The sequence below is a fragment of the Aquaticitalea lipolytica genome, assembly GCF_014641635.1.
Taxonomy (GTDB): Bacteria; Bacteroidota; Bacteroidia; order Flavobacteriales; family Flavobacteriaceae; genus Aquaticitalea; species Aquaticitalea lipolytica.
Genome location: NZ_BMIC01000002.1, coordinates 173,014 through 403,699 on the forward strand (window position 1 = coordinate 173,014; position 230,686 = coordinate 403,699).

223 protein-coding genes and 1 other RNA gene (1 of these 224 cut by a window edge) are annotated in these 230,686 nt (G+C 30.8%); 107 read left to right on the forward strand and 117 right to left on the reverse strand.

What is annotated here, in order from left to right; all coding sequences use genetic code 11:
• Positions 1–64 precede the first annotated feature (64 nt).
• From IEW41_RS07590 to IEW41_RS07605, 5 genes are all read right to left on the reverse strand, one after another.
• Positions 65–586 carry a hypothetical protein gene (locus IEW41_RS07590; RefSeq protein WP_188605740.1) on the reverse strand — a complete coding sequence of 174 codons (522 nt, stop codon included), beginning with the start codon at positions 584–586 and terminating at the stop codon, positions 65–67.
• Positions 587–1,084: 498 nt separating this feature from the next.
• Positions 1,085–1,207, reverse strand: a complete 123-nt coding sequence (locus tag IEW41_RS14615) for a hypothetical protein (RefSeq protein ID WP_262891378.1) — start codon at positions 1,205–1,207, stop codon at positions 1,085–1,087.
• 338 nt (positions 1,208–1,545) lie between these two features.
• Positions 1,546–2,154 (reverse strand): peptidase associated/transthyretin-like domain-containing protein, encoded by a 609-nt coding sequence (locus IEW41_RS07595; RefSeq protein ID WP_188605741.1) that lies wholly within the window; start codon positions 2,152–2,154, stop codon positions 1,546–1,548.
• Between the two features lie 211 nt (positions 2,155–2,365).
• Entirely contained in the window at positions 2,366–3,220 is an 855-nt protein-coding gene (locus IEW41_RS07600) for a DUF4437 domain-containing protein (protein ID WP_188605742.1), read from the reverse strand.
• A 20-nt stretch (positions 3,221–3,240) separates the two neighbouring features.
• Entirely contained in the window at positions 3,241–3,915 is a 675-nt protein-coding gene (locus IEW41_RS07605; RefSeq protein ID WP_188605743.1) for an NAD(P)H-dependent oxidoreductase, read from the reverse strand.
• 240 nt (positions 3,916–4,155) lie between these two features.
• Here IEW41_RS07605 and IEW41_RS07610 point away from each other — a divergent pair, with 240 nt between their 5' ends.
• Complete coding sequence (locus IEW41_RS07610; protein ID WP_188605744.1) at positions 4,156–4,527, forward strand: winged helix-turn-helix transcriptional regulator; 372 nt, start codon at positions 4,156–4,158, stop codon at positions 4,525–4,527.
• 5 nt (positions 4,528–4,532) lie between these two features.
• Here the strand turns inward: IEW41_RS07610 and IEW41_RS07615 are convergent, their stop codons facing one another.
• Complete coding sequence (locus IEW41_RS07615) at positions 4,533–5,450, reverse strand: EamA family transporter (RefSeq protein ID WP_188605745.1); 918 nt, start codon at positions 5,448–5,450, stop codon at positions 4,533–4,535.
• Positions 5,451–5,613: 163 nt separating this feature from the next.
• Between IEW41_RS07615 and IEW41_RS07620 the strand changes: the two genes are divergently transcribed.
• The 6 genes from IEW41_RS07620 to IEW41_RS07645 all read left to right on the forward strand — a co-directional run bounded on the left by IEW41_RS07620 (position 5,614) and on the right by IEW41_RS07645 (position 12,219).
• Complete coding sequence (locus tag IEW41_RS07620) at positions 5,614–6,444, forward strand: OmpA/MotB family protein (RefSeq protein WP_188605746.1); 831 nt, start codon at positions 5,614–5,616, stop codon at positions 6,442–6,444.
• Between the two features lie 129 nt (positions 6,445–6,573).
• Positions 6,574–7,869, forward strand: a complete 1,296-nt coding sequence (locus IEW41_RS07625; protein WP_188605747.1) for a phosphoribosylamine--glycine ligase — start codon at positions 6,574–6,576, stop codon at positions 7,867–7,869.
• 6 nt (positions 7,870–7,875) lie between these two features.
• Positions 7,876–8,331 (forward strand): GNAT family N-acetyltransferase, encoded by a 456-nt coding sequence (locus IEW41_RS07630; RefSeq protein ID WP_188605748.1) that lies wholly within the window; start codon positions 7,876–7,878, stop codon positions 8,329–8,331.
• Positions 8,332–8,436: 105 nt separating this feature from the next.
• Positions 8,437–10,635: a T9SS type A sorting domain-containing protein gene (locus IEW41_RS07635; RefSeq protein WP_188605749.1), complete on the forward strand. Its 2,199-nt coding sequence runs from the start codon at positions 8,437–8,439 to the stop codon at positions 10,633–10,635.
• A gap of 49 nt (positions 10,636–10,684) precedes the next feature.
• Positions 10,685–10,975 carry a DUF3817 domain-containing protein gene (locus tag IEW41_RS07640; RefSeq protein WP_188605750.1) on the forward strand — a complete coding sequence of 97 codons (291 nt, stop codon included), beginning with the start codon at positions 10,685–10,687 and terminating at the stop codon, positions 10,973–10,975.
• Positions 10,975–12,219 carry a mechanosensitive ion channel family protein gene (locus tag IEW41_RS07645; RefSeq protein WP_188605751.1) on the forward strand — a complete coding sequence of 415 codons (1,245 nt, stop codon included), beginning with the start codon at positions 10,975–10,977 and terminating at the stop codon, positions 12,217–12,219. Before IEW41_RS07640 ends, IEW41_RS07645 begins: the two co-directional genes overlap by 1 nt.
• A 1-nt stretch (position 12,220) precedes the next feature.
• On the opposite strand, the gene IEW41_RS07650 is transcribed toward IEW41_RS07645, so the two are convergent.
• Positions 12,221–12,607, reverse strand: a complete 387-nt coding sequence (locus IEW41_RS07650; protein WP_188605752.1) for an acyl-CoA thioesterase — start codon at positions 12,605–12,607, stop codon at positions 12,221–12,223.
• A complete protein-coding gene (locus tag IEW41_RS07655) occupies positions 12,608–13,507 on the reverse strand; it encodes a DUF72 domain-containing protein (RefSeq protein WP_188605753.1) in 900 nt (299 codons plus the stop codon). It abuts the gene before it with no gap.
• Positions 13,508–13,689: 182 nt separating this feature from the next.
• Between IEW41_RS07655 and IEW41_RS07660 the strand changes: the two genes are divergently transcribed.
• Both IEW41_RS07660 and IEW41_RS07665 read left to right on the forward strand, forming a co-directional pair.
• Positions 13,690–14,103, forward strand: a complete 414-nt coding sequence (locus tag IEW41_RS07660; RefSeq protein ID WP_188605754.1) for a glyoxalase — start codon at positions 13,690–13,692, stop codon at positions 14,101–14,103.
• Positions 14,100–14,546 (forward strand): transcription elongation factor, encoded by a 447-nt coding sequence (locus IEW41_RS07665; protein WP_188605755.1) that lies wholly within the window; start codon positions 14,100–14,102, stop codon positions 14,544–14,546. The genes IEW41_RS07660 and IEW41_RS07665 overlap by 4 nt, the downstream gene beginning before the upstream one ends.
• Here IEW41_RS07665 and IEW41_RS07670 read toward each other — a convergent pair.
• A complete protein-coding gene (locus tag IEW41_RS07670) occupies positions 14,539–15,219 on the reverse strand; it encodes a DUF2461 domain-containing protein (protein ID WP_188605756.1) in 681 nt (226 codons plus the stop codon). The two genes, IEW41_RS07665 and IEW41_RS07670, sit on opposite strands and share 8 nt — an antisense overlap.
• Positions 15,220–15,255: 36 nt before the next feature.
• Positions 15,256–16,323, reverse strand: a complete 1,068-nt coding sequence (gene corA / locus IEW41_RS07675) for a magnesium/cobalt transporter CorA (protein WP_188605757.1) — start codon at positions 16,321–16,323, stop codon at positions 15,256–15,258.
• A 206-nt stretch (positions 16,324–16,529) separates the two neighbouring features.
• Between corA and IEW41_RS07680 the strand changes: the two genes are divergently transcribed.
• Together IEW41_RS07680 and IEW41_RS07685 are read left to right on the forward strand one after the other, a co-directional pair.
• Entirely contained in the window at positions 16,530–16,754 is a 225-nt protein-coding gene (locus IEW41_RS07680; RefSeq protein ID WP_188605758.1) for a hypothetical protein, read from the forward strand.
• A 100-nt stretch (positions 16,755–16,854) separates the two neighbouring features.
• Positions 16,855–17,274: a hypothetical protein gene (locus tag IEW41_RS07685; RefSeq protein ID WP_188605759.1), complete on the forward strand. Its 420-nt coding sequence runs from the start codon at positions 16,855–16,857 to the stop codon at positions 17,272–17,274.
• 62 nt (positions 17,275–17,336) lie between these two features.
• On the opposite strand, the gene hisIE is transcribed toward IEW41_RS07685, so the two are convergent.
• From hisIE to IEW41_RS07785, 20 genes are all read right to left on the reverse strand, one after another.
• Positions 17,337–17,936: a bifunctional phosphoribosyl-AMP cyclohydrolase/phosphoribosyl-ATP diphosphatase HisIE gene (gene hisIE / locus IEW41_RS07690; RefSeq protein ID WP_188605760.1), complete on the reverse strand. Its 600-nt coding sequence runs from the start codon at positions 17,934–17,936 to the stop codon at positions 17,337–17,339.
• On the reverse strand, positions 17,936–18,691 hold the full coding sequence (gene hisF / locus IEW41_RS07695; protein ID WP_188605761.1) for an imidazole glycerol phosphate synthase subunit HisF: 756 nt from the start codon (positions 18,689–18,691) through the stop codon (positions 17,936–17,938). The genes hisIE and hisF overlap by 1 nt, the downstream gene beginning before the upstream one ends.
• Before the next feature lies 1 nt (position 18,692).
• Positions 18,693–19,424 (reverse strand): 1-(5-phosphoribosyl)-5-[(5-phosphoribosylamino)methylideneamino]imidazole-4-carboxamide isomerase, encoded by a 732-nt coding sequence (gene hisA, locus IEW41_RS07700; protein WP_188605762.1) that lies wholly within the window; start codon positions 19,422–19,424, stop codon positions 18,693–18,695.
• Position 19,425: 1 nt separating this feature from the next.
• Positions 19,426–20,007 carry an imidazole glycerol phosphate synthase subunit HisH gene (hisH, locus tag IEW41_RS07705; RefSeq protein ID WP_188605763.1) on the reverse strand — a complete coding sequence of 194 codons (582 nt, stop codon included), beginning with the start codon at positions 20,005–20,007 and terminating at the stop codon, positions 19,426–19,428.
• Complete coding sequence (gene hisB / locus IEW41_RS07710) at positions 20,007–21,140, reverse strand: bifunctional histidinol-phosphatase/imidazoleglycerol-phosphate dehydratase HisB (protein ID WP_188605764.1); 1,134 nt, start codon at positions 21,138–21,140, stop codon at positions 20,007–20,009. Before hisB ends, hisH begins: the two co-directional genes overlap by 1 nt.
• Positions 21,137–22,174, reverse strand: a complete 1,038-nt coding sequence (gene hisC / locus IEW41_RS07715) for a histidinol-phosphate transaminase (RefSeq protein ID WP_188605765.1) — start codon at positions 22,172–22,174, stop codon at positions 21,137–21,139. Before hisC ends, hisB begins: the two co-directional genes overlap by 4 nt.
• The gene (gene hisD / locus IEW41_RS07720) at positions 22,174–23,457 is read right to left on the reverse strand and encodes a histidinol dehydrogenase (protein ID WP_188605766.1); all 1,284 of its coding nucleotides are present in this window, start codon (positions 23,455–23,457) and stop codon (positions 22,174–22,176) included. The genes hisC and hisD overlap by 1 nt, the downstream gene beginning before the upstream one ends.
• Before the next feature lies 1 nt (position 23,458).
• Positions 23,459–24,316, reverse strand: a complete 858-nt coding sequence (hisG, locus tag IEW41_RS07725) for an ATP phosphoribosyltransferase (RefSeq protein WP_188605767.1) — start codon at positions 24,314–24,316, stop codon at positions 23,459–23,461.
• Positions 24,317–24,573: 257 nt separating this feature from the next.
• The gene (locus IEW41_RS07730; RefSeq protein ID WP_188605768.1) at positions 24,574–25,116 is read right to left on the reverse strand and encodes a hypothetical protein; all 543 of its coding nucleotides are present in this window, start codon (positions 25,114–25,116) and stop codon (positions 24,574–24,576) included.
• A 7-nt stretch (positions 25,117–25,123) separates the two neighbouring features.
• Positions 25,124–25,939, reverse strand: coding sequence for a prohibitin family protein (locus IEW41_RS07735; RefSeq protein WP_188605769.1), 816 nt, complete (start codon positions 25,937–25,939; stop codon positions 25,124–25,126).
• 14 nt (positions 25,940–25,953) lie between these two features.
• Positions 25,954–27,990, reverse strand: coding sequence for a VWA domain-containing protein (locus tag IEW41_RS07740; protein ID WP_188605770.1), 2,037 nt, complete (start codon positions 27,988–27,990; stop codon positions 25,954–25,956).
• A gap of 3 nt (positions 27,991–27,993) precedes the next feature.
• Positions 27,994–28,740, reverse strand: coding sequence for a 3-oxoacyl-[acyl-carrier-protein] reductase (gene fabG / locus IEW41_RS07745; protein WP_188605771.1), 747 nt, complete (start codon positions 28,738–28,740; stop codon positions 27,994–27,996).
• A 122-nt stretch (positions 28,741–28,862) separates the two neighbouring features.
• Entirely contained in the window at positions 28,863–29,735 is an 873-nt protein-coding gene (gene sucD, locus IEW41_RS07750) for a succinate--CoA ligase subunit alpha (RefSeq protein ID WP_188605772.1), read from the reverse strand.
• A 78-nt stretch (positions 29,736–29,813) separates the two neighbouring features.
• Entirely contained in the window at positions 29,814–30,209 is a 396-nt protein-coding gene (locus tag IEW41_RS07755; protein WP_188605773.1) for a nuclear transport factor 2 family protein, read from the reverse strand.
• Entirely contained in the window at positions 30,199–31,143 is a 945-nt protein-coding gene (locus IEW41_RS07760; protein ID WP_188605774.1) for a UDP-3-O-(3-hydroxymyristoyl)glucosamine N-acyltransferase, read from the reverse strand. The genes IEW41_RS07755 and IEW41_RS07760 overlap by 11 nt, the downstream gene beginning before the upstream one ends.
• 6 nt (positions 31,144–31,149) lie before the next feature.
• The gene (gene efp / locus IEW41_RS07765; protein WP_188605775.1) at positions 31,150–31,716 is read right to left on the reverse strand and encodes an elongation factor P; all 567 of its coding nucleotides are present in this window, start codon (positions 31,714–31,716) and stop codon (positions 31,150–31,152) included.
• 23 nt (positions 31,717–31,739) lie between these two features.
• Positions 31,740–32,525: an acyl-ACP--UDP-N-acetylglucosamine O-acyltransferase gene (lpxA, locus tag IEW41_RS07770; RefSeq protein ID WP_188605776.1), complete on the reverse strand. Its 786-nt coding sequence runs from the start codon at positions 32,523–32,525 to the stop codon at positions 31,740–31,742.
• Between the two features lie 92 nt (positions 32,526–32,617).
• Positions 32,618–34,024: a bifunctional UDP-3-O-[3-hydroxymyristoyl] N-acetylglucosamine deacetylase/3-hydroxyacyl-ACP dehydratase gene (locus IEW41_RS07775; RefSeq protein ID WP_188605777.1), complete on the reverse strand. Its 1,407-nt coding sequence runs from the start codon at positions 34,022–34,024 to the stop codon at positions 32,618–32,620.
• A complete protein-coding gene (gene lpxD, locus IEW41_RS07780) occupies positions 34,011–35,039 on the reverse strand; it encodes a UDP-3-O-(3-hydroxymyristoyl)glucosamine N-acyltransferase (protein WP_188605778.1) in 1,029 nt (342 codons plus the stop codon). Before lpxD ends, IEW41_RS07775 begins: the two co-directional genes overlap by 14 nt.
• 25 nt (positions 35,040–35,064) lie before the next feature.
• Positions 35,065–36,294, reverse strand: a complete 1,230-nt coding sequence (locus IEW41_RS07785; protein ID WP_188605779.1) for an HD domain-containing protein — start codon at positions 36,292–36,294, stop codon at positions 35,065–35,067.
• 36 nt (positions 36,295–36,330) lie between these two features.
• Here IEW41_RS07785 and porX point away from each other — a divergent pair, with 36 nt between their 5' ends.
• The 6 genes from porX to IEW41_RS07815 all read left to right on the forward strand — a co-directional run bounded on the left by porX (position 36,331) and on the right by IEW41_RS07815 (position 40,883).
• Complete coding sequence (porX, locus tag IEW41_RS07790; RefSeq protein ID WP_188605780.1) at positions 36,331–37,884, forward strand: T9SS response regulator signal transducer PorX; 1,554 nt, start codon at positions 36,331–36,333, stop codon at positions 37,882–37,884.
• 105 nt (positions 37,885–37,989) lie between these two features.
• On the forward strand, positions 37,990–38,445 hold the full coding sequence (gene tsaE / locus IEW41_RS07795) for a tRNA (adenosine(37)-N6)-threonylcarbamoyltransferase complex ATPase subunit type 1 TsaE (protein ID WP_188605781.1): 456 nt from the start codon (positions 37,990–37,992) through the stop codon (positions 38,443–38,445).
• A 156-nt stretch (positions 38,446–38,601) separates the two neighbouring features.
• The gene (locus tag IEW41_RS07800; protein ID WP_188605782.1) at positions 38,602–38,745 is read left to right on the forward strand and encodes a hypothetical protein; all 144 of its coding nucleotides are present in this window, start codon (positions 38,602–38,604) and stop codon (positions 38,743–38,745) included.
• Positions 38,708–39,241: a hypothetical protein gene (locus IEW41_RS07805; RefSeq protein ID WP_188605783.1), complete on the forward strand. Its 534-nt coding sequence runs from the start codon at positions 38,708–38,710 to the stop codon at positions 39,239–39,241. Before IEW41_RS07800 ends, IEW41_RS07805 begins: the two co-directional genes overlap by 38 nt.
• Before the next feature lie 62 nt (positions 39,242–39,303).
• Positions 39,304–40,503 (forward strand): alanine dehydrogenase, encoded by a 1,200-nt coding sequence (locus IEW41_RS07810; RefSeq protein WP_188605784.1) that lies wholly within the window; start codon positions 39,304–39,306, stop codon positions 40,501–40,503.
• A 5-nt stretch (positions 40,504–40,508) separates the two neighbouring features.
• Positions 40,509–40,883 (forward strand): DUF4258 domain-containing protein, encoded by a 375-nt coding sequence (locus IEW41_RS07815; RefSeq protein ID WP_188605785.1) that lies wholly within the window; start codon positions 40,509–40,511, stop codon positions 40,881–40,883.
• 35 nt (positions 40,884–40,918) lie between these two features.
• On the opposite strand, the gene IEW41_RS07820 is transcribed toward IEW41_RS07815, so the two are convergent.
• Entirely contained in the window at positions 40,919–44,329 is a 3,411-nt protein-coding gene (locus IEW41_RS07820; RefSeq protein ID WP_188605786.1) for a T9SS type A sorting domain-containing protein, read from the reverse strand.
• A gap of 553 nt (positions 44,330–44,882) precedes the next feature.
• Between IEW41_RS07820 and IEW41_RS07825 the strand changes: the two genes are divergently transcribed.
• The 20 genes from IEW41_RS07825 (at position 44,883) to IEW41_RS07920 (ending at position 68,653) form a co-directional block, all read left to right on the forward strand.
• Positions 44,883–46,193: a flippase gene (locus tag IEW41_RS07825; RefSeq protein ID WP_188605787.1), complete on the forward strand. Its 1,311-nt coding sequence runs from the start codon at positions 44,883–44,885 to the stop codon at positions 46,191–46,193.
• The gene (locus IEW41_RS07830) at positions 46,193–47,395 is read left to right on the forward strand and encodes an O-antigen ligase family protein (protein WP_188605788.1); all 1,203 of its coding nucleotides are present in this window, start codon (positions 46,193–46,195) and stop codon (positions 47,393–47,395) included. Before IEW41_RS07825 ends, IEW41_RS07830 begins: the two co-directional genes overlap by 1 nt.
• A gap of 2 nt (positions 47,396–47,397) precedes the next feature.
• A complete protein-coding gene (asnB, locus tag IEW41_RS07835; RefSeq protein WP_188605789.1) occupies positions 47,398–49,233 on the forward strand; it encodes an asparagine synthase (glutamine-hydrolyzing) in 1,836 nt (611 codons plus the stop codon).
• On the forward strand, positions 49,234–50,313 hold the full coding sequence (locus tag IEW41_RS07840) for a glycosyltransferase (protein ID WP_188605790.1): 1,080 nt from the start codon (positions 49,234–49,236) through the stop codon (positions 50,311–50,313).
• 4 nt (positions 50,314–50,317) lie between these two features.
• Positions 50,318–51,481, forward strand: a complete 1,164-nt coding sequence (locus IEW41_RS07845; RefSeq protein ID WP_188605791.1) for a glycosyltransferase — start codon at positions 50,318–50,320, stop codon at positions 51,479–51,481.
• Positions 51,482–51,486: 5 nt separating this feature from the next.
• Positions 51,487–51,624 (forward strand): hypothetical protein, encoded by a 138-nt coding sequence (locus IEW41_RS07850; RefSeq protein WP_188605792.1) that lies wholly within the window; start codon positions 51,487–51,489, stop codon positions 51,622–51,624.
• A gap of 22 nt (positions 51,625–51,646) precedes the next feature.
• Positions 51,647–52,801, forward strand: a complete 1,155-nt coding sequence (locus IEW41_RS07855; RefSeq protein ID WP_188605793.1) for a glycosyltransferase — start codon at positions 51,647–51,649, stop codon at positions 52,799–52,801.
• Positions 52,802–52,805: 4 nt separating this feature from the next.
• Positions 52,806–54,704: an asparagine synthase (glutamine-hydrolyzing) gene (gene asnB / locus IEW41_RS07860; RefSeq protein WP_188605794.1), complete on the forward strand. Its 1,899-nt coding sequence runs from the start codon at positions 52,806–52,808 to the stop codon at positions 54,702–54,704.
• 4 nt (positions 54,705–54,708) lie between these two features.
• Positions 54,709–55,854, forward strand: a complete 1,146-nt coding sequence (locus IEW41_RS07865) for a glycosyltransferase family 4 protein (protein ID WP_188605795.1) — start codon at positions 54,709–54,711, stop codon at positions 55,852–55,854.
• A gap of 6 nt (positions 55,855–55,860) precedes the next feature.
• Positions 55,861–56,484 (forward strand): sugar transferase, encoded by a 624-nt coding sequence (locus tag IEW41_RS07870; protein WP_188605995.1) that lies wholly within the window; start codon positions 55,861–55,863, stop codon positions 56,482–56,484.
• Complete coding sequence (locus tag IEW41_RS07875) at positions 56,481–57,503, forward strand: ATP-grasp domain-containing protein (RefSeq protein WP_188605796.1); 1,023 nt, start codon at positions 56,481–56,483, stop codon at positions 57,501–57,503. The genes IEW41_RS07870 and IEW41_RS07875 overlap by 4 nt, the downstream gene beginning before the upstream one ends.
• Before the next feature lie 13 nt (positions 57,504–57,516).
• Positions 57,517–58,134, forward strand: coding sequence for a sugar transferase (locus IEW41_RS07880; RefSeq protein ID WP_188605797.1), 618 nt, complete (start codon positions 57,517–57,519; stop codon positions 58,132–58,134).
• On the forward strand, positions 58,124–59,206 hold the full coding sequence (locus IEW41_RS07885; protein ID WP_188605798.1) for a hypothetical protein: 1,083 nt from the start codon (positions 58,124–58,126) through the stop codon (positions 59,204–59,206). Before IEW41_RS07880 ends, IEW41_RS07885 begins: the two co-directional genes overlap by 11 nt.
• Entirely contained in the window at positions 59,190–60,122 is a 933-nt protein-coding gene (locus tag IEW41_RS07890; protein WP_188605799.1) for a DegT/DnrJ/EryC1/StrS family aminotransferase, read from the forward strand. The genes IEW41_RS07885 and IEW41_RS07890 overlap by 17 nt, the downstream gene beginning before the upstream one ends.
• A complete protein-coding gene (locus IEW41_RS07895; RefSeq protein WP_188605800.1) occupies positions 60,123–61,163 on the forward strand; it encodes a peptidoglycan bridge formation glycyltransferase FemA/FemB family protein in 1,041 nt (346 codons plus the stop codon).
• Positions 61,164–61,217: 54 nt separating this feature from the next.
• Entirely contained in the window at positions 61,218–62,228 is a 1,011-nt protein-coding gene (locus IEW41_RS07900; RefSeq protein WP_188605801.1) for a polysaccharide deacetylase family protein, read from the forward strand.
• A 225-nt stretch (positions 62,229–62,453) separates the two neighbouring features.
• Entirely contained in the window at positions 62,454–63,578 is a 1,125-nt protein-coding gene (locus IEW41_RS07905; RefSeq protein ID WP_188605802.1) for a DegT/DnrJ/EryC1/StrS family aminotransferase, read from the forward strand.
• Positions 63,578–65,461, forward strand: coding sequence for a polysaccharide biosynthesis protein (locus IEW41_RS07910; RefSeq protein WP_188605803.1), 1,884 nt, complete (start codon positions 63,578–63,580; stop codon positions 65,459–65,461). The genes IEW41_RS07905 and IEW41_RS07910 overlap by 1 nt, the downstream gene beginning before the upstream one ends.
• 26 nt (positions 65,462–65,487) lie before the next feature.
• A complete protein-coding gene (locus IEW41_RS07915; RefSeq protein WP_188605804.1) occupies positions 65,488–66,279 on the forward strand; it encodes a polysaccharide biosynthesis/export family protein in 792 nt (263 codons plus the stop codon).
• 16 nt (positions 66,280–66,295) lie between these two features.
• Positions 66,296–68,653, forward strand: a complete 2,358-nt coding sequence (locus IEW41_RS07920) for a GumC family protein (RefSeq protein ID WP_188605805.1) — start codon at positions 66,296–66,298, stop codon at positions 68,651–68,653.
• Positions 68,654–68,691: 38 nt separating this feature from the next.
• On the opposite strand, the gene IEW41_RS07925 is transcribed toward IEW41_RS07920, so the two are convergent.
• The gene (locus IEW41_RS07925; RefSeq protein ID WP_188605806.1) at positions 68,692–69,693 is read right to left on the reverse strand and encodes a GNAT family N-acetyltransferase; all 1,002 of its coding nucleotides are present in this window, start codon (positions 69,691–69,693) and stop codon (positions 68,692–68,694) included.
• A gap of 23 nt (positions 69,694–69,716) precedes the next feature.
• The gene (locus IEW41_RS07930) at positions 69,717–70,889 is read right to left on the reverse strand and encodes a proline dehydrogenase family protein (RefSeq protein WP_188605807.1); all 1,173 of its coding nucleotides are present in this window, start codon (positions 70,887–70,889) and stop codon (positions 69,717–69,719) included.
• Between the two features lie 93 nt (positions 70,890–70,982).
• Between IEW41_RS07930 and aroB the strand changes: the two genes are divergently transcribed.
• Both aroB and IEW41_RS07940 read left to right on the forward strand, forming a co-directional pair.
• Positions 70,983–72,071, forward strand: coding sequence for a 3-dehydroquinate synthase (aroB, locus tag IEW41_RS07935; RefSeq protein ID WP_188605808.1), 1,089 nt, complete (start codon positions 70,983–70,985; stop codon positions 72,069–72,071).
• Positions 72,072–72,128: 57 nt separating this feature from the next.
• Entirely contained in the window at positions 72,129–72,788 is a 660-nt protein-coding gene (locus IEW41_RS07940) for a DUF4412 domain-containing protein (RefSeq protein WP_188605809.1), read from the forward strand.
• 137 nt (positions 72,789–72,925) lie between these two features.
• On the opposite strand, the gene IEW41_RS07945 is transcribed toward IEW41_RS07940, so the two are convergent.
• From IEW41_RS07945 to IEW41_RS07960, 4 genes are all read right to left on the reverse strand, one after another.
• Positions 72,926–73,516: a TPM domain-containing protein gene (locus IEW41_RS07945; RefSeq protein ID WP_188605810.1), complete on the reverse strand. Its 591-nt coding sequence runs from the start codon at positions 73,514–73,516 to the stop codon at positions 72,926–72,928.
• Between the two features lie 39 nt (positions 73,517–73,555).
• A complete protein-coding gene (locus IEW41_RS07950) occupies positions 73,556–74,071 on the reverse strand; it encodes a DinB family protein (protein ID WP_188605811.1) in 516 nt (171 codons plus the stop codon).
• A gap of 86 nt (positions 74,072–74,157) precedes the next feature.
• Complete coding sequence (locus IEW41_RS07955; protein ID WP_188605812.1) at positions 74,158–74,637, reverse strand: Lrp/AsnC family transcriptional regulator; 480 nt, start codon at positions 74,635–74,637, stop codon at positions 74,158–74,160.
• Between the two features lie 75 nt (positions 74,638–74,712).
• The gene (locus tag IEW41_RS07960) at positions 74,713–75,870 is read right to left on the reverse strand and encodes a M14 family zinc carboxypeptidase (RefSeq protein ID WP_188605813.1); all 1,158 of its coding nucleotides are present in this window, start codon (positions 75,868–75,870) and stop codon (positions 74,713–74,715) included.
• A gap of 292 nt (positions 75,871–76,162) precedes the next feature.
• On the opposite strand from IEW41_RS07960, the gene IEW41_RS07965 reads away from it, so the two are divergent.
• Genes IEW41_RS07965 through IEW41_RS07975 form a run of 3 tightly spaced genes read left to right on the forward strand, consistent with a single transcriptional unit; the run spans position 76,163 to position 77,765 of the window.
• Positions 76,163–76,549 (forward strand): helix-turn-helix domain-containing protein, encoded by a 387-nt coding sequence (locus IEW41_RS07965; RefSeq protein ID WP_188605814.1) that lies wholly within the window; start codon positions 76,163–76,165, stop codon positions 76,547–76,549.
• Between the two features lie 36 nt (positions 76,550–76,585).
• A complete protein-coding gene (locus IEW41_RS07970) occupies positions 76,586–76,972 on the forward strand; it encodes a hypothetical protein (RefSeq protein ID WP_188605815.1) in 387 nt (128 codons plus the stop codon).
• Position 76,973: 1 nt separating this feature from the next.
• Positions 76,974–77,765 (forward strand): TerC family protein, encoded by a 792-nt coding sequence (locus tag IEW41_RS07975; RefSeq protein ID WP_188605816.1) that lies wholly within the window; start codon positions 76,974–76,976, stop codon positions 77,763–77,765.
• Between the two features lie 145 nt (positions 77,766–77,910).
• Here IEW41_RS07975 and IEW41_RS07980 read toward each other — a convergent pair whose 3' ends face one another.
• The 5 genes from IEW41_RS07980 to ychF form a co-directional block, all read right to left on the reverse strand.
• Positions 77,911–80,577, reverse strand: a complete 2,667-nt coding sequence (locus IEW41_RS07980; protein ID WP_188605817.1) for a DNA gyrase/topoisomerase IV subunit A — start codon at positions 80,575–80,577, stop codon at positions 77,911–77,913.
• 8 nt (positions 80,578–80,585) lie between these two features.
• A complete protein-coding gene (locus tag IEW41_RS07985) occupies positions 80,586–81,065 on the reverse strand; it encodes a hypothetical protein (RefSeq protein ID WP_188605818.1) in 480 nt (159 codons plus the stop codon).
• The gene (locus IEW41_RS07990) at positions 81,055–82,920 is read right to left on the reverse strand and encodes a DNA topoisomerase IV subunit B (protein WP_188605819.1); all 1,866 of its coding nucleotides are present in this window, start codon (positions 82,918–82,920) and stop codon (positions 81,055–81,057) included. The genes IEW41_RS07985 and IEW41_RS07990 overlap by 11 nt, the downstream gene beginning before the upstream one ends.
• 117 nt (positions 82,921–83,037) lie before the next feature.
• The gene (locus tag IEW41_RS07995) at positions 83,038–83,487 is read right to left on the reverse strand and encodes an SRPBCC family protein (RefSeq protein ID WP_188605820.1); all 450 of its coding nucleotides are present in this window, start codon (positions 83,485–83,487) and stop codon (positions 83,038–83,040) included.
• Entirely contained in the window at positions 83,487–84,581 is a 1,095-nt protein-coding gene (gene ychF, locus IEW41_RS08000) for a redox-regulated ATPase YchF (RefSeq protein ID WP_188605821.1), read from the reverse strand. The genes IEW41_RS07995 and ychF overlap by 1 nt, the downstream gene beginning before the upstream one ends.
• Before the next feature lie 151 nt (positions 84,582–84,732).
• Here ychF and IEW41_RS08005 point away from each other — a divergent pair, with 151 nt between their 5' ends.
• A complete protein-coding gene (locus IEW41_RS08005; protein ID WP_188605822.1) occupies positions 84,733–87,414 on the forward strand; it encodes a TonB-dependent receptor in 2,682 nt (893 codons plus the stop codon).
• 69 nt (positions 87,415–87,483) lie between these two features.
• On the opposite strand, the gene IEW41_RS08010 is transcribed toward IEW41_RS08005, so the two are convergent.
• Entirely contained in the window at positions 87,484–87,837 is a 354-nt protein-coding gene (locus tag IEW41_RS08010; protein WP_188605823.1) for a 4Fe-4S dicluster domain-containing protein, read from the reverse strand.
• 66 nt (positions 87,838–87,903) lie between these two features.
• Here IEW41_RS08010 and IEW41_RS08015 point away from each other — a divergent pair, with 66 nt between their 5' ends.
• From IEW41_RS08015 to IEW41_RS08050, 8 genes are all read left to right on the forward strand, one after another.
• Positions 87,904–88,962 (forward strand): acyl-CoA reductase, encoded by a 1,059-nt coding sequence (locus tag IEW41_RS08015; protein WP_188605824.1) that lies wholly within the window; start codon positions 87,904–87,906, stop codon positions 88,960–88,962.
• 74 nt (positions 88,963–89,036) lie between these two features.
• A complete protein-coding gene (gene serC / locus IEW41_RS08020; RefSeq protein ID WP_188605825.1) occupies positions 89,037–90,101 on the forward strand; it encodes a 3-phosphoserine/phosphohydroxythreonine transaminase in 1,065 nt (354 codons plus the stop codon).
• A 9-nt stretch (positions 90,102–90,110) separates the two neighbouring features.
• Positions 90,111–91,073 carry a D-2-hydroxyacid dehydrogenase gene (locus IEW41_RS08025; protein WP_188605826.1) on the forward strand — a complete coding sequence of 321 codons (963 nt, stop codon included), beginning with the start codon at positions 90,111–90,113 and terminating at the stop codon, positions 91,071–91,073.
• Between the two features lie 92 nt (positions 91,074–91,165).
• Positions 91,166–91,807: a DUF937 domain-containing protein gene (locus IEW41_RS08030; protein ID WP_188605827.1), complete on the forward strand. Its 642-nt coding sequence runs from the start codon at positions 91,166–91,168 to the stop codon at positions 91,805–91,807.
• Positions 91,808–91,925: 118 nt separating this feature from the next.
• Entirely contained in the window at positions 91,926–92,360 is a 435-nt protein-coding gene (locus tag IEW41_RS08035; protein ID WP_188605828.1) for a DUF6146 family protein, read from the forward strand.
• Between the two features lie 26 nt (positions 92,361–92,386).
• Positions 92,387–92,881 (forward strand): DUF6787 family protein, encoded by a 495-nt coding sequence (locus IEW41_RS08040; RefSeq protein ID WP_188605829.1) that lies wholly within the window; start codon positions 92,387–92,389, stop codon positions 92,879–92,881.
• Positions 92,881–93,213: a hypothetical protein gene (locus tag IEW41_RS08045; RefSeq protein ID WP_188605830.1), complete on the forward strand. Its 333-nt coding sequence runs from the start codon at positions 92,881–92,883 to the stop codon at positions 93,211–93,213. The genes IEW41_RS08040 and IEW41_RS08045 overlap by 1 nt, the downstream gene beginning before the upstream one ends.
• Before the next feature lie 59 nt (positions 93,214–93,272).
• On the forward strand, positions 93,273–95,498 hold the full coding sequence (locus tag IEW41_RS08050) for a TonB-dependent receptor (RefSeq protein ID WP_188605831.1): 2,226 nt from the start codon (positions 93,273–93,275) through the stop codon (positions 95,496–95,498).
• 36 nt (positions 95,499–95,534) lie between these two features.
• Here IEW41_RS08050 and IEW41_RS08055 read toward each other — a convergent pair whose 3' ends face one another.
• On the reverse strand, positions 95,535–95,819 hold the full coding sequence (locus IEW41_RS08055; RefSeq protein ID WP_188605832.1) for a hypothetical protein: 285 nt from the start codon (positions 95,817–95,819) through the stop codon (positions 95,535–95,537).
• A gap of 54 nt (positions 95,820–95,873) precedes the next feature.
• On the reverse strand, positions 95,874–96,470 hold the full coding sequence (gene folE, locus IEW41_RS08060; protein ID WP_188605833.1) for a GTP cyclohydrolase I FolE: 597 nt from the start codon (positions 96,468–96,470) through the stop codon (positions 95,874–95,876).
• A 216-nt stretch (positions 96,471–96,686) separates the two neighbouring features.
• Here folE and IEW41_RS08065 point away from each other — a divergent pair, with 216 nt between their 5' ends.
• Both IEW41_RS08065 and IEW41_RS08070 read left to right on the forward strand, forming a co-directional pair.
• The gene (locus IEW41_RS08065) at positions 96,687–99,119 is read left to right on the forward strand and encodes a DUF5916 domain-containing protein (RefSeq protein ID WP_188605834.1); all 2,433 of its coding nucleotides are present in this window, start codon (positions 96,687–96,689) and stop codon (positions 99,117–99,119) included.
• A gap of 38 nt (positions 99,120–99,157) precedes the next feature.
• Entirely contained in the window at positions 99,158–99,820 is a 663-nt protein-coding gene (locus IEW41_RS08070) for an ABC transporter ATP-binding protein (protein WP_188605835.1), read from the forward strand.
• Here the strand turns inward: IEW41_RS08070 and IEW41_RS08075 are convergent.
• Positions 99,817–100,386: a DUF4256 domain-containing protein gene (locus IEW41_RS08075; protein ID WP_188605836.1), complete on the reverse strand. Its 570-nt coding sequence runs from the start codon at positions 100,384–100,386 to the stop codon at positions 99,817–99,819. The two genes, IEW41_RS08070 and IEW41_RS08075, sit on opposite strands and share 4 nt — an antisense overlap.
• A gap of 206 nt (positions 100,387–100,592) precedes the next feature.
• Here IEW41_RS08075 and fumC point away from each other — a divergent pair, with 206 nt between their 5' ends.
• Positions 100,593–101,990: a class II fumarate hydratase gene (fumC, locus tag IEW41_RS08080; RefSeq protein ID WP_188605837.1), complete on the forward strand. Its 1,398-nt coding sequence runs from the start codon at positions 100,593–100,595 to the stop codon at positions 101,988–101,990.
• Positions 101,991–102,091: 101 nt separating this feature from the next.
• Positions 102,092–103,330 carry an imidazolonepropionase gene (hutI, locus tag IEW41_RS08085; RefSeq protein ID WP_188605838.1) on the forward strand — a complete coding sequence of 413 codons (1,239 nt, stop codon included), beginning with the start codon at positions 102,092–102,094 and terminating at the stop codon, positions 103,328–103,330.
• A gap of 61 nt (positions 103,331–103,391) precedes the next feature.
• Here hutI and IEW41_RS08090 read toward each other — a convergent pair whose 3' ends face one another.
• Positions 103,392–104,270: a DUF8428 domain-containing protein gene (locus tag IEW41_RS08090; RefSeq protein ID WP_188605839.1), complete on the reverse strand. Its 879-nt coding sequence runs from the start codon at positions 104,268–104,270 to the stop codon at positions 103,392–103,394.
• 109 nt (positions 104,271–104,379) lie between these two features.
• On the opposite strand from IEW41_RS08090, the gene IEW41_RS08095 reads away from it, so the two are divergent.
• The 3 genes from IEW41_RS08095 to IEW41_RS08105 are packed head-to-tail and all read left to right on the forward strand — an operon-like array spanning position 104,380 to position 106,161.
• The gene (locus tag IEW41_RS08095; protein ID WP_188605840.1) at positions 104,380–105,402 is read left to right on the forward strand and encodes a formimidoylglutamase; all 1,023 of its coding nucleotides are present in this window, start codon (positions 104,380–104,382) and stop codon (positions 105,400–105,402) included.
• Positions 105,399–105,695, forward strand: a complete 297-nt coding sequence (locus tag IEW41_RS08100) for a hypothetical protein (protein WP_188605841.1) — start codon at positions 105,399–105,401, stop codon at positions 105,693–105,695. The genes IEW41_RS08095 and IEW41_RS08100 overlap by 4 nt, the downstream gene beginning before the upstream one ends.
• Before the next feature lies 1 nt (position 105,696).
• Positions 105,697–106,161 carry a GNAT family N-acetyltransferase gene (locus IEW41_RS08105; protein ID WP_188605842.1) on the forward strand — a complete coding sequence of 155 codons (465 nt, stop codon included), beginning with the start codon at positions 105,697–105,699 and terminating at the stop codon, positions 106,159–106,161.
• A gap of 557 nt (positions 106,162–106,718) precedes the next feature.
• Here the strand turns inward: IEW41_RS08105 and IEW41_RS08110 are convergent.
• The 12 genes from IEW41_RS08110 to IEW41_RS08165 form a co-directional block, all read right to left on the reverse strand.
• Positions 106,719–108,407 (reverse strand): hypothetical protein, encoded by a 1,689-nt coding sequence (locus IEW41_RS08110; RefSeq protein ID WP_188605843.1) that lies wholly within the window; start codon positions 108,405–108,407, stop codon positions 106,719–106,721.
• An 85-nt stretch (positions 108,408–108,492) separates the two neighbouring features.
• Positions 108,493–109,026: a hypothetical protein gene (locus tag IEW41_RS08115; RefSeq protein ID WP_188605844.1), complete on the reverse strand. Its 534-nt coding sequence runs from the start codon at positions 109,024–109,026 to the stop codon at positions 108,493–108,495.
• Positions 109,027–109,074: 48 nt separating this feature from the next.
• Complete coding sequence (locus IEW41_RS08120; RefSeq protein ID WP_188605845.1) at positions 109,075–110,310, reverse strand: DUF6638 family protein; 1,236 nt, start codon at positions 110,308–110,310, stop codon at positions 109,075–109,077.
• On the reverse strand, positions 110,310–112,280 hold the full coding sequence (locus IEW41_RS08125) for an AAA family ATPase (protein WP_188605846.1): 1,971 nt from the start codon (positions 112,278–112,280) through the stop codon (positions 110,310–110,312). The genes IEW41_RS08120 and IEW41_RS08125 overlap by 1 nt, the downstream gene beginning before the upstream one ends.
• 2 nt (positions 112,281–112,282) lie before the next feature.
• Positions 112,283–113,344 (reverse strand): hypothetical protein, encoded by a 1,062-nt coding sequence (locus IEW41_RS08130; protein WP_188605847.1) that lies wholly within the window; start codon positions 113,342–113,344, stop codon positions 112,283–112,285.
• Between the two features lie 71 nt (positions 113,345–113,415).
• Complete coding sequence (locus IEW41_RS08135) at positions 113,416–114,762, reverse strand: coiled-coil domain-containing protein (protein ID WP_188605848.1); 1,347 nt, start codon at positions 114,760–114,762, stop codon at positions 113,416–113,418.
• 564 nt (positions 114,763–115,326) lie between these two features.
• Positions 115,327–117,015, reverse strand: a complete 1,689-nt coding sequence (gene ettA / locus IEW41_RS08140) for an energy-dependent translational throttle protein EttA (protein WP_188605849.1) — start codon at positions 117,013–117,015, stop codon at positions 115,327–115,329.
• A 1-nt stretch (position 117,016) separates the two neighbouring features.
• The gene (locus IEW41_RS08145) at positions 117,017–117,199 is read right to left on the reverse strand and encodes a CAL67264 family membrane protein (RefSeq protein ID WP_188605850.1); all 183 of its coding nucleotides are present in this window, start codon (positions 117,197–117,199) and stop codon (positions 117,017–117,019) included.
• A 100-nt stretch (positions 117,200–117,299) separates the two neighbouring features.
• Positions 117,300–118,019 carry a pirin family protein gene (locus IEW41_RS08150; RefSeq protein WP_188605851.1) on the reverse strand — a complete coding sequence of 240 codons (720 nt, stop codon included), beginning with the start codon at positions 118,017–118,019 and terminating at the stop codon, positions 117,300–117,302.
• Between the two features lie 16 nt (positions 118,020–118,035).
• Positions 118,036–118,473, reverse strand: a complete 438-nt coding sequence (locus IEW41_RS08155) for a MarR family winged helix-turn-helix transcriptional regulator (RefSeq protein ID WP_188605852.1) — start codon at positions 118,471–118,473, stop codon at positions 118,036–118,038.
• A 10-nt stretch (positions 118,474–118,483) separates the two neighbouring features.
• Positions 118,484–118,765 (reverse strand): GNAT family N-acetyltransferase, encoded by a 282-nt coding sequence (locus tag IEW41_RS08160; protein WP_188605853.1) that lies wholly within the window; start codon positions 118,763–118,765, stop codon positions 118,484–118,486.
• Between the two features lie 2 nt (positions 118,766–118,767).
• Positions 118,768–119,298, reverse strand: a complete 531-nt coding sequence (locus tag IEW41_RS08165; RefSeq protein WP_188605854.1) for an NADPH-dependent FMN reductase — start codon at positions 119,296–119,298, stop codon at positions 118,768–118,770.
• 145 nt (positions 119,299–119,443) lie between these two features.
• On the opposite strand from IEW41_RS08165, the gene IEW41_RS08170 reads away from it, so the two are divergent.
• Positions 119,444–121,072 carry an acyl-CoA carboxylase subunit beta gene (locus tag IEW41_RS08170; RefSeq protein ID WP_188605855.1) on the forward strand — a complete coding sequence of 543 codons (1,629 nt, stop codon included), beginning with the start codon at positions 119,444–119,446 and terminating at the stop codon, positions 121,070–121,072.
• Between the two features lie 53 nt (positions 121,073–121,125).
• Positions 121,126–121,548: a DoxX family protein gene (locus IEW41_RS08175; protein ID WP_188605856.1), complete on the forward strand. Its 423-nt coding sequence runs from the start codon at positions 121,126–121,128 to the stop codon at positions 121,546–121,548.
• A gap of 6 nt (positions 121,549–121,554) precedes the next feature.
• Here the strand turns inward: IEW41_RS08175 and IEW41_RS08180 are convergent, their stop codons facing one another.
• On the reverse strand, positions 121,555–122,613 hold the full coding sequence (locus IEW41_RS08180; protein WP_188605857.1) for an AMP-binding protein: 1,059 nt from the start codon (positions 122,611–122,613) through the stop codon (positions 121,555–121,557).
• A gap of 102 nt (positions 122,614–122,715) precedes the next feature.
• Here IEW41_RS08180 and IEW41_RS08185 point away from each other — a divergent pair, with 102 nt between their 5' ends.
• Together IEW41_RS08185 and IEW41_RS08190 are read left to right on the forward strand one after the other, a co-directional pair.
• A complete protein-coding gene (locus IEW41_RS08185) occupies positions 122,716–124,599 on the forward strand; it encodes a DUF3857 domain-containing protein (protein ID WP_188605858.1) in 1,884 nt (627 codons plus the stop codon).
• Entirely contained in the window at positions 124,599–126,530 is a 1,932-nt protein-coding gene (locus IEW41_RS08190; RefSeq protein ID WP_188605859.1) for a DUF3858 domain-containing protein, read from the forward strand. Before IEW41_RS08185 ends, IEW41_RS08190 begins: the two co-directional genes overlap by 1 nt.
• Before the next feature lie 19 nt (positions 126,531–126,549).
• On the opposite strand, the gene IEW41_RS08195 is transcribed toward IEW41_RS08190, so the two are convergent.
• Both IEW41_RS08195 and IEW41_RS08200 read right to left on the reverse strand, forming a co-directional pair.
• Positions 126,550–127,533, reverse strand: a complete 984-nt coding sequence (locus IEW41_RS08195; RefSeq protein ID WP_188605860.1) for a CPBP family intramembrane glutamic endopeptidase — start codon at positions 127,531–127,533, stop codon at positions 126,550–126,552.
• A 9-nt stretch (positions 127,534–127,542) separates the two neighbouring features.
• Positions 127,543–128,577, reverse strand: coding sequence for an o-succinylbenzoate synthase (locus IEW41_RS08200; RefSeq protein WP_188605996.1), 1,035 nt, complete (start codon positions 128,575–128,577; stop codon positions 127,543–127,545).
• A gap of 117 nt (positions 128,578–128,694) precedes the next feature.
• Here IEW41_RS08200 and IEW41_RS08205 point away from each other — a divergent pair, with 117 nt between their 5' ends.
• Positions 128,695–129,621, forward strand: a complete 927-nt coding sequence (locus IEW41_RS08205; protein ID WP_188605861.1) for a sterol desaturase family protein — start codon at positions 128,695–128,697, stop codon at positions 129,619–129,621.
• Between the two features lie 5 nt (positions 129,622–129,626).
• Positions 129,627–130,418 (forward strand): SDR family oxidoreductase, encoded by a 792-nt coding sequence (locus IEW41_RS08210; protein WP_188605862.1) that lies wholly within the window; start codon positions 129,627–129,629, stop codon positions 130,416–130,418.
• A gap of 95 nt (positions 130,419–130,513) precedes the next feature.
• Here the strand turns inward: IEW41_RS08210 and IEW41_RS08215 are convergent, their stop codons facing one another.
• The 5 genes from IEW41_RS08215 to IEW41_RS08235 all read right to left on the reverse strand — a co-directional run bounded on the left by IEW41_RS08215 (position 130,514) and on the right by IEW41_RS08235 (position 134,328).
• Complete coding sequence (locus IEW41_RS08215) at positions 130,514–130,960, reverse strand: hypothetical protein (protein WP_188605863.1); 447 nt, start codon at positions 130,958–130,960, stop codon at positions 130,514–130,516.
• Between the two features lie 132 nt (positions 130,961–131,092).
• Positions 131,093–131,644, reverse strand: a complete 552-nt coding sequence (locus tag IEW41_RS08220) for a hypothetical protein (protein ID WP_188605864.1) — start codon at positions 131,642–131,644, stop codon at positions 131,093–131,095.
• Between the two features lie 69 nt (positions 131,645–131,713).
• The gene (locus IEW41_RS08225) at positions 131,714–132,391 is read right to left on the reverse strand and encodes a metal-dependent hydrolase (protein ID WP_188605865.1); all 678 of its coding nucleotides are present in this window, start codon (positions 132,389–132,391) and stop codon (positions 131,714–131,716) included.
• A 175-nt stretch (positions 132,392–132,566) separates the two neighbouring features.
• Positions 132,567–133,472, reverse strand: a complete 906-nt coding sequence (menA, locus tag IEW41_RS08230; protein WP_308419848.1) for a 1,4-dihydroxy-2-naphthoate octaprenyltransferase — start codon at positions 133,470–133,472, stop codon at positions 132,567–132,569.
• A 16-nt stretch (positions 133,473–133,488) separates the two neighbouring features.
• The gene (locus IEW41_RS08235; protein WP_188605866.1) at positions 133,489–134,328 is read right to left on the reverse strand and encodes a 1,4-dihydroxy-2-naphthoyl-CoA synthase; all 840 of its coding nucleotides are present in this window, start codon (positions 134,326–134,328) and stop codon (positions 133,489–133,491) included.
• Between the two features lie 168 nt (positions 134,329–134,496).
• Here IEW41_RS08235 and IEW41_RS08240 point away from each other — a divergent pair, with 168 nt between their 5' ends.
• The gene (locus IEW41_RS08240; RefSeq protein ID WP_188605867.1) at positions 134,497–134,919 is read left to right on the forward strand and encodes a hypothetical protein; all 423 of its coding nucleotides are present in this window, start codon (positions 134,497–134,499) and stop codon (positions 134,917–134,919) included.
• A gap of 2 nt (positions 134,920–134,921) precedes the next feature.
• Here the strand turns inward: IEW41_RS08240 and IEW41_RS08245 are convergent, their stop codons facing one another.
• The 5 genes from IEW41_RS08245 to IEW41_RS08265 form a co-directional block, all read right to left on the reverse strand.
• Positions 134,922–135,752, reverse strand: coding sequence for a CvfB family protein (locus tag IEW41_RS08245; protein WP_188605868.1), 831 nt, complete (start codon positions 135,750–135,752; stop codon positions 134,922–134,924).
• Positions 135,753–135,842: 90 nt separating this feature from the next.
• On the reverse strand, positions 135,843–136,184 hold the full coding sequence (locus tag IEW41_RS08250; protein WP_188605869.1) for a DUF2853 family protein: 342 nt from the start codon (positions 136,182–136,184) through the stop codon (positions 135,843–135,845).
• Between the two features lie 92 nt (positions 136,185–136,276).
• Positions 136,277–138,037: a 2-succinyl-5-enolpyruvyl-6-hydroxy-3-cyclohexene-1-carboxylate synthase gene (menD, locus tag IEW41_RS08255; RefSeq protein ID WP_188605870.1), complete on the reverse strand. Its 1,761-nt coding sequence runs from the start codon at positions 138,035–138,037 to the stop codon at positions 136,277–136,279.
• A gap of 50 nt (positions 138,038–138,087) precedes the next feature.
• Positions 138,088–139,203 carry a chorismate-binding protein gene (locus IEW41_RS08260; RefSeq protein WP_188605871.1) on the reverse strand — a complete coding sequence of 372 codons (1,116 nt, stop codon included), beginning with the start codon at positions 139,201–139,203 and terminating at the stop codon, positions 138,088–138,090.
• Positions 139,203–139,628 carry a PaaI family thioesterase gene (locus IEW41_RS08265; protein ID WP_188605872.1) on the reverse strand — a complete coding sequence of 142 codons (426 nt, stop codon included), beginning with the start codon at positions 139,626–139,628 and terminating at the stop codon, positions 139,203–139,205. The genes IEW41_RS08260 and IEW41_RS08265 overlap by 1 nt, the downstream gene beginning before the upstream one ends.
• Before the next feature lie 40 nt (positions 139,629–139,668).
• Here IEW41_RS08265 and IEW41_RS08270 point away from each other — a divergent pair, with 40 nt between their 5' ends.
• Entirely contained in the window at positions 139,669–140,304 is a 636-nt protein-coding gene (locus IEW41_RS08270; protein ID WP_188605873.1) for an alpha/beta hydrolase, read from the forward strand.
• Between the two features lie 3 nt (positions 140,305–140,307).
• The gene (locus tag IEW41_RS08275) at positions 140,308–140,880 is read left to right on the forward strand and encodes a GNAT family N-acetyltransferase (RefSeq protein ID WP_188605874.1); all 573 of its coding nucleotides are present in this window, start codon (positions 140,308–140,310) and stop codon (positions 140,878–140,880) included.
• Between the two features lie 8 nt (positions 140,881–140,888).
• Here IEW41_RS08275 and IEW41_RS08280 read toward each other — a convergent pair whose 3' ends face one another.
• Both IEW41_RS08280 and IEW41_RS08285 read right to left on the reverse strand, forming a co-directional pair.
• On the reverse strand, positions 140,889–141,320 hold the full coding sequence (locus IEW41_RS08280) for an SRPBCC family protein (RefSeq protein ID WP_188605875.1): 432 nt from the start codon (positions 141,318–141,320) through the stop codon (positions 140,889–140,891).
• 123 nt (positions 141,321–141,443) lie between these two features.
• Positions 141,444–142,391: an NAD(P)H-dependent flavin oxidoreductase gene (locus IEW41_RS08285; RefSeq protein WP_188605876.1), complete on the reverse strand. Its 948-nt coding sequence runs from the start codon at positions 142,389–142,391 to the stop codon at positions 141,444–141,446.
• Between the two features lie 347 nt (positions 142,392–142,738).
• Here IEW41_RS08285 and IEW41_RS08290 point away from each other — a divergent pair, with 347 nt between their 5' ends.
• A complete protein-coding gene (locus IEW41_RS08290) occupies positions 142,739–143,287 on the forward strand; it encodes a hypothetical protein (protein WP_188605877.1) in 549 nt (182 codons plus the stop codon).
• An 81-nt stretch (positions 143,288–143,368) separates the two neighbouring features.
• Here the strand turns inward: IEW41_RS08290 and dnaK are convergent, their stop codons facing one another.
• Complete coding sequence (dnaK, locus tag IEW41_RS08295) at positions 143,369–145,273, reverse strand: molecular chaperone DnaK (protein ID WP_188605878.1); 1,905 nt, start codon at positions 145,271–145,273, stop codon at positions 143,369–143,371.
• A gap of 176 nt (positions 145,274–145,449) precedes the next feature.
• On the opposite strand from dnaK, the gene IEW41_RS08300 reads away from it, so the two are divergent.
• Positions 145,450–146,874, forward strand: coding sequence for an L-serine ammonia-lyase (locus IEW41_RS08300; protein WP_188605879.1), 1,425 nt, complete (start codon positions 145,450–145,452; stop codon positions 146,872–146,874).
• Between the two features lie 4 nt (positions 146,875–146,878).
• Positions 146,879–148,054: an SH3 domain-containing protein gene (locus IEW41_RS08305; protein WP_188605880.1), complete on the forward strand. Its 1,176-nt coding sequence runs from the start codon at positions 146,879–146,881 to the stop codon at positions 148,052–148,054.
• Here the strand turns inward: IEW41_RS08305 and IEW41_RS08310 are convergent.
• A complete protein-coding gene (locus IEW41_RS08310; protein WP_188605881.1) occupies positions 148,051–148,509 on the reverse strand; it encodes a nuclear transport factor 2 family protein in 459 nt (152 codons plus the stop codon). The genes IEW41_RS08305 and IEW41_RS08310 overlap by 4 nt on opposite strands.
• Before the next feature lie 119 nt (positions 148,510–148,628).
• Here IEW41_RS08310 and panB point away from each other — a divergent pair, with 119 nt between their 5' ends.
• On the forward strand, positions 148,629–149,447 hold the full coding sequence (gene panB, locus IEW41_RS08315; protein ID WP_188605882.1) for a 3-methyl-2-oxobutanoate hydroxymethyltransferase: 819 nt from the start codon (positions 148,629–148,631) through the stop codon (positions 149,445–149,447).
• A gap of 22 nt (positions 149,448–149,469) precedes the next feature.
• Entirely contained in the window at positions 149,470–150,168 is a 699-nt protein-coding gene (locus IEW41_RS08320) for an RluA family pseudouridine synthase (protein ID WP_188605883.1), read from the forward strand.
• Here the strand turns inward: IEW41_RS08320 and IEW41_RS08325 are convergent.
• The 5 genes from IEW41_RS08325 to IEW41_RS08345 all read right to left on the reverse strand — a co-directional run bounded on the left by IEW41_RS08325 (position 150,165) and on the right by IEW41_RS08345 (position 154,534).
• Positions 150,165–150,980, reverse strand: a complete 816-nt coding sequence (locus IEW41_RS08325; RefSeq protein WP_229660197.1) for a sensor histidine kinase — start codon at positions 150,978–150,980, stop codon at positions 150,165–150,167. The genes IEW41_RS08320 and IEW41_RS08325 overlap by 4 nt on opposite strands.
• Positions 150,973–151,683: a hypothetical protein gene (locus IEW41_RS08330; protein ID WP_188605884.1), complete on the reverse strand. Its 711-nt coding sequence runs from the start codon at positions 151,681–151,683 to the stop codon at positions 150,973–150,975. Before IEW41_RS08330 ends, IEW41_RS08325 begins: the two co-directional genes overlap by 8 nt.
• Before the next feature lie 20 nt (positions 151,684–151,703).
• Complete coding sequence (locus tag IEW41_RS08335; RefSeq protein WP_188605885.1) at positions 151,704–152,420, reverse strand: hypothetical protein; 717 nt, start codon at positions 152,418–152,420, stop codon at positions 151,704–151,706.
• An 8-nt stretch (positions 152,421–152,428) separates the two neighbouring features.
• On the reverse strand, positions 152,429–152,920 hold the full coding sequence (locus tag IEW41_RS08340; protein ID WP_188605886.1) for a hypothetical protein: 492 nt from the start codon (positions 152,918–152,920) through the stop codon (positions 152,429–152,431).
• Positions 152,921–152,995: 75 nt separating this feature from the next.
• A complete protein-coding gene (locus tag IEW41_RS08345) occupies positions 152,996–154,534 on the reverse strand; it encodes a YifB family Mg chelatase-like AAA ATPase (RefSeq protein ID WP_188605887.1) in 1,539 nt (512 codons plus the stop codon).
• 89 nt (positions 154,535–154,623) lie between these two features.
• On the opposite strand from IEW41_RS08345, the gene IEW41_RS08350 reads away from it, so the two are divergent.
• Positions 154,624–156,093: an SLC13 family permease gene (locus IEW41_RS08350; protein WP_188605888.1), complete on the forward strand. Its 1,470-nt coding sequence runs from the start codon at positions 154,624–154,626 to the stop codon at positions 156,091–156,093.
• On the opposite strand, the gene IEW41_RS08355 is transcribed toward IEW41_RS08350, so the two are convergent.
• Genes IEW41_RS08355 through IEW41_RS08375 form a run of 5 tightly spaced genes read right to left on the reverse strand, consistent with a single transcriptional unit; the run spans position 156,090 to position 161,729 of the window.
• Positions 156,090–157,049 carry a YheT family hydrolase gene (locus IEW41_RS08355; RefSeq protein ID WP_188605889.1) on the reverse strand — a complete coding sequence of 320 codons (960 nt, stop codon included), beginning with the start codon at positions 157,047–157,049 and terminating at the stop codon, positions 156,090–156,092. The two genes, IEW41_RS08350 and IEW41_RS08355, sit on opposite strands and share 4 nt — an antisense overlap.
• 2 nt (positions 157,050–157,051) lie before the next feature.
• Positions 157,052–158,674, reverse strand: coding sequence for an adenine deaminase (gene ade / locus IEW41_RS08360; protein ID WP_188605890.1), 1,623 nt, complete (start codon positions 158,672–158,674; stop codon positions 157,052–157,054).
• On the reverse strand, positions 158,671–159,987 hold the full coding sequence (tilS, locus tag IEW41_RS08365; protein ID WP_188605891.1) for a tRNA lysidine(34) synthetase TilS: 1,317 nt from the start codon (positions 159,985–159,987) through the stop codon (positions 158,671–158,673). The genes ade and tilS overlap by 4 nt, the downstream gene beginning before the upstream one ends.
• 44 nt (positions 159,988–160,031) lie before the next feature.
• Complete coding sequence (locus IEW41_RS08370; protein WP_188605892.1) at positions 160,032–160,385, reverse strand: four helix bundle protein; 354 nt, start codon at positions 160,383–160,385, stop codon at positions 160,032–160,034.
• 51 nt (positions 160,386–160,436) lie between these two features.
• Positions 160,437–161,729 (reverse strand): anthranilate synthase component I family protein, encoded by a 1,293-nt coding sequence (locus tag IEW41_RS08375; protein ID WP_188605893.1) that lies wholly within the window; start codon positions 161,727–161,729, stop codon positions 160,437–160,439.
• A 78-nt stretch (positions 161,730–161,807) separates the two neighbouring features.
• Between IEW41_RS08375 and IEW41_RS08380 the strand changes: the two genes are divergently transcribed.
• Together IEW41_RS08380 and IEW41_RS08385 are read left to right on the forward strand one after the other, a co-directional pair.
• The gene (locus IEW41_RS08380) at positions 161,808–162,698 is read left to right on the forward strand and encodes an aldose 1-epimerase family protein (protein WP_188605894.1); all 891 of its coding nucleotides are present in this window, start codon (positions 161,808–161,810) and stop codon (positions 162,696–162,698) included.
• A gap of 40 nt (positions 162,699–162,738) precedes the next feature.
• Positions 162,739–164,091 carry a DEAD/DEAH box helicase gene (locus IEW41_RS08385; RefSeq protein WP_188605895.1) on the forward strand — a complete coding sequence of 451 codons (1,353 nt, stop codon included), beginning with the start codon at positions 162,739–162,741 and terminating at the stop codon, positions 164,089–164,091.
• A gap of 35 nt (positions 164,092–164,126) precedes the next feature.
• On the opposite strand, the gene IEW41_RS08390 is transcribed toward IEW41_RS08385, so the two are convergent.
• The 4 genes from IEW41_RS08390 to IEW41_RS08405 all read right to left on the reverse strand — a co-directional run bounded on the left by IEW41_RS08390 (position 164,127) and on the right by IEW41_RS08405 (position 167,629).
• Positions 164,127–164,867: an abortive infection family protein gene (locus tag IEW41_RS08390; RefSeq protein ID WP_229660198.1), complete on the reverse strand. Its 741-nt coding sequence runs from the start codon at positions 164,865–164,867 to the stop codon at positions 164,127–164,129.
• A 177-nt stretch (positions 164,868–165,044) separates the two neighbouring features.
• Positions 165,045–166,445 carry a dihydrolipoyl dehydrogenase gene (gene lpdA / locus IEW41_RS08395; protein ID WP_188605897.1) on the reverse strand — a complete coding sequence of 467 codons (1,401 nt, stop codon included), beginning with the start codon at positions 166,443–166,445 and terminating at the stop codon, positions 165,045–165,047.
• 96 nt (positions 166,446–166,541) lie between these two features.
• The gene (locus tag IEW41_RS08400) at positions 166,542–167,168 is read right to left on the reverse strand and encodes a CPBP family intramembrane glutamic endopeptidase (RefSeq protein ID WP_188605898.1); all 627 of its coding nucleotides are present in this window, start codon (positions 167,166–167,168) and stop codon (positions 166,542–166,544) included.
• Between the two features lie 2 nt (positions 167,169–167,170).
• Entirely contained in the window at positions 167,171–167,629 is a 459-nt protein-coding gene (locus IEW41_RS08405; protein ID WP_188605899.1) for an Lrp/AsnC family transcriptional regulator, read from the reverse strand.
• A 164-nt stretch (positions 167,630–167,793) separates the two neighbouring features.
• On the opposite strand from IEW41_RS08405, the gene IEW41_RS08410 reads away from it, so the two are divergent.
• From IEW41_RS08410 to IEW41_RS08430, 5 genes are all read left to right on the forward strand, one after another.
• Complete coding sequence (locus IEW41_RS08410) at positions 167,794–168,993, forward strand: aminotransferase class I/II-fold pyridoxal phosphate-dependent enzyme (protein WP_188605900.1); 1,200 nt, start codon at positions 167,794–167,796, stop codon at positions 168,991–168,993.
• 117 nt (positions 168,994–169,110) lie between these two features.
• Complete coding sequence (locus IEW41_RS08415) at positions 169,111–170,784, forward strand: Na+/H+ antiporter NhaC family protein (protein ID WP_188605901.1); 1,674 nt, start codon at positions 169,111–169,113, stop codon at positions 170,782–170,784.
• Between the two features lie 143 nt (positions 170,785–170,927).
• On the forward strand, positions 170,928–171,572 hold the full coding sequence (locus tag IEW41_RS08420; protein WP_188605902.1) for a peroxiredoxin: 645 nt from the start codon (positions 170,928–170,930) through the stop codon (positions 171,570–171,572).
• Between the two features lie 5 nt (positions 171,573–171,577).
• Positions 171,578–171,892, forward strand: a complete 315-nt coding sequence (locus tag IEW41_RS08425; RefSeq protein WP_188605903.1) for a thioredoxin family protein — start codon at positions 171,578–171,580, stop codon at positions 171,890–171,892.
• Positions 171,873–172,130, forward strand: coding sequence for a DUF6952 family protein (locus IEW41_RS08430; protein WP_188605904.1), 258 nt, complete (start codon positions 171,873–171,875; stop codon positions 172,128–172,130). The genes IEW41_RS08425 and IEW41_RS08430 overlap by 20 nt, the downstream gene beginning before the upstream one ends.
• A gap of 65 nt (positions 172,131–172,195) precedes the next feature.
• On the opposite strand, the gene katG is transcribed toward IEW41_RS08430, so the two are convergent.
• Both katG and IEW41_RS08440 read right to left on the reverse strand, forming a co-directional pair.
• A complete protein-coding gene (gene katG / locus IEW41_RS08435; protein WP_188605905.1) occupies positions 172,196–174,430 on the reverse strand; it encodes a catalase/peroxidase HPI in 2,235 nt (744 codons plus the stop codon).
• 200 nt (positions 174,431–174,630) lie between these two features.
• Entirely contained in the window at positions 174,631–175,164 is a 534-nt protein-coding gene (locus IEW41_RS08440; protein WP_373282956.1) for a fasciclin domain-containing protein, read from the reverse strand.
• A gap of 209 nt (positions 175,165–175,373) precedes the next feature.
• On the opposite strand from IEW41_RS08440, the gene IEW41_RS08445 reads away from it, so the two are divergent.
• Positions 175,374–175,610, forward strand: coding sequence for a putative signal transducing protein (locus tag IEW41_RS08445; RefSeq protein WP_188605907.1), 237 nt, complete (start codon positions 175,374–175,376; stop codon positions 175,608–175,610).
• Between the two features lie 31 nt (positions 175,611–175,641).
• Here the strand turns inward: IEW41_RS08445 and IEW41_RS08450 are convergent, their stop codons facing one another.
• Complete coding sequence (locus IEW41_RS08450; RefSeq protein ID WP_188605908.1) at positions 175,642–177,267, reverse strand: ABC-F family ATP-binding cassette domain-containing protein; 1,626 nt, start codon at positions 177,265–177,267, stop codon at positions 175,642–175,644.
• A 145-nt stretch (positions 177,268–177,412) separates the two neighbouring features.
• Here IEW41_RS08450 and IEW41_RS08455 point away from each other — a divergent pair, with 145 nt between their 5' ends.
• Complete coding sequence (locus IEW41_RS08455; RefSeq protein WP_188605909.1) at positions 177,413–178,840, forward strand: TlpA family protein disulfide reductase; 1,428 nt, start codon at positions 177,413–177,415, stop codon at positions 178,838–178,840.
• 51 nt (positions 178,841–178,891) lie between these two features.
• Here IEW41_RS08455 and fsa read toward each other — a convergent pair whose 3' ends face one another.
• Entirely contained in the window at positions 178,892–179,545 is a 654-nt protein-coding gene (gene fsa, locus IEW41_RS08460; protein WP_188605910.1) for a fructose-6-phosphate aldolase, read from the reverse strand.
• 293 nt (positions 179,546–179,838) lie between these two features.
• Here fsa and IEW41_RS08465 point away from each other — a divergent pair, with 293 nt between their 5' ends.
• Positions 179,839–180,000 carry a hypothetical protein gene (locus IEW41_RS08465; protein WP_188605911.1) on the forward strand — a complete coding sequence of 54 codons (162 nt, stop codon included), beginning with the start codon at positions 179,839–179,841 and terminating at the stop codon, positions 179,998–180,000.
• A gap of 3 nt (positions 180,001–180,003) precedes the next feature.
• On the opposite strand, the gene IEW41_RS08470 is transcribed toward IEW41_RS08465, so the two are convergent.
• A complete protein-coding gene (locus tag IEW41_RS08470; protein ID WP_188605912.1) occupies positions 180,004–180,807 on the reverse strand; it encodes an SDR family oxidoreductase in 804 nt (267 codons plus the stop codon).
• Positions 180,808–180,868: 61 nt separating this feature from the next.
• Positions 180,869–180,967: signal recognition particle sRNA small type (gene ffs / locus IEW41_RS08475), an RNA gene on the reverse strand.
• A gap of 88 nt (positions 180,968–181,055) precedes the next feature.
• Between ffs and IEW41_RS08480 the strand changes: the two genes are divergently transcribed.
• The 4 genes from IEW41_RS08480 (at position 181,056) to IEW41_RS08495 (ending at position 184,517) form a co-directional block, all read left to right on the forward strand.
• Positions 181,056–182,090: a glutaminyl-peptide cyclotransferase gene (locus IEW41_RS08480; protein ID WP_188605913.1), complete on the forward strand. Its 1,035-nt coding sequence runs from the start codon at positions 181,056–181,058 to the stop codon at positions 182,088–182,090.
• 1 nt (position 182,091) lies between these two features.
• Positions 182,092–182,481, forward strand: coding sequence for an acyl-CoA thioesterase (locus tag IEW41_RS08485; protein WP_188605914.1), 390 nt, complete (start codon positions 182,092–182,094; stop codon positions 182,479–182,481).
• Between the two features lie 82 nt (positions 182,482–182,563).
• Positions 182,564–184,105 (forward strand): hypothetical protein, encoded by a 1,542-nt coding sequence (locus IEW41_RS08490; protein WP_188605915.1) that lies wholly within the window; start codon positions 182,564–182,566, stop codon positions 184,103–184,105.
• Between the two features lie 34 nt (positions 184,106–184,139).
• Positions 184,140–184,517, forward strand: a complete 378-nt coding sequence (locus IEW41_RS08495) for a hypothetical protein (RefSeq protein WP_188605916.1) — start codon at positions 184,140–184,142, stop codon at positions 184,515–184,517.
• Here the strand turns inward: IEW41_RS08495 and IEW41_RS08500 are convergent, their stop codons facing one another.
• Together IEW41_RS08500 and glyA are read right to left on the reverse strand one after the other, a co-directional pair.
• A complete protein-coding gene (locus tag IEW41_RS08500; RefSeq protein ID WP_188605917.1) occupies positions 184,518–186,242 on the reverse strand; it encodes an FG-GAP-like repeat-containing protein in 1,725 nt (574 codons plus the stop codon). It abuts the gene before it with no gap.
• A gap of 9 nt (positions 186,243–186,251) precedes the next feature.
• The gene (glyA, locus tag IEW41_RS08505; protein WP_188605918.1) at positions 186,252–187,523 is read right to left on the reverse strand and encodes a serine hydroxymethyltransferase; all 1,272 of its coding nucleotides are present in this window, start codon (positions 187,521–187,523) and stop codon (positions 186,252–186,254) included.
• A gap of 158 nt (positions 187,524–187,681) precedes the next feature.
• Between glyA and fahA the strand changes: the two genes are divergently transcribed.
• The 3 genes from fahA to IEW41_RS08520 all read left to right on the forward strand — a co-directional run bounded on the left by fahA (position 187,682) and on the right by IEW41_RS08520 (position 190,504).
• Entirely contained in the window at positions 187,682–188,974 is a 1,293-nt protein-coding gene (fahA, locus tag IEW41_RS08510; protein WP_188605919.1) for a fumarylacetoacetase, read from the forward strand.
• A 118-nt stretch (positions 188,975–189,092) separates the two neighbouring features.
• Entirely contained in the window at positions 189,093–190,277 is a 1,185-nt protein-coding gene (locus IEW41_RS08515; protein ID WP_188605920.1) for a hypothetical protein, read from the forward strand.
• A gap of 83 nt (positions 190,278–190,360) precedes the next feature.
• A complete protein-coding gene (locus IEW41_RS08520) occupies positions 190,361–190,504 on the forward strand; it encodes a DUF5679 domain-containing protein (protein WP_188605921.1) in 144 nt (47 codons plus the stop codon).
• Positions 190,505–190,580: 76 nt separating this feature from the next.
• On the opposite strand, the gene ytxJ is transcribed toward IEW41_RS08520, so the two are convergent.
• Positions 190,581–190,967, reverse strand: coding sequence for a bacillithiol system redox-active protein YtxJ (ytxJ, locus tag IEW41_RS08525; RefSeq protein WP_188605922.1), 387 nt, complete (start codon positions 190,965–190,967; stop codon positions 190,581–190,583).
• A 189-nt stretch (positions 190,968–191,156) separates the two neighbouring features.
• On the opposite strand from ytxJ, the gene clpB reads away from it, so the two are divergent.
• From clpB to IEW41_RS08555, 6 genes are all read left to right on the forward strand, one after another.
• On the forward strand, positions 191,157–193,760 hold the full coding sequence (gene clpB / locus IEW41_RS08530) for an ATP-dependent chaperone ClpB (protein ID WP_188605923.1): 2,604 nt from the start codon (positions 191,157–191,159) through the stop codon (positions 193,758–193,760).
• A gap of 112 nt (positions 193,761–193,872) precedes the next feature.
• Positions 193,873–194,733 (forward strand): TraB/GumN family protein, encoded by an 861-nt coding sequence (locus IEW41_RS08535; RefSeq protein WP_188605924.1) that lies wholly within the window; start codon positions 193,873–193,875, stop codon positions 194,731–194,733.
• 245 nt (positions 194,734–194,978) lie between these two features.
• Positions 194,979–195,641: a deoxyribose-phosphate aldolase gene (gene deoC / locus IEW41_RS08540; RefSeq protein WP_188605925.1), complete on the forward strand. Its 663-nt coding sequence runs from the start codon at positions 194,979–194,981 to the stop codon at positions 195,639–195,641.
• Between the two features lie 32 nt (positions 195,642–195,673).
• Entirely contained in the window at positions 195,674–196,372 is a 699-nt protein-coding gene (deoD, locus tag IEW41_RS08545) for a purine-nucleoside phosphorylase (RefSeq protein WP_188605926.1), read from the forward strand.
• A gap of 5 nt (positions 196,373–196,377) precedes the next feature.
• On the forward strand, positions 196,378–196,926 hold the full coding sequence (locus tag IEW41_RS08550; RefSeq protein WP_188605927.1) for a GNAT family N-acetyltransferase: 549 nt from the start codon (positions 196,378–196,380) through the stop codon (positions 196,924–196,926).
• A gap of 34 nt (positions 196,927–196,960) precedes the next feature.
• Positions 196,961–197,485 (forward strand): SixA phosphatase family protein, encoded by a 525-nt coding sequence (locus tag IEW41_RS08555; protein WP_188605928.1) that lies wholly within the window; start codon positions 196,961–196,963, stop codon positions 197,483–197,485.
• Here the strand turns inward: IEW41_RS08555 and IEW41_RS08560 are convergent.
• Complete coding sequence (locus IEW41_RS08560) at positions 197,478–198,218, reverse strand: DUF6503 family protein (protein WP_188605929.1); 741 nt, start codon at positions 198,216–198,218, stop codon at positions 197,478–197,480. The genes IEW41_RS08555 and IEW41_RS08560 overlap by 8 nt on opposite strands.
• Before the next feature lie 92 nt (positions 198,219–198,310).
• On the opposite strand from IEW41_RS08560, the gene smpB reads away from it, so the two are divergent.
• Positions 198,311–198,769 (forward strand): SsrA-binding protein SmpB, encoded by a 459-nt coding sequence (gene smpB / locus IEW41_RS08565; protein WP_188605930.1) that lies wholly within the window; start codon positions 198,311–198,313, stop codon positions 198,767–198,769.
• A 108-nt stretch (positions 198,770–198,877) separates the two neighbouring features.
• Positions 198,878–201,343, forward strand: a complete 2,466-nt coding sequence (locus tag IEW41_RS08570) for a DUF5686 and carboxypeptidase regulatory-like domain-containing protein (RefSeq protein ID WP_188605931.1) — start codon at positions 198,878–198,880, stop codon at positions 201,341–201,343.
• A 32-nt stretch (positions 201,344–201,375) separates the two neighbouring features.
• Here IEW41_RS08570 and IEW41_RS08575 read toward each other — a convergent pair whose 3' ends face one another.
• Positions 201,376–202,017, reverse strand: coding sequence for a protein-L-isoaspartate(D-aspartate) O-methyltransferase (locus tag IEW41_RS08575; RefSeq protein ID WP_188605932.1), 642 nt, complete (start codon positions 202,015–202,017; stop codon positions 201,376–201,378).
• Between the two features lie 124 nt (positions 202,018–202,141).
• On the opposite strand from IEW41_RS08575, the gene IEW41_RS08580 reads away from it, so the two are divergent.
• From IEW41_RS08580 to IEW41_RS08620, 9 genes are all read left to right on the forward strand, one after another.
• Positions 202,142–203,101, forward strand: coding sequence for a Gfo/Idh/MocA family protein (locus IEW41_RS08580; RefSeq protein WP_188605933.1), 960 nt, complete (start codon positions 202,142–202,144; stop codon positions 203,099–203,101).
• A 57-nt stretch (positions 203,102–203,158) separates the two neighbouring features.
• Positions 203,159–204,049 carry a 3-hydroxyacyl-CoA dehydrogenase family protein gene (locus IEW41_RS08585; protein ID WP_188605934.1) on the forward strand — a complete coding sequence of 297 codons (891 nt, stop codon included), beginning with the start codon at positions 203,159–203,161 and terminating at the stop codon, positions 204,047–204,049.
• A gap of 59 nt (positions 204,050–204,108) precedes the next feature.
• Positions 204,109–205,347: a DUF1015 domain-containing protein gene (locus IEW41_RS08590; RefSeq protein ID WP_188605935.1), complete on the forward strand. Its 1,239-nt coding sequence runs from the start codon at positions 204,109–204,111 to the stop codon at positions 205,345–205,347.
• Position 205,348: 1 nt separating this feature from the next.
• Positions 205,349–206,014, forward strand: a complete 666-nt coding sequence (locus IEW41_RS08595; protein WP_188605936.1) for a YggS family pyridoxal phosphate-dependent enzyme — start codon at positions 205,349–205,351, stop codon at positions 206,012–206,014.
• A gap of 19 nt (positions 206,015–206,033) precedes the next feature.
• Positions 206,034–207,401, forward strand: a complete 1,368-nt coding sequence (locus IEW41_RS08600; RefSeq protein WP_188605999.1) for an exonuclease domain-containing protein — start codon at positions 206,034–206,036, stop codon at positions 207,399–207,401.
• The gene (locus tag IEW41_RS08605) at positions 207,398–209,350 is read left to right on the forward strand and encodes a DUF3858 domain-containing protein (RefSeq protein WP_188605937.1); all 1,953 of its coding nucleotides are present in this window, start codon (positions 207,398–207,400) and stop codon (positions 209,348–209,350) included. The genes IEW41_RS08600 and IEW41_RS08605 overlap by 4 nt, the downstream gene beginning before the upstream one ends.
• A gap of 91 nt (positions 209,351–209,441) precedes the next feature.
• Complete coding sequence (locus IEW41_RS08610) at positions 209,442–210,302, forward strand: ion transporter (RefSeq protein ID WP_229660200.1); 861 nt, start codon at positions 209,442–209,444, stop codon at positions 210,300–210,302.
• Positions 210,295–211,203, forward strand: coding sequence for a tRNA (adenosine(37)-N6)-dimethylallyltransferase MiaA (gene miaA, locus IEW41_RS08615; protein ID WP_188605939.1), 909 nt, complete (start codon positions 210,295–210,297; stop codon positions 211,201–211,203). Before IEW41_RS08610 ends, miaA begins: the two co-directional genes overlap by 8 nt.
• 104 nt (positions 211,204–211,307) lie before the next feature.
• A complete protein-coding gene (locus tag IEW41_RS08620) occupies positions 211,308–211,499 on the forward strand; it encodes a cold-shock protein (RefSeq protein ID WP_188605940.1) in 192 nt (63 codons plus the stop codon).
• 64 nt (positions 211,500–211,563) lie between these two features.
• Here IEW41_RS08620 and IEW41_RS08625 read toward each other — a convergent pair whose 3' ends face one another.
• The 16 genes from IEW41_RS08625 to IEW41_RS08700 all read right to left on the reverse strand — a co-directional run.
• On the reverse strand, positions 211,564–212,277 hold the full coding sequence (locus IEW41_RS08625; RefSeq protein WP_188605941.1) for a response regulator transcription factor: 714 nt from the start codon (positions 212,275–212,277) through the stop codon (positions 211,564–211,566).
• Positions 212,278–212,282: 5 nt separating this feature from the next.
• Complete coding sequence (locus IEW41_RS08630) at positions 212,283–213,818, reverse strand: sensor histidine kinase (protein WP_188605942.1); 1,536 nt, start codon at positions 213,816–213,818, stop codon at positions 212,283–212,285.
• A 102-nt stretch (positions 213,819–213,920) separates the two neighbouring features.
• Positions 213,921–214,520 carry a dephospho-CoA kinase gene (gene coaE, locus IEW41_RS08635; protein ID WP_188605943.1) on the reverse strand — a complete coding sequence of 200 codons (600 nt, stop codon included), beginning with the start codon at positions 214,518–214,520 and terminating at the stop codon, positions 213,921–213,923.
• Complete coding sequence (locus IEW41_RS08640) at positions 214,517–215,482, reverse strand: CdaR family protein (RefSeq protein WP_188605944.1); 966 nt, start codon at positions 215,480–215,482, stop codon at positions 214,517–214,519. Before IEW41_RS08640 ends, coaE begins: the two co-directional genes overlap by 4 nt.
• Entirely contained in the window at positions 215,472–216,485 is a 1,014-nt protein-coding gene (locus IEW41_RS08645) for a glycosyltransferase family 2 protein (RefSeq protein WP_188605945.1), read from the reverse strand. The genes IEW41_RS08640 and IEW41_RS08645 overlap by 11 nt, the downstream gene beginning before the upstream one ends.
• 74 nt (positions 216,486–216,559) lie before the next feature.
• Positions 216,560–218,128, reverse strand: a complete 1,569-nt coding sequence (locus IEW41_RS08650; RefSeq protein ID WP_188605946.1) for a T9SS type A sorting domain-containing protein — start codon at positions 218,126–218,128, stop codon at positions 216,560–216,562.
• Between the two features lie 212 nt (positions 218,129–218,340).
• Positions 218,341–221,301 (reverse strand): NIDO-like domain-containing protein, encoded by a 2,961-nt coding sequence (locus IEW41_RS08655; RefSeq protein ID WP_188605947.1) that lies wholly within the window; start codon positions 221,299–221,301, stop codon positions 218,341–218,343.
• 183 nt (positions 221,302–221,484) lie between these two features.
• The gene (locus IEW41_RS08660) at positions 221,485–223,206 is read right to left on the reverse strand and encodes an FG-GAP-like repeat-containing protein (RefSeq protein WP_188605948.1); all 1,722 of its coding nucleotides are present in this window, start codon (positions 223,204–223,206) and stop codon (positions 221,485–221,487) included.
• A gap of 141 nt (positions 223,207–223,347) precedes the next feature.
• Complete coding sequence (locus IEW41_RS08665) at positions 223,348–224,163, reverse strand: enoyl-ACP reductase FabI (RefSeq protein WP_188605949.1); 816 nt, start codon at positions 224,161–224,163, stop codon at positions 223,348–223,350.
• A gap of 56 nt (positions 224,164–224,219) precedes the next feature.
• Positions 224,220–225,872: a DNA repair protein RecN gene (gene recN, locus IEW41_RS08670; protein ID WP_188605950.1), complete on the reverse strand. Its 1,653-nt coding sequence runs from the start codon at positions 225,870–225,872 to the stop codon at positions 224,220–224,222.
• A gap of 73 nt (positions 225,873–225,945) precedes the next feature.
• Positions 225,946–226,833, reverse strand: coding sequence for a type IX secretion system protein PorD (porD, locus tag IEW41_RS08675; protein WP_188605951.1), 888 nt, complete (start codon positions 226,831–226,833; stop codon positions 225,946–225,948).
• Positions 226,826–228,037: a bifunctional phosphopantothenoylcysteine decarboxylase/phosphopantothenate--cysteine ligase CoaBC gene (coaBC, locus tag IEW41_RS08680; protein WP_188605952.1), complete on the reverse strand. Its 1,212-nt coding sequence runs from the start codon at positions 228,035–228,037 to the stop codon at positions 226,826–226,828. The genes porD and coaBC overlap by 8 nt, the downstream gene beginning before the upstream one ends.
• A gap of 8 nt (positions 228,038–228,045) precedes the next feature.
• Positions 228,046–228,375, reverse strand: a complete 330-nt coding sequence (locus IEW41_RS08685) for a DNA-directed RNA polymerase subunit omega (RefSeq protein ID WP_188605953.1) — start codon at positions 228,373–228,375, stop codon at positions 228,046–228,048.
• A gap of 25 nt (positions 228,376–228,400) precedes the next feature.
• Positions 228,401–229,210 (reverse strand): outer membrane protein assembly factor BamD, encoded by an 810-nt coding sequence (locus tag IEW41_RS08690; protein ID WP_188605954.1) that lies wholly within the window; start codon positions 229,208–229,210, stop codon positions 228,401–228,403.
• A gap of 122 nt (positions 229,211–229,332) precedes the next feature.
• Positions 229,333–230,211 (reverse strand): 4-hydroxy-tetrahydrodipicolinate synthase, encoded by an 879-nt coding sequence (dapA, locus tag IEW41_RS08695; protein WP_188605955.1) that lies wholly within the window; start codon positions 230,209–230,211, stop codon positions 229,333–229,335.
• Positions 230,211–230,686: the 3' portion of a DUF6913 domain-containing protein gene (locus IEW41_RS08700; RefSeq protein ID WP_188605956.1), read on the reverse strand. 46 nt of this gene lie beyond the right edge of the window; only the last 476 of its 522 coding nucleotides appear in the window; its start codon lies beyond the right edge, outside the window; it ends in the stop codon at positions 230,211–230,213. The genes dapA and IEW41_RS08700 overlap by 1 nt, the downstream gene beginning before the upstream one ends.

Below are 230,686 nucleotides of genomic sequence, written 5' to 3' on the forward strand. Positions count from 1 at the left end.
ATAAAAAAAGGGTCACTAACATACATATTAGGACCCTTTGTTCATAGGAGTGTTTTGTTTAGCCTTAAGCCGAAAGTTTAATCATTTTGCGCTTATCATCTTGTCTCAACACAACCTTATAGGTAATTAATGGTGTTTTATTTGGCATGTATTTAATATCACACTGTATCTTGTCAAATGCCCATCCTGGATGGGATTTAGCCAAGTTAGCCATGATGTCATATGGCAATCTAATATTAGTGAATGATTGGTCGCTTGCTAAAATGACACCTCCTTGATCATATACATTAGTGATGGTATTGTCGCCTTCTTTAAAGACAACAGTATAGGTCGTGTTTTCTTTGGTAGCATATACTGAAGTTTCAGAAATATCATAACTGGCCACGTACTTTTGAAAGTTTTGAGCACGTTGCGGGACTTTTGATAATTTAAATGCTTCTACAAAGTTTGTGTTGAGCATTGTTGCTTCAACCCTGCTGTTCTCTAGCATGTCCATATTATTGACAGCTACATAGGCCAATTCATTTTGAGCAAAATTTAGGTTGGTTATGCCTAATAAAATAAAACCAAGTACGTACGTTTTCATAATAATATAGTTATAAGTTAATAGATATGAATAGCTATTATTCGTATCCCCTTTTTTAGGTATAGCTAAATTATCTTATAACGTAAGATATCTCTAATTTTTGCCATAGACTGGCACTGTACTAACAATAGATTTTTAATAGACAAGAGGATAACTAAGATGCAGAGGTGCTATGTAAAACACTTAAAACAAGCAAATTATAAGTTTTACATGAAGACATCTCTAAATCGATGACTTCTGAAAGGTGAAGTTTTTTACGTAGGCGATAGCTACTTTTATTAAAAGATGCCAAGGTAATATTTTACAATGCTCCTACATTTATTTTCAAGCGTATTAAGGAATGTAAACATATTTCGTTTTTACTCAACTTCGGAAACTTAGATTTTTATGACGGTCTTAATATACAAAGTGAGGATTTAAGTGTTTTTAATTATGCTCATAACCAAACACCTACTTTCAATTTATCTGTTGGTACTTTAGATACTGAATAATAGGCCTTTATACATCACCTGATTTTCCTTTGTTATCGTCTGACAAAAAGGTTAATGCATCAACATCTGTTGTGTTATGATAAAGAGCATCTGTCTCTACCATTACCTTGATTGTTACTTTTTTTCCCATGATTGTATATTTAATTGGTTAATTATTCAATATTTGTATAAGCTCTTGAGAAATGGTAGCCCCTTTTTGTATCTACAATAAAGCAGCTCAGCTGTAAATTAATATACTAGTGGAGAACACTAAAATTAATAAAATTATATAGTAATAACTAATTATTGTCAATATCTTGTAGTATTTATAATATAAAATCCTGTTCAAAAAACGTTCTTCTCATCAATTAGACTAAGTTTTCTTTTTGTCTTTTTATGTTGAATGTCAATATATGATAACAAAAAAACCCAACTGTATTGGGTTTTTTTGTTATCATATTTTAATTGTACTTACTTTATTCCTAATACTTATTGTTGAAGCACAATATCTCTAGTAGCAACTAATAAATTATCTTTCATTATAGGTTTTAAAATAGTGTCAATCCCTCTTTTAGCCAATCGCTTACGACACGACTTACTCAAAAACGGATCATTGTCAAAAAGCAAGGCATCCATATCATATTCGGGTTGACCTGGCGCTTTGATGACAGGGTGTATATGTTTAAGCTCTTTATAGCGCAATACTTGTCCTGGAATAAAGGTATAAAATGTGTATTGTCCATCAGCATTAGTTTTAATCCAACCTCTATGGTGTACGTAACGCTTATTGTTTTCTGTTTTTAACTCATAGTCACCATTTTCATCTGGTTGTTCTATGTATAAAATAACATCTTTTGCTGGTGTTTTTCCATCGCTTAAATAAATGGTTCCTGTAATTTTAAGCTTGTTCGATTTTGATTCAAAATCTGGAATACTATCTGTATTGTTTAATTGCGATTCGGAATAATCATAAAGTGCACTGCGTTTTAAATAATCAGCAGGTAAATCATTTGATGCAATTGTAGTTTCTTGTGCAATAAGTGTAAAGTTTACACTCATAAAAAAAGTAAAACAAAGTATGGTTAATAGATTTTTCATGGGACTGAAATTTTGTTAATCATCTCAAAACTAACCCATTCACTACTTTTAGCATTAAAAAACTTATGAACGCACAAATTTTACGATAAAAGGATAACAGATGACACGAACGTTAAATTTTACCGATAAAATGCATTCTAATTAAAAAGCTGCCTTTATTTAAGACAGCTTTTTACTATTAATCAATTATTTAGGTTTTTGAACAAATTATTTATTCGTTATCAGTCGTTGCAAGTACTTCAAATTTCCCATTAGCTCGAATGTAAATAATCACTTCTTGATCATCTTTTACAGTAATATAATGAGTAGAATTCTTTTCAGCACCAAAGTAATTTCCTGCATTTAGCTTATACGTTTCTTTGTATTCAGGTAATTGAAGCATAAGATTTCCTTGAATAATGACAGCTCTAAAATTTAGGCTTAAATTTTTAATTTCACCTTTAAAGTCAGCAGGTAGTTTAATTAAAGAAGCTCTTAATTCGCCTTCGTTATGGTTTCCCCATAAAAACGCAGTTTCGACGTCACTCTTATTAGAAACCCAAGTAATATCATTAGCGCTTAACCAAACTAAATTCGACTTGTCTACATTTACAGGGCGTTCGCCATTATCAAAAGCCTCAATGGTTGACTTTACTAAATAAGGTCCTTCTTGAATTTCAATATATGCTAAATTTTCTTCTCCATCTGCTGCAGTAATATGAGCTTCACCTGCTGGTTGAACCCAAAATGAGCCTGATGGCAACCACATATGTTTTGCATTCTCATCATCATTATGTAATAAGCCTTTAATTACAACTCCACGATATGTTACATTATGTATATGTGGTGGAGAGGAAAACCCCTTTTTGAATTTTACTAGAAACCCAGACGCTAAAGTATCGGTTCGGTCTCCCCAAAGTTGTCCAGCTGCTGGACTTTTGTCACCACGTAAAGGATTTAACCAACCCCATTTAATGTCTTGGGTGGTTACTACCTCGTTTTTAGACTTTGTATTATCTTTTGTTGGTGTTTGTGCATTTGTGAGGCCAGCAATGGCTAACATCGAATAAATTATAATATGCTTCATCTTTAATGATATTAAATGTTTTACTTCCAAGTCACTATATCTTCGAAATTACGTCTCGATTTTTCAAATTGTGGCTCAGTTTTTCTATACCCAAAAGCAGCCATATATGATAATCCATATTTATCGGTATCTACACCAAACTTCTCTCTTAATAGAGCTTCAGTTTTTTCTTGGTGAAAGCCTTCTATTGGACAGCTGTCAATTCCTATAAGTGCAGCAGACGTCATCATGTTTCCTAATGCAATATAGGTTTGTTTTGATGCCCAATCGAATAGTTTTTTATCACTATCTAAATTAAAATCGCGCTCTTGAAACTCTTTGTAAAATTTAGAATACATTTCAATAACGTCTTCTGGAAACTGTTTTACATCTTTCATCATATGCATAATATACTTTGAATCCCATTTTGTCATTGATGCCTTCATGCTTAAGCCTAATACAAAGTGACTCGCAGTATCTAATTTTAAAGGTGCTCCCCAAGCCACTGGTTTTAATAGCTCACGTAATTCTTTATCTTGAACGACTATAAAATGCCAAGGTTCAAAACCAAAAGAGCTTGGTGATAAATTGGCTGTTTTTAAGATAAAATCTATGTCTTCGTTAGATACCTTTTTTGTTTCGTCAAATTCTTTAGTTGCGTGTCTGAATTGGAATGCATTAATAATCTCGTTTTTTGAAATGTTTGGTGTGCTCATTCTTTTATTGTTTATTAAAATATCTTATTGTTATTATACTATCAAAAGTATAGTGGCAAAAGTATAGATAGTTTTATTTTCTCACAATAACGGTCAAAAATGATAGTATATAAATTATATGAAAATATATTATATATAACTAATATACTGGTATTTACAAAATGTTAAATAAACTATAAAAAGTATAGTTGTATAATTAAATATAGTATTATAACTTTGCATCATTAATAATGAAATATTATGGAAATAGAACATAAAAAAAGGCTTATAAAATATAATGACAAGATGTTTTCTTGCACAACAAGTATTGCAATGGAATTGATTGGTGGAAAATGGAAAAGTGTGATTTTAATTTACCTTACAGATGGCAAAAAGCGTTATAATGAACTATATAAATTAATTTCAACTATAACCGAACGTACTTTAAGTTTACAATTAAAACAATTAGAAGAAGATGGACTAATATCGCGACGCGTTTATACTAAAAAGCCACCTTTAAAAGTAGAATATGCTCTTACTCCTTTTGGTGAGAGCTTAGCTCCTGTACTTAAATCGATTGCCAATTGGGGAAAAATAGTTGCTGAAGAAAAAGGGGAATTTATTGAAGGCTAATTTAATTACTTCCTAAACCTATTAAACATCGCAAATTTCTTCTTGGTATTAATAAAATAAACTCCTGTTAGCAGTATAAAAGCAGCTACAATAGACTGCATACTTATATGCTCATCTAATACATACCAACCTAAAAGCAAGGCTATTACAGGATTTACATATGCTGATGTTGATACTTTTTCGGTTGACACCACTTTAAGCAAGTAATTAAACGCAGAAAAGGCTACTATACTACCAAAAAGAATAAGTAACACCATAGACCATTGTGCTTCAACACTCCATAGTGAAGGTGATAACCAGGTCTCTCCTACTGCTAAGCTTCCGATAATGAGCATTACTCCTGCTGCCAGCATTTGATAACCAGTACTTACAAAAAAACTTGATGGCAAATCGGCTTTAGATACATATATACTTGCATAGCTCCAACTTAGCACACAAGAAAAAATCATAATAATACCAATAATACTATCTTTAGTTAGTATTAGCTCGTCTTGACTAACCAGTAAATACATGCCTATAATTCCTAAAACAACTCCAATCATAGACTTAAATTGTATTTTGTTGCCATGAAGTATGCGCATTAAAAAAATTACAAATAGAGGTTGTGTTGCAGCAATTAGAGCAGCAAAACCACTATCGACATATTTTAAAGCCCAAACAAAAACACCATTACCATAGACCAGAAACAAAAAACCTGCAATTACACTATTAAGTATTTGCTTTTTAGTCACTTTTAATGATAGTTTTAAAAACCTAGCAATTATAACTATTAGTATTCCAGCACTTAAAAATCTAATTGAAGCCAGTAATAGTGGTGATACTTCTGTAACAACAATTTTATTAAGTAAATAGGTAGAGCCCCAAATAACATAAATTGAAAAAAACGAAAGAATAATAAGTACACTGTTTTTTGAGAGGCTCATAGTAAAATTGTAAGTAACAAAACTAATGATTTTGTATTATACAAATGACAGTTGTTTATTCAATTTATAAAATGTTTAACTGTTAAAAAACTATAAAAATCTGTAGCTAAAAGTCCATAACAAGATTACTCACGTACATATATAAAACCATTAAAATATAATTATGAAAAAAATTTCAATAAGTCTTATTGCTGTCGTATTATTAACGTCGTGTGTATCTAAAAAGAAATATGTTGCTTTAGAGACTGAAAATGGACAAATTAAAAGCGAACTAACCAAAACTAAAGTAGAAAAAGAAGATCTTGAAGCAAAATTTGCTGAAATACAAGCAAGAGTCGATAAATACAATTCAAAAATAAATTCACTAACTCAAGATAACGACGCAAAATTAGTAAGCGTTGATGGTACTGTGATTTCTGAAAACAACAAAAAAGCTATGCGCGAAACTCTTAAAAAAGTTCCACCTGCTTATTTTGTAAATGTGAAAACATTAAAAGATTCAATGAACTTGGCAGTGTCACATAATCTTAAAAATTCTATTGACACGACAACCCTTGAAGAAGATGAAGATATTTCTATCAACATACAAGAAACTGTTGTGATGATTTCTATTTCAGACAAGATGTTGTTTGAAAGTGGAAGTTATAAGGTAAGTAAAAATGCAAATACTATTTTACAAAAACTTGCTGATATTATAAATTCTGAACCAAGCATTGAAGTTTTAGTTGAAGGTCATACTGATTCAAAAAGTATTAGTACTAGTAAGATTAGTGATAATTGGGACTTAAGCGTTATGCGAGCTACATCAGTTGTTCGTAAATTACAAGACGACTATAATGTGGCTCCAGAAAAACTTATAGCAGCTGGTCGTAGTTTTTATCAACCATTAGCAGAGAATGACACTAAAGAAAACAGAGCAATAAACAGAAGAACTCGTATTATTATTCTTCCAAACATTGATAAGTTTTTTGCCTTAATGGCATCAAATGAATAAAGCTTTATGAGTTATTTTATTAATAAAAAAAGACTGCCCAAAGGCAGTCTTTTTTTTTGATAGTATATGTTTATTTTGGATTAAAAATTAATTACATTCGTTATATAAAATCTTTCATTTTTATAACCCTTGAAAAAAGAAAATTCTTTCAGTAAAAAATTCTTATTTATATCACGTTGGGGAGAAATTCTTGACACTGCTTATGCTACATTATTAGAAGGTAATGATGTAAAATTATATATTGAAGACAAACCCTCTCGCGAAATTGGAACTGGCTTTGTAAAAAAAACTAAAGATTGGAAAAAGCAAGTAGATTGGGCTGACGTCATTATTTTTGATTATACAGGGTATGGTGCTATTTGTAGTGAATTAAGAGCTAAAGGAAAACTTGTAATTGGTGGTAGTGAGTATACCGATTTGCTGGAATTAGATAGAAGTTTTGGTCAAGATGAGTTAAAAAAACATAAAATTAAAACGCTTCCATTTAAAGAGTTTGTGAGCTTTCAGGATGCCATAACATATGTACAAAATAATCCTGATGCTTATGTTATAAAGCCTTCGGGAGAAACTCAAGAACTTAAACAACTTTTATTTGTTGGTAGTGATGACGAAGGCCTTGATGTTATTAGAGTTTTAAAGGCTTATGACAAGTCTTGGGGAGATGATTTTGGTAACTTTCAATTACAGAAAAAAGTAAAAGGTGTTGAGATATCTGTGGCAGCTTTTTTTAATGGAAAGGAATTTTTAAGACCTTTAAATATCACTTTTGAACACAAGAAATTATTCCCAAAAGAACTAGGTGTTTCTACAGGCGAAATGGGTTCTAGTATGTTTTGGGTTAACAACTCTCCTATTTTTGATGCCACGCTCAAAAAATTTGAATCTACACTTGCTAAAACAAACTTTGTTGGGCATATTGATATTAATTGTATTGTTAATGGAAACGGAATTTACCCTTTAGAGTTCACGTCGAGATTTGGATATCCGCAAATATTTATTCAACGTGCAGGAATAAATGAACCTATTGGTCAATTGCTATATAAAATTGCCTCAAGAGAAACGTTTAAAATAAACACAAAAAAAGGGTTTCAAGTAGGTGCATTTATTGTTGTACCACCTTTTCCTTATGAAGATAAAAAAGCTTTTGAATTATTCTCTAAAGATGCAGTAGTCGTTTTCAGAAAAGATTTAAAAGAAGGCATTCACCCTATGCATCTTAAAAAAATAAATGATGAGTGGCTTATAACTGGCAATACTGGTATTGCTTTACTAGTCTCAGGAACAGGTTTAACCATGAAAGATGCTCAAAAAATGATGAACAACAGAATTAGTAACATTATTGTCAATAATGGGTATTACAGAACAGATATTGGCGATCGCTGGTTTGAAGATTCAGATAAACTATGGTCTTGGGGACTTTTATAAAGTATTATGGCATTTCAGTTTGAAAAATTAAAATCTAATCCAAATCAATTTTTTGATATTCTTCCAGAAGATTGGCAAAATGAAATAGTACCTTTTTGGGACGATTATAAAAACACAGCTAGCATATATGTAATAAAAGAGGATAGCCATGTTATTGCTGGAGGAATTTTGTTTTCTACCTGTTCTCCAGATATTTTATATTTTAAAAAGGAGGCTCAAACGTGGTTTAAAAATGGGTTTTTATACATTGGGTTTTTGTGGGTTGCTGAAGACAAACGCAATAATAATCTAGGCTCCTTTTGGTTAGATGAATTAAAAAGACAACTTCCAAATCAAAAGTTGTGGTTACTCATTGAAGAAGAACGCTTACATAGTTTTTATCTTAAAAATGATTTTAAGCTCGATAAAACAATAAAAAACAATGACCATTTGGAGTGGTTATATACATTTTCCTCTCTTTAGTCTAAAAAAAAACATGTTTTAACGATAGTTTAAGTCATAACCTTTGTTTTTAAATATTCTTTTCTATTTTTGATTATAACAATCTTTTTAATCTACTGACAACCAATGAGAAAAATTACTATACTATTTATATTTATACTCTCTTCATATTCAATCACAACCAATGCGCAACAATCTGTTGCTCGTGAGTGGAATGAAGTATTATTAGATGCAATTCGTTTAGATTTTGCACGTCCAACAGTACATGCACGAAATCTATTTCATACTTCAATGGTAATGTATGATGCTTGGGCTGTTTTTGACAGTCAAGCCGAAACAATATTTTTAGGTAAAAGTTATGGTGGTTTTTACACTCCATTTAATGGTATAACTCCACCAGCAGATGTCAATGTTGCCAGACACCAAATTATTAGTTTTGCTATGTTTAGGTTACTAGAGCATCGTTTTGCTAACTCACCTGGTGGAAATACAACAACGCAGTCATTTATAGATTTGATGACATCATATGGTTATGATAAAAACTTTACATCTACAGATTACAGTACTGGAGATTATAGAGCATTAGGAAACTATTTAGCTAGCCAAATGATAGCTTTTGGATTGCAAGATAATTCTAATGAGCAAAATGGATATGTAAATCAGTATTATACTCCTGAGAATGAGCCAATGATTATGATTCCTGGAATGTATTCAGATACTAATGATATGTTACAACCTAACAAATGGCAACCACTAGCCTTTGATACTTTTATTGATCAAAGTGGTAATGTATATCCTCAAAACACTCCTCCATTTTTAAGCCCAGAATGGGGAAAAGTAACTCCTTTTTGCCTTAAAAATGAAGATTTAGAAATATTAAATGATGGCTTTAATAGTTATGTTTATAATAATCCTGGTCCTCCAGTTTATATTCAAAACTCTAACGAAGATGGTATTGACGATCCTTTTAAATGGAACTTTGCTTTAGTAGCATCATGGTCATCACATTTAGATCCTAATGATAATACAATGATAGATATTTCTCCAGGAGCTTTAGGGAATTTTGATATTCAAAATTATCCTCAAACTTTTGCAGAATATCAAGCCTTTTACGATTTTACAGATGGTGGCGACGCAAGTTCTGGTCACACGTTAAATCCTTACACAGGCTTACCATACACACCTCAATTAGTTAAAAGAGCAGATTATGCTAGAGTATTAGCAGAGTTTTGGGCTGATGGTCCAAGTTCTGAAACACCTCCTGGTCATTGGTTTACGATACTAAACCATGTAAGTGACCATCCGCTTACTGTTAAAAAAATTGGAGGTCAAGGACCAACATTAAGCAACTTAGAATGGGATGTTAAATCTTATTTAATTTTGGGTGGTGCTGTACACGATTGTGCTATAAATGCATGGGGAATTAAAGGTTATTATGATTTTGTGCGTCCTGTATCGGCAATTAGATACATGGCTGGAAAAGGTCAAAGTTCTGATATAGGTTTACCAAGCTACGATCCACATGGATTGCCATTAATACCTGGTCGTATTGAGTTAATAGAGGTTGGCGACCCATTAGCTGGAACTGGTGATGAGAATGTTGGAAAAATTAAAATATATGCATGGAGAGGCCCAGATTTTATTAACGACCCAAGTACTGATGATGCTGGTGTTGACTGGATTTTAGGAACACATTGGTGGCCTTATCAAAGACCAACATTTGTATCGCCTCCTTTTGCTGGTTATTTATCAGGACATTCTACATTTTCTCGTGCAGCTGCTGAGGTAATGACCATGTTAACTGGCGATGAATTTTTTCCTGGAGGTATGGGAACTTTTGATATTGAACAAAATAATTTTTTAGTTTTCGAACAAGGTCCTTCACAAAATATGACGCTACAATGGGCAACTTACAGAGATGCATCAGACCAAACAAGTTTATCAAGAATTTGGGGAGGAATACACCCACCAATAGATGATATTAGAGGTCGAATTATTGGCGATAAAATTGGTAAAGAATCATTCAATTTAGCTTTAAATTACTTTAATGGTACTTTAAGTATTGGTGATGAAGAACAAATTGCTTCAACAAAATTATATCCAGTTCCTTTTAAAAACGAATTTAATATTACATCAGATTATAATGGATTGCTAACTGTTGAGCTTTACAGTATCGACGGAAAACAAGTGATCTCTAATGCAATTTCTAAAAATAGCAGAACTGTTTCTGTTAATACACAAACAGTTTCTCCTGGATTCTATATTGTTAAACTTCGCGATGAAGCTAACGATATTGTAATGATTAAAAAAATTGTTAAAAACTAAGTAAAATCCTATAGCGTATGGTATTTTTGTAGCCAAATAAAAATACCATATGTTTTCATTATTGATTGTATTTAGAATAGTAGCCTTTTTAGAAGGCGTTTCATATATTTTGTTACTAGGAATTGCCTCTCCTTTAAAATGGTTTTTTGATGAGCCAAAATATGTCAAATTGTTAGGAATGCCTCATGGTTTGCTATTTATTGCTTATGTTATAATGGCAGTGATTATTGGCTCTAAACTTAAATGGAGTAATAAAACATTGCTTAATGTATTAGCAGCATCTGTAATTCCTTTTGGTACATTTTTTATGATTAAAAAACACCTAAAACAAGCATCATAATGCAAGATATAAGCCATTACTTTTGTGATTTCTTTTTCGATTTAGGTCTATCTGATAAAGCAACATCATTTTTTAACATGCTTGTTTTACTAGCCATATTATGCATTATAATATTAGTTTCAGATTTTATTGCTAGAAAGGTTTTGGTACAAACGTTTAATGCTTATGCCAAAAAATCAAAAACTAATTTTGATGATTTATTAGTTAGCCATAAAGCTCCAAGAAATATTGCCCATTTAGTGCCTTTGTTTTTAACTATAAAATTGTTTCCTATTGTGTTTTATGACTTTCCTCAATCGGAAATTTTTATAATCACAATACTTAAGGTTTATGGAATTTTACTTTCTATTTGGATTTTAAGAAGTGTATTGAGAACACTTGAAGCTTATTTTAAAACAGTTCCTAACCTTAAAGACAAACCTATTGATAGTTATATACAAGTAGTGATGCTGTTTGTTTGGATTACAGGTATTGGGCTATGTTTTGTGGTTATAACTGGAATTCCGCTTTGGACATTTTTCACAACTATAGGTGCAGCTTCAGCCATTTTATTATTAATATTTAAAGATACAATACTAGGTTTTGTTGCAAGTTTACAAATAGCTATTAATGATTCTCTTAGAATTGGTGACTGGATCACTATGGATAAATATGGTGCTGATGGCGATGTGATTGAAATAAATTTAGCAACTGTACAAGTGCAAAATTTTGATATGACTATTACTCATATTCCAACTTATGCCATAATTTCTGATTCTTTTAAAAACTGGCGAGGAATGCAAGCTTCTGGAGGCAGACGTATTAAACGTTCTATTCTTATTAAAGCTAATAGCATAAAATATTTGACTAAGGATAGCATAGAAAAGCTAAAAAATATCGAATTAATAACAGCATATTTATCACACAGGCAAGAAGATATTGATTCGTATAATGCATCTCATAATATTGACAAGAGCACATTAATAAATGGTCGTAATATGACTAATTTAGGCGTGTTTAGGAAGTATTTACAAACTTACATTGAGAACCACTCTGGCATAAACAAAGAGATGTTTATTATGGTAAGACAAATGGCTCCAACACCTCAAGGATTACCTCTTGAAATATATGCTTTTAGTAGTGATAAGCGATGGGAAAATTATGAGTATATCATGTCAGATATTTTTGATCATGCTTTAGCTGCTGTTCCTTATTTTGACTTAGAACTGTATGAGTTAAGTACAGGAGCACAACCAAATACATAAATTATTTAAGTCTATCTCTAACAAATTCTATTTGAGTTTTGCCATGTGGTTTTGGCTTACCATTTTCATCAAGGTTTACCATAATAATATTATCGACTGTTAGTATGGTTTCTCTTGTCATGGTGTTACGAGCAACACACTTTAGTGTTATTGAAGACTTCCCGAAATTAACAACATCAATACCTATTTCAATAATGTCGCCTTGTTTGGCAGAACTCATAAAGTTTATTTCTGAAACATACTTGGTAACAATTTTAGAGTTTTCTAGTTGTATAACTGTATACAGTGCAGCTTCTTCGTCAATCCAGGCTAATAATCTACCTCCAAATAATGTTCCGTTAGGGTTTAAATCTTCAGGTTTTACCCATTTGCGTGTGTGAAATCTCATTTATAATAATTTTTGTTGTGAGTTGTCATTATTGTCTTCGTTTGGAATTTCTAATTGACAACCTAATTCTTTATTTAGTTTCTTAATAAAATATGACGATAATAAAGGTGATTCTTTTTCTATATTTTGATGTATAAAAAAATCTATTTCCTTTACTCCTTGCTCCTGCCATTCTTTTAAGCGTTTAACCCAATCATCTAAACGTGTATAATCGCTTGGATGATTTGCACCAACATAACGCACAAAGGCTGTAGCATTTGTTAATCGCATATGCAATAAATCTCTTCTTCCAGCAGTATCAACTAATACATTAGATACATTGTTTGTCTCTAACAAATCGTATAATTGATTAGACACTGTTTCATTATTATACCAATCTGTATGTCTAAACTCAATAGCCAAAGGAAACTCTTTTGGCCAACGCTCAACAAACTCAACAACTCTATTAAAATCTTTTGGAGCAAAATTATTGTGCATTTGCAAGAAAATTGTACCAAGCTTTTCTTGAAGATTTGATGCATTATTTAAATAATCTTCAACAATAGCGCTTACTTCATTTAATCGTTTCCAATGGCTGATTTCTTGGTTTAATTTAGGAAAGAATTTAAAGTTTTTTGGTGTTTTATCATACCAACCAGAAAAAGTATCGGCTGGAAAAATTCTGTAAAAAGTTGCATTAAGCTCAATAGAATTAAACTGACGTGAATAATATTCTAATTCATCTTTAGTCCCTTTAGGATAAAAACCCTTTAAATCGGCTTTATTCCATTTAGCACAACCAACATATATTTCAGGTAAATTATCATCTTTAACCTTATTTAGCACACGTAATGTATCTATATGATCGATTGGTAAAGTAAAATCAATGTTTTCAGGATTATCGACACTTCCAAATTTCATCTTTTCATTAAATATTTACTCAAATATAAGTCATAAACTCTACAAATATTAAGCTATTTTGATATTAAACACCTATAATTTAATGTGCTAAATCAATATTGTTAATAAACCGGTTAACAACAATTATATACAAATTCTTACAAACCCTACATTCTTTTTATTTTTAAATAAAACTAAACGACATGCCTAACAGAACTACTGATTTGCTTAACATTCGTCCAGAAATTCATGATGCAATAGTTTTTGAAACTATGAGTGATGATGAACGGTTTCAAAACACAACTATTAGACCTGTAATTAAGCTACAGCACGATTTGCTAATTGAAGTTTTTAAAAATTATATTGTAAAGCATAAAAATGTATTTTATGAATTATCTTTGCAGAAACAATTAGACTATATAGAAAACGCAATACATAAAGATATGAAGTTCCGTAACTCTGTTAAAGGGATGATTATTGGTCAATTTACGTTAGAAGAATATAGCATTTATATTAAAAATTCTTCTGCATTAAATAAACGTATTATGAATATTGTAAAAGAGCGTTTTATTAGTCATATACAAGTATTTGAGCCTAAAATGGCTAAAGCTATATGAAGATAAAAAATGAACTACTACAAGCTTGTTATAACTATGCAAACAAACGCATAGCTAACTATAAAGCAGAGATTGAAACTATTAAAGAATCTATTGAAAGCAACGACAAAGGTGGCGATGAAGATGATGATTCTGGTAATGGAAAATTATTTAATGATTTAGAAAAAAATTCTCAACACTTAAGCGAAGCAAATAAAATGCTTGATGGACTAAAAAACATTAATGCTAATACTGTTTCTGAGAAAGTTATAGCTGGAAGTGTTGTAAAAACAACTAGCAATAACTTTTTTATATCTATAAGTGCTGGAAAAATAGATTTGGAAGACAGTAGTTTTTTTGCTATTTCTCACCTCTCACCTATTGGTATGTTATTACTTGGAAAAGGTAAAGGAGACACTATTGAGTTTAATGGTAATACTTTTACAATAACAGAAGTTATATAAGAGATTCCCCATTGAGGTTTGTTGTAAGCACTTCGCTCATATAATCAAAATATGGTCTTATAACTTTAAATGACGTATTTACATCATCTAAAAAATTATCTGCAACAACTTGTTTGTCTGTATATTCTTTGGTGAATATATATTGCTTTTTACGAATTAAATCAATTGCTGGATGTTCTTTGTCAAATCCTTTTGGAGCAGTTTTTAGTTCGTCACCAACAAAATCTCCCCAAGTAGATTTGAAGTCTTTTTGACTGATGATTTTACGAATTGGTTTGTCATCCATTTCAAATTCTTTACGAATACGAAATAAGTCTTCTTTTGAAGGCTCCCAAAATCCAGTTGCAATAAACGATTGATTGTTTGGTTGTATATGTAAGTAATAACCACCTCTTAGCTGTGGCTTTTTTCTATGATAAGAGCCTCCAAAGTGCGTTTTATAAGGTGATTTATCTTTAGAAAATCGCACATCTCTGTAAATTCTAAACATTTTTACCTTATCAACTTCATCATGTGCTTTTAACGCTTCAAACAAAGATTGATAAACTTTTTTAGCTCCAGATTCAATGCTTTTAAACTCTTTTTTATGCTCATTAAACCAATCTCTGTCATTATTTTTTTCAAGCTTCTTAAAAAAATCTAAAACATCTTGAGATATTATATTAGTTTTCATGTACTAGTTTTTAAAATTTAGATGAGTTGTTTAAAACTACAACCATTTTTTTCTTCTGAAATAAAATAGCATTAATATAAATAGCACTACCATAACACCTAAAAGAATAAAATATCCGTTTTTAGCTTGCAATTCTGGCATATTAGTGAAATTCATTCCGTAAATACCTGCAATAAAGGTTAGAGGTATAAATATTGTTGCAATAATTGTAAGCACTTTCATGACTTCATTCATTTTATTGCTAATAATAGACATATACATATCCATTAAACTCCAAATCATCTCTCTATAAATTTCAATATTTTCATTAACATTAATAATATGATCGTATAAATCTCTTAAATAATCATGTGTTTTTTCTTCAACAAATGTGCTTTCAGTTTTGTTTAATTTACTTATAACTTCACGCAATGGAGAGGCAGAACGTCTAATTTTTAAAACTTCTCGTTTTAAAAGCTGAATGCTATTAATCATTTCGTTATCTGAGCTACTAACAAAAACATCATCTTCTAAATCTTCAATTTTATCTCCAAATGCCTCTATAACAGTAATATAATTATCTACAATAGCATCTAAAATACTATACATTAAATAATCTGAACCTGCTCCTCTAATTCTTCCTTTAGGAGTAGATATTCTCTCTCGTAACTCATTAAAAACATCTCCATCAGCTTCTTGAAAAGTTAAAACAAAATCTTCTCCAACAATTAAACTTATTTGCTCATATTTAAGATCATCTTCTTCTTTAAAGAAAATCATTTTAAGTACAATAAAAATGTAATTATCATACTCATCTAACTTAGGTCTATGATTTGTGTTTACAATATCTTCAAGAGTTAAAGGGTGAAGATTGTAGTGCAAACCTAGTTTTTCAATTTCTTTTACATCGTTGAGACCGTTTACATTAACCCAAGTTATATTACCATTCCCTTTAAGATTAAAAGCATCTTCAACACGCTTTGATTCAATTTTTTTATATGAATCTTTATCAAAATTAATTATTTCAACATGAGTGTCATCAGATTGTTTAGTTCCTCTATATGACATAGTTCCTGGAGGAAGATTCCTAACCTTATATACTTTTTTTCTCTTTTTAAGTTTCATGAATTTAATTTATATTCCCTACTCTGTAGAACTTTAAAAGTATAAAAACTTTTTATCATAGGGTGTATCAATTAAAGAATAAGTATTTATTATAAATAACTTTAATTTATAAATGATAAATGTGATATTTTCGTTTTATACATATAAGGTTTGCTTTTTGAAAATTTTTTCATTAATATGCAAATTAAATTTTTACAGAAGAATACATGGGAAGACCACCTACAAGACCTATAAAATTCAGAGATGGATTTTATATCGAGATAAGAAATAAAGGAAAAAATACTGGAATAAAAATTCACAGAGACACTAAGGCTCAAATGCTTAGAACTATAAAAGAATATGAGCAATCTAAAGATGTAATTATTTTTGGAGAGTCTAAAGATGGTAAATGGGTTGAAAAAGAGCCTGTTCTTCACGTTGTTGAAGACTAAATTTTGTCTTTAAAAAACTGCTAAATCGATTGTTTTTTATTTAATTATCAAATTATTTCATAAATTGTTTTAAAATTTTAACCAACTAAAACTAATATTTATGAAAAATTCTTTGACTAAACCACCTGTTTGGTTTTGGATTGTAAGTGTACTTGCACTTCTTTGGAATGCAATGGGTGTAATCGCCTATTTGACAAGAGCTTTTGCTACTGACGAAATGATTGCTCAACTAGAACCAGAGCAACAAGCAGAATTTTTAATTGAGTATCCAGCTTGGGTTACAGCAGCTTTTGCTTTGGCAGTTTTTTGCGGTTTCTTAGCATGTGTTTCTCTATTAATGAGAAAAAAATGGGCTTATACTTTGTTTATTGTTTCTGCTATTGCAGCTTTTGCACAACATGTATATATATTTATGAATGTAGAAGTTCAAAGCTACGTAATGCCAGTTATGGTTATAGTAGTTTGCTTGTTCTTAATATGGTTTTCCAAAAATTCAGTTTCAAAACATTGGATAGCATAATTTATAACCAACCAAATTTTATTTTAAAAAGGCATTAGTAAATCTAATGCCTTTTTTAATAACTATTTATGCCTTTCTTTAAGTGTCTTTACCACATCTTTTAATGTAAACCCTTTTGCTTGAAGCAATATCAAATAATGAAACAGCAAATCTGCACTTTCGTTAATAAATAAATCGTCATTATCATCTTTAGCTTCTATAACAACTTCTACAGCTTCCTCTCCTACTTTTTGAGCTATTTTATTAATGCCTTTAGAAAATAGTGATGACACATACGAGTCTTCTGGATTAAAATTAGCCTTTCTGTCTGCAATGATGGTTTCCAGTTTTGAAACAAATCCAAAGTTTTCATTATTTGACTCATTCCAACAAGTATCGCTTCCTTTATGACACGTTGCACCAATTGGATTAACTTGAATAAGCAAAGCATCATTATCACAATCTAATTTAATATCAACAAGATTAAGATAGTGACCACTCTCCTCGCCTTTTGTCCATAACCGTTGTTTTGTTCTGCTATAGAAAGTTACTTTTTTACTTTCTTTTGTTTTATTAAATGCTTCTTCATTCATATAACCTAACATCAAGACATTTTTTGTAATTGCATCTTGTATTACTGCAGGAACTAATCCATCATTATTTTTATTAAAATTTATAGTCATTATAATCGTACTTCAATATTATTATTTTTCAATTCTTTTTTTAAATCTTGAATAGCTATTTCTTTGAAATGAAATACACTAGCAGCTAAAGCAGCATCAGACTTACCTATATTAAATGCATCTACAAAATGCTGTATAGATCCTGCGCCTCCTGAAGCTATTATTTGAATATTTAATTCTTCAGATAATTTAGCTAAAGCATCGTTAGCAAAGCCTTCTTTAGTGCCATCATTATTCATCGATGTAAATAAGATTTCTCCTGCTCCACGCTGTTCAGCTTCTTTTGCCCAATCAAATAAATCTAAATCTGTTGCAACACTTCCACCAGCCAAATGCACTCTCCAATTTTCTTCAATCTGTTTTGCATCAATTGCTACTACAATACATTGACTCCCAAATTTGTTTGACAACTCATTAATTAATTCTGGTCGTTTTATTGCAGAAGAATTTATAGATATTTTGTCTGCACCAAATTTTAAAAGCCTATCTACATCATCAATTGAAGAAATACCACCTCCAACTGTAAATGGTATATTAACTTGCTCTGCAACTTTTAAAACCATTTCTAAAGTTGTGTTTCTTCCTTCAAGTGTGGCTGAAATATCCAAAAACACAAGTTCATCAGCACCTTCATCTGCATATTTTTTTGCTAGTTCAACTGGATCTCCTGCATCTCTTAATCCAACAAAATTTATACCTTTAACAGTACGACCATTTTTTATGTCTAAGCAGGGAATTATTCGTTTTGTTAACATTTTAAAAATGTGTTTCTAAGTCTCTTAAACTAATTTCACCTTCATATAAAGCTTTACCTATAATTACTGCTTCACAACCGAGATCTTCTAACTGGTTAAGATCATTAATTGAAGTTACACCACCAGATGCTATTAGCTTTATAGATTGTCCATCACTATTAGAACACTCATTTATTATTTTCTTATATAATTCAATTGAAGGCCCTTCTAACATTCCATCTTTAGAGATATCTGTACAGATTACATATTGAACGTGCTTTTTTTGATACTCTTTTATAAAAGGAATAACATTTAAATGACTTTTCTTTTGCCAACCACTAATTGCGATTTTTTCATCTAAGCAATCTGCACCAAGTATAATTTTTGTTCCACCATACTTTTCAATCCATCCTTCAAAAGTTTTAGTATCATTAACAGCTATACTTCCTCCTGTAATTTGTTTTGCTCCTGAGTTAAATGCAATATGCAAATCTTCATTTGCTCTTAGTCCACCACCAAAATCAATTTTTAAGCTGGTTTTTGACGCTATCTGCTCTAACACTTTATAATTTATTATTCGTTGTGCTTTAGCTCCATCTAAGTCCACCAGATGCAAATACTCAATACCTGCTGATTCAAATTGCTTTGCTACCTCTAATGGATTTTCGTTATATATTTTTTTTGTGCTATAGTCGCCTTTTGTGAGCCTAACACATTTGCCTTCAATAATGTCTATTGCTGGTATAATTCTCATATTATAATTCTAAAAAATTCTTTAATACTTGTTCTCCTACAATACTACTCTTTTCTGGGTGAAATTGTACACCATAAAAATTATCTTTTTGTAAAGCAGAGCTATAATTATAATTGTAGTTGGTTACTGAAATTGTTTCTTTGCATATCTCAGCATAGTAACTATGTACAAGATACATATATTCGCCATCAGATATGCCGTTAAAAAGCATTGATTTTAAATTTGTTATTGTATTCCATCCTATTTGAGGAACTTTTACTTTATTTGAAAAACGCTTGATATTTGTATTAAAAACACCTAAGCCTTTTGTATCTCCTTCTTCAGTATGATTGCATAGCAATTGCATACCTAAACAAATGCCTAAAACAGGCTGTTTTAGCTTTGGTATGAGCACATCTAATCCACTTTCTTTTAGTTTTTGCATTGCATTACTTGCTTCACCAACTCCAGGAAAAATTATTTTATCTGCAGCCAAAATTTCTTCAGGAATGTTAGACAATTTTGCTTCCACACCTAAACGTTTAAAAGCAAACTGAATACTTTTAATATTTCCTGCACCATAATCTATTATTACTAATTTCATTATAACATTCCTTTTGTAGATGGTAAAATCATTTTTTCTACATCGCGTTTTACTGCCATTTTAATTGCTTTCGCAAAGGCTTTAAAGATGGCTTCTATTTTATGGTGTTCGTTTACGCCTTCTGCTTTTATATTTAAATTACACTTTGCTCCATCTGTAAATGATTTAAAAAAATGAAAAAACATTTCTGTTGGCATTTTGCCTATCATTTCACGCTTAAAATCTGCTTCCCAGACTAACCAATTTCTGCCTCCAAAATCTATTGCTACTTGAGCAAAACAATCATCCATAGGCAAGCAAAACCCATAACGTTCAATACCTAATTTGTTTCCTAAAGTAGATGCAAAAACTTCTCCTAAAGCAATAGCTGTATCTTCGATTGTGTGATGCTCATCAACTTCCAAATCGCCAATTACTTTAATATCCAAATCTAATTGTCCATGACGAGCTATTTGATCTAACATATGATCAAAAAAAGCAATTCCAGTATCTATATTGCTTTGTCCTGTTCCATCAAGATTTAGATGTATTTTAATTTTAGTTTCATTAGTATTTCTTTCAATAAAACCTGTTCTAGCTTCAACTTTTAGAAATTTATAAATGACTTCCCAATCATTACTTTCTAATGCTATATATTTATCAAGCTCTTCACGTTTTACACTAATTTCATTTGTTCCAAGATTGGTATTGTTATTTATAAAAATACCTTTGGCTTTAAGGTTTTTTGCTAATTCAACATCTGTAAACCTGTCTCCAATAACAAAAGAGTTTGTTAAATCATAATCTTCAGAAAAATACCGTGTTAATAAACCTGTGTTTGGTTTGCGAGTTGGCGCATTATCTTCAGGCAAAGATGGATCAATAAACTGATGTTTAAATTCAATTCCTTCATTCTTAAATGATTCTATAATAAAATTATGAACTGGCCAAAAGGTGTCTTCAGGAAAACTATTTGTTCCTAGTCCATCCTGATTTGTAATCATAACAATTTCGAAATCTAATTCTTTAGCAATTTTGCCTAAATACTGAAACACTTTAGGATAAAATAATAGCTTTTCAAAAGCATCAATTTGCTTGTCTTCTGGTTCAATTATTAGTGTTCCGTCTCTATCTATAAATAATACTCTCTTCATTTTATGGATTTAAATGCATTAATTAGTTTTTTGTTTTCTATGTCATTACCAACCGTAAGTCTTAAACAATTTTTACACAAAGGCTGATTTGTTCTATTACGAATTACGATTCCCTTTTCTATAAGTTGTGAATAGCGTTTATTGGCCTCATCAACTTTCATCAGAATAAAATTTGCATCAGATGGATATATTTTATTTATAAATGAAATGTTATCTAACTCTGAAATTAGCCATTCACGTTGCAGTAAAATCTGTTGAATTTCTTTTGAAACCTCTTTAGGTTTTGATAAACGTTCTATAGCTTTTAATTGCGTTAGTTCGTTAACATTATATGGAGGTTTTATTCGGTTTAATATGGAGATAATTTCTTCTGAAGCATAACAAGCTCCAAGTCTTATTCCAGCCATTCCGTATGCTTTTGACAGTGTTTGAGTGACAATTAAATTAGGAAAATCATTGAGTTTATTTAACCAGCTTTCTTGTTTAGAAAAATCTATATATGCTTCATCAATAACAACTATGCCTCTGAAGCTTTTAAGTAATTTTTCAACTTCATTTTCACTAAAACTATTCCCTGTTGGATTGTTTGGTGAGCATAAAAATAAAATTTTACTATCTTCATTTGATGCTTTTAAAATTTGTTCTACTTGCGGCTGAAATGAATCTGACAAGTTTACTTTTATAACTTTTACTGCATTAATATTTGCAAGCACTTCATACATACCATAAGTTGGTGGTAGTGTTACAATATTATCTTGATTTGGTTCACAAAATACTCTAATTATTAAATCAAGAATTTCATCGCTGCCATTTCCTAAAAAGATGTTATCAATTTTAATGTTTTTAATTTTTGAAAGTTTCTCTTTTACTTTTAATTGCTGTGGATCTGGATAACGATTTACACCATTCTCAAATGGATTCTCATTAGCATCTAAAAACACCTTGCTCTCATTAAAGTCTTTAAATTCATCTCTAGCTGAAGAGTATGGCTTTAAATCTTTTATATTGTCTCTTATTAGATTTTGTATATCCATTACTTTATATCTTTTAGTCTAATTGTCACTGCATTTTTGTGAGCTTGCAACCCTTCTGCTTCAGCCATAAGTTCTATGGTTTCACCAATATTAATTAAACCAGCTTTTGTTATTTTTTGAAACGTAATGCTTTTAGTAAAACTGTCTAAGTTTACACCTGAATAAGCTTTGCTAAACCCATTTGTAGGTAATGTATGATTAGTTCCAGAAGCATAATCGCCTGCACTTTCTGGTGTATAATTACCAATAAAAACAGAGCCAGCATTAATAATTCCATTTACAAAAAATGCTTCATCTTCACAACAGATTATAAAATGTTCAGGAGCATATTCATTAATTAACTCTAAAGCGATTTGGTTTGTTTCAACGTAAATTAATTTAGAGTTCTCAATTGCTTTTTCAGCTATTCCTTTGCGTGGTAAAACCTTAATTTGTTTATCAATTTCTGACTTTACTTCATTTATTAATTTCCTTGAAGTCGATATCAATATCACCTGACTATCAGACCCATGCTCAGCTTGACTCAGCAAATCAGAAGCCACATAAGCTGGATTTGCAGACTCATCGGCTACAACTAATAGTTCACTTGGTCCAGCAGGCATATCTATTGCAACTCCAAACTTTGTAGCTAATTGTTTTGCAACAGTAACAAACTGATTTCCTGGTCCAAAAATTTTATATACTTGAGGAATTGTTTGTGTGCCAAAAGTCAATCCTGCAATAGCCTGAATACCTCCAACTTTGATGATTTTTGTAACTCCGCATAACTGAGCTGCATATAAAATTTCGCTTGCTATTTTTCCATTTTTGTTTGGTGGCGAGCACAATATTATTTCTTTACAGCCTGCAATTTGAGCAGGAACAGCAAGCATTAAAACTGTAGAAAACAAAGGCGCTGTACCACCAGGAATGTATAAACCAATTTTATTAATTGGTCTTTTTTCTTGCCAACAAAGTACACCTTGCATTGTCTCAACTTCAACTTTTTGAGTTTGTTGTGCTTTATGAAAGGTCTCAATGTTAGATTTAGCTACTTGTATGGCTGTTTTTAATTCTTTAGATACTGAATTTACTGCTTCTGATGTTTCTTCTTCTGTAACTATGTTTGAAGCTAAACTTATGCCATCAAAAAGCTCAGTGTATTTTGAAATAGCGATATCTCCATTTCTTTTTACATCATCAAAAATTTGATTGACAGTGGTTTCAATATTTTCAACGGTTTGTGTTGGTCGCTTGAGTATTTCTGACCAATCTGTTCTATTTGGGTTTTCTAAAGTCTTCATATTATAATACCATATTTTCAATTGGGCAAACAAGTATACCTTGAGCTCCTTTTAGTTTTAATTCATCTATTATTTCCCAAAAATCATTTTTATTTATAACTGAATGTAACGAACTCCATCCTTCTTCTGCTAAAGGCAAAATAGTTGGGCTTTTCATTCCTGGAAGAACATTTACAATATCTTGTATTTTATCATTTGGAGCATTTAAAAGCACATATTTTGATTGTCTTCCTTTTAAAACCGATTGGAAACGAAACTTAAGCTTGTCTAATATGATTTGATTTTCTGAAGAAATTAATGGAGATACTGCTAATACTGCTTCAGACTTTAAAAGCACCTCTACTTCTTTTAAATTGTTTTTAAACAATGTGCTTCCACTAGATACAATATCAACAATTGCGTCTGCTAGACCAATGTTTGGTGCTATCTCAACTGAACCATTAATAATATGCAAATTAGCAGTAATGTTATTCTGTTCAAGAAATTGATTGACTGTGTTTGGATATGAGGTGGCTATTCGTTTTCCTTGTAAATCTTGGACAGATTTATATTTAGAAGATTTAGGAACTGCAACAGATACTTTACATGTAGAGAATCCTAATTTTTCAACAATAGTAATTTCACTCCCTTTCTCAATTAAGATATTTTCGCCTATAATAGCTGCATCTACAACACCATCTCTAAGATATTGAGGTATATCGCTATTTCGAAGATAAAATACTTCAATAGGGAAATTTTTAGCTGAAGCCTTAAGTTGATCTTTTCCATTATCGATTGAAATTCCAACATCGTTAAGGATTTTCATTGAGTCGTCGTGTAGACGACCAGATTTTTGTACTGCAATTTTTAGTTTACTCATTTTTTTGTTTAAATATGCTTGAGTAAACCTTTTTGGGAAGATTTCTGAATTAACAGAAATAAAAAACCCGTTTGATTTACTCAAACGGGTTTAAAAAATATCTTGGTTTTATTCAATACATTTTCAGTTCGCTTGAGAGCAAATATGAAAATGATGATGATGTAATTGAATAAAGTTCATTTTTTTTGTTTGAACAAAGATTGCTAATAATAATTTACAATTCCTAATTCTTTTTATTATTTAAGTTAAATTTATTACTAATCATACTTAGGACAAGTCGTCCAAGGGTAAGCACATTGGTCTTTAAAACTTAACCAACCAGTTACTTTTTTCTTACCAACCATAAAACTGACCATTGACCATAAATCCTTAGTTTCTATCACATTAACTTGCTGAAAGTTGTCTATTTTATGAATTCTGTTAGATTTTTTTGTTGGTTCATCATAGAGATAAACTATATGATTTTCTCCAAAAATATCAACTGAAATTAAAAAATTTGATGTCTTAACCCAATAGTTTTCATAATTATAGTTTTTGTATGAATCTGGTAATCTTTGAATATTTTTAATTTTAAACCAGCCATACTCACTCTCAATAATGGCAATTTTATACCATGAATATTTACTAGGCACATTATATAATGAGTCAACAACTTTTCCATTTATAGCATCATATATTAGTATTGGAGTCTCAGTTTCTTTGCTATAATAAGATTCTACAAAATCTAGGTAATGAATTTTGTCATTATCTTGAGCAATAAGATTTAAACTACTTAATAATAAAACTAAAATAGTCCTCATGTAACCTTTATTGATTGCCTAAAATAATTGGCAATCCACTATCTCCAGAGCCAATAACAATTATTTTGCTATTTGGAGATTCAGCAAGTCTCATAGTGGCATCTATACCTTTATCTTGCAATATTTTATCTGTTAATGAAGCACTAAGTATTCTATTTGACTCTGCCTTACCTTCTGCTTCAATAATTACTTTTTCAGCTTCTTTTGCAGCAGTAACTAATCTAAACTCGTACTCTAAAGACTCTTGCTCTTGTTTTAATTTTCGTTCAATAGCATCTTTTATTGTATTAGGTAAAGTAACATCTCTTACCAATACTTCATTTAACTGAACATGCTGTTTAGATAGAATTTTTTTAGTTTCTTCAAAAATCTCATCCTGTATTGCATCGCGTTTGCTTGAGTATAATTGTTCTGGCGTATAACGACCAACTACACTACGTGCTGCGCTACGTATTGCTGGCTGAATAACGCGTTGCAAATAGTTTTCACCTAAAGTTTGATGTAATTTACCTAAATTGTTATATACTGGTTCATACCAAGCTGAGGCGTCAATTTGTATTTCTAATCCGTTTGAAGATAAAACTTTCATTTTTTCAAATAATTCTTGCTGACGAACTTCATAAACAATAACTTCATTCCAAGGTGCTATTACATGAAAACCTTCTCCTAAAGGCGGTTGATCTGTCACTACCCCATTATCAAAGGTTTTATAAAGTACTCCTGCTTCACCAGAGCCAATGGTTACTGCAGATTTTGCAAGTAAAATAATTAATACAATAGCAGCAATAATTGCTGGTAATGCAACTTTGGGTAATCTTTCCATAATTTTTATTTTTTTTAAATTAATCCGTTATATTTTCTAATAAACCATTCAGCAGATAAGCTAAATGCAATAATGGCAAGTAAAAATTTCCAATCGATTAAAGGTACAACATTTTTACTGCTCTTTTGAATAGTTACAAATCGTGAATCGTTTATTAAATCATTTATCAATGCATTGGTATCATCAATAAAATACGATGTTCCTGAACTATTAGTAGCCAATTTTTGTAGTTTTGTTACATTGGCATTTAAAAATTGTTGCTCAACATTGTAGTCTAATATTTTTAACTCACCAGATTTTGATATGTTTTCATTAGTCACAGCAACTGTAAAACTATAATCACCAGCTTCTAATCCGCTTAAATCAACTTCATAACTTGAGTTTTTTAATACAAATGGAAACGTTTTAGATGAGTTATTATCTTTATTATTAAGAGTTATATTTATGTTAGCAGTAACATCAAACTCATAGTTTTTGTTAAAATATTGTGCTGATACTTTAATATCATCGTTACCATTATAAAAAGATTCATAAGCAATGTTTAAACGACTTTTTCTTTGATTTGATCCTAAGTACTGTACGAGCTTACCAATAAAATCATCAAAATTATTAAAAGACTTGTCATTAAGGTAGCTTTGGGCTCTCCATCTCCATATTCCTTCACCTAGTAAAACAGCCTCTCGTTTAGTATTATCCTCAAAGGTTGCCAGTAATGACTCCTTTAGTTGTGTTCCATTAATGGTTTTATATAAAATAGTCTCAATTGGAACTTTAAAAACTGTTTCTCCAAATTCAGATTGCAAAGGAGGAAATTCACTAAAATCGATATTATCAACAATAAAAGTTGAGTAATTTGAATTTAAAGTTGGTTGGAATTCTTCTGTTTGATTTGTAATTTTTTGATTGTAATAGGATTGAAAACTATTTAGGGAAGACCAATTGGTTTTTGTTCCTAAAACAGTAAATTTATTAAGTTTTAGTTTCTCAATTTCATCAAACACTAAGCTAAAGCTATTATTTGGTTGATATAATATAACTAATTGAAAATCATTTGATTTTAATAAATATTCATTAGGCTTTAAAATAGAAGCTTGTCGCTGCTCATTACTCTCAATAGATTTTTTTAATGCACCTAAATCTGGATGAGTAATATCAGAAATTATGGCAACATTTGTTTTTTGATCAATAACTTCTACTGCGAAATTTTTAGCATTATTAACAATATTCTTTTCATTTTCTATAGGAACTATTTCTGCTTTGTAACTACTAACTCCTACTCTATTAGCTGGTAATGTAAAACTTATAATTTGCGAAGTGTTTTGTTTACTAAAATTTAAGTTTTGAGAAAAAACAGTAGCATTGTTGCCTGAAGTAACTTTTAATTGTGTGTTTACCGAGTTATTACCACTATAGGTAGCAATAATTTCAACTGGAAATTGATTTTTTAAGTAAGCATATTTGTTAACATTCAATTGCTGGATTTTTACATCAATATATTGAATTGTATCTCCTAAAATTATTGGAAAAACCGACTGTTTAAATTTATTTGTAACAAACTCATAATCATTGCCATAAGTCTGATTTCCATCTGTAATAAAAATTGTTGGAGAATTTGTGTTTTTATAAACCTGAGACAACCTCTCAAACAACATATCAGGATTTGATTGCTTCTCTTTAAATGCTAACGAATCTGATGACTCTACCTTTTTACCAAATGTATAAATATCAAGATTAAACTTATTATTTAAGTTTACATCAGACTTTAAGTTAGCTAATAATTGCCTAGTTTTTTCGTCTTGTTTTAAATAAGAAACAGATTCAGAGTTATCGACTGCAACTATTAAGCTTGGTTTTTCGTTATAATAAGTGGTTTTATCAAACTTTGGATTGATAAGTAACAACAATATTGAAAACACCGAAACAAACCTTAAAAATGAGAGTAAAACGTTTAGCTTAGACTTTATTTTAGATTTATACCAATACTGAAAAAGCGCTAATAATAGCGCTATAATTCCAGCAATGATAATATATATTAGTGTTTCTGAAGACATCTATTAAGTTAACATTCCTCCATCAACGTTAAGCGTTTGACCTGTAACATAAGCACTCATGTCGCTTGCTAAAAACACACAAACGTTTGCAATATCTTCAGGAGTACCTCCTCTTTTTAATGGAATTGCGTCTCTCCATCCTTTTACAGTAGCTTCATCTAACTTTGCAGTCATTTCAGTTTCTATAAAACCAGGAGCGACCACATTACTTCTTATATTTCTAGAACCTAGCTCTAAAGCAACCGATTTAGAAAAACCAATAATACCTGCTTTAGATGCTGCGTAATTAGTTTGTCCTGCGTTTCCTTTTACACCAACCACAGAACTCATATTTATAATTGAGCCTTTTCGCTGTTTAAGCATTGTGCGCTGTACAGCTTTAGTCATATTAAAAACCGATTTAAGATTAACCTCAATAACTTTATCGAAGTCTTCTTCAGTAATACGCATTAACAAATTATCTTTTGTTATTCCTGCGTTATTTACTAAAATATCAATACTTCCAAACTCAGCTGCAACGTCATCAGCTAGTTGCTGTGCTTCATTAAAGTCTGCTGCATTGCTTTGATATCCTTTAGCTTTTACTCCTAAAGCATTTAATTCATTTTCTAATGCATTAGCAGATTCTACTGAAGAACTGTAGGTAAATGCTACATTAGCACCTTGTTGTGCAAACACTTGAGCAATTCCTTTACCAATTCCTCTACTTGCTCCTGTTATAATTGCGGTTTTTCCTTCTAATAATTTCATGAGTGATAATAATATGATTAGTTGTTGACCAAATATAGCAATTACAAGTTGCATGAAACAAAAAAACCTCATAAAATTAAGATGAATTTATGAGGTTTTAATACTATTTTGATGTTTTGGTTTTACCCTAAAACTTCTTTTACTTTCTTTCCGATTTCAGCAGGAGAATCAACAACATGAATTCCACATGCTCTCATAATCTTCTTTTTGGCTTGAGCTGTATCATCACTTCCACCAACAATTGCTCCAGCATGTCCCATTGTACGTCCAGCAGGTGCAGTTTCTCCAGCTATAAAGCCAACAATTGGTTTCTTGCTTCCGCTAGCTTTATACCAATTAGCTGCATCTGCTTCTAATTGACCTCCAATTTCACCTATCATTACAACACATTCTGTTTCTGGATCATTTATTAATAACTCAACAGCCTCTTTAGTTGTAGTTCCAATAATTGGATCTCCACCTATACCAATTGCTGTTGTAATTCCTAATCCTTGTTTTACAACTTGATCAGCAGCTTCATAAGTTAATGTTCCTGATTTAGAAACAATACCTACTCTACCTTTTTTAAATACAAATCCTGGCATAATACCAACCTTAGCTTCTCCTGGAGTTATAACTCCTGGGCAATTAGGACCAATTAAGCGACAATCTCTTCCTTTTATATAATCTGCAGCTTTAATCATGTCTGCTACAGGAATTCCTTCTGTAATTGTAATTATCACTTTTATACCAGCATCTGCAGCTTCCATAATTGCATCTGCAGCAAAAGCTGGTGGTACAAAAATAATTGTTGTATCTGCACCTACTTCGTCAACAGCTTCCTTTACAGTATTAAAGACTGGTTTGTCTAGGTGTTTTTGACCACCTTTACCTGGAGTTACTCCACCCACAACATTTGTTCCATACTCTATCATTTGAGTAGCATGGAATGTTCCTTCACTTCCTGTAAATCCTTGAACTATTATTTTTGAATTTTTGTTTACTAAAACGCTCATTTATGATTTGATTTTATTTTTAAAACGTGACAAAAGTAAGTTTTTGACACCTATTAATAAAGTGATTTTTACTTTTATTTATGAAAATGATTTTAAGCTCGATATTGATGTATCTGCTAATTGGCTTAATTGGTGTCCTTTTATTATTTTACCATCTTTAACTTCCCAAATAGAAATGAAATGTGCCAAAGCTATTTCTTCATCTGGATTTTCAAATGTTGTAGCATAAGATGTATATCTAATAGTAACCGAATTATCGTCTTGTAAAAGATGACTTATATCAAATCTTACTGTTTGGTATGCCTTACTAATTTCTTCGAAGACACTTTTTAACCCATTAAAATTTAATGCGTTAAAACCCTTGCTACTATGCCAATTTAATATACAATCTTTGTGAAAGCATCTATCTATCGCGTCTGAGCTATTTGCTAAATCAGAATCATAGAAACTTTTTACTAATTCTTTAGGAGTCATTTTGGTTTTTTAAATTTTCTAATATTTGTGGAAGCCTTCTTATTGTTGCTAATTCTTTAAGTTTAACTCTTGATTCTTCAGCAGGATAACCAAAATACGTTTTGTGTCCTTCAAGAGATTTACTAATTCCAGATTGTGCTAAAATTACGGCTTTTTCTCCAATAGTTATTCCACTTGTGCTACCAACTTGTCCCCAAATAGTTACTTCGTCTTCTATTACCACACAGCCAGCAATACCAGTTTGCGAAGCAATTAAGCATTTTTTTCCAAGTACAGTATCGTGACCTATTTGAATTTGGTTATCTAATTTTGACCCTTCACCAATTGTAGTATCTCCAGTAACTCCTTTATCAATAGTACATAAAGCACCTATATCAACATTATTTTTTATAACAACTCTACCTCCAGAAATTAATTGGTCATATCCTTCTGGCCTTTTTTTGTAATAAAAAGCGCTAGCGCCAAGAATTGTTCCTGCATGTATTGTAACATTATTACCAATTATAGTATCGTCATAAATACTAACATTAGAATGAATTATACAATTATCACCAATAACAACATTATTACCTATAAAGCAATTTGGCTGAATAACTGTGTTTTTACCAACTTTAGCTGATGCTGATATTGATGAATTTGATGATTGAAATGGTTTAAAATGTAATGTGAGTTTATTAAAGTCTCTAAAAGGGTCATCGCTTATTAATAATGCTTTTCCTTTAGGGCATTCTACTTCTTTATTAATTAACACTACTGTAGCTGCAGAATTTAAAGCCTTGTCGTAATATTTTGGATGATCAACAAAAACAATGTCTCCTGATTCAACAACATGAATTTCATTCATGCCAAGCACAGGAAAATCATCTGATCCAATATACTTGGTATTGATGATTTCTGCTATTTGTTTTAAGGTATGTGGTTTAGGAAATTTCAATTGTAATTACTCTTTAACACGTTCTTTATATGTTCCTTTTTCTGTTTCTATTTTTATTTTATCTCCTTCATTTATAAACAACGGAACATTAACCTCTGCTCCTGTTTCTACAGTTGCTGGTTTTGTAGCATTTGTTGCTGTATTTCCTTTAATTCCAGGTTCTGTTGCTGTTACCTCTAAAATTACTGTAGCAGGCATTTCAACCGAAAGTGGCATATTGTCTTCAGTATTAATTTGAATAGTAACAACTTCGCCTTCTTTCATTAAATCTGGCCTATCTAAAGCAGCTTCAAGTAAGCGTATTTGAGTGTAATCTTCATTATTCATAAAATGGTAATACTCACCATCGTTATATAAAAATTGGAACTTATGAGTTTCAACTCTTACATCCTCAATTTTATGACCTGCAGAAAATGTATTGTCTAATACCTTTCCATTTGTTACACTTTTCATTTTTGTTCTTACAAAAGCAGGTCCTTTACCTGGTTTTACATGAAGAAACTCTATAATTTTATAAATATCGTTATTGTATCTTATACATAATCCGTTTCTAATATCTGATGTACTTGCCATTATTACTTAGTCGTTTTTTTATATTAATTTGATTTGAAGTATCCTTTCATAATACCTCTGTGTGAATTTTTGATAAACTGAAGTATTTCGTCGCGCTCTGGAGTTGCTTCCATTTCTGCTTCTATAATTTCTGATGCTTGAGTGTTATTATAATTTTTCTGATATAGAATTCTATAAATATCTTGAACCTCTCTAATTTTTTCAGTAGTAAAGCCTCTTCTACGTAATCCAACAGAATTAATTCCTACATATGACAAAGGCTCACGTGCTGCTTTAACAAAAGGTGGAACGTCTTTACGTACTAAAGAACCTCCAGTTACAAAGGCATGGTTTCCTATTGAACAAAACTGATGAACAGCTGTCATACCAGCCAATACAACATAATCACCAACAGTAATATGTCCAGCAAGTGTACTATTATTTGAGAATATACAATTATTGCCAACAATACAATCGTGAGCAACATGGCAATAAGCCATAATTAAACAATTGTCGCCAATTACGGTTTTCATTCTGTCTGTTGTTCCTCTATTAATAGTAACACATTCTCTAATAGTTACATTGTCTCCAATAACTGTTAGTGTGTCTTCATCTTTATATTTTAAATCTTGAGGAACTGCCGAAATTACTGAGCCAGGAAAAATATTACAATTTTTTCCAATACGTGCTCCTTCCATAATAGTAACGTTACTTCCTATCCAGGTACCTTCACCAATGGTTACATTGTTATAAATTGTTGTGAATGGTTCTATTACTACATTTTTTGCAATTTTAGCTCCAGGATGGACGTATGCTAAAGGTTGATTCATTTTTATAATTTTAATATTGATAATGAAGTAAAAATGTTCTCGCTATGCAATTCATTCTTATTGATAAAAAAATTGATTTAGCTCGATTCATATTATTTTACTTTTGAGATTTGTGCCATTAATTCAGCTTCTGCGCATAGTTTACCATTAGCATAAGCATAGCCTTGCATATGACAAATACCACGACGAATTGGCGTGATTAAATCACATTTAAATATTAATGTATCGCCAGGAACTACTTTTTGTTTGAACTTTACATTATCAATTTTCATGAAGAATGTTAAATAGTTTTCTGGATCTGGAACTGTACTTAGTACTAAAATACCTCCTGTTTGTGCCATAGCTTCAACAATTAAAACTCCAGGCATTACAGGTGCTCCAGGGAAATGGCCAGCAAAAAACGGTTCGTTCATTGTGACATTTTTCATTCCTATTACTCCAGTCTCAGTTAATTCAAAAACCTTATCTAATAGCAAAAATGGCTGTCTGTGTGGCAGCATATCCATAATTTGATTCACATCCATTAATGGTTCTTGATTCAAATCAACATTTGGAACATTATTACGTCTTTCATTTTTAATCAACTTAGACATTTTTTTTGCAAATTGAGTATTAATAAAATGTCCTGGTTTATTAGCAATAATTTTACCTCTAATACGAATTCCTATTAATGCTAAATCACCAACTACATCTAATAATTTATGTCGTGCAGCTTCGTTTGGATGATGCAAAGTAAGATTATCTAAAATACCATTAGGTTTAACTGCAATGGCATCTTTTTTAAAGGCAACTTTAAGTTTTTCCATAGTGTTTGGAGACAATTCCTTATCTACATAAACTATAGCATTATTTAAATCGCCTCCTTTTATCAATCCATTTTCTAAAAGCATTTCTATTTCATGCAAAAAACTAAATGTTCTGGCATTAGATATATCTTCTTTAAAATCTAATAAATGGTTTAACGTTGCGTTTTGAGTTCCTAATACTTTAGTACCAAAATCTACCATTGTAGTAATTTGATACTCTTTTGCAGGCATAACAATAACTTCACTACCAGAATCTTCATCAGCATATGAAACAACATCTGTTACCACATATTCTTCTCTAAAATCATCTTGTTCTACAACTCCTGCTTTTTCTAACGCTTCAACAAAAAACTTTGATGAACCATCCATAATTGGAGGCTCTGAAGCATCTAGTTCGATAATTGCGTTATCTATATCCATTCCTACTAAAGCAGCCAAAACATGCTCAGAGGTTTGTATAACTACACCGTTTTTTTCAAGGCAAGTGCCTCGTTGAGTGTTGGTAACATAGTTAGCATCTGCTTCTATAGTTGGGCTTCCTTCTAAATCAATTCTTTTAAAAGCAAAACCAGTGTTTTCAGATGCTGGGCAAAACGTAAGTGTTACATCTTTACCAGTATGCAATCCAACACCTTTTAATGAGACTTTATTTAATATAGTCTTTTGTTTAGTATCTGTCTTAACTATTCCCATTTACTTTTTTATCAATTTCATTAATTTCTTTCATGATTTTAGGCAGATTTTTAAAGTACACATAAGACTTGTTGAAATCTCCATAACCAAACGCTGGAGAGCCTTGCAATACTTCGTCGTCTTTAATATTTCTACCTATTCCTGATTGTGCTTGTATTTTTACATTATTACCAATTGTAATATGCCCAACAATACCTACTTGTCCTCCAATTTGGCAATTTTCACCAATTTTAGTTGAACCTGCTACACCTGTTTGAGCTGCTATAACTGTATTTTTACCAATCTCAACATTGTGTGCTATTTGTATTTGGTTATCTAGCTTTACTCCTCTTCTAATAATTGTTGAGCCTAATGTGGCTCTATCAATTGTTGTTGCTGCACCAATATCAACAAAATCTTCAAGAATAACGTTTCCTATTTGTGGAACTTTGCTATACTCTCCTTTTTCATCTGGAACAAAACCAAATCCGTCTGCACCAATAATAGCTCCCGAATTCACCACACAATTTTTACCTATAATACAGTCTGAATATACTTTTGCACCTGCAAAAAGTATAGTATTATCATCAATTGCTACATTGTCACCAATATAACAATTAGGAAAAATTTTAACATTCTCACCAATGCTTACATTCTCTCCAATATATGTAAATGCTCCAATATATATATTATCGCCATGTTTTGACGATTTAGCTATAAATGAAGGTTGCTCAATTCCTGATTTGTTTAGCTTTATTTGGTTGTAATATTCTAACAATTTAGAAAAAGCTTTATAAGCGTCTTCAACCTTAATAAGAGTTGTAGATATATTATTTTCAGGCTCAAAATTTTTATTAACTATTGTTATTGATGCCTTAGTTGAATATATAAACGGCTTATACTTAGGGTTAGCCAAAAAGGTTAAAGAACCTTCTGTTCCCTCTTCAATTTTAGAAAGATTAGAAACTTCAACATCTGGATTACCAACAATGTCGCCTTCTAAAATTCCTGCTATTTGTGTTGCTGTAAATTTCATTAAGAGCAAAAATAGAAAAAATGTATCACATTTTATCTTTAGGATAGCATATATAATATTTTGTTACTGTTTTAGAAAGCGCTTTTAAGTTCAACTGATCTGAAGCTTTTACAATATCTTCTATTTTTCCTGTTTTGAGTAATATGTTTATATGCTGATTTTTAAGTTGATATGCTTGGTTAGAAATATCTCCCATAAACACAAAGTAATCTGCCTCATGTTTAGTTATTTTATACTTATTAATTAAAGCTTCAGTATGTTTTTGGAGTTCTTCTTTTTTAATCTTCTTATTTTTTAATTTGATTTTTAATAAATCTCTATTAATTATCATATCTGATAAATTTCGAAGTACAAAATCTTCATGAGTTTGCCATTCTTTCATTGCCGAAATAATATCATAATCATCTAATTTTGAGAATATTTCAAGTGTATCGTCATTAAAATTATCTAAACTTACTTCATTATTTAAAAAGTAACTTAATGCTCTACTCGCTTTCAATTCAACACCATTATTAACAAGCTCTTTTGCTCTTTTTAGCATCCGTGTTAATAATTGCTCAGCAACCAAACTTGTTTTGTGTAAATATACTTGCCAATACATTAATCGTCTTGCCACCAAAAATTTCTCAACACTATAAATCCCTTTTTCTTCTATAACTAATTCATCATCAACAACATTAAGCATCGTGATAATTCGCTCGCTGTTAATGTTTCCTTCTGCTACTCCAGTATAAAAACTATCACGTTTTAAATAGTCTGCTCTATCCATATCTAATTGACTTGATATTAGCTGACACATAAACTTACGATGATATTCTCCTTTAAAAATTTGAATAGAAAGCGTTAAACTTGAGTTAAATTCGGCATTCAATTTCTCCATAAAACGAAGCGAAATAGCCTCATGAGATACTCCATTTACTATACTATGTTCCATGGCGTGACTAAATGGACCATGACCAATATCGTGTAACAAAATTGCAATATAAAGTGCATTTTCTTCATCTTCAGATATGCTAACTCCTTTAAAACGAAGCACATTGACAGCTTTTTGCATTAAATGCATACAACCAAGCGCATGATGAAAACGAGTGTGATGTGCACCAGGATACACTAGATAAGACATTCCCATTTGTGAAATTCTGCGTAATCTTTGAAAGTAACGATGTTCAATCAAATCAAAAATTAAGGCATTAGGAATAGTAATAAATCCGTAAATTGGGTCGTTAAATATCTTGAGTTTGTTACTTGTCTTCAAACTTTAAACGTTTACATTAATTTTAAACAAATATACATGAACACTATAAATATTCTTTGGGTTGACGATGAAATTGATTTATTAAAGCCTCATATTCTCTTTTTAGAGCAAAAACAATATAAGGTAACAACTTGTAAAAGTGGCACCGAAGCTCTTGAAATTATTAATGATACAAATTTTGATATTGTTTTTCTAGATGAGAATATGCCTGGGCTTACAGGTTTAGAAACATTAAACGAAATTAAAGAAAAACGCGCCAACCTTCCTATAGTAATGATTACTAAGAGTGAAGAAGAATATATTATGGAAGAAGCAATTGGTAATAAAATTGCCGATTATTTGATAAAACCTGTAAATCCTAATCAGATTTTATTGAGTTTAAAGAAAAATTTAGATCATTCCAGATTAGTTTCTGAAAAAACAACCTCTAACTATCAGCAAGAATTCAGAAAAATAGCAATGGATTTAGCTATGGTAAATAGCTATGAAGAATGGGTAGATTTATATCAAAAACTTATTTACTGGGAATTACAACTTGAAGATATTGAAGATGTTGGAATGACTGAGATATTAGAATCTCAAAAAAATGAAGCTAATCTTCAGTTTGGTAAATTTATAGAAAAAGTTTACCCAAAATGGTTTAATGGAAATGAAGATGCACCAACAATGTCGCACACTTTATTTAAAGATAAGATTGTACCAGAGATAAGTGATAAACAACCAACAATACTAGTTGTTATTGATAATTTGCGTTACGATCAGTGGAAAGCTTTTGAACCCATAGTTAATAATTACTATAAAAAAACTTCTGAATCTGCTTTTTATAGTATTTTACCAACTGCTACACAATATGCTCGTAATGCTATTTTTTCAGGATTAATGCCAAGTGATATGGAAAAGCTATTTCCACAATACTGGAAAAATGATACAGATGATGGCGGAAAAAATTTACATGAAGAAGATTTTTTAAACACACAATTGAAACGTTTAGGGCTTCAAAATTTAAAAACTGAATATCATAAAATAACAAACCTGAAATCAGGAAAAAAACTAGTAGAAAACTTCAAATCTCTTAAAAATAACGATTTAACTGTTGTTGTATATAATTTTGTTGATATGCTATCTCACTCTAAAACAGAAATGGAAGTTGTTAAAGAATTGGCGTCTAATGACAAAGCATACAGATCGTTAACAGTTAGCTGGTTTAAAAATTCGCCATTACTTGAAATGATTCAACAAGCACAGCAATTAGGGTTTAAACTAATTCTTACTACAGATCATGGTACTATTAATGTAAAAAACCCTTCAAAAGTTATTGGCGACAGAGACACAAGCTTAAACCTGCGTTACAAAACAGGACGTAGCCTAACTTATGAAGATAAAGATGTTGTGGTAGCAAAAGACCCTAAAGCTATTCATTTACCTTCAATAACTATGAGTAGCTCATTTATTTTCGCAAAAGGAGACATGTTTTTAGCTTACCCAAATAACTTTAATCATTATGTAAGTTACTACAGAAACACTTATCAGCATGGAGGTGTTTCATTAGAAGAAATGATTATTCCATTTGTGGTCATGAATCCTAAATAATATCCTTGTAATGCAAAAAAATCCGACGAAATACATATTTTTCTAGTTTTTCTCATTTTTTATTCCTATAATTGCTGTTCAAAACTTTATTTTTGAATAGCTTTTATGGAAATAACCTACAACATACAAGACATAACTACAGTTGCTGAAGCAGTTATAAAACAATTGACTTCTAAAACTATTTTAATGTATGGAGATATGGGAGTTGGTAAAACTACATTTATAAAATCATTTGTTAAAGCTTTAAAAAGTGATGACGATGTTACAAGTCCAACGTTTTCAATTGTGAACGAATATGTAACACCTTCTGATAAAGTTTTTCATTTTGATTTATACAGAATTAAAGATGAAAATGAAGCATTACAATTTGGTATTGAAGATTATTTGTATTCTAATAATTGGATTATCATAGAATGGCCAGATAGAATAGAAAATTTATATCCAAATAATGCAAATACAATCACTATTACCCAAAATAAAGATAACTCAAGAACCCTCAAATTGAGCCATAATATAAGTTTAACCCAACAAAATGCTATAAAACTGCAAAAAACAGAGTAAAAAAATAACCTGAAACCATAGAGTATTCCTAAAGAGTACGGTAAAACCGTAACGTTCTTGTGGATTTAATGATTGTTTTTAACATTTGCTTATAATATATATAGTAGCTAATGATGTTATATTTGAACAAATTAATTAATTAAATCCCTTGAAATTATGAAAACTAAAAAGTACATCATCGCGATTGCATTATTTGGTGGAATGTTATTTGCAGCAGAAGCTACAAATTTAATTGACCTAAATGATCAAACAACAACACAAATTGACAGAGAAAAGTTCAAAGTACCAACGCACGGTTAAGAACTTAGGTAGAAGAAACTTAATTGTTGGAAGTATAATTGCAACATTTATAGCTACTTCTCCGTATTTGTTTTATTTATACGAAAGTGTTCCACAAACGCAAGTTTGGAACACTTTTTTGTTTACATATGATAGTCAAGGTTGGGGAGATGCTAATTTATCAATGTGGATACTAACAGGAAAAGCAATTCCACTAATTTTTTTATTAATTTGGTTTTTTACCTGCCGACATTGGTGGTATCATACATTGTTAGTTCCAATCTCAATGTACATATATCAAATTATTACTTTATTTAATGAAGACATATTTAAGGTTGATGAGTTTCAATTAATTTATCTTGTTCCAGTGATGGCAATTATTGTCCCTTCAATTTATCTAATTAGAGCACAAATGTTTAGTAAGTTAAATGATGCTGATAAATCTTTACAAGAGCTTGAAGATGAATTCAGAATTAAACCAACAGGACTTTGGGGGAAAATTAGGCAGTATTTTTAATCATCAATCATAAACATTAATTAAATAATTATTTGTAATTTGAGTTTTCAATTTAAACTTAAATGAGCAAACAATTATCACCATTCACCAAAGCACAATTACTTCCTCAAGAAGAAACTCTAGAAGTTTACAAAAAGAAAGGCGACTTATTTATTGGGATTCCTAAAGAAACCTATTTTCAAGAAAAACGTGTTTGCCTAACTCCAGATGCTGTATCCGCATTAGTATCTAATGGACATAGAGTTATGATTGAATCTGGTGCTGGTGAAGGCGCAAATTTTAAAGACAAAAACTATAGTGAAGCTGGCGCAGAAGTTACAAAAGATACTGCAAAAGTTTACTCTTGCCCTATTATATTAAAAGTTGAGCCACCTTCTCTTGATGAGATTCAACTCATAAATCCGCAGACATTACTAATTTCTGCACTTCAATTAAAAACTCAAAACAAAAAATATTTTGAAGCATTAGCCTCCAAAAGGATTACTGCTTTAGCTTTTGAATTTATAAAAGATGAAGATGGTGCTTATCCTGCAGTCAGAGCTTTAAGTGAAATTGCTGGAACTGCTTCAATATTAATTGCATCAGAGTTATTATCTAATGTAAATGGAGGTAATGGGCTTATGTTTGGAAACATTAGCGGAGTTCCTCCAACAGAAGTTGTAATTATTGGAGCTGGTACTGTTGGCGAATTTGCAGCACGCTCTGCTATTGGTTTAGGTGCAAACGTAAAAATATTTGATAATTCAATTACCAAGCTACGTAGTGTTCAATCTAACCTTGGACAAACATTATACACTTCTACTTTACAACCAAAAAATCTTGTAAAAGCTTTAAAACGTTGTGATGTAGCCATTGGAGCTGTAAGAGGTTTAAACAGAGCTCCAATTGTTGTTACTGAAGCCATGGTCAATACCATGAAGTCTGGTGCAGTAATTATAGATGTTAGTATTGATATGGGCGGATGTTTCGAAACAAGTGAAATTACCAGTCATGATCATCCTACTTTTGAACATAATGGCATTATACATTATTGTGTTCCTAACATTCCTGCAAGATATTCTCGTTCAGCCTCAGTATCAATAAGTAACATATTTACGCCTTATCTTTTAAATATTGCAGAAAATGGTGGAATAGAAAATGCGCTTCGTTTTGACAGAGGTTTAAAAAATGGGTTGTACTTTTACCACGGAATTTTAACAAATAAATCTGTTGCAGATTGGTTTGATTTAAAATTTAGTGATGTCAACCTATTAATTTTTTAATTGAAATGAAATTTATTCATCGTTTAGGCTATTATCTTGGTGGCTTTTCTATTGGACTTATTCTTTTAGCTTTTTTTCTTCAAGGTAAAAAAACATCTTGTGACTATGGTCCAAATGCAAGAACAACAAAAAATATAGCAAACAAAAAGAAACACTATTCAGGCGAAGCACAATTGATAATGCAAAAACATCAATTAGACACTTTAACCGTTTCTAATATTATTAGATATGGAAATGTTGATTTTTCTAATAGCGATACTAAATCTGAAGGATGTAAGGTTTATTTAATTGAAAACACCTATAAAGACCAAGAAGTTATATTAAGTGTTGAAAATTGTGATAGCATAGCGACTGTAAAAACTATAGCTTTTAAACAATAAACTCGGCCAAAGACCGAGTTTATTACTTAATTTTTTTATCTCAGAACAATCTTTTTGGTAATAACATTTCGATTATCTACTAGCTTTAAAAGATATATTCCAGCGGCAAAGTTTGATAAGTTTAACGTTTTAATATAAGTATGTTCTTCACCATCAGATATAGTTTCACTATATAATGCTTTTCCTGAAAGATCATATAAATGTATACTCGAAACATTTAATAATCCTGTAATTTTTATATTCAAATCTCCAAAAGTTGGGTTTGGATATACTAAGAATTCTAAGCTTTCAGAATCATCAGGCACTTCCGTATCAATACAATCATTTACAAAAACCATGACTTCATCAGTATCATAATCTAATTCATTATACACAGTTACTGTATATTCAGTATCAACCTCAGGACTAACAATAATACTTGATGTAGTTTCCCCTGTACTCCATAAAAATTGATCGCCTCCACTACTCGCTGCTGCTGTTAATGTTACAGTATTATCATCTAAACAAACAGTTACATCCTCGCCAGCATTAGCTGATACAGATTCAAATACATTAACTGTAACTTGTTTGGTATCTGAACAATTATTTATGTATCCAGTAACCGAATAAGTGGTTGTCGTATTTGGGCTTACTGCAATATTTGGTTGTGTAGCTCCATTATTCCATAAATATGTATTAGCGCCAGATACTGATAAGGTTACATATTCACCTTCTAAAATTGAAACTTCACTCCCGTTAGCTATTACTACATTTGGGTTTGGGTTAACTGTTACAATTACTGAATCAGTATCTTGTGAATTGCCTACATACGCAGTCACAGTATATGTACTTGTCGATGTCGGGTTTACAGTTATACTTTGAGTTGTAGCACCAGTACTCCACAAGTAAGTATCTCCACCTGTTGCAGTTAGTGTTGCGCTGTAGCCATTACAAATAGTTTGATCTTGTCCTGCATTCGCATTTGCAGAGTTAACAAAAACAGTAACTGAATCAGTATTTTGACATCCATTTAAATATCCAGTAACTGTATATGTTGTGGTTACCGTTGGACTTACTGTAATACTTGAACTAGTTGAACCTGTACTCCATAAGTAAGTATTTCCTCCTGTTGCTGTTAATGTTGTACTTTCTCCTAAATTAATAGTTACATCTGATCCTGCATTAATTGTTGGTGATGGATTTACTGTTACCATAACTGTGTCAGAACTTGAACAACCATTTTGAGTAACTTGTACAGAATAAGTGGTAGTACTATTTGGGTTAACATTTATAGTTTGTGTTGTTGCTCCTGTACTCCACAAATAACTACTTCCTCCTGATGCTGATAATGTTACACTTGTTCCTTGACATGTAGAAACATCAGTTCCCGCATTTGCTACAGGTATTGCATTGACCGTTACTGTAACATCATCTGTATCTGAATTTGTTCCTGTTGCATCATATGCTGTTACTGTGTATGTTGTTGTCGTTGTTGGACTTACTGATATACTTGCTGTTGTTGCTCCAGTGCTCCATAAATATGTTGAACCTCCTGTTGCTGTTAAGGTTGTACTACTACCATTACAAATTGATACATCTGGTCCAGCGTTTGCAGTAACGCTGTTATCTACCAAAAAAACGGTGACGGTATCTGTACTTTCGCATCCGTTTAAATATCCAGTAACTGTATATGTTGTGGTTACCGTTGGACTTACTGTGATACTTGAACTAGTTGAACCTGTACTCCATAAGTAAGTATTTCCTCCTGTTGCTGTTAATGTTATACTTTCTCCTAAATTAATAGTTACATCTGATCCTGCATTAATTGTTGGTGATGGATTTACTGTTACCATAACTGTGTCAGAACTTGAACAACCATTTTGAGTAACTTGTACAGAATAAGTGGTAGTACTATTTGGGTTAACATTTATAGTTTGTGTTGTTGCTCCTGTACTCCACAAATAACTACTTCCTCCTGATGCTGATAATGTTACACTTGTTCCTTGACATGTAGAAACATCAGCTCCTGCATTTGCTACAGGTATTGCATTGACCGTTACTGTAACATCATCTGTATCTGAATTTGTTCCTGTTGCATCATATGCTGTTACTGTGTATGTTGTTGTCGTTGTTGGACTTACTGATATACTTGCTGTTGTTGCTCCAGTGCTCCATAAATATGTTGAACCTCCTGTTGCTGTTAAGGTTGTACTACTACCATTACAAATTGATACATCTGGTCCAGCGTTTGCAGTAATACCATTTGGATCTTGTTCTTTTTCAACAACAAATGAAGGTGCATAATTGTCACTATCAACACTACTATTCCCCCAACTACTAGCAAACATTACTTTTGTTCCATCATGATTTGGTGTAACATGTGGTTGTTGCCAATATACTCTGCTTGATGCATTATGAAATCCCCATCGCTCAAACGTATTAGAGTTGTCTAATTTTACTGCAAACATTTCTCTTGTCATTCTGTTTGCATTTACATTACTTACAGGTGGCTCGACAGAAATATATGCCCAACCTGGTCTATTTACATTTCTACAACTTACATGTGCTCCTTCAATACCATATGATTCTTGCCAAACTAAACCAGTTGTAACTCCAGTTACCATATCTGTCATATGCAAGTAATAACCTGCGCCACTACCAATAGTTACCCATACTGGGTTGCCATTTTGTGCTACTCCAATATCTCCATGCTGAGGATTACTCCAAACATTAAACTGGCCTGTAAAGTTTTTATTCCAACGCTTTATACCTTGTTTGTTTCCGCTTCCATATGCATTATAACGTACCACAAAATATTCTCCATTTTGAGTCATAGAAGCCCAATCAATTAATCCTGATAGGTTTCCTTGAGGCAAAGTCCCTAAAACAGTATCTGTTTGTCTATCATAACAAATAAAGTCTACATTATTCCAATCACCATTAACTTTTCCAAGTACAGCCCAATATCTATCATCATTAGATTGGTTACCTTCTCCTAATCCTAAATCGATAGATGAATAACCTGTAAATGTATGTATTGTTGTAACTACTCCAGTAGTTGCATGAACACTCACTAACCTATTACCCGAAACACCATACATAATATCTGGATTTGTATAACTCCATCGTTGTCTACTAGGAATATTAGTTGCCCATCTTTTAAACTGGTAAGTATCTCCATCTAGAATTTGAGCTTGACCATTATATGCAGAAAGCATGATTTCTGTTCCATCAGCATTCCAACATTGATCTTTTGAATAATCATGTCGCATTTGATATCCAACAGGATTACTACTCATATTCTTATCAGTAATTCTTGTAACTGTTAAGTTATTTACTGGTTCAGTGAATGGCACCAACATGTTTGGGTATGTAGTTGGCGATTGATAAGGTCTTGTGTCTGGATAAGCTCCAGTTTGAGATGGAGGATATTGTTGCGCATTAACAGAGTTAGTGTATAATGTCAAACACAATATAGTTGCTATTATTTGTTTAAAATTTAAAACAAAAATATTGTTGTTCTTTAAAAAGAACGAGAATGTAGGGATGTTCATGTTTTGCTATTAATTTAGGGCATGAATTATTTACTCTTGCTATTAATTATTTTCTTCTTGCAATTGATTGGGTTTCAGACGAAACTAAAAAAATATTCAAACTGACAATTAAAATATTCTGTTTTTTCGATGAAACACATCTTTTTTTGTAAGAATTTTCTATAAATATCTCCTTTTGTAGGATTTTTTTGTATTTATGACGATGAAAATTGTGTTTATATCTCTTTTAAAAAATTAAAAAAACAACCTCTGATGAAAACAAAAACTTTTTTTATAAAACTGCTCACAGACTATTTACGGACGTAATCATATTTTGGATTATTGAAGCGGAAATTAGTTATAAACAATTGTAGTTTAAATTGTTAACAACTCTCATTAATCCTTATATTATGTATTTCAACAATATTATTAGCTAAGTAAATTAAATTAAAATATTATTGCATTAATATTATTAAACTTAACCTAAATGAATCAATTAAGATACTTATTTAATCGATTTAGAATATATATTGAAAACTCTGCTTGGGTAATTTTAGGTCTGATAACCAGAACACTAATTACTATTTTTATAGTGTCTCGTATTGCCAATCATATTGGTACAGAGAATTTTGGTTGGTATAATTTAGGTATATCATTATTTACTGTATTATTTGCTGTTTCAAGTTTAGGCTTTAATCCTTCTTTTGTTATAAAATATCTAGTAAATGGTGAGTATAGTAAAGAGTCTATTATTGGAACTACTTTAATATCTAGAGGAATTTGGTCTTTACTTATTTTGCTTTTACTTGCCTTATGGGTGTTTTTCTTTACTTCTGAAGTTAACTATTGGGTGTTGTTCATTGCATCTATATCTATATTTTTTCAAATATCTGAAATAGTCTACTCTTACTATCAATGGAAACTCAAAGCAAAAGTTTACGTAACGGTTAACGGTATTTCTTTAATGATTGAAGCTGTGCTTCTACTTATAGGATTATACTTTAAGTTTGATTTATTCTATTTCATTATCGTTTACACACTTGAACGTGTATTTATATTTATTGGCATATTGTATGTTTTTAATAAAAATGACCTAAAACTAAAGTCGCTTCAATTTAGTAATTCATTATTTAAAACCATATTTTTTCAAGCTTGGCCATTATTACTTGGTGCAATACTTACTGCTTTATACGCTCGCTTTGATCAGTTTTTAATAAAGTATTTTCTAGATACAAAAGAATTAGGTATTTATGGTACTGGAATTATTTTAACACAGATATGGCTTATAGTACCTAGTCTTATTATTCCTATTGTTTTCCCAAAAATTGCGGAGTTTAAAAATTTAGATAATTCTAAAAAGTATAACTCTGTTTTGCTTGGTCTTTATAGTTTGCTAAATTATTCAGCGATAGGAATTATTCTTATGATGTTCATTTTTGGAAAATGGATAATTGCTACGCTTTACGGCTCAGAATATATAGAGAGTGTTTTTATACTCAAAATACTAATTATCAATTTATTAATACTGTTTCAAAGTCATTTAACGACCAGCGTTATGATTATTGAAGGGAATGAAAAATACCTGTTTAAAATAAAATTAGTAAGTGTTATTGTAAATATTGTACTTAATGTAATATTTCTGGCTAATTTTGGTGTAGAAGTAGCCGCTTATTCGCTATTAATATCTTCATTTGTGTCATGGATCGTATTATCAATTTTTAATAAAGATATGAAGCGTTTAGTACAACTAAATTTAAAGTCCTTTTTAGTACCTTTTAATATTAAAAAGATTTTTTAATGAAATACTTTTTATACATCATATTAATTCTTTTTGTTTCTAATTTAGATATATATCTATTTAGACAACAACTCTTTCCTTTTAGACCATCTGAGTTATTAATTCCTGCATTTGTTGGGTTAGCTGTTATTAGCTTTCACCCAAGAGATTACTTAAAAGTTTTTAAAACACATACATTTAAATTCTTTCTGGTTTTTGCACTTCTTGCAACTATATATGCCACTCAAGGTTATACAAAAAGAGAAGCAGTTATGACAGATATAGTTAATAGTGTCATTACATTATTGTTATATGCATTTACATTACTACTATTTATTAAGACAGACGTTAGAGTTGTTAAAATTTTTCTTCTAATTTCATTATTATTATTGTCTTTAAGCTTGTGGTATGACATGTTTGTTGGACTCGACAAGCTCAATGAAGAATTAAGAAAGGGAGGTTTTGCAGAAAACCCAAACACTGCAGCTTCAGCTATGAAATTTGTTGGTTTGTGCCTTCTATACCTATATCGTGATAATAAGCAAATACGCTTATTTTTACTAATAGTTTTAGTAAGTTCTATTTTTTTAACATTCTCTAGAAGTGGTATTATTGGTGTATTAATACTCACGCTTTTATTGCTGGTAAACGAATGGAAATCTTATTACAATTTCAAAATTCAATCCTTCTTTTTTACTATTGCCAAAGGTGCTGCTATATTAACCATCACTTATTTTGTATTGGTAAATCTTGCTTTATTCATTCAAAAAGAAATACCAGAATTTAATCAAGGTGAAGCTGGACAAAGAATAGATTTATTACTAGGAAAAACCTCAAGTAAGCAAAAAGTAAATACTGGTGACGACAATCAGTATGGAAGAAAACAAATTGCCATAAGGTATCTAAACACATTTATGAGCAAACCTTTTGGTAGCGGAACAGGCTATACATCTGACAAGACAATAAACTATAAAGACACTCATAATTACTATCTTAAAGCCGCTGTAGATTTTGGAATATTTGGAATATTTGTTCTTTTAATATTTCTATTTTACTCCATTAGATTATCTAAAAAACACAATAACTTTTACTATCTGGTATTTATACTTATGCTCATGTTTGAATGCTTAATTTCTCATGGTCTTTTTATGGAAAAAGCTATAATTGTTGTTATCGCATTTATGGATAGTAGACTTTATTTTAATAACGAAATTGAAGCTTAATTATGTGCGGAATATACGGTTCAACTATACTATATAATGAAAGCGAAGTGACTTCTAAACTTAAAAGAACAAGTTTTAGAGGTCCAGATAAGCTCGATTTTAAGTATGTAAATGATAAGGTTGTTTTTGGTCATAACAGACTTGCTATTGTCGATTTAGATAAACGTTCAAACCAGCCATTTACCTATAAAAACATTCATATTGTTTTTAATGGTGAAATTTTCAACTTTAAAACATTGCGAGAAGACCTTATAAAACTAGGTTTCGAATTTCATACTACAAGTGATACAGAAGTCGTGTGTGCAGCTTATTTAGCTTATAAAGAAGATTGTGTTAGACATTTTAACGGCATGTTTGCTTTCGTTATTTATGATACAGAAACCAATACGTTTTTTGGAGCTAGAGACCGTTTAGGGCAAAAACCTTTTTATTATTATCATAACGGGAAAGATTTTGAATTTGCTAGCCAAATTTCTTCTATTCAACTCTACAATTCTAATCTAACAATTTCTGAAAAATCTATTGGGAATTATCTAGCTTGGGGAAATATTCCAGATCCTAACTCAATTTTTAATGAAGTCAAGAAGCTTAAAGCTGGTTATACTTTTAAATTTAGTTTAAACACTGGTGATTTTTCAACTAACCAATATTGGGATATAGATTATTTAGGCAACAATAAATTTAAAGGTAGTTACAACGAGGCTGTTAATGAGCTTGATGACTTGTTAACTGACGCAACATCTATACGTATGTTTGCCGATGTTCCTGTTGGTGTATTTTTATCTGGCGGAATAGATTCATCGCTAATTGCAGCATTAGCAGCTAAATCGTCTTCAAATAAAATTAAAACCTTTTCGGTGAAATTTGATGAAAAAGGATTTGATGAGAGTATATATGCTAAAAAAGTTGCGACACATTTACAAACCGAACATCATGAAATACATTGCAATTCTGATGAAGGTATTGATTTAATTCACAATTTTTCTAAATACTATGATGAGCCTTTTGCCGATTCATCTGCAATTCCATCTATGTTACTATCAAAACACACCAGAAAGCATGTTACAGTAGCTTTATCTGGTGATGCTGGAGACGAAAATTATATTGGCTATAGCAGATATCAGAATAATTTTGGTAAACGTCTTTTTAAACTACCTCTACCCTTGCGATCTATAACAGGGCAAGCATTAAGCACACTACCAAATTATAAAATGAATGTAGTTGGGAAAGCTTTAAAACTTAAAGATGTTGAAACCTATTACCTTAATTCACTAATTGGCATAGATCACGATTGGTTTGATAAAAACAGTGATGTTTTCGATTTTCCTGAGCGAAAATATTTATTTCATGATAAAAAAGATATTTATGAGCGTATGTCTAATTTCGACCTCAAAACATATCTTAATTGGGATATAAACACAAAAGTTGACAGAGCATCTATGGCATTTTCATTAGAAGCACGTTCTCCAATAATGGACTATCGTGCTGTAGAATTTGCAAACTCATTACCATCAAACTTTAAGATGGAAAACGGAAACCAAAAACGCATCTTAAAAGACATCCTTTTTAAGTATGTCCCTGAAGCGTATTTTAATAGACCAAAAGCTGGTTTTACAATGCCATTTTCTGAATGGTTTAGAGACAATCTTAAAGATTATGTTTTAGAAGAATTAAGCCCTTCTGAATTGAAAAATATACCACTTATCAACCAAACAGAAGTTACAAAAAGAATACAACAACATATGGATGGAAGCTGGAACAGATATCCATTAATTTGGAAACTTTTAGTACTTAAGCAATGGTTAAATACTAATGGAAAAAACTATAGTATAAAATAAATGAACAACAAAAAGATAAATATCACATTTATACTTCCTTCATTAGCTGCTGGTGGAGCCGAAAGAGTTATGTCTTTTGTAGCTCAAAACATTGATAAATCTAAATTTAATACCACACTTTTAGTCACAGATTTTGAGAAAAATGCTGTATATAAAATTGACAATGTTAATACCATATTTTTAAATAAAAACAGAGTTTTAAAGGCTATTCCTGCATTGTTCAAATACATTATAAAACAAAAACCAGATATTGTTATTAGCGCAATAGGTCACCTAAACACAGTTATGGCTTATATCTCGGTTTTTGCTCCTAAAACAAAGTTTATATCCAGAGAGGTAAATATTTTAAGTGTATTGGAAAATTACAGCACAAAAAGTAATCCCATAGGTTCATATATTAGTAAACGTAGGTTTAACTATTTTGATAAAATTGTGTGTCAGTCTTTAGACATGAAAGCCGATTTATTATCAAACTACAACGTAAATGAAAACAAGCTTGTAGTGGTAAATAATCCTATTACAGATAATTTTTATTATGACGAATCCGCTAGAACGAAAAGCAATACTATCCGTTTTATAACAGTTGCTCGATTAAAAAAACAAAAAGGACACGAACGAATTATACAAGCACTAAAAAAAATAGATTTCCCTTTCCACTATACTATAATTGGTGATGGACCAGAGAGAGATACCATTTTCAACCTAGTAAAAGAAGCCAATTTAACAGACAATATAACTCATGTTAAAAGCACTACAGAAGTATATAAATACCTAAATGAAAATGATGTGTACTTACAAGCAGCTTACATTGAAGGCTTCCCAAATGCAGTTATAGAAAGCTCTGCAGTTGGCACACCAATACTAGCATTTAATGCTCCAGGTGGAATTAATGAAATTATAGAAGAAGGCACTAATGGCTTTATTGTTGATAACGAAAATGATTTTATAAATCGTTTAAATGAAATCAATAAAAACTATCCTTTTAAGCCTGAAAAAGTAAGTGATTGTGTAATGAAAAAATATAGCAAAGAAATTATTATCAAAAAATATGAAGATGTATTTTTGAGCTTGATGAATTAGAAGAATGATTAATAAAACTAACAAACCTAAATTAAGTATACTTACCATAGACTTTGGAATGGGTGGAACTGAACGTTTCATTAGCCTTTTATTACCTGAATTGGTAAAAGATTTTGAGGTTACACTTGTTATATTTTATAATTATATTCATTTTGATATTCCTAAAGAAGTCAATCTAATCATCTTAAAACCAGATACTAAAAAATCAAAATCATATATATTTAAACTCAAAAATTTCACTAACCTTTTTATTCAATACAAGAGATTTATTAAAAAGGAAGGAATTGACATTTCATTCTCTCTATTACCAATACCCAACATTATAAACAGTTTTGTAGCTATTGGCAATAAAAAAGTTAGAACAGTTATTAGTGAGCGTTGCTATCCTTCATTAATGTATAAAGGAAGTCGTCTACAAATGTTTTTAGCAAAAGTATTCTTCCCCTTATTATATAACAGAACTAATGTATTGTTTTCTAATTCTGAATATATAAATAAAGATTTAAAAGAAAATTTTGGCGTAAAAATTCCAACAAAAGTTATCTATAATCCTATCACAACAAACGAAAACGAAAAAATAGATTCTGAAACTATAAAAGGTAGCAAAACACTAAACATTATTAATGCAGGCACAATTTATAGTGCCAAAAACCAAAAGCTAATTCTTGAAGCAATGGGCTTATCGCCTTCAGGAGAGTTTAAATTAACTATTCTTGGTAATGGTGAACTAAAGGAAGATTTGATTACATTATCAGAGCAATTAAACATTTCAAATCACTTAATTTTAGAAGGCAAAGTGAGTAATGTAAAAGAGTACCTTCTTAATAGTGATTGCTTTGTGTTATCATCAAATACAGAAGGTTTTCCTAATGTATTATTAGAAGCCTTGTCTGTTGGGTTACCTTCAATTTCAACCAATTGTTTATCAGGACCTCAAGAAATGTTAAATGATAATGAGGCAGTTACAATAGAATCAGGTGATTTTTATAAGGCTAAATATGGAATTTTGGTTAATGTAGATGATAAAGAAGGCCTAAATAAGGCTATGCTTTATCTTAAAAATAATCCTGAAGAACGTCAACGCTATAGTCAACTTGGCTTTGAAAGAGCTAAAACTTACGGTTTACCAAAGATTTATGAACAAGTTAAAAGCTTATTAAACAATTAAATACCATGTGCGGAATTAATGGTGTAATATATAAAACAAAAACAGACAACACTGCTGTAAGACAACAACTTACAGTAATGAATGATTTAATTGTTCATCGTGGCTCAGATATTAAAAAATTATCAAAACTCATTTATAATTAGTTTAGGAAAATTAAAAATTCATATGAAAAAAAAAATAAATTTATCTATTCTTTGTATCAGTCTTTCAAAAGGAGGTACTGAACGTGTGATTGCTAATTTTTGCAAGTATTTAATTTATGATTTTAATGTAACTTTAGTTATGCTAGCAAATAATATTGAATATAAAATTCCTAAAGACTTAAATGTAGTTATGTTTGGAGAACAAAATTTATTAAAACATACTTCTACTTTTCATAAGTTAAAATATTTATTTAATTTTATTAGAAATTATAATCGAGTTATTAAAAATAATAAAATAGAAGTTTCAATTTCGTTTCTAGCTCTACCAAACATTATTAATAGTATTATTAAATTACTTAATCCAAAAATCAAAACAATTATTAGTGAACGTTGTTATCCTTCTTTAATGTATTCTTCAAGTAAGTCATCAATGAGGCTCGCTAAAATATTTTATCCTCTTTTTTACAATTATAATAATGCTTTATTTTCTAATTCTATTCATATTAATAGAGACTTAACTGAACAATTTAACGTTAGCATAAAAAAAAGTGTTATTTACAATCCCATAGAAATTTCAGAATTTAATCAGTTTTGTAACTTTAAAGTTAGTGATAAATTTAAAGTTATAAATGTGGCAAGTTTTAGTCTCTCTAAAAATCAACAATTACTTTTAAATGTACTTTATAAATTAGATTCTAAATTTAGCCTAACACTGTTAGGTGATGGCATTTACAGACAAAAGATTCAAAACTATATTAAAACTAATAATTTAGATAAGCGAGTCAATTTAGTAGGAGTAGTAAATAACGTCAACGATTATTTATTGAAGCATCATTGCTTTGTATTGTCCTCGAATAATGAGGGTTTTCCAAATGCACTACTTGAAGCTATGGCTATAGGCGTTCCTGTTATATCTACCAATTGTATGTCAGGTCCATTAGAATTATTAAACGACAATATTCCTGTAATAATTAAAAAAGGAGAATTTATAGAAGCAAAATATGGCTTATTAATTAATCCTGACGATTTATTTGCTCTTCATAAAGCGTTATTATACTATTCTGAAAATGAAAAATTAAGAAAGTATTACAGCAATAAAGCATTTATAAAAGCAAAAGAATATAGTTTACCTAAAGTATACGAAGATTTAAAAGTTTTAATAAATAAAACTCATTAATTTTATGTGCGGAATTAATGGTGTAATATATAAAACAAAAACAGACAACACTGCTGTAAGACAACAACTTACAGTAATGAATGATTTAATTGTTCATCGTGGTCCTGATGCTGATGGTGCTTTTTCAAAAAGTACTGATTCTTACGCTGTTGGAATGGCTATGCGTCGTTTATCTATTATTGATTTGAGCACAGGAAACCAACCAATGTACTCTAATGACAACTCCGTTGCAATTGTTTTTAATGGCGAAATCTATAATTTTAAAATCATTCGTGAAGAGCTAGAACAACAAGGTGTAAGCTTTACAACTCATAGTGATACTGAAGTGATTTTAAAACTTTATGAAACTTTTGGAACAGATGGTTTTAGTAAACTAGACGGAATGTTTGGTTTTAGTATATATGATTATAATAAAGGTAAAGTATTTATAGCTCGAGACTTTTTTGGCGAAAAACCTTTGTATTATACTAATAGTGGAAATCAGTTTTATTGGGCATCAGAATTAAAATCAATAATAAAAAGCCTTACAACTAAGCCAGATATATGTAGAGAAGGATTAAATCTTTTTTTTAGGCTTACATATATTCCTGCACCTTACACAATTTATGAAGGTATTAATAAGCTAGAGCCAAATAATTATATAGAATATGATTTAAAAACATTTGAGTTTAAAATCAATTCGATTTATGATACTACTCCTCTGCCAAAATCAAGATTATCATTTGAGGCAGCAAAAAAAGAAGTAAAAAATAAAGTATACAAAAGTGTTGAAAGCCGTTCAATTTCAGATGTTCCATTAGGTACATTCCTTTCAGGAGGAGTAGATTCATCAGTCGTATCTTATTGTTTAGCTGATATGAGCGACAGCAAAATTGATACATTTTCTATTGGTTTTGAAAAAGCTTCGTATGATGAAACAGATAAATCTCGTGTTGTTGCAAAGCTTATTAATAGTAACCATCATGAGTTTGTTATAAGCGAATCAGATTTAAAACATAATATCGACGACATACTTTTTAACTTTGACGAGCCTTTTGCAGATTCGTCATCACTCCCAACCTATTTGGTATCAAACAAAACTAAAGCACACGTAAAAGTAGCTTTAACTGGAGATGGTGGTGATGAAGTTTTTGGAGGTTATAACAAGTATTATATTGGGAAAATTAATAGTCGTTATACAAGTTTTGTACCAGAATTTGCACATAATCAAGTTAATAAAATAGCTTCAAATTTACTCAAACGAAAAGATGACAATAGAGGTATTAAGTATAAGTTAAACAAGATGTTAAATGCTATAGATTATAGTGATGGCTACTATTGGGATATTATCTCTTTAGGTTTTGAAACTAACGACATCAATACCCTTTTGAGTCCAGAATATCAAAAGCCAAACATCTTTAATTATTACAAAGAAAAGACAAATATATCGAGCCCAAAATCTTTAAACGATTTCAGAACTATTGACAGACATTTAAGTCTTGAAGGTGATATGCTTGTAAAAGTTGACAGGACAAGCATGCTCAACTCACTAGAATGTAGAGCGCCATTTTTAAACAGAGAGCTGTTTGAATTTACAATGAGTTTACCAGAGAACTATCTTCTAAAAAAATGGAGCAAAAAGCACATTCTAAAAGAATCATTTAAAGATGTATTTCCAAGTGGCTTTTTAGAAAAGTCTAAACAAGGATTTGGAGTTCCTGTTGGCGACTGGCTTCGCCAAGGTTTAAAACAAGAACTTTTAGGCTATATAGACTCTGCTTTCTTGATAAAACAAAATATTTTTAGTGTACAAGCTATTATTGAGTTAGTAGATAATCATTTAACAGGAAAAAAGGATAATACTTTTAAAGTTTGGGCATTTTTCTGTTTTCAAAAGTGGTATACAAAAACATATAAACTATAGTGTTTTGAAAAAACTAATCCGCATAACTACTGTTCCTTCCTCTTTAAGAACCCTCTTAAAGGGACAGCACAGATTTATGAATCAACATTACAAAGTGATTGGTATTTCTAGTAGTGGTAAAGAACTTGAGGAAGTAAAAAACGATGAAGGCATTGAAACCTATATAGTTGAAATGACACGCTCAATTACACCTATTAAAGATTTAAAAGCTGCTTACAAACTTTACAAATTCTTCAAAAAAGAAAAGCCTTTTATTGTACATACACATACACCAAAAGCAGGTACTGTTGGTATGTTGGCAGCAAAATTGGCAGGCGTTCCTCACAGATTACATACTATTGCAGGTTTACCATTATTAGAAGCTAGAGGTGCTAAACGAAAATTATTAGACACAGTAGAAACCTTTACTTATGCTTGTGCTACACAAATTTTACCAAATTCTTATGGATTAGAATCCATTATTTTACAAAATAAATACACCAACCCTTCAAAACTTAAAGTAATTGGCAAAGGAAGTTCAAACGGTATTGATGTAGCACATTACGATTCAAAATTAGTTTCAGAGCAAACAAAAACAGATTTAAAGAAAGAGTTACATATTTCTGACACAGATGTTGTATTTATTTTTATTGGCAGAATGGTTAAAGACAAAGGCTTAAACGAACTTGTTTCTGCTTTTGATAAGCTTTCAAAATCAAATAAAAATTACAAACTTATTTTAGTTGGTCCTCATGAAAATCATTTAGATCCATTATTGCCAGAAACCGAAAAACTAATAGAACACAATAAGCAAATACTTGCTGTTGGCATGCAAAAAGATATTAGACCTTATGTAGCCATTTCACACGTATTAACTTTCCCAAGCTATCGTGAAGGATTTCCTAATGTTGTCTTGCAAGCTAGTTGTATGAATTTACCTTGCATTGTATCAGATATTAATGGATGCAATGAAATAATTGAGCACAATGTAAACGGATTGATTATTCCTGTAAAAAGTGAAACAGCTATACAAGATGCTATGCAGTTTATGATAGATAATCCTGATAAACGAACAGAAATGGCAAATCAGTCTCGAGTGAGAATTGTTGAACGTTACCAACAAGAATATATTTGGAATAAACTATTAAAACTTTATAAAAGCCTTGAATAAATGAAGATTTACAGTCATTTTTTTAAACGATTTTTCGATTTAATATTAGCATCAATTGGCTTTATTATCTTACTGCCTTTGTTTTTAATTGTTTGGTGTGTATTACTTATAAAAAACAACGGAAAAGCATTTTTTTATCAAGAAAGACCTGGTAAAAACGAACGTGTATTTAGAATTATAAAGTTCAAAACCATGAATGATAAAACTGATGAACATGGAGAATTGCTTCCGCCATCAGATCGATTGACTAGAACAGGGAATTTTGTTAGAAAATATTCACTTGATGAAATTCCGCAGTTATTAAACGTTATTAAAGGTGATATGAGTTTAATTGGACCAAGACCATTACGCATAAGATATTTACCTCGTTATAACGATTTTCAAAAACAGCGACACAATATAAGGCCAGGAATTACAGGTTGGGCTCAAGTAAATGGCAGAAATGCAATTAGTTGGGAGCAAAAATTTGAGTTTGATGTGTGGTATGTAAAAAATATATCGCTACTTTTAGATATTAAAATTATTTTTTTAACCTTTTATACAGTTTTTAAAAAAGACGGGGTTTCTAGTATTGATAATGATATTGTACCAGATTTTATGGGAACGCATACTAAAAACGAAAACAGATGAGCACCAATATGTTATTCACATGCGTAGGACGCCGTAACTATTTGATTAATTACTTTAAAGAAGCATTAAATAATCAAGGCAAAATATTTGCTTCAGATGTTGATGTTAATGCTCCCGCAATGATAGATGCTGATGTGGCTCTTGTCGTTCCAAATATCTATGACGCTAGCTATATACCAACGATTATAAATTTAATCAAGACACATAATATTAACGCAGTAATATCTTTAAATGATTTTGAATTACCAATACTTTCAAAACATAAAAAATCGATAGAAACTCAAACTGGAGCAAAAATTATTATTTCTAGCGAAGCTGTGATTGATTTAGCCTTTGATAAACTGAAAACAGCTAATTTTCTAAAAAACATTGGACTTAATACTCCAAAAACATTCGATAGTCTAGAATTAGCGATATCAGAGATAAAAAAAGAAAACCTAACATTTCCATTAGTTGTAAAGGATCGCTGGGGAAGTGCATCAATGAATATTAATTATGCCGAAAATATTGAAGAACTGGAATTGATATACAAGTATTTGTATTTAAGACTAAAAAACTCAACCAATGCCTTAGCAAATAAAGATGAAACTAACATTCCTTTAATAATTCAAGAAAAAATAATTGGAAAAGAATACGGAATAGACATATTAAATGATTTTGAAGGCAACTATGTTGGAACATTTGTTAGAGAAAAATTAAATATGCGATCTGGTGAAACAGACCGAGCGGTATCTGTAATAGATGAAAAATTTAATGATTTAGGTAAAATCATTTCAACACACTTAAAACATTATGGCAATTTAGATTGTGATGTGTTTGTTAGTAATAATAAAATTTACGTACTCGAACTAAACCCAAGATTTGGTGGTGGTTATCCATTTTCACATGAGGCTGGGATTAATATAGCTGCTATATATATAGAATGGATAAATAATAGAATTAACATTTCTAAATTTAATAATTATAAAAGCGAGGTTATGTATTCTAAATGTGATAGAATGTTAAAAAATTCAAGATAAATAGATAATAAAAATGGCTCCATATAAAAACATATTAAAACCAATTTTTGATTTCGTTATTGCGATAATTAGTTTAATTATTAGCTCCCCAATATTCATTACACTTATTATCATTTTAGTTATCGTTAATAACGGAAAACCTTTCTTTTTTCAAAAAAGAGCTGGCAAAAATGGTAAGACTTTTAGTATCATAAAGATAAAAACAATGAATGACAAAAAGGACATACACGGAAAATTGTTGCCATTCAATGAGAGAGTTACAAAAATAGGTGCATTTATTCGCAAATATTCGCTTGATGAAATCCCTCAACTTATTAATATCATTAAAGGAGATATGAGTTTAATTGGCCCAAGACCTTTGCATCCAGAATATTTACCTTTATACAACAAAGTACAAGCTAGGCGACATGAAGTGATGCCAGGAATTACTGGATGGGCACAAGTAAATGGGCGAAACACAATAAGTTGGGAACAAAAATTCAATCACGATGTTTGGTATGTTGACAATCAATCATTTGTATTGGATATAAAAATTTTGTTTTTGACCTTCTATAAAGTTATTAAAAAGAAAGATATTAATAATTCTGTCAGTGCTAATATGCCTGCATTTAAAGGAGCAGATGTTGAATAAAGAAATTGGATCAAGTTTTTATTTACTGGATGATTGCGATAATGAATTAATAGCATTAAAGCAAAACAAGATACCTATGTCGTTTGATAAATTCACTATTTATCATACAGGTAGAAATGCATATCTAGCATTATTAAAGGAAATTTCAAATAAGCAAAAAATAAATAAAATCTGGTTACCAAGTTATTTTTGCCACAATGTGATAAACAATATTTCAAATAATTTTAATAATGTTGACTTTTACTATATAAACCCCTTCAGATTAAATGCCAAGCTTAATATTGAGCAATTTGCCAATCAAGAGGATGTTGTAATTTTAAATAACTTTTGGGGATTAACTACTTATTCTTATAACCTAAACCCAAATGATAAACCTATTATAATTGAAGACCATTCTCACGGATGGTTAAGCAAACAATGCATCAAAAGCAAAGCCGATTATTGTATTAGTTCTATTCGTAAAACCTACCCAATCCCTTTAGGAGGAATCACTTGGCAACCTAACTCAAATTTCCCCCTCAACTTTTATGAAAACACAACTGATAAATTTGCTATAAAAGCCTGGGAAAAGCTTAATGAATCAATGTCGCAAAAGAGAAACTTTATAAAGGGTAACTCTGAAAATTTTAATAAAATTTATTTATCGCTTTTAGAAGAAGGTGAATCATTCGTTTCCAAATCAAATTCATATACAAAACCAAATGATTCTATCACAAACTATATAAAACATTTCATCGATTTAGATCCTAACATTTGTAAAAAAAACAATTTACAATATGTATATAAACATTTAAAACAGTCTGACCATTTTAAGGTCATTAAACGAAGAGGATACATAGCATTTGGGCTTTTATTAGTATTTAAAGATGAAAATCTATTTTATTCATTTAAATCTTATATGATTTTAAACAACATATATCCAGCAAATTTATGGCCTCAAAATGATTTAAAAAGTAATTGGAAACATCTTTTCAACATACACGTAGATTTTAGGTATAGTTTAGATGATATGAAATTTATAGTAGAAACCATCAATAATTGGAATCAAAAAAATTATGGACAGAGTAACTAAACAAGCAAATAATCCTTACCAATATAAGCGAAAACTCACGTCTTTCAATAGAGCAAGAGATGCGTGGAGCTCTATAATAGAGAAGTTTATAAAGCAAAATACAGATGCTACTGTCATTCTACCTGCATATATTGGATGGTCAAAAAACGAAGGTAGTGGAATTTTTGATCCAGTAGACAATACTAACATTCCATTCGCATTTTATGGCTTAAACAAACATTTGCAAATTGATTTTGAAGACTTCAAAAAAAAAGTCAAGACAAATACCAACCCAATTGTTTTATTAGTTCATTATTTTGGGTTTCCAGACTCTAACTATGATGAAATTGCTAATTGGTTAGATGAAGAGAATGTGTTTTATGTAGAAGATTCTGCACATGCAATGCTTACCGATTTAATTGGTGGAATTTGTGGCAGAAAAGCTGCTTACAATTTATTTGCACTCCATAAAATATTGCCATTAGAGACAGGCGGCTTATTAGTCGACAACCTAAAACAGAATCTCGAAATAGGCAGAAATCCTTCAAGCCTAACTAATACCCATAGTCTTGAATACGATTTCAAATCAATTTATGATAAAAGAATAACTAACTATAAACTTCTAATAAATCACCTAAAAGACATTAATGGAATAACTATTCTGTACCCAGAGTTGAAAGAAGGTGTTTGTCCACAAACTTTACCTGTTTTAATTCATGACACTAATAGAGATGCTATTTATTTTGAAATGAACAAAAGAGGATTCGGATTTGTGAGTTTATATCATACTATGATAGAGCAGTTAGAAAATTCGACCTTCGAATCAGCAATTTACACATCAAAACATATAATTAACCTTCCTGTCCATCAAGACTGTGAAGAGGCTGATTTAGTTGATATGATTAAAAATTTTAAACTAGTATTAAACAACGGTTAGATGCAATTAAAAATTTTAGATTTAAGCAATACTAATGATGTTCATCTTTATAATGAAGTATATAACTCCATTAAAGAGAAAATACCTTATTACAGAGCTGAATTTATTGATACTTTTTCTTTAGGATTAAAAAACACCTACTCTTTTTTATTTAGCGATGGTTCTAACCACATGATCATAATGCCATTTCATCTTCGTGAAATTGAGTATCATGACACTACAAAATATTATGATGTAATATCAACTTATGGTTATAGTGGTCCATTATTTAATGACACTGTCACTGATACAAGCATAAAACAATTTTGGAGCAAAGTTGATGAATGGTATGCCCAAAATAATATTGTTTCAGAATTTATTCGATTCAATTTAGGTAACAATCATTTATATTATTCTGGCACTTGTAATCCAACATTATTAAATATAAAAGGAAATCTTTTAGAGCCAAATACTCAATGGGAAAATTATGATAGAAAAGTTAGAAAAAATGTAAATAAAGCTATTAAACATGGTTTAAGAATTGACATTTATTATAGAAATATAACTCCTATTATATTCGAACATTTTTATAATATCTACATTGAAACTATGGATAGAGCAAATGCTTCTAAAGAATATTATTTTTCAAAACAAAAAATTGAATCTTTCATTGGCTCTCTTAAAGATAATTGTGCAATAGCAATTGCGTATAAAGAATCAACACCTATAGCATCAGAATTAGTGTTATTATCAAAATCAAATATGTATTCCTTTTTAGGAGGTACGCGATCAGATTATTTTAAGTTACGCCCCAACGATTTACTAAAAGATAAGTTAATTAATTGGGCTTATACCAATGGGTTCAAGCACTATATTTTAGGTGGTGGCTATGGAAGTAATGATGGAATTTATAATTTCAAGAAAACATTTTTTCCAAATGATGTAGCAATATTTTATACAGGTAGAAAAATAGTTAACAAGAACATTTATAACCAGCTTTCCAATATAACAGAAGAAACACCAAATACTAATGATACTTTTTTTCCTTTATACAGGAAATGAAATTAATATTATACTTTTGTTTAAAACTACGAACCACTTAAATACAGCCCTATTATGATTAACGACGGACATCTAGTAATCTCTTTAGACTTTGAACTTCATTGGGGAGTTTTTGATGTGCGAACCGTTGAAAGCTATAAAAACAACTTATTGCAAGTACGACCAGTGATTACCAGAATGATAGGGTTAGCTGACGCTTATGATGTTAAATTAACATTCTCAACTGTTGGCTTTTTATTTGCTGAAAACAAAGAAGAACTTAAAAAATACCTACCTAAAAACAAGCCTACCTATAAAAACCAAAAATTATCACCTTACCCTCTACTCGACTCAATAGCTGATACTGAAAATGAAGACCCATTTCATTATGCAAAATCGGTTATCAATGAGATTAAACAAAATGGAAATCATGAAATTGGCACTCATACTTTTAGTCATTATTATTGTCACGGATTGGGACAAACCGTTGAACAGTTTGAAGACGATTTAAATTCAGCAATTGCAATAGCAAAAGAAATGGATATTACTCTAGAGAGTATTGTGTTTCCAAGAAATATGATAAATTCAGACGACCCTATTGACAAACCATATATAGATGTTTGCTATAAAAAAGGAATCAAATCATTTAGAGGCAAAAAAAAAGCGTATATGTATAATGTTCACTCAACAAAATTTTATCACAGTTGGTATATTTTTAAATTATTAAGGATTACTGATGCTTATTTGAATGTTTCAGGAATCAACACTTATAGAGTAGAAAAATTCTATAAAAAAAATAAGATACTCAATTTACCTGCTTCCATTTTACTTCGAAATTACTCAAGCCTATTATCGTTTCTAGAGCCATTAAAGATCAAACGAATTAAGAGAGGTATGAAATATGCCGCTAGACACAATGAGATGTTCCATATTTGGTTTCATCCTCATAACTTTGGCACTCATACAGACAAAAACTTCAAAAATTTAGAAATGATTTTTAAACACTACAAAGAGCTAAACAAAAAATACGGCTTTAAAAGTGAAACAATGACTGGGCTTACTAACAAAATAACAGCTAAACATTAACTAAATACATTAACGACAAAAACTGTTTTTGGTCGTGTTTATTTGGTTGTTCTTGTCTAATTAGCTGATATTTAATCAAAATTTATCTGTTTTAAATGTATTGCATTCACATATTTAGTAACTTTAATATGTGTTTATTATAGAATTAATAGTTAGGTTTTATGTCCCAAGCTCCCTCACTAGACATGAAAATTGAATAGTAATAAACTTACTTAATAGTAACTTATGAATACTAAAATATGGTTATCTTCTCCACACATGAGTGGTAAAGAGCAGCAATATATAGACGATGCTTTTAAATCTAACTGGATTGCTCCTTTAGGGCCAAATGTAACTGGTTTTGAAAGCGACATTCAAAGTTATTTAGGAGAAGGTAGTAATGTAGCTGTATTAAGCTCTGGAACAGCAGCCATACATTTAGGATTGGTTTTACTAGGCGTTGCAAAAGGTGATGAAGTTATTTGTCAAAGTAAAACATTTTCTGCATCTGCAAACCCAATAGCATATTTAGGTGCAACTCCTATTTTTGTTGATAGCGAAAGCGACACATGGAATATTTGTCCTGAACAGCTAGAAATAGCAATAAAAGACCGAATAGCAAAAGGCAAAAAACCTAAAGCAATTATTGCAGTTCATCTATACGGAATGCCTTATAAAGTGTCTGAAATTAATCGTGTTGCAGAGACTTACAACATTCCTGTATTGGAAGATAGTGCCGAAGCGCTTGGTAGCACATATAGCAATGAAAAATGTGGTACATTTGGTACAATATCCATTTTGTCATTTAATGGTAACAAAATCATTACCACTTCTGGTGGTGGAGCTTTAGTTACTAAAGACAAAAGTATAAAAGATAAAGCCGTGTTTCTTGCCACGCAAGCTAGAGATAATGCTGTAGAGTATTTGCATTCTCAAATTGGTTATAATTACAGAATGTCTAATGTTATAGCAGGAATTGGTAGAGGGCAAATGCAAGTTATAGACAATCGAGTTGAGTTAAGACGACAAAACTATAATTTTTATGAGAGCCATTTAAAGAACATAAATGAGATTACTTTTTTAAGTGAGCCTAAAGGGCACTTTTCTAACAGATGGCTGTCTTGTATTTTAACTAATTCTGAAAAAACAAGAGAAGGATTAAGAATTGCTTTAGAGAAAGAAAACATTGAAAGTAGACCACTTTGGAAACCAATGCATCAGCAACCAGTATTTTTGGAATGTCCAAAATATTTAAACGGTGTATCTGATGACTTATTTAAAAAAGGATTATGTTTACCTAGTGGCTCTAACCTAACTGATAATGAGAAAAATAGAGTTTTATCAACTATACAAGCCTACTTTGATAACTAATGATTGAAATACTACATAAAATATCGCAAAAGTATGCATCTAAATGGCTTATAATGCTATTAGACTTACTTGTTGTGCTTTTTACTTTTTTTATAGCGTATCTCATTCGTTTTAACTTTAGTATTGATTTCGATATAAAACTTTTACTTAATCAACTTCCGTTTGTAGCATTAGCAGCATTTATTAGTTTTTTAAGTGTAGGTTCTCACAAAGGTGTTGTTCGTTTTACAGGTTATAAAGACATAATCAATATTATTATTGGTGTTAATATACTGGCAACAATACTGATTATTTCTACATTTTTGAGTAGAAAATTAAATTTCGATGACGTTTTTAATATTTCAGGGTCAATAATTTATATACACTTATTATTAAATATTCTTTTTCTCACTGGGTTTAAATTATTTATTAAATCGTTGTATAATAACTTAATGCAAGACTTTAAAACTACCAAAAGAGTATTAATTTTTGGCGCTGGTAATGCAGGAATGATTACCTACGACGCTATTAATAATGACTCAAAAAACGGTTATGAGGTTATTGGTTTTATTGATGATAATGAGCAAAAAGTTGGCAAAAAAATCAACCTATTAAAGGTTTATAGTCTTGATAAGATAAATAAGAAATTTGTAACAAATAATGACGTAGAAGAGGTTATTATTTCGGTTCAAAACATTGAATCGTCCAGATTATTACAAATTACAGGGCAATTATTTGCACTTGGCTTAAAAGTAAAAATTGTACCTCCTGTTCAACATTGGATTGATGGTGATTTAAGCTTAGGCCAGATTAAAGAAGTAAATATAGAAGATTTACTAGGCAGACAGCAAATCTCAATTAAAAACAGCGCATTGATTGATGAGTACGATAATCAAATTATATTCATTACAGGTGCAGCTGGATCTATTGGAAGCGAATTAGCACGTAAAGTTTCAGAATATCGTTACAAAAAACTAATACTTATTGATTCAGCTGAATCTTCACTTTACAATATAGAGCAAGAATTTAACCGAAACGGAAAAGTAAATTTTGATGCCATTGTTGGCGATATTAGAGATCATAACAGAATGGAACAGTTGTTTGACTTATACAAACCAAAAATTGTATTCCATGCTGCAGCCTATAAGCATGTTCCGTTAATGGAAAACAACCCATATGAAGCTGTAAGTGTTAATGTTATTGGCACCAAAAACATTGCAAGTTTATCAGTAAAATACAATGTAAATAAGTTTGTATTTATATCAACTGATAAAGCTGTAAACCCAACAAATGTAATGGGAGCAACTAAACGCGTAGCTGAACTTTATGTTAACTGCTTACAAGGGCAAAGACAAACAAAGTTTATTACCACTCGATTTGGAAATGTACTTGGTTCAAATGGTTCAGTAATACCTTTATTTAAAAAGCAAATTGAAAATGGTGGACCTTTAACCGTTACTCATAAAGATATTACACGCTATTTTATGACAATCCCAGAAGCTTGTCAATTAGTACTGGAAGCAGCAACTATGGGTAATGGTGGAGAAATTTTTGTGTTTGATATGGGAAAAACAGTTAAAATATTCGATTTGGCTGTAAACATGATAATCTTATCAGGTTTAAGATATCCTGAAGATATAGACATAAAAATAACAGGATTGCGACCTGGAGAGAAAATATATGAGGAGTTGTTGGCTGATGGTGAAAACACTAAACCAACATATCATGAAAAAATAATGATTGCTAAAACAAAGCAACTAGATATTAACGACATTGAACTTAAAATAGAAAGATTATGCTCTGCTAACATAAAAATGCAAAATTTGGAAATAGTATCTTTAATGAAGGAAATTATACCAGAGTATGTGTCAAATAATTCTAAATATGAAGTTTTAGATTCTTAAAATAATTTAACCTAACTAAAAATAAAATGACTACAAAAATTCAACCAAATAAGCTTATAAATGCATTTGCATTTTTGTCAATATTAATAATAACATCTTGTGGCACAAGAAAAGATCTTGTTTATTTTCAAGATGAAGTTCTTACTGAGGCTGATTTAAATTATACTCAAGATTCTGAATTAACTTTTATGGTTGGTGATTTGTTAACTATAGATGTATCAGCATTAGACCCAGAAGTAGTTAAACCATTTAACCTACCTCCTGTTTCTTACAATTCTACTGTAATTAGCGCTCAAGGTACATTAAGAATGCAAACTTATTTAATAGATAATAATGGTAATATTGAGTTTCCAGTTCTTGGAACAATAAAAATGGAAGGATTAACTCGCTCTGGAGCTAATGATTATTTAAAAGAGCAGCTATTAGAGTATGTTAAAAATCCTATAGTAAATATACGACTTGCAAACTTTACTATCACAGTTCTTGGAGAGGTAAATAAACCAGGAACATATACAATACAAGATGAAAGAGTATCACTTACAGAAGCATTAGGTTTAGCTGGTGATTTAACTATTTATGGAAAAAGAGATAATGTGTTTTTAATAAGAGAAAGAGATGGTAAAAAACAATACACCAAATTCGATTTAACATCTATAAGAGTTTTACAATCGCCTAATTATTATTTAGCTCAAAACGATGTTATTTATGTTGAGCCAAATAAAGCAAGAATTAGACAATCGTCTTACAACCAAAACAATGGTGTAATCATATCAGCTGTGGCAACTCTAGCTACAATTGCTGCTATTTTGATAAAATAATATTCTATAATCCAAAATGAAACAACAGGCCCAAGAATCAAATAGTGAATTAAGAGAAAAATTAGATTTATTCATTTCTAAATGGAAGCTAATTTTAGTATGTGTAATACTGGCTTTTATTTTAGCATTTTTGTATTTAAGATATGCAACTTACGAATACCAAGCTACAGCATCAATCAAAATTAATAATGATAAGAATAGTAGTAAGCTACCAGAAATATCATCACTAGAAACTTATGGTCTATTTTCTTCCGATTTCAGTAATATTACTGACGAAATGGAAGTTATTAAATCTAGAACTCTCTTAAGAAAAGTTGTAGAAGAACTTGATTTAAATATTAAATATATTGTTAGAGGGCGTATTAAAGAAGTAGAAGATTATTTAAACCCTCCTATTAGTATAAATTTTCTTGCGAACGATTCAATAATAAATAAAATAGACACAACACTGTATGTTAAAATACTTACTCCTACAAAGTTTAGCTTAACAAGTACAGAGAGTAACGAACTTTTAAATTTAGAAGCAGACGACGCAAGAGTTTATGCTTTTGGTGATAAAATAAAAACTGGTTTTGGAAATATTATTTTCACTCCTAATATTGAAAAAGACTCAGTTAAAGTTGGTGCCAGTATAAAAGTTGTAATGAGCTCTGTAGATAGAGTTGTTGAAGGTTATCAAGCTAAAATAAATGTGTCTAATAACATTGGTTCAGACATTATAAGTATTTCAGTTAATGAAAATCTAAAGGATAAAGCAAGTTTAATTTTAGATAAAATAATTGAAAAATATAATGAAGATGTCATCAATGACAAACAATTAATTGTTCAGGCGACATCAGATTTTATTTCCAATAGGCTACAACTTGTATCAAAAGAATTAGAAGAGGTCGATTTTACTGCTGAAACACTTCAAAAGAGTAATAGATTAACTGCTTTAGCATCTCAATCAAATATCTTTTTAGAAAGTGAAAGAGAAAATGAAACAAAGCTTATTAATACTGCAAATCAAATTCAGTTAATTGATTATGTAAAAGAACAAATTACTAGCAATAATAAAGAATCTGATATTTTACCAGCAGATATTGGTATTGCTGATAATTCTGTTTCTCAACTTACAAAAAGCCATAACGAGTTAGTGTTGCAAAGAGATAGAATTTTAAAAAATTCGAGCGAAAAAAACCCAACAGTAATAAACCTAAACAATCAAATTAATGCGTTAAAATCTAGCTTGGTATCTAGTTTAGATAATATGAGATCTACAAGTAAAATTACTTTGGATGCTTTAAGCCAAGAAGACGAACGCATTAGAGGTCAAATTTATTCGGCTCCTGGTAAAGAACGTCAGTTTAGAGATATTAAACGTCAGCAAGATATTAAAGAGTCATTGTATTTATATTTATTACAAAAGCGTGAAGAAACAGCAATACAATTAGGGCTATCATCTCCTAATGCGAAAATTATTGACAAAGCTTATACTTCAGCTATTCCAATAAGCCCTAAACGTTTATTTGTGTATTTAGCAGCACTTATTTTTGGAATTATGATTCCGTCGATGTTTATTTATCTATCTAGTATTTTAGATACAAAAATTCATAATAAAAACGATTTAGCGAAAGTTTTAACAATACCTTTCTTAGGAGATATTCCAAAATCAGACCCTAAACGAAGACTTATAAAAAAGGTAGATTATTCACCAAAAGCTGAAGCATTTAGAATAATAAGATCTAATATAGATTTTATTTTAAAAGGCAATAAAAAGAAGTGCAAAACACTTTTTGTAACGTCAACAAAAGCACAAGAAGGAAAATCACATACATCAATAAATCTAGCATCATCTTTAGCGTATTCTGAAAAAAGAGTTTTACTTATTGAAACTGATATTAGAGTACCAAAAGTAAATGAGTATCTAGAGATTAAAGCAGATAAAGGTTTAACAGATTATATATCTGACCCAGACCTAACTATAGATGATGTTACTACTTCTGTAAGCACTAATAAGTTTTTAAAGATAATTCCATCAGGCACTATTCCACCAAATCCTGCTGAATTATTAATGAATGATCGTGTTAGTACGCTTTTTGATGTAGCACAAGACGATTATGACTATATAGTTGTTGATACTGCTGCTGTTGGCTTGGTTACTGATACTTTACTAATTAGTAATTATGCAGATTTGTTTATTTATGTGGTTAGCGCAAATAATGTTGATAAACGACAATTACATATTGCACAAACGCTTTACGATGAAAACAGATTACCACATATGACTATTTTATTAAATGGAACTAATGATAAATCTAGAGGTTATGGCTATGGTTATGGAAACAATCCTCACAAAAAGAAAAAGAAATGGTGGCAATTTTATAAAAAATAGAAAACGCTATTAAATACAATAAGAAAAAGATTCTTTTCCTACTTCTGGAAAAGAATCTTTTTCTTTAAATGCTTTAGTTTTACATACATAGTATTTACGTTCTTATCTCGTAAATACTGCTTAAACTTTAATAAGTTAGACAAACTTTTTCCAATTAAAACAGCCTTTAACGATTTAGAATCATAAATTATATGGTGCTCATAGGTATATTCTCTATTCGACCAACGTCTTTTATAATCTACTTCACCTTTAGAGAAGTCTAATTCTGAAATACCATTTTGTAAAGACCAATCAAAAAGTTTATAAACTTCGTAATTACCAATGTTATATTTATAATACTCAATATCAAAAGTTCTTATTGCAACTACTACAATATGATCATATACATAGTTAATCGACATGGCAATTGGCTTGCTTTCATCATAAATTACGTTAAAAACAACTTTTTTTTCCAGAATCAAATCATAAATCAATTCTTCATAAAAACTCCAAATTGGCAATACTGTATTATGCTCGTTTCGTTGATCAAAACGCTTAAAAAGTAGCTCTTTAAGAGTTTGCATGTCGTTTTTATACTCCTCTTTAGAAATCGAACCGAAATATACTTTTTGTGAAATATTAAAACTAGACTCTATTTGTCTTACTCGACCTTTAAATCTGCTTTTGCTTTTAGACCCAAAACAAGACTGCAACACATCTTCCAAGCTTTCAAATTCATCTAAATTAGAAGACAAGCCTTTGTACTGTTTTATTTTATTAACCTTAATATTTGATGAATTATCATAGTTTTCAGTCGAAAAATAGTCAGGAACATCATAAACAACTACAACTCTACCCTTTAAATCGTCAGCTTTTAAATCTAGCTGATATGTCATGCCATTAGTTAAGTTTCTCCCTATATTTTCATAATAAGGTAACTTACTGTGCTTAACAAATTTAACACCTTTAACAGAACCAAAAGTAGTGGCTTCTGCACCATTACTAAAGTGCTTTAACCAGATAGTTTCGTAGGTTTTTGATGCAAAAGGGTTGTTTAACATATCTTTTTTTGATTGATTTAAAATTACAACTTACGTCGTGCTTTTTCTTGTTTTAGTAAATTAAGCTCTCTACTTGTTTGTCCAGCAACTGAAGTATTCTCTTCTGCTCGTCTAATTAAATAAGGCATAACATCTTTAACAGGTCCAAAAGGCACATATTTAGCAACATTATAACCGTTGGCAGCTAAGTTAAAACTTATATGATCACTCATGCCATATAATTGCCCAAACCATACTCTGTTATCACTTTTAGAAATATTCAGCTTATTCATCAACTCCATTGCCAAATAACAACTTTCTTCGTTATGAGTTCCTATAAAAAGTGAGATTTCATTTAAATTCTTTAAAATGTAATCTAATGTTTCATTGAAGTTAATATCTGTCGCCTCTTTTGTTACACATATTGGAGACTCATAGCCTTTATCTTCAGATCTTTCGCGCTCTTTTTCCATGTAAGCACCTCTAACTATTTTAAGACCTATTTTAAAACCATCACGCTTTGCACGTTCATGCAACTGTTTTAAATACTCTAATCTCCCACACCTGTAAAGTTGCAAGGTGTTATATACAATAGGAATATCTTTATTATACAAACGCATCATATCTTCACACAAATCGTCTGCAGCATCTTGCATCCAACTTTCTTCAGCATCAATCAATATTTCAACATCTTTCTCTTTAGCCAACTTACACACTGTATTAAAACGTGCTACTACTCTATTCCACTCTTGTGTTTCTTCGTCACTAAAAGGTTTTCCTTCGCCTTTTTTCTGATAGAGATGAAAACGTCCAAAACCTGTAGGCTTAAAAACCACAATTGGCATAGCTTCCTTTTCATCAGAAAAATTAATGATTTTTACAATTTTTTGCATTGCATCATCAAAACTCTGCTCTTCTTCCTTTCCTTCTACCGAAAAGTCTAGTACTGAGCATACACCTTTAGTGTACATTTTGTCAATAACATTAATACAATCGTCTTCGTTTACACCTCCACAAAAGTGATCAAACACAGTAGAACGTATTAAACCTTCAACAGGTAAATGCGCTTTAAGTGCAAAATTTGTAGCAGCAGTGCCAATTCTAACTAAAGGTTGATGAGATATCATCTTAAACAAAAAGTAAGCTCTTTCAAGCTCTGAGTCGCTTTTTAATTGAAAAGCAACTTCGGTATTATCAAAAAGTCGTTTTGTAGTCATTGTTAAAAATAATAACAAAAATAAATATTCATAGGCTATTATTTTAGTAAAAACTGCTTATTTTCATTGTCTGTAAAAAGGAACGTTAGATACATGAAGTCAATACACACAAAATCATATTCAATTCACTTTAATTCAAACTGTTATACTGAGTTAAACAGCTATTTAGATGCACATCATTTTTCGAAAATATTCATATTAGTAGACACCAATACGCATAATTATTGTTTATCTGGTTTTATGTCAAATCTAAATACTGCCACTCCAATAGAGGTTATTGAAATTGAATCTGGTGAAGAAAACAAAACTATCGACACTTGTGTTGGTGTATGGAATGCTTTATCAGAACTTGGTGCAGACCGAAAAAGCTTAATGATAAATCTTGGTGGTGGAGTTGTAACCGATTTGGGTGGTTTTGTTGCATGCACTTTTAAACGTGGTATAAAATACATAAACGTTCCAACTTCACTTCTAGCCATGGTTGATGCTTCTGTTGGCGGAAAAACTGGTGTCGATTTAGGTGCTTTAAAAAATCAGATTGGTGTTATAAATTCAGGTGACATGGTGTTGATTGACACAGCATTTTTAGACACTTTGCCTCAAAATCATTTAAAGTCTGGATTTGCGGAAATGTTAAAACATGGTTTAATATACAACTTAAAGTACTGGAATAAGTTAATTGACTTATCTAAACTAACAATGAACGATTTAGACGAACTTATTTACGAATCTGTAATCATAAAAAAAGACATAGTAACTAAAGACCCTTTAGAAACCAACGAGCGTAAACACCTTAATTTTGGTCACACTTTAGGTCACGCTATTGAATCTTACTTTTTAAGTGAAGACAACAAAGAAGAGCTACTACATGGCGAAGCTATAGCTATTGGAATGATTTTAGAGTGCTATTTATCTGCTGAATTATTAAAATTTCCAAAAGAAGATTTAGAACATATAAATCTGGTTATCAAAAAGATGTTTAGAACAGTTGATATAAAACCATCTGATTACGATCCAATTATAGAGCTTTTAAAATATGATAAGAAGAACGAACATGGTAATATCAATTTTGTTTTATTAGAAGCTATTGGAAAACCTAAAATTGATTGCATTGTAGACAACGAACTCATATTTAAAGCCTTTGAGTACTATAAAAATAATTTAGAGCTTGAAAATAATTAAAAATATAGTGTACATTAGTAAAATAAATAAATCTAAAAAAACCTTAAATTCATCAAAATGAAAACAATAAAACACCTTACAATTTTATTACTCCTATTAGTTTCAACTAGTACTATAAGCCAAACGTTAAACAAAGGTTTTGTTAAATACGAAATGATTAGTGATGATGAAGATATGGCTATGATTGGAGCCATAACAATGATTAATTATTTTGATGAAAATCAATCTGCAGTTGAAATTAACATGATGGGTGGATTAATGATAACAAAAGTGTACACTAAATATTCAAACCCAAATGACTTAATAATGACCATGGATGCTATGGGTCAGAAATATGAAATAACCGAAATTAAAGATAAAGATGCCACAGGTAATGCTTTTGGACAACTAGATAATATTGAGTCTGTTAAATACGACAAAAAAGACACAAAAGAAATTTCTGGGTATAAATGCCATAAAGCAGAAATAAAATATAGTGATGGAAAAACTGCTGTGTTTTATATCACTAATAAAATTAACCAAAAGGCAATGCAAAATCCTAATCAAAAAGTACAGCTTGAAGGATACCCTTTAGAAATGGAAATTACTTCTGAAGAAGGCATTGTAAAAATAATAGCTACAGAGGTTTCAAAAAATCTTCCTTCAGGTAGTTTTATTGTGCCATCTGGTTTTGAAAAGGTAACTATGGAAGAATTTCAACAAAAAATGGGTGGATAACCTGTTTTTCTGTGATTAGCTGTGTGAAATCTGCTATAATTTTCAGTACTAAATAAAAGACGACTTATTATTGCGGTTGAGTTTCTGAAAAGAAATTTAACCGCAATTAATTATACATGTTGTTATACACAGTACTTTTATTTCCATTTTTTTATTAATTCTGTCATTCCTTTTTCAATTCCACTATAATAATCTCCTTTTTTAAACTCGGGAATAATTGTTTCATCAATAACTTTTTTACAAAGCTCATCTGTCAGAATTTTTTCAGTCCCATAACCTGTCGAAATTCTAATTTCTTGAAGATTTTTACTGAATAGAATTAAAAGTCCATTATCCGTTTCTGAATTCCCAATTCCCCATTCATTTGCTAAATCCGTTGAATAATCACTAATATTCTCATATGGTACAATTGAGTTTACCGTAACAATTGCAATTTCACGAGTTGTTTTTTCCTCATATTCAGAAATTATTTTTGTCAGATTTGAAATTTGAACATCATTAAAAACTTTTTCATAGTCTGACACAGAACCAATCGGAAATGGGAAATCACCAATACTGCCTAAAACCAAGTCAGATTTAGTTTCAGAGTATTCTTTTTCATGTTCAGCCCAGGCTTTTTTTGAATTGTAAGCTGCAAAAGGAACAGCAACAAAAGCTGGTAAAATATACGATAAGAGAAAATACAGAATCCCAACAGAACCGATTATTATTAATATTTTTTTCTTCATTTTATTTTTCCTCGGTATTGTATACAACTTATTTTAAAACTACAAATACCTTTCCTTAATCACATTACAATGATGTGCTTCATGACCAATAATAATAAACCCAATCGCTCTAGCTGAAATTGGACTGTTACTTGCAGTTCCTATATGTTTTAGCATATCATCAGAGAAGCTATTAAATAAAGCTATTGTAGCTTGCCTAACAGCATTATATTCAGCAAGCAAACTTTCTAATGTTCTTGGGTTAGCATTACCAGTTAAAGCATAATCATTTTCTTCAAATCCTGGCAAAGCTGTTTTGTCATTTCTTGCAACTCGCAAAGCTCTGTAAGCAAATATGCGCTCTGTGTCTATAATATGCTGTATAATATCTTTTACTGTCCACTTACCCTCAGCATATCTGTATTCTAGTTTATCTTTAGGTATAGCATTTAAAAATGCTTCGGTAATTGCGTGATTAGATTTTAAACCTTCCTTTAGGTTTAGATTAGCCGCTTTAGCTATATAAGTTCCGTAATACGGATTATATTCTTCTGGAGAAAGATTGTTTGTAGTCATTTTATGAGTTTAAAAACATAAATGTACAAAAAACCCTTTATCAAATAATCAATAAAGGGTTTAGTTAGTTTTTGCGTTTATATTACTTATAAATCGCTAAAAATATTATGCATTAATCGCTTTTTATCATTAATACTCTCTTCTAGAGATATCATAGTTTCTGTTCTGTAAACACCTTCTATATCGTCTAACATAAAAATAATGTCTTTAGCATGTGTTGTGCTTTTAGCCCTAATTTTACAAAATATATTAAACTTACCTGTAGTGATATGCGCAACAGTAACAAAAGGAATTTCATTTATACGAGCTAAAACAAACTTCGTTTGTGAAGTGTTTTGCAAAAAGATACCAACATAGGCTATAAACGAATATCCTAACTTCTTATAGTCTAATGTTAAAGAAGAACCCTTTATAATTCCAGCTTCTTCCATCTTTTTTACTCTAACATGAACAGTTCCAGCAGAAATCAACAGTTTTTTTGCGATATCTGTAAACGGAACTCTTGTATTATCAATCAACATATCTAATATTTGATGATCGATTTCGTCTAACTTAAATTTCCCCATTTTTTGTCTATTTGTAAAATTATACACAAAAATAATGCAATTCCACTGATAATATTGCACGTAAAAAGCAAAATTTTACAAAATAATTGAGAATATTTCATTGCCAATGTAAACGAAATCGTTTTCGTTTCCTTCAGCTATATTTTTTTTATTAGAATTTAGAACCGTTTTCTCTTCAGCATCTATTTCATTATGTCCGAAAAAATGTTTCAAATCTGAAATTTGTTCAACTTTAGGTATAAACTTTAGTTCATTATCAACTAAAGTCTCTTGGTATTGTATGGCAATGTCTAAAATCTGCTCTTTATTACCCAATTTCAACTTAGCATTACGGATAATTATATCATAAAAGCGCTTTTCATTTTCTGGAATTTTAAAATAATCTTCATAACCTTCTCCATCTAGTTGATCAGAAGCTATATAATGAATTGCAATAAGCAAAGATTGAAAAATATACTCTCTTACTACTTCCCTATTATAATCACCTTCAAAATGACCAGCTTCAAACAAAACAGTTGGTACATTATAGCTCTGAAATGTATCACCAACACAATTTATATTAAAAGCATCATCGTAAATACCTACTTGCTTTGGTATCTGTAATTGCAGGTTTTTATTCATTTTAACTATAATCGCCATTGCAATTTTACGATTGTCAGTTACTGTACAAGCTTCATCTTGTGCTGGAGCAAGAAAAGACACTGTTGCAGGTTTATTTATGTTTCCTGCACTAAAAATGGTACGCTGACCATGTAAATTAAAACAGAAGTCTGGCTTAAACTTATTAAAAAAAGTACGCAACGCAACACTTTCTGGCTGCGAAAGATCTTGAGCATCCCTATTTAAATCAATTTCATTAGCATTTAAGCGCGTATAAGCCTTTGCGCCATCTGGATTAAGCATTGGAATAATAGCAATTGTACAAGCTTTTAAAATCGATTTAATTTCATTTTCTGATGAATCATTAAAAAGATTACATAAATCTAAAACTGCTTTTGTGGTTGTGCTTTCGTTTCCATGCATTTGCGACCACATTAAGATTTTAGTTTTACCAGAACCAATTTTTATAACAGAAATATTTTCACCTAAAACGGATTGACCAATAGTTTCTATTAAAAAATCATCACTGTGTTTTTTAATTAACGGCTTAAGATGTTGACTAAAAATATAACGACCATAAAGCGCTGTTTCTTTATGTGTTTTGAAGAGATTTTGTAGGAGTTGTAAATTCATGTATTAAAGTTGTTATACAAATGTAAACAATTAAGAATTTACAATTGTAAACATTAAAATTTAATAAATGTGTATACTTATGTAAACGTCATGGTGCTAATTAAACATGTTTTTATACTTGAAATTTTTGACGATTATTACTAAATATTTATATTATTGTTTTTCAGTTATTTAAAGATTATTATATGTAGTTTTAATTTAATATTAATGTGATTTATATGTTAAATATGTTTACAAATTCATGTATAATATTTACATTTGTAACACAGTAATCTAAATTTTAAAGTTTACAATGATAAACAGTGATGATTTTGCTAAAAGACTACAAAAAGTCATCGATTTTTATGGAGAATCAGCTTCTTCTTTCTCTGAAAAAATTGGTGTACAGCGCTCTAGTATTTCTCATATTTTATCTGGCAGAAATAAACCGAGTTTAGATTTCGTTATGAAAATTTTAGACACTTTTCCTGAAATAGAATTATATTGGCTACTAAATGGTAAAGGAAATTTTCCTTCCACTACATCTTCAGATATACCTGAAACTAAAACTCCAGAAATTCCTTTTGAGGAAAAAATTGAAGTTCCAAAAACTATAACTCCTCCAGTAAACAACAAAACGATAGAAAGAATCGTCATTTTTTATACTGATGGAACATTTAAAAATTTTAATAAAGAATAGCTTTCTTTTACTAATTTTGTGTTTCAAACTTAATTGATGAAATTTTTTACTTATTTACTCATTTGTATTGTTTTTGTTAGCTGCTATAATAAAGAGCGTAATTGTAAAGATTATAAAACTGGTACTTTTGAATTTACTTACATAGTTGATGGTGTTGAAAAATCTGGGAGATTTATTAGAACTGATTCGTTAAATATAGATTATTACGAAAATAAAATAGATTCTGCTTCTGTACGATGGATAAATGATTGCGAGTTTATTCAGAAAACAATTAACCCAAAAAACATGGCCGAAGAAAATGCCATTCATTTTAAGATATTATCAACGACAGACAGCACTTACACTTTTGAATATAAATTAGCTGTAAAAAAAGCAAACCAAAAAGCACGCGTAGAACAAGGAACAGCAAAAAGAATAAAATAATATGTTAGATTTTTTACTTACCAGCGATGCCATAATGGCTTTACTAACGCTAACTTTTTTAGAAATAATTTTAGGTATTGATAATATTGTTTTTATATCTATAGCTGCAAATAAACTGCCAGAACATCAACAATCTAAAGCTACAACTATTGGGCTTGTTTTAGCTATGGTACAGCGTATTATATTGCTTTTTTTTGTGTCTTTTTTAATTGGACTTAAAGAACCTTTTTATACTATTGATACTTCATGGTTGCATGTAGCAATAAGCTGGCAAGCTGTAATTTTATTTGTTGGTGGATTGTTTTTAATTTATAAAAGCACATCAGAAATTCATGAAAAAGTAGAAATGCCTTTGCATGACGAAAATGAATTGAAGGGTAAAAAAATTAAATCGCTTTCACATGCTATTACTCAAATACTAATAATAGATTTTATATTTTCAGTAGACTCTATACTTACAGCTGTTGGAATGACAAATGGTTTACATCCAAACCATAATTACACACTTGTACTAATGATTATTGCTGTAGTAATATCTATTGGTGTTATGATTGGCTTTGCAAATCCGATACGTAAATTTATAAACGAGCATCCAAGTATGCAGCTATTGGGTTTAGCATTTTTAATTTTAATTGGATTTATGCTTATTACTGAAGCAGCTCATTTATCGCATACCAAGTTTCTTGGCAATGAAGTTGGTGCAATACCAAAAGGGTATTTGTATTTTGCTATTGCATTTTCTCTATTTGTTGAGTTTCTCAACTTTAGAATACAGAAAAAACATAAAAAATAATTAAAAAAGGTGTAATTAAAAAATTACACCTTTTTAGTTTTATCTATTGTTATTCTTTGTTGCAATTCGGTATAAATAATAAGCTATTAAAGCTAGCAACACTATTATGACAACTCTACCCATAATATTAAGTTTTTAATTTATTTTAAAATAGTTTTACTTGACCATTTTCATCTAACTCATCATCATCATCATCATCATCATCATCATTAGATGTGTCATTTACAACATCATCTACTTCTACTTCTTCCTCATCAATAACATCAATTTCTTCAGCAGGCACTTCTTCAGGAGCTTCATAAGGTAACGACTCTAATAAATTCACTTGCTTTATTCTGTCTGTAGTTAACTGGTTACCAAGTGCTTTTATTCCTTTTACAGCTATAAAATCTTCAAAGTTTAGCTCTAAATTATCTCTCTGATCTTTGCCTCTTTCTTTATTAAATACAATTTCTGCGATTGGCCTCCAGTCTGTTGATACAATTTCTAATTGAGATTTACCATGATCAGAAATAAACAACTCTTCTTTGTTCTCATTTTCAATTAAAAAACGCTTAACAAAATAGCGCTCCTTTTCACCATCATAATACAAAGCAGAAATAGGCTTTTTAGGCACCCATTTTTCCAACACAATCATATCATCGTCAAAATGCGTAGTCAATTCAGGTAAAATAGTTTTTATAAGCCCAGATTGTGTAATAACTAATAATCTATCTTCTCCTCTAAACTCACCAATAAGTTCACCTCTACCATCTACATTAAGCCTTTGCACAGCGTCATCAAACCAGATTTTACGAGGTTTTAATGTAGATAAACCTTTTTCTTTAAGCTCAATTTTTTTAACTGCATATTTAGTAACAACATTACCTTTTGAGTTTCTTCCTTTAATAAGAATATCGGCAAAATCTAAATCCCATTTTAGTTTTTTAATGCTACCAACCTGACGCAAATAAATAGTAATAACCTCAGCTTCTCCGTTTGGATTAGCTGAAAAATACAACATAGATGAGCCTTTGGTTTCATTAGTTAAATCGTACTCTTTATCTCTTGTTGTTCCTGTTACTGCAAATCGCTTTACATAAGATGGACCTTTTGCTCCATCACGATAAATCATATTGTAAATGGTACGTTTGTCTTTTTTCTTAAACACAGCAACATGAATGATATCTTTACCTATAAACTTTTTATCATCCACTTTAGTAACCATCATTTTACCTTCTTTGGTAAAAACAATTATATCGTCAATATCACTACAATCGCACACATACTCATCCTTTTTGAGTGATGTACCAATAAAGCCCTCTTCTCTATTAACATAGAGTTTAGTGTTACGAATAACTACTTTGGTAGCATCTACATCATCAAACAATCGCAATTCTGTTAATCGCTCTCTTCCTTTACCATAATCGTTTTTAAGACGTGTAAAATAAGCTATAGCATAATCTGTTAAATGCTCTAAATCATGTTTTACTTGTGCAATTTGCTCTTCTAAAGCATCTATTTTTTGTTGTGCTTTATCAATATCAAATTTAGAAATACGTTTAATACGAATTTCGGTTAAACGCACAATATCTTCTTCTGTAATTGCACGTTTTAAATGTTTTATATGAGGTTGCAAACCTTTGTCTATAGCAGCTATAACACCTTCCCAGGTTTCTTCTTCCTCAATATCGCGATAAATCCTGTTTTCAATAAAAATACGCTCTAAAGACGCAAAATGCCACTGCTCCTCAAATTCATCTAATTTAATTTCTAAGTTAGATTTAAGTAACTGCACAGTATGATCTGTTGAACGACGTAACATTTCTGTAACACCAATAAACAAAGGCTTGTTGTCTTCAATTACACAACCTAAAGGTGAAATTGAATTTTCGCAATTTGTAAATGCGTATAAAGCGTCAATAGTTTTATCTGGTGAAATTCCAGAAGGTAGATGTACTAAAATTTCAACTTCGGCAGCAGTATTGTCTTCAATTTTCTTAATTTTTATTTTCCCTTTGTCATTTGCTTTAAGAATTGAATCTATTAACGACGTTGTTGTGGTTCCGTATGGAATTTCAGTTATTGCTAATGTGACTTTATCTATTTGAGAAATTTTTGCTCTTACTCTAATTTTACCACCACGCACTCCATCACGATAATCACTACAATCAGCAATTCCTGCTGTTGGAAAATCTGGTAGAATAGTAAAGTTTTTTCCTTTAAGATGCTTAATAGAAGCATCGATAAGTTCGATAAAATTATGTGGTAGTATTTTTGTTGATAAACCTACAGCAATACCTTCTCCTCCTTGCGCTAATAGTAACGGAAACATTACAGGGAGATTTACTGGCTCTTTACGACGACCATCATAAGATGATTGCCATTCTGTGATTTTTGGATTATATACTACATCTAAGGCAAACTTAGATAAACGAGCTTCAATATAACGTGATGCTGCAGCACTGTCACCTGTAAGGATGTTTCCCCAGTTACCTTGCATATCAATTAGTAAGTCTTTCTGACCAATTTGTACCATTGCATCTCCAATACTTGCATCTCCATGAGGATGATATTGCATAGTATGACCAACAATATTGGCTACTTTATTGTAACGACCATCATCTAAATCTTTCATAGACTGCATTATGCGTCGTTGCACAGGTTTAAAACCATCTTCGATAGCAGGAACTGCTCTTTCTAAAATTACATACGATGCATAATCTAAAAACCAGTCTTTATACATACCAGTAACTCTGGTAATAGTTTCTTGGCTCGCAGATTCTTGATGCTCTCCGTTTTCGTTATGTGAATTTTCAGTATCTAAACTCATTAAAGGTTTTAATTATTTTGAAGGTTATTCTTAAGTATTTTTTTTAATGATTGACTTATATAGTTTTGCTTTTTTTTTGCTAAAAGAGTTACGTTAAAACAACTCTTAATTTTATTTCCGTTTTTAGTTTTATAATACAATACTAATCGTTGATAAACAATATAATTTTGAAACTTAAAAGCAATCAAATCGGTTTTATCAAACTCTACAACATGCTCTCTATAATTAAAATACTCAGAGAGTATAAATCCTCTGTTGATTAGGATTAAATTTAATCCGTCGCTATTATATTCAAAATACTTTGAAATAATATAAATTAAAAAGAACAAAAAAGCTACTCCAAAAACCAATAATAAAAATGTATGGGATGCTATATTTCCAAAATCAGTAAAAACATTAAACACAACCAATAGATAAACAACAAAAATGAACAGTAAAAAGTATACTGAAACAATTTTATTCTTAACCTTTATATTACTAGTTCTCATTAATTTCTTCTACGATATCAAGCTCTACTTTTAGATTGTTTATAATAAACTCCTGCCTATCTGGTGTGTTTTTACCCATATAAAACTCAAGTAAATTTTCAATAGACATATCTTTATCTAGCATTACTGGATCTAAGCGAATATTCTCTCCTATAAAATTAACAAATTCATCTGGCGAAATCTCACCAAGTCCTTTAAATCTGGTAATTTCTGGTTTTGGTTTCAGCTTTTCTATTGCGTCTCGACGTTCTTGGTCTGAGTAGCAATATATTGTTTCTTTTTTATTTCTAACTCTAAACAAAGGTGTTTGCAGAATATACAAATGCCCTTCCTTTATTAGTTCAGGAAAAAATTGCAAGAAAAAAGTAATAAGCAATAATCGAATATGCATTCCATCAACGTCAGCATCTGTAGCAATAACAATGTTGTTATAACGTAAGTCTTCAATTGACTCTTCTATATTTAAAGCTGCTTGTAAAAGATTAAACTCTTCGTTTTCGTAAACAATTTTTTTGCTCATTCCATAAGAATTAAGCGGTTTACCACGCAAACTAAATACAGCTTGTGTGTTCACATCTCTAGATTTTGTAATACTACCAGATGCTGAATCTCCCTCTGTGATAAATAGAGTTGATTCTAAGTTTCTATCATTTTTAGTGTCCCCAAAATGTACGCGACAATCACGCAGTTTTTTATTATGAAGGCTAGCCTTTTTAGCTCTATCTTTTGCTAATTTTCTAATTCCTGATAACTCTTTACGCTCACGTTCTGCTTGAAGAATTTTTCTCTGAATTTTATCAGCAGTTTCAGGGTTTTTATGTAAAAAATTATCTAGATTGGTTTTTAGAAAGTCATTAACAAAGGTTCTAACAGTTGGCAAATCTCCACCCATATCTGTAGAACCTAATTTAGTTTTTGTCTGGCTTTCAAAAACTGGCTCTGTAACTTTAATTGCGATTGCAGAAACAATTGATTTACGAACATCTGATGCCTCATAGTTTTTACCATAAAACTCTCTTATGGTTTTTACTAATGCTTCTCTAAATGCAGCTAAATGCGTTCCTCCTTGCGTGGTGTTTTGTCCGTTAACAAAAGAGTGATACTCTTCGCTATACTGTGTTTTACTATGAGTTATGGCAACTTCAATATCATCACCTTTTAAGTGAATAATTGGATAAGCCATATCAGATTCATTGATGTTTTCTTCCAATAAATCTTTTAATCCATTTTCGCTAAAATATTTTTCACCATTAAACATAATGGTAAGCCCTGTGTTGAGATACACATAGTTTTTGAGCATTTTCTCAACATACTCATTACGATACTTATAATTTTTAAAGATAATATCATCTGGAATAAAAGACACCTTAGTCCCTTTTCGTCTTGATGTATCATCCAGTAAATCTTGATTAATTAGGTTACCTTGTTCAAACTCAGCTGAAGCAGATTTTCCGTCTCTAGTTGATTCAACTCTAAAAAAAGAAGATAACGCATTAACAGCCTTTGTACCTACTCCATTTAATCCTACAGACTTCTTAAAAGCTTTTGAATCATACTTTCCTCCTGTATTCATTTTAGATACAACATCAACCACTTTACCTAAAGGAATACCACGACCAAAATCTCGCACAATAACTTTATTACCTTGAATTGAAATCTCGATAGTCTTACCAGCTCCCATAACGTATTCGTCAATAGAGTTGTCTAAAACTTCTTTTAAAAGTATATAAATACCATCGTCTGGAGATGAACCATCACCAAGCTTACCAATATACATTCCTGGTCGCATTCGAATGTGTTCTTTCCAATCGAGTGAACGTATGTTATCTTCAGTATATTTGGTTTCTTGAGACATAAATTAAGGTGCAATTTTTTGACAAGTTGCTAATATAACATTTCGAGATAAAAAATGAAACCGCATTACAGTAAAGTAATTAACAATGTTTTTAGCTTGTTTGTTGAGAAAACTATATTAAAGTTCAGCTTTTTCTTTTAAAAGAGAATTTCTTGTCGTCAACAATTTTATCATGTAGTTTTTAAGGAAAAGTTTATTTACCAATTTTCCAAAAATACCAAATGGGCTTTCAAAATAAAACTTATCAATCATTAAGGTCTGATTACCTTCAGTTTTAAAAATGTGCTCATGTTTAAAAGATTTGAAAACTCCAGAAACCATTTCGTCTACAAAATAATTAGGAGCATCAAAAGCAGTTATTTTTGATGTCAGTTGTTGCTTAATTCCAAAGTGAGTCGCTTCCCAAGTAACAGATTCTCCCAATGCTATTAGCCCTGAAGTTTTACCTGCAATAGCTTTTTCATTAGAATGTTTAAGAGACTCTTGATGAAAGTCGATGTTTCGAGCTAAATCGAAACAAGTTTTTATGTCGGAATTAATATAAGTATGTAGTTGAATTAGTGGCATTATACATTAAACAAGAAATGCATCACATCACCATCTTTTACAATATAATTTTTACCTTCAACTCTCATTTTACCAGCCTCTTTTACTTTAGCCTCACTACCAAAAGAAGCAAAATCTTCATATCCAATAACTTCTGCTCTAATAAAACCTTTTTCAAAATCTGTATGTATTACTCCTGCTGCTTGTGGTGCAGTAGCGCCAACATCAATCGTCCAAGCTCTGACTTCTTTTACTCCTGCCGTAAAATAGGTTTGCTGATTTAATAACTTATAAGCCGATCTGATTAATTTTGAAGAACCTGGCTCGTCTAATCCAATATCTTGTAAGAACATTTTACGCTCTTCATAATCATCTAATTCATTAATATCTGCCTCTGTACCAACTGCAAGAACTAAAATTTCAGCATTTTCATCTTTAACAGCTTCTCTTACCTTTTCAACATATGCATTGCCTGTAGCTGCAGATGCTTCGTCAACATTACAAACATACATTACAGGTTTGTCTGTTATAAATTGAGCTGGACTCACAAATTCTTCATAATCTTCTTTAGAAAACTCAAGCGCTCTAACAGAAGTTCCTGCTTCTAAAGCAGATTTAATTTTTAATAATACAGCCTCTTCTTTCTGCGCTTCTTTATTCCCTGTTTTGGCTGCACGTTTAACTTTTTCAAGTTTTTTATCTACGGTTTCTAGGTCTTTTAACTGCAATTCCATATCGATAGTCTCTTTATCTCTAATAGGATTTACATTACCATCAACATGAACAATATTATCATTATCAAAACAACGCAATACATGCAAAATAGCATCAGTTTCTCTAATATTAGCCAAGAATTGGTTACCAAGACCTTCACCTTTACTTGCTCCTTTGACCAATCCAGCAATATCAACAATTTCAACTGTTGCTGGTTGCACTCTAAGCGGTTTTACTAATGCTTCTAGTTTTTCTAGTCTTGGATCAGGCACGTTTACAATTCCAATATTAGGTTCTATAGTACAAAAAGGAAAGTTTGCACTTTGTGCCTTTGCGTTAGATAAACAGTTAAATAAGGTTGATTTTCCTACGTTTGGTAATCCTACAATTCCAGCTTTCATTGATTATATTTTTTTCAGAGTGCAAATATAATTGATAGACTTATTTATTTTAGTATAAATTATAAATAAGTGCTTAAATGTTATTCATACATAATGAATATTTAAAAAATCTAGTATATTTATAAAAATAATCTCCTAAAATAATTAAAATATGAAACACTTTCTACTCTTGATGTTTACAGTATTTAGCATCAATTTTTCTTTTGCGCAAAACGTTACTGGCTTAGTAACAGATGCATCTGGAACTCCAATAGCTGGAGTTAATGTCGTTGAAAAAGGAACTACCAATGGTGTAGTTACAGATTTTGACGGAAAATATAGTATTGCTGTTGATGGTAATGCAACTTTAGTATTCAGCTATGTTGGTTCAAATACACAAGAAATTGCCGTTAACAACCGAACTACTATTAATGTTACACTTGAAGATGGTGTTAGTCTTGATGAAGTCGTTTTGGTTGGTTCACGTAGTCCTAAAAGAACATCTGTAGATACAGCTGTAGCAATAGATGTTATAGATGTATCAGAAGTTACCACTCAAGTTGGTAAAGTTGAAATAAATGAATTATTACAATATGCTGCACCTTCTTTTAATGCTAATAAGCAATCAGGATCAGATGGTGCTGACCATATCGATCCAGCATCGTTAAGAGGATTGGGACCAGATCAAACATTAGTATTGATTAACGGAAAAAGAAGACACCAATCTTCATTAATAAATATTTTTGGTACTAGAGGTCGTGGTAATACAGGAACTGACTTAAATGCTATTCCTGCATCTGCAATTAAAAGAATTGAGATTTTACGTGATGGTGCATCAGCGCAATATGGATCAGATGCTATTGCTGGTGTTATAAACATTGTACTAAAAGATAATGTTGATGAATTTTCAGGAAGTGTAAACTATGGATTTTATAGCACTAATGCAGATGTAGACACAAGTGCATTTGGTGAATATGGCGCATGGAATACTGATGGATACAGATTAGATACAGAACGTGATGGAAATGCTATTGGAAAAGACAAAAATTTTGATGGTGGTTCTGTAAAAGTAACTGCTAACTATGGTTTTAAAATAGGCGAAAAAGGTGGTTATGCTAATTTTACTACTGAATATTTAAGCAAAAACAAAACATTACGTCCTGCTTTCGACTTTAGAAAAGGATTTGGTGAAGCAGCTATTGATGGATTCAATTTCTTTGGAAATATGGCAATTCCTGTTTCAGATAAAACTGAAGTATATGCTTTTGGTGGTCGTAACTATAGAGATACTGATGCTTATGCATTTACCAGAAATGGTGGTGAGCGCGTTGTAGAATCTATTTATCCTGACGGATTTACACCTCGTATTACATCAAATATCATCGATAATTCTATATCAGCTGGTGTTAGAACAGAAACTGGAAGCGGCTGGAAAGTAGATATTAGCAATACTTGGGGAAAGAATTTTTTCCATTACTATATTAAAGGAACACTTAATGCCTCTTTAGAAGATGTGTCACCAACTGATTTTGATGCTGGTGGACATAGTTTAAGTCAAAATACTGTTAATTTAGATTTTTCTAAATATTATGACAATGTTTTAAGCGGAATGAATTTAGCTTTTGGTGCTGAGTACAGAACTGAAAACTTTATCATTTTTGCTGGTGAAGAAGGTTCATACGGAACTTATACTGAAGACGGATTACTAATTACAGATCCATCAACTCAAACACAAGCAGAAGACGATTTTGGTAATCCACGTCCAGGCGGCTCACAAGGTTTTCCTGGCTATAGTCCAGCTAACGAAGTTGATAGAAGTAGAAGCAATTTATCATTGTATGCAGATGCAGAATTTGATTTATCAGAAAAGTTCTTACTGAGTGCTGCTGCACGTTTTGAAAACTTTAGTGACTTCGGAAGTACATTAAATGGGAAGTTAGCTGCACGTTTAAAAGCATCTGACAATGTTAATATTAGAGGTTCGCTAAGTACTGGCTTTAGAGCACCTTCTTTAGCTCAGATTTATTACAATTTAAAGTTTACAAACTTTGTTGGAGGACAGGCTTTAGAGTCGTTATTATCTCCAAACAACAGTCCTGTGACTGCTTCATTTGGAATTGGTCCACTAAAAGAAGAAAAAGCATTTAACGCTGCACTTGGGTTTACTGCTAAATTTGGTCAGTTTACTGCTACTATTGATGGTTACTATATTGCTGTTAAAGACAGAATTGTATTAACAGGTAATTTTGATGCGCCTCAAATTCCTAATGTTGAAGCTGCGCAGTTCTTTGCTAATGGTGCTGACACAAAAACCACTGGTTTAGATGTTATTTTATCTTGGAAAACAAACATAGGCGAAGACAGTTCGTTTGGAGCAACTTTTTTAGGAAACTTTAATGATATGAAAATCGACAAAGTTCTTAATGGTTCTCTAGATGAACAAACTTTCTTTGGAGAACGAGACAAAGCATTCTTATTAGCTTCTGCTCCTGATAGTAAATTGAGTTTAAACCTTAATTATAATAAAAACTGGTTTGATGCTGGATTAACATTTACTCGCTTTAGTGAAGTACAATTATTAGATTTCCAAATGTTTGAAGACCCAGCTGATTATGGTGGATTTAACCAACAAATTATCGCTGCAACAGATACTTATGAAGCGAAAATGGTTACTGACCTAAATTTAGGATTTAGACTTTCTGAAAATTTAAAACTAAATGCTGGTAGTAATAATCTATTTAATGTATATCCAGATCAACAAGACGATTGGACTGAAGGTGGTGGTTACTGGGATTCTGTACAAATGGGATTTGGTGGTGCTTACTACTACTTAAAAATGAATTATAAATTTTAATACTTAATAATAAGCATAAAAAAACCGAGCGATATCGCTCGGTTTTTTTTATATAAACTATTTAAATCCTTATTCTTCAGGATGCATAAAACGTTGTTTACCTAATAAAGCTTCTTCTGTTTCTACATGACTATCATCAGGAACACAACAATCTACAGGGCAAACAGCAGCGCATTGAGGTTCTTCATGAAACCCTTTACACTCAGTACATTTATCAGGCACTATATAGTAAATTTCATCGCTTACAGGTTCTTGAGCTTCATCAGCATCTACTTCTTTCCCATCAGGTAAAACCACTCGTCCAGACAAGCTTGTTCCATCCTTATATCTCCAATCATCTGCACCTTCATATATTGCTGTATTAGGACATTCTGGTTCACAAGCACCACAATTTATACATTCATCTGTTATTATTATTGCCATAGCATTTTTCTTTTCTAACTTTGCGGAGCAAAAATAAAGCCAAAACCATTCATAACCAAATACAGAATGAATTTACAACAAAGAATTAACGCTTTTGTTAAGTTAGGAGATTTTTTAAGTCAATTTTCGCCAGATGGTATTCATAAAAAAGATACAATTGAGAAAAATGATTTGTTTTTTGATGGGTTTAAACACCAGATTAAATTAGCAGAAGAGCACAATGCTTGGTTTAATAAAGAAAACGTTTTATTTTCCTTAGATGGATGGTCTAAGTCATTAAACAACAGCAATATTAATAAATGGATAGAAAAGTATAACTTTAATGCTGTTGAATCTAAAAAAGTAGCCATTATTATGGCAGGAAATATTCCTTTGGTTGGATTTCATGACTTTATTTCGGTTTTAATTTCTGGTCACAGTGTTGTAGTTAAGCAATCGTCAAATGATAAACACCTTCTTCCCTTTTTAGCTAAGTATTTAGAACATATTGAACCAGAGTTTAAAGATAAAATTGAATTTACTGAAGAAAAGCTAACTCAATTTGATGCTGTTATTGCAACAGGAAGTGATAATACTGCACGATATTTTGAATTTTACTTCAAAAATAAACCTTCAATAATAAGAAAAAACAGAAATTCAGTTGCTATTTTAACTGGTAACGAAAACGAAAACCAGCTTTTAAACTTATCTGAAGACATATTCAGGTATTACGGACTAGGTTGTAGAAACGTATCTAAGCTATTTGTTCCTAAAGACTATAATTTTGAAGCCTTCTTCAAAGCTATGTATCATTGGAACCCTATAATCAACCAAAATAAATATGCTAACAATTATGATTATAACAAAGCTGTTTATTTAATGAGTGAATTTCAAATGTTAGAAAATGGCTTCCTAATGATAAAAGAAGATAATAGTTACTCATCTCCTATAGCGACCCTCTTTTATGAGTATTATGAAACTATAGAATCATTAAAAGAAAAACTAGAAACCGAAGCAGAGCAAATACAATGCATAGTTTCTGATGGATTTACAGAAAATGAAATTCAATTTGGCGAAACACAAAAACCAATGTTATGGGATTATGCAGATAATGTTGACACAATTGCGTTTTTGTTAAAAATATAGTTGATAAATTATCATATTTATAACATCTATTTTATTAGAAATTAGCACCTTTGCAAGTGTTAAAAAACTACATCATGAAAATACATAATTTTAGTGCTGGTCCATGCATTTTACCTCAAGAAGTGCTTTTAAAATCTTCAGAAGCAGTAATGGATTTCAATAATTCAGGCTTATCTTTATTAGAAATATCTCACAGAAGCAAGCCTTTTGTAGATGTAATGGAAAATGCTCGTTCTCTAGCTTTAGAACTTTTAGGATTAGAAGGAAAAGGATATAAAGCACTTTTTTTACAAGGTGGAGCTAGCACACAGTTTTTAATGGTTGCATTAAACTTATTAGAAAAAAGAGCTGGCTACTTAAATACTGGTACTTGGTCTAATAATGCAATTAAAGAAGCGCGTATTTATGATGATGTTTATGAAGTAGCATCTTCAAAAGAAGCTGGTTACAACTATATTCCTAAAGGGTATAGTATTCCTGAAGATTACGATTATTTTCACTGTACATCAAACAACACCATATTTGGAACACAAATGAAATCGTTTCCAGACTCTCCTATTCCTATGGTTTGTGATATGAGTAGTGATATTTTTTCACGTCAGTTAGATTTTACAAAATTTGATTTAATATACGCTGGAGCTCAAAAAAATATGGGTCCTGCAGGTACAACCCTTGTAGTTATTAAAGAAGATATTTTAGGAAAAGTATCTCGTAAAATCCCTTCTGTTATGGATTACAAAGTACATATCGATAAGAGTAGTATGTTCAATACTCCTCCTGTATTTGCGGTTTATGTTTCAATGTTAACTTTAGAGTGGTTAAAAAATTTAGGTGGAATTCCTGCAATAGAAAAGGTTAATGAAATGAAAGCTAGAGTTATCTATTCAGAAATTGATTTAAATCCATTATTTAAAGGATATTCTGTAAAAGAAGACCGTTCTAATATGAATGCTACTTTTAACCTTGTAAATGATGATTTAAAAGAAACTTTTGACACGATGTTAAAAGAAGCAGGAATAAGCGGCTTAAATGGCCATAGAAGTGTTGGTGGCTATAGAGCATCAATGTATAATGCATTACCATTAGATAGTGTGAAAGCGCTTGTAGAAGTAATGAGCGAATTAGAAACAAAAGCATAAAAATTTATAATGAAAGTATTAGCAAACGACGGAATTTCAAAAAGCGGAATTGAAGCATTAGAAAAGGCAGGTTTTCAAGTCATTACGACTACAGTTGCGCAAGAGCAATTAGAAAATTACATAAACCAAAATCATATTGATGTACTTTTAGTTAGAAGCGCTACAACTGTTAGACAAAATTTAATAGATGCTTGTCCAAGTATAAAAATTATTGGTCGTGGTGGTGTTGGTATGGATAATATAGATGTTGAATATGCTCGCAGTAAAGGTATTCATGTTATTAACACTCCAGCAGCATCTTCACAATCTGTTGCTGAGCTAGTATTTGCTCATTTATTTGGTGGTGTTAGATTTTTACACGATTCAAATAGAAATATGCCTCTAGATGGCGACACTCAATTTAATGCTCTGAAAAAAAATTATGCTAAAGGAATGGAATTGAGAGGTAAAACTCTTGGTATCATTGGTTTTGGCAAAATTGGACGTGAAGTCGCAAAAATTGCTTTAGGTGTAGGCATGAAAGTAATTGCTAGCGATAAATTTGTTGGTAAGGCAGATATTAAAGTTGAGTTTTATAATGGTCAGTTTATAAATGTAGAAATTGAAACTCAGCCTATGAAAGAGATTTTACAACATGCTGATTTTATCACATTACATGTTCCTGCACAAAAAGAATATGTAATTTCAGAAAAGCATTTTGACCTTATGAAAAATGGTGTTGGTATTGTTAATGCTGCACGTGGTGGAGTAATTGATGAAGTCGCACTTATTAAAGCAATTGAGAGTGGGAAAGTAGCCTTTGCTGGTCTTGATACATTTGAAGAAGAGCCAACTCCAGCAATACCAGTTTTAATGAATGGTAAAATATCATTAACACCACATATTGGTGCTGCAACAAATGAAGCACAAGACAGAATTGGAACTGAATTAGCGTCACAAATTATCAGTCTTTTAAAAACTGAAGAAACATAAAAGTTATTAACATTAAAGGACAAAAAGGCTAACTACTTAATAAGTTGTAAGCTTTTTTTGTATTTTGAAAATCTAACTTTAAATAATAAAAAATGTCTGGAATTTTAGACCTATTAAACAGTGATTTAGGAAAAACAATTGTAAGTGGTGTAGCTGGCCAAACTAAACAACCTGAAAACAAAACGCAAGATGTGCTAACTATGGCATTGCCTGTATTAATGCAAGCAATGAAAAGAAATGCATCTACACCTCAAGGCGCTGAAGGGTTGCTTGGCGCTTTAAATAGCAAGCATGATGGAAGCATTTTAGAAAACCTAGGCGGATTATTTTCTGGAGGTGTAGACTCAAATGTACTTGATGATGGTGGTAAAATACTTGGTCACGTTTTAGGTGGTAAGCAAAAAAATGTTGAAAATGCTTTAAGTCAGAAATCTGGAATTGATGCAGGCTCTGTAGCACAAATACTTAAAGTAGCTGCTCCAATTTTAATGGGTGTTCTTGGTAATCAAGCTAAACAACAAAATGTAAATAGTCAAGGTGGTCTAGAAGGTTTATTAGGTGGTTTGCTTAAAGGCAATTCTCCTCAGAATGAGCAAAGCTTTTTAGAATCTATACTTGATGCTGATGGAGACGGAAGCATAATTGATGATGTTGCTGGTATGGTGCTTGGTGGAAGCAATAAAAAGAAAGGTGGACTTGCAGGTCTTTTAGGAGGTCTTTTTGGAAAAAAATAATATTTACCAAAATATATTTATTATAGCCGAGCATTATTGCTTGGCTTTTTTGTTAAAAACCCTTAAAAATAAATAGTTAAGGCATTATTTTTGTAACTTTAGTAGAAAAGAAATTCTTATGAAAACATTTGTTTACATCCTTGTGGCTTGTGGTTTATTGGTAGGCTGTAACACATCAGGCACAGCAATAAAAAACACTAATGATATTACCAATTTACATGAGCAAGATACTGTTAGAATAGCTAATGATGATATTGAGTACGAAGTCATCATAATTGAACCAGGTTTCAACTCATGGTTAGTAAGTACAGCACAGCCTAAAGGGTATTATTCACAGCAATATTTAGAAGGCAGAAACAGGCTGTATGTTACCGAGTGGAATTCGCGTGTTTTACAACCTCATAATTTTAATCCTAATTTGTATGAAATGCGAATAGATTATGATCCTAGCATAGATTATGGATACGAGGTAAATTACAAACTTTATAATTATTTTATCTATTTTCAACTTACATACAAACAAAAATTAACAGGTTACGTTCCTAGAATTTAAAGTATATTTGCACTGCAAAATATGCTATGAAAAAATTTAAGAAAAACTGGCAAATACAAAAAAACTGGCAGCTTATATTCCCTTTAATTGGTATAATTGGACTCTTTTATAGTGCTTATAAATTAGCTTTTTTAATCATTACAGAGTTTCACATTGTTTTCACTCCACTAATAATCTTAGTACTATTCTACTTATTATTAAAGTTCTTCCTTTTTTTATTTAAACTGTTAGAAAAAAAATGGATTGTTACTTATAGATGGGAAATTATTCGCATTTTTATTGTTTTTGCAATAACTGGCTCATCATCTGTATTAATAGGAAAACCAATAATAACACTTTTAGGAATTACTAAAGAAAACTTAAACCCTTTTGTGTATTGGTTTTTATATATTATTATTGGGCTTATATTTTATCAAATTTTATTAGTATTCTTTGGATGGCTTTTTGGTCAGTTTCAATTTTTTTGGGAATTTGAAAAGAAGATGCTAAGAAGATTTGGTCTAAAACGATTCATTAATTGATGCACAAAATAAGGCAACATATAATTTTTAAACTAGTAACACTAATCTTAGCAATTGCTTTATTAGTTCCTTCTTTAGTGAAATTATCTCACGCATTTAATCATCATCAACATGAAATATGTAAAGGAGAATATAAAGCACATCTTCACAAGTTAGATATAGACTGTAAGTTTTATAAATTTAAATTAAGCACTCCTTTTTCTGTTCCAAATTACACTACAACGATTGTTATTGCTGAAGATAATTATAAAATTATTGCTTCAGAATACACAATGTTGAGTGAGTATCAGCACTTACACTTTTCCCTTAGAGGTCCACCTCAATTTATTTAATACTTCATTTTAGACCGAAATCAATTCGGCAGTTTAAACTATTAAATAAATTAAATCATATGAAAATTATTTTTAGTGTATTGCTATTAATAGCAATGCCATCTTTATATTCTCAGAATAACTTAAACGGAGTTATTACTGACAAAACTACTAACGAGGCTATCATTTTTGCGAATGTTTATTTTCCGCAATTAGAAAAAGGAACTACTACAGACGAAAACGGATCTTTTAGTCTTACAAACATTCCAACTGGAACATACAAAATTGTTGTTTCCATAATTGGTTATGAAACTTTATCTCAAAACATCACATTCCCATATACAGACATTTTAAATGTACAACTAAACCCTTCAGCAATTGAAATGGAAGAGGTTATTGTATCAACTCCTTTTCACAAATTACAGAGTGAAAATGTAATGAAAGTTGAGCAAGAAAAAATATCCGATTTAAAATCTAAAGGTGCAGTTACACTTGCTGATGGATTATCGAATATTGCTGGTGTAGAAACTGTAACAACTGGTGTGAGTATTGGCAAGCCTGTAATTAGAGGTTTAAGTTCTAATCGAGTTTTAGTTTACACTCAAGGCGTTAGATTAGAAAATCAACAATTTGGCGATGAACATGGTCTTGGACTTAATGATGCTGGTATAGAAAGTGTTGAAGTAATTAAAGGGCCTGCTTCTCTACTCTATGGTAGTGATGCGCTTGGTGGAGTATTGTATTTTAATCCAGAACGATTTGCGCAAAACAACACATCCAGTGGTGATATTAGTGCAAATTACTATTCAAATACTCAAGGCTACAATACTAATGCAGGTTTTAAATCTTCTGGTGAAAAATTTAAATACATTTTTAGAGGAAGCTTAGCAGAACATTCAGATTATAAAACTAACAGTTATAGAGTAACAAATACACGCTTTAGAGAGCAAGATTTTAAAGCTGCTTTAGGATACCAAGTAAACAACTTTAAAACAGAACTGCGTTATAATTTAAATAGCTCAAAACTAGGTATTCCAGAAGAAATTGGAGAACAATCTACTAACAGAGCGCCATTATTACCTTATCAGAATATTACTAATCATATTTTAAGTTCAAAATCTACAGTGTTTTTTAATAATTCGAGTTTAGATATCAATTTAGGATTATTATATAACGACAGAAAAGAATTTGAAGAAGAACATCATCATGATGATGAAGATGAAGAAGATGAGCATGAAGAGCATGAAGAAGAAACCTTAGATGCAGCACTTCACATGAAGCTAAAAACGTTTAACTATGATATAAAATACAATCTTCCAAAACTTGGTAAGTTTGAAACTATTGTAGGCGTTCAAGGTATGAGTCAAAATAACGCTAATTATGGTGAAGAAGAATTAATTCCTGATGCAACTACAAATGATATTGGGATTTTAGCAACATCACATATTCATTTTGAAAAAGCAGATATACAACTAGGTGCACGCTTTGATAATAGAACCATAAGTGTCGTTGACGGGTTAAACAAAAAATTTAATAGTTTTAATGGTGCTATTGGAGTGAAAACAAATATTGCAAATCAAATCACAGCACGACTAAACTTAGCTTCAGGGTTTAGAGCTCCAAATTTAGCTGAATTAACTTCAGATGGAACTCATGAAGGTACTAATCGTTATGAAATTGGAAATCCAAACCTAAACAATGAACAGAATTTTCAAATCGATTTAGCATTAGAATACAAAAATGAGCATTTAGAGCTTTTTGCAAATGGTTTTTATAATATTGTAAATGATTACATTTTTCTGTCACCAAATGGCGATGTTATAGATGATACAGATGTTTATCTTTATCTTCAAGATGATGCTAAGTTATATGGTGGAGAAATCGGGTTTCATTTACATCCTCACCCATTAGATTGGTTGCATTTTGAAAGCAGCTTTGAAACCGTTACAGGTAAACAAAATAATAATGACAGCTATTTACCTCTAATTCCTGCAAATAGTTTGAATAACACAGTTAGAGTTGAATATAACACAAAATGGCTAGACAAAGGATATGCCTTTATAAAATTAAATTCTACTTTTAAACAAAACAATGTTAGTGGTTTTGAAACTACAACTAGTGGTTATGACTTATTAAGTGTTGGATTTGGTGGTATTGTTAAACTTTTTGATAATGAATTGAGCATAGCTATATCTGGTAGTAATTTAACTGATAAAGAATATATTAATCATTTATCTAGATTAAAACCTGAAGGCATTTACAATATGGGACGCAATTTTAATATTGGTCTTACATACACACTTTAAAAACAAAATCCCTTCCAGAAAACGGAAGGGATTTTTTTATTGTTTTACTTGAATAGTTTTCTCTTCATTACTAAAAACATAAGTGTATAACCACATTAAAGTAAAGGTAGGAATAACATCAAACCCAGGAAGTGCTTCTTCAACAAAATTTATAATTGCTGCAACCTTACCAGTTTTGCCTTTGTACATTTTAGTCATTAACCATGCTGAAACAGGAGCCCAAATAATATCGGCAAACTCTCCTATTCCTGGAATAATAAAACTCGTATAACCTAAAGCATCAAAAACGATTCCTAATGCTAATTTTTTGTATTTACTCATTTAATAATTTTAATTTATAATCTGTTATAAACAAGAAACATACCAAAAATTAGACTAAGAAAAAGAATTACTTATAAGCTTTAAAAACTCATTACGAGTTTCAATTTTTTCAAATTGTCCTCTAAAACCAGAAGTTGTAGTTACTGAGTTTTGTTTTTGAACACCTCGCATCATCATACACATATGTGAAGCTTCTATAACAACGGCTACACCTTGAGGCTTTAAAGTATCATTAATACAATCTAATATTTGTTGTGTTAAACGTTCTTGTACTTGCAATCTACGAGAAAAAACATCAACAATTCTAGGTAATTTGCTTAATCCAACTATATGACCATTAGGAATATAAGCTATGTGTGCTTTTCCAAAAAAAGGGAGAATGTGGTGCTCACACAAAGAATACACCTCAATATCTTTAACAATTACCATTTCATTATAAGATTCTTTAAACATTGCGCTTTTAAGAATCTCAGCGGCATCTTGATTATACCCTTGAGTTAAAAACTGCATAGCTTTTGATGCTCTTTCTGGAGTTTTAAGTAATCCGTCTCGTGAAACATCTTCACCTAAATCTTCAATTATACTTTTGTAACGAGCTTTAATATCTTCTGTTACCTGCTCGTTGTATTCTTCAAAATATTTATATGGCATTTTATAGTTTTAGTTAAGTAGTTATAAAAATAAACAAAATTTATTTGTCTAGTTAATGGTATTTACCTTTCAAAAAACATTAACAATCTATTAAGGTTTTTAACGTTTACTTATGATAATCACAAAAAATGCATAGTTAGTTTTGTAATTAACTGTAACAAACTAAATTTTTTATTGTCTTTTAAAAAACAATAAAAAATCATCAATCAAAAAAACATGAAAAACCGCTTAAATTTCATTCTTGTTTTTATGCTATGTCTCTCATCAATTCTAGCGCAAGAAAAAAAAACACTACAAATTTCACGAACTGATAATCCACCAAAAATTGATGGTGTATTAGATGACGCTGCTTGGGAAAACGCCATGGAAGCTAAAGATTTTACTCAATTTAGGCCTACCATGGGAGTTGCTGAAAAAGATTTTCAGAAAACTGTAGTAAAAATGACATATGACAATGATGCAATATATATAGCTGCATATTTGTATGACAAGCCTGAGTTAATTATGAAGCAAGTAACAAGCAGAGATAATTTTGGGCAGAATGATTTTTTTCTAGTAGTCCTAAACCCTAATAACGATGCTCAAAATGATACTGAACTAGTAGTTTTTCCAACAGGAACACAAGCTGATGCTATTGCTAATCCCAGCAATGGAGAAGATTTTGGATGGAATGCTGTTTGGGATAGTGCTGTAAAAATTGTTGATGATGGTTGGATTGTAGAAATGAAAATACCTTATGCAGTTTTACGATTTTCAAATCAAGAAGAACCAACTTGGGGACTACAGTTTCACAGACAGTTTAGGCAAACTCGTGAACAATACACATGGAATCCACTAGATATAACAAAAGGTAATATTGGGTTATATCATGGAGAATTAAAAGGCCTAAAAGATATTGAACCTCCTACTCGATTGAGTTTTTACCCATTTGCCTCAACACTTATAAATACATTTGATGGCAAAACTACTGATGATTATAGTTTAGGATTAGATGTAAAATATGGTATAAGTGAAAACTTTACTTTAGATATGACACTTATTCCAGATTTTAGTCAGGCTGGTTTTGATAATAGAACTCTTAACCTTGGTCCTTTTGAACAAACATTTTCTGAGCAACGTCAGTTTTTTACTGAAGGAGTAGATTTATTTAGTAAAGGTAATTTATTCTTTTCTAGACGTGTTGGCAACAGACCATCTGGAGATGTAACACTTAATACAAACGAAGAAGTAACCAATTTTCCTAATACAGTAAAAGTATTGAATGCTGCTAAAGTGTCTGGTAGAACTAAAAAAGGATTAGGTATTGGTGTATTTAATGCCATTACAGAAAAAACTAACGCTATTATAAGAGACTCTATTACAGGCGCAGTAAGAGAAGAAGTTGTTGAGCCATTATCTAATTACAATATAATAGTTTTAGACCAGCAATTTAATGGTAACTCATCTATAAGCTTAATTAATACTAATGTTACTCGTAGTGGACATTTTAGAGACGCAAATGTTACAGGACTTTTAGCAGATATTACCAATAAGAAAAACACTTATAATATTGAAGGTCAGGTAAAAATGAGTAACGTTAATAATCTTGATGGTAATACAACGGGATTGAGTACATTTTTTGTTGCAAGAAAAGTACATGGTAACTTTAGATATAGCTTTGATCATAGCTATGCTGATACCAAATACAACATAAACGATTTAGGTTTACAATATAGAAACAATTTCAATAATTTTGGAGTTGACGCCTCTTACAGAACATTTGAGCCAACAAAAAAATTGAATAACTACTATATAGGAACATATATTAATTATACCAGATTAGCAGATCCAGGTGAATATACAGGAAGCAGTTTTGGTTTTAATTATAATGCCCAAACAAAAACATTACACAACTTTGGAGGTAATATAAACCATCAACCTGGAAAACAATTCGATTATTTTGAACCTAGAGCTGAAGGCCGTTATTTTATTTATGAGAATAGGATAAATTCTAATCTTTGGGTATCTACAAACTATAATAAAACTTTTGCTTTTGATGCAAATCTTGGAGGTGCCACTTATTTTGAAAAAAACAGAAATACTAACGAATATTGGTTTGGTGTAAGCCCAAGAGTAAGATTCAGTGATAAACTTTTAATTAGTTATTCATTTGATTATAATATGATTTATAATGACAGAGGTTATACAGATACTCAAGGAAATGATATTATTTTTGGAGAACGTGATCAAAAAACAATTGTAAATAGCATTTCTGGTAACTATAATTTTAACTCCTTTCATGCGCTTTCACTTACATTCAGAAACTATTGGTCAACAGTAATGTATGACAACGAGTTATTTACCCTTCAGGATAATGGTAGACTAACAAAAGATACTGGCTATACTGTTAATGATATTGAAGATCCAAATGTAAACTTTAACACATGGAATTTAGATTTTTCATACTCATGGCAATTTGCTCCAGGAAGTCAATTGTCAGCATTATACAGAAACCAGTTATTTAATTTCTCAAATGCTTCATCAGATGATTATTTTGATAGTTTAAGTGATTTATTTGAACAGCCTATTCAGCATACATTTTCACTTCGTTTAGTCTATTTTATAGATTATAACAATATAAAAAATGTCTTTAATAAGAAATCGAGTTGAGTATTGCCAATCACAGCTTAAAGTCTTAAATTGTGAGCATGATAAAAGCAAGAAATATTCATAAATATTATAACGATTTACACGTTTTAAAAGGTGTAGATTTAAACATTACAAAAGGCGAAATAGTATCTATTGTTGGTGCTTCTGGAGCAGGAAAAACAACATTATTACAAATTTTAGGAACACTCGATAGAGCAAACTCAAAAGAAGATAGTTCTTTGTTAATTAATGATATAGATATCAATTCGTTAAATGATAAGTATCTTGCTAAATTTAGAAATGAACATATAGGCTTTATTTTTCAATTTCATCAGTTATTACCTGAGTTTACTGCTCTTGAGAACGTTTGCATTCCAGCATTTATAAAAAACACATCAAAATCTGATGCTGAAAAGCGTGCTAAAGAATTATTAGATTTTCTTGGTTTAAAAAATCGTTATGATCACAAACCAAATGAATTATCTGGTGGAGAACAACAACGAGTTGCTGTTGCCAGAGCTTTAGTAAATAATCCTGATTTAATTTTCGCTGATGAGCCCTCGGGAAACCTTGATAGTGAAAGTGCCGAAAATTTGCATAACCTGTTTTTTAAACTTCGTGATGAATTTGGGCAAACCTTTGTTATTGTTACTCATAACGAAGAATTAGCAGACATGGCTGACAGAAAACTGGTTATGGTTGACGGTAACATTGTTGTTTAAACCTTTAATACTCCTCTAAAACCTCTTGCTGCATAATACGATTGAGCTCCATTATGGTATACAAACACATTTCCATAACGAAAATCTGCAAAAATAGCACCTCCAAGTTTTCTAATATCTGAAGGAGTTTTTAACCAACTTGATGTTTTAACATCAAAATTCCCTAATTTTTGTAATGCTTTATATTGCTCTTCATTTAGTAACTCAATATTCATACTAGTAGCCATGTCAACTGCTGTATTTTCTGGCTTATATTCTTTTCTAGACTCTAATCCTTCTCTATCATAACAAACACTTCTACGTCCTTTTGGGCTTTCGGCAGAGCAATCATAAAATACATATTCATTAGTAGTTTTATCAAAATCTACAACATCTGGCTCACCTCCAGTTATTTCCATTTCATTAAGTGACCACAACTTTTCTGGATTAGCCTCTAGTCTGTTTTCAACTTTATTCCATTCAATACCTTTATGTCTGCTCATATTTTTTTCAAAGCGAACTTTTAATATTTTTATTAACTCTTCATGTTGGCTTTGTGTTAGTACATTATTCTTTTTAGTTGTCATCTGCGGAATATTCTTAATTAAACTATCTTAAATTGAGCAAGTAAAATATCATTCTTAATAGCTAAGTTAATTTTTTAATTCAAAAACAGCAATTTTAAACATTCTAAAAAGCGAATAAATAGTTAAAAACTAATCCTACTTTCTATTTATAAATAACCTCTAAAAACCTTAACTTTGCTACAGTAAAAAATCATCTAAAAAAAGCTATGGAATACAGAATAGAAAAAGATACAATGGGAGAAGTTAAAGTGCCTGCAGATAAACTTTGGGGAGCACAAACTGAACGTTCACGTAATAACTTTAAAATAGGAACACCAGCATCTATGCCTTTAGAAATAGTGTATGGATTCGCTTATCTTAAAAAGGCTGCTGCATTTACTAATTGTGAATTAGGTGTACTAGCTATAGAAAAAAGAGATTTAATTGCTCAAGTATGTGATGAAATTCTTGAAGGAAAACACGATGATCAGTTTCCTTTAGTAATTTGGCAAACAGGTTCTGGAACACAAAGTAACATGAATGTAAATGAAGTTATTGCTAACAGAGCTCAACAACTTGCTGGGAAAGTAATTGGTGAAGGTGAAGCTGTAATAAAAGCTAATGACGATGTTAATAAATCTCAATCATCTAATGACACTTTTCCAACAGGAATGCATATTGCGGCTTATAAAAAGGTAGTAGAAACTACTATTCCAGGTGTTATACAATTGCGTAATACACTTCATAAAAAAGCTTTAGCTTACAAAGATGTTGTAAAAATTGGTCGTACACATTTAATGGATGCCACACCACTTACATTAGGACAAGAACTTTCTGGGTATGTAGCTCAATTAGATCATGGTATAAAAGCTTTGCAAAACACATTGTCACACTTAAGCGAACTTGCACTTGGTGGCACTGCAGTTGGAACAGGTTTAAACACACCTAAAGGTTATAGTAAAAGAGTAGCTGAGTATATTGCAAAATTTACCGAGTTACCTTTTATAACTGCTCCAAACAAGTTTGAAGCTCTTGCTGCTCATGATGCTTTAGTAGAAACTCATGGTGCTCTAAAACAACTTGCAGTAAGTTTAAATAAAATAGCTAACGATATTCGTATGATGGCTTCTGGTCCTCGTAGTGGAATTGGTGAGATAATCATTCCAGCAAATGAACCAGGAAGTTCAATTATGCCAGGAAAAGTTAACCCAACTCAATGTGAAGCTTTAACTATGGTTTGTGCTCAAGTAATGGGTAACGATGTAGCTGTTTCAGTTGGTGGAATGCAAGGTCATTATGAGCTAAATGTTTTTAAACCAATGATGGCTGCCAATGTATTACACTCTGCGCAATTGCTTGGTGATGCATGTATAAGCTTTGATGAACATTGTGCGCAAGGAATTGAGCCTAATCACGATGTCATCAAAAAATTATTAAATAATTCTCTAATGTTGGTTACAGCTTTAAACACTAAAATTGGTTATTATAAAGCTGCTGAAATAGCAAATACTGCTCATAAAAATGGTACAACTCTTAAAGAAGAAGCTATTAATTTAGGGTATGTTACAGCAGAAGATTATGATGCTTGGGTAAAACCTGAAGATATGGTTGGTGGACTAAAATAAACCGAAAACCAAAGTATAAACAGATAAAGTGCTAATGATTCATTCATCTAGCACTTTTTTTTATCATTTAAATTCCTAAATTTAGAATCTAAACTCTATTTATGTCTTTACTTATTATAAACATCAAAGAACTACTTCAAGTGAGAGAAACCAACGTTACCATTGTAAAAGGTAACGATATGAAAATTCTTCCAACTATTAAAAATGCATACGTGCTAATAGATTATGACACAATTGTAGAATATGGTAGTATGGATGATTATGAAAATATAGAAGCTGATGAAGTTATTGATGCTAAAGGTAAAATAGTACTTCCAGCTTGGTGTGACTCACATACGCATCTTGTTTTTGCTGGAGACAGATCTCAAGAGTTTGTTGATAGGATTAATGGTTTAACCTATGAAGAAATTGCAGCTCGTGGTGGAGGTATTTTAAATTCTGCTGAAAAACTGCAAAACACAAGCGAAGATGAACTTTACGAGCAATCTTTAAAACGTTTAAATGCTGTTATAAAATTAGGAACAGGAGCTATTGAAATTAAATCTGGCTATGGATTAACAGTTGATGCCGAACTAAAAATGTTACGAGTTATTAAACGTCTAAGCAAAGAATCGCAAGTAAAAATAAAAGCAACACTTTTAGGTGCACATGCTTTACCTAAAGAATATAAAGACAATAAAAGCGCCTTTGTAGACCTTGTTATAAATGAAATGATTCCTAAAGTAAGCAAAGAGCGTTTAGCCGAGTACATTGATGTATTTTGTGAGAAAGGTTATTTTTCTCTAGAAGATACCGAACGCATTTTAAATGCAGGTGTTGAGCATGGATTAATTCCAAAAATACATGTTAATCAGTTTAATGCATTTGGTGGTGTAGCACTTGGTGTGAAATACAATGCACTTTCTGTTGACCATCTAGAAGAATTAAATAATGAAGACGTTGATGCTTTAAAAAACAGCAAAACAATGCCAGTTGCATTACCTTCTTGTTCATACTTTTTAAGTATTCCTTATACTCCAGCTCGTCAAATTATTGATGCAGGTTTACCTATTGCACTAGCAACAGACTATAATCCTGGCTCTACTCCTAGTGGTAATATGAATTTTGTGGTAAGCACTGCTTGTATAAAAATGAAAATGACTCCTGAAGAAGCTATAAACGCAGCTACAATTAATGGTGCTTATGCTATGGGAATTTCCAATCAGTACGGAAGTATTTGCAGAGGTAAAAAAGCGAACCTAATTATAACTAAAGAAATTCCTAGTTATCATTATTTACCTTATGCCTTTGGAGATAATCTGATTGATAAGGTTATAATTAATGGACGAATAGTTTTATAAATAAAAAACCCGAAAGCTATACTTTCGGGTTTTTCATAATGAACTAATTAATTTATATCTATTACTTAAGTGTAAACTGTGTAGAAGACACTAATTCTTTTTTGTTGTAAACATTAACTGTGTAACGTCCTTCAGAAAACTCTCCACTAGGTGAAACAAACTCACAAATGTTTATGCTTCTGTTTTCGTAGTTAAATTTACTTATTAAGCTATAATTTAATGATTTATCACCAAATTGAATTTGCTCATTTACACCTAAAACATTACTTCTAGGATCTAATACTTGTACATATAATTCTTTATCTCCAGCACCAACTAAAGTGTTTTTAGCTACAGTAAAGCATATTCTAATTTTATCACTTCTTGAAGCTCTTTCAGTAGGAATTAATTTACCTGAACTTCTTTCAATAACACCATAACTCTTTAAATCAACAGTTTGAAGTACAGCGGCATTTTCAACAACATTAGCTAATTCGTTGTTTTGCACTAATAATGAATCAGAAAACATTGTACGCTCAGCTAATCTAACGTTAGTACTATCTAAAGATGTTGCTAATAATGAGTTTTCAATTTTTAATCTGTCATTTTCAGTCAACAACGCATCCATTTCTTCTTGTAACGCTAAAAATTTCTTTTTATAGCTCCATAATCCTTTAACTGATGCTTGAGAAATTTTTAATGAATCCATTAAACCTTGAATACGATTTCTTGCTTCTACTAAATCTGCATTTGCAGCTTCATTCTCTCCAATAGCAATATCATATTGTTTTGCCATGTTACTCAAGTCTGTCATAACTTGTTGTTTCTCTTCTGTTAATTCAGCTTGTACTTTTTTACTGTCATTATACAATTTTGAAGTGTAAAATCCTGTTCCTAAAAACAGTGCTAATAAAATTCCTAATGCAATTTTTAATCCTGTGCCTTTGTTTGTACTTTCCATAAGTGTTTGTTGTATTTAACGTTAATTCTATTTTAAATAATTTATTTTTGATGAAGGAAATAAATAAAACTGTATTTTTATTTTTTAGTAAAATTAAACAAATTCCTACATGGATAAACTTATTCTCTTTAATAATAACGATTTAAAAAATCTTTTAAAAAATCGTCCTAGCGAATCCAAGTTTGGAAATCATGTCCAATTACTTCCCGACTTCAATACTATATACGATTCACTTTTAACTTTGGACGTTGACTATGTTATTTTTGGTATAAAAGAAGATGTAGGAGTATTCGCAAACTACGGAAATACAGGTGCTTCAAAGGCTTGGGATGCCACTCTAAAAGTTTTGTTAAATATACAGAGTAACGAGTTTACAAACCCAAGCAAAGTTCTAATTCTTGGTCATTTAGACTTTTCTGATATGATGGAAAAAGTAAAATTACTAGACCAAAACAACAAAAAAGATATTACTAAAGCCCGAAAAAAAGTAGCCAAAATAGATAAATACGTTACCGATTTAGTATATCAGATAGTAAAAGCTGGAAAAACACCAATAATAATTGGTGGTGGACATAACAATGCTTACGGAAATATTAAAGGCACATCATTGGCTTATAAAAAACCTATTAATGTTGTTAATTTTGATGCACATTCCGATTTTAGACGTGAAGAAGGCAGACATAGTGGTAATGGTTTTAGCTATGCATATACCGAAGGTTTTATGAAAAATTACTTCATTTTCGGATTGCATGAAAACTACACTTCTGATAATATATTTCAGATTTTAAATAAGTTTAAATCTATACAATACAACACGTTTGAAGCTATTTCTATAAGAAATGAACTTTCGTTTAAATCTGAACTAGAACGTGCCTCAGATTTTATATGTGACAAACCTTTTGGTGTTGAATTAGATTGTGATGCAATAAAAAACATGCCTAGTAGCGCCATGACACCAAGTGGTTTTAGTGTAAAAAAAGCTAGAGCGTTTGTCAATTATTTTGGAAAACATAAAAACGCACAATATTTGCATATCTGTGAAGCTGCTCCAACACCTGAAACCGAAACTAAAGTTGGAAAACTTATTACCTATTTAGTAACCGATTTTATGAGAGCAAATCAATCCAAATGAAACAAGATAAGCAATATAGTATTGATTTGTGGTTGTTTATTAGCAGCGCTATAGTTTTTTTGTATTTACTTTTTATGGATTATGCAGTTGTAAATAACTGGGATAATACTGCTTGGGGAGTTATTACAGAACTAACGACCATTCCAATGCTATTTTTAGGTTGCGTTATACCAATTGTAGTCATATATAGATTGATTACTAATAAGGCACAAAACAGATCTCTAGCTATATTATCAATGTTTTTTTCATTAATGACAGTGGCTGTTATTGCATACTTAACTTTTTACCAATAGTATGATAAAGATTATTTCTTTTAATAAACAATATTCTAAAGATTTTTACGAATTAAATATAGAATGGCTTAAAACTTATTTTTATGTTGAGCCATTTGACGAAGAAGTGTTAAGCAAACCAGAACTTTATATTATTGATAAAGGAGGTCATATTTTCTTTGCAAAACTTGACAATGAAATTGTTGGCACTGTTGCTTTAATGCCTACAAAAGCTGATGGTGTTTTTGAACTTACAAAAATGGCTGTATCGCCTAACCATAGAGGTTATAAAATTGGTCAGCAACTTATGCAACATTGTATAGATTTTGCCAAACAAAGTCAGTTTAAAGGACTAATGCTCTACTCTAATACGTTACTAGAAAACGCTATTTATATTTACAGAAAACATGGTTTTATTGAGATTCCTGTTGAAGCAAACTCGCCTTATAAACGTAGTAATATTAAAATGGAGTTAAAATTCCTGTAAAAACAGGAATCCTATTATTAATTTAGCTTTTTCTGTCATTCTGTTTCGTTGTCAAAATGGCAAACACAACTAAATTTAAAAATATTATATCATATCAAAATAATAGAAATTATTAAATATTTTTAAAGAAATTGCTAAACAAAAACCTACTACAAAAGCGAAAATATTAAATTTCAATAATTTTTCTTTTTCAATCTTAAAATAATCAAAACTTACCTTTTTATAATTCATTAAAAGAATTAATGACAAGGGTATTAATATGACAGAATAAACAATTAAACCTTCATTAAAAATTAATAAGAAATTAATAAGAAAAAAATAAAAATATTGACATATTAAAACCCAACCCAAAAAGTTTTTTTTAAATATTCCTATTAATGGTAAAATTAGAAATAGTGTTGTTTGGAAAGCTTTTGTAATTACAATTACTCTCCAAGAAAAACTTTCTCCTGTTACATCTATATAATCTAAAACTTTATGAAGTTCAAAAAGTAGTGAACTTAAAAATAGAATTAGAATGAAAAATTTTATAAAATGAATGAGTTTTAATTTCACTTCTAATTTTGGCTTTTTAACGAATCAATTTTACGCTGTAATTGTTCAATTTCATCAGCATTTTCATTAACTCTAGGCATTGTTAAAATTGAATCTATTGCTTGTTGCACTACATCAATATCTTTAGTTTCTTCAACAAAATAATAACCAATACCTTCACTTGCTCTCCAAGCTTCATTTAATTGATCATAAACTGTTTTATCCCATTGACTTGGGTGTTTTACATCTATCCAAATTACATCTCTGTATTCACTATCAATAAGTGCTAAATCTGGTGTTGCAGAACCATCAAATTTTTTAGAGTCATCTTTTATGGCAGATACTGTTCCTAAAAAGAACATACGTCTGCGGCCTGCTATATCTTTAATATAAGGTCTAAACTCAACAGGTTTATTTACTGACCAATCAAACTCTTTACGAGACTCTATCATTTTCAATGGCATTGCCGAAACTCCAGCATAACCTTGCTTTTTAGCTGCATGATCATAATAATAAAGCTTATCTGTTCCATCTGCAGGAATAAATACGCTATATGTTAAACTGGTTCGCTCATCGCCTACTGGTTCTAATCCAAACCAATGGTATAATCCGTTAAAAGCATCAGAATCTGTATCCTTAAAATCAAAATCGGTAACAAATGGTTGCTGATTCTGGTCGTCTGGTAAATCTGGTATTTTTACAGCTGTTTGCATTTTCCAAGGTAATGGGTCTGTAAATCCTCCTAAAAATTTCAACGATTCTGCCTGCAAACGAGATACTTTTTCTGATAATGTATTCTGTTTTGTGAGATAAGGATATTTATGCATTTCCTCTGGACTTATATAAGTTCCTTTACCAATAAGTACACGCTCCATATAATCATTAAAATCGTGCTCACCATTATCAATAACCATTACACCTCCAAAAGTTGGATAAGGAAATAAAATGCCCTTCCATTTAATTAAGCTAACAACTTCTACCCAACTACCTGAATCATTTTTCATATAAAACGTATCACTAGGCTCTAAAGAAAACAGCTGAAAGAAATTAAATCGTTGCACTACTGCATTGTATGTATTACGACTAAATTTTAAAGATTCTCCTATTGAAAAGGTTACTGCAATTCGATTTTCACTTGAAAAACGAGGAAAAGGCGATGTACTAGATACTGCGAATACTTCTTCAGTATTTTCACTTATTTGTTGTAACGTATATTTTTCTGAAGGTTGTATGGCCATTGTCCATTTGTTCTCTCCATCTACTCTTACTAAATGTGGTAACGATACATCTTTGGTTTCGCCAACAGACTCATTTGCCATTGAGAAAATATTGCGTAACGGCTGAATTCGTTCGTTTTGGGTTAAAGGCAATTCATTAATTTCAACTCTATTAAGGTTGTTGAAAACGTTATATGTTTTCATATAATCGTACATTTTATAATGCCAACCTACAAGATATAGTAACCCAAAATAAGCCGCTACAGTACCAAGCAATGCAATTCGTTTTCCTGTACTAGGCGTACTTCTAAATTTTCGCATGAGCAAAAACAATACTAATGCACTAACAAGAATAATAAAAATGTATTTTCTGATGAATAACAAAAATGGTTGATAATCATCACGTAGAAAAAACAAAGCAATCAATAGTATAATACTTACAATAATTGTAATTGTTTTTTGCCTTTTGCCTCTATTCCAGTAGTTTTTTATCATAATTTATCATTTGTCATTCTGCGCTACGACGCAGAATCTATTCTTTTTGTTTTTGGATTCCGCATCCAAGTGAGGAATGACAGGCTTACATCAATCCTTTATCCTTTAATCGCTCACGAGCACTTTTCTCTTGAGTTTTTGGCTCTTCTTTTACTTCATTTACTGCTTCTTTAACATCAGATTCTTTAGTTTTTAAATCTTCAATAAAATCTTTGCCCTTTTCGATAGTGTCTTGGATTTTATCTTCTAATGAATCACTTTGTTCTTCAATAACTTTAGTTGATTTTATTACAAAATTTGCAAGATATGTGCCTACAAGAGTCCCAACGATTATCGAACAAAATATTGAAATACCATTATAGCTACCAAATATATTTATTGGCGTTAAAAACTGAAGAATAACAGCTATTACTAAAAAAGAAGCTGCTACAAAAACTAATCTTGGTAAAAATGCTTGTTGAAAAATAAACCCTTTTTTGTCTGTTGGTTTCATTTGCAACTCTTTACTGTTTACAAGTTTGTTTACAAATCGGTAAGTAGCATTACTATTAGACTCTCTCCAATACAAAAGAATACCGAATAATATTGATGCGATAAAAATTACTAATTCTATTCCCATGATTTATTTTTTATGATTTGATGTCTTTATAAAATTAGTCTAAAATTCTCAAATATTGTTACTTATAACTTCAATTACCCAGTCTTTAAGTGATTCATCCCAAGTATTATAAGTCACATAAAACTGCTCTTTATCATACCAATACAAAAACAACACATCCATTGGAGAAATATTAACGAGCAATTTCCAAATTAAATCCTGGTGTTTTGCATCTAGTGACGAATGTGGCTCATGCAAAGCATTAAACAGTTTTACATCAACAATATCTGCTATTTTATATTGATTACTAACTTCTAATTTCTCAAGATACAACTCAACACTCATCACCTTTTTACGAGTGTCTATATCTAATTTATTGAGGTAACTTTTAAACAATACATTATCATTCAAAATGTCTTTAATTGGATGTTGTGTGTCTTTTAAACACTGTGATAACATAAACTTTTTAATACGTTCATATAGTTTGGTTTTTACAACTTCTTCTAAATCGTACTCAATAATAACATGGTCACGAAGTTTTTCCATAAGTTCTGGCTGTGACATATGAAAAATTATAACTTCATGTATTGTATCTTTTATTGCTTCTTTATACCATTTTTCGTCTTCAAAAACTACAATTGGAGTAATAAAATCTCTTAACACATAAACTCCGTTGAATGCTTTAGTATAAAATGAGTCGGTTGTAAAATGAAGTTCATGTAAATTTAAATCACGATTACGTAAATCGCCATGTGCTTTAGCTGAAGCTAATAATTGCTCATGTAAGTCTTCATCTATAAAATTATGCTCTACTTTAAATTTCTCAACTAATTGTAGTTGTTGTTTTTGTATTTTATCTAAATCGTTTATTAAATGAAATCTAATTACAACATCATTATATTTTAAAACATCTAAGGGTTCATAAAATGCATCGATATGCTGATCAAAATCAATACAGATAGCACAATCGCGAGTAATATCGTTTATCTTATCACCATGTGTTCTAAAAACATGTTGCATCATGTCTCTATCAAATGTATGAAACGGGTTATATACAGGTTTTCCTTTTTGTAAAGGCGAAATAATGATGCCATGCGGATTGGCATCTCCATTATTCAAATAATAAACCTCTTTTTTTTCTTCGGCAATTTCAGGGCTCCAGCCAATTCCGTCAATAGAAAAATTAGTAAGCTTAGTAGGTGTAAATCCTAACTTAGTTAAGCATTGATTATAACGCTCAACAAGCTTTCCGCTTATAGGAATAAGTTCGCTTCTATATAAATTTGCTGCTTTAAGTTTTTGCATTAATCATCATATTCTTTATCAAACTTCTCTCTAGCTTCAGTTTCTATATGCAATTGGTCAACTCGAGCGTCTACTTTTCGTTTAAAGTCAGTATCTGCAATAGTAGCCACGTTATCGATATATCTTACTACTTCTTGTCGTCTAATTTCAGAAAAATCTAAACCTTTCATATTAGCTCGCATCAATTCTTGAAGCATATTAAACTTAGTTTGATAATCTTTCTTAAAGTAGACTTCTGGGTTTTCAAACCAGCTTTGCTCTAAATCAAAATCTGTTAAACGCAACGAAATGGCAGATTGAATATTCCTTACATCACGTGATGAAAAGAATGGAAACACCTTTTGCATGTCTTTATACAAATTAGCATAAAACAAGTGTTCGCTAGTTTTAAATTGCTTCTCTACTTTATCATAAATAGCATGTACACGTTCTTCGGAAGGCTTATCAACTTTATTAAGGATTTCTCCCATGTTTTTTGCCAAACCTTGATCTTGTAGATATTGATAATTGTCTGGGTTTTTCATATTAACAAAATCTGGCATAGTATCGTCCAACTTTCGCCACCATAAATGATCTTGATCTAAAAAATCATGTTCTGTTCGAGCTCCATCAATTTTAAATCGACCTTGCACACGAGAAATTACTGCTTTATCTAACATTTCTGGAAGGTTTGTAAAAAGCCCAATAGAACTGTTACCATAATTAACTGCATAAGCGCCTTCAGTATATCTTAAAAACACTCCAATAACCTCTTTAACACCTGCAGAAACTCCTTGAGCGGTACGTTCTTGCAAATTATTCTCAGCATCATCAATAGGTGCGAAAATTAATTTTGAAGGATCTTGTAAAGGCTTCATCCACTCCACCATTTTTTCTGCAGAACCACCTTGAAAAGTACTAATTAAAGTATCAGGCATTGGATGAAACAAGAAAGGTATTTCTAATGTATCACAATGTTCTTTAAGTCTTGTTGCTATGGCAGCAATTAACATACTTTTACCTGTTCCTGGAATTCCATAACCCATAAACACTGGCATAAAGCCACCAAGCTCTTGAAATGGATTCTTTTTGGCTGTAAAATCATAACTCAACAAACGTTCGGTTAAACGACGTGCAAAATGCTTTGCATCTCTGTTACCAACTATTTGTTCAAATCTTATTTTATTAAACTCAACACTCTTTGCTGCTCCTGCAAACACATTATTCCAACCAGAAATTGCAAACTCTGATTTTTCGAGTTTATAAGTCCTGTCTAATATTGTTTCTTGATATTCTAATGAGCTTTTTCGCATTTGAATTTCAGCGATTAAAGCTTCAAAATACACCACAGTAAAATCTGCTACATCTTTATCACTTTTAATAATATCTGGATGGCTCAAATACTTGTCATAATAAAACAACATACAAGCAATCCCTTTTAGAGGCGACATAAAAGATACTTCTGGTATGCCAGCAAACTTTTGCTTCATCACACTTAAATCGTCTGAAGCTACATTTTTAAGGTTATGAAGAATATTATAAGCCGTTGAGAACAACATAAATGCTGTTGACGTATGCATTTTACTTTCATACTCTCGTTTTCCTGAATCGTCTAAAGTAGATTTACGCTCATTAAGACTCGATAAACCTGACGCATCATAATAACTATCTTTAATCCAAATACCTAAAGTAATCCCTTCTTGTACTGCAAAAAGTGTTTGATTTAACAATACAGGAATTGCAATAGATTCTGGCAACAATCGTTTTTTAAGCTCTAAAATAGTTTTAGAGACAGATGTAATTTCTGATGTGTTTGTTCCATTATTTGCGCGAGACAAATACAATAAGATAGATTCATCTTTAGCATCTTTATCTTTATTTTTAGCACGTTGCCCTTGTTCCCATTGCACACTTTTAAGATACGATGTAGCTTCATCACGAAGCATATCGAGTTCAGACTGTTTTATAGGAAAGGTTGAGTTGTGTTCCATGTTTATATGTTATCAATTTTTAATTCAGAAATTTGAATAGGTGGCTTTGCTAGTTTATTCATAATTTCTGGTGTTTTACTATATAATAATTGAATAATTCGGTGTGGCGCAAATACATAATTTTGATTAACAGTATCACTCCATTTTTGTAATGTTTGTTTTGAAAAATAGCCTCCTTCAGTAAATTCACTTCCAGAAAAAACTTCGTCAACTTTAAGAGATAAAGCGTAAGACTCTAATGGAATTTCTTTTTTGGCAATACTCTCTAAAATTGAATGTGTTATTTCGTTTTCATCTTTGGCAAATACATTATGAAATGGTCCTAAATCGATACGTTTTATATGCTTTGGTTTTACATCAGGTAATTTTCTGTCAATACCATAAGCCATAGTATCTAGACTCATATCTCTATCAGCATTGTTCTTTAAAACTTCATAAATTTCATCTTTATAACTGTCAATATATTTACCTTCATAATCAAAGTACATGAAACAAACATAAGGCCTATTATTAGCAACATCATAAAAGCTCCAGCTGGTCATATACTGTGAAGACATTCCTTTTGGTACTTCTATAATTTTACCTTGTACAAAACGATTGAAAATAAATTTTTGTTCAACAGAAGTATAATATACTATTGATGCTGCTTGAAACAATTTGTATTTACTTACTGGCTCTTTTTTGCGTAAAATTTGATCAAGGAATTCGTCTTGTAACTCATTAACATCTTTAAGTTTATTAATGTAATTGTCGCGAAGTGATAAGTCGTTAAACAAATACCTAAATTCTAAATAATTAGGAAATCCAGAGTCGGTTAAATCGACTTTCATATTATCCTCAGCATCATACATATATTTAACACGCATTGCCTCTATTGAATATAATAACAAATCACAGTATTGCTTAAAAAACACAATCTCTTTTTGAGTACATATTTGATTTTGCTGTGCACTAACTATTAACTCTTTCAAAGCAAAGTCTACCATTTTATGGTAAAATACGTATTGCTCTTTTGAGTCTAGAACTGCTGAATCTAATGGTATTACAATATGATTGATTGACATTTTTTATTAAAAATGAAATGTTTAATATTAGTTTAGAAAAGAAGCGCTTCATGAAGAAGCGCTAAAAATATTTATGATAACAAATCGTCTGCTCCAGCTTCTGGTTTAGGAGTACCTGATGGTTTGCCTGCATCGTCACCCGAAGGTTTATTAGCTTCAGCTTTATAATAGTCTTCAAAAATTTCTTTCATGTCTATCCCATAGCGTTCAGCAAAATTCTTTTGTATATCAGCATCTTTAATACGAATTTCTTGTAATGCTTCAGCATAACTACTATAAACGCCTTGCATTACTTTTTCATGAACTGGAATATTGTCCATCATTTCCTGACGTGCTTTTGCACTTGCAGTATGCATTGCTGCTAAAGTTTCTCCAATATGCTCATCTGTTTTAACACCTAAATGCTCTAAAATTGCAGCAAACTCTTGATCTGTTCGTGCTTTTAAAGCAACTACATAACCATCATAATATTTAAGGCGTTCTTCAGTGTCTGACTTTAATTTTGCGCGATGAGTTTGTAAATTACTACGTAATGATGTTAATACTTTTATAGTTAAGTTGTGCTTATGCACAAAGCTATCTTTACTTGCTGCCAATGTTGTATAAGCATTTTTAAGTCCTTCTAACTCTTCAACTTTTTGCTCTAATGTTGTTACTTTACCTATAGCTTGTGCATAATCGGCTGATTGCTTATCAACAATTTCTTCTAACTCTTGACGTGCTTGTTTAAGTAGCGCATAATTTTCTTCAAGCTTTGCTTCTACTTCCTTCTTTTTTTCAAGTGCTTTAGTGTGATTTTTTGTTGCTTCAACTATAGCATCCTGTAACTTATCTTCTACTTCTTTAATCTCAACTTCACGATTTTTTAATCGTGTTACTGCTGCTTGCGATTTGAATGATAATTCACTTAAAAGTGTTTGCACATCTGCAGTTTCAATACGCTCTTGAAACATTGCTTTTGCTTTATTATCAGCAGCAGCACGTATCTTCTCAGCTTCAACTAAATCTTGCTCTGCTTTTTTAATTTTGCTTTTTCTTCCCCAAAGGTTATTCCACCAAGTGTCTGGTTTGTTTTGTGCATCTTCTAATTCAATTTTTGCACGTTCTAATGCTTTTTGAGCGTCATCAATAACTTTTTGTTCGTTAGCATTTAATGAAGAGAATTTTTCAAATATAATTCCAACTTCATCTTGGTAATCTGTTAAATCTTTTATGGCATCAAGAAGTGTAGTTCTATCTTTTTCAGCCATACCTACAACATCATCTAACGTTGCATTTAATATTTTTTGACGAACCTCAGGGTCATCTTCTTGTGCTAGTTTAGATTTCATAGTATCAATGGCTTTTCCCCAATTGACATCTACTTTTCCTGTTTTTTCGTTAGAATTGGTTTCTAATAAATCAAAATCATCAGACATAGTGCGTAGTGTATTTAATTGCGTTGAACAAATTTTTAATAAGTAGCAATTTCGTTAAAAAAATATTAGTTTTAAAATTATTACTGCTTAATTTATTGGTATAATATGTTACCAAAATGTTACAACAAACAAAACACAAAGTATTTTATTGTGAGCTGATTACATGATTAATGTTAATAACTCATAGTAAAAAAAGTACAACAATTTTATTATGAAATAGTTACCAATTCAAATAATATTGTATATTTGATTTCCAAACCAAATCTTTTAAATACTTAAGTTATGCTTAATTTAATTAACCTAAACCTCGTAGTCAGCACAATGCAGCTTACTATTGTCCTAATAATTACCGCTGCAGTCTTCTTATTTTTTATTGTTCTTGCAATTATAAAAATGTACAAATTAAAAGCTGAAAACAAACGTCTTTTAGATAGTGATGCTTTTAAGTTTGATGTTGATGAAAGTTATAAAGATTTTACTGAAGGACATTTATACGATAATAAATAATATTAATTTATATAATAAAAAAGCCAGCATAATTGCTGGCTTTTTTATTGACTGTTATTATCTAACTAGTTTTTTGTATTTAATACGTTTTGGAGCTACATCACCTAAACGTTTTTTTCTGTTTTCTTCATAGTCACTAAAACTACCTTCGAAGAAATATACCTCAGAGTTCCCTTCAAAAGCTAGAATGTGTGTACAAATTCTGTCTAAAAACCATCTGTCGTGGCTAATAACAACTGCACATCCTGCAAAATTTTCAAGACCTTCTTCTAAAGCTCTTAATGTATTAACATCTAAGTCGTTAGTTGGCTCATCTAAAAGTAATACGTTACCTTCTTCTTTAAGAGTCATTGCTAAATGCAAGCGGTTTCGCTCACCTCCAGATAACAACTTAACCTTCTTGTTTTGCTCGCTTCCCGAAAAATTAAATCGACTTAAATAAGCACGAGAGTTTACTTGTTTTCCTCCCATTAAAACTAACTCTTGCTCATCACTAAAGTTTTGCCAAATTGATTTTTCAGGATCTATATTAGAGTGCTTTTGATCTACATAAGCGATTTTTGCTGTATCTCCAACTTTAAATTCTCCTTTATCTGAGGTTTCTTCTCCCATTATCATTCTAAAAATAGTGGTTTTACCAGCTCCATTAGGACCAATAACACCAACAATTCCTGCTTGTGGAAGATTAAAGTTTAAATTGTCATATAACAACTTGTCATCATAACCTTTACTTACACCAATAGCTTCGATAACATTTGTTCCTAAACGTGGTCCATTAGGGATGTAAATTTCAAGTTTTTCGTCAAGTTGTTTTTGATCTTGACTCATTAATTTATCGTAATTATTCAAACGTGCTTTTTGTTTCGTCTGACGTCCTTTTGCGCCTTGACGAACCCATTCTAACTCACGCTCTAATGTTTTTTGTCTTTTAGATGCAACCTTACTTTCTTGAGCCATACGCTTAGATTTCTGATCTAGCCAAGAAGAGTAATTTCCTTTCCAAGGAATACCTTCACCTCTATCAAGTTCTAAAATCCAACCAGCAACATTATCTAAAAAGTATCTATCATGCGTTACTGCGATAACTGTTCCTTTATATTGTGCTAAATGTTGCTCTAACCAATGTACAGATTCTGCATCTAAATGGTTTGTTGGCTCATCTAACAATAATACATCAGGCTCTTGTAAAAGTAATCTGCATAATGCTACTCGACGACGTTCACCTCCAGAAAGTACTTCTATTTTTTTGTCGCCATCAGGAGTACGTAATGCATCCATAGCAATTTCGAGCTTAGTATCAAGTTCCCAAGCATCTGAAGCATCAATCTTATCTTGTAATTCGGCTTGACGATTCATTAGCTTTTCCATTTTTTCTGGATTGCTATAAACCTCTTCTAAGCCAAACATATCGTTTATTTTATTGTATTCATCAAGAATAGCTACAGTTTCTGCAGCACCTTCTCGAACAACTTCCATTACGGTTTTGCTTTCATCTAATTGTGGCTCTTGTTCAAGATAACCTACTGAATAATCTTGCAAAAATGTAACGTCTCCTTGGTAATTTTTATCTACTCCAGCTATTATTTTAAGTAATGTAGATTTACCAGAACCATTAAGACCTAGAATACCTATTTTGGCTCCATAGAAGAAACTTAAATATATATTTTTTAAAACAGGTGTGTCTGCTCCTTTAAATGTCTTGGTTAGACCAGACATTGAAAAAATCACTTTTTTATCGTCACTCATATTATACTCTACCTTTTAATGCGTTAAAAACCCAAGCTATTGCAAAAAAACCTAAGCCAACAGCTGCAAAACCCCATCCAGCTACATCATCATACCTAAATGCTCCAAGAGCCATTAATCCTAATCCTACTAAAATCATAATTGTGGTAGCCCAAGCCAACACAGTATTTTTATTCATTGCCATATTAATTAGTTATTTTATTGGAAGAGCAAATATCGTGTTTTTTAATAAAAAAAGCATCTTTTACAGATGCTTAATTTATCAAATTATAATGATTTTTTGGTTATATCATTGGAACTTCTATTAATAATAATTCTGAATCTTCATTTGCTGAGATTTTAAAATTATCTGTTTGTGAAACACCTATTGCATCACGAGTTTGTAGTTCATTGGTTTCAACAGTTACAGTTCCATGAATATTCATTACATATACACCATGACTATTACTTTTAAGTTTATAATCGAAAGATTTATCCTTATCCAAATCTATTCTTGATATTATTGCGTCTTGATGAATTTTTAAACTCCCTTCATGATTTTCATCTATTGATGTTACTAATGTTTGAAGTTTATTTTTTCGGTCATCTGCATTATAGTATTTTTGACCATAACGTGGCACAACATCTGTTTTATTTGGTATTACCCAAATTTGAAACAAGCTCAAGTAAGCTTTATCAGAACCATTAATCTCAGAATGCTGTAAACCTTTACCTGCTGACATTATTTGTACTTCTCCTGCTTCGATTGTTTGCCACTCATTATGCATTGAATCACGATGTTTTAAACTTCCACTTAATGGAATTGTAATAATCTCCATATTATTATGTGGATGAGTTCCAAATCCCATTTTTGGTGCTATTATATCATCATTTAACACTCTTAATGCACCAAATTGCATTTTTTCTTGGTTAAAATAATTCGCAAAACTAAAAGAGTGATTAGCTTGTAGCCAACCATGATTAGCAAATCCTCTGCTATCTGCTTTATGCACTATTGTTTTCATTTTATAAATCCTTTCTTTATCTTAATTTATCAAGCAAGTCACTTAGTTGTGCTGCTTCATTTTCTGTTATGTTTTTTAATAAATCTTCATTAAAATTATCAGCTATGTCATCCAATAATTTTCTTCCTTTAGTTGTTATTTCTATATGTACTACACGTCTATCATCTGGACATGGTATACGTTCAATTAAATCTTTGGCGCATAATTTATCCATTAACCGAGTTGCATTTGGTGCTCTATCTATCATTCTTTCTTTAATAGTTTGAACTTTTAAAGCTTTATTAGCACCTCTCAAAATTCTTAAAATATTATATTGTTGTGGCGAAATGCCATACGGTTTAAAAAAAGTGTTTTGATAACTTGTAATCCAATTTGCTGTATATAGGATATTGATTAATGCTTTAACCTTATTGTTTGCAAATTTTGAATTTACATCTTTAGAAATATCTCCCATTTTTTATAGTTTAAGCTAATCTGTCTGAATATTCGTGTTTCTTTTTAAAAACTGCTGCTGCAAAAGGACAAAGTGGAATAACTTTCAACCCTTTATCTCGCATAAACTCTACAGCTGCTTCAACTAATTTATAGCCTACGCCTTGCCCTTTTAATTTTTCGCTTACTTCTGTATGATCAATTATTATTTTATCACTACCAGCATAAGTGTATGTCATTTCAGCTTCTTGTTTACCATCTAACTCAACAAAAAACTTTCCTTTTTTACCATTATCTTCTTGTTTAATATTCATAATCATAAAGCGTTTTTAAATTGTTCAACTCTATTTTTTAATTCATTATTAAGTTCCTTATCAATAATTTTCCCTTCAGAAAAGTTTGTGTTAAACATTGGCAAAGAAAACTCAGCAACAATGTTTGCATTATGCCTTGGAAACCTATCTTTTGCTATTGCTATAACAGAAGCTCCTCCTCTACCTCCAGGCGACGTTGCCATTAATAGCATTGGTTTATCTTGAAATGTTTTTTGCTCTATTCTAGACATCCAATCAAAAATATTTTTGAAAACAGCTGCATAAGCTCCATTATGTTCAGCTAAAGAAACCATAACACCATCAACTTGTTTTATCTTATCGACTAATCGTTTAGCATTTTCTGGATGACCCATTTCAGATTCTAAATCGACACTAAATAATGGTACATCAAAATCATTTAAGTCTAACACTTCTACTTCTACATTTTCTGCAAGTTCAGACGCATAAGTGACTAACTGCTTATTTATTGATTTTTTACTATTGCTACCTGCAAATGCTATAATTTTTTTCATTCTGTTTAATTTATTTTCCATGGCAAATATATAATAAATATTTTTATATTCCAAGGAATATATTTCCATGTTATTTATTTTAACAAAGTATTCACTTTTTAAACATCAACTTGTTTCGTAAATTCGTGGCAAATAATTTTTGAATATGGACTTAAACTTCAATAAAAACGAAGATCACAATAAATTACTATTATCCGACTTAAAAAGACGTTTTGCCAAAGTTAAGCTTGGTGGCGGACAAAAAAGTATAGATAAACATCATGCAAAAGGTAAAATGACTGCCAGAGAGCGTATAGATTATTTATTAGATTCAAAATCGGAAAGCATTGAAATAGGTGGTTTTGCAGGCGAAGGCATGTACGAATCTCATGGTGGCTGTCCTTCTGGAGGTGTTGTTGTAAAGATAGGTTATGTTAAAGGAAAACAATGCATGGTCGTAGCAAATGATGCAACAGTAAAAGCTGGTGCTTGGTTTCCTATAACTGGAAAAAAGAATTTACGAGCTCAAGAAATAGCCATAGAAAATAGATTACCAATAATATATTTGGTAGATAGTGCTGGTGTGTATTTACCAATGCAAGATGAAATTTTTCCTGATAAAGAGCATTTTGGTCGCATTTTTCGTAATAACGCTATAATGAGTAGCATGGGAATTACTCAAATAGCAGCAGTTATGGGAAGCTGTGTTGCTGGTGGAGCTTATTTACCAATTATGAGTGATGAAGCTTTAATTGTTGATAAAACTGGAAGTATTTTTCTAGCTGGAAGCTATTTAGTGAAAGCTGCTATTGGCGAAACGATTGACAACGAAACTCTTGGTGGAGCAACAACACATTGTGAAATTAGTGGTGTTACTGATTATAAAGCTAAAGACGATAAAGATGCTTTAGACACTATTAAGAACATTATAGATAAAATTGGTGATTATGATAAAGCTGGTTTTAACAGAGTTAAATCTGTAAAACCAAAAGAAGACCCTCAAGATATTTATGGAATTATTCCAAGAAGTCGTACTGATCAATACGATATGTATGAAATTATTAAACGTTTAGTTGACAACTCTGAATTTGATGAATATAAAGCAGGTTATGGTAAAACAATAATTACAGCATACGCCAGAATTGATGGTTGGGCAGTTGGTATCGTTGCAAACCAACGTCAGCTAGTAAAAACTACAAAAGGCGAAATGCAATTTGGTGGTGTTATATATAATGATAGTGCTGATAAAGCTACCCGATTTATTGCCAATTGTAATCAGAAAAAAATTCCGTTAGTATTTTTACAAGATGTTACTGGTTTTATGGTTGGTAGTAAAAGTGAACATGGTGGAATTATTAAAGATGGAGCCAAAATGGTAAATGCTGTAAGTAATTCTGTTGTACCAAAATTTACTATTGTAATTGGAAATAGCTATGGCGCTGGAAATTATGCAATGTGTGGTAAAGCTTACGACCCAAGGCTTATCGTAGCTTGGCCAAGTGCCGAACTTGCAGTAATGAGTGGTAATAGTGCTGCTAAAGTATTATTACAAATTGAAACAGCTTCACTTAAAAAGAAAGGTGAAACTATTACTAAAGAAAAAGAAGAAGAACTTTTTAATAAAATAAAAGATCGTTACGATGCACAAGTATCTCCTTACTATGCTGCTGCTCGAATTTGGACAGATGCTATTATAGATCCTTTAGATACAAGAACATGGATTAGTATGGGAATTGAAGCTGCTGACCACGCTCCTATTGAAAAGAAATTTAATTTAGGCATCTTACAAGTTTAACTTTTAATCACTTTTTTTTGTATCTTAATGGTTGAAATTCAACACTTTTAATCATGGGAACAATAAAATCACTCAACAAATGGGCAAATGCTCATACGTATTTACCTCTTGATCTTTTAAGAATTGCATTAGGTGTTTTTTTATTCATTAAAGGTATTTTCTTTATGAATAACATGAATTCACTCATTGAACTTTTTGAACCTATTAAAAATATACCTGGAGGAATGATTTGGCTACATTATGTATTACCAGCTCATTTTATAGGTGGGATTTTAATTGCTTTTGGTTTACTAACACGTTGGGCAATAATCTCTCAGCTTCCCATATTAATTGGTGCTGTTATGATAAATGTTTTTGGAGAAATGCACGCTTATAATTTTACAACTGCAGCAGTAACATTACTAATTTGTGTTTTCTTTTTGTTTTATGGCTCAGGAAAACATTCAGCAGATTATTACTTTAAAATGCAACAGTAATTAGGGCTATTTTATCAATTTTAGGGTTTCTGTACGCTTAATTTTTCCGTTGGAAGTCATTATGAATTTAGCAACTGAATATATTGCTTTTGGGATTTCAAATTTATTCAACCCTTCAAAAACGGAAGTTTCAAGGAAGTTTGATTCGCTCTCTAAAACCAAAATAAGTTTTTCGCTAAGCTTGGTATCTGGTAATGAAGCCACAAAAAACTGTTGTTTTATTTTTCCTTTTAGTTTTTCTTCAATTTGCTCAGGAAACAATTTAATTCCACCTGAATTTATTACATTGTCAATACGTCCTAACCATTCAAATTCGGTATCAGAATGCAGCTTTACTATATCGTTAGTAACTACTATCTTTTTTGAAACTTCAGGAGCATTTACAACCAAACACCCTCTTTCGTCTTGCGAGATAGATACTCCTGGAAGTGTTTTAAAATATGGTTCTTGCGCTTGATTATTTAAAGGTTTTAAAGCAATATGCGTAGCCGTTTCTGTCATTCCGTATGTAGCAAACACTTTTGTTTTGAGCGTTTGTGTTAGCTCAATTAAATGTGTTGATACAGACGAACCACCAACAATAATATTTCTAACATTATGTAAATAACCCATTGTAGATTCTAGTTGCATTGGTAACATTGCACAAAAATGGTACACCTTATCGTAATCGAAAATTGGTTGCGATGTTGGTTCTACCAAATCCATTTCCAACCCTAATATCATTGCTCTTACCAACATCATTTTTCCAGCAATAAAATTAGTTGGCAAACAATGTAATGCTGTTTTTCCTGGTGTAAGTTTTAGGTAATTTCCCGTTGCAATAGATGAGTTCACCATTGCTTGCTTACTTAATCTAATAGTCTTAGGTCTTCCTGTAGAACCTGAAGTTTTTACAAGAATATAATCCTTCTCATCAAGCCAATCTAGCAAAAACTTACCTACAATTTTTTCATATGATTCACCTTCCTTTATAAGACTATAGGCGACCTCTTTTAATTCGTTAAAATCGTAATTATTGCCATTAAGTTTAAATTTTAAATGGATTTTATCAAAAGAAGGAATCATGTTTGGTATAATATTAGATATGCAATATTATAATATTTTTAAAGGTTCTTTAGTAATTATTAAAAATAAATATCTATATATTTGATTATAAACCTAAATTATATGCGATACCTCTTAGTCCTTTTTCTGCTAGTATCTTTCTTGGGATATTCTCAGGATTTTTCAAATGAAGATTTTATATATCTAAAACGTCACGAACATATTAAAATAGGTCTAGTAAAACAAAGTTTTGAAATCACTAAACTTGTTTCTGAACAAGCTGAATATTTAAGTGCTAATAAGTTATATTTTGCTAATGAAAGCATGAGTTTTGATAGCTTTACTTCTATTGAAGATATTGATGCTTACACCTATTTACCTAGTAGTAATAAAAATATTAAAGTAGATTATATTGAAACCAAGCGCGAGTTTGATAATGGAATATTTTATAGCGACCAAGAGTCTAAAATTTTTACTTTTCCTGCTGTTACTAAAGGCGCTATTACTAATTTAAATTATAAAGAGGTTATCAAGGACCCTCACTTTTTAGGCTTATTCCGTTTTGGAACTTATGTACCTACAAAAAGTGCTCAGTTATCTATTGAGTTTCCTAGTAATATATCAATAGGTTATATCGATTTTAATACTAAAGATATTTCAGTCGATTTTAAACAAGAAACTTCTAAAGATATTACAACTTACACATGGACAGCGAACAACACAAAAGGTTACCAAAGTGAAGATGATGGTGAGTCTGTTTTATATTTTGTTCCACATATTATAGTGTATATAAAAAGTTACGAATATAAAGGCGAGCGTTATAATGTTTTAAACGATGTTAACGACTTATACAAATGGTATGCATCTTTAGTAGACCAAATAGACACAAATGATCTTCAAAAGGTGTATAAAATTGCCAATGATATTACAAAATCGCTTCCTACTAAACGTGAAAAAGCTGAAGCAATTTTTCATTGGGTACAAAATAATATAAACTATGTTGCCTTCGAAGATGGTTTAGGAGGTTTTATTCCTAGAGGAGCAGCAAGTGTTTGTGATAAACGCTATGGTGATTGTAAAGACATGGCAAACTTACTCTACGAAATGCTAAACCATGTTGGTATTGAAGCATATAGAACATGGATTGGTACAAGAGATAGGCCTTATACTTACTCACAAGTTCCAACACCTATGGTAGATAATCACATGATTACTACTGCAATTATAGATGGTGAAACCATTTTTTTAGATGGTACAGATAGTTATGTGCCTTTTGGTATGCCAAGTGCTTTTACACAAACCAAAGAAGCCCTTTTAGGTATTAACAGTACTACATTTAAGCTTATAACAGTTCCTGTTCAAAAAGCCGAACAGAGTGTTACTGATGTTAATACAGCAATACATATTAAAGATGATATGTTTATAGTTACTGAAAAACGATTGCTTTCTGGTTACGAAAAAGTTGAGTTTATTACTGACTATTTATATAAAAAGGCAACTAAAACTGAAGAAGAGTTTTTAAACACTACACTTGCTCTTGGAAATAACAAAACAAGCTATAATAACATTACTAAACAGAATTTTGATAATAAGAGAAACCCTTTAGAGTTAGCTTACAATCTAACGATAGATAATTATGTAAAAAAAGTTGGAACAAAACTTTATATAAATTTAGATATTGACAGAGTATTATCAAAAAGTAAAGTAGATATTGAAGACAAAAAGTATGATAAAAAAATTGATCATACCTACACAAAAAATTATGTAACAATATTAACTATTCCAGAAGGATATACAGCAAGTTTTATTCCTGAAGATTTATCGTTTGAGAATGAAAATTATGGCTATAAAATAACTTACACTCAAAAAGACAATACCATAATACAACACAAAAACATTTTTGTAAATACGTTAAGCGTAAAAAAACAAGATTTTGAATCTTGGAACGAGTTTATAAAAAGCCTAATAAAAGCCTATAAAAAAAGTATAATACTAGAACAAAAATAATGACAAAACAGATTTTATTCGTCCTACTTATTGCAAGTACAAATTGCTTTTCACAATACTACAAATCGTACGATTGGAGCGAAAAGCCAAAACTACACACTATTACTGCAGATGAACAAAAAGAGCACTCAATTGGTATTTTAAAGAAGAATATTGTAGAGTACACAACAGCTGCATTAACATCAGATTTAAAAGCTTACGAAACCTTTCATACTATTACTCGTGTTAACGACGAAAAAGGCATTGGACAACATAATACAGTTTATATTCCTATGTATGATGTAAAAAATGTAATTGATATTAAAGCCAGAACCATAAACTCTAAAGGAAAAATTACTTTACTTAACAAAGACAATATTAAGGAAGTAAAAAATGTTGAGGAGTATGGTGATTTTAAAATCTTTGCTATTGAAGGTGTTGAGAAAAACTCTGAAATAGAAGTACTTTATACTGTTGAAAAAAATGCTGACTTATTTGGTAGCGAAACATTACAAAGCAATTACAAGATTAAAACTGCACAGTTTTTATACATTACTGGAGATTTAAACTCTGAAATTAAAGCGTATAGAACTGCTTCAAAATTTGAAAGCGTTACAACAGACGGAAAAGCTTCAAAATTGTTAGAAATAAAAAATATTCCAGCAATGATTGAAGAAGAATATGCAACTCCAGATGCCAATAAAATTGCTGTTGTTTACCAATGCTTTCCAAAAGGGCAAAATATTACTCAAGAAATGTTTTGGAACAATGTAGTTACTAACGTTGGTAATAAAATTATTCCAGAGACTGTCAATCCAAAAGTTGATGCAGATATTCAAACTATTACAAAAGGACAGAAAGATTTAACTACCTATCAGAAAATAGTTTTGGTAGATAACTTTGTGAAATCAAATTTCACTGTTGTTAAAAACAATAATGAAGAGTTATCAGATTTAGACTATGTGCTTAAAAATAGATCATCTAGTGATTTTGGAATCTTAAAAGTGTATGCAAACTATTTTAAAACATTAGATGTAGCTTACGAGTTGGTAATTACCGCAAATAGATTTACTTATAAATTTGATCCAGATTTCTTTATCCCAAATATGCTTCGTGATTTCTTAATTTATATTCCGTCTGAAGATAAATATATTTCACCAGACAGAGTTGAATACAGAGTTGGCGAAGCTCCTTTTAATATTTTAGGAAATTATGGTTTATTTATAAATGAAGAATTTGGCTACTATTTTAGTAAAATTGTGCAGTCAGATCCAAATTTTAGCACCATAAAAAGAAATACAGATATTACTTTTAATGATGATTTTGAAAGCGCAACGCTAAAACAACACCAAGAGTATACAGGACATTGGTCTATAACCAACAGAGCTGTTTTAAGCTTATCGTCAGATCAAGGAATAAAAGAATTTAAAGACTACTTAACAGGCTCAGGAATTGAAGATAAAGTTATTGAAAGCTATGAGGTTGAAAATGGCGATATGAATCAAACTGAATACAACAAACCTTTTATTACAAAAAGCACTATTAGTTCTGAGTCTATTATTGAAGATGCTGGAGATAGTTATTTATTTCAAATTGGAAAAGTTATTGGTACGCAAAGTGAGTTATACCAAGAAACTGAACGTGTAAATCCAATTGAAATGACATACCCAAATCAGTATGACTATACAATTACAGTTAATATTCCTGATGGATATACTGTTGAAGGTTTAAACAGTTTAAATATTGATAAAAGCTACAAATCTAACTCTACAGGTGAGAAAATTTGCAAGTTTGAATCTAGTTACAAATTAGAAGGCAATAAGCTTATAATTACTATTCAGGAGTTTTATAAATCTAATGAATATGATTTAAATAGATATGAAGAATTTAGAAGTGTTATTAATGCTGCTTCCGATTTTAATAAAGCATCAATAGTCTTTAAGACTAAATAAAAACAAAAAAATAGGCACTTTAATTAGTGCCTATTTCGTTTATATCTTCAAGTATTTTATAATCTTCTTTTGGTGGCTGTTCTACTCTACCAAATAATTTTTCTTTCCAATTAGTCCAATTATACTTCTTTGCAAAAATGAAAAGCAGTATTGGGAAAATAACAAAAACAGGCATAAAAATATCTAAAAATTCAGCTGCTTTTGGGTCTGACATATCTTTTAATACCGAATGTGTTTGGAAAGCTGTCCAATCTGCAGTAACCAATAATGCAGTAAACAAATTATTAGCAGCATGAAAACCAAGTGCTAGTTCTAAACCTTCGTCCATAAGTGTCATTATACCTAAAAACAATCCAGTACCAATGTAATACACCATAATAATGTAGCCTAGTTTTTCAACTTCAGGATTAGCTATATGAAGCATTCCAAAAACAAAAGATGTTATCAACAACGGAATCCATTTTGTTTTGGTAAATGTTCCTATTCCTTGCATTAAGTAACCTCTAAATAAATACTCTTCAAAACTTGTTTGTAGTGGTACTAAAGCAATAGCAATAACACATAGTATTAAAAAAGGAACCAGATTAAAGTTAAATACATAATCTTCTGGCGACAAGTAATAATCTAATAACACCATACTAGATGATACAATTCCCCAAAATAAAAACGAAAACCAAAAACGTTTCCAATCTATTTTAGGTCTAGATGTAGTTAACGATGTAAAGCTTTGCTTGTGTAGTAGTTTTGCTGCGCCTAATAAAAAAATGAGTCCTCCAGCAAAAGGCAATAAAATGAACACTAAATTTACGTTTGGTTCAAATAAGGTCATTAAATAATTTGTATCTTCTAACTTACTTTGATCAACAGTTCCATCTAAAGTTTTTACTGTTATACCTATAAGATGAGGCATCGAAAACACAAAAATTCCAACTATCGAAATTAATACACCAACAATGTAGCGCCACCAATCATGCAAAACGTTATAAGCTTGAGCTATATACATACTAAAATATTATAAATTAAAATTCCAATTAAGTTCGTTATTATAATGCAATTTACCATTTTTTACTTGTAATGGACTCTCAAAATTGTTTGTAAACAAGCCTCCTGTTCCAAGTCCTTGATACATTGTGTTTTGCAATGTATACGTCCATTGCGAAATAGCATTTAATCCTACATTACTTTCTAAAGCACTAGTAATCCACCAACCTGTTTTATTGCTATTTGCAATATCTATCCAGTGTTGAGAGCCAGCAAAACCACCAACAAAACTTGGCTTTAAAATAATGTATTGCGGATTTATGGTTTGTAGTAGTTTTTCTTTATCTGTTACAGAAAACACACCTATTAACTCTTCATCTAAAGCAATAGGTAATGGTGTAGCTTCACATAGTCTTGCCATCTCTTGCTCCTGACCTGCTTTTATTGGCTGTTCTATAGAATGTAAGTCTAAATCTGATAGTGTTTTTAGCTTCTCTAACGCATCAAATGGTTTAAATGCTCCATTAGCATCAACACGCAACTCAATATCTTTAGAGGTAAATGTTTTACGTATTGATTTTAGCAAAGTAATTTCGGTATTAAAATCGATAGCTCCAATCTTCATTTTTATGCACTTAAAACCGCTTTCTATCTTGTCTTTTATTTGCTGTTTCATAAATGCTTCACTCCCCATCCAAATTAATCCGTTTATGGCAATGCTATCGTTTCCTTTTGTGAACTTTGAAGGAAATAATTCAAATGCATTGTTACTTTCTAAAGATTTAAAAGCCATTTCTAATCCAAACTGAATACTAGGAAATTCAATAAGTTTTTCTAACAATGCTTCTAAACCTAATTCTATATTATCACAAGTCCAACGTAACCTATCTTCATAATCAGGCTTATCATCTGCACTTAAACCTCGTAAAATACCACATTCGCCAATGCCTTTTTTGCCATTTTGTGATATAACAATTAACCATGTTTCTTTGGTTTTTAATACACCACGAGATGTTCCGCTAGGTTGCTTAAATTCTAATATATACTTATGGTAAGTTGCTTTCATACAAGCACCAAAAATACTTAAATAATTTTGCAATTTATCTATGTAAAAAGGTTTCGACTGCGCTCAAGCTTACAATTAGATAATTTTGTATTTTTAAACTTCAAAAAATCATTGTTTATGCCACAATTCCCAAATCTTATTCACTTTGCAATTCCTTTTTTTATTCTATCGATGTTGTTAGAACTTTATATTACTAAAAAAAGGGAAATTAAAACTTATGAGCCTAAAGATGCTTTTACATCTATAGCTATGGGTTTAGGCAATGTGTTTTTGGGTATAATTAGTAAAGCATTAGTCCTTTTATTCTTTTATTGGATTTATAACAACTTCAGATTGTTTACAATACCAATAGCTTGGTGGAGTTTTATTCTGTTGTTTTTTGCTGATGATTTTTCATACTATTGGTTTCATCGTATCTCACATCAATCGCGCTTGTTTTGGGCTTCGCATGTTGTACATCATTCGTCACAACACTATAATTTAAGTACAGCATTGCGCCAAACATGGTCTGGAGGCTTTTACACTTTTATTTTTTGGTTGTGGTTACCTCTTTTAGGATTTCATCCAGCTATGATTTTACTACAAATGTCGGTGAGTTTATTATATCAATTCTGGATACATACTGAAGCTATTGATAAAATGCCTAAATGGTTTGAAGCCATAATGAACACACCTTCTCACCATAGAGTACATCATGGTAGTAATCCGTTGTATTTAGATAGAAATCATGCAGGAATTTTAATTATTTGGGATAAATGGTTTGGAACCTTTCAGCCAGAACTTAAAGATGAAAAAGTAGTATATGGTTTGGTAAAAAATATAAACACTTACAATCCTGTAAAAGTTGCTTTTATTGAATGGTACTATATGATTTTAGATGTGTTTTCTGGTAAAAAATCTTTAAAAAACCGATTGTTATACCTTATAAAGCCACCAGGTTGGAGACACGATGGCACAGGAAAAATAAGCGACGATTTACGTGAAGAATGGAAGAAAAAAGTTAGCAGTATTCAGTCGCAGTCTTCAGTAAATACTAAAAATTAATTAATATGTCATTCAATAATAAAGTAATTTGGATAACAGGAGCTTCCAGTGGTATTGGTAAAGCATTAGCGTTAGAACTTTCTAAACACGATTGTAAACTTATATTGTCTGCAAGACGAGAACATGCTTTACAAGAGGTAAAACAACAATGCAAAACTCCAGATCATGTTGCTATTTTACCTTTCGATTTGGCTAACTATGGTAATATGTTTGTAGTTACTGATGATGCCAAAAAATGCTTTGGACATATTGACATTTTAATTAATAATGGAGGTATTAGCCAACGTTCTTTGGTTATTGATACTGATATAAGTGTCGATAAAAAACTAATGGAAATAGATTATTTAGGTACAGTTGCACTAACTAAAGCTGTGTTACCACATTTTGTAGAACGTAAATCTGGGCAATTTGTAACGGTTACTAGTTTAATGGGAAAATTTTCGTCACCATATCGTTCTGGTTATTGTGGTGCCAAACATGCACTACATGGTTTTTTTGATGCTTTACGCATGGAGCATGATAAAGACAACATAAAAGTGACTCTTATTTGCCCTGGATTTGTAAATACAGATGTTGCTAAAAATGCATTAGTTGGCGACGGAACAAAACAAAACACTCAAGATACTGCTACCCAAAACGGATTGCCTGTTAATGTGTTTGCAAAAAAAATGATAACAGCTATACAAAAACAAAAATTTGAAGCTTATATTGGCAGAAAAGAAGTGTTAGGTATATCCCTCAAGCGTTTCTTCCCAAAGTTTTTACATTGGTATGTACTGAAAAGTACTGTGAGGTAAAACTGTTTGTGTGGATGTTTAAGCAACTTATTTAATAAAGGGTTTTTGTAAGTAAGTGAGAAATAGCAATGAACTATAAATGATATTGTCGCCAGTTATTTATTCCAATTAGCAATTAAATTCGGATTATTTTTTTTCAATTCATTTACTAAATTATCTGCATTTTGAAATTTCAATTTCCAATCTTCATTTAGTTTACTTTTTGGATATCCTTTTCCAGATTTCAAATCATATACAGCGTAAATTTCATTTTCATTTCCCCAGGTCAAATACATAATACTGTCAAATGAACTAGCTTTAAAATCATTTAAATTCGTAATGTCATCTTCTGTTCCAACTAATTGAGATTTTACTAAAACCAGATTTTTTTCAGAATCAACTATTTCATATTTTAAAGCGGTTACAAAATCGAACTCATCTTCTTGATAGATATTCACAAACACATTTTCAATTCCGTTAACTTTTAGTTGTCCTATTTTACGTTCTTTAAAGCAAGAAGTAAATAAAATTAAAGTTATTAATGGAATTATCTTAGTTTTCATTTTTCTGATTGATACCAACTTTATGAAATGCAATCGTTTAAATACTCAATATCAAACAGTAAGTAAAGTAAAATTACAATTATACTCTCAATAATATAGTATTACTATTATACATTGTTAGGTGCAGTTGTTTTATTCCGAGCAATAAACATATCCAACTTGTCCTCCTAAATATCCTTGTTCGTTCGTAGATAATCCAAGAAAAAATTCGGCGCTTAATCGTTCAGAAATTTTCTCAATAGTACATTCACATAATTTTTCGCTATTCTTCTTTTTAGATAGAGCATAATTACAAATGTCTAGAAATTGTTTTTTTTCATTTTCAGTCCAAGGAATATCGTTTTCACTCATTATATAAATATCCCATAGTTTAAAAGCATCTTGTCGTCCTTTGCTTTTAGCTTTTAGTTTACTTCCAACAGTTGAATATTCTAAAAATGAAGGGCATAATTCGTGAAGTTTTCTTGAAATACTTTCTTCTCTTTCAGTATCGTAATTCACGAGTTTAATTTGAATGGTTTTAATATAAATCATTCGGTTAATTTGATAACTATTCCTTTTAGAATAGTGTTTTGAGAACTCATCACACAGTTCCAAAGAAATTTCATTATCAGTTTTAATTTCCTTTTGTTGAGCATAACTCGAACTTGTCATTAAAAGAAAAAATATTAAAGTGTATCTCATATCCGTTTTTCCTAACTAAATAACATATAAAAGCATAACAATCTGCATCATACTATAAGCGAAGTTAAATTATAATTCTATACTATCACCAATTTCCAACAGCATTAAATCTTTGTTTTTATCAAAAAACTTGCGTTTAGCTTCTTCGTGGTCAATTTCTATATATCCAAAAGTATCAAAATGGTAGCCTAACACTTTATCGCATTGTACAAAATCGCTTGCCAATATAGCATCATCAATTCCCATTGTAAAATTATCTCCAATAGGTAAAATGGCTAAATCTAGCTTTATCTGTAATGGTATAAGTTTCATATCCATAGTTAAAGCTGTATCTCCAGCTATATAAATGTTTTTATGTTCGCCTTCTATTACAAAACCACCTGGTTGTCCTCCATAGCTACCATCAGGAAATGACGATGTGTGTATGGCATTTACATACTTTACATTACCAAACTCAAAATCCCACGAACCTCCAAGGTTCATTGGATGACCTTCTAAACCAAGTTTTTCAAAATGAGACACAATTTCATAATTAGAAACAATAACTGCATTGGTGCGTTTTGCAATAGCTTTAACATCTAGTATATGATCTTGGTGTGCATGTGTAAGTAAAATATAATCTGCTTTTATAGTATGTATATCTATATGTGAAGCTTTAGGATTACCAGAGATAAAAGGATCGACAAGTATATTAACATCATCTACTTTAATTCCTAAACTTGCGTGACCGTAAAATGTTATTTTCATTGGATTAATTTTAGAAAATGAAAATACAAAAAAACTCAGACAGAATTAAGAAAATTTGTCTGAGTTTTCAAGCCCCAAATTTTAATGCCAACGTGATAGCAAGAAGTGTTGGCTGAAAAATTATAGTTTAAATATAACTATTAATTATTTGATTTGCAAACATTTATGATAATTTTTACAAAATATAACCAATCCCTAAAAGCAGTGAAAATACAAAAGTAGTAAGTGCTAATACTTTTAATTGCGAATCAAAATCGTTTGGTTGTTTTGCTTTTATGATATGCTTTATATGTAGTATTAATGGAATGTATGTTACTAAAAACAAAAAGTTCCATAATGAGGTGTAATACAATATTGAAAATATCAATGATATAATAATAGCACCAGCAATTAGTATAACATGATAAATTTTAGCACCTTTTTTGCCCATTTTTACTGCTAATGTCATTTTGTTAGACATTTTATCAGAGTCTATATCTCTCATGTTATTAAGATTTAAAACACCTACACTTAATAAACCTAAAGTTAAAGCTGGTAGTACTAATACATGATCGAGCTGCATTGTATGCAAAAAATAAGTACCCACAACACTAACAAAGCCAAAGAAAATTAATACAAAAAGGTCGCCTAATCCTTTATAACCATAAGCGGAGTTTCCCATAGTATAACTTACTGCAGAGTAAATTGAGATTCCTGCTAAAGCTAAAAACAGAACTGCATAAAGAAAATGTCGTACTCCAAATGCACAATAAACAAGCAAAAAGGCTAGAATAATAACAATAATAATGTTCATTTTTACTGCCTCAAACATTTGATCTGAAGTAATCTTTCCGCTTTGTACAGCACGTTCTGGTCCTACTCTATGTTCGTTGTCTGTTCCTTTTTCACTATCGCCTAAATCGTTAGCAAGGTTAGATAAGATTTGGAGCGCAATGGTTGTTAAAATGGCTAGTAAAAAAACTATCCAATTAAAAAATCCATTATAAAAAGCAAAACAGCTTCCTAAAATGATTCCAGATACTGATAATGGTAGAGTTCTTAAACGAAAGGCAGAAAGCCAAGGTTTTATGTCTTTAATCATAACTATTAACGAGTCGTTAAGGAATCCATTTTTTTACAAAATTTGGTTTACGTTTTTCTAAAAACGCATTTCTACCTTCAATTGCTTCGTCTGTCATGTATGCCAATCTGGTAGCTTCACCAGCAAAAACTTGCTGACCAACCATACCATCGTCGGTTAAATTCATAGCGAATTTTAACATTTTTATAGACGTAGGCGATTTTGCTAATATTTCTTGAGCCCACTCATAAGCAGTAGCTTCTAGTTCGTCATGAGGAATAACAGCATTTACCATTCCCATCTCAAATGCATCTTGCGCTGAATAATTTCTGCCTAAGAAAAAGATTTCTCTGGCCTTTTTTTGTCCAACCATTTTTGCTAAATATGCTGAACCATAACCACCATCAAAACTTGTAACATCAGCATCTGTCTGTTTAAAAATAGCGTGTTCTTTGCTTGCTAGTGTTAAATCGCAAACTACATGCAAACTATGTCCACCACCAACTGCCCAACCAGGAACTACTGCAATAACAGCTTTTGGCATAAAACGTATAAGCCTTTGTACTTCTAAAATGTTTAAACGATGATAACCATCTTCTCCTACATAGCCTTGATGACCACGTGCTTTTTGATCTCCACCACTACAAAAGCTCCAAATTCCATCTTTTGTTGATGGTCCTTCAGCCGAAAGTAATACAACACCAATATTTACATCTTCACTAGCATCATAAAAAGCATCATAAAGTTCTTTAGTTGTTTTTGGTCTAAACGCATTACGCACATTTGGTCTGTTAAAAGCAATTCTTGCAACTCCATTACACTTTTTGTATGTAATGTCTTCATAAGTTTTTGCTGTGACCCATTTAATTTCACTCATTGGTAATTATTTAACAGTGTAAAAATACATCTTTTCGAATTAGTATTAAAAACACTATTATTCTTTAAAAACAAAAGCTTTTAATAAGAAAAATTCAAAGAAAAAGTCCAAATTGAAAGAAAAATAGTATATTAAATAAGAAATTATCCTTTTTTACTAAAAAACACAATGAAAGTAATAGAGTCAAAAATTGCAGATCTTGTCATTAAAAAAAATAAAACCGAGTTAGGTTTTATTTATTTTTTTGAAGATGTTTTGGTTGTAGAATTTAATGAAGGTGTACATATTGATTACCAAGCTTCTCGAGAACACATTGACTTAATTTTAGATTTTTATAAAGACAAATCTTTTGGTTATATATGCAATAGGATTGATAAATTTTCTGTTTATCCACTAGATTTTTCAAAATTCAACAAAGCTCTAAATAACTTAACTGCCTTTTGTATAGTTTGTTATAGTGAGTTTGATAGAATAAATACCGAAATTGAAAGCATGTTTTGTGTAGATAAGCCATACAAAGCTTTTGATACTATTGAAGATGCTTATTATTGGATTAAAGATTACTCAAACAATAGATCAATTAAGCATTAAAACTAAACCAAATAAATACCATCGTCTTTAATTTCAATTAAACGCTGTTTGTATAAAGTACCTACTGCTTTTTTAAAGTTCTTTTTACTCATTTGTAAAACTTCTTTAATAGTCTCTGGGTCTGACTTATCAGTTAAGTTTAAATAACCTCCATTATCTTCAAGTTCGTGCATTATTGCATCTGCATTAGGCTCTATATTACGATAACCTATTTGTCCTAAAGAAATATCTAGTTTATTATCTGGACGCACTTTTTTTACGATTCCTTTTAATCGGTCTCCAATACTTAAATCTTGAAAAATATCATCTTTAAAAATTAATCCTGAATGTATATTATTAACAATAACATTCATACCAATATCTGAAGGGTGTGACACAATAATATCTACCTCATCAAACTGCTGAACAGTTAATTCTTTATTACTTAAAAAATGATTGGTTTTACTAGATGCAGCTAATCGTCCTGTTTTTTCATCAACATAGCAATACACCAAATACCAACCTCCTCGCTTCATTTTAAAGGCTTGCTCTTTAAATGGGCAGAATAACTCTTTTAAAAGTCCCCAATCTAAAAAAGCACCATAATCTGATACTTGGCTACATCTTAATACAGCAAATTCACCAACTTTTATATGAGGTTTATCTGTTACAGCAACAGGTCGTTCTTCATTATCTAAATAAACAAACACTTCAAGTTTTTCCCAAATCTTGAAGGCTTCTGGAATATATCTATTTGGTAATAATACTTCATTACCTTCTTCATCTGCAAGGTATAAACCTTGCTCAGTTTCTCTAATAATTTCGAGTGTATTGTAATCTCCTATTTTTATCATGCTGCAAAGGTAGTGATATTAGTGTTTTTGAATATAAAAAAAGCGCTACAAATTAGTAACGCTCTATAAATTTATGTTGTAAACTGAATTTTATTTGTATACAGCTTCTTTTTTAAAGTGTTTAGTAAGTAAATAATATACTACTGCTCTGTATTTGTTACGGTTAGAACGACCATATTTATCAATTACAGCATCAATGCCTTTGTCTAAATCTGGACCATTTTTAAGTCCTAATTTTTTAATTAAGAAGTTATTTTTAACTGTTGCTAATTCTTTTTCATCAGAACCAGAAACTGTTGCAGCATCAGCATTATAAATTGAAGGTCCGCAACCAATAGTTACTTTAGTCAATAAAGCCATGTCAGCCGTTACGCCACACTTGTCTTTTAAATCCGCAGCGTACTTAGCAATTAATTCATCTCTTTTACTCATTTTTAATGTGTTTTTAAGTTAAAATATTTATTCTCTATAAATATAACTCTTTTTTAAATAGGTAAAAAGCCTAACAGTCACTAATTTAACAATTACTTAATGGCATTAAAATAATTTAACAACTCTTCATCGTTTATTAACCTTGGTGTAAAAACTTCTAACAATTTTGGAGTATCAGACTCTGTAAAAAATGTTTTGAGTTTTAATTTTAATTGTTTGTCTGAATCGGTTTGCGAATATTCAAAATTATACATTTTGCTTAACTGCTTTGCTGAAAGCTCATGCTTAGTTTCAAAATAGTAATCAAAATTGTCAGTGTTTTTATGTCCTGGAAGGATTCTGAAGATACCTCCTCCTCCATTATTTATAACAACAATTCTAAAGTTCTTTGGTATATAATTGTTCCAAAGCGCATTACTATCATAAAAGAAACTCAAATCGCCTGTAACCAATATGGTTTGTTTGTCTCTAACTGTAGCACAACCAATTGCTGTAGATGTTGAACCATCAATTCCACTTGTACCTCTATTACAAAATACCTCAACAGACGGATTTACATCAAACAATTGTACATAACGAACAGCAGAACTGTTTCCTACTTGTAAAATCGAGTCGTTTGGTAAAGATTTTAAAAGTGTATCAAAAACTTTAAAATCACTAAAAACGGCATCTTTAGTAAACTCGTCATGTTTTTTATTACGCATTTGCTTTATCGATTCCCAATAGGTTTTGTAATCACTCTTTACAAAATGTGTGATTTTAGGCAAAAAGTCTGTAAAAAATATGTTTGGATGTACTTCAATGTGTTTCTCTAAACAGAAAAAAGTATTATTTGCCTTATTGTCATCTATATGCCAATGTTGTTTTGGTTGATATTGTCTTAAAAACGCTTTTACTTTTTTTGAGATAATTAAGCCTCCAAAGGTGATTAAAATATCTGGTTGTAATTGTTTAAACTCTTCATCAGTAAGAGGAGCAATCATTTTATCGATGCTCGCAAAAAAGTCTTTATGATGTAAATTAGATGTTGTTTCGGTAAATACCACAACACTATCATCCATTGCCAAATCATTTAACCAACGTTGCTCAATCTGGTTTGGTGGATTAACACCAACTAAAATCATCTTTTTTGAGGCATCGTTCCAATCTTCAATACAATGTTGAAGTTCGAAATTTTCAATTTTTTTCTTTCTAGCTTCAGCCTCAATAACTTTTGGTTTTACTGAAAGTTTATTTGTTAATTCATATAAAGGCTCATCAAAAGGAACATTTATATGTACAGGCCCTTTTTTAAAATTAGCCTTATTTATGGCATTATTTATTTCTTCTTCGTTATGCGATTGAATGCTTTGCTGAAACCCTAAAAAACGCTCTAACTTGCCTTCTATACTCTTTAAAATTGGAAGTTCTTCGTTTTCTGGAATTTTGTGTTCATCTTTTAAATCTAGCTTAAGGTTTGCTGAATATAAAATATGATTCTCAAAAACGTTCTTCTGATTAATCGTTTGTCCGTCACCAATACCTATCAAATAGTTTGGTCTGTCTGCCGATAATACAATTAAAGGTACATCGCTGTAAAAAGCTTCTGCAACTGCAGGATAATAATTAAGTAAAGCGCTTCCAGAAGTACAAACAACAGCTACTGCTTCATCTAATTGTTGAGCAATACCTATAGCAAAAAAAGCAGCACAACGTTCATCAACAATACTATAACACTTAAAAAACGGATCGTTAGTAAAGCCTATTGTTAAAGGAGCATTTCTGCTTCCTGGTGAAATAATGATGTGTTTTACTTTTTTTAATTTAAAGAGTTGAATTACTGTTTGTGCAAGCGGTATATTAGGATAATTCATAAAATGGTTAATATTGAGGCAAAAGTAATGAATCGGCAAACGAAATAAAACTATTGCAACACCTTTTTCATTATCAATGACTTATAAACAGTTTCTTGCCATTCTTCCTCTGAATTAGAGTCTTTTGTAATTCCGCCTCCAATATAAATTGTTGCTGCTGAATTATTTAACTGCATACAACGCAAGTTTACATACAAATTAGACACCGTTTTTACAGTTGCATAAGCATTGTTTTCAACATTACGCTTGTTTGTGTTTCTGGTACTTTTTTCTTTTAGATTCAATTCACCTAAAAATCCTGTATAAAACTCACGATTATAAGTTTCGTTTTGCAATATAAATTGTTTGGCATCTTCTTTTGGTAAGCCACAGACAGCAGGAGTTGGATGCAAGGTCTTTAAAACGCTTTTAAAACTAGACTGCTTGTTAAATAATCCTGTAATTTTAGTTTGTAGGTGAAGTAAATTACCCGCTTTTATGGTTGCTGGTTTTGATTGGTATATACTATCAACTGAAGCCTTTAAATTCTTAACAATAAAATCGGTAACGTATTGCTGCTCGTCTTGTTCTTTACTTTGCCAATTAACATTTAAAGTTCCACTATAATTTTGGGTTCCAGCCAAAGCCATTGTAGAAAACCTATTCCCTTCGGTCTTTAATAATGTTTCAGGAGTTGCTCCTAACCACAACCCTATTTTTGGATGATACCAACAATACACAAAAGCAGTATGATATGTATTTAATAGTTTTTTAAAAATAGCTATAGGATGTTGTTTGCTAGAGATAGATTCACATCTCGATAAGACAACTTTTTGAAGGTTACTTTTATGAATTGCTTCGATTCCTTTTTGAACTAGAGTAATATGTTTCTGTTTTTCATCAGATGATGAATCATTTGGTGTAGTTTCTTTTAAGTTTTCTTCAGAAATATTATAAGCACTGCTTACAAATTCAGATTGCTCCAAAGGAATTAAAATTGTTTTCTCTTTATCATTAAAAGGAGCAAATACAAATCCACTTTCAGTGAATTCAGATGTTGAATACACATTACTATTTTTTTGAAGCAAAGCCTTAACCTCTTGCTCATTAGGTTTTCTGTAAGCAACAAAAGGTGATTCAGAAACAAGCTGATTGGTTATGTGTTCAAAAAAAGCTTCAGAAGTCATTACTTGTTTTTAGGCAATGAAATTGTTGACAATCGGCAAATAGACACTAAATTGTCATGATCGTCAGTAACTCTTATATCTAACAATTGTGTTGTTCTCCCTTTATGTAAAAATGTAGCTTTAGCGTAGATATAACCTTCGGTAACACTCTTCAAATGGTTGGCAGTAATTTCTAATCCACGAACAAACATTTTCTCTGTATCTATAAAAATATGCGATGCAAAACTCCCTACACTTTCGGCCAAAGCAGCAGTTGCTCCACCATGTAAAACACCATCTGGTTGATAAACTCTAGAGTTAACAGGCATTCTGGCAACCAAATAGTCATTGCCAAAATCTATCATCTCAATATTAAGGGTTTCCATTAAGGTATTTTTACTCGCTAAATTCGCTTTTGCTAAAACATCTTCTTTAGATAATTGCATAGAAATAATGTATTTTTAATGTCGAATGTAAAAGTACAAAATGAATTTAGAAGACAAAGAAATATCATACACAACTACCAATAGTTATTCAACTTTAAATACACTAACAGATAAAACTAAAAACGTATGGTTTGTTTGTCATGGTATGGGTTATTTAAGTCGTTATTTTTTAAGGTATTTTGATGAACTTGATACTAACGAAAATTACATTATTGCACCACAAGCACAAAGTAAGTATTATATTCCTCCTACTTTTAAGCATGTAGGAGCAAGTTGGCTAACAAAAGAAAATACTATAAAAGAAACCGAAAATGTAATGCACTATTTTGATTCAGTTTTTGAAGCCGAAAAGATTCCAAAGCATGTTAATCTTATAGTTTTAGGCTACTCACAAGGTGTTAGTGTTGCTTTACGATATATTGCAAAACGACAGTTACAATGCTCACAAATAATAGCTTTGTCTGGTGGAATACCAAAGGAGTTAGTTGCTAACGATTTTAAGTTTTTAAACGCAAAAGTATCGCTCATTTATGGAAAAAATGACGAATATATGGATGAAGACCGAATGCTCTATGAAAAAAACAGAGCGTTTGAGTTGTTTGGTAATTCGATAACAATTACGGCTTTTGATGGCAAGCATGAAGTAAAAAAAGAGATTGTTAATAGTTTGGTTTAATTTATGACAGCACCACATTTAGAAAACGAGTTTGTAAAACTGACGCTTTTAGATTTAAGTAACTATAAACACTTATCTGAAATTGCAAAAACAAAAGACCTTATCTATTATTCGCCTAGCGATATTTCTACAGATGAAAAGCTAAAAGACTATGTGCAAATTGCTGTTGATGGCTACTACCATAAAACCACAATACCTTTTATAATTTATGACAAAACCAAACAAGCTTTTGCTGGTAGTACGCGTTTTGGACTTATTAATTGGCACAATAAAGTATTGCATATTGGCTGGACGTGGATTGGAAAAGAATTTCAAGGCTCTGGATTAAATAAACACATAAAGTTTTTAATGCTGCAATATGCTTTTGAAAACCTTGGCTTTGATAAGGTTGAATTTCGTATAGATGAACGTAATATTCGCTCACGTAAAGCTGTTGAAAAGCTTGGTGCTACATTAGAAGGCATTTTACGAAAAGACACCTTAATGATTGATGGTTTTAAACGTAGTACTTGCTGTTACGGAATTTTAAAAGAAGAATGGCTAGATATTAAAAGAACCGTTTTTGAAGGGTTTTAAAATAGCATCTATTTAAAGAATGATTTTAACCTGTCATTAATAAAGTAATTCCAGCCTGCTTGGCAGCTTTCTCTTTTAAACTCAGGTATTGTATCGTCAAAATCTTCAATAACATTATTAGTAAGTCGTAGTAGTGTTTTATTATCTTGCTCAAAAAGTTCAAAGCTAGTGTCTGCACTTCCTTTGCAATCTTTAAACGTCCAGTTATAAGTTATTTTTTGCTGTGGTATTACTTCAGTTACCTTCCAAACATGAAGAAAATCTCTGCTTGGTGCTTTTACATTAAATTGTGTAGTAAAGCCAACCTCAGCTTTAAAGGCTGGTATATTATCAAAATACCAAAGTACCATTTGGTCAATATCTGTAATAGCTTGCCAAACTTGAGCTCTGGTTTTATTAAACAACTGCTCTGCGATAACTGGTGCTTCAGTAGTTTTCATCTTAATACATAAAAGTTTAATGTCACTTCGAGTAATTCATAAAATGTATTGTATCGAGAAGGGATAAATATAAAGTTCTCGATACATTATGCTTAGCAAAATACTCGAACTGACATAAATAGTTTAGTGTACTAATTTAGCAATAATATCTTTAGTTGGTAATATTGCTTTAGTGTATTCTATACTTGGTCCTGCAACCCAAACGGTTTTATAAGTTGCTTTTGTAGCAGCATTTTCAGTGGCTCTCATTCCAATACTAAAACGAATCATTTTCACCCACTTTTTAAGTTTTTTGTTTTTATTTAAAACAGATTCTAACCAAGATTCTTTAGTGCCAATTTTTTGTACATAAGGTGTGTTTATTACTGTACAAGGAGTTCCAGAAATACGTTGTGTCATTACAATATCTTTTGCGCCATAATCAACACAAGCTTGTTTATACTCGTCGGTTACATTGGCTTCAACAGAAGCAATAAACGGACTTCCAACAGAAACACCTTCTGCTCCATAACCAATCATTTTATCGATATCTGCTTTACAACCTACTCCACCAGCAGAAATAACAGGAATTTTTAAATTAGAGGTTAATAGTTTTATTAATTCTTCTGGTGAGTAATTTCCTCTATGTCCTCCAGCTTCATTATTTACTGCTATAGCAGCGTCAGCACCAAGACTTTCAACTTTTTGAGCAAATTTTAAATCGGTTACATCACAAAATACTTTTATACCAACTGCATGTGCTTGCCTAATGGTCTCTTCAGGACTTCCTAATGAGGTTATAATAAAATCACAACCTTCTTCACACAACACCTCTAACTGACCTTTGTATTTTATGTTAGATTTATTGACTATTAAATTAAACCCAAACGATCCTCCTTCAACTTTTGCAGCTTTAAGTTCTTTAATTGCTGCTCTCAATTCATCTAGTGTTCTGTAATTAAGTGCAGGAATACAACCTGCAATTCCGCCTTTCATTGCCTCTATTACCATTGCAGTATTTGAGACTAAAAACATAGGAGCTTGTATAATTGGATACTTAATATTTAATAGTTGAGTGAGTTTAGTTTGCATGTCTAAAAATTGATTTTAGCAAATATAATAAATTATTATGCATGCATAATACATGTAGCTTTAAATAATTATATAAGACAGATAAGGTAATTACTACAAGTCTTAAATCAATCACAAAAATATCATAAAACATTCTTAATCTGTATTATAAATCAATAATTGATAACTACATTTAAATATAATTTTAAAAAAGAGTAAAACTTTTAATTCATCAATCAAAAAAAATCAAAATCATCAAAATCATCAAAATCATCACTACCATCAATTTTGTGTTTTAATTGCTTTACACTGTAACCATCTTTTAAGATTAGGCTTTTTAATATGTAACCTTTAAAAATTCTAATATTATGAGAACACAAGTAATTGGTTTATTATTTTTAGGACTAACCAGCCTAATGACAGCACAAACTAGTGCAGATGACATTAATGTTGACGATGAAATCAACAATGTAGAACTAAACAACCTTGTTATATCTGCGAACAGCAAATACATGAACAAGGCTTATGATGAGAATGCCTCTAATACTGTTAAAAATTTAGAACAAATAGTAGCCAGTTTTAAAATAAAAAACACAAGCACTTATAGTTCGGAATTTGACAGCTATTTGGTAAACTTTAGAAATGATAAGACAGCCATTAATACAGTTTATAACTCTGATGGAACAATTTTATCTTCTAATGAGAAGTTTAAAGATGTGTTAATGCCTCATACTGTAAGACAAGCACTTTACAAAGAGTATCCTGGTTGGACAATTCACAAAAACAGTTATCATGTAAGTTATACTGAAAACAGAAATGTAAAAAAATTGTATAAAATACAAGTTAGAAAAGATGGAGAAAAAAAGAACTTAAAAGTAGATATAGTAAATAATACAGCTATAGTTTCTACATATTAGTGTTAATTATATTCATCAAAAAAGTAAAAAAGCGTAACCAACTCTGGTTACGCTTTTTTAAAATATTAAGATAATTTAAACTTATTTCACTTCTTCGAAGTCTACGTCTTCAACATCACTTCCTTCTGCTTGTCCATTCTGGCTAGCATCTGGTCCTGGTTGAGTTCCACCTTGTTGAGCCTCTGCTTGTGCTTTGTACATTTCTTCGCTAGCAACTTTCCAAGCTTCGTTGATTTTCTCTAAAGCTGGATCGATAACTGCTAAATCTTTTGTTTCAAAAGCTGTTTTTAATTCTTCAAGAGCTTCTTCAATTGGTTTCTTTTTATCGTCAGATAATTTATCACCAAATTCTTTAAGCTGACTCTCTGTTTGGAAAATCATTGCATCAGCAGCATTTAATTTGTCTGCTTTTTCTTTAGCTAATTTATCTGCTTCAGCATTTGCTTCAGCATCAGCCTTCATTTTTTGAATTTCTTCTTCAGTCAATCCAGAAGATGCTTCAATACGAATATCTTGTGTTTTGTTTGTCGCTTTATCTGTAGCTGAAACTTTAATGATACCATTAGCATCAATATCAAACGTTACTTCAATTTGAGGAGTACCACGTCTTGCTGGTGGAATACCATCTAAATGGAAACGTCCAATAGTTTTATTATCTGCAGCCATTGCTCTCTCTCCTTGTAAAACGTGAATTTCTACTGAAGGTTGATTATCTGCTGCTGTTGAGAATACTTGCGATTTTTTAGTAGGAATTGTAGTGTTAGCTTCAATTAGCTTTGTCATTACATTACCCATTGTTTCAATACCAAGAGATAAAGGTGTTACATCTAAAAGTAATACGTCTTTTACATCTCCTGTTAAAACTCCTCCTTGTATTCCTGCTCCTACTGCTACAACTTCATCAGGATTTACACCTTTACTTGGCGCTTTTCCGAAGAATTTTTCTACTGCAGTTTGTACAGCTGGTATACGTGTAGAACCACCAACTAAAATAACTTCATCAATATCTTTAGTAGTTAAACCTGCAGCTTTTAATGCTGTTTGGCAAGGCTCAATTGTACGTTTTACTAAATCGTCAATTAATTGCTCAAATTTAGCTCTTGTTAATGTACGTACTAAGTGCTTTGGTCCACTAGCTGTTGCTGTAACATAAGGCAAGTTAATTTCTGTTTGTGCTGAAGATGATAACTCAATCTTAGCTTTTTCAGCAGCTTCTTTTAAACGTTGCAAAGCCATTGGGTCTTTACGTAAATCGATGCTTTCTTCAGCATTAAACTCATCAGCTAACCAATCAATAATTTTTTGGTCAACATCATCTCCACCTAAGTGAGTATCTCCATCTGTAGATAATACTTCAAATACACCATCACCTAATTCTAAAATAGACACGTCATGTGTTCCTCCACCAAAGTCAAAAACAACAATTTTTTGATCTTTTCCTTTTTTATCTAATCCGTAAGCTAAAGCAGCAGCAGTAGGCTCGTTAATAATACGACGCACTTTTAAACCTGCTATTTCTCCAGCTTCTTTTGTAGCTTGACGTTGAGAGTCATTAAAGTAAGCTGGAACAGTAATTACTGCTTCAGTTACTGTAGTTCCTAAATAATCTTCAGCAGTTTTCTTCATTTTTTGAAGAATCATAGCTGATAATTCTTGTGGTGTATATAAACGACCATCGATATCTACTCTTGGCGTATCGTTGTCACCTTTTACCACTTTGTATGGTACACGTTCTGCTTCTTTTTTAGACTCAGAATATTTATTTCCCATAAAACGTTTAATAGAATAAACCGTTTTTGTTGGGTTTGTTACTGCTTGACGTTTTGCTGGGTCACCAACTTTAATTTCGCCTCCTTCTACAAAAGCAATTACAGATGGTGTAGTACGTTTACCTTCCGCGTTTGGGATTACAACTGGCTCGCTACCTTCCATTACTGAGACACAAGAGTTGGTTGTTCCTAAATCGATTCCAATAATTTTACTCATAATACTTATTTATTGTGTTGAATGTTCATTTTTAAATTCCTTTTGTTTAAGTCAATGATTATGCCAAGGAATGAATACTGACAAGCTGTCATTTTTTGTCATAAACTTTATAATTAAAAGATAATGGATTCCTTTAAAAACCCTTTATATTTGCTTTACTAAAACGATTGAGTAATATGGAATGTATTTCTGTTTTTGATATGCTAAAGATTGGTGTTGGTCCTTCGAGTTCCCATACTTTAGGTCCTTGGAGAGCTGCTGAACGATGGATTAAAGAATTAAAAGCAAATGACAAGTTTAATAACGTTGAAAAAATTACTGTCGATTTATATGGTTCTTTATCTTTAACAGGAAAAGGTCATGCAACAGACTATGCTGTTATGCTTGGATTATGTGGTTATGATCCTGAAACTATTCCGACAGAAAAAATAGGTGAGATTATTGCCAATATTAAAGACTCGCACGAGCTACTGTTTAATAATGAAGTTAAACTAACTTTTAATCCAGCTACAGATATAGTTTTTAACAAGAAATTTTTACCATTTCATTCAAATGGCATTAAATTTTCTGCAACTATTGATGACAAAAAAATTGGCTCTACCTTCTACTCTATTGGTGGCGGATTTGTTGTAAAAGAAGAACGAAAAAATGCTAAGAAAAACAAAGATATTTTTGCCAATACCTTTCCTTATCCGATTGCATTAGGAACAGAACTTTTAGCATATTGCAAAGAACTTAATATGCCAATTTCAGATGTTGTTTTAGAAAACGAAAAATCAATTAGACCAATTGAAACTATAGATTTTGAACTCAAAAGAATTTGGAGTACCATGCTTGAGTGTATGTATATTGGCTGCCATACCGAAGGTAATCTTCCTGGTGGTTTAAATGTAAGACGACGTGCTTACGATATGCATCAAAACTTAAAAGGTGATTTGCCTTATAATTCTCCGCAAGAATGGTTAGACACAATCAGATTAACTGAGGTTAAATTTAGACAGATACTAAAATGGGTAAGCTGCTTTGCTTTGTCAGTAAATGAAGTAAATGCTTCTTTAGGTCGAGTCGTAACTGCTCCAACAAATGGAAGTGCTGGAGTAATTCCTGCTGTATTAATGTATTATATGGTGATTGAAAATCATGATGCCGATTTTGAGCATATTAAGAAATTTTTATTAGTAGCTGGTGAAATTGGTAGTATATTCAAAAAAGGAGCAACAATATCTGCAGCAATGGGTGGATGTCAAGCCGAAATTGGTGTGTCTTCTGCCATGGCTGCAGGTGCATTATGTGAGTTATTAGGTGGATCACCAGAACAAGTTTTAGTAGCTGCAGAAATTGCTATGGAACATCACCTTGGCATGACTTGTGATCCTATTGGTGGATTGGTACAAATACCATGCATTGAACGTAATGCAATGGGAGCTATAAAAGCTATAAATGCTGCTGAATTGGCTTTAGATACTGATCCTGAAAATGTAAAAGTACCTTTGGATAAAGTAGTACAAACCATGTGGGAAACTGCAAAAGATATGAATTCTAAATATAAAGAAACCAGTGAAGGCGGCTTAGCCGTTGGTGTAAATATGGCAGATTGTTAATATTATGAAATTAAAAATATTCTTATTCCTTTTTGTTTTTACTACGCTTTTATTTTCTCAAGAACAGAAGTATTTAAATAATGATACACGGTTATACACCAAAGCTAATTCAGATTCAGAATTTATAGGCTTTTTTAAAGTAAACGCTCAAGTACAACTTATATCTAAATATAATGATAACTGGTATTTTGTTAAAGCTGACAACAATAATACAGGTTATGTGCTCACAAAATATCTTTCTGACAAATACACATCAAATCCTACTGAAGCAGAAGACAAAGAAAACCCAATTCTAAAAGGTGATCAATATTACGGAAACTATCATTTATTTATAAATGTAGCATCATTAAGAGCTAGAGGGTTACCTAACGCAACTGGACCTATTGTTAGCATATTAACTACTGGTGAAGCAGTACCTGTAAAATATATACCTCTTAATGAAGACGATTGGGTTTTTATTTCTAGCGGAAGGTATGTACAAAAAAAATATCTTGGAGAAAGACCTGCTTTTAGTGAATTGCTGAAACTTTTTGACAGTTTTGAAACTGACAATATTAATGACAGAAAAAAAATTGCTGAACGTCTAGTACAATTAGCTTGGAATGGCGAAACGGAGAACCTACCTCAGGCTTACAACATATATTATAATGTTGCAAAACAATTAAAAGACATTGCTTTAATTGAAGATATTGAAACTAAACTCATTTTAGTCAATGGTTTAACAACTAAAAAACCGTATCAAGAAACAGAAGCTTTTATTGAAAATGCTGATTTTATAATTAGAGGTGTAAACGTTGAAAATCATTTTATAAAACTTAATGAGTTAGTTAAAGTCTATGGAGAACCTACCAAAATAGATTTAATTAGTGACGAATGTGGTGTTTATTATAGTGAAACTTTCTACACGTATCCAAATATGGTTTTGTCAGTTAATAAAGAAGAAAATTTAGCAGATTTATATACTGTTTTTATTAATCCTAATAATAGTTTTAAAATTGATGATGACCATATTATAACACATAATACTTCAGAAAGAGATTTTCTTATTAAGTATGCGCAACACATTGTTACAGGAATTGCCAATTTACATATTTATACAATCCAAACTGATTCCGGTGGTTATAATTTTACTTTTAAAAATGGAAAAATTGTAAGTATTGATTTCTATAATTTGTGTTAGTACTCACAACCTTCTTTTCGTCTTGTGTCTATTAAATAGATAATTTTCCAGGCATCATTCATTTTAACTAATTGAAAAGAATTAACTCCACAATGGCTAAATTGGTCATTTAGCCAAAACTCATATGGCGTCCAAACATTTGCCATATTACCATCAATTTGAATATTATAGCCTAAAATCTTTTCTTCAAACGTTACTGTACTTGGAATAGAAACTATCGATTTTAGGAACTGACTAAATTCATCAGACTTAATAATGGTATTGCCATTTTTATCTCTTCCTATAGATTGAAGAATAATGTTATCTGCAACTACTTGCTTTATAACTGTGCTATCCTGTTTATGAAATCCTTCAAAAAAAGTTTCGATGGTTGTTCTCACATTTTCCTGTTCATTGTTTTGTGCAAGAGCTTTAAGCGAACAAAACATTAAAATAATAATTACTGCTTTAGTCATACCATTAATTGTTTTTACTAATTTAATTTATAAATCTAAATTTGAATTGTATTGAGCTAAGTTTAACATTATCTACTTAATTTATTACTTTTACAATCTGGAAAACATATACTAAAAGCATGTCTGTAGCAAAAAAAGAATATAAGAGAATTACTGTAAAAACATTAGTAGATATGAAAGCCAATGGAGAAAAAATCTCTATGCTTACTGCTTATGATTATACAATGGCAAAAATTGTTGATGGCGCAGGAATAGATGTTATACTTGTAGGTGATTCTGCAAGTAATGTTATGGCTGGTCACGAAACTACTTTACCAATTACTTTAGATCAAATGATTTATCATGCATCTTCTGTAGTAAGAGCAATAGACAGAGCACTCGTTGTTGTCGATTTACCTTTTGGAAGCTACCAAAGTGACCCTAAAGAAGCCTTACGTTCTGCTATTAGAATTATGAAAGAGTCAGGTGGACATGCTGTAAAGTTAGAAGGAGGAAAAGAAGTAAAAGAGTCGATAAAGCGAATTTTAAATGCTGGAATTCCTGTTATGGGACATTTGGGATTAACTCCACAATCTATATATAAATTTGGTACTTATACTGTAAGAGCTAAAGAAGAAGAAGAGGCTATAAAACTAAAAGAAGATGCATTAATGCTCGAAAAATCTGGTTGCTTTGCTATTGTTTTGGAAAAAATACCTGCAAAATTAGCTCAAGAAGTTGCCGAGAGTGTTAGTATTCCTGTAATTGGAATTGGTGCTGGAAATGGTGTTGATGGACAAGTACTTGTTTTGCACGATATGATTGGTATGACTCACGAATTTCATCCACGTTTTTTACGTCGTTATATGAACTTATTTGAAGATATGACAACTGCAATTTCTCAATATGTAACAGATGTAAAATCTAAGGATTTTCCTAATGATAATGAGCAATATTAATACAGCTTTTAGCCTATAATTTGTGACTAAAATATTATCTAATAAAAACAACCTTCAAGTAATATACGAAGACAATCACATTATTATTGTTAATAAACGTGCAGGAGATATTGTACAAGGTGATAAAACTGGTGATAAGCCTTTAAGCGACGTTGTTAAATTGTATATAAAAGATAAATACAATAAACCTGGTAATGTTTATTTAGGTGTTGTACATCGCTTAGACAGGCCAACGACTGGAGTTGTTATGTTTGCAAAAACCAGTAAAGCACTACCAAGACTTAATAAATTATTTTCAGAAAAAGAGGCTAAAAAAACGTATTGGGCTATTGTTAAAAATCTACCTCCAAAAACCAAAGATACTTTAGTGCATTGGTTGAAAAAAAATCCAAAGAACAATAAGTCAACTGCATATATTAAAGAAATATCTGAAGGAAAAAAGGCTGTTTTACATTACACACACATTAAATCGTTAGATAATTATCATTTACTAGAAGTTGAATTAGAAACTGGTCGTCATCATCAAATTCGTTCGCAATTAGCCAGTATTGGTTGTCCTATAAAAGGTGATTTAAAATATGGCTTTGACAGAAGTAATCCTGATGCAAGTATACATCTACACGCAAGAGAATTAAAGTTTATACATCCTGTTTCTAACGAAAATATTCATGTTATTGCTCCTTTACCAACAGATGCCGTTTGGGATGCTTGTGAAGATTAACTTAATGGGTAATCTATAATAATTTTTACACCTTCATAAGGTTTTGAGTACATATTAAAAGTCGCGTTGATAAGTTCTGCTCTGCTCTTCATGTTTATAAGTCCAGATCCTTTTTCAACAGTTTCCATATTAAATCCTTTTCCATCATCAGAGGCTTCAATTACTAGCATGTTAGGCTGATAATTTAAAAATACGCTTAGGTTTTCAGCCTCAGAATATTTTACAGAGTTTGAGAAGAACTCTTGTAAAATTCTAAAAATAATTATTTCATGCTTTTTATCATTAAATGGTACTTTGTCTCCTTTAATATGAAGCTTAGCTGAGGCAAACTTCATTCGCTTTAATCTGTTAAGCTCGTTATTAATAGACTCTTCAAAACCAATGTTTAAAATTACTTCATTGTTTAATGATTTTGAAAGTGAACGAACCTCTTTTAAACTCTCTTTTATAACATCTGAAGTAGCATCAATGCTTTCTTTAATATCACTACTAGCTTTAGCAGAAATCATATTCATTTGCATACTAGCATAAGCTAATAATTGGCCTACATTATCATGTAGTTCCCAACCAATATGCTTAAGTGTTTGTTCTTGTATTTCGGTTTGAGTTCTAGATATTTCCTCATCAAACTCTTGTTGTTGTTTAATTTTATCTAATAACAACTTGTTTTTACGTTTCTGAAAGACAATAAAAAATACAATAACTAACGTGGTTACTATAATTAAAACAGCTAGCATATATACCAATAAATAGCGCTCTGCAGCAGTTGAAACTGCTCGTTCTTGTAATAAAATATTCAAAAAATTAATCATTTTTTAATTCAGGTTTACAATAGATAAGTGCAAATGTAAAGGTTAAGTACATAAATACGTTTGCAAATAAAAATATTTGCCATTTTAGGAACACAAAATTCCAATCTGAAGTTGAAAAATATATTTCATAAAAAACAATAGGTGTAATAATAAGCCACCAAATAAAAATAACAGCTCCTATATAAAAATACAGCGATTTATAGAAATTTAAAACGCTCTCTGATTTTAACATTTCTATAAAATATAATATTACACTCATTAAAATAATAATTGTTCCAAAAACATTTATAATACGCAGAGACTCATTAAAAAACGAATTATAATTTAGTGCTATACTACAAATACTAAAAAGTAAAAAAACAAACGTTGAATATTTAATAACCTTATTGCTTATCTCTTTTGAAATAATTTTTCTAAACAAAAAAGAATAAAAGAGCACTGCTCCAATATTCCAAAAAATTGTAAACCACCAATAATTAGCTTTAATTACAGAGTTTTCTATTAAATAACTAAGATTAAATGTTCTTAAAAACCTTGGGTAACCTCCTAGTAAATCAACAAAAAATGCATAAACTAAAAAATAAATAAAATATTTAGCAGCAGTAGTTTTATACTTCTTTAAACAAAATAAACCAATAACAGCTGCTAAAAGTTCTACTCCATAAGTAATTAAGGCATAATATTGTTTTAAAAATTCTTCCATTGTACACCCAATTTATAATATTATTTATGTTCTGGTTTACAATAAATTAGAGCAAATGCAAAGATGAGGTACATAAAAATATTAGAAAACAAATAAACATATTTTCTTAACAATAGATATCCGCTATCTGCTGTTGAAAAATAAACTTCATAAAACAATAATGGTGTGATAATTAACCACCAAATAAGTAATACTGCACTAATTATTGAATTTAAAGATTTATAAAAAACTAGTATTTTATCACTATTTAATACTTCAACAAAGTATAAGGCTATACAATTTAAAATAACTATTGCCCCAAAAATATTTATAAATTTTAATTGCGAATTAAAAAACGCATCAAGATCATATAAAATATAAATACAACTACTTATAAAAAAAACAAGACCTAAATACCTTATAATTTTAATAGATATTTTTGATTTTATTATTTTTTGATAATAATAGGACATAAACAAAGCGCTACCTACATTCCAGAAGGTAGTAAACCACCAATAATTACGCTTAAAAGGTGTTGTAGAAAGCTTTTCTTTTAAAACATTAAATATATCATACTCAACAAAATAAGTAGGATAGCTACCAATAAAGTCTACAAATGCAACATAAACTAAATAATAAATAAAAATTCTACTATCATTATTTTTAAATTTTTTAAAATAAAAAACACCAATAGCAGCAGCTAAAATTATTACAATGTCATTTAATTGCGTTGAATAATCTATAATTAAGTCTTTCACTGAACTATTTATTGTGGATAATTAGCACTTGGAGGATTTCCTGGCTCTCCACCATTCAATCCACTACCACCAATTACATCACCACTTTTTTGTAAAGACAAGTTAATCATACTGCCTTCAGATAAACTTTTAGTTCCTGTAGGTATAAAAAACATAGTTGTGTAACCAACAACATCGTCTTTATCAGGATGTGCTCCTAGATATACACGAACACCATCCATAGTATAACCTAAATCTTTAGCTTCGCTTTCAGCAAAATCTAAATAGGTTCTCATATCTGATAAAGAATACCATGATGAGCGATTATCTGGTCGTTTTACAATTGAGTCGCTAATTAACTGATGTCTTGAGTTAAAGGCTTCATCTAAAACCTTTGCTTCTGCTGGAGTAATAATACCTTTTGGTGGTAAATACTCTTCAATTGTTTCATTGCAGCAATAAAAATACATTGCAGCAGCACCAACAATAATTCCCAATACTAATAATCCAAATTTTTTCATGTGATTAGTTTTAAATTAATTAATTGTTTAAATATATTAAAAAGACATTCTATTTGTAGTATTTATATTACTTTTCTATCCTAACCAACCTTCTCTATCCATACTTCTGTATTGAATAGCTTCACTTATATGTGAACCTTTTATAGATTCAGAACCCTCTAAATCGGCAATTGTTCTGGATACTTTTAAAATTCTATCGTAAGCTCTCGCAGAAAGATTTAAGCGCTCCATTGCTGTTTTTAGCAATTGCATTGAAGCATCATCAAGTTCACAATACTTACGTATCTGTTTGGTATTCATTTGAGCATTATAGTGTACGCTTTTAGAATCTTGAAAACGCTTAGTTTGTATAGTTCTAGCTGCTGTAACTCTATTTCTAATTTCAACTGAAGATTCTCCTTTTCTTTTGTCAGAAAGTTTTTCAAAAGGCACTGGAGTCACTTCAATATGTATATCAATTCTATCTAGTAAAGGACCAGATATTTTACTTAAATAACGCTGCATTTCAGCTGGCGATGATGTTATTGGTGCATTAGGATCGTTAAAATATCCACCAGGACTCGGATTCATACTTGCAACCAACATAAAACTACTCGGATAGGTCACTGTAAATTTTGCTCTCGAAATAGTAACTTCTCTATCTTCTAATGGCTGACGCATTACTTCTAAAACTTCACGCTTAAACTCAGGTAATTCATCTAAAAACAAAACGCCATTATGTGATAATGAAATTTCTCCTGGCTGTGGATAACTTCCTCCACCAACAAGCGCAACATTAGATATTGTGTGATGTGGACTCCTAAAAGGTCGTTGTGCCATAAGTCCTGTGTTTTCTTTTACACGACCGACAACCGAATGTATTTTAGTAGTCTCTAAAGCTTCATGCAAAGTCATAGGTGGCAAGATTGATGGTAAACGCTTTGCCAACATGGTTTTTCCTGCTCCTGGTGGACCAATTAAAATTATATTATGTCCTCCAGCTGCTGCAATTTCCATACAGCGTTTTATACCTTCTTGACCTTTTACATCTGCAAAATCAAATTCTGGAAAATTTAGACTTTTATTAAACTCTTCTCTAGTATTTATAATAGTTTGCTCGAGTTTTTCGCCTTTATCAAAGTAATTAATAACTTGAGTTATATTATCAATTCCATAAACTTCCAATCCATCAACTATTGCAGCTTCTTTAGCGTTCTGACTTGGCAAAATAAACCCTTTAAAACCTTCTTCTCTTGCCTTTACTGCTATTGGTAAAGCGCCTTTTATCGGTTGTAAATTCCCATCGAGAGACAATTCTCCCATAATTAGATATTTCTCTAAATCATCAGCTTTAATTTGCTTTGAAGCCACAAGAATTCCAACTGCTAAAGTTAAATCGTAAGCCGAACCTTCTTTACGCAAATCGGCTGGCGACATATTTATAATTATCTTTTTACCTGGAATTTTATAACCATTATTTTGAAGCGCAGCAGCTATTCTAAAATTACTTTCTTTAATAGCATTATCTGGAAGTCCTACTAAATGGTAACCAACACCTGCATCTACATTAACTTCTACAGTAATAGTTGTTGCTTCTACACCAAATACAGCGCTTCCGAATACTTTTTTGAGCATAAATTATTGTTTTGTTAAAAATAGCAAAAAAATACACAATCAATTACATTTAAAAATTGATTACTTTAGTTGAGTAATTCAAAATACACATGAGTAGAACTAAGCAAATTGGCTTCATTTTAGGTCCTTTATTTTTTATTTTAATCTTATTTTTTTTTAAACCAGAAGGTTTGTCTGATGAAGCTAGAGCTGTTTTAGCTTCTTCGGCATGGATTGCTGTTTGGTGGATTACAGAAGCAATCCCAATTGCAATAACTGCTTTACTCCCAATTGTGTTATTTCCGCTTTCTGGTGGATTAGATTTAAATACAACCACAAGTGCTTTTGGACATAAATACATATTCCTTTTTATGGGAGGATTTATTATAGCTATTGCGATTGAGAAATGGAATTTACATAAACGTATTGCGCTTAATATTATCAATTTAATAGGCTCTGACGTTAAAAAGATAATTTTAGGTTTTATGCTTGCTACTGCTTTTTTATCGATGTGGATTAGCAACACTGCAACTGCTGTTATGATGTTACCTATTGGTATTGCTATTATAACACAACTTAAAGACAACCCAAATACTATTGAAGATGAAAACCAAATTTTTGGCAAATCATTAATGCTAGCTATTGCTTATAGTGCTTCTATTGGAGGAATTGCAACACTTATTGGCACACCTCCAAACCTCGTTTTAGCTGGTGTTGTTTTAGATACTTATGGTTATGAAATAACCTTTTTACAATGGTTTATGTTTGGATTTCCAATTTCAATGCTATTACTTTTTATATGCTGGAAATACTTAACAAGCTATGCTTTTAAATTTAAACAAAAAGAATTTCCTGGTGGAAAACAAGAAATTAAACGTTTACTAAAATCGTTAGGTAAAATTAGTTTTGAAGAAAAAATTGTGGCTTTAGTATTTTTTACTACTGCTTTCTTTTGGATAACACGATCATTATTATTTGATAAATTATTACCTGCACTTGATGACACTATTATAGCAATCGTGTTTTCTATTGTGCTCTTTTTAATTCCTTCAAAAAACAAAAAAGAAAAACTAATGTCGTGGGATGATGCTGTAAAATTACCTTGGGGAATTATCTTGCTTTTTGGTGGTGGAATGGCTTTAGCAAACGGATTTGAAAGTAGCGGATTAGCACTTTGGATTGGTAATCAAATGACTTTATTAGCAGGATTAACAACTATTTTGTTAGTAATTTTACTTATTACAGCTGTTAACTTTTTTACTGAAATCACTTCTAATTTAGCAACCACAGCAATGCTTTTACCTGTTTTGGCTCCAATGGCAATTATTGTAGATATACATCCATTTATTTTGATGGTTGGAGCAGCTGTTGCAGCATCTTGTGCGTTTATGTTACCAGTAGCGACACCTCCTAATGCAGTAGTGTTTGGTTCTGGTTATTTAACTATACCTGATATGGTTAGCAAAGGAATTGTAATGAATATTATATCGATAATTATTCTAACACTATTTGTGTATTTTGTGCTTCCTGAATTATGGAATATTACTGTAAATGGTTTTCCAGAAGCACTTAAAGGCTAAATATTTGTGATGAAATCTAAAGCTCTGGTTTCGTTATAATAAAACTTATTTAGTTTTACAAAGCCAACATGTCCTCCATAATTTGGCATTTCTAAATGTAGATTAGAATTAGTTTTTGCCTCTTTAACTGGATAACACTCTGGAGATAAAAAAGAATCGTTTAAAGCATTTATAATAAGTGTTGGTGTTTTTATATTATTTAAAAATTGTAGACTACTACTCTTCTCATAATAATCTTGTGCATCAATAAAACCATGTGCTTTTGAAGTATAAACATTATCAAAATCATTTAAAGTTTTGATAGAATTAATATCTTCAACTTTTAATTTATCAGGATATTGCTTTTGCTTTAGTTTTAATCTTTCAACTAAATACCTTTTAAATCTATCATGAAATAATATATTTTTAAAAGTATGTAGTTCTAAAGCTGAACCCTTTAAAAAACAAGGTACTGAAACTGCAATTCCAGCTTTAATTTGAGATGGAACATTATCTCTTTCGCCTAAATATTTTAAAGTCACATTTCCACCAAGACTAAATCCTTTTATATATATTTCTGAATAGTGTTTTGATTCTATTATATGCTGAACTACCTCATGTAAATCTTGAGTAGCACCAGAATGATATGAATAATATTTTCGATTTGACTCACCACTACAACCTCTAAAATTTACACAAACTGCATCTATATTATTTTCAGTAAACAATTTTGCTGTTCCTGTCATGTATGGTCGTTGAGCATTACCTTCTAAACCATGTAATACAATAATTAACTTATTAGTTTTTGCTTTTGCAAAACTCCAATCTAAATCTAAAAAATCACCATCAGTAAGTTCTATTCTTTCTCTTTCTTGTTGTAAACCGTTTACACTTCTGAATAGCCCAGAATATACTGTTGAAACAAATCCTTTTCTAAAAAAATATGGCGCTTTGTAGGTAGATTGTACTATTGGCATAATTAGTTAACTTCTAGAGGTGTGAATTTAAATGTTGAGCCATTAAACAAGCCTTTATCACTTAGTTTTAATGATGGAATTACTAATAAAGCCATAAATGACAAAGTCATGTAAGGTGCATGAAGTGAACTTCCTAATTGTTTTGCCATTTTATCTAACTCAGCATATTGCAAACCTATAGTTTTACCATCTTTATCACTCATAATACCTGCTACTGGAAGTGATACAATTTTTTGTTCTGAATTTGAGACAGCACAGATTCCACCTTTGTTTTCAATAATTAAATTGACTGCTTTACAAATAGCTTCGTCTGAAACACCAACTGCAATAATATTATGTGAATCGTGACCAACAGAACTTGCAATTGCACCTTCTTTTAGTCCGAAATTCTTTATAAATGCAATTGCTGGTTGCTGATTTTGATAACGATTAACAACTGTCATTTTGAGGATGTCTTTTTCAATATTTGAGACTATATTTCCGTTTTTGAGCAAACTATCAGCTATGACTTCGTTAGTAACCAACTGACCTTCTAAGGCTTCTATAACTCGTATTTGCTTTGAATTAGATTCAAACTTAAAATCTGAAATCTCTTTCTTGTCACTATTAAAATTATTTAAAATCTCAAATGGAATTGATTCAATTTTTGAAACTCCTTTATCATATACCAATTTGCCATTAATATAGGTTTGCAACGTTTTAAATGCCTTTAAGTCTTCAACAACAATACAATCTGCAGCGTCACCAATATTAAGCAAACCAACATCTAAATTGTAATGTTTTACAGGATTAATACATGTTGCTTGAAGGACTTTAAATACATCAATTTGTTTAGCAACTGCACGAGCACAAAGTCTGTTAATATGATCGACTATTAAATCGTCAGGATGCTTATCGTCACTACAAAACATAATGCTTTCAAAATGCTCTGGAAGTAAATCAATTAGTGCTTCAAAGTTTTTGGCAGCACTTCCTTCTCTAATCAAAACTTTCATGCCTTTTTGTAGCTTTTCTAAAGCTTCATCATAAGTAAAACACTCATGATCGGTTGAAATTCCAGCTGCTATATATTTTGAAATGTCATCGCCTCTTAATCCAGGAGCATGACCATCAATAGGTTTGTTGTAATGTTTAGCCCAAGCTATCTTTTTCATTACCTCATCATCATCAAATAAAACACCAGGATAATTCATCATTTCAGCTAAATACTTAATATCAGGATTAGCCATTAAGGATTTAATATCGTCAGAATTTATGATGGCTCCAGCAGATTCAAAACTAGTTGCTGGTACACAAGAAGGTGCTCCAAAATTGAACTTAAAGGGAGTTTGTTTTCCGTTATTAATCATAAACTCTACACCTTTAACACCAAGTACATTGGCAATTTCATGAGGATCGGAAACTGTAGCTACTGTACCATGAGTTACTGCCAATCTAGCAAATTCACTTGGAACTAACATTGAGCTTTCTATATGAATATGAGCATCAACAAATCCAGGAAGGATAAACGTATTTACATTGTGTTCTTTTTCAATTATTGATGCTATTTTTCCATCTTTAATAGTGATTTCACCTTTGTAGATCTGTTTGTTTAGAATATCGACTATTTGCCCTTGTAGTATCATTTATTTAATTCAATCTTTAAAATTTGCTTGGTATTTTCTGTTGCTAAAAACCTATTATCTGCTCTTCGTCCAATTACCCAAACAATATCTTTTTCTGAACATAATAGCCATGTGTTCTCTTTTTCAATTAAAGACATTTTTTCGTCTTTAAAATATTTGCTCAATTTCTTTTTTCCTGTCATTCCTGAAGGATAAAAAAAGTCTCCTTCTTCCCATTTACGTAATATAAGTGGATGTTTTAGCTTGGCTTTATCAACATAAATCACATTTGCTTGCGCATCAAAAATTGCATCTGCTTCATTAAAAAACAATGTGCCAAATGATGTTTTTAATTGCTTTTTATCCTCCGAAATACTTATAGATTCTTGAGTTTCTTCTGAATTATTCTCTATTAGCATTAAGTAATCTCTATCTTTTAACAAGCGATGTGTTGATGAAAAAACTTGTTTACCTGATTGTGCATCAAGCAAATTTGTAACATCATCCCATTCGGTAAAATTGAAATCTTTCAACAACTCGAACAAATAGGCTTTTGGATTTGATAATTTTTTAAGCTTTTTAATACTTAACCTAATTACATTATCATTATCTACATAAACTGCTTTTTTCTGAATTCTAACAATTGCATCTTCTATAATTTGTTTAGAATCTTGTAAATGATTTTGAGTACTTTCAAAATTTTGAAGTAAAAAAGGATTAATTTCCTTTAGAACAGGTATCACATCATGGCGTAATTTATTGCGCACATATTTATTTGATGCGTTGCTACTATCCTCTCTCCACGTTAACTTATTAGTTTTTGCATACGTTTCAATGTCTTCTCTAGAAAAAGTCAAAAGTGGTCTTACAATTTTATTATTAACTTCTGGGATACCCATTAAACCATCTAAACCGGTTCCTCTTGATAGGTTTATTAGAAAGGTTTCTAAGTTATCATCAGCATGATGAGCAGTTAAAATAAAATCGAAATTTAACTGTTCTGCCAATTCTTCAAACCAGTTATAACGCAACTCACGAGCTGCCATTTGAGTAGATAATTTATATGTTTTGGCATAATCTTCAGTTTCAAAACTTTCAATAAAAACTTCTAAATCTAAATCTTCAGCTAGTTGTAAAACAAACTCTTCATCACCATCGCTTTCATCTCCTCTTAAATTAAAATTACAATGTGCTAATGCTATATTTAACTTTAATTGGTGACATAAATGTGTTAATACTACGCTATCTAATCCACTAGAAATTGCAATTAGAAGTCTGCTCTTGTTTAGAAAAGAAAGATTTTGGTTGATATGATTTTGGAAGTTATTTAACACTTTTAGAGATTAGTGATTAGTAAAAAGGCATTAGTAATTTGTAGTTATTTATTTAGTTTATTAATTAAAGAATTAAGCATTTTCTCAATTTCAACAGATAAATCGTTAATAGTTGTTAAATCATTTTCATTAATAAAATTTAAATTCTGTGCTATTAGAAATTGTGTTTGCATTTCGAATAATGAACCTCTAGCTATATTTAAAAATCTTGAATAATCTTTAGTGTAATTCCTACCATAACCTTCTGCAATATTTGACGAAATAGAAATAGAGCTTCTTTTTATTTGTGAAGTTAATCCAAATTTTTCACCCTCAGGAAATGCATTAATTAATTTATAAACATGAGTTACCATTTCTACAGATTTCTGCCAAACTATTAAATCTCTATAACTTTTCATGTTTTCAAATTTACAATATTTACTTATGCCTTTTGCCTTTAAACTTTTAACTTAGTTTTCTAAAACCTCACGCATAGCTTTAGCTTTAACCAAACACTCTTCGTATTCACTTAAAGGATCACTTTTAGCTGTAATTGCACCTCCAACAGAATAAGACACATATTTATTAGTTGCATTATATAAAATGCTACGTATAACAACATTAAAATCGAAATCATTATTTGGTGTAAAATACCCAACAGCACCAGAATATAAGCCACGTTTGGTTTCTTCTAGTACCTCTATAATTTTCATGGCAGATATTTTTGGCGCACCTGTCATACTTCCCATAGGAAATGTTGAAGAAATTACATCAACTGGATGTGTTTTATCACTTACTTGCGATGTTATAGTAGATATCATTTGATGTACTTGATTAAAGGTATAAACTTTACAAAGTTCTTCAACCTTTACACTTCCTTTTAATGCTGTTTGTGACAAATCGTTACGTACCAAATCAACAATCATGATGTTTTCACTACGCTCTTTCTCACTATTTTCCAATTCTTTTTTTAATTGTTGGTCTTCAATGATATTATCTGAACGCTTTGCTGTTCCTTTAATAGGCTGAGAAATTATAGTATTTCCTTCCTTTTTAATATACCGTTCAGGTGAGGCTGATAACAAATATTTATCATTGAGTTTTAAAAAAGTAGCAAATGGTGGATGCGAAATCTGATTGAGCTTATTATAAGTTTCTACAGGCTCAATTGTTGTATCCTCGGCATAAAACTCTTGACAAAAATTAGCTTCATAAATATCACCTCGATGTATATGAGCCAACATACTGTTTAACTTTTCAAAATACTCATCTTTATGAATTCGTAATTTTATTTTTACAGCACTACTAATATTTGAAGGTGTATAATCAGGTATTTGGTGTATCTCATTCAAATCATTATTTACCTCATCGTCAACCATTTTCAAATATTGAATTTCTAGCATGTTTCCTTTTAATAGAAACAGTTTTTTTGGTTGAAAAAAGAACAAATCAGGAAAGTGCAACCCATCAAAATTTTCAGATTTTAAAGCTTCTAAATCATTTTTTAAATCATAAGTCAAGTACCCAAAAACCCAGTCGTTAGTAACTGTTTGATATTCTTTTAGCTTTTCAAAAGCATTAAAATAATCTGTCTTTATACTTGTAAAGGCATCTACTGCTAAAATAGCATCATAACTAGACTCTTTTTGAGGATAGTCGTTAGAATCTAACCATAACACATCATCAAATTGTTGACTCCAAGCCAATAATTGTCTCTTGAAAGTTGAAATTGATTTTAATTTATGTTTAGAGGTTGTTCTCAATAAAAAAAATTAAGCGTAAAGTTAATGAGAATCCTTAAAAAAGTACAAGTTTTGTACATTAGTTTAAAATTATTCTGAATGTATACATTACAAAACGATTTACTTAAAATTGCCATAAAACAAACTGGAGCAGAACTCTGCGAGATATCATCTGTAAAACATAAAACTGATTTTATGTGGGACGCAAATCCTGATGTATGGGGAAGCTTTGCTCCTAACCTGTTTCCTATAATTGGTTCAATGAAAAATGATAGTTATATATATAACAATAGTACTTATAAAATGCCAAAGCATGGGTTTTTAAGACACAATACAGATGTAAAACTTATTGAAAACACTAATAACAGCTTAACCTTTAAGCTTGCATATAATGATGATTTATATAAATTATTTCCCTTTAAGTTTGAATTTTATATTACCTATGAGCTTGTTGACAACACTTTACATTTAAAACATCTTGTCAAAAATATTGATAACAAACCTATGTTCTTTTCTTTAGGAGGACATCCTGCTTTTAAATGCCCTGTTTTTAGTGACGAAGTATATTCTGATTACCATTTAGTATTTGAACAAAACGAATCTGCCGAAACATACTTACTAAATATGTCAAACGGATTACTCACATCAAAAACAAAACCTGTTTTTAATGGTGGTAACAAAATACAATTACAACACAATTTATTTAATAACGACGCGCTTATTTTTAAAGATTTAAAGTCGCGAAAATTAACATTAAACAGCAAAACTAGAGGCGATATTTTAACTATGAAGTTTAATGATTTTCCTTATTTAGGAATTTGGGCAAAACCTAATGCAAATTATGTTTGCATTGAACCTTGGCAAGGAATAGCAGATCATGAAGATACTAACCAAGATATTGTCACGAAAGAAGGCATTGTAAAACTAGATAAAAATACTAGCTACCAAGCCATTTACAGTATTGAAATAGACCTTAACCATTTAGTTTAATATGATTATTAGCCTTAACTTTGCAACTTAAAACATAGTTGTGAGCTTTAGAGACTTAAAATTAAACACACCATTATATAACGCACTTGATGATTTAGGGTTCACTAATCCTACACCAATACAAGCCGAAGCGTTTAACGTAGTTGCTTCTGGGAGAGATGTTGTTGGTATTGCGCAAACTGGTACTGGAAAGACGTTTGCCTATATGCTTCCTATTTTGCGAGAATTAAAATACTCAAACCAGGCAAACCCAAGAGTTTTAGTTCTAGTTCCAACAAGAGAGTTAGTTGTTCAAGTTGTTGATGAAATTGAAAAGCTAACAAAATACATCAACACTCGTGTATTAGGTGTTTATGGAGGTGTAAATATAAATACTCAAAAACAAGCAGTTGCTGAAGGGTTAGATATTATTGTGGCTACTCCAGGACGATTATTCGATTTGGCAGTAAGCCATGTATTACAACTAAAATCTATTCAAAAATTAGTGATTGATGAAGTTGATGTGATGCTCGATTTAGGGTTCAGACATCAATTGCTAAATATATTTGATATACTACCTGAAAAAAGACAAAACATCATGTTCTCGGCGACAATGACTGAAGATGTTGATGAATTAATTACAGGATTTTTCAAAAAACCAGAGCGAGTTACTATTGCAGTTTCAGGAACACCTTTAGAAAATATTAGTCAACAACGCTATAATGTTGAAAATTTTTATACTAAAGTAAACCTACTAAAACACTTATTACAAAACGAAGAAGAGTTTAATAAAGTTTTAATTTTTGTGGCTTTCAAAAAAATGGCAGACACCTTGTTTGAAAAACTAGATGAAAACTTTAAAGAAGAACTTTGTGTGATTCACTCTAACAAAACACAAAATTATAGATTACGTAGTATTGAGCAATTTAGAAGTGGTGAAAATAGAATATTAATAGCCACAGATGTTATGGCTCGTGGATTAGATATTGATAATGTAAGTCATGTTATTAATTTTGATACACCTCACTACCCAGAAAACTATATGCACAGAATTGGTAGAACTGGTCGTGCAGAACGTAAAGGGCAATCTCTATTATTTTCAACTGCAGCCGAACAAGATTATATAAAAAGCATTGAAAGTTTAATGCAAATGGAAATTCCTTATGTTGAGTTTCCAGATTCGGTTGAGATTTCTAAAGATTTATTAGAAGAAGAACGTCCGCAAATTAAAGAGCGTAATAATCCTATAAAACGAAAAGATGAAGATGCTCCTGGACCAGCTTTTCACGAAAAGAAAGATAAAAACAAAAAAGAAAATCAAGGAGGTTCTTATAAGTTTAAAATTGCTGCAAAATACAAGAAGCCAAAAACAAGAGGCGACAAAAATTATAATAAACGGAATAAAAGAAAATAAAAAAAGCAACCAAATTGGTTGCTTTTCTAATTATTCTAAAAAGGCAAATCGTCCTCTAATTCCATTTCTACTTCATGCTTTGGATATAACATTTTATAATATGAATTGAGAAAGAGTCCTATAGTAGAAATAGTATTAACTATGAAATGCGAATAGATCGAATCTTTTATGATATAATCATCGTCTGTTTTCCCATGAAAAAAGGTTTTATCACTCCTCAGTTTTTCAATTGATTGATTTATTGCTAATAAAGAACTCCCTATAGTTTTTAATTCTCTAGGAAAATACTCATTAGTCAAATTAAATTCTTTAAGAATAATAATACTTAATTTATAGAGGGTTTCATTTCCATTTACTTTAGATGAAATTCTTTCATCTTTTAAAATTTCTTTTATAATACTCTCTAATGCTGAATTGGCTAATCCAATTGCTAAACTTGGATCTGATTCTATTTTTTTATAAGCAGATATAAAGGTGTCATAAGAAGTTTTATAATCTGACTTTAATTCATTTTTAAAAGTTGGTATAGATGGTATAAAGTCTGGTGTATCCACTCCTAAATCTATAGCTACTCTCAAAATGATATCTCCACCCATATTGTGCAGAGTTTGTAGTAAATCAATTTCATTATTCTCCTTATATGCAATTGTGAAATTCTCGGAATACTTATTCCAATCTACATCTACTACATGCCATTTAGATATGTATAATTTAACTTCTTTGTATGATTTATATTCGTCCCAAATTACATCGTGAACAGATTTAACTAATTTCATTTGATACTTCGGTGAAATCAACTCGTTCATATATTTTTTTTTAATTCTTATAAAAGCTAAATTATACTTTTAATTTTTATTTAAAGCACTGACTTATTAACAGTTATAAACAAAAAAAGCAACCAAATTGGTTGCTTTTAAGATTCTGAAACAAGTTCAGAATGACAATTTTCTTAATTAAATATGTAACGCTCTATCTTCAGTTGCTGCTAAAGCTGCTTCTTTAATAGCTTCAGTAAATGTAGGATGCGCATGACTCATACGAGACACATCTTCAGCACTTGCTCTAAACTCCATAGCTACAACTGCTTCTGCAATCATATCTGCTGCACGAGCACCAACCATGTGAACTCCTAAAATTTCATCTGTCTTTTTATCTGCAAGTATTTTTACAAATCCGTCTAAATCCATACTCGCTCTACTTCTACCTAAAGCTCTCATTGGAAATTGACCTACTTTATAGTCTACTTTTTCTTCTTGTAATTGTTCTTCTGTTTTACCAACAGATGCAACTTCTGGCCACGTGTAAACAACTCCAGGAATTAAGTTATAATCGATATGTGGTTTTTGTCCTGCTAAAATTTCAGCAACAAAAACACCTTCTTCTTCAGCTTTATGAGCTAACATAGCACCTTTTACAACATCACCAATTGCATAAATGTTTTTTACATTAGTTTGCAAATGGTCGTTGACTTCAATTTGTCCTCTGTCTGTTAACTTCACTCCTGCTGCTTCAACATTTAAACCATCTGTATAAGGACGACGTCCTACAGAGACTAAACAATAATCGCCTTTTATAATAACTTCTTCACCTTTTTTATTATCTGCTTTAACAATGACTTCTTTGCCTTTTCGCTCAACAGATTTTACTTTGTGTGAAGTATTAATAGTGAATTTTTGTTTTTTGAGAACCTTGTTTAATTCTTTAGATAAACCAGAATCCATAGTTGGAATAATTCTATCCATATACTCTACAACAGTAACTTCTGAACCAAGTCGCTTATAAACTTGCCCAAGCTCTAATCCAATTACTCCTCCTCCAATTACAACTAAATGTTTAGGGATTTCAGTAAGTTTTAATGCTTCTGTTGAAGTTATAACACGTTCTTTATCTAAAGTGATAAAAGGTAAACTTGAAGGTTTACTTCCTGTAGCTATAATTATGTTTTTAGCTTCAATTTCAGTCGTTTCTTTTCCTTTGATAGTTATGTGAGTCGCATCTTTAAAAGATCCTAATCCTTCATACACATCAATCTTATTTTTCTTCATCAAGAAGTCTATTCCACCTGTAGTTTGGTCAACAACAGACTGCTTGCGAGCTATCATTTGTTTTAAATTCACCTTGATGTCTCCAGGAATATCAATTCCATGTTCTTCAAAATGCTTAACTGCATCTTCATAGTGATGAGAAGAATCTAAAAGTGCTTTACTTGGAATGCATCCTACATTTAAACATGTTCCACCAAGCGTAGAATATTTTTCTATAATTGCAGTTTTCATGCCTAATTGCGCGCAACGAATTGCTGCTACATATCCTCCAGGACCAGAACCAATAATGGCTACATCGTATGAATTCATAAAAATAATTTTTAATTGAGTGTGTTAAAACGAGTACAAAAGTACGATTTTGAATTATGAATTACGAATGAGAACTCTAATTTTTAAATTTAGTAATCATGAAGGAAATCCTAACATATTTCCCATACCAACTGTAAACAACCAACTACCATAAATTGCGTGCTCAATTGACACTAATAATGTAGATTTTGTTTTATTGTAGGTTAATGCAAAAAGTATACCTCCTAAAAAAGTAATTATATGAACTAGTGGATTTCTAAACATAGTATGCGCTAACGAAAACACTACAGCATTAATAAAAATAAATAGTTTTTTACTTTTAAATAATTGTTCATATCTCTGAAAATACAACGTTCTGTAAACAAGTTCTTGAGGGTAAACTGAAAACAAACTATATACAATTAAAATAACTAACCAAAGTAAAGGCTTATTTATAACTACCTCAAAAAACATTTCTCTATCAGTAAACCAAACAAACACAGAAGTTAATATGGCAATTATTAACAATTTAATACTAGTCTCAGTCCAAAAGCGTTTCCAATTTAAATTTGGAGCTATTTTAAATCTATTATTTTCAATTTTTAACAATACATAAATTACATACACAAACCCTATTATACCTAAAATAAATTTTAATATAACTGGGTAAGGAATCGCAAAACTTACTGGTAATACTATAAATATTATAAAAAACTCTATTAACTTATATCTTACAGGTTCCATTACTAAATATTTATTGCTGTGGTATGTTTAACCTCATTAATTACAAACATACTATGTGTACTTCCTATATGGTTTATAGATGTAAGTTTATTAACCATAAATTCCCTAAAAGCATCCATATCTTTAACTATAACTTTAAGTAGGTAATCATAATCTCCACTAATATGATAACATTCTAACACTTCTACAAGATTTGCTACCTCTTTTTCAAATTTAATAACGTAATCCTGAGTATGTTGCACTAACTTAATATGGCAAAAAGCAACAAATGTTTTTTCTACTTTTTCCTTTTTTACAAGAGTGACGTATTTTGATATAACACCTTCTTTCTCTAACTTCTTTATTCGTTCATAAACTGCAGTTACAGAAAGATTAAGCTTATTTGAAAGCTCCTTATTTGTTCGCTTACTATCTTTTTGAAGTAAGTCTAACAACTTTTTGTCTATAGCATCTAAAATCATAATTGAAAATTTTTCTGTTTGTATTCAATAAACAAACACATAAATATATAATAATCTATTAAAATATAAATTTATAGATTTATTTTCTAATTAAACCCATATCTATTGATATATTATCTTATTTATACAATATTTGATGTATCAAAAACTTAAAAAATAATACAATGGCATTTAAACCAGCAAATAATATTCAGGATTTACAATACTTTGGAGAATTTGGAGGCGTTAACCCTTCTATTTCAGATTCATCTACCTACACATTTTTATCAGCAAAAACAATGTTCGATACTTTTGAAGGTAATGCTGATGGATGTTACCTTTACTCTCGTCATTCAACACCTTCAAATTTATATTTAGGTGAGGCATTAGCTGCTATGGAAGGCACAGAAACAGCTAATGTTACTGCTTCAGGAATGGGAGCAATTACTCCTGTAATATTACAGTTATGCGGATCTGGAGACCATGTTGTAAGTAGCAGAACTATTTATGGAGGTACTTATGCCTTTTTAAAGAATTTTACACCTCGTTTAGGTATCAAAACTACTTTTGTAGATATTACTAAATTAGATACTGTTGAAGCTGCGATTACCCCAAACACTAAAATTCTTTACTGTGAATCTGTAAGTAACCCACTATTAGAAGTTGCAGATATTTCAGGTCTAGCTAAACTGGCAAAAAAACACAACTTAAAACTAGTTGTAGATAATACTTTTTCACCTTTATCAATTTCTCCTAAAACTTTAGGTGCAGATATTATTATACATAGTTTAACGAAGTTTATTAATGGAAGTAGCGATACAGTTGCTGGAGTTATTTGTGGAACACAAGAATTCATTAATGATTTAAGAAATGTTAATGATGGTGCTTGTATGTTATTAGGTTCAACTATGGATAGCTTACGTGCTGCATCAGTTTTAAAGAACTTAAGAACACTGCACATAAGAATGCAACAACACAGTAAAAACGGATTGTTTTTAGCTCAGAAATTTGAAGCAGATGGTTTAAAAACTGTTTATCCTGGTTTACCATCACATCCTTCTCATGAGTTGTTTAAAAGCATGATGAATCCGCAATATGGCTTTGGTGGTATGCTAACTATTGATGTTGGTTCTTTAGAAAAAGCTAATGAGCTAATGGAGTTAATGCAGAAGAAAAATTTAGGTTATCTAGCTGTAAGTTTAGGATTTTATAAAACATTATTTAGCGCTCCAGGAAGTTCAACATCTTCTGAAATACCAGAAGAAGAACAAAAAGAAATGGGCTTAAGTGATGGATTGATTCGTTTTTCTATCGGATTAGATGCTGATATTGAGCGTACTTATCAAATGATGAAAGCTTGCATGCAAGAGTTAAATATTCTATAAAGATTCAGTCGAATTTTAATTTATATATAGCCTGAAGTTGTCTTCAGGCTTTTTATATTCCATTTGCAAAGCTTATTCTAAAATCGTAACATTACATTCCAAAAATTAAAAACAGTAATGCAAGACAATAATAACCTTTCCGATATTGATATTCAAAATCAAAAAATAAAAGACAATAAAGAATTAAATATTTGGGAAGCACTCGTTCCTGTTGTTCTTTTAATGCTTATGCTAGCATATAATATTTTTTATGCTGATGGAGAAGCTCTTGGTGAATACTCTAATCAATTTATTTTATTAATTGGTGGTGGTATTGCAGCTATTGTTGGTTTTTTTAATAAGGTGAGAGTTTCTATAATGATTAAAGAGGTTTGGGAAAACTTAAAGAGTGTTTTTATTCCTTTAATGATTTTATTACTCGTTGGAGCTTTAGCAGGAACTTGGCTTGTTAGTGGTGTAATTCCAGCTATGGTTTATTATGGATTGCAAGTCTTGAGTCCTGAAATATTTTTACCAGCATCTGTTATAATTGCCGCAATAATTTCAGTAGCAACAGGAAGTAGCTGGACCACATCGGCAACGGTTGGTGTTGCGCTAATAGGTATTGGTACAAGTGCACTAGGCATGTCGCCAGGAATAGTTGCAGGTGCTATTATATCTGGAGCCTATTTTGGAGATAAAATGTCACCATTAAGCGATACAACAAATCTTGCTCCTGCAATGGCTGGAACCGATTTATTTACGCACATAAAATATATGGCGTTTACAACTGTTCCAACATTAATAATAACCTTAATTGCATTTACTATTATTAGTTTAACAATTGAAACACATGGTGCAACAGATGTTAGTGAATTCTTAAATACTATAAAATCAACATTTAATATAACACCTTATCTATTTATTGTTCCATTGGCAGTAATAGCTCTTATACTATTAAAAACTAAACCACTTGTTGCATTAGGAAGTGGAGTTGTATTAGCTATCGTATTTGCTTTTATTTTTCAACCAAAAGTTTTAGAAGATTTATCAGATTCGAAAAGTGAATCTGTTGCAAATTCCATTTTGACAGACACAAATATTAAAATTTCAGATGAAGAATATTTGGCAAACATATCAAATGAAGAAATAAAGTTAATTTCGTCTGACGAACATTTACAAACTTTATTTAGCGACGACGATTTAGATAAAAATTTTACCGATAAAGAATTAGCTTCGTTTTTTGATGTTAAAGGTTTAGAAACTCAAGTTTTAAATAATAAAGTAGCAAGCCTGAAAAACTTAATCACAATAAAAAAATTAAAAAAACTATTTTCGTCTGGCGGAATGAAAGGGATGCTATGGACTATCTTTTTAATTTGCTGTGCAATGGTTTTTGGTGGTATTATGGATGCAATTGGAGCACTAGCAAAAATCACAAAATCCTTATTGTCTTTTGCAAGTAGTGTTTTCGGATTATTTGCAAGTACTGTAGTAAGCTGCTTAGGTTTAAATGCTATTGCTTCAGATCAATACTTGGCAATTGTTATTCCTGGTAAAATGTTTAAAAAAGCGTATGAAGACAAAAATTTAGCACCAGAAAATTTAAGTCGAACACTCGAAGATTCAGGAACGGTTACTTCAGTATTAATTCCTTGGAACACTTGTGGTGCGTACCAAGCTGGAGTTTTAGGAGTACATACTGGTGATTATTTCATGTATGCTATTTTTAACTGGTTAAGCCCAATTACAACATTAATTTACGCTGCCTTCAGAATAAAAATTAGAATGTTAGCTTCAAAAGTCAAATAGTAAAAAACTATAATTAAAAAACATATCTATTTATAAAATCTATAGTGTAATATGAAATAAAAATTTCATAATGCTATAGATTTTTTTATGTGTTTTATATTTGCACCACATAAAATTATTAATCTTAAAAATATTTAAAACACATGGCATTTGTAGGAAAAAAATTTCCAGATTTAAGCGTAAACGTAATGAACGAAATGGGAGACACATTCAAACTAAACGTTCTTGAAGAAGCTAAAAACAATAACAAAAAAGTACTTTTATTTTGGTACCCAAAAGATTTTACTTTTGTGTGTCCAACAGAATTGCATGCCTTTCAATCAGCTTTAGCTGAATTTGAAAAAAGAAACACAATGGTAATTGGAGCATCATGTGATACTGCCGAAGTTCACTTCGCATGGTTAAATACTCCAAAAAACAATGGAGGAATTGAAGGTGTTACTTACCCAATTTTAGCAGACTCTAACAGAAACCTTGCTTCTACTCTAGGTATTTTAGATATCACAAATGAAACTTATAACGAAGAAACTGGCGTTGTAACTGTTGAAGGAGACAACGTAACTTACAGAGCTACTTACATTATAGATGAAGAAGGAACTGTTGTTCATGAAAGTATTAACCATATGCCATTAGGAAGAAACGTAAACGAATTTTTACGTTTAATTGATGCATACACTCACGTACAACAAAAAGGTGAAGTATGTCCTGCAAACTGGGAAGAAGGTAAAGATGCAATGCAAGCTAACGCTAAAGGTACTGCAGAGTATTTAAAAGCACACTTAAACTAAATAATATGATTAAGGAATTAGAACAGGACAACTTAACACAATTAGTATCTGAAAATGATACTGTTGTAGTTCAGTATTCTGCTAGCTGGTGTGGTAATTGTAGAATAATGAAGCCTAAATTTAAAAAGCTTGCCACTGAAAATGAAAGCATGACTTTTGTAATGGCTGATGCTGAAAAATTTCCTGAATCAAGAAAATTAGCTACAGTTGACAACCTTCCAACGTTTGCTGTTTTTAAAAATGGTGCTTTTGTAAATCAAGTTCAAACAAACAAGTTTGAAGCTTTAAAAGATTTGATTGATGAAGTTACCAGTAATTAAGCATTTGACTCAATTTATTGAAGAAAACGATGAAGATTTTGTAGTTGAAACTATTGAAACTTTAGAAAATCTTACTGAATTACCTTCTTTAAAAAACGAAGAGCTAGATGTTATTGGAGAACTAATCTCTAATATGTATGGCGCTTTGGAAGTTAATAAAATGATTAAAGAAGGAACTCCAAAAAAAGAAGCATTAAATGCATTTATGTCTCGAGTACTTGGAGCTATTGATAAATAAATTATAGTTCTATTAAAACAAAAAAGCCACTTCAATTGAAGTGGCTTTTTTAATACTAAAATTTATTACGCTAAATCAAATCTATCAAGATTCATCACTTTAGTCCAAGCAGCAATAAAATCTTTCACAAATTTCTCTTTAGAATCTTTACAAGCATATACTTCAGCAATTGCACGAAGCTCAGAGTTTGAACCAAAAATTAAATCAGCACGAGTACCTGTCCATTTTACATTTCCAGTTTTACGATCGCTACCAACAAAAACATTTTGTGAATCTGAAGTTGCTTTCCAAGATGTGCTTAAATCAAGTACATTAACAAAGAAATCATTTGTTAAAGTTTGTTCTTGCTTAGTAAATACACCATGTTTTGAATGATCATAATTAGCTCCAAGTACTCTTAAACCACCAACTAACACAGTCATCTCTGGTGCTGTAAGCGTTAATAATTGTGCTCTATCAACTAACATTTCTTCAGCTGAAGCAGTATGTTTTGGTCCATAATAATTTCGGAAACCATCTGCTTTTGGTTCTAATGCCGCAAACGATTCAACATCTGTTTGCTCTAAAGACGCATCTGCTCTTCCTGGTGCAAAAGGTACAGCAATGTTATGTCCTGCATTTTTTGCAGCTTTTTCTATTGCAGCACTTCCTCCTAAAACTATTAAATCTGCTATTGAAACTTTCTTGCTTCCTGAATTTGAGTTAAACTCTTTCTTAATGGATTCAAATACCTCTAATACTTTAGCTAATTGAGCAGGATTGTTTACTTCCCAATATTTTTGTGGTGCCAATCTAATACGTCCTCCATTAGCTCCACCTCTTTTATCAGAACCTCTATATGTTGAAGCTGAAGCCCAAGCAGTAGATACTAACTCAGAGACAGATAATCCAGAATTAAGGATTTTAGTCTTTAAATCTGATATGTCTTTGTCGTTAACAAGCTCATGAGTGGCTTTCGGAATTGGGTCTTGCCAAATCAATTCTTCTTTAGGAACTTCAGAGCCCAAGTAAAGCGATGTTGGTCCCATATCACGATGCGTTAATTTAAACCAAGCTCTGGCAAATGCATCAGCAAACTCTTTTGGATTTTCATGAAAATGCTTAGAAATTGGTGCATATATTGAGTCCATTTTTAGAGCCATATCTGCTGTCGTCATCATTAATGCTTGAGTTTTTGAAGCATCACCAGCTGCTGGTGCTTTTTTTGCATTTGATGCAGCTGTAGGCGTCCATTGATGCGCACCTGCAGGACTTTTAGTTAATTCCCATTCATATCCTAACAATACATTAAAATAATCGTTATCCCATTGTGTTGGGTTTGGCGTCCAGGCACCTTCAATACCACTAGTTATGGCATCATCTAAAACACCAGATTTATAAGTGTTTTTCCAACCCATACTCATTTCTTCAATTGGCGCTCCAGCAGGTTCTCTACCAACATATTTGTTTGGATCTGCTGCTCCATGAGCTTTTCCAAATGTATGTCCACCAGCAACAAGCGCTACAGTTTCATAATCATTCATTGCCATACGAGCAAATGTCTCTCTAATATCTATAGCAGATTTTAATGGGTCTGGATTACCATTTGGCCCTTCTGGATTAACATAAATTAATCCCATTTGTACAGCTCCTAATGGGTTTTCTAATTCTCTATCTCCTGTATAACGTTTATCTCCTAACCATTCCGTTTCATTTCCCCAGTAAATATCTTCTTCAGGCTCCCAAATATCTTCACGACCTCCAGCAAATCCGAAAGTTGGTAATCCCATAGACTCAATTGCACAATTTCCCGCAAGTATCATTAAATCTGCCCAAGATAATTTATTACCATATTTTTGTTTAATTGGCCACAACAATAATCGTGCTTTATCTAAATTTCCATTATCTGGCCAACTATTTAAAGGCGCAAAACGTTGACTTCCAGAGCCACTTCCTCCTCTTCCATCTGCAATACGATAAGTACCTGCACTGTGCCATGCCATACGAATAAAAAATGGCCCATAATGACCATAATCTGCAGGCCACCAATCTTGTGAGTCTGTCATTAAATCGTAAAGATCTTTTTTAACCGCTTTTAAGTCTAGTTTTTTAAACTCTTTAGCATAATTAAAACCTTTATCCATTGGATTAGATTTAGATGTGTTTTGGCGAAGTATATTTAGCTTTAATTGATTTGGCCACCAATCTCTGTTAGAAGTTCCTCCTCCAGCACTTTGTTTTACTGCTCCACTAGAAAAAGGACATTTACTTTCACCATTAATATTGTAAGGTGATTTACTTGAATGATTGTTATTTTCCATTATTTTGAGTTTTATAAGATTCTGTATTCTATAAAGTTAAAAATTACTAATCAAAAAAACTGCATTATTTAATTTTTATAAATTATACTTTGATTGATATAATCTATTAAAACAAAATTTTTAATAGCATAAATAAATAAAAAAGCCCTTGCAAATTAATGCAAAGACTTTTTTTCAATCAACCTAAAAACTCCACTAAATTATGATTTTGGCAAAAGCACTGTGTCAATTACATGAATAACACCATTTGATTGGTTTACATCTGCAATGGTTACTTTAGCTGAATTACCATTCTCGTCTGTTATATAAATATCTTTGCCTTTCATCCAAGTTGTTAATGTACCACCAGAAACTGTTGTGATTATAGCTTTCCCTTTTCCTTCTTTAATTAGTTTAGCAACATCTTTTGCATTCCATTTTCCAGATACAACATGGTATTTTAATATGGTTTGTAAAGTTGCTTTGTTTTCTGCCATAACTAATGTTTCTACTGTTCCTTTTGGTAATTTATCAAAAGCATTATTAGTTGGTGCAAATACTGTAAAAGGACCTTCACTCATTAGTACATCTACCAAATCTGCTGCTTTTACTGCTGCAACTAAAGTTGTATGATCTTTAGAATTAACCGCATTTTCTACAATATTTTTTGATGGATACATAGCTGCTCCTCCAACCATTTTTGTGTCTTCTTTCATCATCTTATCTTGTGAAAAAAGATTTTGCCCAATAAACATTGAACCTACTAAAAATGCAATACTGAATAATTTTGTTGTTTTCATAGTTTTAATTTTTAATTGAATATTATTTTCGAATTCACACTACATACGACAATACCATAACTTGGGTTTTAAAAAAGCATAATTTTTATTACAATTAACTCTTTGTTAAGTGTATAAGCGTATTTTTTTCGTATATTAATAACAGAAACTTATACTATTAACTTATGTTAGACAGCAATTATATTAAAGTGTTTTCTGGTAGTTTTATAATCGTTCAACTGGTTGTTGATCGATTGGAAAGTGCTGGAATAAATGGTATTGTAAAAGATGAAACAGAATCTGGGAGATTAGCTGGATTTGCCTCAACAACAGCTGGATTTCAAGAGCTTTATGTAAACAAGGATGAGTTAGATTATGCTATTCCTATTATTGAGTCTGTTAAAGAAGAATTAGAAGCATAAAAAAAGGTCTTGATTTCTCAAGACCTTTTTATTATGCTGTTACAGCATACATTTTATCGCGTTGCTCTTTTATTTTCTTATCGTCCATATATTCATCAAAAGTCATATATCTGTCAATAACACCATTAGGAGTTAATTCTATAACTCTATTAGCAACAGTTTGAGCAAATTCGTGGTCATGTGTAGTAAACATTACTGTACCTTTAAAATTCTTTAATGAATTATTAAATGCAGTAATACTCTCAAGGTCTAAATGGTTTGTAGGTTCGTCTAACATTAATACATTAGCTCTCATCATCATCATACGACTCAACATACAACGTACTTTTTCTCCTCCAGAAAGCACATCAGATGTTTTTAAAGCTTCTTCTCCACTGAAAATCATTTTTCCAAGAAACCCTCTAATATGAACTTCTTCTCTTTCTTCTTCAGTTGTAGCCCATTGACGCAACCAATCTACCAAAGTTAATTTGTTATTGAAAAAACTGCTATTATCTAAAGGTAAATAAGATTGAGTTGTAGTAATTCCCCAATTGTAAGTTCCTGCATCAGCTTTTATGTTACCATTAATTATCTGATAAAATGCAGTTGTTGCTCTCGAGTCTCTAGAATACACAACTACTTTATCTCCTTTAGCTAAATTAATATCTATATTTTGAAATAATATATCTCCTTCTGTAGATGCTGCTAATCCTTCAACATGAAAAATTTGATCACCTGCTTCTCTGTCACGCTCAAAAATAATAGCTGGATAACGTCTGCTTGATGGTTTTATATCAGAAATATTAAGTTTTTCAATCATTTTCTTTCTACTTGTTGCTTGTTTTGACTTTGCAACGTTTGCAGAAAATCGTCTGATAAATTCTTCTAATTCTTTTTTCTTTTCTTCAGCTTTCTTGTTTTGTTGTGCACGCTGTCTTGCTGCTAATTGTGAAGATTCATACCAAAACGTATAATTACCTGAATAATGATTGATTTTTCCAAAATCGATATCTGAAATATGAGTACAAACAGAATCTAAAAAGTGTCTGTCGTGAGACACAACTATTACACAATTATCATAGTTTGCCAAAAAGTTTTCTAACCAACTAATCGTTTCATAATCCAAGTCGTTGGTTGGCTCATCCATAATTAATACGTCTGGATTTCCAAAAAGTGCTTGAGCTAATAACACTCGTACTTTTTGCTTACCATCTAAATCTTTCATTAATGTATAATGAAACTCTTCTTTTATACCCAAGTTAGATAACATTGCAGCCGCATCACTATCTGCATTCCAACCATTCATTTCTTCAAATTGCACTTGAAGTTCTCCTATTTTTTCTGCATTTTCGTCAGTATAATCAGCATAAAGCGCATCTATTTGAGCTTTCAAATCAAATAAAGGCTTGTTACCCATAATTATGGTTTCTAAAACTGTATGCTCATCATAAAGGTTGTGATTTTGTTCTAAAACCGACATACGTTTTCCTGGCTCTAAATGAATATGTCCAGATGTAGGATCCATTTTTCGTGCTAAAATCTTTAAAAAAGTAGATTTTCCTGCTCCATTGGCACCAATAATACCATAGCAATTACCTTGATTGAACGTTGTATTAACTTCATCAAATAGTATGCGTTTACCAAATTGAACTGAAAGATTAGAAACTGATAACATAATGTGTCTTTAAATTTTTTGCAAAAGTAGTTAAAATGCTTCATACATTAAGCACAAATAAACATTTAACAGCGCATTAACAACTGTATATGCTTACAAACTCTATTTTTGTTAAGAATTGAAAATATTAGCCTACATCAGTTATATGAAGTATTACATCATTATTTTATTTGTATCAATAAGTTTATTTAGTTGCAAAAATAAAAGTATTGACAAAGGTGAATATGCTTATTTTGGTGGTGAAATTATTAATCCTACCAACGACTATGTATTGCTATTTAACTCTGAAGATGAGTCAGATACACTTTATCTAGACCATGACAATCGATTCCTTCATAAAATTACAAACTTTAAACCTGGACTGTATACTTTTTCTCATGGAGGAGAATTTCAATGGGTTTTAATAGAACCAAAAGACAGCTTATTATTACGATTAAACACAATTGATTTTGATGAATCTTTAGTTTTTACTGGTAATGGTGCAAGAAAAAACAATTATTTGATTAAGACATTTTTAGAAAATGAAGACGATAATCAAAAATTTATGCACTTATGCCAAATGGAACCTGAAAAATTTGAGCGTGTTTTAGATTCTATTAGAAAATTAAAACTTAATGAATTGAGCGAGTTTTTAGAAGAAAAAGAATACTCCGATTTATTTAAGACGATTGCAAAAACGAGCATAAATTATAATTATTATGCCAATAAAGAGATGTATCCTTTTGGTTATTATGGTTATAGCAACTTAATACATCATAAAGATTTACCTACAGATTTTTATAATTTTAGAAAAGAAGTAGATTACAATCTTGAAGACTTAAGCGATTATTATACATATAATAAATTTCTGTTTTCTCACTTTAATAATATTGCATTACAAGAATATTACAAAACTGCAACCCATAATGTAGTTTTTGATAACAAATCTGTCGTTTATAATTTAGAAAAGTTAGAGTTAATGGATAGTTTAATTACTAGTAGCTTAATAAAAAACAATCTATTAAAATATACAACTAGAGATTTTATAACTGTAAGTCAAGATAGTTTAGAAACTCAAGAAATGTTAAGTTCGTTTATTAAAAAGAGTACAAGCGAAAAAGATAAAGCTTATATAAATGAATTAGCATTTTCATTAAAAAACCTAAAGCGTGGTAAACAGCTTCCTAATGTAGCTTTAATAGATTATAATGATATTGAAGTTAGTATAGACACTTTAATAAAACGACCAACAGTAATATATTTCTGGTCTACTAGTTTACCTCTTTTATTAAGAAATAGTCATTATAAAGTAAGTCAGTTAAAAGCTAAATACCCAAATATTGATTTTATAGGAATAAATATAAATGATGATGATAAATCGCATTGGAAAAGTACATTAACACTTTATAAATTTCCTATTACTAATGAATATCAATTTAAAGATCCTAATGAAGCCTTAAACGCTTTAGCAATTAGCTCAGTAAACAAATCTATTTTAATTGATAAAGACTCTAAAATTATAAACTCTAACGTTCTGCTTTTTAGTTCAGAATTTGAAGAACAGCTAGAGCATTTAACTCATAAAAAACATTAACAAAAAAGGCAACTCAAATGAGTTGCCTTTTTTTTTATCTACTAAGGAAATTTAGTTTCCTTTTTTATAATCTTCTAAAAACTTTGCTAAACCAATATCAGTTAGTGGGTGATTTAATAATCCTGTAATAGAACTTAAAGGTCCAGTCATAACATCGGCTCCTAGTTTAGCACAATCAATAACGTGCATTGTATGACGCACAGAAGCTGCTAGAATTTCGGTATCAAAACCATAGTTGTCATAAATCATTCTAATTTCAGCAATAAGGTTTAAGCCATCTGTAGAGATATCATCTAAACGACCTATAAAAGGCGACACATAAGTTGCTCCTGCTTTAGCGGCCAATAATGCTTGTCCTGGAGAAAACACCAACGTTACATTAGTTTTTACGCCTTTATCAGAAAAATACTTACATGCTTTAATTCCGTCTTTAATCATCGGAAGTTTCACAACTATTTGTTCGTGCAAATCAGCAAGAGCTTCACCTTCTCTAATCATACCTTCGTAGTCAGTAGCAATAACTTCGGCACTAACATCTCCATCTACAATATTGCAAATATCAACATAGTGTTTCATTATATTATTAACTCCAGTAATACCTTCTTTTGCCATTAGCGATGGGTTTGTTGTTACACCATCTAAAATACCTAACTCTTGTGCCTCTTTAATTTGAGCTAAATTTGCAGTATCAATAAAAAATTTCATCTATTTAATTTATTTGTTGTGTTATAAAGTTTTGCAAATTTACAATTAATCAAAAACTTTAAAGTTGTATTTTGGTTAAAACATATTAACAAGTTGTTGGAAAGATAAAATGATGAATATTACAATAGACAAAAAATATTTAAACTGAATTAAATAAAGAAATTGCAATGAATGAAAGTAAAACTCTAAAGTGGGTTTTTATTATAGCTGGTGGAATTGGAATACTTCTGATTAGTTTTACTCTAATTTACGACATGTTAATTCCGGATATTTGTTATTATCATACTCACGAAATGAATTCATTTATAGCACTTTTTTATAGTGCTAGCCCTGCAACTAATGGCCATCCTGAACCGAATATCGCAAACTTCATTTTATCTATAACACTTGGTGGAATTATAGGAAATAAAACCTATAAATTAATGATAAAAAATAGAGACAAATCTAACCTATAAGCACTACAACTTATAATGCTTCATAAGCATTTTTTCATACACTTTATCTGGTAGTATTCGTTTTAAAACAATAGAAAATTTTTGCATAAACTCGCCTACTTTATAATGAATTTTGGGGTTTGGTGTATTTATAACATTAAAAATTGCTTTAGCCATTAGCTGAGGGTCTTTACCAGCATCAACATGCTCATTCATCATTTTTAAAGTGTTTCCGTAAGGTGTTTTATAAGGCGAGTCGTCTTTTACTGGTGCATGATAACGACCTGCAGCAATATTGGTTGCAAAATCTCCTGGAGCAACATTGGCCATTTGTATATTAAAGTCTTTAATCTCCATTCTAAAGGCTTCTGTTACTAGCTCTAAAGCACCTTTACTCGCACTATAAATTCCTCTATAAGGCAATCCCATATAACCAGCTATAGATGTAATGTTAATAATAAGCCCAGAATTTTGAATTCGCATTTGTGGCAAAACAGCTTTAATGACGTTTATTGGTCCAAAAAAATTGGTTTCGAAATTGCGTTTTATTTCTGCTTCAGGAATTTCTTCAATAGGTCCTGTTATACCTGCTCCTGCATTATTTACAACAACATCTAAGCGACCTGTTTCTTTAATAATAGCTTGAATTGCATTTTGTATTGATGTGGTATCAGAAACATCTAATTGCACTAATTTAAATTTGCTATCAGTATATTTTTCTGGTGTTCTGCTAGTTCCGTAAACAGTAAATCCTTTTTCACTTAAAAACTCACCCATTGATTTTCCAATTCCAGAAGATCCACCTGTAATTAATACAACTTTAGACATAAATACTTAAAAATTTGATGAGATAAAAATACAATAATAATAGGAAAGTATTAGGTACAAAAAAAGGCAAGCTACCTACATCACACCGCTACGACCATTTACCTTTGCTTCGTTCCCGACCTGGAGGATTCAACAGGAGCTGGTTGTGTAGGACTTGCCGAGTGCAAAGATACAATCTTTTAATAGTTGTGCAATGATTTTTTAAACTGAATTTAATTAAATAACTTGCTCAAAAAATTACAGTTCTCATGTCGTCAATTAAACTTTTTATAATCACCTTATTATCAGTTTTTTTATTGAATTGTGGTGATACTTCAGGTTCAAAAAAAAATAATTTTTCTATAGAAACCAATGCGAAAAACAATACTATTGCTTTAGGTGAAACTCTAAATTTAACACTTAAAAATTCTAAAAACCTTACTATAAACTCTGTTACTTATAAATTAAGTGATCGTATTGTTAATCCATCTTCAGTTCTTGAAAACATAAATCTTGGCAAGCAAATAGTTACTGCAGTAGTAAAATATGATGACACTTCAGAAGAAATCACTTCAACCATTACTGTTCTTAATAATGAAGCCCCTAAAATTTATGATTATAAAATTATAAACGAATATCCACATGATATCACCTCATACACACAAGGTTTAGAGTTTCATAATGGTATATTATATGAAAGTACTGGACAGTATGGAGAATCTAAATTAAGAAAGCTAGATTACAAATCGGCTGAAGTTCTAAAAAACGTAAATCTCGCGAATCAGTATTTTGGTGAAGGTTTAACCATTTTAAACAATAACATTTACCAACTTACATGGCAAGAGCAGATTGGCTTTGTTTATAATGTTGAAACATTAGAAAAAACAAGCAGTTTTAAATATGGAAAAAGCAAGGAAGGTTGGGGACTTTGCAACGATGGAAAAGCAATTTATAAATCTGACGGAACAGAGGATATATGGACATTAAATGCTACTACTCTTGCAGAAGAAAGCTTTATACAAGTGTATACAAACAACGGAAAAATACCAAGCCTTAATGAGTTAGAATGGATAAATGGCAAAATTTATGCTAACATTTACCAACGCAATGGTGTTGTTATCGTAAATCCAGAAAATGGTGCTGTTGAGGGTGTTTTGGATTTTTCTGCTTTAAAAGAAAAAGTAAAACAACATCCTGGTTTAGATGTATTAAATGGCATTGCTTACAATCCAGAAACCAAAACCATATTTGTTACTGGAAAGCGTTGGGACAAATTGTTTGAGGTTGAAGTTTTTATAAAGTAATATGCAAACCTTCGAAAAAAACATTACAGTAACCGCAGACGATTTAGACCAACTAAACCATGTTAATAATGTGCGTTATGTACAATGGGTTCAAGATATTGCTGCCGAACATTGGAATTCTAAAGTAACAAAACATATAAGTGACTCTTACTTTTGGGTATTACTAAAGCACACCATTGAATATAAAGGTGAAGCACTTTTAAACGATGTGCTAACAGTAAAAACCTTTGTTGAAAAATCTGAAGGTGTTACCTCAATTCGTCACGTAGAAATAATTAATAAAAACACTAATAAGCTTTTAGCAGCTTCTCAAACCACTTGGTGTCTTATATCTAAAGAAACAAAACGACCTTCGCGAGTTACTCCAGAAATAATAAATTTATTTAATTAAAATACTGTTCACATACTAATTCATTGATTCAAAAGTTATATTTTTAACCAATTATTGGCCATCAAAAATTAAACTTATACCAATGAAAAGAAGTTTATACTTTTTATTTACCATTTCAGTTTTAGTGCTTTGGAGCTCTTGTCGAAAAGACTTTGAGTTTTCACCAAGTACTGGAGATCTTCAATTTTCAAAAGACACAGTCTATTTAGATACAGTATTTACAAATATTGGTTCAAGCACTTATAATCTAAAAGTTTATAACAGAAGTAATTCTGATATTGTTATTCCAACAATTCGATTATCACAAGGTCAAGCATCAAATTATCGTTTAAATGTAGATGGAATGCCAGGAAAAGAGTTTCAAAATATTGAACTTCTTGCAAAAGATAGCATGTATATTTTTATAGAAACCACTTTCGATATTCAAACAGTTGTTGCTGCTAATAATCAGTTTTTATATACTGATGCTATTGAGTTTGATAGTGGCTCCAACCTACAAAAAGTTGAATTAGTAACACTTGTTAAAGATGCTGTTTTTATATATCCAAACAGAGATAGTGAAGGTGTAATAGAGACTTTAACTTTTGATGTTGATGGCGATGGTAATGATGACGAAACGTCTATACAAGGTCGATTTTTAACTGATAGCGAACTCACATTTACAAACGAAAAACCTTATGTTATTTATGGCTATGCAGCTGTTGATGAAGGCAAAACGTTAAATATTGATGCTGGAGCAAGAGTACATTTTCATGCAAATTCTGGACTATTAATAACCAATAATGCATCATTAAAAGTAAATGGACAATTAAGTACAGACCAAGATATATTAGAAAATGAAGTTATTTTTGAAGGTGATAGATTAGAACCTTTATTTGAAGACATTCCTGGGCAATGGGGAACCATATGGTTGTTTAGCGGAAGTATTGAAAATGAAATTCACTTTGCAACTATAAAAAATGCTACAGTTGGTTTGCTTGTTGAAAACAATCAAAATGCTCCAATAGACAAGCTTACAATTACTAATTCTAAAATATTCAACTCAAGTAATTTCGGAATTTTAGGTAGAGCTACATCAATTACTGCAGAAAATGTAGTATTAAATAACGCTGGACAATCTTCGTTTGCTGGTACTTATGGCGGCAAATATAATTTTACACATTGTACTATTGCTAATTATTGGAATAATAGCTTTAGGCAATTTCCTGCACTTTTACTCAATAATTATATTGTTGATGAGAATGACACCACCTTTACAAACGATTTAGTTGAAGCTAATTTTAGCAACTGCATAATATACGGAAATGATAATCCTGAATTGATTTTAGATGAAGAAAGCGGAAGCGCTTTTAATTACTTTTTTAATAGTTGTTTAATAAGGTATCAGGTAAATAATAATCCAATTGATTTTACAGATTCATTACATTATACAAATATTATACTAAATCAAGACCCAGACTTTTTAGATGAGTTTAATAATATGCTAATTATTGGTGATGCATCTGCTGCAAATGGACAGGGAAATGCATCTTTTGCAAGTCAGGTACCTTTAGATATTTTAAACGTAAATAGAACTGCATCTCCAGATTTAGGTGCTTATCAGCACATCACTTTTGAAGATTAAAATCATTATATTTATATCATCAAATAAATAATTTATGATTAATCTTATTTTTGAAATTGCCTGTATTTGTGCTGGAATTTTACTTGCTATAACTGCTTTAGACCGATTAGATGGTAAAAGCAACTTCTTTAACAATATTGCAGCTAAATTAAAACCATTTAATGCTGTAATTGGTTTTGCAACATTAATTATTGGTATAATTTATATTTTAAAAATTGAATGCATCATATTTGGAGTCGTTGGTATTGCTTGTGGCTTACTACTTTTACCTCAACAACTCACAAAAATTCCTGGTATTGGAAATTCACTACTTAAAGCTTCTAACTGGTTAATGCCATTTAAAGTAATTGTTGGAGACGCAGCTTTAATACTTGGAGTATTAGGATTATTTAATATGAATCCTTTTTGCTAATTATTCTAAAATAACCTTTTTGCTAAAAGATTTTGTTTTGGTTTTTATATCCAATAAATAAACACCTTTGGCATAATTGCTCAAATCTATTTGATTAAGATTAGCATCAATATTTAAAGTTTCTATTCTTCTTCCTAAGTAATCATAAACTAACACTTCGGTAGTTTCTAATACATCTGAAAAATATATAATCCCTGTCGATGGGTTTGGATAAATTTTTATGTTTCTGTAATCGTCTTCATTTAAAGACAATGTACTGGTTCCTTCAATAACTAATAGCGTTTGATTAGGGCTAACATTATTATATATATCCTCTACTCCACTTAGCCATTTTACTTTAACATAGTCTATTGTTGTTGCATTACCAATTCCGAAAATTTCTGTCCCAGAGTTTTGAGATAAAAAACCTTCGCCACATAATGTATATCTAAACATAGTTTTGTTATTCGCATAAACTTCTATCCAAGAACCTATTCCATTTTTATTACTTTGTACACCTTGCAGTTTAACCTTTAACCAATTATTTGTTCCGCCTGTATTTTGCCATAATGAGTGATTATCAGGTGCTTGATTAGCAACAATAAAATCTGTATAACCATCATTATCTATGTCGCCAATCGCATTAGAAAAACTAACATAGTTGTCATTTGCAAATCCAGCATTTGCTGGTATTGTATAAGTATAATTTGGCTGACACTCATAAAAGGCCGATGTTAATAAACCTATATTTGGATTGTCTATCATACCACTTACATATAAATCTAAATCTATATCATTATCTGCATCAAAAAAAATTGCGCCCCAACCAATACTATTAAAAACGGTTCCAGTACTAACTGCTTGATTTGTAAAAGTTCCATTTCCATTGTTTTTTAATAAAAAATTTCCTTCGGAAGTATTAGTAACATAAATATCAAGCCAACCATCATAATTATAATCATCAATGGTAGTAGACATTGCATTAGCTGTAATATTCGTTGCAGATGCTACGCTTACATCTGAAAACGTACCATTTCCATTATTCCGATACAAAATGTTTTTGTTAGGCAATCTATCATTTGATATATATATATCTTGATATCCATCTTTATCGTAATCAAAAAAAGATGCACAAAAAGATAAATGACCAACAGAACTTATGCCAGCTGAATTAGAAATATTAGTAAATGTACCGTTTCCATTATTACGATATAGTTGATTAGGAATCACATTTGAATCGTCTTTATTACACAGAAAAACATCTAAATAACCATCATTATCAATATCACCAAATGCTGCACCATAAGTTTTTAATGAACCTGTGTTAGGAAAACCTGCTGAAGCAGTTACATCTACAAAACTAAAACTCCCATTATTTTGATAAAGTTTATTGGCTCCATCTACTTTAGTGACAAATAAATCGTTGTCACCATCATTATCATAATCTACCCATAAAACTTGTTTAGAATGACCAGTGATTGTAAGATTAAAATTTTGTTCTACAAATGTTCCAGACACATTTTTATAAAACTTAACTGGCCTATCTGCTTTACATGCAGTAGTAATATCGTCCCAACCATCATTATCAAAATCAAAAAAGCTAACACCTCCAAGCTTTACATCATAATTCCAAGAATTAAATATCCCAAGCTGTATGGCTTTATCTTCAAAAAAGGATTGAGAAAAAACATACTGAGATACTAATAGTGTTATTAGTAAAATCTTTATGTTTTTTATAGTATTCATAATATCTGTTTAAGAAAACAAAGGTTTCCCTTTCATCATTTCATTTACCTTTTCTCCTATAGCTTCTAATTTAGCTTCATCTTGATAGTTATTAATAACTTCATCAATTAACCCAACAATAGCATCCATATCAACCTCTTTCAATCCTCTTGTAGTTATAGCAGGAGTTCCTACTCTAATTCCAGAAGTAACAAATGGAGATTTATCATCAAAAGGTACCATATTTTTATTTACCGTAATTTCCGCTTTAACTAAAGCTTGTTCAGCATCTTTACCTGTAATGTTTTTATTTCTTAAATCTATAAGCATCATATGATTATCTGTTCCATCAGAAATAATATGATATCCTCGATCTACAAATGCCTTAGCCATAGCATCAGCATTATGCTTTACTTGCAACATATAATGCATAAAATCGTCTGTTAAAGCTTCTCCGAAAGCAATTGCTTTAGCCGCAATAATATGTTCTAAAGGACCTCCTTGATTTCCAGGAAAAACTCCTGAATCTAGAAGTGACGACATCATTCTTGTCTCACCTTTTGGTGTTTTTAATCCGAAAGGATTTTCAAAATCTTCACCCATCATAATCATTCCTCCTCTTGGCCCACGCAATGTTTTGTGTGTTGTAGTTGTAACGATATGGCAATGCGGAATTGGATCATTTAAAATACCTTTTGCAATTAAACCAGCAGGATGCGAAATATCTGCCATTAAAATAGCTCCAACACTATCAGCTATTTGACGGAAAGCTTTAAAGTCCATATCACGAGAATATGCAGAAGCACCTGCAATAATTAGCTTTGGCTGTTCTTTTTTTGCTGTACTTTCTAATTGATTGTAATCTATACGACCTGTAGCTTTATCAACTCCATAAAATGAAGGATTATATAACTTACCAGAAAAATTAACAGGCGAGCCATGTGTTAAATGTCCTCCATGTGATAAATCAAAACCAAGAATTTTATCTCCAGGTTTTAAACACATCGAATATACTGCTGTATTTGCCTGACTTCCAGAATGTGGCTGCACATTAACATAAGATGCACCAAATAATGTTTTTGCTCTATCAATTGCAATTTGTTCAACTTCATCAACAACTTCACAACCACCATAATAACGTTTACCAGGATAACCTTCAGCATATTTGTTAGTTAAAACAGAACCTGCAGCTTCCATAACTTGCTCGCTAACAAAGTTTTCCGATGCAATTAGTTCTAGTCCATGTAGTTGTCTTTCTTTTTCAGCTTCAATTAATTCAAAAATTTGTTGGTCGCGTTGCATATAAATTTATTTAGTATATTTCTGTAAATCCCTAAAAATTGGGATGAATTGATTTTTAAGTTAAAAATTTATCAAAAATAACAAATACATTAGTTAAATTGACCAAAAAACATATATTTGATATAGAATTTAATAAACAACTAATTAACAATACAACTATGCCATTATCAGCAAATAATCCAGATAGAACTTCGTGGTTACACGTTGGAAAAAATTCGGATTTCCCAATACAAAATATTCCATTTGGTGTCTTTTTAACTCGAGATGACATTATTACTATAGGAACTAGAATTGGTGATACTGCAATTGATCTTGGTGCTTTGCATCAATTGGGTTATTTTGATGGAATTCCTTTAACAGAAGATATATTTCTTCAGGATACTTTAAATGATTTTATTGCAGATGGTAGAAAAACCTGGAGAGCTGTTAGAAATAGAATTGCTCAAATTTTTGATAGTAACAATACAGCTTTAAAAAACAACATTAAACATAAAGAAAGAGTTTGTTTTAGATTAGATGAAATTGAAATGCAATTACCAGTACAAATTGGTGATTACACAGATTTTTATTCAAGTATAGAGCATGCAACTAATGTAGGTACTATGTTTAGAGATCCTGATAATGCTTTATTACCAAATTGGTTACACATTCCAGTTGGTTATCATGGACGTAGTAGTTCTATTATTCCATCAGGAATTCCAGTACACAGACCTCAAGGACAAACATTACCAAATGGTGCGACAGACCCAGTTTTTGGACCTTCAAAGTTGATAGATTTTGAATTAGAAATGGCTTTTATAACTACAGATGCTAACGATTTAGGAGAACCTATTCCTGTTTCAGAAGCTGAAGAATACATCTTCGGATTAGTTTTATTTAATGATTGGTCTGCACGAGATATACAGAAATGGGAATATGTACCATTAGGACCATTTTTAGCTAAAAACTTTGCTTCATCGATGTCTCCTTGGATTGTTACTCTAGATGCATTAGAACCTTTTAAAGTAGAAAGTCCTAAACCAATAAAACCTGTATTACCTTATTTACAGAGTAAAGGTAAAAAGAGTTACGATATTAATCTTGAAGTGGCAATTAGACCAAAAGATGCTAAAGAAACTATCGTTAGTAAATCTAACTTTAAATACATGTATTGGAACATGTCTCAACAATTAGCTCATCATACAGTTAATGGTTGCCCAGTAAACTCTGGAGATATGATGGGAAGCGGAACTATTTCAGGACCAACACCAGATTCATATGGCTCAATGCTAGAATTAACTTGGAGAGGAGAAAAACCAATTAAAATGAAAGATGGCACAGAGCGAAAGTTTATTAACGATTACGATACAGTAATAATGAGAGGTCATTGTGAAAAAGACGGAACTCGAATTGGGTTTGGTGAAGTCTCCACACAACTGTTACCAATTTATAATCCGAAAAAGAAAAAATAATTAATTGTCTAATTATCAAAATATTAACCCTCAGCTTTTTAAAATTGAGGGTTATTTTTTTGATTTGGCACACTAATTGGATTTTATACTATAATTAAATTTTTAAAAACCAGAACTTATGAAAAAATTTCTACTCTTTACAGTCCTTCTTTCAGTATTGGTATCCTGTAGTGGAAGAAAACAAATTGAAAAAGCACTGCATTCTGGTAATTACAACCAAGCAATACAAGATGCTTTAAAAAAACTAGAAAACAACAAAGACAAAAAGCGTAAACAAGATTATGTTATGTTGTTAGAAGATGCTTACGCAAAAGCAAATGAGCGCGATTTGCTTAATATTAAGCACCTAAAAAAAGATGGTAATCCAGAGCATTACAAAACTATTTACGATTTGTATTTAAATTTAAATGCTCGTCAGGAAGCTGTAAAAGCTGTATTGCCTTTACAAATTAATGGTAGAGACATAAAAATTAAGCTAAACGATTATACAGATGCTATAGTTGAATCACGAGAAAAAGTATCAGACTATATGTACGATAAAGGGTTGGATTTATTAGAATCTGATGATAAATATACTATTAGACAAGCTTATGATGTATTTAAATATATAGAGCGAATAAACCCTAACTATGAAGACACAAGAAGTCTTTTACAAGAAGCACATGAGCGTGGTACTGAGTTTGTTATTGTTACTATAGAGAATCAGACAAATCAAATAATTCCACGTCGTTTGGAAGATGATTTATTAAATTTTGATACCTATGGATTAAATCAGTTTTGGATTGTCTATCATGCAAACTCAAACCCACAAATAGATTATGATTATGCTATGCAATTGCAACTAAAGCGTATTAATATTTCGCCTGAAGAATTGCACGAAAAGCAATTATTAAGAGAAAAACAAATTGTTGATGGATGGAAATATCAGTTGGACGATGCAGGAAATGTGATGAAAGATAGCTTAGGTAACGATATTAAAATCGATAATATAGTAAATGTAAGAGCTCGCTATTTTGAATTTAACCAGTTTAAATCAACTCAGGTAATTGCAAATGTAGTTTATGTAGATCTAAAAACTAATCAGGTTTTAGATGCTTTTCCAATAGATAGTGAATTTGTGTTTGAAAACAGATTTGCAACAGTTAGAGGAGATGAACGCGCTTTAACCAATGAAGATTTAAACATAGTTAGAAATCGTCGAGTTCCATTCCCATCCAACGAACAAATGGTGTATGATACAGGCGAAGATTTAAAGATAAAACTCAAAAATATTATAACATCTTATCGAATGCGGAGAGGATAAAAAATAAAAACTCGCAAAGTAATTTGTGTGTTAACAACATAAAACTTACTTTTATGAATAACATTTAATAAAAAAACAAAAACATGGAAGGATATTGCGTAAAATGTAAGTCAAAAAAAGAGATGAAAGATGCTAAAGAAACTACAATGAAAAATGGTAGAAAAGCTATGAAAGGTAAATGCCCAACTTGTGGAACAGGAATGTTCAGAATAATGGGTAAAGCATAAGCAATCATTATCTTAAAAAAATTAAAAACTCCCAAAACAAATTTGGGAGTTTTTTTTATTCTAAAATATATCTAAGTTAAACAAACTTACTTAAATCTACCTCATTAATTGCTCCATGACTTGCATGTGTAACCACTACTCCATTTTTAATAATTAACAATTGAGGTGATTCATGTAGTACTTGAAACTTATAACCAGTTTCGTTAGACACCTCTCTGTAGTTTAACAAATCCAAATAATATAAATCTATATTAGCATCAATATCAAAAGCGTCTACAAACTGACTCATAACCATTCTACTAATTCCACAACGTGTAGAGTGCTTAAATATCGTTTGAGTTTTATCTTTCGATTTTTGTTCTATATCACTTAATTGATCTATACTAGTTAAAGCAATCCAAGGTAATACCTTCTCTTCTTTTGGCGTTGTATTGCTGTTAAATATCTTGTTTAAAAAACCCATAATTCGTATTTTATTTATTTAAGTCGCACAATCATTAAAATCTTACAATAAGACAAAAAGTCACTCTATTGCAGTGATTTAACGACATTTTGTCTTTAAAAATGTATTGGTAAGATAATTGACTTAACCTTTATGTAAAGAAAAAGAAATTGATTTCCTCTTACAAGGAAATAACGTAAATAAAATCATATGAATTTTAATAATTATACTATAAAATCGCAAGAAGCCATACAGCAAGCACAACAGCTTGCTCAAAGTTATGGTCATCAACAAATAGAAAACGAACACCTCTTTAAGGCTATTTCTGAAGTTGATGAAAACGTATTACCATTTATTCTTAAAAAACTAAATGTAAACGAATTAGTATTACAACAAGCATTAGATAAGCAACTAGAAAGTTTTTCAAAAGTGTCTGGTGGAGACATCATGCTCTCACGCGAAGCTGGCAAAACGCTAAACGAAGCTTCAATTATAGCAAAAAAAATGAACGATGATTATGTGTCTATTGAACATTTAATTCTTGCTGTATTAAAGTCTAATAGTAAAATTGCACAAATGCTAAAAGATCAAGGTGTAACTGAAAAAGATTTAAAAGCTAGTATTAATGAATTACGCAAAGGCGATAGAGTTACTTCACAAAGTCAAGAAGAAACTTACAACTCACTTAATAAGTATGCAAAAAACCTAAACCAATTAGCAAAAGACGGAAAACTAGATCCTGTAATTGGTCGTGATGAAGAAATTCGTAGAATACTTCAAATTTTATCGCGTAGAACAAAAAACAACCCAATACTAGTTGGTGAGCCAGGTACAGGTAAAACTGCTATTGCTGAGGGTTTAGCGCATAGAATTGTTGATGGCGATGTCCCTGAAAATTTAGTTGACAAACAAATTTTCGCACTAGATATGGGAGCGTTAATCGCTGGAGCAAAATACAAAGGCGAGTTTGAAGAACGTTTAAAAGCAGTTATAAAAGAAGTTACTGAAAGTAATGGTGACATCGTACTCTTTATTGATGAAATTCATACACTTGTTGGAGCTGGTGGTGGACAAGGCGCAATGGATGCAGCAAATATTTTAAAACCTGCATTAGCTCGTGGCGAACTTCGTGCAATTGGTGCTACAACCTTAGATGAGTATCAAAAATATTTTGAAAAAGATAAAGCACTAGAGCGTCGTTTCCAAAAAGTAATGGTCAACGAGCCAGATACCGAAAGTGCGATTTCTATACTTCGTGGAATTAAAGAAAAATATGAAACACATCATAAAGTTCGTATAAAAGACGAAGCTATCATTGGTGCTGTTGAACTTTCAGAGCGATATATAACCAATCGCTTTTTACCAGATAAAGCTATTGACTTAATGGATGAAGCTGCTTCTAAATTACGAATGGAAATCAATTCAAAACCTGAAGAGTTAGACGTTTTGGATAGAAAAATTATGCAATTGGAAATAGAGATTGAGGCTATAAAAAGAGAAAAAGATGAAACAAAACTGAAATCGCTTCGTTCGGATTTAGCAAATTTAAAAGAAGAACGTAATGAGATTAATGCAAAGTGGAAAAGTGAGAAAGAAGTTGTAGATAATATTCAAACTGCAAAAGCAAATATTGAAGATTATAAACTTGAAGCAGAACGTGCTGAACGAGAAGGTGATTACGGCAAAGTAGCGGAATTACGTTATGGGAAGATTAAAGAAGCGCAAGAGCATTTAGAAAAACTTCAAAAAGAGTTGCAAAAAAATCAAAATGAAAGCTCTTTAATAAAAGAAGAAGTAACTTATGAAGATATCGCTGAAGTAGTTGCAAAATGGACAGGAATACCTGTAACCAAAATGATACAAAGCGAACGTGAGAAGCTTTTAAAACTTGAAGATGAGTTGCACAAACGCGTAGTAGGTCAAGAAGAAGCTATTGCAGCTGTAAGTGATGCTGTAAGACGTTCTAGAGCAGGATTACAAAACCCACAAAAACCTATTGGTACATTTTTATTCTTAGGAACAACTGGCGTTGGTAAAACAGAGCTTGCTAAAGCGTTGGCAGAGTATTTATTTGATGATGAAAACGCAATGACCAGAATAGATATGAGTGAATACCAAGAACGACATGCAGTTAGCAGATTAGTTGGTGCACCTCCAGGATATGTTGGTTATGATGAAGGAGGTCAACTCACTGAAGCAGTTCGAAGAAAACCATATTCAGTTGTTTTATTAGATGAAATTGAAAAAGCTCATCCAGATACGTTTAATATTCTATTACAAGTACTAGACGAAGGTCGCTTAACCGATAATAAAGGTCGTGTTGCAGACTTTAAAAACACAATTATTATTATGACTTCTAATATGGGAAGCCAAATAATACAAGAGCGTTTTGAAGCTACTAAAGATATTGAATCTGCAATTGAAGCTGCGAAAGTAGATGTCCTTGCACTATTAAAACAAAGTGTAAGACCAGAATTTTTAAACAGAATTGATGATACTATAATGTTTACACCTTTAAGCCAAGCAAATATTACTGCTATTGTAGGCTTACAATTAAAAGGAGTAACCAAAATGTTAGCACAGCAAAACATTACATTCGATGCAACTAAAGAAGCAATTGAGTATTTAGCAAAAAAAGGCTATAATCCAGAATATGGAGCAAGGCCAGTAAAACGAGTAATACAAAAAGAAGTGCTTAACGCATTAAGTAAAGAAATACTATCAGGTAAGGTTACAACAGATAGTATAATATTACTTGATGAGTTTAATGATAACCTAGTGTTTAGAAACCAAAGTGATTTGGTGACTAAATAATTAGTGTGGTTGGTTAGTTTGAGAGCAGCGAGAGTCTTTTTAAGATAATCGCTGCTTTTTTTTGTAACATTTTTATAATATTACTCACCTATATAAAAACTAAAAACAAATTATGAGAAAATTACTTTACATTTTTGCTTTAAGCATCACATCACTTTTTCAAATGCAAGCGCAAAAATTAGAAAAATCATTGCTTTGGGAAATTTCAGGTAATGGTTTAGAAAAATCTTCATACTTATTTGGAACAATTCATATGACATGCGACGCATCTTTAGATGATAATATCAAAATAGCATTAGACAATACAACACTTTTGGTTTTAGAATTAGATATGGATGATCCTAATATGCAAACGGAAATGATGAAAGGTATTTACATGAAAGATGGAAAAACCATAAAAGATTTGGTAAATGAAGAAGATTATGAGCTTTTAGGAGCATTTTTAAAAGAAGAAATTGGAATGCCAATAACTATGGTAGGAAATATAAAGCCATTCTTTTTAACAGCTATGATGTACCCAAAACTACTTAACTGTACTGTTCAATCATTTGAAAATGAGCTTATTAAAGTAGCACACGAACAAGAAGAAGAAGTTTTAGGTTTAGAAACTATTGAAGAGCAGCTAAATGTGTTTGAAGCTATTCCTTATGAAGATCAAGTAACAGATTTATTGCGTTCAGCTAAAGATAATATGGCTTACGATAAAGAAACATTTCAAAAAATGCTAGAATTATATGATGCTAAAGATTTAGAAGGACTCAACACAATGATGATGGAAGACAAAAACTTAAGCACAACTAAGCATAAAGATGTTATGTTAGACAATAGAAATGAAAACTGGATTGAAAAAATTGAAGGTTTCTCAAAAAAGCAAGCCACTTTTTTTGGTGTTGGAGCTGCCCATTTACCTGGAGATAATGGTGTAATTAATTTATTACGCAAAAAAGGATATACAGTAAAAGCTGTTTTATAAAAAATAATATTATATCATAAAAAGTTAAAAGCCTCTTAAAATGAGGCTTTTTTGGTGTTAAAAATCAAATAAAAACAATAAATGAGCGTTTTTTCATTAAATTAATGAGATATTAAAATTCTCACATTTAAGCAATTAAAAAAATAATGGTTTCTTTTCGATAAAATGCACCCCAAATAATCGCATTTCATTTTTTAAAACAAACCGTTTGTCGTATTTTTGATACATCTTAACCTACATTTATTATGAATATTAACGCATATATAGACCATACCCTATTAAAACCCACCACAACAGAAAGAGATATAATCGATTTATGTAATGAAGCAAAAAGATTTCAATTTTATTCTGTCTGTGTTAATAGTAGCTATATTCCTTTAGCTAAACAATTATTATCAAAATCATCAGTAAAAATTTGTTCTGTAGTTGGTTTTCCTCTTGGAGCAATGTCTACTGCATCCAAAGTTTTTGAAGCTCAAAAAGCTGTACATGATGGTGCAGGTGAGATAGATATGGTTATTAATATAGGCTTCTTAAAAAGTAAAAACCACGTGGCTGTTCTAAAAGATATTACAGACGTTAAAATGGCTATTGGCAGAATACCTCTAAAAGTTATTTTAGAAATAAGTGAACTCTCTAAAAACGAAATTGTTAAAGCTTGTGAAATTTGCTTAGATGCCAAAGTCGATTTTATTAAAACCTCTACTGGTTTTTCTAAAAGTGGTGCAACTTTAACTGCTGTAAAAATTATTAAGAAAACAGTAAGAGACAGAGCTAAAATAAAGGCTTCAGGAGGTATTAAAGACCTTGAAACAGCTCAAAAATATATTGATGCTGGCGTAAGCCGAATAGGCACTTCATCTGGTGTTGCTATAGTAACTAATAAAACATCTGTTGCTAAATATTAATTTTTATCTTTATGATAAATTAATTTATTAGCATGAGTGTACATATTAATGCCAAAAATGGCGATATCGCTGAAACTATTTTACTTCCTGGCGACCCTTTAAGAGCCAAATGGATAGCAGAAACATTTTTTGAGAACCCAGTTTGTTTTAACGAAGTTAGAGGCATGTATGGCTATACAGGCACTTATAATGGCAAACAAATTTCAGCTATGGGAACAGGAATGGGAGTTCCAAGCATTTCAATTTATGCACACGAATTAATCACCGAATTTGGAGTAAAAAACCTTATAAGAGTTGGTAGTTCTGGTTCTTACCAAAGCCATGTAAAAGTTAGAGATATTGTGCTTGCTATGGCTGCTTCTTCAACCTCTGGTGTTAACGAATTACGCTTTGGAGGAGCTGACTTCGCTCCTACTGCAGACTTTAATTTATTTTTAAAAGCTGTTGAAATTGCTAAGTCTAAAAAAATTGAACTTAAAGGAGGAAATGTACTAACAAGCGACGAGTTTTATGCTGATGAGTTTGAATCTTACAAAAAATGGAGCAAATTTGGTGTGCTTTGCGTAGAAATGGAAACTGCAGGATTATATACTGTAGCAGCAAAACATAATGTAAGTGCTTTAAGCATCCTTACCATTTCAGACTCTTTGGTAACTGGCGAGCGCACTACGAGTAAAGAACGAGAAACCACTTTTAAAGATATGATACGAATAGCTCTAGAATTAGCTTAGACTATATGATAAACATCTCTGATTTAATTCAACTGCAAAATATAGAGATAAGGCATCAACCTGAACTAAAATTGTTGATGAAACGTATTTATCCTCCTGCATATAAATCATTTTGGAACAATGAAGACTGCAGTTGGTACCTCAATAAAATGTATGATATAGAGAATTTTTCACTTGAATTTTCAGAACAAAACAGCCATTATTATTTTATCATATACAATTCAAAAAAAGTTGGCATTTTAAGGTTGCAACATGATAAACCTTTAGTAGACTTCCCTGATAAAAAAGCCACTTATTTACATCGAATATATCTAGGCGAAGAAGCTCAAGGCAAAGGTGTTGCTAAACAAATAATGGATTGGACAGAATCTAGCGCAAAACTAAAAGGTAGTGAACTTATTTGGCTTAAAGCTATGGATACACAATCGCAAGCACTACGCTTTTATGAAAAACATGGGTTTTCTATTAGCAATACAACTGTTTTAGATTTTGAGCTCATACACAAACACTTAAGAGGAATGAATATTTTATATAAATTTCTAGACGATAAATAATTCTGTATATTTATTTTTTTAATTATCAATCAAAATGAAACACTTACAAATACTCGCCATTGCATTACTCTTTGTTTTTAATGTAAATGCACAAGAAAAAGCTAAAAACAATAGTGAAACTACAGTAACAACGTATTATTTTATTCGTCATGCAGAAAAAGACAGGACAGATAAAACCGATAGAGATCCACACTTAATAGACATTGGATTAGATAGAGCTGAACAATGGAATGCTATTCTAGCAAATATTAAGTTTGATGCTGTTTACTCTACTAACTACAACAGAACAAAAGAAACTGCGCAGCCTACAGCTACAAAAAATAATCTTGAGATAACACTTTACGATCCAAGAGGTATAGATAATGCTGAAGGGTTTTTAAATGATACTAAAGGAAAAACGGTTCTTGTTGTTGGACATAGTAATACTACTCCAGCCTTTGTAAATGCTGTTATTAAGCAAAAAAAATATCAAGATATCGATGACAATAATAATGGTAATATATACATTGTTACAATTATTGATGGTAAAATTTCTGATACTGTTTTAACTATTAATTGACAGTAACTTCTTTAAGCTCAATTTTAGATAATAATTCAAGCTTATTATCAATAAACTGCTTGTCTAACTCTTCAAGTTTTGAAGTATTATCTTTTGGTTTGTAATTGTTATAATCTACAAATCTAATACCTTTAACATAGCGTTCATTATAGGCTTCTCTAAATCGTAATCCTTTACCATCATCTTCATTATAAGAATAGGCTAGATAATCAACTTTACTTGTTACTGTATTAACCAAATACATAAAAACATCTTCAAAATCTTCTCCTCCACCTTCTTCATTAAATGTGACTTTTATTTTATGATACGATTTGCCTTTTATATCAACCTCATTAACATAAGTTTTATTTACAGCCTTTCCATCCAAACCATAAGGTAAAACAGCAAAATAATGCACAGAATTTACTGATGCAGAATATTTTGTAGCCATTGAATCTGGAAGATTTACTAAACTTTCATTAATATACCTATCTAACCCATTATTACTCAAAACATCTCTGATTTCACCTATTGAGTCTAAAAAAACACGCTCTAACTTAAATTTTCCACCTAGTCGTGTTGCCTTATAATTAATATCTCTAAAGTTAAATTCTATAACTGAAGTATCTATTTTATGACCTCCTGAAACCTGAATAGATTCATCTATAATTTTATTAGCATTAATAACTTCTGTTTTGTTGTCATTACAGTTAAATAGTAAAAAAGATAAAAGCAGAGTAATAAAATATTTCATGTTTATTGTTTTTCTGAATATAGTCGTAAAACTATCAATTACTTTTCGTTTCCATTTAAAAAGTTATCTTAATTTATTTACCTTTGACCTCCATGCAAAAAAACATCAATATACTAAACAAAAAAGCACGTTTTGCCTATGAAATATTAGACAAATATACTGCTGGCATTGTACTTACAGGAACAGAAATTAAATCGATTAGAAGTAGTAAAGCTTCAATTGCCGAAAGTTTTTGTGAGTTTAATGATAAAGGTGAGTTGTTTGTAATAAACATGACTATTGAAGAGTATGCATTTGGTAACTATTACAATCACAGACCAAAAGCAGAACGTAAATTACTCCTCAATAAAAAGGAGCTAAAAAGTCTTCATAAAGACATACAAACCAAGGGCTTGGCCATAATTCCGTTACGATTATATATTAATGAAAATGGATATGCCAAATTAGAAATTGCTTTAGCAAAAGGAAAAAAACTTTTCGACAAAAGAGACACTATTAAAGATAGAGACAACAAACGAAATCTTGATAGGATTAAAAAAATATACAAGTAATTTTAAGATTGCTATAACAACTTGTAAGATTTTTTATAATTATGTTTGATTAATCTTAGGCAACTATTTGTCAAAAAAATGCGTCTATAGATATATAACCATACAATTATGACAAAATCTTTATTAATTATTCTTATTGGCTTAATTAGCTTCTCATCGTTCTCTCAAATTAACGGAATCGTTAAAGACAATAAAAACCAAACACTTCCTTTTGTAAATATATATGTAGAAAATACATATATAGGCACTACTAGTAATGAAGAAGGTAATTATGAGTTAAACATTAGAAAAGCAGACACTTACACTATAGTTTTTCAGTTTTTAGGATATAAAACAGTAAAGAAAACTGTTAAAATTGAAACATTTCCATATACTTTAGATGCAATTTTAGCTGAAGAAGAAATTTCACTTAATGAAGTAGTAGTTAACTCTAACGAGAATCCAGCTAATAAAATAATTAGAAAAGCTATAGAGTTTAGAAAATCTAATCTTGAAAAAATAAATTCGTATAAAGCCGATTTTTACTCTCGAGGATTAATAAGAATTAAAAATGCACCTGAAAAAATATTTGGTCAAGATATTGGTGATCTTGGAGGAGGGTTAGACTCAACGAGAAGTGGTGTTATTTACTTATCTGAAACGATTTCAAAAATTGAATTTTTAAGACCCGACAAACTTAAAGAAAAGATAACAGGCTCTAAAGTAAGTGGTGATGATAGTGGTTTTAGTTTTAATACTGCTATAGATGTAGATTATAATTTTTACGACAATACTATAGAGCTTGGCAATCAGATCATATCTCCAATTGCAAACAATGCTTTTAGTTACTACAATTATAAATTAGATGGTATTTTTTATGATGATAAAGGTAACCTCATCAATAAAGTTACAGTAATTCCTAAAAGAGAAAACGACCCTATTTTTGCAGGAACCATATACATTGTAGAAAACCAATGGACTATTTATGCTCTAGAACTTGATATAACAGGCACACAAGCTCGAATACCTGCAGCAGACGTTATAACTATAAAACAAGACTTCTCATATTCAGAAACAGATAAAGTTTGGGCTAAAATATCTCAAAAAATAGATTTTAAATATGCTATTTTTGGTATTAAAGGTGATGGTCGTTTTACAGCAGTTTATAGCAACTATATTTTTAATCCAGAAATAACAAAAAAAGAGTTTGGTAGAGAAATAGTGGCTTTTGAAGACAATGCCAATAAAAAAGATTCAACATTTTGGCAAGCTATTCGTCCTGTACCATTAACAGATGAAGAGATCACAGACTACATAAAAAAAGATAGTATTCAGGTGGTACGCGACTCTAAAACCTATAAAGATTCTATTGATAGAGTAAATAATAAGTTTAAAATTGGCAAGCTCTTTTCTGGTTACAATTACAGTAATACTTATAAAAACTGGAATGCAGGAATAACATCTCCAATTTCAACTTTCACATTCAATACAGTACAAGGTTGGAATGCTAATATTAGTGCTTACTATCGTAAAAACTATGACGAATACAAACGCTATTTTTCTCTTAGTGGAACAGTAAACTATGGCTTTAGTGATGATAGGTTAAGAGGAACCCTTGCCGCTACTTATAAATTTAATAATATTAGTAGACCTTTTTTAACTATTTCTGGAGGTATAACTACACAACAATTTAATGCAAGCGAGCCAATATCAAGATCTCTAAATAGTGGTTTTTCTTTATTCTCAGAACAAAACTATATGAAAATATATGAAAATAGTTTTGCTCAAATTGCCTATTCTAATGAATTATTTAATGGCTTCCGATTAAACTCTAGTATTAGTTATCAAAACAGAAAAGCGTTATTTAATACTACAGATCAAGCTTGGTATCCAAAGGACAACAGAGAATATACAAGCAATAACCCATTAGATGATACAGCATATGGTATTGCTCCATTTAATAATCACACTATTTTTAAATTAGATATTAGTGGTCGAATTAATTTTGATCAGGATTATATGAGCTATCCTGATAGCAAGTTTAATATTCCAAACGGCAAGTATCCAACTCTAATTTTAGGTTATGAAAAAGGATTCTCATCATCTATTTCAGATTATAATTTCGATCAGATTAAGGGTAGGTTAACACAAAGCTTTAATATTAGAGACAAAGGTCGTTTTCAATACAACTTAAAAGCTGGACAGTTTTTTAATGCCGATAATATTGCTTTTATGGATTACCATCATTTTAATGGTAACCAAACACACTTTGGTGAAGGTTCATATTTAGATGTTTTTAACAATCTCCCATATTACTCTATGAGTACAAATAAATCGTATGTAGAGCTTCATGCAGAGCATGATTTTAATGGGTTTTTGTTAGGAAAAATTCCACTTATCAATAAGCTTAATTTTAACCTTATTGCTGGAGCTCATTTTCTATCAACGCCAGATAACAAGCCTTATCAAGAATACACAATTGGGATTGACAATATTGGTTGGGGGAAATTTAGATTTTTACGTATAGATTATTTACGCTCATACCAAAGCGGATTTCAAAGCGATGCTATTATTTTTGGTTTAAAATTCTTTTAGATGAAGTATGATAAAATCAATTCTGAGGTAAACTAATTTTTATCTTCTAGTAAAGGCACAAATCGAAATTCACCAAACTCGTGTTTTTCAAATTCTTTAGGTCCTTTTCTTATAAAAAGAGTCATTATTTGAATATCATCACCAACTGGAATAACTAATCTACCTCCAATTGCTAATTGGCTTAATAATGGTTTTGGCACAAAAGGAGCTCCTGCGGTTACTATAATACTATCAAAAGGCGCTTCTTCTTTTAGTCCCTTGTATCCATCACCAAAAATGAGTTTTTTAGCTCTATACCCTAATTTTGGCAGAAATTTACTCGTAATTTTAAATAGTTCTAATTGCCTTTCAATACTATAGACTTTTGCACCAAGTTCACATAGTACAGCAGTTTGATAACCACTACCTGTTCCTATTTCTAAAACTTTATCACCATTTTTTATGTTCAACAACTCCGATTGAAAAGCTACAGTATAAGGTTGAGAAATTGTTTGATTTGCAGCTATTGGAAACGCTTTATCTTGATAGGCATGATCTAAAAAACCTGAATCCATAAATAAATGGCGAGGAATTTTACCTATTGCTTTTAAAACCTGTTCGTCTTTTATCCCTTTATCTTTAACAACAGCTACAAGTTGCTGTCTTAATCCTTTATGTTTAAACGTGTCTTTCAATGGTTAGTTAGATTTGTTGCTAAATTAATTCAAACATTATTAAGTACAAATTTTAATGCTCAAAGTTTGGAGTATTTTCAATTTTATAAAACTAAAATCTTATTTTTGTTGAAAACGATATATAATGCTAAAAGCTGGTGTACTTGGTGCTGGTCATCTAGGAAAAATTCATTTAAGACTTCTTAATCAATCTAATAAATATAACCTCATCGGGTTTTATGATGCTGATGAAGTTAATGCAAAAAAAGTTGAAGCTGAGTTTGGTTACAAATATTTTAATACCATTGAAGCTTTAATTGATGCTGTAGATGTTGTAGATATTGTAACACCTACACTTTCTCACTATGATTGTGCAAAGCAAGCCATTTTAAAAGGTAAACATATATTTATTGAAAAACCTATTACAAATACCGTTGAAGAAGCTGAAGCTATTAGAACTTTAGTTGCAGAACATAATGTAAAAGGACAAGTAGGACATGTTGAACGATTTAATCCTGCGTTTAAAGCAGTAAGAGATCAAATTACAAATCCGATGTTTATAGAAACACATCGTTTGGCAGAGTTTAATCCTCGTGGCACTGATGTTCCTGTGGTTTTAGATTTAATGATACACGATATAGATATTATCTTAAGCGTCGTAAAATCGAAAGTTAAACATATATCAGCAAGTGGAGTTTCGGTAATAAGTGACACTCCAGATATTGCCAATGCACGTATTGAGTTTGTAAACGGTTGTGTAGCTAACTTAACAGCAAGTCGTATTTCTTTAAAAAACATGCGTAAAACAAGATTTTTTCAAAAAGACGCATACATTTCTGTTGACTTCCTAGAAAAAAAATGTGAAGTAGTTAAAATGAAAGATGCTCCTGAAAATCCTGGTGATTTTGATATGGTTTTACAAAATGCGGAAGGTGTGAAAAAGCAGATTTATTTTGATAATCCAGAAGTAGCAAATAACAATGCTATTTTAGACGAGCTAGAAACTTTTGCAGATGCTATTAACACAAACACAAAGCCAATTGTTACACTGCATGATGGTACAGAAGCATTACGTGTAGCAACAATGATAATTGATCAATTTTAAATACATTATAATATTAACAGATTTCCATCTACAAGGAAATAAAAAAACAAAATTTCAATGAAAAACGTCGCAGTTATAGGAGCAGGAACTATGGGAAATGGTATTGCGCATACCTTTGCACAAAGCGGATTTAAAGTACAACTTATTGATATAAGTGAAGCATCTCTAAAGAAAGGAATGGATACCATTTCTAAAAATTTAGACAGAATGGTCGCTAAAGAAGCTATTACAGAAGCTCAAAAGCAAGAAACATTAAACAATATAACCACTTTTACAGATGTTACTGAAGGTGTAGAATATGCTAGTCTAGTTGTTGAAGCAGCTACCGAAAACATCGATTTAAAACTAAAAATATTTAAGCAATTAGATAAAGATTGCCCAGATGATACCATTTTAGCAACTAATACGTCTTCAATTTCAATAACACAAATTGCAGCTGCTACTTCAAGACCAAGTATGGTTATTGGAATGCATTTTATGAATCCAGTACCAATTATGAAACTGGTAGAAATTATTCGTGGTTATAATACAAGTGATGAAGTAACCAAAACCATAATGGATATGTCAAAATCTTTAGGAAAAATTCCTGTTGAGGTTAATGATTATCCTGGGTTTGTAGCTAATCGTATTTTAATGCCAATGCTTAACGAATCCATTGAAACACTTTATAATGGTGTTGCAGGTGTTGAAGAGATAGATACTGTTATGAAGTTAGGAATGGCTCATCCAATGGGACCATTACAGCTAGCCGATTTTATTGGCTTAGACATTTGCCTTTCTATATTAAATGTAATGTATGAAGGATTTAAAAACCCAAAATATGCACCTTGTCCATTACTAGTTAATATGGTTCGTGCAGGTAAATTAGGTGTTAAATCTGGCGAAGGTTTTTATGACTATTCTCAAAGCAAAAAAGCTGAAAAAGTAGCGAAACAATTTTTAAAGTAAACAGTCGCAGTCGCAATTTTCAGTTCTGAGACTTTAAACTGAGACTGAATACTAAAATTATGGCAAAAATAATCCCATTTAAAGCAGTTCGTCCTACAAGAGACAAAGTAAGTCTTGTGGCAGCTCGTTCGTATCAAAGTTATACTAAAGAGCAGTTAGAATCTAGATTAAGGGATAATCCATTTTCTTTTTTACAAATAGTAAATCCAGGTTATAGATATGATAAAGAGATTTCTGGTGAAGCTCGTTATAATTTAGTCCGAAATAGATATTTAGAGTTTAAAGAAGATGATATTTTTGTGCAAGATAATACTGCTTGTTTTTACGTTTATAAAATTGTAGATAGAGATAAACAAGAATTTAACGGTATTGTAGCTGCGGCAAGTGCTGAAGATTATGAAAAGGATATTATTAAAAAACATGAAGATACAATTGAGTATCGTGAAATCATTTTTAAAGAGTATTTAAAAACAGTAGGCTTTAATGCTGAACCTGTACTTCTCACCTATCCTGATAATAATATTATTGCAAAAATAATTGAGAATACTCAAAAACATAGAGCCGAATTTGAGTTTACTACTACTTATAGAGACACTCATTATCTATGGAAAGTTGAAGATAAAAAAACTATAGCAACCATATCAGCTGAGTTTGAAAAAATGAAAACTATCTATATAGCTGATGGTCATCATCGTTCTGCTTCTTCATACCTACTTTATAAAGATTTAAAAGACGCAAATCCAGATCATCATGGAGATGAAAACTATAATTTTTTTATGAGCTATCTTCTTCCTGAATCTGATTTAAGAATTCATGAGTTTAATAGAATTGTTAAAGATTTAAATGGATTAAGTAAAGAAGAGTTTTTAATTCAATTAGATACCATTTACAGAATTGAGAATAGAGGATTACATCCATACAAACCATCTAAAAAACATCATTTTAGTATGTATTTAGATGGAGAATTTTATTCACTTTATCTTCGTAAAACAAGCTATGATATTGAAACATCGTTAGATGCTTTAGACTCTCAAATACTCTACAAAACCATTTTAAAACCCATTTTAGGAATTGAAGATTTGCGTAACGATCACCGAATATCGTACATAAATGGAAAGAAAGATATTGTTAATATTAAAAGTAGTGTTGATTCTGGTGAATATGTAGTAGGTTTTGGTATGGTTCCTGTTGATATAGAAGAAATGAAGCAAATCGCAGACGATGGCTTAAAAATGCCTCCTAAGAGCACTTTTATTGAACCTAAATTGCGAAGTGGAGTAACTATTTATGAATTTTAAAATGTCTATTCAACAAAACCTTAACCAAATAAAATCTACCTTACCAGAGCATGTTACATTAGTTGCTGTGTCTAAAACCAAACCTGTAAGCCAGATTATGGAAGCTTATTCAGCTGGTCATCGCATTTTTGGAGAGAACAAAATCCAAGAAATGACTGAGAAGTTTGAAGTTATGCCTAAAGATATTGAGTGGCACATGATTGGTCATGTACAAACCAACAAAATAAAGTATATGGCCAACTTTGTAAGTTTAATACATGGCGTAGATAGCTTTAAATTACTTAAGGAAATAAACAAACAGGCACTTAAAAACAATAGAATAATAAATTGCTTGCTTCAAATAAAAATAGCTGATGAAGACAGTAAATTTGGAATGTCTGCTACTGATGCTTCAAAAATTATTCAATCTAAAGAATTTTCAGAATTAAAAAACGTTTGTGTAGTTGGTGTTATGGGAATGGCTACATTTACAGAAGATCAAAAGCAAATTGAAAGAGAATTTAAGTTACTTAAATCTACTTTTGATGAATTAAAGGCAATACAAACAGAAAACTGCAAATTACAAACTATTAGTATGGGAATGAGTGGAGACTATCCTTTAGCTATAGAATGTGGAAGCACAATGGTACGTGTTGGAAGCAGTATTTTTGGTGAACGAAATTATTAAATTATAAAATTACACTTTTATTTACGCAATACTCGACATAGAAACCACTGGCGGAAAGTACAATGAAGAAGGAATTACTGAAATTGCAGTCTATAAATTTGATGGACACAAAGTTGTTGATCAATTTATAAGCCTTGTTAATCCAGAACGCGAAATTCAACCTTTTGTAGTTAATCTTACTGGTATAAATAGTAATATGCTTCGTAATGCACCTAAGTTTTTTGAGGTTGCTAAACGTATAGTTGAAATTACTGAAGATTGTATTGTTGTTGCACATAATTCACAATTTGACTACAGAATATTACGTACAGAATTTAGACGTTTAGGTTTTGAATTTAAACGCAAAACCTTATGTACTGTCGATTTAGCTAAAGAACTTATTCCTGGTCAAGATTCATATAGTTTAGGTAAACTAACACGTGCTTTAGGCATTCCTGTGAGTGATAGACACAGAGCAGCAGGAGATGCAATGGCAACAGTTAAGTTATTTAAAATGCTGCTTGATAAAGATTTGAATAAAACTATTGTACAAGACTCAATTAAATCTGAGCCAAAATATAAAATGGCTCCAAATTTAAAAACCATAGTAGAGGAGCTTCCAGCTTTAACAGGCATTTATTATATGCATGATAGCTATGGCAATATAATTTATATTGGTAAAAGCAAAAACATTAGAAGTAGAGTCAATCAACACTTCACAAATACAAATAACAAATCAAAAAAAATTCAACTACAGGTAGCAGCTGTAACCTATGAAACAACAGGTAGTGAATTAGTTGCATTATTAAAGGAAAGTGAAGAAATAAAGCGTAACAAACCTATACATAATAGAGCATTACGAAGAACATTATTTACTCATGCACTATATAGTTTTGTTGATGAAAATGGATATATTAATTTAAAGATTGATAAAGCCGATGGTAGAAAAAAAGCTATTACAACCTTTGCAAATAGGCAGAGCAGTAAGAGTTTTATGTTTAAAGCGGTAGATGATTATCAATTATGCCAAAAACTAACTGGACTATATAATACAAAAACGAGCTGTTTTAAGTATGACATCAAAGAATGTTTTGGAGCCTGTGTTAATGAAGAAGATCCAGAGTTATATAACGAACGTGTATATAAATTAATTGAAAAAAATAGTTATGAAAATCAGCACATGGCTATTATTGACAGAGGTCGAGAAGTTGATGAACGCAGTGTGTTACTTATTGAGAATGGTGTTTTTAAAGGTTTAGGTTTTTTCAATTTGAATTATCAAATTACAAATATTGAAGTCTTAGAAAATTTAATAACTCCAATGGAAAACAACAGAGATACTCAACACATCATTCAAAATTATATTAGAAAGAATAAAAATCTTAAAATCTTACAGCTAAAAAAATGAAGCAACTATACCTCTTAGCTATTCTACTAAGTTCATCAGTTTATTCTCAATTTAACTCAAAAGGGCTAGATGTTACCAAGTTTGACATAGAAACAAATATATATACTAAAGACTCTACAGCTAACGCACTAATAATTTACGAAACTGGTAATAGCTATATTGATAAAAACACTTTTAAACTTGTAACTGAGGTTAAAAGAAAACTCAAAATTTTAAATAGAAATGGATTTGATAAAACAACTATAACTATACCTCTTTATAAAAATGATAAAAACAGTGAAAAAATTTCTGAAATAAGAGCTACTACTTATAATTTAGAAAATAATGACATCACTAAAACCCAACTTGAAAGAAAAGATATTTTTGAAGAAAATTATAACGATAGGTATACATTATCAAAATTTACTTTCCCAAACATAAAGGAAGGCTCTGTAATAACATATAGCTACACAATAGAATCTCCTTTTATATATAAATATAAAGGATGGGAGTTTCAAGATAACATTCCAAAACTTTATAGTGAGTATAATACTAGCATACCAGGTAATTATGAATATAGCATTAAATTAGTTGGTCTTCAAAAATTAGACACGCACGATCAAAAACTTGTAAAAAATTGTTTAAGTGCTTTTAATGGTGGTACTGCAGACTGTACAAAAACTGTTTACGCAATGAGTAATATTCCTGCATTTATTGACGAGGAATATATGACAACTAAAGATAATTATTTATCAAGAATTGAATATGAACTTAAAGTGTTTAGAGGTTTTGATGGTACTGTAGACAATATTACAAAAACTTGGAAGGATACCGACAAAGAATTAAAATCAGACGAAAATATTGGGCGACAATTAGGAAAAAAAACAAACTTAGATGGCTTACTTGCAAACGTATTTACTGACAAATCTAATACATTAATAAAAGCTAAAGAGATTTACCAATTTGTTCAAGATAACTATACTTGGAATGAGGAATATAAAATTTTTAATGATGTCTCTGTAAAAGATTTAATAAAGGAAAAATCTGGCAATGTTTCAGAAATAAACATTTTACTTTATAATATACTCGAAGAAAATGAAATTAATGTTAAACCAATATTGTTATCAACTAGAAACAATGGTTTACCAACAAAATTATATCCCGTAATTTCAGAATTTAATTATATAATAGTTCAGGCTACTATAGATGGTAAAACTTATTTATTAGATGCAACAGATAACTATTTAAGTTTTGGAGAGCTTCCATATAGATGCTTAAACCAATATGGTCGTTTGTTAGACTTTAAAAATGGAAGTGAATGGATTGATATTGAAGCAGATAAAACTTCAACGACACAGTATTTAGTAGATTTACAAATATCAGATGATAATAAAATTAATGGAACAATTAAAACAAAGTATGTTGGATATCCTGCATTATTAAAAAAGAAAAAGTACTTTGAAAACCCAACAGAGTATATAGATAACTATGCCGATATACAGACTTCAATAACTGTTTTAGACCACGAAGTTTATGTGATTAATAAAAATGATGATGAATTTTCTGAATCATTTAAAGCTGAGTTTGATGACAGTAGTATTAATAGCGATAATGTTTATTTAAACCCTTTTATTTTTAAATTTTTTAAAGAGAACCCATTTAAGCTTCAAGAACGAACTTACCCAATCGATTTTGGTTATAAAAACTCATTTTTATATAGTATGCAACTAGATTTAGGTGACAAATACGAAGTAATTGACATGCCAAAAGAAATAAATGGAGTACTTCCAAATAATACTGGAGAAATTATTTTTCAAACCAAAGTTGATGATGATAAACTCTTACTCTTTTTTAAAGTGACACTAAAAGAAAGTTTATATGATGCAGCCTATTATGACGCATTAAAAATGTATTTTGGAAAAATACTTGATGTGCAAACAAATTCATTAATTGTGTTAAAGAAAAAATAGCTAATCTTTTAGTACATTTGAGTATATGGGCGAAAACAAATCAAATATTACTACTTCAAAAAAAATCAAATGGTTTTTTTTAAAAGTGAAAATTAATTTTCTAAAATTAATTGATCTTCTGTTTTTAAAAAAACGTGAGTTAAAGCCTTGGCAAAAAAAACTACACGAAATAATTTTTGGTGCAGATACTCGATTAGGAAAGTTATTTGATATAGTTCTATTTTATGTAATTATAGCTAGCATTGTATTAGTAATGTTAGAAAGTGTTCAAGAACTAGATGCAAAATACAATCTATTGTTTAAAATATTAGAATGGACAATTACAGTTTTATTTACAGTAGAATATATAGCTCGAATCATTACTATAAAGAATCCAAGAAGGTACGTTTTTAGTTTTTACGGAATTATAGATTTATTATCAACCATTCCAATGTATTTATCATTTTTTATAGCAGGCACTCATTCATTGGTAGCTTTACGAGCTTTAAGATTGTTACGTGTTTTTAGAATTTTAAAATTAACACGTTACATTGGAGAATCGACCAATTTTGTAATTGCATTAAAAGAGAGTCGTGCAAAAATTGCCGTATTTATATCCTTTGTGGTCATTGTCTGTATTATTTTAGGTACCATCATGTATCTAGTAGAATCCCCAGAAAGTGGATTTACAAGTATTCCTGTTAGTGTGTATTGGTCTATAGTTACATTAACAACAGTTGGATATGGTGATATTTCACCTGCTACACCATTAGGTCAACTAATAGCATCAGCAATAATGATATTAGGTTATGGAATTATTGCAATACCAACAGGAATAGTTTCTGCTCAAATGGCAAAAAATGACCATCAGCAACATACAAATGATATAGACTCTTGTCCAAATTGCTTGTTTGACAATCACAGCTCAGGTGCAAAATTTTGTAGTAAATGTGGACATAACTTAGATGAGTAATAAGTATTTAATAAGTATTGTAGGTCCAACTGCTATTGGAAAAACAGCGTTGAGTATTAAATTAGCTAATCACTTCAATACCGAAATAATCTCTGCAGATTCTAGACAGTTTTTTAAAGAGATGAGTATTGGCACAGCTGCTCCTACTCCTACTGAACTTGCTTCAGCAAAGCATCATTTTATTCATCATAAATCAATTGAAGATGATTATAATGTAGGTGCTTTTGAAAAAGATGCCATTTTTTTACTAAACGATTTGTTTAAAACCACAAACATAGTTATAATGGTTGGTGGTTCTGGTTTATATACAGATGCTGTTACAAAAGGCTTAGATGATTTTCCTGAAATCGATTCAAGTATTAGACAAACACTAAACAAACAACTACAAAGCGAAGGGCTAGAGCATCTTCAAAATGAGCTTAAAAAACTAGACCCAAAAACTTACAACTCAATAGCAATTGATAATCCACATAGAGTTATTAGAGCTTTAGAGGTTTGTATAGGAACAAATAAACCATACTCTTCATTTCTTAATAATAAGAAAACCGAACGCAATTTTACAACAATATCTATTGGTTTAACTGCTGATAGAGAGATTATATATAATCGCATAAATAAGCGAGTTGATTTAATGCTAAATGATGGGCTTTTAGAAGAAGTAAAGCAATTATTACCAAAACAGCAATTAAACGCTTTAAATACTGTGGGTTACAAAGAGTTATTTAAATACTTAAATAATGAATGGACATTAGATTTTGCAATATCTGAAATTAAAAAAAATACACGTCGATTTGCAAAGCGTCAACTAACTTGGTTTAAAAAAAATAAAAACACTATTTGGTTTGACTACACAACAAATACTAATGATATTGTGAAAGTTATAGAAAATTACAGTAGGTAAAATCGTATAACAAATTGGTAGTAAATTCAAAAATAATTAAAAAAAGCCTGTATTTGAATTAATTAACACTACATTTGTCGCTAATTAATTTTTTAATATTTATTATGAATAAAGGTACAGTAAAATTCTTCAATGATGCTAAAGGTTTTGGTTTCATTACAGAAGAAGGAAACAACAAAGAGCATTTTGTGCACATTTCTGGTTTAATTGATGAGATTCGTGAAGGTGATGAAGTAGAATTCGAATTAACAGAAGGAAAAAAAGGATTGAACGCAGTAAACGTTAAAGTTATTTAATATTTCGCTTAAACTTTTTAAAAAGTAAAAAGCCTATCAAAATTTGATAGGCTTTTTTTTATTTCTACTTTGTTTGGTCGTTTACTACTAACCTGAATCCTTCTCCATGTATATTTAAAATCTCAACATTTTCATCTAATTTTAAATATTTTCTCAATTTAGCAATATATACATCCATACTTCTAGACGTGAAGTAATTATCGTCTCTCCATATTTTTGTTAATGCCAATTCTCTAGGCATTAAATCGTTTTCATGTAATGCTAATAAACGTAATAACTCATTTTCTTTAGGCGATAATTTTACTGCATCACCTCCTTTATATTTTAAAAATCTAAGTTTTGAGTTTAAATCGAAACCTCCAATTTTAAATTCAAATTGCTTACTGTCTGCAACAGTATCAGTAGCTTTTCGATTAATTATAGCTTTAATTTTCATTAATAACACTTCACTATCAAAAGGTTTATTAAGATAATCGTCTGCTCCTACTTTATATCCTTTTAAAACGTCTTCTTTCATCGCTTTTGCAGTAAGAAATATAATTGGCACCTCAGCATTTTTCTCTCTAATTTCTTTAGCTAATGTAAATCCATCTTTATAAGGCATCATAACATCTAAAATGCATAAATCATAATCATCCTTTTTAAATTTTTCGAAACCTTCCATACCATTTTTTGCATGTACAACATCATAGTCATTCATGTTTAAATAGTCTTTTAAAACTGTTCCAAAATTTGGATCGTCCTCTACTAATAAAATTTTCTTATTTTGCTCTTCCATAATTATTATGTTATTAATGGTAGCTTTATAATAAAAGTACTACCCTTTCCTTTTTCACTTTCTACTGATATATGACCTTGATGGTCTTCTACTATTCGTTTTACATAGGCCAAACCTAAACCATGACCTTTTACGTTATGCACATTTCCTGTGTGCTCTCTATAAAATTTTTCAAATATCTTTTTTTGTACTTGCTTAGACATTCCATTTCCTTGATCAGAAATCTTCACTAAAATATGATTTCCAACATTTTCTGTATGTACATCTATTTTTGGTGCATCATCAGAATATTTAATGGCATTATCTAAAACATTTACTAAAACATTAGTAAAGTGAGTCTCATTTGCTAAAACTGAAGATTTATCAGCTTCTAAATGTGTTTTCACGTAACCTTGCCTATCTTCAACCATAAGCTCAACATGAGTTATGGCATCTTCGATTAAGTCGTGTAATTTTACTCTTTCCTTACTTATATTAAGTTCGTTTTTTTCTAGTTTAGATATTCTAAGTACGTTTTCTACTTGTGCATGCATGCGTTTGTTTTCATCTTTAATCATTTTTAAGTATCGTAATACTTTTTCTTGATCTCCAATAATCTTTGGATTCTTAATAGAATCTAAAGCTAAATTAATAGTAGCTATTGGTGTTTTAAACTCATGCGTCATGTTATTAATAAAATCAGTCTTAATCTGTGATATCTGACGTTGTTTTATTAATTGATGTATTGCGCTAGCAAAAGTAATTATGATGATTGACGTAAAAATTATCGACAATATTGTCATTCCTAATATTGAAGAAAATAAATACTTATTTCTATCAGGAAAATTAAGATATAGCTTATAATTACTTTCATTATGGTTGTCTAAAAAAATAGGCACACCATATGTTGATGATTTTACTAGCTCAAAATTATTAGACTGCACTTTTGTAGCCAAATCTTTATCATAAATGGCAAACTCAAAGTCAGTTTCAATACCATCAATTTTTAATTGTTTTGCTAACAGTTCTTGCACATCATCTGCTGAAACTCGTTTATATATAGGATAATTTTTAAAAACATCTCTATAATTTAATTCATACAGTTTCTTTTCAACTTCTGGCAAGCTACTAAACTCTCGTATTGTTTTTTGAGGACTAATTCTTAAGTTTCCATCTAAAGAATTATTGTCATAAACTCTAGTTTCTCTCTGATTAAAAAATCGACTTACATTAATACTGTCTAAACCAATGTCAAAGAACATTGATGGTACTTTAAAGCTTTCTTCAAGTATTGCGTTTCTATAAATAATAGTCTGGTTTGCTACTTCATCTTGAGTTAATACTGTTAACTCTTTTAAACTAATTGAATCTGCAACTTCACCTCTAGCAATTAACTCATGCATTTTTGTTGCATAGTTATTAAACTCTCTATCTTCAATAGCATTAGAAACAAAACTTAATGAGCGCTTTACATTTAGTGTAAACTGCTTTTTTTCATTTTGTAAACTATTGTTTATAAAAAACACTTGAACAAAAATGATTCCTATGAGCGATAAACTCATTAAAATCACTAACATGACGAATAGCCCTTTTTTGCCCATCATTCAAATTTAATATTTTAACATTTACTACTTGTACCCTTTAACCTTACATTAACAAAAATGTTAAAATTTACGTTTTTCTATTGTTTTAAGTATTCTTCTATGGATTTCTAGAACTTGAGCTTTTGTATGCTCTAAAGTATCATTAACAATAACAAAATCCGACTTTGAGATTTTTTCTTCATCAGACATTTGATTATTCATAATTGCTTCTATTTTATCTCTTGAAGTATCATCTCTATTAATAACCCTTGATATTTTATCTTGTTTTTTAGCTGTGACAGTAATTATAGAGTCATATTGAGATTGCATATTATGCTCAAAAATTATTGCAGCTTCTTTAATTACGTATGGAGATGTTTGTTTCTTTAACCATCTTTTAAAATGCATGGCAACTTTTGGGTGTACAATTGCATTCATTTGTTCTAAATATGCTTTATCATGAAATATTTTTGAAGCTATAAAAGTTTTATTCAGTCCATTTGCATTATAGGCATCACTACCAAATAAAGCTATTAACTTACGCTTTATAACTTTTGAAGTATCCATTAAGCGTTTAGCTTCAGTATCTGCAATATATATAGCTATACCTAACTCACTAAACATTTTTGCTACTGTAGTTTTACCACTCCCTATTCCACCTGTAAGCCCAACTATAATCATTGTATAAGTATATATTCTACTTTGTTTTGCTTTATTCTAGCGTTTTTTACTACCTCTGGCATTTTTATTAGCTTTGGGAATAAAAAAGGACTGTTTGTGTTACCAATTTCTGAATAATCACATTCAACTTTAAAATCTAAAGCTTTTACACTGTTATAGTCATTAAGATTCACATAATAAGTAACTGTAACAGTTTTTGGAAAAAAATTAATATTTGTGTTTACAGGTAAGTTTATAACAGATATTGGAATTTCTAGAGTTCCTTCAGTAAATTTGCCAACCTTAGCAATCATATTTACAGTAGTATTGGTAATATGAACATTTTTAGTTTTGGCTTTGAAGTCTAGTTCTATTTCTTTATCAATGTCATTATTAACCTCATTAAGCTTAATGTTTTTTGTTTTAACAAACTCAATATTTGAAATTAGCTGACTTGGCCCAATAATTCTTACAGAATCTGGCTCGTACTTAATTGAGCCAACAACATCATATCCAACTGCAAATGACAAATTAATATTAGGTTTAATAGGCACCTTTTTTACAGCCATAGATTGAAATGGAAAAGTTAAAGCGCTTGGCTTAACAGATACAATCTCCAAAGAATTTTTGAACTCTTTTTCTAAACTTCCTTTATTCACTTTTGCATCCCATAAATAAAAATCACTTTGTAAGCTTACATCTCTTTTAAAGTCAATTTTTAATGAATGGTCAAACAAATAATATCTCAATAAATTAAAACCATAGGCCTTTACTACAACATTAATTGTATCATTATTGGAAATTAAAGAGTGTTCTTCAGGTAAGTTAACATATTCAATATTTAATGCTAATGTTTCTGTATAAACTTTAGATAGTTTTGTTATAATTAAAAACAAAAAGGCCAATAGAAAGAATAAGCCAAACACATTTAGCTTTCTACTTCTAATAGATTTTACAATCTTACCTTTTAATTTATTCAACATGCTTAAAAAATAATTTAGGAAACTGTTTTTCAGGCTCTTTATTAAATACTTTTATCGCAACAGTAGACTTTAAAAATCCATAACCATAACCAAAAAATTGAACGCAGATAGCTAATATAGATTGTATGGATACTATAAAACTTTTAGTGGTAAAAAAAGCTAATAAAAAAGCGGTTAAAAAATATAATCCAAACAATAATATAAATAGTTTATATCCTAAGATAGCAAAAATTATAGATGCAATAAACAACAAACAAAATAATGTAGGCAGCCAAAATACTAACCTGTTAGTGCTAGGATGCCAATGGTTTAAAATAGGTCTTACTAATCCAAATTTATGTACTTGTGTATAAAATTTAGACCATGAAATCCTTCTTTTATGATATACAAATGCATCATTATATAATTTAGTGGTAAATCCAAGCTTGTTTAATCTAATAGATAAATCTGGATCTTCTCCTGGATGAATAACTCCAAACCCTTTTGAAGCTTCAAATGCCTCTTTAGAAATTCCCATATTAAAGCTTCGAGGTTGAAACTTTTTATCAGAAGCTTTACCTCCTCTAATACCTCCAGTAGTAATAAAAGATGTCATTGCAAAATTTATAGCTTTCTGAAGCGATGTAAACGATTCGTGGGCTGCATCTGGACCACCAAAACAATCAGCGTAATTTGTGTTTAAGTTATTGAATACAGTTTTTAAATATTGATTAGGGAGCAAACAATCAGAATCTAATATGATGAAATAATTTCCTTTTGCTTTTTTCATTCCAAAATTTCTAGAATCTCCAGGCCCAGAATTTGTTTTAAAGTAATATGAAATATTCAATACTTCACTATAACTATCTACAACCTTTTTAGAGGTTATATTGGATCCGTCTTCAATAATTATTATTTCATAATCAAATTCACCATCAAGATTAACAAAACTCTCTAAAAGCTCGTTAACCTCATCTGGTCTATTATAAACTGGTATTATAAATGAAAGTGATAGTGTATTCATATATCACAAAGGTAAATAAACAAAACACAAAAGCCACCAAATTGGTGGCTTTTGAAAACTCTATTTTTCTGTTATTATTGTTTAATAATACGTATTGTTTTAGTATTATCATTTATCGTTACTCTTACTATATATGCTCCAGCTTGTAATGAAGACATATCTACTTCATTATTTACTGAATTAGGAGAAGTTCTTACAACTTCCTGACCTAACATATTATAAATAGACACATTTTGAATATTATTATGTGCTTTTAAATTTAACGTGTTTTTTACAGGATTAGGGAAATACGTAAATCCGTTTTGATCTTCTATATCATCAATACTTAAAGTAGAAGATGTCCAAACTTTAATATTAAAATTACCATTTGTTGGCACTGCTGTACCATAACTATAAATTCTAGTGTAATAAGTTTGTCCTATAGATAATCCTGAATAAGTAATTGTCTCAACAATTGGTGCTGTTGTTACAGTATTATCAGCACAAGATATATAAGTTAATGCACCACAAGAACCAGAATACAATGTCGCAACACCATCAAAATTTAATTCATAAGTAATATTTACATCTGCGGTAGTTGCAACGAAACTATACCAAACATCATCATTAGCATTCCCTGTAAAACCATTACAAACTTCAGCTGCTCTATTAGTATCAAATGCATTAATTATTGTGCCAGCTGTAGGTGTTGCAGAAGCTGCATCAACAATACTAGTTTGATGTAATACTGAAATTGCATTAGCGCATAAATCGTTAGATACCGAAGGAGGTCTTGTAGTAAAAGATAATGAAGTACAGCCTGAAGCTGAACCTGCACCATTATAAGGTACTATCGTTGCATAATAAGTTGTAGAATTTGCTAACCCTAATGAGCTTAAATTGTAAGATGTAACATTACCAACGTCAGTAACTGGTAAAACATCAGAAGCACCAGGTGTTGTTCCTATAGATAAGTTATATCCAGTTGGTCCACCAGAAGCAGCATTCCATGCTAAATTTCCGTTTGGATTTATTGACGTGCTTTGTGTAAGTGTTGAACATCCAGGTGTTGCGTTAGCACTTAATCCATTTAATATAACATTAGGAATATATCCTATTCTTGTTCCTGTTGGTGGTGCAGCTGGATCTGGATTTGTACTGTCACTTCTATAGTAAATACTTCTATTAGCAGTACTAACTGAATTATAAAAATCTTCTGTAATACCTAATAATGCAGAATCATTTTCATCTACTGCAATTATTAAATTACTAGTACCATCATAAGCAAACGGCGTATCAAAAGTAATAGTAACATAGCCTTGACCAGTAACTACCAAACCACCAGTGTAAACAGGAGTTAATGTACCAACAGCAACCCAATCTGTTGTACTAGCAAATGAGGATTTTGAAGTATTAGCTATATAAATAGTTAAACTAGTTGTTAGAGTTCCAACAGTTGGCCCACTGTAATACCATTGCAAACCAGTAATATTACCAGCAGATGCATTAATTTCAGCTGCTGTATAGATACTTTGAGAATAGGTATAACCCCAATAAGGATCAAACGGTGTTGATTGAGTCTCATTATTTCCAGTGCCAATGGTTACTTGAGCAAAAGAATAAGAGGTAAATAAAATAATGAATAAAAGCGTAATTTTTTTCATATGATTTGGTGTTATTTTGTTTATAGTTAAACATAAAAATATCAATATTATATTGATTTGATATTCAATAACTTATTAATTCGACTAAAAGGCACAAAAACACGATAAGTGAAAATGGTGTTTACCCTTAATCGCAATAAATACCAAATCATATAAAATAAAAAAGCCTTGCTAAAAAATTAGCAAGGCTTTAAAATAGTGTTTAATATTATTTATTGTTTAATAATTCTGATAGTTTCAGTATTATCATTAACAGTTACTTTTACAAAATATGCACCAGCTTGTAACGAAGACATATCTACTTCGTTAGACATTTCATTAGGAGAAGTTCTAATTACTTCTTGTCCTAACATATTAAATACAGATACATTTTGAATCTCATTTTGAGCTCTTAATGATAAGGTGTTTTTAACTGGATTAGGGAAGTAAGTAAATTGATTATTCTCAAATTCTCCAACAGATAATGCAGGATCAGTTAAAGTAACGTCAAAAGTTCCTTCTTCTGTACCATTATTCCAAAGTTGTAAATAATAAGTATTACCCGCAGTCAATGCAGTTAAAGTTAAAGTAGCTAAAGGTTCAGCACTACTACATCCAACACTAGTAAGTGTGCCACAAGAACCACTATAAGCTGCCATATGAACAGCTGTTGCAGTGCCTAAAGTAGCTGTAACATTTACTTGTCCACTTGCAGGAGCAATAAATGTATACCATACATCTGCTATTGCATTAAATGAATCGCAAGTTGGTTGTGTTGCATTAACTGTAGCACAACTATTATCAACAGTAGTTGCATTACCATCAACAGATAAACCTGTTGCACTAGCACAATCTTGATTTGTTTGAGCAGGTGAGCAAGCTGGCGCACAAGTTAATGTTAAGTCAAAAAGACCAACACTAGTTGAATTCCAACCTTCAACTGTAATGTAATAAGTTGTTGTTCCATCTGAAGTAAAACTTCCATAAGAACGAGTACCTGCACCTGGACAGTTAGTAGTACCACCATCATCATTACCTCCTACTAAAGTTAAGTTTCCTGATGTTCCTGTGTATACTAAAAACGAAGTATCATAACTAGATGGACACATATCAATAGTAATAACTTCAGCTGTACCTGAGCCAGTGTAAGAATACCAAACGTTAGGTGCATCTAAATCAGCTCCAAATCCGTCTGGTGCATTATCTTCATCTAAAGTTGCTAAAGAAGTGTCTCCAGTAACATTATCATTACAATTTAAAGCTATAGCTCCAGAAAGGTTATCGTTAGCTAAAGGTGTAGCTGTAGTTGTAAAAGAAACAGTTGTCCAAGCACTGTAAGTTGGACCTGCACAAACTGTTCTAACATGGAAATAATAAGTTGTTAATTCAGATAAGCCGCCAGCATTATAAGACGCACTAGTAATTGCAGCACCAGATCCAGCAGGATCCGTGTTAACTTGGTCTAATACATACTCATAATTTCCAGTAGAAGCTGTCCAAGTAATATCAGCAGATACATCTGTAATATTGTTTACAGCTAAACCAGCAATATCAGGACATGCAGGAGTCATTCTTATTTCAAAATCATCGACTGAAAAATCTATATCTGCTGAGCCATTAGTAGCTCCTTCAACACCTCTGAATGCAAAACGCACATTTTGTCCCGAATAGGCATCTAAATCAATAATATTAACTGACCCTGAATTTGAAGGGACATTGGTGTTGTTATATGTATACAAAACTGTCCAATTTGTAGTTCCAGTTGAAACAAGAACTTCAACAAAATCATCAGCTTCCCAAGGATTAGTAGGTGCTGCCTGACTACCAAATTGTGTTGCAGCAGCATTAAATTTTAATTCATAACCTGTAGCAGGAATTGCATATAATGGAGATAAAATCCAATCGTTATCACCTGTAGCATCAATGTTAACTTTCATTGCACCAGTTGTGCCATTGTTTGCAAAACCATCAGCTGCCCATGAACTTGTTCCAAATGTAGCAGGTCCAGCAACTAAATCTCCATTATCAGCTTCTTGCCAGCATGAAGGAACATAAGTTGTAAAATCTTCTAATGAAGGTACAGTTAGTACAGGACATGGATTTAAAACCACACCAGATGTAGCTGCAGATAAAGTTGAGTTTGTACATGTTACTCTTAATCTGTAATAAATAGTTGTTCCAGCAAATGCAGGAGGTGTATATGAAGGTGTTGTAGCACCTGTACCACCAACTGCGTTAACATAAGTTACATCGTCAGCAGATTCTTCCCATTGAAAAGCTAAACCGCTAACTCCTGTTGAATAACCACTTCCTACTAATGGTGCAGGTGTTTGTCCTGCTAATAAAGTTTGAGATGTTGGGCTAACCGTTCCAGCTGTTGGAGTACCAGAACAAGCTGCTGGTGGAGTCCAAGTAAAAGTTAAACCAGATGCTGGCACAATAGAGCTCGAAATTGACAAAGTATTACCTGCAGATGTAGATGCTGTAGTTGCATTCCAGTCTGTTGTTGTTGTTCTACTATTGAAGTTAGAAGCAGGAGTATTAGGATTAGCTCTCAACCCAGCCATAACTGTACCAGTTGTAGCATTATTAGTCATCGTACCATAAACTACTTCAACCGTATTACCGTTTTCATTTAATCTAATTTGGAAATTAAATGAATCATTAATAGGAGGAACTGAAGAAGTATATTTTCTAGCATTAGTCCATTGAACAACTAACGTTTGGTTAGGTGATGAACCTAATAACTCATAACGCATTTCACCGCCTGCTTGCATTTGTAAGTCTCTAGCAAAACCTGCAACTCTAGCTACTAAATCATTAGTAACTGTTGTAGATGTTGAAGATAAAGGTGTATAAGAACTTGATGTATTAACATTAACTGAAGGTGTTTGAGAAGATGTCCCTAAAGAAATCCAACCATTAGTGTTTACAGCAAACCTGTCGTAAACAAATCCATTAAAAGTAAAGTTAAACCCAATTGGAAACCCAACACCAGTCAAAGTTGTACCTCCTAATGGTACAGCTGGATCAACAAACCTTTGGTCATCACTAGCAGTATCGCCTAACACTGTTCCACCTGTAATAGCCGTATAGGTACCATTACTTTGTGAAAAAGAATAAGCACTAACTTGCGCATAAGTTGATGCGGAAATTGCAAATAAAAATGCAATTAGTAAAGTAATTTTTTTCATGTGTAAATTGATTTAAATTAGTTAATAATATAGTTATAGAGTTCAATTTATTAATAATCTTTTAACAAATAAGTTAATATATTTTCAAATCGATGAAATACAATTAATGTCGTTAAAACACATGTTTTTAGACGTTTAAACATTTTGAAAAAAAAATCAAAAAAAACAACTTAAATCAATAAGCTATTCTTTAATTATTTTTAAATTTTTTACTTGAGATTGAGTCTCAACTTTGATAAGATATAGTCCTTTAGTGAAGTCAGATAAATCTATACTATTTGCAGCATCACTTAAATTAATTGTTTTTAAATAATGTCCTAAAATGGTGAAAATTGTAATTTTTGTAATAGGTTCTGAAGATTTGAAATTAAGTTTGTTTTTTACTGGGTTTGGATAATATTCAAACAGGTCTTGTTGGTTAGAACTTAATGACAAAGGATGATTACCTTCTGTAATTTCTATTAACTGATTAGAATTTACGTTGTAGATAATATCTTCAATACCACTTAACCATTTGACTTTTACATAATCTACTTGTGTATTATTTCCAAGTCCAAAAACCTCTGTAGATGAATTTTGACTTAAATATCCTTCTCCACATAACGTATATCTGTATTGCTTAGCACCATTAATTGCAATTTCAATAACAGACCCTACTCCATCTTTGTTGCTATTAATTCCGTTTAGCTTAACTTTTAACCACTTATTATTTGATACTGTTTGATTATGCCAAAAAGATGAATTTTGATTATTAGAATTATTAACCACAATTTCTAAAAAACCATCATTATTAAAATCGCCAATAGCGTTAGAATAGCTTTCTCTGTTGTCATTTGCAAAACCAGCATTATTAGGAATTACAAATGTACCATTACCTTGATTTTTATAAAAAGCTGCAGACAATAAACTAGGTATTGAGCCATTTAACGATCCGCTTACATACAAATCCAAATCTGTATCATTTTCGGCATCTAAAAAAACCGCTCCCCAACCTAAACTATTAAATTTGGTTCCTGAAGATGCTGCAATATCAGTAAAGGTTTCGTTTCCGTTGTTTTTCAAAAAAACATTACCTGCAGGCCCATTGGTAACATAAATATCTAAATAACCATCACTATTAAAATCATCAATTGTTACTGTCATTGCATCTATTCCTATGTCAGTACCTGATGATTGACTAACGTCAGAAAATGTTCCATCACCTTTGTTTTTGTATAATACATTTAAATTGTTAGGCTTATCATTAGACACATATATGTCTTGCCATCCATCATTATTAAAGTCAAAAAAAGCAGCACAAAAAGACAACTTACTTGTATTATGAATTTCTGCAACAGCACTTACATCCGTGAACGTACCATCTCCATTATTTTTAAATAGATAATTTGGCTCAATAAAATTTTCATCTCTATTGCAAATGAAAACATCTAGAAACCCGTCGTTATTATAATCTCCCCAAGAAGCACCATAACTTTTTAAATTAGTCATTGGCAAACCTGCTGATGCTGTTACATCTTGAAAATTAAAGCTTCCGTCATTGTTGTAAAGTATATTTCTGTTTGTATTACTAGTTACAAACATATCTTTATCTCCATCATTATCATAATCTACCCAATTAACTTGTTTTGTTTGATATAATGGATCTGTGAAGTTAAAAGGCTGATTTACAAATGTGCCATTTACATTTTTTAAAAATAAAACAGGCAAACCTGCTCCTGTTGCAAAAGTTAAATCGTCCCATCCATCATTATCTGCATCGCAAAACGATACACCATTCCCTAAATAAGTGCTTCCAGTTGAAAAATTTAAACCTATTGTGCTAGAGGTATCTTGAAAATATATTTGTGCATTAATACCACTAAAGCAAACAGAAAAAGCAAAAAACAAAAAGTAGTATTTATTCATATGTAAATTAATTAACGCCTTAATTTAAATAAAATAAAAGTATTAATCATATAATTTTGGTAGACTACTTTAAAAGTCGATAAAACAAAAAAACCTTGCCAAATATTGACAAGGTCTTCATTTATAATTATTTATATAATATTATTCTTTTACAAATTCTGCCATTACAGAATCACTAACTCCCATGTTACTAAATCCTCCATCATTAAATAAATTTTGAAGTGTAACTCGTTTAGTTAAATCACTAAACAGTGTTACAGTATAATTTGCACAGTCTAAAGCAGTTGCGTTACCTAATGGAGACATTCTATCAGCATATGCTATAAAGCCATCAAACCCTTTAACACCTTGTCCAGCAGTTGTAGGAGTTGGTGATTGAGAAATAGTATTAACTCTTACTTTTTTGTCCTTTCCAAAGAAATAACCAAAACTACGAGCTATACTTTCTAAATATGCTTTATTATCTGCCATATCATTATAATCTGGGAATACTCGTTGTGCAGCCATGTAAGTTAATGCTACAATACTTCCCCATTCGTTCATTGCATCTGCTTTGTATAATGTTTGCATTACTTTATGAAAAGACATTGCCGAAACATCTGTTCCTTTTTGTGTCCATTCGTAATTTTGGTCTGTATAATGCTTTCCTTTTCTAACATTAATAGACATTCCTATTGAATGCAATACAAAATCTAATTTACCACCTAAAATTTCCATTGATTGAGCAACTAAATTTTCTAAATCTTCAATAGATGTTGCGTCTGCAGGAATAATTTGTGATCCTGTTTTTTCAGCTAGCTCATTTATTTGTCCCATACGCATAGCAATTGGAGCATTTGTAAGTACAAAAGTTCCCCCTTCTTCATGAACACGTTCTGCTGTTTTCCATGCAATTGAATTAGGATCTAATGCTCCAAAAATAATTCCTCGTTTTCCTTTTAGTAAGTTATATGACATAGTCTTCTTGTTTAGTTGTATATATAGATTTATTAATCGTTAATTCAAAGATAGCATTAATTAAGTAATTGTTTAGCATGAGCAATTGCAGAACTTGAAATTTCTGATCCTCCTAGCATTTGTGCTATTTCAACAATACGTTCATCTGGGTTTAATTTTTTTAATTGAGTTTGGGTAACCTCATTTATATCTTCTTTAAATACTTTATAATGTGTATCGCCTTTTGCTGCAATTTGAGGTAAATGTGTTATGGTAAATACTTGCATGCTTTTACTCATTTGTTGCATTATAGTAGCCATTTTGTTAGAGATTTCTCCAGAAACACCAGTGTCAATTTCATCAAACATAATGGTTGGCAATTGTATATATTTAGATAAAATAGATTTTATTGCCAACATAATTCTAGATAACTCTCCTCCTGATGCGGCTTTTTTAAGCTCATTAAAATTGCCTCCTTTATTAGCCGAAAACAAAAAGGCTAAATCATCTTTTCCGTTACTATAAAACGAATCACTCGCAGATAACTCTATATTAAATTTAGCATTAACCATTCCTAACGTCGCTAGTAAATTTTCTAACTGACTTATAAGTTTTGGGATTATTTTAACTCTGTTATCATGAATTGTTTTAGCGTCGTTATTAAGTTGTAGTTCTATTGATTTTATTTGATTTTCTATTTGCAGAATTCGCTCTTCTAAATGTTCTGATTCGGAAACTTTGGTCGCTAACGATTCTCTAATAGCAATTAATTCAGTTTCGCTTGAAGCTGAATGTTTAAGCATTAAATTATGAAGTACCTGTAGTTTATTATTTACTACTTCTAACCTATTAGGATCGGCTTCTAACTGGTCTTGTAAGCTTTCTACTTCCCTAAAAACATCATTCAACTCTATTAAACTACTATTTAGTCTTTCAAATATATCTTTATAAGCCTGTTTATAATTAGATAATTTAGAAAGTTGGTTTTTTATTTCTGTTAAGTTTGTTAAAACTCCAGCGTCTTCATTACTTAATAATTCATGAGAAAAAGATAATTTCTCTTTTATATCTTCAATATTATTAAGTGTTTCGTATTCTTCTTCTAAAGTTTCAAACTCACCAACTATTAGTTTAGCTTCTATAAGTTCATTCAATAAAAATGAGTTATAATCTTGTTCTTTTATCGCTTCTGCTTTTTTAGTCTGAAGTACTTTCAATTCAGCTTGAAGTGATTTAAACTCGCTTAAATTACTAGAATACCCTTGTAGTAAATTCCCGTTTTCAGCCAATGCATCAATAACCTGAAACTGAAAATCGTCATTAGTTAATTGCAACGTTTGATGTTGAGAATGAATATCTAAAAGATGTTCGCCAAGAATTTGCAAACTATCTAAGTTTACAGGAGTATCATTAATAAAAGCTCTAGATTTACCTGAAGGCAAAATCTCTCTACGTATTATTGTTAAAGGTTCATAATCTAAATCTTCTGTTTTAAAAAGAGGTTTTAAATTATAACTAGCAATATCAAAAGTTGCTTCAATAACACACTTTTCTGATTGATTTTTAACGCTACTCAAATCGGCACGTTTACCTAGAATTAATGACAAACCTCCTAAAAGTATAGATTTACCTGCACCTGTTTCACCAGTAATTATTGTTAAACCATTAGTAAAATTGACCTGTAATTGGTCGATAAGCGCATAGTTTTTTATTGAGAGGGTTGTGAGCATTTATTAGATTAAAAGTACTAGGTAAAAGTACAAAGTTTATACAATAATTTCAACTCACAATTAGGATTGCTTACTAAAAATTAATGTTTCTCCATTTTGCAGCATAAGTTGGAGCAACTTTGTTAAGCGTTTCTATAACATTAGTAATATTTACACTTGGTCCAGAACTAAAAATCTGCTCTATTTCGTCTGCTTTGGTATCAAAAAATACACGTAACAAAAAAGAGTTTGGACGTCTTAAATTCATTGTATTTAAATCAGAAACTGTATTGGCGATTTTCTCCTTACCTCCTTTAGCATTATCTGACATAATATCTAATCCTTTTATATGGTAATCGTACATTACACTTCTATATTCTTTAAATGTAGGAGACAAAATATTATCAATTAGAATAAATCGTGTTTGTTGTCCATCTACTAAATTCCATCCTTTAAAATTACTTTGTTGAGAATAGTTTACAATATTTTGCGCTTGTTTAAAGTATTCATCTCCTCCATTTAACTCAAAAGTATCAGCATCTATACCAAGAATCATAAATACATGAAACGTTATAACTGAAACTAAATTAGAATCATACTGACTTGGATTGTATACAAGGTTTTGAAATTCTAAATATTGAAAATCAAAATTTTTATCATTAAAATTATAAACTGGTGTTAAATAAGACGAATTAAATACTGGTCGTGATGACTGTATTTGGATACTAGCTTTAAACGAATCACTATTATAGTCTTGTATATTAATTACCATACTACAATCTATTCGCTCTTGTGGTTTAAAGGTTTTATTTGTCCATTGCGTATTGTTAACAAACTCTTTTAATTGCCTTTCTAATGTTTTAAAAACTTGAACATTCTCATTTCCTGTTTGTTGTGCATTAACTACAACATTACAATTAAGTTCTTGTGTATATGCCTGAGAAACAAAAAATAGTGCAATATAAAGTATTGTGTTACGCATGTATTTGTTTTAAAATTTGATTTAATAAATCGTTAGCAACGTCTTCTTTTGACTTTAATGAATGTTCAATAACATCACCTTTATCAGTTATAAATGTAACCTTATTTGTCGAACCTCCAAAACCAGCACCTTTATCATTTAATGAATTTAAGACAATTAAATTTAAATTTTTAGCATTTAACTTTCCCTTTGCATGCTCAAGTTCGTTATTTGTTTCTAAAGCAAAACCTACTAAAAACTGTGATTTTTTAACCTTTCCTAATGATGCTAAAATATCTTTTGTCTTTTCTAACTCTATAGTTAACGTGCTATCTTTCTTTTTTATTTTTGTATCTGATACATTTTTTGGTTTATAATCTGCAACAGCTGCAGAAAGTATTGCTATGTCTACTGATTTGTATTGTTTATGTACCTCATCATACATTTGAAGAGCACTAGTAACATGGATAATATCGATTAGACTATGTGATACACTCTCTTTTGTTGGACCAGTGATTAAAATAACCTGAGCGCCTAAATTTGCAGCAGCTTTAGCTATTTCAAACCCCATTTTACCACTAGAATGATTTCCAATAAAACGAACAGGATCTATAGCTTCATAAGTTGGTCCTGCTGTGATTAGAACCTTTTTATCTTTAAGAGGCAGCTTATTTAAAATATCTTTTTCAATAAAACTAACTATGTCTTCAGGTTCAGCCATACGACCTTCACCAACTAATCCGCTTGCTAACTCTCCACTTGTAGCAGGAATCATAACATTACCAAAGCTTTTAAGCAAATCAAAAGAGCGCTTTGTACTTTTATGCTTATACATATCTAAATCCATAGCTGGAGCAAAATATACAGGGCATTTAGCAGACAAGTATGTAGCCATTAATAGATTATCACAAACACCATTAGCCATTTTAGATAATGAATTTGCTGTAGCAGGCGCAATAATAAAGTAGTCAGCCCAAAGTCCGAGCTCTACATGATTGTTCCAAACAGCGTTATCATCTTCTTCATTAGTAAATGAAGAATGAACTGGGTTTTTAGATAAGGTTGAAAGTGTTAAAGGTGTAATAAAATCTTTAGAAGCAGGCGTCATAACCACCTTTACGTTAGCGCCTGCTTTTATAAATAACCTAACTAGGTTTGCTGATTTATAAGCAGCAATACCAGCAGTAATGCCTAGTAGTATGTTTTTGCCGCTTAAAATTGACATCTTATTTTTTATTCTTGAACGTCGTCGTCAGTGTTTCTGTAGTAAATCTTGTCATTCAACCATTCTTGAATAGCTAGTGCATGAGGTTTTGGTAATTTTTCATAAAATTTAGATACCTCAATTTGCTCTTTGTTTTCAAAGATTTCTTCAAGACTGTCATTGTACGTAGCAAATTCTTCTAGTTTGTCAACTAACTCTCTACGTATGTCAGTGTTAATTTGCTCTGCTCTTCTAGAGATAACAGAAATAGCTTCATAGATATTACCTGTAGTAGCATCGATCTCATTTCTGTCATAAGTTACAGAACTTAGTGGAGCATTGGTCTTTTTTAAATCCATCGTTATATAAAATTAACTTTTATTTTTAAATACTTAATTGTGATAATTGTGCTGTTAGTTCAGCATTCATAGCGTCTGCAGTTTCCTTATGTTTTGAATTTGGATATGCTTTTGCAAATGACTTGTAATATGTAATAGCCGAATTTAATCGTCCTTCTTTTTTAGATTTTATACTATTAACTGCTAAATTATAAGCTGAATCTAATCTGTAATACATTGCTTCTTCTCTAAAAGTTGTTCCAGGATATTCTAATAAGAATAAATCGAAAGACTTTATAGAAGCTTCATAATCTGCAGATTCAAAATTTGCAATTTTATTATATTGTTTAGCTATTTCAAAAGCTTTTTTCTCTAATTTATAATCTAACTCCTTTATCATTGAATTAGCTTCAGCTAAATATTGTGATTCAGGATATTTATTAATAAACAATTGTAGCTTCTCAATTGCCTCTTTAGTTTCTTTTTGTTCTTTACTATAAACTGGCGATAAATTATAATAACTCTTTGTAGATAAAAATAATGCTTCTTCAGCCTTCTCACTATTAGAGTAAGCGTCTTCAAAACGTTCAAACTGATAAGCCGCCAAATAGTAGTCTTTCATCATATAAAATGAATTAGAATACATAAACATTAATTTTTCAGCTTGAGGTTTTCCTCTATAACCAGGAACAATTTGAGCAAATAAACGATTGGCTTTTCCATATTTACCTGCATCATACAATTCGGTTCCTAATTTGAACTTTACTGCAATATCTTCAGACTTTAAAGCCTTTTGATATTCACTACAAGATGAAAATGTTATAACTATTAATAGTAAGTAAAAAAATTTCTTCATATTTAAAAAACAGATTGCAAAAGTAAGTATTTATAACGTATTATGAAACAAAAATATTACGCTAAAATACCTATTGCTATTAGGCTTTGTTTAGGTTTAAGTATTTTTTAACTTTTATAAAGCTAATTTAACTGCTTAACTAAAGTTTTTATTTTAGCTTTTAATGGCTCTGAAGCCTCTACTAATGGCAACCTTACTGCTGATTTACATTTTTTTAATTCAGCTAATACTCCTTTAATTCCTGCTGGATTATTTTCTTCAAAAATAGCACTTGTAACGTCCATTAACTTGTAATGTATATCATAGGCTTCTTTTGCTTTTCCTTCTAAACCTAATTTTATCATTTTAGAAAATTGCTTCGGAAACGCCTGACCAATTACTGAAATTACTCCTGCTCCTCCTGCCAACACTACACCTAAAGCTAAATCGTCATCACCAGAAATGATTAAAAAATCTTTTGGTTTATTTTTTATCAATTGTAAATATTGTGCAACATTATTTGAAGCTTCTTTAACTGCAATAATGTTTTTAAAATCATTTGCCAATCTTAATGTTGTTGCTGGCAACATATTAGATGATGTACGTCCAGGTACATTATAAAGTATAATTGGAACTGGAGATATTTCTGCAATAGCCTTAAAGTGCTGATATACACCTTCTTGAGTTGGTTTACTGTAATAAGGCGATACAGATAAAATGGCATCTATATAACTTAAATCTGTAGTATTAATCTCTTCAATTACTTCTGCTGTATTATTGCCTCCAATACCTAAAACCATTGGCACTCTACTACCATTTGCTTTATGAATTGTATTAATAATATCCTTTTTTTCCTTTTTAGTAATGGTAACACTTTCTCCTGTTGTACCACTAATAACAAGGTAATCTGTTCCGTTTTCTATATTAAAGTTTACAATGTCTGCAAGTGCTTTATGATCTACAGTTAAATCTGATTTAAAAGGTGTAATCAATGCGACTCCTGTTCCAAAAAAATTTATCATTATATTTTATTTAGTACTGTTAAATATTTTTTTAATTCTGTTTTAAATACATCAAAATTTTTAGGGTTAACATCTATTATAAAGTCGTATAAACGATTATCTTTATTAGATATTCCTATTTTAAAATTTGCATTAGATGTTGCTGTAATTAAATCTAATTCTATTGTGTTTTGTTTATAAAAACAAATAAGTGCATCAAAATCTTTCTCAACAAATGATTGTAAATCTACATTCTTAATTTTTCCATTCCATCCAAAGTCTTTAGGCGTAAAATAAGTATCCCAAAGTGTGTCTGTATTTTTCTTCTCGTCATCAACAAAAGCAATAATTTTTGTCTTTGGTGGTAATATGTTTAGTTCATTTAAAAAAGCTCTAAATACATCAAAATCACCAAATTCGTCTAAGCTAAAAATCACTCCTACAGATTCAATTTTTTTGCTATTTACAGCAACATGTCTCTGATTTAATATATTGT

Coding starts and splice junctions, on each gene's coding strand:
- IEW41_RS08215 (WP_188605863.1), bottom strand. CDS start 130,960: ATGAAAACTAAGATAATTCCATTAATAACTTTAATTTTATTTACTTCT.
- porX (WP_188605780.1), top strand. CDS start 36,331: ATGAACACTATAAATATTCTTTGGGTTGACGATGAAATTGATTTATTA.
- ytxJ (WP_188605922.1), bottom strand. CDS start 190,967: ATGGGTTTTTTAAACAAGATATTTAACAGCAATACAACGCCAAAAGAA.
- IEW41_RS08100 (WP_188605841.1), top strand. CDS start 105,399: ATGAAACAAGATAAGCAATATAGTATTGATTTGTGGTTGTTTATTAGC.
- IEW41_RS08015 (WP_188605824.1), top strand. CDS start 87,904: ATGAATTTACAACAAAGAATTAACGCTTTTGTTAAGTTAGGAGATTTT.
- porD (WP_188605951.1), bottom strand. CDS start 226,833: ATGCGTAACACAATACTTTATATTGCACTATTTTTTGTTTCTCAGGCA.
- IEW41_RS07915 (WP_188605804.1), top strand. CDS start 65,488: ATGACTACAAAAATTCAACCAAATAAGCTTATAAATGCATTTGCATTT.
- IEW41_RS08115 (WP_188605844.1), bottom strand. CDS start 109,026: ATGGGAATAGAATTAGTAATTTTTATCGCATCAATATTATTCGGTATT.
- IEW41_RS07930 (WP_188605807.1), bottom strand. CDS start 70,889: ATGACTACAAAACGACTTTTTGATAATACCGAAGTTGCTTTTCAATTA.
- IEW41_RS08135 (WP_188605848.1), bottom strand. CDS start 114,762: ATGTCTGATGATTTTGATTTATTAGAAACCAATTCTAACGAAAAAACA.
- IEW41_RS07900 (WP_188605801.1), top strand. CDS start 61,218: ATGATTAACGACGGACATCTAGTAATCTCTTTAGACTTTGAACTTCAT.
- IEW41_RS08180 (WP_188605857.1), bottom strand. CDS start 122,613: ATGATTCCTTCTTTTGATAAAATCCATTTAAAATTTAAACTTAATGGC.
- IEW41_RS07590 (WP_188605740.1), bottom strand. CDS start 586: ATGAAAACGTACGTACTTGGTTTTATTTTATTAGGCATAACCAACCTA.
- IEW41_RS07940 (WP_188605809.1), top strand. CDS start 72,129: ATGAAAACAATAAAACACCTTACAATTTTATTACTCCTATTAGTTTCA.
- hisH (WP_188605763.1), bottom strand. CDS start 20,007: ATGAAATTAGTAATAATAGATTATGGTGCAGGAAATATTAAAAGTATT.
- IEW41_RS08270 (WP_188605873.1), top strand. CDS start 139,669: ATGAATTTAGAAGACAAAGAAATATCATACACAACTACCAATAGTTAT.
- IEW41_RS08110 (WP_188605843.1), bottom strand. CDS start 108,407: ATGATAAAAAACTACTGGAATAGAGGCAAAAGGCAAAAAACAATTACA.
- IEW41_RS07925 (WP_188605806.1), bottom strand. CDS start 69,693: ATGTTAAACAACCCTTTTGCATCAAAAACCTACGAAACTATCTGGTTA.
- IEW41_RS08645 (WP_188605945.1), bottom strand. CDS start 216,485: ATGAATACACTATCACTTTCATTTATAATACCAGTTTATAATAGACCA.
- ychF (WP_188605821.1), bottom strand. CDS start 84,581: ATGAAAGCTGGAATTGTAGGATTACCAAACGTAGGAAAATCAACCTTA.
- IEW41_RS08225 (WP_188605865.1), bottom strand. CDS start 132,391: ATGAAAATAACATTTTACGGTCACGCAAGTTTAGGAATTAAAGTAGAT.
- IEW41_RS08585 (WP_188605934.1), top strand. CDS start 203,159: ATGAAAAACGTCGCAGTTATAGGAGCAGGAACTATGGGAAATGGTATT.
- coaBC (WP_188605952.1), bottom strand. CDS start 228,037: ATGTCAATTTTAAGCGGCAAAAACATACTACTAGGCATTACTGCTGGT.
- IEW41_RS07610 (WP_188605744.1), top strand. CDS start 4,156: ATGGAAATAGAACATAAAAAAAGGCTTATAAAATATAATGACAAGATG.
- IEW41_RS08075 (WP_188605836.1), bottom strand. CDS start 100,386: ATGACAACTAAAAAGAATAATGTACTAACACAAAGCCAACATGAAGAG.
- IEW41_RS08045 (WP_188605830.1), top strand. CDS start 92,881: ATGCACAAAATAAGGCAACATATAATTTTTAAACTAGTAACACTAATC.
- dapA (WP_188605955.1), bottom strand. CDS start 230,211: ATGATAAATTTTTTTGGAACAGGAGTCGCATTGATTACACCTTTTAAA.
- IEW41_RS08410 (WP_188605900.1), top strand. CDS start 167,794: ATGGCATTTAAACCAGCAAATAATATTCAGGATTTACAATACTTTGGA.
- IEW41_RS08240 (WP_188605867.1), top strand. CDS start 134,497: ATGAAAGTAATAGAGTCAAAAATTGCAGATCTTGTCATTAAAAAAAAT.
- IEW41_RS08070 (WP_188605835.1), top strand. CDS start 99,158: ATGATAAAAGCAAGAAATATTCATAAATATTATAACGATTTACACGTT.
- IEW41_RS07965 (WP_188605814.1), top strand. CDS start 76,163: ATGATAAACAGTGATGATTTTGCTAAAAGACTACAAAAAGTCATCGAT.
- IEW41_RS08330 (WP_188605884.1), bottom strand. CDS start 151,683: ATGGAAGAATTTTTAAAACAATATTATGCCTTAATTACTTATGGAGTA.
- IEW41_RS08465 (WP_188605911.1), top strand. CDS start 179,839: ATGAATTCATTTATAGCACTTTTTTATAGTGCTAGCCCTGCAACTAAT.
- IEW41_RS08440 (WP_373282956.1), bottom strand. CDS start 175,164: ATGTTTATTGGGCAAAATCTTTTTTCACAAGATAAGATGATGAAAGAA.
- IEW41_RS07950 (WP_188605811.1), bottom strand. CDS start 74,071: ATGACTACAAACAATCTTTCTCCAGAAGAATATAATCCGTATTACGGA.
- IEW41_RS14615 (WP_262891378.1), bottom strand. CDS start 1,207: ATGGGAAAAAAAGTAACAATCAAGGTAATGGTAGAGACAGATGCTCTT.
- IEW41_RS07895 (WP_188605800.1), top strand. CDS start 60,123: ATGCAATTAAAAATTTTAGATTTAAGCAATACTAATGATGTTCATCTT.
- IEW41_RS08400 (WP_188605898.1), bottom strand. CDS start 167,168: ATGGAACCTGTAAGATATAAGTTAATAGAGTTTTTTATAATATTTATA.
- IEW41_RS08640 (WP_188605944.1), bottom strand. CDS start 215,482: ATGTTGAATAAATTAAAAGGTAAGATTGTAAAATCTATTAGAAGTAGA.
- fahA (WP_188605919.1), top strand. CDS start 187,682: ATGCCATTATCAGCAAATAATCCAGATAGAACTTCGTGGTTACACGTT.
- IEW41_RS08590 (WP_188605935.1), top strand. CDS start 204,109: ATGGCAAAAATAATCCCATTTAAAGCAGTTCGTCCTACAAGAGACAAA.
- hisG (WP_188605767.1), bottom strand. CDS start 24,316: ATGAGTAAACTAAAAATTGCAGTACAAAAATCTGGTCGTCTACACGAC.
- IEW41_RS08550 (WP_188605927.1), top strand. CDS start 196,378: ATGATAAACATCTCTGATTTAATTCAACTGCAAAATATAGAGATAAGG.
- IEW41_RS08005 (WP_188605822.1), top strand. CDS start 84,733: ATGAAACACTTTCTACTCTTGATGTTTACAGTATTTAGCATCAATTTT.
- IEW41_RS07680 (WP_188605758.1), top strand. CDS start 16,530: ATGGGAAGACCACCTACAAGACCTATAAAATTCAGAGATGGATTTTAT.
- IEW41_RS07855 (WP_188605793.1), top strand. CDS start 51,647: ATGAAAAAAAAAATAAATTTATCTATTCTTTGTATCAGTCTTTCAAAA.
- IEW41_RS08285 (WP_188605876.1), bottom strand. CDS start 142,391: ATGCAAACTAAACTCACTCAACTATTAAATATTAAGTATCCAATTATA.
- IEW41_RS07740 (WP_188605770.1), bottom strand. CDS start 27,990: ATGTCTTCAGAAACACTAATATATATTATCATTGCTGGAATTATAGCG.
- IEW41_RS08050 (WP_188605831.1), top strand. CDS start 93,273: ATGAAAATTATTTTTAGTGTATTGCTATTAATAGCAATGCCATCTTTA.
- IEW41_RS08090 (WP_188605839.1), bottom strand. CDS start 104,270: ATGGAAAGTACAAACAAAGGCACAGGATTAAAAATTGCATTAGGAATT.
- asnB (WP_188605789.1), top strand. CDS start 47,398: ATGTGCGGAATATACGGTTCAACTATACTATATAATGAAAGCGAAGTG.
- IEW41_RS08250 (WP_188605869.1), bottom strand. CDS start 136,184: ATGAGTAAAAGAGATGAATTAATTGCTAAGTACGCTGCGGATTTAAAA.
- IEW41_RS08105 (WP_188605842.1), top strand. CDS start 105,697: ATGATAAAGATTATTTCTTTTAATAAACAATATTCTAAAGATTTTTAC.
- IEW41_RS08580 (WP_188605933.1), top strand. CDS start 202,142: ATGCTAAAAGCTGGTGTACTTGGTGCTGGTCATCTAGGAAAAATTCAT.
- IEW41_RS08150 (WP_188605851.1), bottom strand. CDS start 118,019: ATGAAAACAATAGTGCATAAAGCAGATAGCAGAGGATTTGCTAATCAT.
- deoD (WP_188605926.1), top strand. CDS start 195,674: ATGAGTGTACATATTAATGCCAAAAATGGCGATATCGCTGAAACTATT.
- IEW41_RS08035 (WP_188605828.1), top strand. CDS start 91,926: ATGAAAACATTTGTTTACATCCTTGTGGCTTGTGGTTTATTGGTAGGC.
- clpB (WP_188605923.1), top strand. CDS start 191,157: ATGAATTTTAATAATTATACTATAAAATCGCAAGAAGCCATACAGCAA.
- IEW41_RS08355 (WP_188605889.1), bottom strand. CDS start 157,049: ATGCCAATAGTACAATCTACCTACAAAGCGCCATATTTTTTTAGAAAA.
- IEW41_RS07755 (WP_188605773.1), bottom strand. CDS start 30,209: ATGACTCCTAAAGAATTAGTAAAAAGTTTCTATGATTCTGATTTAGCA.
- IEW41_RS08480 (WP_188605913.1), top strand. CDS start 181,056: ATGTCGTCAATTAAACTTTTTATAATCACCTTATTATCAGTTTTTTTA.
- IEW41_RS08275 (WP_188605874.1), top strand. CDS start 140,308: ATGACAGCACCACATTTAGAAAACGAGTTTGTAAAACTGACGCTTTTA.
- fumC (WP_188605837.1), top strand. CDS start 100,593: ATGGAATACAGAATAGAAAAAGATACAATGGGAGAAGTTAAAGTGCCT.
- dnaK (WP_188605878.1), bottom strand. CDS start 145,273: ATGAGTAAAATTATTGGAATCGATTTAGGAACAACCAACTCTTGTGTC.
- IEW41_RS08380 (WP_188605894.1), top strand. CDS start 161,808: ATGTATACATTACAAAACGATTTACTTAAAATTGCCATAAAACAAACT.
- IEW41_RS07730 (WP_188605768.1), bottom strand. CDS start 25,116: ATGAGGACTATTTTAGTTTTATTATTAAGTAGTTTAAATCTTATTGCT.
- IEW41_RS07955 (WP_188605812.1), bottom strand. CDS start 74,637: ATGGGGAAATTTAAGTTAGACGAAATCGATCATCAAATATTAGATATG.
- hisIE (WP_188605760.1), bottom strand. CDS start 17,936: ATGACTATAAATTTTAATAAAAATAATGATGGATTAGTTCCTGCAGTA.
- IEW41_RS07640 (WP_188605750.1), top strand. CDS start 10,685: ATGTTTTCATTATTGATTGTATTTAGAATAGTAGCCTTTTTAGAAGGC.
- IEW41_RS08350 (WP_188605888.1), top strand. CDS start 154,624: ATGAGTAGAACTAAGCAAATTGGCTTCATTTTAGGTCCTTTATTTTTT.
- IEW41_RS08470 (WP_188605912.1), bottom strand. CDS start 180,807: ATGTCTAAAGTTGTATTAATTACAGGTGGATCTTCTGGAATTGGAAAA.
- smpB (WP_188605930.1), top strand. CDS start 198,311: ATGCAAAAAAACATCAATATACTAAACAAAAAAGCACGTTTTGCCTAT.
- IEW41_RS07670 (WP_188605756.1), bottom strand. CDS start 15,219: ATGAAAACTAATATAATATCTCAAGATGTTTTAGATTTTTTTAAGAAG.
- IEW41_RS08405 (WP_188605899.1), bottom strand. CDS start 167,629: ATGATTTTAGATGCTATAGACAAAAAGTTGTTAGACTTACTTCAAAAA.
- glyA (WP_188605918.1), bottom strand. CDS start 187,523: ATGCAACGCGACCAACAAATTTTTGAATTAATTGAAGCTGAAAAAGAA.
- IEW41_RS08415 (WP_188605901.1), top strand. CDS start 169,111: ATGCAAGACAATAATAACCTTTCCGATATTGATATTCAAAATCAAAAA.
- IEW41_RS08455 (WP_188605909.1), top strand. CDS start 177,413: ATGAAGTATTACATCATTATTTTATTTGTATCAATAAGTTTATTTAGT.
- IEW41_RS08660 (WP_188605948.1), bottom strand. CDS start 223,206: ATGAATAAATACTACTTTTTGTTTTTTGCTTTTTCTGTTTGCTTTAGT.
- IEW41_RS08665 (WP_188605949.1), bottom strand. CDS start 224,163: ATGTCATATAACTTACTAAAAGGAAAACGAGGAATTATTTTTGGAGCA.
- IEW41_RS07595 (WP_188605741.1), bottom strand. CDS start 2,154: ATGAAAAATCTATTAACCATACTTTGTTTTACTTTTTTTATGAGTGTA.
- corA (WP_188605757.1), bottom strand. CDS start 16,323: ATGAAACTTAAAAAGAGAAAAAAAGTATATAAGGTTAGGAATCTTCCT.
- IEW41_RS08010 (WP_188605823.1), bottom strand. CDS start 87,837: ATGGCAATAATAATAACAGATGAATGTATAAATTGTGGTGCTTGTGAA.
- IEW41_RS08200 (WP_188605996.1), bottom strand. CDS start 128,577: ATGAAAGCAACTTACCATAAGTATATATTAGAATTTAAGCAACCTAGC.
- IEW41_RS07845 (WP_188605791.1), top strand. CDS start 50,318: ATGATTAATAAAACTAACAAACCTAAATTAAGTATACTTACCATAGAC.
- IEW41_RS08515 (WP_188605920.1), top strand. CDS start 189,093: ATGAAAAAATTTCTACTCTTTACAGTCCTTCTTTCAGTATTGGTATCC.
- miaA (WP_188605939.1), top strand. CDS start 210,295: ATGAGTAATAAGTATTTAATAAGTATTGTAGGTCCAACTGCTATTGGA.
- asnB (WP_188605794.1), top strand. CDS start 52,806: ATGTGCGGAATTAATGGTGTAATATATAAAACAAAAACAGACAACACT.
- IEW41_RS08195 (WP_188605860.1), bottom strand. CDS start 127,533: ATGTATATAGCTCAAGCTTATAACGTTTTGCATGATTGGTGGCGCTAC.
- hisB (WP_188605764.1), bottom strand. CDS start 21,140: ATGAAGAGAGTATTATTTATAGATAGAGACGGAACACTAATAATTGAA.
- IEW41_RS07850 (WP_188605792.1), top strand. CDS start 51,487: ATGTGCGGAATTAATGGTGTAATATATAAAACAAAAACAGACAACACT.
- IEW41_RS07650 (WP_188605752.1), bottom strand. CDS start 12,607: ATGAGATTTCACACACGCAAATGGGTAAAACCTGAAGATTTAAACCCT.
- IEW41_RS07990 (WP_188605819.1), bottom strand. CDS start 82,920: ATGTCTCAAGAAACCAAATATACTGAAGATAACATACGTTCACTCGAT.
- IEW41_RS07880 (WP_188605797.1), top strand. CDS start 57,517: ATGGCTCCATATAAAAACATATTAAAACCAATTTTTGATTTCGTTATT.
- IEW41_RS08625 (WP_188605941.1), bottom strand. CDS start 212,277: ATGGAAGAGCAAAATAAGAAAATTTTATTAGTAGAGGACGATCCAAAT.
- IEW41_RS08450 (WP_188605908.1), bottom strand. CDS start 177,267: ATGTTATCAGTTTCTAATCTTTCAGTTCAATTTGGTAAACGCATACTA.
- IEW41_RS07660 (WP_188605754.1), top strand. CDS start 13,690: ATGCCTAACAGAACTACTGATTTGCTTAACATTCGTCCAGAAATTCAT.
- IEW41_RS08055 (WP_188605832.1), bottom strand. CDS start 95,819: ATGAGTAAATACAAAAAATTAGCATTAGGAATCGTTTTTGATGCTTTA.
- IEW41_RS08655 (WP_188605947.1), bottom strand. CDS start 221,301: ATGAAAAAAATTACTTTACTAATTGCATTTTTATTTGCAATTTCCGCA.
- hutI (WP_188605838.1), top strand. CDS start 102,092: ATGTCTTTACTTATTATAAACATCAAAGAACTACTTCAAGTGAGAGAA.
- IEW41_RS08650 (WP_188605946.1), bottom strand. CDS start 218,128: ATGAAAAAAATTACGCTTTTATTCATTATTTTATTTACCTCTTATTCT.
- IEW41_RS08310 (WP_188605881.1), bottom strand. CDS start 148,509: ATGACTAAAGCAGTAATTATTATTTTAATGTTTTGTTCGCTTAAAGCT.
- IEW41_RS08190 (WP_188605859.1), top strand. CDS start 124,599: ATGACAAAACAGATTTTATTCGTCCTACTTATTGCAAGTACAAATTGC.
- coaE (WP_188605943.1), bottom strand. CDS start 214,520: ATGATTATAGTTGGGCTTACAGGTGGAATAGGGAGTGGTAAAACTACA.
- IEW41_RS08245 (WP_188605868.1), bottom strand. CDS start 135,752: ATGATAAAAATAGGAGATTACAATACACTCGAAATTATTAGAGAAACT.
- IEW41_RS08175 (WP_188605856.1), top strand. CDS start 121,126: ATGGGAACAATAAAATCACTCAACAAATGGGCAAATGCTCATACGTAT.
- efp (WP_188605775.1), bottom strand. CDS start 31,716: ATGGCAAGTACATCAGATATTAGAAACGGATTATGTATAAGATACAAT.
- IEW41_RS07920 (WP_188605805.1), top strand. CDS start 66,296: ATGAAACAACAGGCCCAAGAATCAAATAGTGAATTAAGAGAAAAATTA.
- IEW41_RS07960 (WP_188605813.1), bottom strand. CDS start 75,870: ATGAATTTACAACTCCTACAAAATCTCTTCAAAACACATAAAGAAACA.
- IEW41_RS07995 (WP_188605820.1), bottom strand. CDS start 83,487: ATGCCACTAATTCAACTACATACTTATATTAATTCCGACATAAAAACT.
- IEW41_RS08555 (WP_188605928.1), top strand. CDS start 196,961: ATGAAACACTTACAAATACTCGCCATTGCATTACTCTTTGTTTTTAAT.
- fsa (WP_188605910.1), bottom strand. CDS start 179,545: ATGAAATTTTTTATTGATACTGCAAATTTAGCTCAAATTAAAGAGGCA.
- panB (WP_188605882.1), top strand. CDS start 148,629: ATGTCTGTAGCAAAAAAAGAATATAAGAGAATTACTGTAAAAACATTA.
- IEW41_RS08165 (WP_188605854.1), bottom strand. CDS start 119,298: ATGAAAAAAATTATAGCATTTGCAGGTAGCAATAGTAAAAAATCAATA.
- IEW41_RS07685 (WP_188605759.1), top strand. CDS start 16,855: ATGAAAAATTCTTTGACTAAACCACCTGTTTGGTTTTGGATTGTAAGT.
- lpdA (WP_188605897.1), bottom strand. CDS start 166,445: ATGAATTCATACGATGTAGCCATTATTGGTTCTGGTCCTGGAGGATAT.
- IEW41_RS07970 (WP_188605815.1), top strand. CDS start 76,586: ATGAAATTTTTTACTTATTTACTCATTTGTATTGTTTTTGTTAGCTGC.
- ettA (WP_188605849.1), bottom strand. CDS start 117,015: ATGAGTGACGATAAAAAAGTGATTTTTTCAATGTCTGGTCTAACCAAG.
- IEW41_RS08170 (WP_188605855.1), top strand. CDS start 119,444: ATGGACTTAAACTTCAATAAAAACGAAGATCACAATAAATTACTATTA.
- IEW41_RS08145 (WP_188605850.1), bottom strand. CDS start 117,199: ATGGCAATGAATAAAAATACTGTGTTGGCTTGGGCTACCACAATTATG.
- IEW41_RS08210 (WP_188605862.1), top strand. CDS start 129,627: ATGTCATTCAATAATAAAGTAATTTGGATAACAGGAGCTTCCAGTGGT.
- ade (WP_188605890.1), bottom strand. CDS start 158,674: ATGATACTACAAGGGCAAATAGTCGATATTCTAAACAAACAGATCTAC.
- IEW41_RS07985 (WP_188605818.1), bottom strand. CDS start 81,065: ATGAGAACTAGTAATATAAAGGTTAAGAATAAAATTGTTTCAGTATAC.
- IEW41_RS08340 (WP_188605886.1), bottom strand. CDS start 152,920: ATGAAAAAATTTGGATTATTAGTATTGGGAATTATTGTTGGTGCTGCT.
- IEW41_RS07890 (WP_188605799.1), top strand. CDS start 59,190: ATGGACAGAGTAACTAAACAAGCAAATAATCCTTACCAATATAAGCGA.
- IEW41_RS07840 (WP_188605790.1), top strand. CDS start 49,234: ATGAACAACAAAAAGATAAATATCACATTTATACTTCCTTCATTAGCT.
- IEW41_RS07815 (WP_188605785.1), top strand. CDS start 40,509: ATGAAATTTATTCATCGTTTAGGCTATTATCTTGGTGGCTTTTCTATT.
- fabG (WP_188605771.1), bottom strand. CDS start 28,740: ATGAAATTATTAGAAGGAAAAACCGCAATTATAACAGGAGCAAGTAGA.
- IEW41_RS07975 (WP_188605816.1), top strand. CDS start 76,974: ATGTTAGATTTTTTACTTACCAGCGATGCCATAATGGCTTTACTAACG.
- IEW41_RS08305 (WP_188605880.1), top strand. CDS start 146,879: ATGAAATTAAAAATATTCTTATTCCTTTTTGTTTTTACTACGCTTTTA.
- IEW41_RS07945 (WP_188605810.1), bottom strand. CDS start 73,516: ATGAAGAAAAAAATATTAATAATAATCGGTTCTGTTGGGATTCTGTAT.
- IEW41_RS08570 (WP_188605931.1), top strand. CDS start 198,878: ATGACAAAATCTTTATTAATTATTCTTATTGGCTTAATTAGCTTCTCA.
- IEW41_RS08185 (WP_188605858.1), top strand. CDS start 122,716: ATGCGATACCTCTTAGTCCTTTTTCTGCTAGTATCTTTCTTGGGATAT.
- IEW41_RS08390 (WP_229660198.1), bottom strand. CDS start 164,867: ATGAAATTAGTTAAATCTGTTCACGATGTAATTTGGGACGAATATAAA.
- IEW41_RS08485 (WP_188605914.1), top strand. CDS start 182,092: ATGCAAACCTTCGAAAAAAACATTACAGTAACCGCAGACGATTTAGAC.
- IEW41_RS08265 (WP_188605872.1), bottom strand. CDS start 139,628: ATGCAATTATCTAAAGAAGATGTTTTAGCAAAAGCGAATTTAGCGAGT.
- IEW41_RS07655 (WP_188605753.1), bottom strand. CDS start 13,507: ATGAAATTTGGAAGTGTCGATAATCCTGAAAACATTGATTTTACTTTA.
- deoC (WP_188605925.1), top strand. CDS start 194,979: ATGAATATTAACGCATATATAGACCATACCCTATTAAAACCCACCACA.
- IEW41_RS07630 (WP_188605748.1), top strand. CDS start 7,876: ATGGCATTTCAGTTTGAAAAATTAAAATCTAATCCAAATCAATTTTTT.
- IEW41_RS08065 (WP_188605834.1), top strand. CDS start 96,687: ATGAAAAACCGCTTAAATTTCATTCTTGTTTTTATGCTATGTCTCTCA.
- lpxA (WP_188605776.1), bottom strand. CDS start 32,525: ATGAATCAACCTTTAGCATACGTCCATCCTGGAGCTAAAATTGCAAAA.
- IEW41_RS08685 (WP_188605953.1), bottom strand. CDS start 228,375: ATGGATTTAAAAAAGACCAATGCTCCACTAAGTTCTGTAACTTATGAC.
- IEW41_RS08690 (WP_188605954.1), bottom strand. CDS start 229,210: ATGAAGAAATTTTTTTACTTACTATTAATAGTTATAACATTTTCATCT.
- IEW41_RS08155 (WP_188605852.1), bottom strand. CDS start 118,473: ATGGGAGATATTTCTAAAGATGTAAATTCAAAATTTGCAAACAATAAG.
- serC (WP_188605825.1), top strand. CDS start 89,037: ATGAAAATACATAATTTTAGTGCTGGTCCATGCATTTTACCTCAAGAA.
- IEW41_RS07810 (WP_188605784.1), top strand. CDS start 39,304: ATGAGCAAACAATTATCACCATTCACCAAAGCACAATTACTTCCTCAA.
- recN (WP_188605950.1), bottom strand. CDS start 225,872: ATGCTCACAACCCTCTCAATAAAAAACTATGCGCTTATCGACCAATTA.
- aroB (WP_188605808.1), top strand. CDS start 70,983: ATGAAGTCAATACACACAAAATCATATTCAATTCACTTTAATTCAAAC.
- IEW41_RS07800 (WP_188605782.1), top strand. CDS start 38,602: ATGAAAACTAAAAAGTACATCATCGCGATTGCATTATTTGGTGGAATG.
- IEW41_RS08420 (WP_188605902.1), top strand. CDS start 170,928: ATGGCATTTGTAGGAAAAAAATTTCCAGATTTAAGCGTAAACGTAATG.
- IEW41_RS08445 (WP_188605907.1), top strand. CDS start 175,374: ATGTTAGACAGCAATTATATTAAAGTGTTTTCTGGTAGTTTTATAATC.
- IEW41_RS08520 (WP_188605921.1), top strand. CDS start 190,361: ATGGAAGGATATTGCGTAAAATGTAAGTCAAAAAAAGAGATGAAAGAT.
- IEW41_RS08025 (WP_188605826.1), top strand. CDS start 90,111: ATGAAAGTATTAGCAAACGACGGAATTTCAAAAAGCGGAATTGAAGCA.
- IEW41_RS08490 (WP_188605915.1), top strand. CDS start 182,564: ATGAAAAGAAGTTTATACTTTTTATTTACCATTTCAGTTTTAGTGCTT.
- IEW41_RS08430 (WP_188605904.1), top strand. CDS start 171,873: ATGAAGTTACCAGTAATTAAGCATTTGACTCAATTTATTGAAGAAAAC.
- IEW41_RS07620 (WP_188605746.1), top strand. CDS start 5,614: ATGAAAAAAATTTCAATAAGTCTTATTGCTGTCGTATTATTAACGTCG.
- IEW41_RS08205 (WP_188605861.1), top strand. CDS start 128,695: ATGCCACAATTCCCAAATCTTATTCACTTTGCAATTCCTTTTTTTATT.
- IEW41_RS08130 (WP_188605847.1), bottom strand. CDS start 113,344: ATGTCAATCAATCATATTGTAATACCATTAGATTCAGCAGTTCTAGAC.
- IEW41_RS08495 (WP_188605916.1), top strand. CDS start 184,140: ATGATTAATCTTATTTTTGAAATTGCCTGTATTTGTGCTGGAATTTTA.
- IEW41_RS08095 (WP_188605840.1), top strand. CDS start 104,380: ATGGATAAACTTATTCTCTTTAATAATAACGATTTAAAAAATCTTTTA.
- IEW41_RS07825 (WP_188605787.1), top strand. CDS start 44,883: ATGAATCAATTAAGATACTTATTTAATCGATTTAGAATATATATTGAA.
- IEW41_RS08280 (WP_188605875.1), bottom strand. CDS start 141,320: ATGAAAACTACTGAAGCACCAGTTATCGCAGAGCAGTTGTTTAATAAA.
- IEW41_RS08220 (WP_188605864.1), bottom strand. CDS start 131,644: ATGAGATACACTTTAATATTTTTTCTTTTAATGACAAGTTCGAGTTAT.
- IEW41_RS07910 (WP_188605803.1), top strand. CDS start 63,578: ATGATTGAAATACTACATAAAATATCGCAAAAGTATGCATCTAAATGG.
- IEW41_RS08235 (WP_188605866.1), bottom strand. CDS start 134,328: ATGAGTGAAATTAAATGGGTCACAGCAAAAACTTATGAAGACATTACA.
- IEW41_RS08535 (WP_188605924.1), top strand. CDS start 193,873: ATGAGAAAATTACTTTACATTTTTGCTTTAAGCATCACATCACTTTTT.
- tsaE (WP_188605781.1), top strand. CDS start 37,990: ATGGAAATAACCTACAACATACAAGACATAACTACAGTTGCTGAAGCA.
- IEW41_RS08290 (WP_188605877.1), top strand. CDS start 142,739: ATGAGAACACAAGTAATTGGTTTATTATTTTTAGGACTAACCAGCCTA.
- IEW41_RS07615 (WP_188605745.1), bottom strand. CDS start 5,450: ATGAGCCTCTCAAAAAACAGTGTACTTATTATTCTTTCGTTTTTTTCA.
- IEW41_RS07980 (WP_188605817.1), bottom strand. CDS start 80,577: ATGAGTTTAGATACTGAAAATTCACATAACGAAAACGGAGAGCATCAA.
- hisD (WP_188605766.1), bottom strand. CDS start 23,457: ATGAAGACTTTAGAAAACCCAAATAGAACAGATTGGTCAGAAATACTC.
- IEW41_RS08560 (WP_188605929.1), bottom strand. CDS start 198,218: ATGAAATATTTTATTACTCTGCTTTTATCTTTTTTACTATTTAACTGT.
- IEW41_RS07775 (WP_188605777.1), bottom strand. CDS start 34,024: ATGGGAATAGTTAAGACAGATACTAAACAAAAGACTATATTAAATAAA.
- IEW41_RS08125 (WP_188605846.1), bottom strand. CDS start 112,280: ATGGAACACAACTCAACCTTTCCTATAAAACAGTCTGAACTCGATATG.
- lpxD (WP_188605778.1), bottom strand. CDS start 35,039: ATGAAATTTACAGCAACACAAATAGCAGGAATTTTAGAAGGCGACATT.
- IEW41_RS08260 (WP_188605871.1), bottom strand. CDS start 139,203: ATGACTTCTGAAGCTTTTTTTGAACACATAACCAATCAGCTTGTTTCT.
- IEW41_RS07600 (WP_188605742.1), bottom strand. CDS start 3,220: ATGAAGCATATTATAATTTATTCGATGTTAGCCATTGCTGGCCTCACA.
- IEW41_RS08370 (WP_188605892.1), bottom strand. CDS start 160,385: ATGAAAAGTTATAGAGATTTAATAGTTTGGCAGAAATCTGTAGAAATG.
- IEW41_RS08030 (WP_188605827.1), top strand. CDS start 91,166: ATGTCTGGAATTTTAGACCTATTAAACAGTGATTTAGGAAAAACAATT.
- IEW41_RS07635 (WP_188605749.1), top strand. CDS start 8,437: ATGAGAAAAATTACTATACTATTTATATTTATACTCTCTTCATATTCA.
- IEW41_RS07735 (WP_188605769.1), bottom strand. CDS start 25,939: ATGGAAAGATTACCCAAAGTTGCATTACCAGCAATTATTGCTGCTATT.
- IEW41_RS07905 (WP_188605802.1), top strand. CDS start 62,454: ATGAATACTAAAATATGGTTATCTTCTCCACACATGAGTGGTAAAGAG.
- IEW41_RS08425 (WP_188605903.1), top strand. CDS start 171,578: ATGATTAAGGAATTAGAACAGGACAACTTAACACAATTAGTATCTGAA.
- katG (WP_188605905.1), bottom strand. CDS start 174,430: ATGGAAAATAACAATCATTCAAGTAAATCACCTTACAATATTAATGGT.
- IEW41_RS08630 (WP_188605942.1), bottom strand. CDS start 213,818: ATGAGTTTATCGCTCATAGGAATCATTTTTGTTCAAGTGTTTTTTATA.
- IEW41_RS07885 (WP_188605798.1), top strand. CDS start 58,124: ATGTTGAATAAAGAAATTGGATCAAGTTTTTATTTACTGGATGATTGC.
- IEW41_RS08040 (WP_188605829.1), top strand. CDS start 92,387: ATGAAAAAATTTAAGAAAAACTGGCAAATACAAAAAAACTGGCAGCTT.
- IEW41_RS07830 (WP_188605788.1), top strand. CDS start 46,193: ATGAAATACTTTTTATACATCATATTAATTCTTTTTGTTTCTAATTTA.
- IEW41_RS07665 (WP_188605755.1), top strand. CDS start 14,100: ATGAAGATAAAAAATGAACTACTACAAGCTTGTTATAACTATGCAAAC.
- sucD (WP_188605772.1), bottom strand. CDS start 29,735: ATGAGCGTTTTAGTAAACAAAAATTCAAAAATAATAGTTCAAGGATTT.
- IEW41_RS08120 (WP_188605845.1), bottom strand. CDS start 110,310: ATGCAAAAACTTAAAGCAGCAAATTTATATAGAAGCGAACTTATTCCT.
- folE (WP_188605833.1), bottom strand. CDS start 96,470: ATGCCATATAAATATTTTGAAGAATACAACGAGCAGGTAACAGAAGAT.
- IEW41_RS08325 (WP_229660197.1), bottom strand. CDS start 150,980: ATGATTAATTTTTTGAATATTTTATTACAAGAACGAGCAGTTTCAACT.
- IEW41_RS07875 (WP_188605796.1), top strand. CDS start 56,481: ATGAGCACCAATATGTTATTCACATGCGTAGGACGCCGTAACTATTTG.
- IEW41_RS07645 (WP_188605751.1), top strand. CDS start 10,975: ATGCAAGATATAAGCCATTACTTTTGTGATTTCTTTTTCGATTTAGGT.
- hisA (WP_188605762.1), bottom strand. CDS start 19,424: ATGAGAATTATACCAGCAATAGACATTATTGAAGGCAAATGTGTTAGG.
- IEW41_RS07605 (WP_188605743.1), bottom strand. CDS start 3,915: ATGAGCACACCAAACATTTCAAAAAACGAGATTATTAATGCATTCCAA.
- IEW41_RS08595 (WP_188605936.1), top strand. CDS start 205,349: ATGTCTATTCAACAAAACCTTAACCAAATAAAATCTACCTTACCAGAG.
- IEW41_RS08620 (WP_188605940.1), top strand. CDS start 211,308: ATGAATAAAGGTACAGTAAAATTCTTCAATGATGCTAAAGGTTTTGGT.
- hisC (WP_188605765.1), bottom strand. CDS start 22,174: ATGGATATACAAAATCTAATAAGAGACAATATAAAAGATTTAAAGCCA.
- menA (WP_308419848.1), bottom strand. CDS start 133,472: ATGATTAAAGACATAAAACCTTGGCTTTCTGCCTTTCGTTTAAGAACT.
- menD (WP_188605870.1), bottom strand. CDS start 138,037: ATGAATTATCCTAATATACCGCTTGCACAAACAGTAATTCAACTCTTT.
- IEW41_RS08500 (WP_188605917.1), bottom strand. CDS start 186,242: ATGAATACTATAAAAAACATAAAGATTTTACTAATAACACTATTAGTA.
- IEW41_RS08160 (WP_188605853.1), bottom strand. CDS start 118,765: ATGAATATTAAACAAGAAGATAATGGTAAAAAAGGAAAGTTTTTTGTT.
- hisF (WP_188605761.1), bottom strand. CDS start 18,691: ATGTTAACAAAACGAATAATTCCCTGCTTAGACATAAAAAATGGTCGT.
- IEW41_RS08605 (WP_188605937.1), top strand. CDS start 207,398: ATGAAGCAACTATACCTCTTAGCTATTCTACTAAGTTCATCAGTTTAT.
- IEW41_RS08300 (WP_188605879.1), top strand. CDS start 145,450: ATGGAATGTATTTCTGTTTTTGATATGCTAAAGATTGGTGTTGGTCCT.
- IEW41_RS08345 (WP_188605887.1), bottom strand. CDS start 154,534: ATGCTCAAAAAAGTATTCGGAAGCGCTGTATTTGGTGTAGAAGCAACA.